The 230686-nt window shown below is 61.7% G+C and carries 193 protein-coding genes, 1 tRNA gene, 2 pseudogenes and 1 riboswitch (1 of these 197 cut by a window edge); of the genes and pseudogenes, 91 read left to right on the plus strand and 105 right to left on the minus strand.

Annotated elements, in window-relative coordinates; all coding sequences use genetic code 11:
- Positions 1 to 39: 39 nt before the first annotated feature.
- A complete protein-coding gene (locus A462_RS03235; protein ID WP_008438985.1) occupies positions 40 to 939 on the minus strand; it encodes a PA4780 family RIO1-like protein kinase in 900 nt (299 codons plus the stop codon).
- Positions 940 to 1090: 151 nt separating this feature from the next.
- Positions 1091 to 2368: an acetyl-CoA C-acetyltransferase gene (locus A462_RS03230; RefSeq protein ID WP_008438987.1), complete on the minus strand. Its 1278-nt coding sequence runs from the start codon at positions 2366 to 2368 to the stop codon at positions 1091 to 1093.
- Between the two features lie 114 nt (positions 2369 to 2482).
- Between A462_RS03230 and A462_RS03225 the strand changes: the two genes are divergently transcribed.
- The 4 genes from A462_RS03225 to A462_RS03205 all read left to right on the plus strand — a co-directional run bounded on the left by A462_RS03225 (position 2483) and on the right by A462_RS03205 (position 8540).
- A complete protein-coding gene (locus A462_RS03225) occupies positions 2483 to 3835 on the plus strand; it encodes a 3-oxoacyl-ACP reductase (protein WP_008438988.1) in 1353 nt (450 codons plus the stop codon).
- A 2-nt stretch (positions 3836 to 3837) separates the two neighbouring features.
- Positions 3838 to 4686 carry a MaoC family dehydratase gene (locus A462_RS03220; protein WP_003218642.1) on the plus strand — a complete coding sequence of 283 codons (849 nt, stop codon included), beginning with the start codon at positions 3838 to 3840 and terminating at the stop codon, positions 4684 to 4686.
- Positions 4687 to 4978: 292 nt separating this feature from the next.
- The gene (locus A462_RS03210) at positions 4979 to 6679 is read left to right on the plus strand and encodes a collagen-like triple helix repeat-containing protein (protein WP_238544272.1); all 1701 of its coding nucleotides are present in this window, start codon (positions 4979 to 4981) and stop codon (positions 6677 to 6679) included.
- Between the two features lie 175 nt (positions 6680 to 6854).
- Positions 6855 to 8540 (plus strand): ShlB/FhaC/HecB family hemolysin secretion/activation protein, encoded by a 1686-nt coding sequence (locus tag A462_RS03205; RefSeq protein WP_008438992.1) that lies wholly within the window; start codon positions 6855 to 6857, stop codon positions 8538 to 8540.
- A 115-nt stretch (positions 8541 to 8655) separates the two neighbouring features.
- Here the strand turns inward: A462_RS03205 and A462_RS03200 are convergent, their stop codons facing one another.
- Positions 8656 to 9063, minus strand: coding sequence for a response regulator (locus A462_RS03200; protein WP_003212897.1), 408 nt, complete (start codon positions 9061 to 9063; stop codon positions 8656 to 8658).
- Between the two features lie 65 nt (positions 9064 to 9128).
- Positions 9129 to 9320 (minus strand): Flp family type IVb pilin, encoded by a 192-nt coding sequence (locus A462_RS03195; protein ID WP_008438993.1) that lies wholly within the window; start codon positions 9318 to 9320, stop codon positions 9129 to 9131.
- Between the two features lie 315 nt (positions 9321 to 9635).
- Here A462_RS03195 and cpaB point away from each other — a divergent pair, with 315 nt between their 5' ends.
- The 8 genes from cpaB to A462_RS03155 are packed head-to-tail and all read left to right on the plus strand — an operon-like array spanning position 9636 to position 17081.
- Positions 9636 to 10571, plus strand: a complete 936-nt coding sequence (cpaB, locus tag A462_RS03190) for a Flp pilus assembly protein CpaB (protein WP_008438994.1) — start codon at positions 9636 to 9638, stop codon at positions 10569 to 10571.
- A gap of 20 nt (positions 10572 to 10591) precedes the next feature.
- Positions 10592 to 11815, plus strand: coding sequence for a type II and III secretion system protein family protein (locus A462_RS03185; protein ID WP_008438995.1), 1224 nt, complete (start codon positions 10592 to 10594; stop codon positions 11813 to 11815).
- Positions 11812 to 13002, plus strand: a complete 1191-nt coding sequence (locus A462_RS03180) for a pilus assembly protein CpaE (protein WP_008438996.1) — start codon at positions 11812 to 11814, stop codon at positions 13000 to 13002. The genes A462_RS03185 and A462_RS03180 overlap by 4 nt, the downstream gene beginning before the upstream one ends.
- On the plus strand, positions 12999 to 14270 hold the full coding sequence (locus A462_RS03175; RefSeq protein WP_008438997.1) for a CpaF family protein: 1272 nt from the start codon (positions 12999 to 13001) through the stop codon (positions 14268 to 14270). Before A462_RS03180 ends, A462_RS03175 begins: the two co-directional genes overlap by 4 nt.
- Before the next feature lie 11 nt (positions 14271 to 14281).
- Positions 14282 to 15166, plus strand: coding sequence for a type II secretion system F family protein (locus A462_RS03170; RefSeq protein WP_003212908.1), 885 nt, complete (start codon positions 14282 to 14284; stop codon positions 15164 to 15166).
- Position 15167: 1 nt separating this feature from the next.
- Positions 15168 to 16052 carry a type II secretion system F family protein gene (locus A462_RS03165; RefSeq protein WP_003212910.1) on the plus strand — a complete coding sequence of 295 codons (885 nt, stop codon included), beginning with the start codon at positions 15168 to 15170 and terminating at the stop codon, positions 16050 to 16052.
- An 11-nt stretch (positions 16053 to 16063) separates the two neighbouring features.
- Positions 16064 to 16786 carry a tetratricopeptide repeat protein gene (locus A462_RS03160; RefSeq protein WP_032899853.1) on the plus strand — a complete coding sequence of 241 codons (723 nt, stop codon included), beginning with the start codon at positions 16064 to 16066 and terminating at the stop codon, positions 16784 to 16786.
- Positions 16787 to 16808: 22 nt separating this feature from the next.
- Complete coding sequence (locus A462_RS03155) at positions 16809 to 17081, plus strand: DUF3613 domain-containing protein (protein WP_008439006.1); 273 nt, start codon at positions 16809 to 16811, stop codon at positions 17079 to 17081.
- Here A462_RS03155 and A462_RS03150 read toward each other — a convergent pair.
- Together A462_RS03150 and A462_RS03145 are read right to left on the minus strand one after the other, a co-directional pair.
- Complete coding sequence (locus A462_RS03150; protein ID WP_008439007.1) at positions 17078 to 17866, minus strand: response regulator transcription factor; 789 nt, start codon at positions 17864 to 17866, stop codon at positions 17078 to 17080. The two genes, A462_RS03155 and A462_RS03150, sit on opposite strands and share 4 nt — an antisense overlap.
- Before the next feature lie 114 nt (positions 17867 to 17980).
- Complete coding sequence (locus A462_RS03145; RefSeq protein ID WP_003212917.1) at positions 17981 to 18466, minus strand: prepilin peptidase; 486 nt, start codon at positions 18464 to 18466, stop codon at positions 17981 to 17983.
- A gap of 71 nt (positions 18467 to 18537) precedes the next feature.
- Between A462_RS03145 and A462_RS03140 the strand changes: the two genes are divergently transcribed.
- Together A462_RS03140 and A462_RS03135 are read left to right on the plus strand one after the other, a co-directional pair.
- The gene (locus A462_RS03140; RefSeq protein ID WP_003212919.1) at positions 18538 to 18978 is read left to right on the plus strand and encodes a TadE/TadG family type IV pilus assembly protein; all 441 of its coding nucleotides are present in this window, start codon (positions 18538 to 18540) and stop codon (positions 18976 to 18978) included.
- A complete protein-coding gene (locus tag A462_RS03135; protein ID WP_008439008.1) occupies positions 18975 to 21722 on the plus strand; it encodes a PAS domain-containing sensor histidine kinase in 2748 nt (915 codons plus the stop codon). Before A462_RS03140 ends, A462_RS03135 begins: the two co-directional genes overlap by 4 nt.
- Here the strand turns inward: A462_RS03135 and A462_RS03130 are convergent.
- The 5 genes from A462_RS03130 to A462_RS03110 all read right to left on the minus strand — a co-directional run bounded on the left by A462_RS03130 (position 21719) and on the right by A462_RS03110 (position 26154).
- Positions 21719 to 23740 (minus strand): pilus assembly protein TadG-related protein, encoded by a 2022-nt coding sequence (locus A462_RS03130; protein WP_032899854.1) that lies wholly within the window; start codon positions 23738 to 23740, stop codon positions 21719 to 21721. The two genes, A462_RS03135 and A462_RS03130, sit on opposite strands and share 4 nt — an antisense overlap.
- Before the next feature lie 129 nt (positions 23741 to 23869).
- The gene (locus tag A462_RS03125; protein ID WP_008439010.1) at positions 23870 to 24427 is read right to left on the minus strand and encodes a DUF4136 domain-containing protein; all 558 of its coding nucleotides are present in this window, start codon (positions 24425 to 24427) and stop codon (positions 23870 to 23872) included.
- Between the two features lie 45 nt (positions 24428 to 24472).
- Complete coding sequence (locus A462_RS03120) at positions 24473 to 25078, minus strand: DUF4136 domain-containing protein (protein ID WP_008439011.1); 606 nt, start codon at positions 25076 to 25078, stop codon at positions 24473 to 24475.
- A 24-nt stretch (positions 25079 to 25102) separates the two neighbouring features.
- Positions 25103 to 25852: a methyltransferase domain-containing protein gene (locus A462_RS03115; RefSeq protein WP_003212930.1), complete on the minus strand. Its 750-nt coding sequence runs from the start codon at positions 25850 to 25852 to the stop codon at positions 25103 to 25105.
- Positions 25849 to 26154 carry a MazG-like family protein gene (locus A462_RS03110; protein WP_008439012.1) on the minus strand — a complete coding sequence of 102 codons (306 nt, stop codon included), beginning with the start codon at positions 26152 to 26154 and terminating at the stop codon, positions 25849 to 25851. The genes A462_RS03115 and A462_RS03110 overlap by 4 nt, the downstream gene beginning before the upstream one ends.
- A gap of 162 nt (positions 26155 to 26316) precedes the next feature.
- Here A462_RS03110 and A462_RS03105 point away from each other — a divergent pair, with 162 nt between their 5' ends.
- From A462_RS03105 to A462_RS03095, 3 genes are all read left to right on the plus strand, one after another.
- Positions 26317 to 26607 carry a hypothetical protein gene (locus tag A462_RS03105; RefSeq protein WP_003212934.1) on the plus strand — a complete coding sequence of 97 codons (291 nt, stop codon included), beginning with the start codon at positions 26317 to 26319 and terminating at the stop codon, positions 26605 to 26607.
- Positions 26608 to 26901: 294 nt separating this feature from the next.
- Positions 26902 to 27204, plus strand: a complete 303-nt coding sequence (locus tag A462_RS03100) for a DUF6124 family protein (RefSeq protein ID WP_008439013.1) — start codon at positions 26902 to 26904, stop codon at positions 27202 to 27204.
- Positions 27205 to 27368: 164 nt separating this feature from the next.
- Positions 27369 to 28715 (plus strand): MATE family efflux transporter, encoded by a 1347-nt coding sequence (locus A462_RS03095; RefSeq protein WP_003217292.1) that lies wholly within the window; start codon positions 27369 to 27371, stop codon positions 28713 to 28715.
- Here the strand turns inward: A462_RS03095 and A462_RS03090 are convergent.
- The 5 genes from A462_RS03090 to A462_RS03070 form a co-directional block, all read right to left on the minus strand.
- On the minus strand, positions 28699 to 29562 hold the full coding sequence (locus A462_RS03090) for an alpha/beta hydrolase (RefSeq protein ID WP_008439014.1): 864 nt from the start codon (positions 29560 to 29562) through the stop codon (positions 28699 to 28701). The genes A462_RS03095 and A462_RS03090 overlap by 17 nt on opposite strands.
- A 181-nt stretch (positions 29563 to 29743) precedes the next feature.
- On the minus strand, positions 29744 to 31657 hold the full coding sequence (gene speA / locus A462_RS03085) for an arginine decarboxylase (RefSeq protein WP_003217295.1): 1914 nt from the start codon (positions 31655 to 31657) through the stop codon (positions 29744 to 29746).
- Between the two features lie 212 nt (positions 31658 to 31869).
- On the minus strand, positions 31870 to 32241 hold the full coding sequence (locus A462_RS03080; protein ID WP_003217297.1) for a translation initiation factor Sui1: 372 nt from the start codon (positions 32239 to 32241) through the stop codon (positions 31870 to 31872).
- 297 nt (positions 32242 to 32538) lie between these two features.
- A complete protein-coding gene (locus A462_RS03075; RefSeq protein WP_008439015.1) occupies positions 32539 to 33075 on the minus strand; it encodes an NUDIX hydrolase in 537 nt (178 codons plus the stop codon).
- A 2-nt stretch (positions 33076 to 33077) separates the two neighbouring features.
- On the minus strand, positions 33078 to 34145 hold the full coding sequence (locus tag A462_RS03070) for a DUF2333 family protein (protein ID WP_003217301.1): 1068 nt from the start codon (positions 34143 to 34145) through the stop codon (positions 33078 to 33080).
- Positions 34146 to 34419: 274 nt separating this feature from the next.
- On the opposite strand from A462_RS03070, the gene A462_RS03065 reads away from it, so the two are divergent.
- From A462_RS03065 to A462_RS03005, 13 genes and pseudogenes are all read left to right on the plus strand, one after another.
- Positions 34420 to 36090, plus strand: a complete 1671-nt coding sequence (locus A462_RS03065) for a response regulator (protein ID WP_008439016.1) — start codon at positions 34420 to 34422, stop codon at positions 36088 to 36090.
- A 1519-nt stretch (positions 36091 to 37609) separates the two neighbouring features.
- A pseudogene (locus A462_RS35340) lies at positions 37610 to 38104 on the plus strand (methyl-accepting chemotaxis protein); the annotation flags it as partial.
- Positions 38105 to 38368: 264 nt separating this feature from the next.
- Positions 38369 to 38824: a type II 3-dehydroquinate dehydratase gene (gene aroQ / locus A462_RS03055; RefSeq protein ID WP_003217307.1), complete on the plus strand. Its 456-nt coding sequence runs from the start codon at positions 38369 to 38371 to the stop codon at positions 38822 to 38824.
- Between the two features lie 25 nt (positions 38825 to 38849).
- On the plus strand, positions 38850 to 39311 hold the full coding sequence (gene accB, locus A462_RS03050; RefSeq protein WP_003217309.1) for an acetyl-CoA carboxylase biotin carboxyl carrier protein: 462 nt from the start codon (positions 38850 to 38852) through the stop codon (positions 39309 to 39311).
- Positions 39312 to 39328: 17 nt separating this feature from the next.
- Positions 39329 to 40690, plus strand: coding sequence for an acetyl-CoA carboxylase biotin carboxylase subunit (accC, locus tag A462_RS03045; RefSeq protein ID WP_003217312.1), 1362 nt, complete (start codon positions 39329 to 39331; stop codon positions 40688 to 40690).
- Between the two features lie 288 nt (positions 40691 to 40978).
- Positions 40979 to 41857 (plus strand): 50S ribosomal protein L11 methyltransferase, encoded by an 879-nt coding sequence (gene prmA / locus A462_RS03040; protein WP_003217316.1) that lies wholly within the window; start codon positions 40979 to 40981, stop codon positions 41855 to 41857.
- A gap of 30 nt (positions 41858 to 41887) precedes the next feature.
- Complete coding sequence (locus tag A462_RS03035) at positions 41888 to 43150, plus strand: DUF3426 domain-containing protein (protein ID WP_008439018.1); 1263 nt, start codon at positions 41888 to 41890, stop codon at positions 43148 to 43150.
- 185 nt (positions 43151 to 43335) lie between these two features.
- Entirely contained in the window at positions 43336 to 44349 is a 1014-nt protein-coding gene (gene dusB / locus A462_RS03030) for a tRNA dihydrouridine synthase DusB (protein WP_003217321.1), read from the plus strand.
- Positions 44346 to 44666 (plus strand): DNA-binding transcriptional regulator Fis, encoded by a 321-nt coding sequence (fis, locus tag A462_RS03025; protein WP_003186237.1) that lies wholly within the window; start codon positions 44346 to 44348, stop codon positions 44664 to 44666. The genes dusB and fis overlap by 4 nt, the downstream gene beginning before the upstream one ends.
- An 81-nt stretch (positions 44667 to 44747) precedes the next feature.
- Positions 44748 to 46355, plus strand: a complete 1608-nt coding sequence (purH, locus tag A462_RS03020) for a bifunctional phosphoribosylaminoimidazolecarboxamide formyltransferase/IMP cyclohydrolase (protein WP_008439025.1) — start codon at positions 44748 to 44750, stop codon at positions 46353 to 46355.
- A gap of 138 nt (positions 46356 to 46493) precedes the next feature.
- Positions 46494 to 47786, plus strand: coding sequence for a phosphoribosylamine--glycine ligase (purD, locus tag A462_RS03015; protein WP_003217326.1), 1293 nt, complete (start codon positions 46494 to 46496; stop codon positions 47784 to 47786).
- Positions 47787 to 47888: 102 nt separating this feature from the next.
- Complete coding sequence (locus A462_RS03010) at positions 47889 to 50663, plus strand: hybrid sensor histidine kinase/response regulator (protein WP_003217328.1); 2775 nt, start codon at positions 47889 to 47891, stop codon at positions 50661 to 50663.
- A 211-nt stretch (positions 50664 to 50874) separates the two neighbouring features.
- Entirely contained in the window at positions 50875 to 51471 is a 597-nt protein-coding gene (locus A462_RS03005) for a MarC family protein (RefSeq protein ID WP_003217330.1), read from the plus strand.
- A gap of 1 nt (position 51472) precedes the next feature.
- On the opposite strand, the gene A462_RS03000 is transcribed toward A462_RS03005, so the two are convergent.
- From A462_RS03000 to cobG, 5 genes are all read right to left on the minus strand, one after another.
- Entirely contained in the window at positions 51473 to 52264 is a 792-nt protein-coding gene (locus A462_RS03000; RefSeq protein ID WP_008439026.1) for a hypothetical protein, read from the minus strand.
- A gap of 302 nt (positions 52265 to 52566) precedes the next feature.
- On the minus strand, positions 52567 to 54207 hold the full coding sequence (gene cobJ / locus A462_RS02995) for a precorrin-3B C(17)-methyltransferase (protein WP_008439027.1): 1641 nt from the start codon (positions 54205 to 54207) through the stop codon (positions 52567 to 52569).
- Positions 54207 to 54938, minus strand: a complete 732-nt coding sequence (locus A462_RS02990; RefSeq protein ID WP_003217336.1) for a precorrin-2 C(20)-methyltransferase — start codon at positions 54936 to 54938, stop codon at positions 54207 to 54209. The genes cobJ and A462_RS02990 overlap by 1 nt, the downstream gene beginning before the upstream one ends.
- Positions 54938 to 55564: a precorrin-8X methylmutase gene (locus A462_RS02985; protein ID WP_003217338.1), complete on the minus strand. Its 627-nt coding sequence runs from the start codon at positions 55562 to 55564 to the stop codon at positions 54938 to 54940. The genes A462_RS02990 and A462_RS02985 overlap by 1 nt, the downstream gene beginning before the upstream one ends.
- Positions 55557 to 56858 carry a precorrin-3B synthase gene (gene cobG / locus A462_RS02980; RefSeq protein ID WP_274517803.1) on the minus strand — a complete coding sequence of 434 codons (1302 nt, stop codon included), beginning with the start codon at positions 56856 to 56858 and terminating at the stop codon, positions 55557 to 55559. Before cobG ends, A462_RS02985 begins: the two co-directional genes overlap by 8 nt.
- 95 nt (positions 56859 to 56953) lie before the next feature.
- Here cobG and A462_RS02975 point away from each other — a divergent pair, with 95 nt between their 5' ends.
- The 4 genes from A462_RS02975 (at position 56954) to A462_RS02960 (ending at position 59770) form a co-directional block, all read left to right on the plus strand.
- Positions 56954 to 58159, plus strand: coding sequence for a bifunctional cobalt-precorrin-7 (C(5))-methyltransferase/cobalt-precorrin-6B (C(15))-methyltransferase (locus A462_RS02975; RefSeq protein WP_008439029.1), 1206 nt, complete (start codon positions 56954 to 56956; stop codon positions 58157 to 58159).
- A complete protein-coding gene (locus tag A462_RS02970) occupies positions 58156 to 58881 on the plus strand; it encodes a cobalt-precorrin-6A reductase (RefSeq protein ID WP_008439030.1) in 726 nt (241 codons plus the stop codon). Before A462_RS02975 ends, A462_RS02970 begins: the two co-directional genes overlap by 4 nt.
- A gap of 125 nt (positions 58882 to 59006) precedes the next feature.
- The gene (locus tag A462_RS02965; protein ID WP_003217345.1) at positions 59007 to 59285 is read left to right on the plus strand and encodes a hypothetical protein; all 279 of its coding nucleotides are present in this window, start codon (positions 59007 to 59009) and stop codon (positions 59283 to 59285) included.
- On the plus strand, positions 59282 to 59770 hold the full coding sequence (locus A462_RS02960; RefSeq protein WP_003217347.1) for a PIN domain-containing protein: 489 nt from the start codon (positions 59282 to 59284) through the stop codon (positions 59768 to 59770). Before A462_RS02965 ends, A462_RS02960 begins: the two co-directional genes overlap by 4 nt.
- 58 nt (positions 59771 to 59828) lie before the next feature.
- Here the strand turns inward: A462_RS02960 and A462_RS02955 are convergent, their stop codons facing one another.
- Entirely contained in the window at positions 59829 to 60068 is a 240-nt protein-coding gene (locus A462_RS02955; RefSeq protein WP_008439031.1) for a DUF6124 family protein, read from the minus strand.
- Positions 60069 to 60708: 640 nt separating this feature from the next.
- On the opposite strand from A462_RS02955, the gene A462_RS02950 reads away from it, so the two are divergent.
- The 11 genes from A462_RS02950 to A462_RS02900 all read left to right on the plus strand — a co-directional run bounded on the left by A462_RS02950 (position 60709) and on the right by A462_RS02900 (position 71562).
- Positions 60709 to 61011, plus strand: a complete 303-nt coding sequence (locus A462_RS02950; RefSeq protein WP_008439032.1) for a type II toxin-antitoxin system RelE/ParE family toxin — start codon at positions 60709 to 60711, stop codon at positions 61009 to 61011.
- Positions 61012 to 61014: 3 nt separating this feature from the next.
- Positions 61015 to 61302, plus strand: coding sequence for an addiction module antidote protein (locus A462_RS02945; protein ID WP_008439033.1), 288 nt, complete (start codon positions 61015 to 61017; stop codon positions 61300 to 61302).
- Positions 61303 to 61399: 97 nt separating this feature from the next.
- Complete coding sequence (locus A462_RS02940; RefSeq protein WP_008439034.1) at positions 61400 to 61795, plus strand: DUF2946 domain-containing protein; 396 nt, start codon at positions 61400 to 61402, stop codon at positions 61793 to 61795.
- A 46-nt stretch (positions 61796 to 61841) separates the two neighbouring features.
- Positions 61842 to 62324, plus strand: a complete 483-nt coding sequence (locus A462_RS02935; RefSeq protein ID WP_008439036.1) for a copper chaperone PCu(A)C — start codon at positions 61842 to 61844, stop codon at positions 62322 to 62324.
- A 10-nt stretch (positions 62325 to 62334) separates the two neighbouring features.
- Positions 62335 to 62760 (plus strand): DUF2946 domain-containing protein, encoded by a 426-nt coding sequence (locus tag A462_RS02930; protein WP_157222893.1) that lies wholly within the window; start codon positions 62335 to 62337, stop codon positions 62758 to 62760.
- A 93-nt stretch (positions 62761 to 62853) separates the two neighbouring features.
- A complete protein-coding gene (locus tag A462_RS02925) occupies positions 62854 to 64926 on the plus strand; it encodes a TonB-dependent copper receptor (protein ID WP_050550332.1) in 2073 nt (690 codons plus the stop codon).
- A gap of 116 nt (positions 64927 to 65042) precedes the next feature.
- Entirely contained in the window at positions 65043 to 66425 is a 1383-nt protein-coding gene (locus A462_RS02920) for a PepSY-associated TM helix domain-containing protein (RefSeq protein ID WP_008439042.1), read from the plus strand.
- A gap of 152 nt (positions 66426 to 66577) precedes the next feature.
- Positions 66578 to 68683, plus strand: coding sequence for a TonB-dependent receptor (locus tag A462_RS02915; RefSeq protein WP_008439043.1), 2106 nt, complete (start codon positions 66578 to 66580; stop codon positions 68681 to 68683).
- Positions 68684 to 68822: 139 nt separating this feature from the next.
- The gene (locus A462_RS02910; protein WP_008439044.1) at positions 68823 to 69611 is read left to right on the plus strand and encodes an ABC transporter ATP-binding protein; all 789 of its coding nucleotides are present in this window, start codon (positions 68823 to 68825) and stop codon (positions 69609 to 69611) included.
- Positions 69608 to 70555 carry an ABC transporter substrate-binding protein gene (locus A462_RS02905; protein WP_008439045.1) on the plus strand — a complete coding sequence of 316 codons (948 nt, stop codon included), beginning with the start codon at positions 69608 to 69610 and terminating at the stop codon, positions 70553 to 70555. The genes A462_RS02910 and A462_RS02905 overlap by 4 nt, the downstream gene beginning before the upstream one ends.
- The gene (locus A462_RS02900; protein ID WP_003217368.1) at positions 70552 to 71562 is read left to right on the plus strand and encodes a FecCD family ABC transporter permease; all 1011 of its coding nucleotides are present in this window, start codon (positions 70552 to 70554) and stop codon (positions 71560 to 71562) included. The genes A462_RS02905 and A462_RS02900 overlap by 4 nt, the downstream gene beginning before the upstream one ends.
- Here the strand turns inward: A462_RS02900 and A462_RS02895 are convergent.
- On the minus strand, positions 71559 to 77480 hold the full coding sequence (locus A462_RS02895) for a hypothetical protein (RefSeq protein ID WP_008439052.1): 5922 nt from the start codon (positions 77478 to 77480) through the stop codon (positions 71559 to 71561). The genes A462_RS02900 and A462_RS02895 overlap by 4 nt on opposite strands.
- A gap of 297 nt (positions 77481 to 77777) precedes the next feature.
- On the opposite strand from A462_RS02895, the gene urtA reads away from it, so the two are divergent.
- The 11 genes from urtA (at position 77778) to ureC (ending at position 87964) form a co-directional block, all read left to right on the plus strand.
- Complete coding sequence (gene urtA / locus A462_RS02890; protein ID WP_003217372.1) at positions 77778 to 79043, plus strand: urea ABC transporter substrate-binding protein; 1266 nt, start codon at positions 77778 to 77780, stop codon at positions 79041 to 79043.
- 134 nt (positions 79044 to 79177) lie between these two features.
- Entirely contained in the window at positions 79178 to 80680 is a 1503-nt protein-coding gene (gene urtB / locus A462_RS02885; protein WP_008439054.1) for an urea ABC transporter permease subunit UrtB, read from the plus strand.
- Entirely contained in the window at positions 80680 to 81759 is a 1080-nt protein-coding gene (urtC, locus tag A462_RS02880) for an urea ABC transporter permease subunit UrtC (RefSeq protein ID WP_008439056.1), read from the plus strand. The genes urtB and urtC overlap by 1 nt, the downstream gene beginning before the upstream one ends.
- Positions 81756 to 82616 carry an urea ABC transporter ATP-binding protein UrtD gene (gene urtD, locus A462_RS02875; protein ID WP_008439058.1) on the plus strand — a complete coding sequence of 287 codons (861 nt, stop codon included), beginning with the start codon at positions 81756 to 81758 and terminating at the stop codon, positions 82614 to 82616. Before urtC ends, urtD begins: the two co-directional genes overlap by 4 nt.
- Positions 82617 to 82743: 127 nt before the next feature.
- Positions 82744 to 83442 carry an urea ABC transporter ATP-binding subunit UrtE gene (gene urtE, locus A462_RS02870; protein WP_003217380.1) on the plus strand — a complete coding sequence of 233 codons (699 nt, stop codon included), beginning with the start codon at positions 82744 to 82746 and terminating at the stop codon, positions 83440 to 83442.
- Between the two features lie 30 nt (positions 83443 to 83472).
- Positions 83473 to 84312, plus strand: coding sequence for an urease accessory protein UreD (locus tag A462_RS02865; protein WP_008439060.1), 840 nt, complete (start codon positions 83473 to 83475; stop codon positions 84310 to 84312).
- Positions 84313 to 84460: 148 nt separating this feature from the next.
- On the plus strand, positions 84461 to 84763 hold the full coding sequence (ureA, locus tag A462_RS02860) for an urease subunit gamma (RefSeq protein ID WP_003217383.1): 303 nt from the start codon (positions 84461 to 84463) through the stop codon (positions 84761 to 84763).
- Between the two features lie 9 nt (positions 84764 to 84772).
- Complete coding sequence (locus A462_RS02855; RefSeq protein ID WP_003217385.1) at positions 84773 to 85294, plus strand: GNAT family N-acetyltransferase; 522 nt, start codon at positions 84773 to 84775, stop codon at positions 85292 to 85294.
- Between the two features lie 5 nt (positions 85295 to 85299).
- Positions 85300 to 85830 (plus strand): GNAT family N-acetyltransferase, encoded by a 531-nt coding sequence (locus A462_RS02850; RefSeq protein ID WP_008439064.1) that lies wholly within the window; start codon positions 85300 to 85302, stop codon positions 85828 to 85830.
- Complete coding sequence (locus A462_RS02845; protein WP_003217389.1) at positions 85827 to 86135, plus strand: urease subunit beta; 309 nt, start codon at positions 85827 to 85829, stop codon at positions 86133 to 86135. Before A462_RS02850 ends, A462_RS02845 begins: the two co-directional genes overlap by 4 nt.
- 128 nt (positions 86136 to 86263) lie before the next feature.
- On the plus strand, positions 86264 to 87964 hold the full coding sequence (gene ureC, locus A462_RS02840) for an urease subunit alpha (RefSeq protein WP_008439067.1): 1701 nt from the start codon (positions 86264 to 86266) through the stop codon (positions 87962 to 87964).
- On the opposite strand, the gene A462_RS02835 is transcribed toward ureC, so the two are convergent.
- Positions 87949 to 93093 (minus strand): dermonecrotic toxin domain-containing protein, encoded by a 5145-nt coding sequence (locus A462_RS02835; RefSeq protein WP_008439068.1) that lies wholly within the window; start codon positions 93091 to 93093, stop codon positions 87949 to 87951. The genes ureC and A462_RS02835 overlap by 16 nt on opposite strands.
- A 284-nt stretch (positions 93094 to 93377) precedes the next feature.
- On the opposite strand from A462_RS02835, the gene A462_RS02830 reads away from it, so the two are divergent.
- Complete coding sequence (locus tag A462_RS02830; RefSeq protein ID WP_008439069.1) at positions 93378 to 99293, plus strand: NEL-type E3 ubiquitin ligase domain-containing protein; 5916 nt, start codon at positions 93378 to 93380, stop codon at positions 99291 to 99293.
- A gap of 5 nt (positions 99294 to 99298) precedes the next feature.
- Here the strand turns inward: A462_RS02830 and A462_RS02825 are convergent, their stop codons facing one another.
- Together A462_RS02825 and A462_RS02820 are read right to left on the minus strand one after the other, a co-directional pair.
- Positions 99299 to 99607 carry a chaperone modulator CbpM gene (locus tag A462_RS02825; protein ID WP_003217397.1) on the minus strand — a complete coding sequence of 103 codons (309 nt, stop codon included), beginning with the start codon at positions 99605 to 99607 and terminating at the stop codon, positions 99299 to 99301.
- Between the two features lie 2 nt (positions 99608 to 99609).
- Positions 99610 to 100557: a DnaJ C-terminal domain-containing protein gene (locus A462_RS02820; protein WP_008439071.1), complete on the minus strand. Its 948-nt coding sequence runs from the start codon at positions 100555 to 100557 to the stop codon at positions 99610 to 99612.
- A 288-nt stretch (positions 100558 to 100845) separates the two neighbouring features.
- Between A462_RS02820 and A462_RS02815 the strand changes: the two genes are divergently transcribed.
- Positions 100846 to 102114, plus strand: a complete 1269-nt coding sequence (locus A462_RS02815) for an Hsp70 family protein (protein ID WP_003217400.1) — start codon at positions 100846 to 100848, stop codon at positions 102112 to 102114.
- A gap of 134 nt (positions 102115 to 102248) precedes the next feature.
- On the opposite strand, the gene A462_RS02810 is transcribed toward A462_RS02815, so the two are convergent.
- The 3 genes from A462_RS02810 to A462_RS02800 form a co-directional block, all read right to left on the minus strand.
- On the minus strand, positions 102249 to 103262 hold the full coding sequence (locus A462_RS02810) for an AI-2E family transporter (protein ID WP_003217402.1): 1014 nt from the start codon (positions 103260 to 103262) through the stop codon (positions 102249 to 102251).
- 186 nt (positions 103263 to 103448) lie between these two features.
- The gene (locus tag A462_RS02805) at positions 103449 to 103763 is read right to left on the minus strand and encodes a PsiF family protein (RefSeq protein WP_003217404.1); all 315 of its coding nucleotides are present in this window, start codon (positions 103761 to 103763) and stop codon (positions 103449 to 103451) included.
- A gap of 63 nt (positions 103764 to 103826) precedes the next feature.
- Entirely contained in the window at positions 103827 to 104621 is a 795-nt protein-coding gene (locus A462_RS02800; RefSeq protein ID WP_003217407.1) for an AraC family transcriptional regulator, read from the minus strand.
- A 97-nt stretch (positions 104622 to 104718) separates the two neighbouring features.
- On the opposite strand from A462_RS02800, the gene A462_RS02795 reads away from it, so the two are divergent.
- A complete protein-coding gene (locus A462_RS02795; RefSeq protein WP_008439072.1) occupies positions 104719 to 105615 on the plus strand; it encodes a DMT family transporter in 897 nt (298 codons plus the stop codon).
- Here A462_RS02795 and A462_RS02790 read toward each other — a convergent pair.
- Both A462_RS02790 and A462_RS02785 read right to left on the minus strand, forming a co-directional pair.
- A complete protein-coding gene (locus A462_RS02790) occupies positions 105608 to 105913 on the minus strand; it encodes a DMT family transporter (RefSeq protein ID WP_008439073.1) in 306 nt (101 codons plus the stop codon). The two genes, A462_RS02795 and A462_RS02790, sit on opposite strands and share 8 nt — an antisense overlap.
- A 1-nt stretch (position 105914) precedes the next feature.
- On the minus strand, positions 105915 to 106556 hold the full coding sequence (locus A462_RS02785; RefSeq protein ID WP_008439074.1) for an FMN-dependent NADH-azoreductase: 642 nt from the start codon (positions 106554 to 106556) through the stop codon (positions 105915 to 105917).
- A 124-nt stretch (positions 106557 to 106680) separates the two neighbouring features.
- Here A462_RS02785 and A462_RS02780 point away from each other — a divergent pair, with 124 nt between their 5' ends.
- Both A462_RS02780 and A462_RS02775 read left to right on the plus strand, forming a co-directional pair.
- Positions 106681 to 107592, plus strand: a complete 912-nt coding sequence (locus A462_RS02780) for a LysR substrate-binding domain-containing protein (RefSeq protein ID WP_085984661.1) — start codon at positions 106681 to 106683, stop codon at positions 107590 to 107592.
- A gap of 98 nt (positions 107593 to 107690) precedes the next feature.
- On the plus strand, positions 107691 to 108221 hold the full coding sequence (locus A462_RS02775; RefSeq protein ID WP_003217418.1) for a ferritin-like domain-containing protein: 531 nt from the start codon (positions 107691 to 107693) through the stop codon (positions 108219 to 108221).
- A 137-nt stretch (positions 108222 to 108358) separates the two neighbouring features.
- Here A462_RS02775 and A462_RS02770 read toward each other — a convergent pair whose 3' ends face one another.
- Complete coding sequence (locus A462_RS02770) at positions 108359 to 110428, minus strand: AsmA family protein (RefSeq protein ID WP_003217419.1); 2070 nt, start codon at positions 110426 to 110428, stop codon at positions 108359 to 108361.
- A 368-nt stretch (positions 110429 to 110796) separates the two neighbouring features.
- Here A462_RS02770 and A462_RS02765 point away from each other — a divergent pair, with 368 nt between their 5' ends.
- Together A462_RS02765 and A462_RS02760 are read left to right on the plus strand one after the other, a co-directional pair.
- The gene (locus A462_RS02765; RefSeq protein WP_003217421.1) at positions 110797 to 111246 is read left to right on the plus strand and encodes a hypothetical protein; all 450 of its coding nucleotides are present in this window, start codon (positions 110797 to 110799) and stop codon (positions 111244 to 111246) included.
- 151 nt (positions 111247 to 111397) lie between these two features.
- The gene (locus tag A462_RS02760) at positions 111398 to 112030 is read left to right on the plus strand and encodes a TetR family transcriptional regulator (protein WP_003217423.1); all 633 of its coding nucleotides are present in this window, start codon (positions 111398 to 111400) and stop codon (positions 112028 to 112030) included.
- Position 112031: 1 nt separating this feature from the next.
- Here the strand turns inward: A462_RS02760 and A462_RS02755 are convergent, their stop codons facing one another.
- Positions 112032 to 112520: a C40 family peptidase gene (locus A462_RS02755; protein WP_003217425.1), complete on the minus strand. Its 489-nt coding sequence runs from the start codon at positions 112518 to 112520 to the stop codon at positions 112032 to 112034.
- A gap of 337 nt (positions 112521 to 112857) precedes the next feature.
- Here A462_RS02755 and ureE point away from each other — a divergent pair, with 337 nt between their 5' ends.
- The 5 genes from ureE (at position 112858) to A462_RS02730 (ending at position 116577) form a co-directional block, all read left to right on the plus strand.
- On the plus strand, positions 112858 to 113358 hold the full coding sequence (gene ureE, locus A462_RS02750) for an urease accessory protein UreE (protein ID WP_008439076.1): 501 nt from the start codon (positions 112858 to 112860) through the stop codon (positions 113356 to 113358).
- The gene (locus tag A462_RS02745; RefSeq protein WP_003217429.1) at positions 113355 to 114029 is read left to right on the plus strand and encodes an urease accessory protein UreF; all 675 of its coding nucleotides are present in this window, start codon (positions 113355 to 113357) and stop codon (positions 114027 to 114029) included. Before ureE ends, A462_RS02745 begins: the two co-directional genes overlap by 4 nt.
- Positions 114030 to 114052: 23 nt before the next feature.
- Positions 114053 to 114667 (plus strand): urease accessory protein UreG, encoded by a 615-nt coding sequence (gene ureG / locus A462_RS02740; protein ID WP_003217431.1) that lies wholly within the window; start codon positions 114053 to 114055, stop codon positions 114665 to 114667.
- Between the two features lie 24 nt (positions 114668 to 114691).
- Positions 114692 to 115264 (plus strand): HupE/UreJ family protein, encoded by a 573-nt coding sequence (locus tag A462_RS02735; protein WP_008439077.1) that lies wholly within the window; start codon positions 114692 to 114694, stop codon positions 115262 to 115264.
- A 182-nt stretch (positions 115265 to 115446) separates the two neighbouring features.
- A complete protein-coding gene (locus A462_RS02730) occupies positions 115447 to 116577 on the plus strand; it encodes an AGE family epimerase/isomerase (RefSeq protein ID WP_008439078.1) in 1131 nt (376 codons plus the stop codon).
- Here the strand turns inward: A462_RS02730 and A462_RS02725 are convergent.
- The 9 genes from A462_RS02725 to amaB all read right to left on the minus strand — a co-directional run bounded on the left by A462_RS02725 (position 116549) and on the right by amaB (position 127695).
- The gene (locus A462_RS02725) at positions 116549 to 117454 is read right to left on the minus strand and encodes a cation diffusion facilitator family transporter (RefSeq protein WP_008439079.1); all 906 of its coding nucleotides are present in this window, start codon (positions 117452 to 117454) and stop codon (positions 116549 to 116551) included. The genes A462_RS02730 and A462_RS02725 overlap by 29 nt on opposite strands.
- A 158-nt stretch (positions 117455 to 117612) precedes the next feature.
- The gene (locus A462_RS02720; protein WP_008439080.1) at positions 117613 to 118380 is read right to left on the minus strand and encodes an SDR family oxidoreductase; all 768 of its coding nucleotides are present in this window, start codon (positions 118378 to 118380) and stop codon (positions 117613 to 117615) included.
- A gap of 824 nt (positions 118381 to 119204) precedes the next feature.
- Positions 119205 to 119921: an ABC transporter ATP-binding protein gene (locus tag A462_RS02715; protein WP_003217439.1), complete on the minus strand. Its 717-nt coding sequence runs from the start codon at positions 119919 to 119921 to the stop codon at positions 119205 to 119207.
- Positions 119918 to 120793, minus strand: a complete 876-nt coding sequence (locus A462_RS02710; RefSeq protein ID WP_003217442.1) for an ABC transporter ATP-binding protein — start codon at positions 120791 to 120793, stop codon at positions 119918 to 119920. Before A462_RS02710 ends, A462_RS02715 begins: the two co-directional genes overlap by 4 nt.
- Complete coding sequence (gene livM, locus A462_RS02705; RefSeq protein WP_003217445.1) at positions 120790 to 122067, minus strand: high-affinity branched-chain amino acid ABC transporter permease LivM; 1278 nt, start codon at positions 122065 to 122067, stop codon at positions 120790 to 120792. Before livM ends, A462_RS02710 begins: the two co-directional genes overlap by 4 nt.
- A gap of 2 nt (positions 122068 to 122069) precedes the next feature.
- A complete protein-coding gene (locus tag A462_RS02700; RefSeq protein ID WP_003217447.1) occupies positions 122070 to 122984 on the minus strand; it encodes an ABC transporter permease subunit in 915 nt (304 codons plus the stop codon).
- Positions 122985 to 123237: 253 nt separating this feature from the next.
- The gene (locus tag A462_RS02695) at positions 123238 to 124374 is read right to left on the minus strand and encodes a branched-chain amino acid ABC transporter substrate-binding protein (protein WP_003217449.1); all 1137 of its coding nucleotides are present in this window, start codon (positions 124372 to 124374) and stop codon (positions 123238 to 123240) included.
- A gap of 376 nt (positions 124375 to 124750) precedes the next feature.
- Positions 124751 to 126034 carry an L-pipecolate oxidase gene (gene amaA / locus A462_RS02690; protein ID WP_008439081.1) on the minus strand — a complete coding sequence of 428 codons (1284 nt, stop codon included), beginning with the start codon at positions 126032 to 126034 and terminating at the stop codon, positions 124751 to 124753.
- A gap of 170 nt (positions 126035 to 126204) precedes the next feature.
- Positions 126205 to 127695, minus strand: coding sequence for an L-piperidine-6-carboxylate dehydrogenase (gene amaB / locus A462_RS02685; protein ID WP_008439082.1), 1491 nt, complete (start codon positions 127693 to 127695; stop codon positions 126205 to 126207).
- Positions 127696 to 127849: 154 nt separating this feature from the next.
- Here amaB and A462_RS02680 point away from each other — a divergent pair, with 154 nt between their 5' ends.
- The 3 genes from A462_RS02680 (at position 127850) to nadE (ending at position 131017) form a co-directional block, all read left to right on the plus strand.
- A complete protein-coding gene (locus A462_RS02680; protein WP_003217454.1) occupies positions 127850 to 128746 on the plus strand; it encodes a LysR family transcriptional regulator in 897 nt (298 codons plus the stop codon).
- A 225-nt stretch (positions 128747 to 128971) separates the two neighbouring features.
- The gene (gene pncB / locus A462_RS02675) at positions 128972 to 130186 is read left to right on the plus strand and encodes a nicotinate phosphoribosyltransferase (RefSeq protein ID WP_003217456.1); all 1215 of its coding nucleotides are present in this window, start codon (positions 128972 to 128974) and stop codon (positions 130184 to 130186) included.
- Positions 130187 to 130189: 3 nt separating this feature from the next.
- Positions 130190 to 131017 (plus strand): ammonia-dependent NAD(+) synthetase, encoded by an 828-nt coding sequence (nadE, locus tag A462_RS02670; protein WP_003217462.1) that lies wholly within the window; start codon positions 130190 to 130192, stop codon positions 131015 to 131017.
- 268 nt (positions 131018 to 131285) lie between these two features.
- On the opposite strand, the gene azu is transcribed toward nadE, so the two are convergent.
- Entirely contained in the window at positions 131286 to 131732 is a 447-nt protein-coding gene (gene azu / locus A462_RS02665) for an azurin (RefSeq protein WP_008439083.1), read from the minus strand.
- 337 nt (positions 131733 to 132069) lie between these two features.
- Here azu and A462_RS02660 point away from each other — a divergent pair, with 337 nt between their 5' ends.
- The gene (locus A462_RS02660) at positions 132070 to 132657 is read left to right on the plus strand and encodes a TIGR00730 family Rossman fold protein (protein ID WP_003217468.1); all 588 of its coding nucleotides are present in this window, start codon (positions 132070 to 132072) and stop codon (positions 132655 to 132657) included.
- 68 nt (positions 132658 to 132725) lie between these two features.
- On the plus strand, positions 132726 to 132905 hold the full coding sequence (locus tag A462_RS02655) for a hypothetical protein (protein WP_003217470.1): 180 nt from the start codon (positions 132726 to 132728) through the stop codon (positions 132903 to 132905).
- A 70-nt stretch (positions 132906 to 132975) separates the two neighbouring features.
- Here A462_RS02655 and A462_RS02650 read toward each other — a convergent pair whose 3' ends face one another.
- The 14 genes from A462_RS02650 to rnr form a co-directional block, all read right to left on the minus strand.
- Positions 132976 to 133866, minus strand: coding sequence for a transglutaminase family protein (locus A462_RS02650; protein WP_003217471.1), 891 nt, complete (start codon positions 133864 to 133866; stop codon positions 132976 to 132978).
- A complete protein-coding gene (locus tag A462_RS02645; protein ID WP_008439084.1) occupies positions 133866 to 136352 on the minus strand; it encodes a circularly permuted type 2 ATP-grasp protein in 2487 nt (828 codons plus the stop codon). Before A462_RS02645 ends, A462_RS02650 begins: the two co-directional genes overlap by 1 nt.
- A gap of 175 nt (positions 136353 to 136527) precedes the next feature.
- The gene (locus A462_RS02640) at positions 136528 to 139818 is read right to left on the minus strand and encodes a transglutaminase family protein (RefSeq protein WP_008439086.1); all 3291 of its coding nucleotides are present in this window, start codon (positions 139816 to 139818) and stop codon (positions 136528 to 136530) included.
- 187 nt (positions 139819 to 140005) lie between these two features.
- On the minus strand, positions 140006 to 140455 hold the full coding sequence (locus A462_RS02635) for a hypothetical protein (protein ID WP_008439088.1): 450 nt from the start codon (positions 140453 to 140455) through the stop codon (positions 140006 to 140008).
- Between the two features lie 45 nt (positions 140456 to 140500).
- Positions 140501 to 140953, minus strand: coding sequence for a hypothetical protein (locus A462_RS02630; protein ID WP_008439089.1), 453 nt, complete (start codon positions 140951 to 140953; stop codon positions 140501 to 140503).
- Positions 140950 to 141870 (minus strand): hypothetical protein, encoded by a 921-nt coding sequence (locus tag A462_RS02625; protein ID WP_008439090.1) that lies wholly within the window; start codon positions 141868 to 141870, stop codon positions 140950 to 140952. The genes A462_RS02630 and A462_RS02625 overlap by 4 nt, the downstream gene beginning before the upstream one ends.
- A 221-nt stretch (positions 141871 to 142091) precedes the next feature.
- On the minus strand, positions 142092 to 144395 hold the full coding sequence (locus A462_RS02620) for a YgiQ family radical SAM protein (protein WP_008439091.1): 2304 nt from the start codon (positions 144393 to 144395) through the stop codon (positions 142092 to 142094).
- A 99-nt stretch (positions 144396 to 144494) separates the two neighbouring features.
- Entirely contained in the window at positions 144495 to 145889 is a 1395-nt protein-coding gene (dnaB, locus tag A462_RS02615; RefSeq protein WP_003217484.1) for a replicative DNA helicase, read from the minus strand.
- 120 nt (positions 145890 to 146009) lie between these two features.
- Entirely contained in the window at positions 146010 to 146456 is a 447-nt protein-coding gene (gene rplI / locus A462_RS02610) for a 50S ribosomal protein L9 (protein WP_003171376.1), read from the minus strand.
- Between the two features lie 18 nt (positions 146457 to 146474).
- Entirely contained in the window at positions 146475 to 147362 is an 888-nt protein-coding gene (locus A462_RS02605) for a hypothetical protein (protein WP_003217488.1), read from the minus strand.
- 36 nt (positions 147363 to 147398) lie between these two features.
- Positions 147399 to 147629, minus strand: coding sequence for a 30S ribosomal protein S18 (rpsR, locus tag A462_RS02600; protein WP_002551829.1), 231 nt, complete (start codon positions 147627 to 147629; stop codon positions 147399 to 147401).
- 28 nt (positions 147630 to 147657) lie between these two features.
- Complete coding sequence (gene rpsF, locus A462_RS02595; RefSeq protein WP_003217491.1) at positions 147658 to 148080, minus strand: 30S ribosomal protein S6; 423 nt, start codon at positions 148078 to 148080, stop codon at positions 147658 to 147660.
- Positions 148081 to 148387: 307 nt separating this feature from the next.
- Positions 148388 to 149143 (minus strand): 23S rRNA (guanosine(2251)-2'-O)-methyltransferase RlmB, encoded by a 756-nt coding sequence (rlmB, locus tag A462_RS02590; RefSeq protein ID WP_003217493.1) that lies wholly within the window; start codon positions 149141 to 149143, stop codon positions 148388 to 148390.
- Positions 149140 to 151773 carry a ribonuclease R gene (rnr, locus tag A462_RS02585; RefSeq protein WP_008439093.1) on the minus strand — a complete coding sequence of 878 codons (2634 nt, stop codon included), beginning with the start codon at positions 151771 to 151773 and terminating at the stop codon, positions 149140 to 149142. The genes rlmB and rnr overlap by 4 nt, the downstream gene beginning before the upstream one ends.
- A gap of 224 nt (positions 151774 to 151997) precedes the next feature.
- Between rnr and A462_RS02580 the strand changes: the two genes are divergently transcribed.
- The 3 genes from A462_RS02580 (at position 151998) to A462_RS02570 (ending at position 154820) form a co-directional block, all read left to right on the plus strand.
- Positions 151998 to 152084, plus strand: a tRNA-Leu gene (locus A462_RS02580).
- Between the two features lie 145 nt (positions 152085 to 152229).
- Entirely contained in the window at positions 152230 to 153255 is a 1026-nt protein-coding gene (locus A462_RS02575; RefSeq protein ID WP_008439094.1) for an extracellular solute-binding protein, read from the plus strand.
- Positions 153255 to 154820, plus strand: coding sequence for an ABC transporter permease (locus A462_RS02570; protein ID WP_008439096.1), 1566 nt, complete (start codon positions 153255 to 153257; stop codon positions 154818 to 154820). Before A462_RS02575 ends, A462_RS02570 begins: the two co-directional genes overlap by 1 nt.
- A 108-nt stretch (positions 154821 to 154928) precedes the next feature.
- On the opposite strand, the gene A462_RS02565 is transcribed toward A462_RS02570, so the two are convergent.
- From A462_RS02565 to A462_RS02510, 12 genes are all read right to left on the minus strand, one after another.
- A complete protein-coding gene (locus A462_RS02565; RefSeq protein WP_008439098.1) occupies positions 154929 to 156863 on the minus strand; it encodes a methyl-accepting chemotaxis protein in 1935 nt (644 codons plus the stop codon).
- Positions 156864 to 157002: 139 nt separating this feature from the next.
- Positions 157003 to 158292: an adenylosuccinate synthase gene (locus A462_RS02560; RefSeq protein WP_003217505.1), complete on the minus strand. Its 1290-nt coding sequence runs from the start codon at positions 158290 to 158292 to the stop codon at positions 157003 to 157005.
- Between the two features lie 54 nt (positions 158293 to 158346).
- A complete protein-coding gene (locus tag A462_RS02555; protein WP_003217507.1) occupies positions 158347 to 159534 on the minus strand; it encodes an ATP phosphoribosyltransferase regulatory subunit in 1188 nt (395 codons plus the stop codon).
- Positions 159535 to 159835: 301 nt separating this feature from the next.
- Positions 159836 to 160702 carry a protease modulator HflC gene (hflC, locus tag A462_RS02550; RefSeq protein WP_003217510.1) on the minus strand — a complete coding sequence of 289 codons (867 nt, stop codon included), beginning with the start codon at positions 160700 to 160702 and terminating at the stop codon, positions 159836 to 159838.
- Positions 160702 to 161877 (minus strand): FtsH protease activity modulator HflK, encoded by a 1176-nt coding sequence (hflK, locus tag A462_RS02545; RefSeq protein ID WP_003217512.1) that lies wholly within the window; start codon positions 161875 to 161877, stop codon positions 160702 to 160704. Before hflK ends, hflC begins: the two co-directional genes overlap by 1 nt.
- A 96-nt stretch (positions 161878 to 161973) precedes the next feature.
- Positions 161974 to 163275, minus strand: a complete 1302-nt coding sequence (gene hflX / locus A462_RS02540; RefSeq protein ID WP_003217514.1) for a ribosome rescue GTPase HflX — start codon at positions 163273 to 163275, stop codon at positions 161974 to 161976.
- Positions 163276 to 163287: 12 nt separating this feature from the next.
- Positions 163288 to 163551, minus strand: a complete 264-nt coding sequence (hfq, locus tag A462_RS02535; RefSeq protein WP_003217515.1) for an RNA chaperone Hfq — start codon at positions 163549 to 163551, stop codon at positions 163288 to 163290.
- A gap of 93 nt (positions 163552 to 163644) precedes the next feature.
- Positions 163645 to 164616 carry a tRNA (adenosine(37)-N6)-dimethylallyltransferase MiaA gene (gene miaA / locus A462_RS02530; protein ID WP_008439099.1) on the minus strand — a complete coding sequence of 324 codons (972 nt, stop codon included), beginning with the start codon at positions 164614 to 164616 and terminating at the stop codon, positions 163645 to 163647.
- The gene (gene mutL / locus A462_RS02525) at positions 164616 to 166514 is read right to left on the minus strand and encodes a DNA mismatch repair endonuclease MutL (protein WP_008439101.1); all 1899 of its coding nucleotides are present in this window, start codon (positions 166512 to 166514) and stop codon (positions 164616 to 164618) included. The genes miaA and mutL overlap by 1 nt, the downstream gene beginning before the upstream one ends.
- 14 nt (positions 166515 to 166528) lie before the next feature.
- Complete coding sequence (locus A462_RS02520) at positions 166529 to 167962, minus strand: N-acetylmuramoyl-L-alanine amidase (RefSeq protein WP_202948682.1); 1434 nt, start codon at positions 167960 to 167962, stop codon at positions 166529 to 166531.
- Between the two features lie 3 nt (positions 167963 to 167965).
- The gene (gene tsaE / locus A462_RS02515; protein WP_003217524.1) at positions 167966 to 168436 is read right to left on the minus strand and encodes a tRNA (adenosine(37)-N6)-threonylcarbamoyltransferase complex ATPase subunit type 1 TsaE; all 471 of its coding nucleotides are present in this window, start codon (positions 168434 to 168436) and stop codon (positions 167966 to 167968) included.
- Positions 168424 to 169284 carry an NAD(P)H-hydrate dehydratase gene (locus A462_RS02510; protein ID WP_003217526.1) on the minus strand — a complete coding sequence of 287 codons (861 nt, stop codon included), beginning with the start codon at positions 169282 to 169284 and terminating at the stop codon, positions 168424 to 168426. The genes tsaE and A462_RS02510 overlap by 13 nt, the downstream gene beginning before the upstream one ends.
- 62 nt (positions 169285 to 169346) lie before the next feature.
- Between A462_RS02510 and queG the strand changes: the two genes are divergently transcribed.
- Positions 169347 to 170429, plus strand: a complete 1083-nt coding sequence (gene queG, locus A462_RS02505; protein ID WP_003217527.1) for a tRNA epoxyqueuosine(34) reductase QueG — start codon at positions 169347 to 169349, stop codon at positions 170427 to 170429.
- On the opposite strand, the gene A462_RS02500 is transcribed toward queG, so the two are convergent.
- A complete protein-coding gene (locus tag A462_RS02500) occupies positions 170408 to 171025 on the minus strand; it encodes a trimeric intracellular cation channel family protein (protein ID WP_172834585.1) in 618 nt (205 codons plus the stop codon). The two genes, queG and A462_RS02500, sit on opposite strands and share 22 nt — an antisense overlap.
- Positions 171026 to 171222: 197 nt before the next feature.
- Positions 171223 to 171765, minus strand: coding sequence for an oligoribonuclease (gene orn / locus A462_RS02495; protein WP_003217529.1), 543 nt, complete (start codon positions 171763 to 171765; stop codon positions 171223 to 171225).
- Between the two features lie 106 nt (positions 171766 to 171871).
- On the opposite strand from orn, the gene rsgA reads away from it, so the two are divergent.
- The gene (gene rsgA, locus A462_RS02490) at positions 171872 to 172903 is read left to right on the plus strand and encodes a small ribosomal subunit biogenesis GTPase RsgA (protein WP_003217530.1); all 1032 of its coding nucleotides are present in this window, start codon (positions 171872 to 171874) and stop codon (positions 172901 to 172903) included.
- A gap of 2 nt (positions 172904 to 172905) precedes the next feature.
- On the opposite strand, the pseudogene A462_RS35125 reads toward rsgA, so the two are convergent.
- The 3 genes and pseudogenes from A462_RS35125 to motA form a co-directional block, all read right to left on the minus strand.
- Positions 172906 to 173037: pseudogene (locus tag A462_RS35125) on the minus strand (outer membrane lipoprotein carrier protein LolA); the annotation flags it as partial.
- Between the two features lie 20 nt (positions 173038 to 173057).
- Positions 173058 to 174080: a flagellar motor protein MotB gene (gene motB / locus A462_RS02485; RefSeq protein ID WP_008439107.1), complete on the minus strand. Its 1023-nt coding sequence runs from the start codon at positions 174078 to 174080 to the stop codon at positions 173058 to 173060.
- Between the two features lie 3 nt (positions 174081 to 174083).
- On the minus strand, positions 174084 to 174935 hold the full coding sequence (gene motA, locus A462_RS02480; protein ID WP_003217532.1) for a flagellar motor stator protein MotA: 852 nt from the start codon (positions 174933 to 174935) through the stop codon (positions 174084 to 174086).
- A 166-nt stretch (positions 174936 to 175101) separates the two neighbouring features.
- Between motA and A462_RS02475 the strand changes: the two genes are divergently transcribed.
- From A462_RS02475 to asd, 3 genes are read left to right on the plus strand one after another with little or no spacing between them, the layout of a single operon-like run.
- Positions 175102 to 176637, plus strand: a complete 1536-nt coding sequence (locus A462_RS02475) for an HDOD domain-containing protein (RefSeq protein WP_008439108.1) — start codon at positions 175102 to 175104, stop codon at positions 176635 to 176637.
- Positions 176638 to 176695: 58 nt separating this feature from the next.
- Positions 176696 to 177511 carry a rhodanese-like domain-containing protein gene (locus A462_RS02470; protein WP_008439109.1) on the plus strand — a complete coding sequence of 272 codons (816 nt, stop codon included), beginning with the start codon at positions 176696 to 176698 and terminating at the stop codon, positions 177509 to 177511.
- 16 nt (positions 177512 to 177527) lie between these two features.
- On the plus strand, positions 177528 to 178388 hold the full coding sequence (gene asd / locus A462_RS02465) for an archaetidylserine decarboxylase (RefSeq protein WP_008439110.1): 861 nt from the start codon (positions 177528 to 177530) through the stop codon (positions 178386 to 178388).
- 144 nt (positions 178389 to 178532) lie between these two features.
- Here asd and serB read toward each other — a convergent pair whose 3' ends face one another.
- The gene (gene serB / locus A462_RS02460) at positions 178533 to 179747 is read right to left on the minus strand and encodes a phosphoserine phosphatase SerB (protein WP_003217536.1); all 1215 of its coding nucleotides are present in this window, start codon (positions 179745 to 179747) and stop codon (positions 178533 to 178535) included.
- A gap of 134 nt (positions 179748 to 179881) precedes the next feature.
- Here serB and A462_RS02455 point away from each other — a divergent pair, with 134 nt between their 5' ends.
- Positions 179882 to 181414 carry an AhpA/YtjB family protein gene (locus tag A462_RS02455; protein WP_008439111.1) on the plus strand — a complete coding sequence of 511 codons (1533 nt, stop codon included), beginning with the start codon at positions 179882 to 179884 and terminating at the stop codon, positions 181412 to 181414.
- Positions 181415 to 181601: 187 nt separating this feature from the next.
- Here the strand turns inward: A462_RS02455 and A462_RS02450 are convergent, their stop codons facing one another.
- From A462_RS02450 to A462_RS02410, 9 genes are all read right to left on the minus strand, one after another.
- A complete protein-coding gene (locus tag A462_RS02450) occupies positions 181602 to 182309 on the minus strand; it encodes a PqiC family protein (RefSeq protein ID WP_003217538.1) in 708 nt (235 codons plus the stop codon).
- Positions 182310 to 182486: 177 nt separating this feature from the next.
- Positions 182487 to 184751 (minus strand): DNA topoisomerase IV subunit A, encoded by a 2265-nt coding sequence (parC, locus tag A462_RS02445; RefSeq protein ID WP_003217539.1) that lies wholly within the window; start codon positions 184749 to 184751, stop codon positions 182487 to 182489.
- A 10-nt stretch (positions 184752 to 184761) separates the two neighbouring features.
- Complete coding sequence (locus A462_RS02440) at positions 184762 to 185283, minus strand: retropepsin-like aspartic protease family protein (RefSeq protein WP_008439113.1); 522 nt, start codon at positions 185281 to 185283, stop codon at positions 184762 to 184764.
- On the minus strand, positions 185280 to 186275 hold the full coding sequence (locus tag A462_RS02435) for an esterase-like activity of phytase family protein (RefSeq protein ID WP_008439118.1): 996 nt from the start codon (positions 186273 to 186275) through the stop codon (positions 185280 to 185282). Before A462_RS02435 ends, A462_RS02440 begins: the two co-directional genes overlap by 4 nt.
- Positions 186275 to 188179 (minus strand): DNA topoisomerase IV subunit B, encoded by a 1905-nt coding sequence (gene parE, locus A462_RS02430; RefSeq protein ID WP_008439119.1) that lies wholly within the window; start codon positions 188177 to 188179, stop codon positions 186275 to 186277. Before parE ends, A462_RS02435 begins: the two co-directional genes overlap by 1 nt.
- A gap of 44 nt (positions 188180 to 188223) precedes the next feature.
- Positions 188224 to 188832 (minus strand): YqiA/YcfP family alpha/beta fold hydrolase, encoded by a 609-nt coding sequence (locus A462_RS02425; RefSeq protein ID WP_003209516.1) that lies wholly within the window; start codon positions 188830 to 188832, stop codon positions 188224 to 188226.
- A 49-nt stretch (positions 188833 to 188881) separates the two neighbouring features.
- Positions 188882 to 189697 carry a 3',5'-cyclic-AMP phosphodiesterase gene (gene cpdA, locus A462_RS02420; protein WP_008439120.1) on the minus strand — a complete coding sequence of 272 codons (816 nt, stop codon included), beginning with the start codon at positions 189695 to 189697 and terminating at the stop codon, positions 188882 to 188884.
- 99 nt (positions 189698 to 189796) lie between these two features.
- On the minus strand, positions 189797 to 190246 hold the full coding sequence (locus tag A462_RS02415; protein WP_003209507.1) for a DUF1249 domain-containing protein: 450 nt from the start codon (positions 190244 to 190246) through the stop codon (positions 189797 to 189799).
- Positions 190237 to 190854, minus strand: coding sequence for an NUDIX domain-containing protein (locus A462_RS02410; protein WP_003209505.1), 618 nt, complete (start codon positions 190852 to 190854; stop codon positions 190237 to 190239). Before A462_RS02410 ends, A462_RS02415 begins: the two co-directional genes overlap by 10 nt.
- 211 nt (positions 190855 to 191065) lie before the next feature.
- Between A462_RS02410 and A462_RS02405 the strand changes: the two genes are divergently transcribed.
- Positions 191066 to 191812, plus strand: a complete 747-nt coding sequence (locus tag A462_RS02405) for an RsiV family protein (RefSeq protein WP_003209503.1) — start codon at positions 191066 to 191068, stop codon at positions 191810 to 191812.
- On the opposite strand, the gene cytX is transcribed toward A462_RS02405, so the two are convergent.
- Positions 191781 to 193070 carry a putative hydroxymethylpyrimidine transporter CytX gene (gene cytX, locus A462_RS02400; protein WP_008439121.1) on the minus strand — a complete coding sequence of 430 codons (1290 nt, stop codon included), beginning with the start codon at positions 193068 to 193070 and terminating at the stop codon, positions 191781 to 191783. The two genes, A462_RS02405 and cytX, sit on opposite strands and share 32 nt — an antisense overlap.
- Positions 193071 to 193259: 189 nt before the next feature.
- Positions 193260 to 195164, minus strand: coding sequence for a phosphomethylpyrimidine synthase ThiC (thiC, locus tag A462_RS02395; RefSeq protein WP_008439122.1), 1905 nt, complete (start codon positions 195162 to 195164; stop codon positions 193260 to 193262).
- A gap of 145 nt (positions 195165 to 195309) precedes the next feature.
- A riboswitch (TPP riboswitch) is annotated at positions 195310 to 195415 on the minus strand.
- A 196-nt stretch (positions 195416 to 195611) separates the two neighbouring features.
- Between thiC and A462_RS02390 the strand changes: the two genes are divergently transcribed.
- Entirely contained in the window at positions 195612 to 197051 is a 1440-nt protein-coding gene (locus A462_RS02390) for a TolC family outer membrane protein (RefSeq protein ID WP_008439123.1), read from the plus strand.
- 122 nt (positions 197052 to 197173) lie between these two features.
- On the opposite strand, the gene waaA is transcribed toward A462_RS02390, so the two are convergent.
- Together waaA and A462_RS02380 are read right to left on the minus strand one after the other, a co-directional pair.
- A complete protein-coding gene (waaA, locus tag A462_RS02385; protein ID WP_008439124.1) occupies positions 197174 to 198451 on the minus strand; it encodes a lipid IV(A) 3-deoxy-D-manno-octulosonic acid transferase in 1278 nt (425 codons plus the stop codon).
- 23 nt (positions 198452 to 198474) lie between these two features.
- Positions 198475 to 199365 (minus strand): LysR family transcriptional regulator, encoded by an 891-nt coding sequence (locus A462_RS02380; RefSeq protein WP_008439125.1) that lies wholly within the window; start codon positions 199363 to 199365, stop codon positions 198475 to 198477.
- Between the two features lie 102 nt (positions 199366 to 199467).
- On the opposite strand from A462_RS02380, the gene A462_RS02375 reads away from it, so the two are divergent.
- The 4 genes from A462_RS02375 (at position 199468) to A462_RS02360 (ending at position 202951) form a co-directional block, all read left to right on the plus strand.
- The gene (locus A462_RS02375; protein WP_003209492.1) at positions 199468 to 199803 is read left to right on the plus strand and encodes a DMT family transporter; all 336 of its coding nucleotides are present in this window, start codon (positions 199468 to 199470) and stop codon (positions 199801 to 199803) included.
- 153 nt (positions 199804 to 199956) lie between these two features.
- On the plus strand, positions 199957 to 201132 hold the full coding sequence (locus A462_RS02370) for an NAD(P)/FAD-dependent oxidoreductase (protein WP_008439128.1): 1176 nt from the start codon (positions 199957 to 199959) through the stop codon (positions 201130 to 201132).
- Positions 201129 to 201941 carry an aldo/keto reductase gene (locus A462_RS02365; RefSeq protein ID WP_003209490.1) on the plus strand — a complete coding sequence of 271 codons (813 nt, stop codon included), beginning with the start codon at positions 201129 to 201131 and terminating at the stop codon, positions 201939 to 201941. Before A462_RS02370 ends, A462_RS02365 begins: the two co-directional genes overlap by 4 nt.
- A 41-nt stretch (positions 201942 to 201982) precedes the next feature.
- Positions 201983 to 202951, plus strand: a complete 969-nt coding sequence (locus A462_RS02360) for a hypothetical protein (protein ID WP_008439131.1) — start codon at positions 201983 to 201985, stop codon at positions 202949 to 202951.
- Between the two features lie 133 nt (positions 202952 to 203084).
- Here the strand turns inward: A462_RS02360 and hldE are convergent, their stop codons facing one another.
- Together hldE and msbA are read right to left on the minus strand one after the other, a co-directional pair.
- Positions 203085 to 204506: a bifunctional D-glycero-beta-D-manno-heptose-7-phosphate kinase/D-glycero-beta-D-manno-heptose 1-phosphate adenylyltransferase HldE gene (gene hldE, locus A462_RS02355; protein WP_003209486.1), complete on the minus strand. Its 1422-nt coding sequence runs from the start codon at positions 204504 to 204506 to the stop codon at positions 203085 to 203087.
- A 154-nt stretch (positions 204507 to 204660) separates the two neighbouring features.
- Positions 204661 to 206466 (minus strand): lipid A export permease/ATP-binding protein MsbA, encoded by a 1806-nt coding sequence (gene msbA, locus A462_RS02350; protein ID WP_003209481.1) that lies wholly within the window; start codon positions 206464 to 206466, stop codon positions 204661 to 204663.
- 159 nt (positions 206467 to 206625) lie between these two features.
- On the opposite strand from msbA, the gene A462_RS02345 reads away from it, so the two are divergent.
- On the plus strand, positions 206626 to 208503 hold the full coding sequence (locus tag A462_RS02345) for an O-antigen ligase family protein (RefSeq protein WP_008439137.1): 1878 nt from the start codon (positions 206626 to 206628) through the stop codon (positions 208501 to 208503).
- A 66-nt stretch (positions 208504 to 208569) separates the two neighbouring features.
- Here the strand turns inward: A462_RS02345 and A462_RS02340 are convergent, their stop codons facing one another.
- From A462_RS02340 to A462_RS02310, 7 genes are all read right to left on the minus strand, one after another.
- Positions 208570 to 209454: a glycosyltransferase gene (locus A462_RS02340; protein WP_003209477.1), complete on the minus strand. Its 885-nt coding sequence runs from the start codon at positions 209452 to 209454 to the stop codon at positions 208570 to 208572.
- On the minus strand, positions 209451 to 210599 hold the full coding sequence (locus A462_RS02335; RefSeq protein WP_008439138.1) for a glycosyltransferase family 4 protein: 1149 nt from the start codon (positions 210597 to 210599) through the stop codon (positions 209451 to 209453). Before A462_RS02335 ends, A462_RS02340 begins: the two co-directional genes overlap by 4 nt.
- 85 nt (positions 210600 to 210684) lie before the next feature.
- Positions 210685 to 212091 (minus strand): PIG-L deacetylase family protein, encoded by a 1407-nt coding sequence (locus tag A462_RS02330; RefSeq protein ID WP_008439139.1) that lies wholly within the window; start codon positions 212089 to 212091, stop codon positions 210685 to 210687.
- Positions 212088 to 212984, minus strand: coding sequence for a GNAT family N-acetyltransferase (locus A462_RS02325; protein ID WP_008439141.1), 897 nt, complete (start codon positions 212982 to 212984; stop codon positions 212088 to 212090). The genes A462_RS02330 and A462_RS02325 overlap by 4 nt, the downstream gene beginning before the upstream one ends.
- A complete protein-coding gene (locus A462_RS02320) occupies positions 212985 to 214742 on the minus strand; it encodes a carbamoyltransferase family protein (RefSeq protein ID WP_008439143.1) in 1758 nt (585 codons plus the stop codon). It lies immediately after the preceding gene.
- Positions 214743 to 214896: 154 nt separating this feature from the next.
- Positions 214897 to 215250: a YceK/YidQ family lipoprotein gene (locus A462_RS02315; protein ID WP_008439144.1), complete on the minus strand. Its 354-nt coding sequence runs from the start codon at positions 215248 to 215250 to the stop codon at positions 214897 to 214899.
- Between the two features lie 53 nt (positions 215251 to 215303).
- Positions 215304 to 215636, minus strand: a complete 333-nt coding sequence (locus A462_RS02310; RefSeq protein ID WP_032899859.1) for a YceK/YidQ family lipoprotein — start codon at positions 215634 to 215636, stop codon at positions 215304 to 215306.
- A 157-nt stretch (positions 215637 to 215793) separates the two neighbouring features.
- Between A462_RS02310 and A462_RS02305 the strand changes: the two genes are divergently transcribed.
- On the plus strand, positions 215794 to 217884 hold the full coding sequence (locus A462_RS02305) for a TonB-dependent receptor family protein (RefSeq protein ID WP_032899860.1): 2091 nt from the start codon (positions 215794 to 215796) through the stop codon (positions 217882 to 217884).
- Positions 217885 to 217950: 66 nt separating this feature from the next.
- Here the strand turns inward: A462_RS02305 and A462_RS02300 are convergent, their stop codons facing one another.
- The 8 genes from A462_RS02300 to glnE are packed head-to-tail and all read right to left on the minus strand — an operon-like array spanning position 217951 to position 227892.
- A complete protein-coding gene (locus tag A462_RS02300) occupies positions 217951 to 219393 on the minus strand; it encodes a lipopolysaccharide kinase InaA family protein (RefSeq protein WP_008439147.1) in 1443 nt (480 codons plus the stop codon).
- Positions 219393 to 220145: a lipopolysaccharide kinase InaA family protein gene (locus tag A462_RS02295; protein ID WP_008439156.1), complete on the minus strand. Its 753-nt coding sequence runs from the start codon at positions 220143 to 220145 to the stop codon at positions 219393 to 219395. The genes A462_RS02300 and A462_RS02295 overlap by 1 nt, the downstream gene beginning before the upstream one ends.
- Positions 220142 to 220876: a lipopolysaccharide kinase InaA family protein gene (locus A462_RS02290; protein WP_003209451.1), complete on the minus strand. Its 735-nt coding sequence runs from the start codon at positions 220874 to 220876 to the stop codon at positions 220142 to 220144. Before A462_RS02290 ends, A462_RS02295 begins: the two co-directional genes overlap by 4 nt.
- Complete coding sequence (gene rfaP / locus A462_RS02285; protein WP_003209450.1) at positions 220876 to 221682, minus strand: lipopolysaccharide core heptose(I) kinase RfaP; 807 nt, start codon at positions 221680 to 221682, stop codon at positions 220876 to 220878. Before rfaP ends, A462_RS02290 begins: the two co-directional genes overlap by 1 nt.
- Positions 221679 to 222803 carry a glycosyltransferase family 4 protein gene (locus A462_RS02280; protein ID WP_008439159.1) on the minus strand — a complete coding sequence of 375 codons (1125 nt, stop codon included), beginning with the start codon at positions 222801 to 222803 and terminating at the stop codon, positions 221679 to 221681. Before A462_RS02280 ends, rfaP begins: the two co-directional genes overlap by 4 nt.
- Positions 222803 to 223861, minus strand: coding sequence for a lipopolysaccharide heptosyltransferase I (gene waaC / locus A462_RS02275; protein ID WP_008439160.1), 1059 nt, complete (start codon positions 223859 to 223861; stop codon positions 222803 to 222805). The genes A462_RS02280 and waaC overlap by 1 nt, the downstream gene beginning before the upstream one ends.
- Position 223862: 1 nt before the next feature.
- A complete protein-coding gene (gene waaF / locus A462_RS02270; protein ID WP_008439161.1) occupies positions 223863 to 224897 on the minus strand; it encodes a lipopolysaccharide heptosyltransferase II in 1035 nt (344 codons plus the stop codon).
- Positions 224898 to 224952: 55 nt separating this feature from the next.
- Positions 224953 to 227892, minus strand: coding sequence for a bifunctional [glutamate--ammonia ligase]-adenylyl-L-tyrosine phosphorylase/[glutamate--ammonia-ligase] adenylyltransferase (gene glnE / locus A462_RS02265; RefSeq protein ID WP_032899861.1), 2940 nt, complete (start codon positions 227890 to 227892; stop codon positions 224953 to 224955).
- A gap of 383 nt (positions 227893 to 228275) precedes the next feature.
- Between glnE and aceE the strand changes: the two genes are divergently transcribed.
- A protein-coding gene (gene aceE / locus A462_RS02260; protein WP_003209439.1) for a pyruvate dehydrogenase (acetyl-transferring), homodimeric type crosses the window boundary here: on the plus strand, positions 228276 to 230686 show its 5' portion. Its footprint extends 235 nt past the window's final position; 2411 of the gene's 2646 nt are visible here — the first part of the coding sequence; the start codon lies at positions 228276 to 228278; its stop codon lies off the right edge, out of view.

Genomic DNA, 230686 nt, shown 5'->3' on the forward strand with positions numbered 1-230686 from the left:
CGATCTGCTCCCACATTTGGATATCCACTCGCCGTTGGATCACTGCATCCAGGGCGGCGGTGGCGGCTCTTCCGACGCTTTGCTCGGTGGCGCATCGTCTGCCGCGCGAATCGCCTGGCGACGCTCTTCATCGAGCCGCGCCGCTTCGATCTCGCGGATAACACCGCCCACGTCAGCCAGCTCTTCCGGTTCGTCGAACTCGCCGGTCAACACACTGGCCGGGTGCAGAGTGCCGGCTTCATACAGCGCCCACATCTCCTTGGCGTACTTGGTCTTCTTCAATTCCGGGGCAAAGCGCCCGAAGTAGGAAGCCATGTTGCCCACATCCCGTTCCAGCATGCTGAACGCGTGGTTGTTGCCCGCGGCATCCACCGCCTGAGGCAGGTCGATGATCACCGGGCCCGTCGGCGTCAGCAGCACGTTGAACTCGGAAAGGTCACCGTGCACCAGGCCGGTACACAACATCAGCACGATCTGAGTAATCAGGAAGGCGTGGTATTCGCGGGCCTGGTCCGGCTCCAGCGTCACGTCGTTCAAACGTGGCGCCGCGTCGCCGTATTCATCGGCCACCAGCTCCATCAGCAGCACGCCTTCGAGGAAGTCGTACGGCTTGGGCACGCGCACACCCGCACCGGCCAGGCGAAACAGCGCCGCTACCTCAGCGTTCTGCCAGGCATCTTCGGTTTCTTTCTTGCCGAACTTGGAGCCCTTGGCCATGGCCCGGGCCTGACGGCTGTTGCGGACCTTGCGGCCTTCCTGGTATTCGGACGCCTGACGAAAACTTCGTTTATTCGCCTCCTTGTAGACCTTGGCGCAACGTAACTCGTTGCCGCAGCGCACCACGTAAACAGCTGCTTCTTTACCACTCATGAGTGGGCGCAGCACCTCGTCGACCAGACCGTCCTCGATCAGGGGTTCAATGCGTTTAGGAGTCTTCATCAGCTTTTATTGTGGGTCCTTTATTACCAAACACGCGTATGGCACTCGTTATACGGCAATCCTCTCGCCGCGGGGAGAGGGTACCGACCTTTGACCGCTTAAGAATGCATCCAATATGCCAAATTGACCGGCGGCCCGATCATAGCCGAGATCAGCGCTCAATAATCGCGGTGACGCCCTGGCCCCCGGCGGCGCAGATCGAGATCAGGCCCCGGCCCTTGCCGGCTGCGTCCAGCAGCTTGGCCAGGTTGGCGACGATACGCCCACCCGTGGCAGCAAACGGATGGCCGGCGGCCAATGAGCTGCCCTTGACGTTCAAGCGGCTGCGGTCGATAGAGCCCAGCGGTGCATCCAGCCCCAGGCGGGTCTTGCAGTAATCCGGATCTTCCCAGGCTTTCAGCGTGCACAACACTTGGGCAGCGAAGGCTTCGTGAATCTCGTAGTAATCGAAGTCCTGCAGGGTCAGGCCATTCCTCGCCAGCAGGCGCGGCACGGCGTACACCGGCGCCATCAGCAGGCCTTCGGCGCCGTTGACGAAATCCACCGCCGCCGCTTCGCCATCGCGCAGGTAGGCGAGAATCGGCAAGCCGCGCTCCTTGGCCCAGGCTTCACTGCCCAGCAGCACCAACGAGGCGCCATCGGTCAGCGGCGTCGAGTTACCGGCGGTGAGGGTGCCCTTTTCACTGCGCTCGAAGGCGGGCTTGAGGCTGGCGAGTTTTTCCAGGGTCAGGTCGGGGCGCAGGTTGTTGTCGCGGGTCAGGCCAAGAAAGGGCGTGAGCAAATCGTTTTGCCAGCCTTCGGCGTAGGACGCGGCCATTTTCTGGTGGCTTTCCAGCGCCAACTGATCCTGCTCGGCGCGGGGGATCTGCCAGGTCTGCGCCATCAACTCGCAATGCTGGCCCATGGACAACCCGGTGCGCGGCTCGCCGTTGCGCGGCAGCTCCGGCTTGAGGTGATGGGGACGAAGTTGTAACAAGACTTTAAGTTTATCCGCCATGGATTTGCTGCGATTGGCTTGCAGCAGGATTTTGCGCAGGCCCTCATTCACCCCGATAGGCGCGTCGGACGTGGTGTCGACGCCGCCGGCAATCCCGCTTTCGATCTGCCCCAGCGCAATCTTGTTCGCCACCAGCAACGCGGCTTCCAGCCCCGTGCCACAGGCCTGCTGAATATCGTAGGCCGGGGTTTGCGGCGACAGGCGCGAGCCCAGCACGCACTCGCGGGTCAGGTTGAAGTCGCGGGAATGCTTGAGCACCGCCCCGGCGGCCACCTCGCCAATACGCAGGCCGTGCAGGTTGTAGCGCTCGATCAGGCCTTCGAGGGCGGCGGTCAACATCGCCTGGTTGCTCGCCGTGGCGTAAGGGCCGTTGGAGCGGGCGAAGGGGATGCGGTTACCGCCAATGATCGCTACACGGCGCAATTGAGTCATGGAAAGCTCCCTTGAGGTTATGGGGTGAATCTCTGAGCCTAGCCTAGGCTCAATCGAACGACTTTCACCTATTGATGGTCCACCGTTTGAACCCCAGCACTCGGAGAGCGTTCCATGTCTGACCGTTATATCGACTTCGCCAACTCCAGCCTCGGCCATCGCCTGGTCGCCGCCATTGGCCTGCCGTCACCGGTACGCCTGGAACGCTGGCAGGCCGGACGCCTGCGCCCGGTGGAGGGTGCACTGCTGATCGGCGGCGGCCCGCTGGCGACAAAAATCCTGCCATTCGCCAACAAGCTGACCGACGCTATCTATAGCTACGGCACCGAACCGTCGACGGCAACCACCTGGATTCCCGGCCACGGGCCCAAGCTCAAGGCCGTGGTATTTGACGCCAGCGAGTTGCAGCACACCGATCAACTCAAGCAGTTGCGGGAATTCTTTCAGCCGTTGATGAAAAACCTCGACCACAGCGCGCACCTGGTGATCCTTGGCCGCGCCCCGGAAAGCCTCGGCGACCCGTTTGCCGCCAGTGCCCAACGGGCCCTTGAAGGCTTCAGCCGGTCGCTGGCCAAAGAGCTGCGCAGCGGCGGCGTCCTGCAATTGCTGTACGTGGGCGACGGGGCCGAGGATCAATTGGAGGGTGCGTTGCGGTTCTTCCTCTCGCCGAAAAGTGCCTATATCTCCGGCCAGGTCATTCGCCTGAACCCTTGCGCGACCCAGGTCGCGGACTGGACGCGCCCACTCGCCGGGCACAAGGCCCTGGTGACCGGCGCCGTCCGCGGCATCGGTGCCTCGATCGCCGAAACCCTGGCCCGCGACGGTGCCGAGGTGATCCTGCTGGACGTGCCACAAGCCAAGGCCGACCTCGATGCCCTGGCCGCGCGCCTGGGCGCCCGCAGCATCGCCCTGGATATCTGCGCCGAAGACGCCGCCACCCAACTGATCGAACACCTGCCGGACGGCATCGACATCGTGGTGCACAACGCCGGCATCACCCGCGATAAAACCCTGGCCAACATGACGCCGGAATATTGGGACGCAGTCTTGGCGGTCAATCTCAACGCGCCGCAACTGCTGACCAAGGCGCTGCTGGACAGCGGCACCCTGCACGACAACGGTCGCGTGGTGCTGCTGGCATCCATCAGCGGCATCGCCGGCAACCGCGGGCAAACCAACTACGCCGCGAGCAAGGCCGGGCTGATTGGCCTGGCCCAGGCCTGGGCGCCGTTGCTCGGTGAGCGCGGGATCAGCATCAATGCCGTGGCCCCAGGCTTTATCGAAACCCAGATGACCGCACACATTCCCTTCGCCCTGCGTGAGGCCGGGCGCCGCATGAGTTCGCTGGGCCAGGGCGGCTTGCCCCAGGACGTCGCCGAGGCGGTGGCCTGGCTCGGCCAGCCGGGCTCGGGCGCGGTGAGCGGGCAAGCGTTGCGGGTGTGTGGGCAAAGTCTATTGGGAGCGTAAGCATGGAGTGGCACACATTAGGCAGCACCCCGTTCCTGCCGCCGCTATATTGGCGCGCGGCACTCAAGCGCAAGATCACCGGTACCACGTTGCCCGAGCAAGGGTTGCGCTGCCGAGTCAGTGTGAACCCCAGGGAAGTCGCGGCCTATCGCAAGGTCTGCGGGTTTGCCGACAGCCCGGTCTTGCCGGCCACCTATCCGCATATCCTGGCATTCGGCCTGCAGATGCAATTGCTCACTGACAAGGCGTTTCCTTTCCCGCTGCTGGGATTGATCCACCTGAGCAACCGGATCCGCATCCTGCGCCCGTTGGGCGGTGTGAGTGATTTGACGGTCGGCGTTTACGCGCAGAATTTGCAGCCCCATGCCAAGGGCGCGACATTCGATATTGTGACCACGGTCGAAGATTCACTGGGGCTACTGTGGGAAGCGCAAAGCCGGATGCTCTGTCGCGGTGTGAAACTCGATGGCGCAGCAACGGACAACCCGCTGCAACCCCCTGCCGCTGTCGCCGAACTGACCCGCTGGAAAGCCCCCGCCGATGTTGGCCGCCGCTACGCCCGGGTGTCCGGCGACTACAACCCGATTCACTTGAGCGCCCTCACTGCCAGGTTATTCGGCTTTCCCCAGGCCATCGCCCATGGGCTGTGGAACAAGGCCCGCACACTGGCGGCACTGAGTGAGCATTTGCCAGCCGCCAATCTCGAGATAGATGTCGAGTTTAAAAAGCCGGTGCGTTTGCCCAGTGAGGTAACGTTGTTCACGAGCGCCCCCGGCTCCAGCGGTGAGCTGCAACTTAAAGGCGCCGGGGACATTGAACACATGGTCGGCCGCTGGCGGCCCATCGCCTGATAAATTGTATATATACATCCTAAGTTATAGCGAGCTATCGATAGCTCGCTACTCTTATTAACTCATTGATTTTAATAAACTTACAACTTAAACACCGCTGCCTTCTACACCCTTGGTATTAGTCGTTAAGCAAACTAACTCTTCGTGTATATAAATCGTTAATACCAAGTTGAGCGTTGCGAGAGCGCGCACCCGGGACTGTTATAGCCATAACGGACGAATGTATCGCTGTCCCTAGAAACAGCGAACTTCGAAAACAACAAAGGCTGTACTAGGTGCAAGGAACTCAATCATGAAAACTCAAGTCGTGTTGTGGAAAGCAAGTACCGCGCTGGCCCTGATTCTGGCAGTAAGCCTCGGAGGCTGCAGCAGCGGTGGTGGTGGTCATCACAGTAGCGTCGCAGCCTCCTCTCCGGATGCTGGCGGCGGTACTGGCGGTGGAACAGGTGGAGGCACCGGCGGCGGTACCGGTGGTGGCACTGGCGGCGGCACTGATGGAGGTACCGGTGGTGGCACCGGCGGTGGTACTGGCGGCGGCACCGGTGGTGGCACCGGCGGCGGCACCGGTGGTGGCACCGGCGGCGGTACTGGTGGAGGTACCGGTGGTGGCACCGGCGGCGGCACTGGTGGAGGTACCGGCGGTGGTACCGGTGGCGGCACTGGCGGTGGTACTGGCGGCGGCACCGGCTCGACCACTCCCCTGGTCACCGGCCAGGTAGTAGGCGCTGTGGGCGGTGTCGTCGGTAATGTCGGCACCACGGTAGGTAACCTGGGCACAACCCTGACCACGGTTCCCATTGTCGGCACCACTGCCGGCGGGCTGGTCACCGCGACAGGCACCGCCGTCAACAGTATCGGCGGCGGCTTGAGCAACGGCCTGGGCACGCTGGGTACCAATAGCAACTCCGTGGGCACAACCGTTGCCGGTGTGGCCGATGGCGTTGCCGACCTGGGCACCGGCGTTTCCAACACCGGCAAATCCCTGGGCACCACCCTCGGCGGCATTCCCGTCGTCGGCGGCTTGACCGGTGGCGTGGGCGGTGCGGCAGGTGGCGTGGTTGATCAGGTCGGCCAGGCCGTCACCATGCTCGGCGATACCTTGAGCACTGCCAGCACCACCGGGCCATTGGGCAGCGTGACCAATACGGTGGGTAAAAGCGTATTGGTACCGGTAGTCTCCCTGGTGGAAAACACCACCGGCAACCTGGGCAATAAAACAGGCCTGGGCAACCCGGTCGGCGGCGTACTGGATAAAGTCGGCTCCACTGTCACCGGCCTTGGCGGCCAGGTGGCCAGCGCCGGCGGCGCAGGCAACCCTGTCGGGACACTCGTCGGTGGCGTGTTGACGGGTGTTGGCACCACCCTTGATAAGTCGAGCGGTTACGTCAACCCGGCCACCACGACCCCTCAATCGGGCCTGCCTGAACTCGTCGGCGGTCTTGTCGCCAACGTCGGCAACGGCCTGAATGCCGGCAACACCAACGGCACTGTCAGTGCAGCCGGTGTGACCGGCGGCCAAGTAGGTAACACCGTCGCGTCGCTCGGCACCCTGATCGGTGGCAATGGCGTGGCCAACACTGCAGCCACGGCTCCCGTTGCAGGCCTGGCGACCAATGTCGGCACCGCACTCAACCCAGTGACCTCGGGTGTTGCCAATCTGACGCAAAACATCGGCACCAGCACCGGTATCGGCGCACCGGTGAATGGTCTGGTTACCCAGGTCGGCGGCGCAGTCAGCAGCCTGGGCACCAACCTGACGGCGGCGAATGCCAATCCGGTGACTAACGCTGTGGGCGGTACCCTGAATGCCGTCGGCAATACCGTCGGCTCGGTGGGTGGCCTGGTAACCGGCGGCACCAGCAGTAACGGTGGCGGTCTGCTCGGTGGCTTGAACGTGGGTGCCGGTGCCTCCGCTACGGGCACTGCCAATGCAAATGCAAACACAGGCGGCGGCCTGGGAGGTCTGCTCGGTGGGCTGACCGGCAAAAAATAGAATTGCACCTGGCCATTAGACGGCCTCCCCTACAGCGCCTACGCTTGGTTGAGACGAGAGATTCCAACGAGTCTCTCGTCTTTTTTATTGGCCAATGAATGGCTTTGCGAACCGTGTCCCAGAACCCGGCGGGCCTAGCGAAAACGCTGCAGCAGTTTTGACCATGGAGTGTCCTATGCGCGCCTTGACGCCTTTGTTTCTGCTCACCCTCATTGCTGCCAGCGTCCATGCCGAGACCCTGCCCAGCTACCTCAACAGCAACGACACCATTCGTAACCTGCCGGTACCCAACCTCCCCGCCGATGCCTATCGCCCGGTCACCCCACAGACCCAACTGCCCGAGCCGGCGGCAACCCAGGGCCAGCCATTGTTGATGGACACCAAAGTGACCATCCGCAAGCTGCAAATCGACGGTGGGACGATCTACCCGCTCCAGGATGTGGCCAAGGTTTTCGAACCGCTGATTGGCCATGAAACCAACCTGGCACAACTGATCGAAGCCACCCGCGGCATCACCCGCCGCTACCAGCAGGACGGCTATCTGTTGTCCTACGCGTACCTGCCCGACCAGCGCTTCGAAAACGGCCTGGTGCGCGTGGTGCTGGTGGAGGGCTACATCAAGGATTACAACGTGCAGGGCGACATTGGCTCGGTCTCGACCTACGTCGACAAACTGGCGGCCAAGCTGCTGGCCGAGCGCCCGCTGACCCGCAAGACCTTCGAACGCTACACCACCTTGATGGGCCGCATTCCAGGTGTAACGCTGCAGGCGCAAGTACCGCCGCCGGGCACCACCGATGGCGGCACGCGCATGCAGATCCAGGCCTCGCGCAAACCCTTCACCAGCAGCATGAGCATGACGGACGACAGCCGTGGCGGCCTGCAAGCCCTGATCACCGGCACCAGCAATTCCCAGACATCCATGGGCGAACAACTGAGCGTCAGCGGCCTGTTCCCGCCCGGCGAGGACAAGGAGCACTACTACCGCCTGGGCTACAGCCAGTTCGTGAATGCCGAGGGCACTCAACTGGTGGTCAACGCCGAGCGCTACCGCGCCGACCCGCGCAGCAACGTGCAGCTGGACGGCGGTTTTGAACTCAAGCCACACCAGGAGGTTGACCGCTACTCCGTCGGCCTCAGCCATCCGCTGATTGCCTCCCCTACCGAGTCATTGACCCTGGGCACGCGACTCTATGCCGTGGACCAGACCACCCGTTATCAACTGGTGGGTTTCCCGCAACGTTTCGACCTGGAAACCAACCTGCGCGCCCTGGCGTTCGAAGGTGACTGGCGCAAATCCGACACGCGCCAACTGCGCATTCTCAGCGCCGGCCTGTACCAGGGCATCGACGGCCTGGGCGCCAGCACCCGGAGTGACTTCGAGGGTATAAAACCCGACATCGACTTCTTCCGCCTGCGCGTCTCGGGCGTACAGAGCGACAAGTTCTTCGACAACTGGCAAGGCGTGGCATCGGGTGCCTTCTACTGGAGCAACGACACCCTGCCCGACAGCGAACGCGCGACGTTCGGCGGGCAGAATTTCGGGCGTGGCTACCCGGATGACCAGGGCTCGGGCGACAAGGGCTGGGGCGTGGCGTATGAGGTCAACTACAGCTTCAACCGCAGCGGTGAGTGGGTAAAAATCCTGCAGCCGTACGTGGTGCTCGACAAGGCCAAGACCTGGTTCAACGAACTGCCGGCCAAGGGCAACAACATGTCATCGGCAGCGGTGGGCCTGCGCTTCGGGGATAACAAGTACTACAACATCGCGCTGGAAGCGGCCAAGCCTATGTCGGACATCGCCCTCGACAGCTTCAATCGGCGGCCGCGGTATACCCTGAGTTTCAGCTACCAACTCTGAACCCTGTGGGAGCGAGCTTGCTCGCGAAGAACGTCCAGCCAACGCGGGGAACCAGACTGCCCGCGTTATCGTTGACGTTTTTCGCGAGCAAGCCCGCTCCCACACAAGCTCACTCCTACATCAATCTGATCTTGGGGATGGGGAAGAGGTTGTTGAGGGTATCGATCAAGCGCACCAGGTAGATCGGCTTGCGGAACAGGTCCAGCACCTGCAGGCGCAGCATGTCACTGACATCATCCATCTCGGCGTGGCCGGACATGACGATCACCGGCAAGTGCTGGCGAGCGGTGTGTTCGCGCAGACGCTTGATCAAGGAAATACCACTTTCCTCGGGCATGCGCAGGTCGGTAATCACCAGTGCGATATCGGGGTGCAGGGTCAGCTCCTGCAAGGCAAAGGTGACCGAGGTCGCGGTAAAACAGACAAAGCCTTCATTCTCCAGCGACTCGGCCAGTTCAATAAGGGCGTCCTCTTCGTCATCCACCAAAAGGATTTGTTGCCGGGGAGCCGAAGAGGAGTTCATGTGGAAATGCCTGATACGCAATAGATCATTCAGCGGAACCTGCACGTTTTAGGCGAGTACCGGGGTCAGGTATGAATGCCGGCCTGTATCGAGTTGAAGACGCCGGTTATGGCCGTCCGGATAGGTGTAATAAAAGCAGCCAGCGCCACAGCGACCATCGCCGCAACCAGTGCGTATTCGATACCCGATGCGCCCTCTTTGGAATAGAAAAAAATCTGGACTTTGATGAAACCCATGCGAATAAGATCAAGGAACATAATGACTTCTCCTTTGCGCCCACGGCGCTGGTATCGCGGCATCACAAAAATGATTTCGGTGTGCCACTAGAGCATTGTCAACAAACCCCAGACCAACAACTGTAAGAACTGATTAATCACAAAGTATTAGTCGGCCGGCTGACGCCAAAAATCCCACTTTCGCAGAGGTTTCTGGAGATATTTTTCGCCCGGTAATGGCGTTTTGTCTTAGCTGAACTACCTTCAAATAGCGAAATCGTTAGAAGCTTGAAGCGATCCGGATACGCAAGCATTAGTGGGAACAGCAGTGGATGCAGCAGGAAAGGGAGAGCCTTCATGAACAGTCGGATTAGCTTGATCCTCGCCGGGCTGCTGTTGGTAGGTGCACTGATTGCAGGCTACTGGGGCCTGGTACTCAGCCGCCCTGCCCCTGTCGCACCGCCCGTGCCCCAAACGCCTGAAGTCGTGCAACCCGTCGCCGAAGACCAGACACGCCAACCCGTGGTGGTGCTGGCCCATGACGTTGCACCGTTTGTTGCGCTCACCGCCGCCGACCTGACCCTGGAAAAACTGCGCACGGTTCCCGCCGGCAGCCTCACCAGCCTCGACCAGGCCGTGGGCAAGATCCCGTGGCGGCCGCTGCCGGCCGGTACCTGGCTGACCGAGGAGAGCTTCAACTCCGGCGGCACCGTGGCGCGAATGATCCGCCCTAACGAACGCGCGCTTGCCGTCGCCGTGGATGAAGTGATCGGCGCCAGCGGGCAACTCTCCCCGGGGGACTATGTGGACGTCCTGCTCTTCCTGCGCCAGGAAGCCAGCAACCCGCAGCAGTCCGCACAAATCGTGGTGCCCGCCTTGCGCCTGCTGGGCGTCGGCGATCAACTGGGGCTGACCAACGACGGCACGCCCGGCTCCGTGCCACCGACCACCCCCGACGAAAAACTCAAGGCGCAGCAGAGTCGCGCCAGCGCGCGCACGGTACTCCTCGCCGTACCGGAGGAGCTCCTGAGCCGGCTGATGCTCGCAGCCCAGTCCGGCGTACTGCGCCTGGCTGTGCGCAGTGCCGACGAACAACTGCTGAGCCAATACTGGGCCGGTGAAACGGAGTCCGCGACCCACCTGGAAAACACCCGGCGCGAGCTCTACCAGTTCAACCAGCTGGCCTTCAGTACAGCGCCGGTCAACGGCCTGAGTCCCGCCGGCAATGGTGCGCCAAGGCGTTCAGGCGTCGAAGTAATACGTGGCAATCAGGTTACCCAACAAACGCCCTGAAAGAGCTAAGGATGCCTTGAATGAGCAGTCGTTTCGTGTGGTCTTTTTCGCGAATTTTCTGGGCACTTCTCACCCTGAGCCTGCCTGTCGGCGTTGCACTGGCAGCACCCGGCAACTGCACGGGCCTGGGCCAGCTGCCGGCAGTGCTGGAGGTGGGTGAAGGCGCTCAACAGGCTATCCAGTCGCCGGTGCCGATTACGCGGCTGGCCATTGGCGATCCGAAAGTGGCCGATGTGCAGGTCAACGGCAACCAGGCGTTCCTGCTCACCGGCATCGCCTCGGGCACCACCAGCCTGATGGTCTGGACGGCCTGCTCCAGCAGCCCGCGCCAAAGCATGGTGTTCGTCAAGGGCAAGGCCACGTCGGCCCTGACCAGCCTGGCCCTGTCGCCGTCCGATGACCCGACCCTGCCCAGCCAGGTGCAAACCGACATCCGCTTTGTGGAAGTGAGCCGCACCAAACTCAAGGAGGCCAGTACCTCGATCTTTGGCCGGGGCGGCAACTTTCTGTTCGGCGCCCCGAACAATGTTGCCAATGCGGCGGCCACAGGATTCCGTGGGCTCCCGGTGAACAACGACACCTTCAACATCGGCTTTGGCGGCGGCCGTGTCTCGGCCATGATCAACGCCCTGGAAAGCAGCGGCTTTGCCTACACCCTGGCCCGGCCGAGCCTGGTGGCGCTCAGTGGCCAAAGTGCGACCTTCCTCGCCGGTGGTGAAGTACCGATCCCGGTGCCCAGCAGCGGCAGCAACACCATCTCCATCGAATACAAAGAGTTCGGTATTCGCCTGACCCTGACCCCGACCGTCATCGACCATGGGCGGATTTCCCTGAAGGTCGCGCCAGAGGTCAGTGAGCTGGACTACACCAACGCGGTCAACATCCAGGGCATCTCCGTGCCGGCGCTGACCATCCGGCGCACCGACACCAGCATCTCCCTGGCCGACGGCGAAAGCTTCGTGATCAGCGGCCTGATCAGCACCAACAACACCTCCAGCGTCAGCAAATTCCCGGGCCTGGGTGACATCCCGATCCTCGGTGCATTCTTTCGCGACTCCAGCATCAATCGCCAGGAAAAAGAGCTGCTGATGATCGTCACCCCGCACCTCGTGCAGCCCTTGGCGGCCAACGCCCAACTGCCTTCGTTGCCAGGGGAAAAGCTGCGCAATTACGACCCTAACTGGTACCGCCTGTATTTCCTCGAAAACGGCAATTTCGACCGCCGCAGTGGACTGTCCGAATGAGTGAGAGCCTGAGCCAGACCTTTTTGGCAATTACCCGCAACACCACGGATCTGGAATGGCTTCAGGGCGCACTCGCGCCCCTGGGGCAAGTGGTCAGCGCCGGTGCCGGCAGCCTCGACGAACTGTTGGCACTGGTAGACGTGACGTTCGCCAACCTGGTGTTCATCGGCCTGGACCGGGAACACGTCACCACCCAGTGCGCCCTGATCGAAGGTGCCCTGGAAGCCAAGCCGATGCTTGCCATCGTGGCCTTGGGCGATGGCATGGACAACCAGCTTGTACTGAACGCGATGCGCGCCGGCGCACGGGATTTCGTGGCCTACGGCTCGCGCTCCAGTGAGGTTGCCGGCCTGGTTCGGCGCCTGAGCAAACGCTTGCCGGCGGTCACCCCGAATACCCATTTGGGCGGACTGACCGTGCTCTACGGCACCCAAGGCAATGCCGACGGCGCGCTGATCGCCAGCCACCTGGCGCTGGTGGTGCAAAAAAGCGGGCAGCAAACGCTGTTGCTCGACCTGGGCCTGCCACTCGCTGACAGCCTCGCACTGCTGGGGCTGGAGAGTTCTTTTCATTTCGGCGACGCGCTGCGTCACTTGCGGCGCCTGGACTCAACCCTGATCAACAGTGCCTTCACCACGGCCGAAGCCGGTCTGCGCATCCTCGCCTACCACAACAACGACGAGCCCCTGGAGCGTACCAGCGCGGCCGAGCTGTACATGTTGCTCAGCGCCCTGCGCCAACACTTCCAGCACATCGTGGTGAACCTGACCGGCCAACCCGACAGCGAAGCCTTGCGCACCTTTGTCAGCCATTGCGACAAACTGCTGTGGTGCACCGACCAAAGCGTGCCGGACTGCCGCCGCAACCTGGCCGTACTCAACCTGTGGCGGGAAAAAGGCATGAAACTCGACCATGCCCGCCTGCTGGTAGACCGCTACCTAAAGGGGGCCGCCCCGGACTCGGAGGCACTGGGCAATAGCTTCGGGCTGGAGGTAATCGCCGTCCTGCCCTGGAGCCCGGAAGTGCGCCTGAGTGCCAAGAACCAGGCCCAGACCCTGTTCTCCCTGGCCCCACGGGAAGCCCTGACACAGACGTTGCGCGGCTTGGGTGAGCGCCTGGCAAAACGCTCCGAGGGCCTGGAAAAACCCTCCACCAATTGGCTCAACCGCCTTCTGAGGACCAAATGAACGGCGAGAAGCTGTTTGGCGTCGCCCCGCGCGGCAACGTCGGCAACACCGATCACGACGGCCTGAAGCTGGTGCTGCATCGCTACATCATTGATGCCATCGAGGATTCGGGAAAAAATCTGCTGGAAGGCACACGCCAGTCCCTGGCGCAGTTTGTGATCGACAAGGTGGCCGAATACATCACACGTATGCACCTGGCGATTTCCCGCTATGAGATGGAGCGCCTGGCCGAAGAGATCGTCGATGAGCTGACCGGTTTCGGCCCGCTGGAAGTGCTGCTGCGCGACCCGACCGTCACCGAGATCCTGGTCAACGGCCCGCACCGGGTATTCGTCGAACGCGATGGCCTGCTGCAACAAAGTGACTTGCGCTTCATTGACGACCACCATGTCGAGCGGGTCATGCAGCGCATCCTCGCACCCCTGGGACGCCGGCTGGATGAGTCGTCGCCGATGGTCGATGCGCGCCTGCCCGATGGCAGCCGGGTCAATGCGATCATTCCGCCGATTGCCCTGGACGGGCCGTGCCTGTCGATTCGAAAGTTTCGCAAGGACATGCTTAAAAGCAGCGACCTGGTGGCCATGCAAACCATCGACCAGGCCATTTTCGACTTTTTCAAGGAAGCCGTCGGCAAGCGCTGCAACATCCTGATCAGCGGCGGTACCGGCACCGGTAAAACCACACTGCTGAACATTCTCAGCCAGTTGATCAACCCCCGCGAGCGCCTGGTCACCATCGAAGACGTGGCCGAGTTGCAACTGGGCCATCCCCACGTTGTGCGCCTGGAAACCCGCCCGCCCAATGCCGAGGGGCATGGGGAAGTGAAGGCCAGTGACTTGATCCGCAACGCCCTGCGGATGCGCCCCGACCGGATCATCCTCGGCGAGATCCGGGGCGTGGAGGTCATCGATGTGTTGACCGCCATGAACACCGGCCACGACGGCTCGATGAGTACCGTGCACGCCAACAACGCCCAGGACGCCTTGCTGCGCCTGGAAACCCTGGTGGGCCTGACCGGCCGGGTCGTCGCGGAAAAAACCCTGCGGCAAATGATCTGCGCGGCGCTGGATGTGGTGATCCAGCTGACGCGCCTGCCCGATGGCCGCCGCTGTGTCAGCGAAGTGGTGGAAGTGGTGGGCATCCGCGAAGACGTGTACGTCACCAACACCCTGTTTCGCCACGACAAGCGCACCGGCTTTGGCTTCCTGCGCGAAGCGGTCAACCCGGCCGGTGACAAGTTGCGTCACGAAGGTCACCTGCCGGTGTAGGAGGCAACCCGATGATCGGTCCGATTCTGCTCGCCCTACTCGCCGTAGCCCTTCTGGTGCTGGGGATAGGCCTGATGCGCAACGGTTTGCGCAAGGCCCAGACCGACCGGGTATTGGAACGCCTGGCCGAAGGGCAACCCCAGGCCATGAAAGACAACGCGGTGACCACCAGCCTGGAACGCACGTTTATCCGTGCAGGCCTCGGCCGGCCAACCGAGCGCCTCGGCCTGTGGCTGACCCTGTGGGCCTTTGGCGCCCTGCTGGGGGGGCTCGTGGGCCAGTGGATAGGCTTGTTTGTGATGGTGGCGGCACCGCCCTTGGCACTGCGCCTGTACATCGCCGTACGCTACCAGCGGCGGCTGCGCCGGATGATCGAACAACTCCCGCAATTGCTCGATCACGCCGTACGCAGCCTGAAATCCGGACGCACCCTGGCGGACGCCATCCTGAGCGGAATCGATGCCAGTGACGACCCGTTGAAAAAGTCCATGGGCCGTATCAAGCGCAATGTGCAATTGGGTGTCAGCCTGCCGGAGGCCGCTCATGACTATGCCGAGTTTTATGAACAGGATGAATTGCGCCTGTTTGCCCTGGGCCTCAAGGTCAACCACCGCTACGGCGGCAACGCCAGTGAGCTGCTGGAAAACCTGATCAAGATGATCCGCGAGCGCGACCAGGGCGCACGGCAATTACGCGCCATGACCGGTGAAACCCGGGTGACCGCGCTGGTGCTGGCGGTACTGCCGGTGAGTGTCGCGGGCTACTTCCTGCTCGTTAATCCGACGTACCTGATGGCCATGTGGGATGACCACAGCGGCCAACGCCTGATGCTCGGTGCGTTCGCCTTGCAAGTCATCGGATGCGTGGCGCTGTGGCGCATGTTGCGGAGTATCTGAGATGGCGATACTGATCAGTGCCGTATTGTTTCTTGCCGCGTTATCACTGCTGCTGGCGAATATCCTGAGCAGTCGTCGTCAACAACGCGTGGTCGCCCAGCGGCTGCAGGGCGAGCCAGGCCGTAATGACAAAATGAGTGAGTGGTTGCACCAGTTGGGCAGCACCCGGATCGGCCAGCGCACCATCAGCCTCGATAACGAAACCCAAATCCTGCTCAACCGCATGGGCTGGAGAAAAACCAGCCAACGCTCGATGTTCGCCGCTTGCCAGATCGGTTCACCGATAGTTTTGCTGGGGCTGACCGCGATGACACTGGAGCTGTTCTTTCCCGGCACCGAGCACGAGTTTGTGATCTCCCTGCTGGGACTGATCATCGGCTACCTGCTGCCCAAGCGAATACTGGTGGCACTCGCCAAAAGGCGCCAGGGGAAAATCTCCCGGGAAGTAGCGACCTTCATCCCCCTGGTGCGCATTCTGTTTGAGTCAGGCATGGCCGTGGAGCAGGCGCTGCGGGTCATGGCCTACGACGCGCAAAAGTTGCTGCCGGTACTGACCGCCGAACTGCGCCTGGTGCTGGCACGCGTCGATTCCGGGCTGGAGTTGGGGGAGGAATTGAACAAGGCCAGCCAGATGCTGGACGTCGATGAACTCAGCGACACGTGCCTGATCCTCCAGCAGCTTCTGCATCAGGGCGGCGGGGCGATGAAGTCGCTGCAATCGCTCAAGCAGTTGCTGGATGACCGGCGCCTGACCCGCCTGCAGGAATACATTTCCAAGATGTCCGCCAAAATGTCCGTGGTGATGATGCTGTTCCTGTTTCCCGCATTACTGATCGTATTGGCCGGCCCTGGCTTTATCGCCATCGCCAAAGCCTTCGTGCCTTGAGAGGACATGCAATGAAGACATTGATGGTCGCCTGCAGCCTGTTGTTGTTAAGTGGTTGCGCCAGTAACGGGCAACTGCCGTGGGCGGGTTTCAGCGCGCAGGGCAGTTGTGCCAAGCCCAACTCCAATCAGGAGTTATCGCTGAACCTGGCCGACGACATGGCCAACGAGGGCAAGCTGCACGCCAGCCTGGCCAACCTGCAAAACCTGCCGGACAACCTGCCCCAGGTGCGCCAGCGCCAGGCCAAGGTGTACCGCCTGCTGGGCCGCAGCGAAGCCGAACCGTTGTACCGCAGCCTGCTCGGCACCTGCATGGCTGCCGAAGGCGAGCACGGGCTCGGCCAGCTGGCAGCGGCCAGGGGAGACAACGGCCAGGCCATGGCGCACTTGCAACGCGCGGCCAGGATGTCGCCCACCGACGAGAAAATCCGCAACGACCTGGGCGTGGTGTACCTCAATCAACGGCGCGTGGAAGATGCACGCTTCGAATTCTTGACGGCCATGGAGCTCAAGCAGAGCGATCAACTGGCGGCGATCAATCTGGTGACGCTGATGATCTACCAGGACAACTGGGAACAAGCCGCACAAGTGGCCAGCCGCATGGGCCTGAGCCCGGAACAAGTGACGCAAGCCCAGGCCCGGGCGCAGCAACTCAAGGCGCCCGTCTCACCGACGACAGCGCCAAAAGATCAGGTCGCAACCGTAGGCGACGTGCTGCAAGCGCCGGTCAAATAGGTCTCTGAAGGGAGTACACACGATGAAATTCACACTGCTCGCCACGCTGCTGTTCGCCAGCCTGCCGCTGACGGTGCTGGCTATTGAGCCGGGGCCTTCTTCGCCACAGCAAAAACAGACCGAAGGCTGGCTGCAACTGCAGGTCAGTGGCGAACGCGCATCTCCCATCCGGCAGAAGGCCACGCCCGCTGAACGCGACCAGGCCATGCAACGCCTGCTGGACAGTTACAAACACCCTATTCCTGAGTACTACGACCAGAAACTGGGCGGCAACACCCCAGGCAGCAACAACTAATGCGCAGTGACGCGCTGGCGCGCCGCAGAATTGTTCGGCGATAACGCCAGCGCCAACTGGGTTCGGTTGTGCATATGGGTCAGGCGCAGCACTTGGGACACGTAGAGTTTCACGGTGTTTTCAGTGATGCCCAGCTCACAGGCAATCTGGTAGTTGGTCTGGCCCTTGCCTACCAGCCTTGCGACATCCAGTTGACGGGGCGACAACTGATTGAAGATCGCCGGTATTTCAACCCGGTCAGTGTCGCTGACTTCACCCTCGGCTTCAGTCGACAGGCCGGATTGCGGACTGCTGCGCACCTTGTCGAGGTCATGATAAAGGTCATCGATGGACGCCGAGAGAAACTGCAGCTTCTGGTTCAGGTGCCCCAGGTCGAGATCTTTCTGCCGCTCCTGCAGCGCGACCACCTGGCGTTGCAACCCTTCGAGCAGCTCGCCCAAATTGATCGGCTTCTGGTAGTAATCGGCAATCCCGGCGCGCAAGGCCTTGATCACGTCCTGCTTGTCTGCACGCCCGGTCAGCATGATGGCCTCAAAGACCCGTTGCTTGCCGGCCAGGTGTTGCAGGGCCTGGACCAGTTCGATGCCATCCATCTCGGGCATATGCAGATCGCACAGCACCAGGCCGATCTCGGCATCGTCGCGAAAACGCTCGATGGCTTCCTGGCTGGATGCGCAAGGGACGCAACGGTAACCGTTGCTTTCAAGAAATTCGCAAAGCTCTTCCACGATCAAAGGCTGATCGTCCACCACGAGCACTTTCACTTGAGAGGTAAGCTTGTTCACGCGCTACTCCATGCCTGGCAAGCAAAAGGACCGATGTATCCATTCCGACCATTTTTCCTATACAACCTACCCATAAACGTAGACGTACTTTCCTACTATGTACATAGCGATACCCTACGTGGCGACTAATGGGATCCAAAACCAGGACAGGCAAAAACCGATCAGTAAAAACGGCACGAACGGCTGCCTGGCCGAATGTGCCGGATCAAGGTACTGCAAGGTGTTCCTAAGCCCTTGATTCATCAGCGGCCACACCCTGGGCGCCAGCAACAGCCAGGCTGCGCTCGCGAGGCCGGCGCCGATAAAAGTGCCCAGTACGTAGAGGTAGTCGGTTGCCAGCCCCAATGCCGCGATCAGCTTCACGTCACCGGCGCCCAGGCGGCCCAGCGCGTACCCCGGCAGGGTGAACAACAACGCCAGGACAAAGGCCACACCGCCCTCGACAGCCGGTGCACCGAGCCAGGTCGTACCGCTCCAGAACAGGTAACCCAACGCCAGCAAGGCTGCGCCGAGGGTCAAACGGTTGGAGACCTGACGTAGACGGATATCTTGCACAGCGCACAGCGCGAGCCAAACGACCAGGACGAGGCTTTGAATCACGTAAAAAAAATCCCTTTTTGCTGAATGATTCTATGCTGATATCAGGTAGTAGTAGTCAGGGTAGACGAGTCATGAAAAAAGGCCTCGCTAAAAAGCAAAAAGGTGCCGCCGCGCTGGAGTTCGCGATGGTCTTCATGATTTTTTTTGCCATTTTTTATGGCCTGGTCAGCTACAGCTTGCCGTTATTGCTGATGCAGTCCTTTACCCAGGCCGCCGCCGAAGGCGTAAGACGTAGCGTCGCGCTGGACCCCGCCACGCCTGGCTACGTCACGGCACTGCCGCTGCAGGCCGTCAGTGCAGCGCAGGCACAACTGGCGTGGATCCCCTCCCAGTTCAAATTCCTTCCCGGGTACGTGACGGCCGTCTACAACTCGTCAGGCGTGTTGACGGTGTACATCAATTACCCGACGTCCAGCCTCCAAAGTGTGCTGCCGTTCCTGGTACTGCCAGGCATCGGTACCGTCCCCGCCCTGCCTCCCATGCTGTCTGCCCAGTCGAGCATGCAGTTTTGACCTCAGGCGATAAACTCTTCGGCCGCCTGCTCGGACGTGGCAACCAGCTGCCTGCTGACGCACCGGCAGCGATCCCGGCAACCGCCGCGTTGTTGTTCTACCTGGACGCCCAGGGCCGCGTAATGGATGTCCATGGCCCGCTTCGCCATCGACTCGAACACCCCGCTGCGCAACAGCAACAGGCACCCTCGCTGCTCGACTACCTCACTGCGGCGAGCCGCCTGGTGATCGAGGGCACGCCCAGCGACTGGCAGGGGCAAAGCCTGGACCTGGAGCTCAAGGGGCTCGCCGGGCAAACCCTGCATACCCGTGGCTGGGTTCAACCCGAAGGCAAGGGCTGGCTCCTGCAATTGCTGGACATTGGCGACCTGATTGCCCATCGCCAACTCACCCAGGTGCGCGAACACAATCAACGGGTGAGCGACCAGATCAGCGAGCAACTGCGGGTCTGCAGCCTGGTGCGCCTGCCCGAAGTACTGCAAGACACTCTGCAGGCTATTTCCCAGCACTGGCACATCCCCTGCGTCGCCATCGCCTTGCTGGATGAGCAGGGCCAGGCGTGGTGCATCGAGGGCTGTTACACCGCCCACGATGCGCCGGTACTCTGGAGCAACGGCCAAGCCCTGGGCTCCAGCCTCGACAGCCTGGGCGGCACGGCGCCAGTGAGCCTGGAGGTAAACCGTGGCCACAGCGAACACCCACGCCTGCAAGGCCTGTTTGGCAATACCGATGGTTTTCTGGTGCCCTACCGCGACGGCCTGGGCGTGGGCGCATGGCTGCTGTGCGGGGTGTATCACCGCCAGGAACACACCAGCGACCGTGACTGGTTGCAACTGACCGCCGCCCTCGCGGCACCGCTGCTCGGCCGCCTGCGCGAACTGCGCCATCAACAGCAACTGGAACGCCTCGACGCGCTGCAAGGATTGCTCGGCACCGGCTGGTGGGAGCTGTCCCCACACACTGAAGACCTCGAACTCGCCCCACCGCTGCTGCACACCCTGAGCCAAGGCGAGGCGATCACACAGCTGTCGCTGCCGATGTGGCTCAAGCTGATTCACCCTGCCGACCGGGAAGAACTCGCCAGCCGCCTGCAAGACCTGAAGACCCTGGGCAAACCGCTGTCCACCAGCGTGCGCCTGCAACGTGCCGACGCGGCGCTTAACCCCATCTGGTATCGCGTGCAGGGGCAAGCGTTGGGCTCGGGTGAGCATCGCCGCCTGGTGGGCTTCATGCTCGACATCAGCGACATAAAAAACCAGGAGCAACAGGCCGCCGCCGCCCACGCACGCCTGGATAACCTGATCGCCAGTTCCCCGGCTGTGATCTATGTGCAGCGCTACGTCGAGGGCACGCTGCAACCGGTGTTCTTCAGCGACAGTTTGCTGCCGCTGCTTGGCCGCACCCTGGCCGATTTCACCCCGGCGACGCTGAACCAGTGGATCCACCCCGAAGACCGCGACCTCTACTTCGACCGTACCCGCCAACTGCTGCGCGAAGGCAGCGTGCGCAGTCGCTACCGGGTGCTCGACACACAGGGCAATTACCACTGGCTGCTGGATGAAGCCCGGCTGCTGCGCGACGACCTCGGGTTGCCCGTGGAAGCCGTGGGCCTGTGGCTGGATGTGACCGAGACGACCCTGGCGGCGCAACGGATCAAGGAAAGCGAGGAGCGCTATCGAATCCTCGTGGAAGACTCCCCGGCCATGATCTGCCGCTACCTTCCGGACCTGACCCTGACCTTCGGCAACACGCCCCTGGCCAACTACATGGAATGCCTGCCTGGACAGCTGCCGGGCATGAACCTCCGCCAATGGTTGTCGGACGAACAACACGAGGCGTTTGTACTGCGCATCCGCCAGCTCACCCCGGAATTCCCGGTGAGCACCGCCGAAATCAGCCTGCAACTGCCGGGGCGCACACATGCCTGGTGGGTGTGGTCGGACCGGGGCGTGTTCGACGAACAGGGCCAATTGCAGGAAGTGCAGGCCGTGGGCCGCGACAACACCGAAGTGCGCCGCTCCCAGCAGCAACTGACCCAAAGCGCCAAAATGGCCACCCTCGGCGAAATGGCCACCGGCCTGGCCCATGAGATCAACCAGCCGTTGAATGTGATGCGCATGGCCATCGTCAACGTGCTCAAGCGCTTGAGCAACGGCGATGCACAAATCGACTACCTGACGGAAAAACTCCAGCGTATCGACTCCCAGGTCCAGCGCGCAGCCCGCGTGGTAGACCACATGCGGGTGTTCGGCCGCCGTTCGGAAGTCGAACAGCAGCCCTTCAACCCGGCGCAGGCGGTGGAAGGCACCCTGTCGCTGCTCAGTGAAGGCATGCGCGGCAAAGGCGTGGACCTGCGCGTGGCACAGCTAGACGTGACGGTGCAGGTCAAAGGCTATGTCGACCAGCTGGAGCAGGTGCTGATCAACCTGATGGTCAACGCCCGCGATGCCCTGCTGAGCAAACGCGAACACGACCGCGACCTGCAACCGTGGATCTCGGTGCAGATCGAGCAGGACAGCCGCCACGTACGCATCTGGGTCGAGGACAACGGCGGCGGGATTGACCCACGGCTGCTGGAGCGGATTTTCGAACCGTTCTTCACCACCAAGCCGATTGGCGTGGGCACCGGCCTCGGGTTGTCAGTGAGCTACGGCATTGTCGAGAACATGGGCGGCCGGTTGAGCGTCGCCAACAGCGAGCATGGGGCGAAGTTCTGTGTGGAGTTGCCGGTGGTTGAAGCCTAATTCACCAGGGCCGCTTGCCCATGCGGCCGACAACTGAGGTTGGCGCCCACTTCCACCGCGTTCAGGTTAACCCCAAGGTTCGACAACAGGCTGTTCACCACCGGGTCCAGAATAGGGCTGAGCACTCCGCCAATCACGGTGCCCAAGGTGCTGTTGAGCCCGTTTAGCACTGTGCCCGCCGTCGTCAATAACCCTCCCAGCAGATTGAACCCCGTTGGCTTGTAGACCTGGAACTGGATACCGCTCAACGCGTTACTGATCGCGCTGAGAAGGCTGGCTGTCGATGAGGCGTAGTACTGCGGCGGCAGGTTGATTTCCGGCGGCTGAAGGTACGTGTGGGGAGGCAAGGCACTTGTCGCAGCGCCCACCGGACTGTTGACGCTCAAGCCCAGGCCGCCCCCGTAAAACGCTTTGCGGGTGGACGGATCACAAGTGGTAGGCCCCAGGCCCAGCAAGGGTTTGAAACAGGTAATGGATCCGATATCCACCACCGGCACTGGAGGAATCGGATTAAGGGTGGTGTTGCTGTTGAACGCGTTGATCAGTTGCGGGCTCTGGCCAATTTGCACGGTAACGATCGAGGCATTGGTCTGGGTGGTCAGGGTCTTGGTAGCGTCGCTGACGCAGGTAAACCCGGTGACATAGCTTTCAGCCGTGCCCAGTTGAAGGACCACATCTATCCTGGCGGCCGGCGGGTTTGAGGATGACGACAGCACCTGCAAATTCGTCATCTGGCAATAACCACCCAGTACACACAGCACCGAGCTGATGGTTCCTCCCAGGTTCAAGCTCAACAAGTTGTTCAAAACGTCCGAAAGCGGCCCGACCAAGCCGTTCAGGGCGGCCTGCACCGCGGGAGAATCCAGCGGTGGCAACCCTAACGTCAGGCCGACGCTGATCTGAGCCGTTTTTACGTAAATGCGGGTTGCTGAAGTTTTATCCACGGCAAACCGCGGATCGCCAATAGCGGACAACTGCGGTGGCTGAATCACCTTGACCTGAACACCTGCATTCACCAGGCCCGGAATATTCACCGGGATGGTCGCCACCACCCCGTTCTTGGTATTGGCCAATTGCACAAAGGCTTCGGCCAGCTGGAATACATTCAGGCTGGTATTCAGCCCCGCCGACACCGCCCCCGTTTGCAGCTGCAGCAGGCTGCCCAGGGTGACATCAAGGTTGCCGATTATCGCGTTGATACTGGTAAGACCGCTGACCGCCACGCTGGCTGTATTGCCTCCGGCACTGAGCACCGTAATGGCTGCGTCGACCAGTTGACTGATCTTGACCGTCTTGGTCAGCAGTTGATCGTAGGCTCCGGCCGTGACGCCCACGTTCAACGCCAACTGGTTGAGGTAGCTGAGCAAGTTGATGTTGGTGTCTACCAGGCCCTGCCAGCCTGCCACGCTCAGGTTCAGTGAGCCGCCCAAGAGTTGGCCGAACAACAGGTTCAGTGCTGCTGATTTGCTCGAGTCCACGGTGACCAGGGTCGATTTGATCGTCAGTTGCGCCTGAGGCGGCAGGATCTTCGGCGCCGCCACCGCGACGGCAGACAACTGGGTGTTGAAGTTGTAGCCGCTACCACTGAACAACGCCCAGACCCCCCCGGCAACGCTGGTCATGATCGGGCGCGAGGCAGTCACCTGGATGGCATCGGTCTTGGTCGCGTCTGCGGAGAACACCCGCTGGTTGGTGGCGCCGGTGGTCAGCACGCCGCATTTCACTATCAGGGCGTTTGCTGGCGGGATGACATAACCGTTGCGCACTGCGCTGGCACCGGCATAGGTGGGCGCGGTATTGGTGGCGGGCAGGCAATCCCCCTTACGCTGCACTGCCTCCAGTGCCGCCATATCGGCAATCCCCTGCAACTGGCGTTTTTCCAGGTACAAACGGCTGCTATCAACCACCAGCAACATGAATACCAGCACCATGCCCAGGGTCAAGACCGCCACCAAGCCAACCGCACCGCGCTGCCTTGCAGGCCCGGCGTGGTGACCGGAACGAAGTCGAAGAGACATCGAGCACTCCTTTGCCGGCACACTGCCGAGCGCTTACTCTCCTGTGTTGCTTGGGAGTGTAGTCAAGAGCGGCGGGGGCTGCAGGCCAGTCGCCATAGATCGACGACTGGCGGAGGGCTGATCAGGCGATCAATGCGGCGGGTAGTTGGAAAGCACCTTGGTCACCGTGGCACGAATAGCGGCACTGCGGTCTCGGGGTTCAGGCGAGCTGGCGAGGATCTGCTCATCGCTGCCACGCCACACCAGCTTGCCGTCCTTGCCGTCGAGCAAGTCAATCTGGATGGTCGCGACCTTGTAGGTGATGTTGCGGGTTTCGTTATACATCGGCGCGCCCCAGTAACCATTCCACGGGCCGCCCCAGGCGCCGCCGTAATTGGTGGTGACTTGTTGCTGGCGGTCTTCGACGATCAGGTAGGTCTGTACATTCAGGTCAGCCTTGGTGCCCGGCGCAGCAGGACGCAGGCCACGCTGGTCGAGCTGCTCGCCCACGGCCTGGCGGATGCGCTGTTCGGTGAGGTCACTCTTGATCCGCGGGTCATCCGGGCGGTATTGCAGCGCGGGTTCTCTCCAGCTCCAGCTGCGGTAGGCGCCAAAGTCCCGGCTGGCGTCGAAATCATGGTTGACCTGGCTGGTCTGGCAACCGCCCAGCAACACAACAACAGCAAGTGCAGCAATACGACGAAGCATGGTTTTTCTCCAAAAGACAATCCGGGCCTGAGATGAGAATAGCTGCTAACTGGGTGGGTAGGCAGTCATTGCCTTTTGCATCGCCTCACGCAGCGAGTCGGCGCGCTCGCTGAGGCTGCCCTGGCTCGTGGTTTCGGCGCTGGTGCTCCATACCGGCTGGCGGGTGCGCGCGTCGAACAGGCTGATGCGTGCCACGGCCACCGTCACTTCATAAGTGCGTACCACCGGCACCGTGTTGTACATGCCGTAGCCGTTGCCATAGCGGTTATAACCGCCGTAACCATAGCCATAGTCGTCCTGGACCTGGCGCAGGCGTTTTTCCAGGCGCACGTCGGCGCTTACCAGCAGGTCGGGGGCGCGGTTGTCATGCAAGGGGCGCAGGCCGCGCTGGTCGAGGGCGCCGCTGACCGCCTCGGCAATCTGCGCCGAATCCGCCCAGGCCGAGCCCGCCGGCAGCTGGTTGTTGAGCCAGGCCCAACTGCGGTAGGCGCCGTAGTCGCGCACCGGCGCCGGGTAGGCGCTGGCATCAAAGGTGTTGGCCGCCTGGGCAGGCGCCGGCGGCATCGGGGCAGACGCCGCCACATACGGGTTGGGGCTTTGGCAACCCGCCAGGCCCAGGCCCAGCAGGATCAGTCCAAGACAGCGCTTCATTTCGACCTCCGCAGACTGGGCCGCTTAAACCGGACGGCAGATCCAGTGCAAATAACGCCCAAGTCCGGCAAAGCTTGGGTGACGACGGTGTGCGAGCTCCATCTCCAACAAATCCAGCAACTCGGCGCGGGCCTGGAATTCCACCGGCATATAGTCGTGGAACACCCGCACGCCACTTTGGGTTTCGACCTGCCACAGGCCCTCTAGTTGCGTCGCCAACTCCCGTGGGTCCAGGGGTTGTTGCGGCGTAAGGCTCTGCTTTTCGCCGGCCATGTCGTTCTTGCGCATTTTGCGGAAGTGGCCTTTGAGCAGGTTGCGGTAAATCAACGCATCGCGGTTATAGAAGGCCAGCGACAGCCAGCCACCGGGCGCGGTCAACTGGTGCAGCACCGGCAGAATCGCGTGGGGTTCGGCCAGCCATTCCAGCACGGCGTGGCACAGCACCAGGTCGTAGGGCTCGGTGAGCTGGCCGAGCAGGTCTTGCCAGGGCGCTTGAATGAAGGTGGCGGTCTGCCCGGCTTCGGCAAAACGCTGACGGGCGCCTTCGAGCATCGGCTCGGCGGGTTCGGCCAGGGTTACGTCGTGGCCGCGCTCGGCCAACCACAGCGACATATGCCCCAGCCCTGCGCCGATATCCAGTACCCGCAGCGGGCGATCCGGCAACGCTTCAATCAGATCGGCTTGCAGCACCGCCAGGCGAATCGCGCCCTTGGCGCCGCCGTAGATCTTCTCGGCAAAGCGGGTGGCCAACTGGTCGAAATGACGGTCGCTCATTTGGCAAACCGCCGTTCGCTGTCGGCCAGCTTGGCCTGTACCACCTGATCCATGTCCAACCCCAATTCGCTGCACAACAGCAGCAGATACAGCACAATGTCACCCACTTCCTGGCCGGCATGGGCGAGTTTGTCGGCGGGTAACTCGCGCGACTGGTCTTCGCTCAACCATTGGAAAATCTCCACCAGCTCGGCCATTTCGACGCTGGCGGCCATCGCCAGGTTCTTGGGGCTGTGGAACTGCTTCCAGTCGTTGGTATCGCGGATGCGGTGCAGGCGTTCGGTGAGGTGGTCGAGATTCATGGGGCGCTCCTGAAGGCGTATAGCTTCGGGCGCAAGCCGCGCGAAGGCAAGTGAATCCCTGCGGCCCGTAAACCTCTATGCTAGAAGGGAACTAGCTTGGGCCAATAACGAACAAAGGCTCAGGTTCGGCAGCTACGCCCACCGTTTTATCAGGACACACACATGCAAACAGACTTTTTCGGATGGCTGGGTCTCAAGATCGGCCAAATCATCCACTTTATCGTCGAGTTGTTCAGCGGGCTGTTCAATACCCTGTCCCACGCGGGCGGCGACTTTGTCGACGGGCTGTCCAGATCCTTGGGGATGGACACCTCGATCATCAGCATCCTCATGCTGATTATCGGCTTGATGCTGTTGTACTCGGCGGTGCGCGCGTTTATGCGGGCTTCGATCATCATGGGGATTATCTGGTTGATGCTCGGGCTGTGGGTGCTCAGCTGGGTGGTGCATTAATAAAGGGCCAGCAGGGTAAATCCCTTTAATTTGAGGGACGTTTCCGAGACAATCTTTCGGCCTTGTGCCTGTTGGGATGGGTGGCTAGTCTTCGGCCCTTCACTGCATATCAGTGATCGGGTTTAGTCGCCCGGAATTAGTGAGCGCAAGTTGTCGCCATGCTTCATGGCTGCTGTGCGCAGGGCACCTTCGGGTGCGCCGGGTTCCACTAGCCGGTCGACTAACCTGCGTACAGCCGCCACCCTCGTTTAGTCGCGCGGGTGTCAGCTCCTTACCTACTAGTGGAGTTACACCATGCATAAGCCTGTTCCCGACCCACCCGGCGACCTCCTCAACGACCGCGCCGCCTTCAATCGCGCGCTCGAACATTACCTGCCATCCCAAGGCTTCCACACCATCAACGAAGACCTGAGCTTCGAAGATTCCCTGCTCTACACCGCCAGCCTGCTCAGCAGTGCCTCGGCGACTGCGCTTGATTGCGGCGAACTGCTGGAAAGCCCGCAGCGCGCGAAGATCCTGGCGGTGTGGCACTTGCTGGAAATTGCCAAGACCACCGTCGACCGCTCCATCGAATGCCTGCACCCGCGCAAAACCTGACACTACGCGGTCAAAAATGTGGGAGCGGGCTTGCTCGCGAAAGCGGTGGATCAGCCAATACATCCGGCGACTGACACACCGCTTTCGCGAGCAAGCCCGCTCCCACATTGGCCCTGCGGCGTAGCTAATGGACAGTTACACTACCGCTCCCCAAAGGAGCCCGCATGACTTCCCTGCTAACCGACTGGCGCGACCGCCCCACCCACCGCCGCGTGTGGGCCCTCGCCGCGCCGATGATTTTGTCGAACATCTCCGTACCACTGGTGGCGCTGGTGGACAGCATGGTCATCGGCCACCTGCCCCACGCCCACCAACTCGGCGCCGTGGCCGTTGGCGCCAGCCTGTACACCTTCCTCGCCTGGGCCATGGGTTTCCTGCGCATGGGCTCCACCGGCTTTGCCGCCCAGGCCGCCGGGCGCGGTGACGGGGCCGCGCTGCGGCAGATTCTGTTGCAGGGGCTGTTGCTGGCGCTGGGCCTGGCCATAGTGCTCGGCAGCATCGGCATTCCGTTAAGCGGCCTGGTGCTGGACTGGATGCAGCCCTCGCCCGAGCTGAACCAACTGACACGCGAATTCTTCCACACCCGCCTCTTCGGCCTGCCCGCCGCTCTGGCCAGCTACGCGCTGGTGGGCTGGTTCCTCGGCACCCAGAACGCCCGTGCGCCGCTGGCGATTCTGCTGACCACCAACCTCGTGAACATCGCGCTCAACCTGTGGTTCGTGCTGGGTCTGGATTGGGGTGTGGTCGGCTCGGCCCGCGCCTCGGTGATCGCCGAATGGACCGGCGCCCTCCTCGGCCTGGCCCTCACCCAAAAAGCCCTGCGCGCCTACCCTGGCCATATCGCCTGGGCGGCACTCAAGCTGTGGCAAAGCTGGCGCCCGCTGCTGGCGGTGAACCGCGATATCTTCATCCGCAGCCTGGCCCTGCAATCGGTGTTTTTCATGATCACCGTGCAAGGCGCTCGCTTGGGGGATGCCACGGTGGCGGCGAATGCGCTGCTGCTCAATGGTCTGTTGCTGACGGCCCACGCCCTGGACGGACTGGCCCACGCCGTGGAAGCCTTGTGCGGCCACGCCATCGGCGCCCACGACCGCCAGGCCTTGCGCCGCTCGCTGGTGGTGGCCTGTGGTTGGTCGTTGCTGGCGAGTATCGGCTTCGCGATCCTGTTCGCCGTGTTCGGCCACCTGTTTATCGCCATGCAAACCGATATCCCGAGCGTGCGCGAAACCGCCGACATCTACCTGCCCTACCTCGCCGTACTGCCGTTGATCGCCGTATGGAGCTACCTGCTGGACGGCCTGTTCATCGGCGCCACCCGCGCCCGGGAAATGCGCAACGGCATGCTGCTGACGGTGGTGATTGTGCTGCCCTTCGCCTGGGCCTTGCAGGGCCTTGGCAACCACGGATTGTGGATAACCTTCCTGTTGTTCATGGCCCTGCGCAGCCTGACGCTGTGGGCAATTGCCTGGCGCCTGAACAAGCAGGACCGCTGGCTTACTGGCCCGGCGTGAACGTGATAAACGCCGTGACCCGGTCCAGCACGGGCGCCAGCCAGCGCAGCGGCCGGGACATCGACGCCACCAATGTGGCGTGGCTGGTCTTGGTGAAGTAGAACTCCTCCACCGGCACACCCGCCGCTCGCAGCTTTTTCGCCAACCCGCCGGTGTTGCGCTTGGGGTTGACCAGGTTGTCGTCCACCGAAGCAATCAACAGGCTGGGGGGCGCGCTTTGGCTGACGTGGTTGATGGGTTGGGAATCGGGCGGCGAGTCCGGGTAGAAGAACACCGGCCGCACATCGCGGTTTTCAATCGGCAGGAAATCATACGGCCCGGCGAGGCCGATCCATCCCTTGAAGACTGACGGCGACAGGCCAACCCCGGCCAGCCACTGCGGGTCCAGCGCCAGCATTGCGGCGTTGTAGGCACCGGAACTGTGGCCCATCACATACAGCTTGCGGGGATCGCCGCCGTATTCGGCACTGTGCTGATACGCCCACGCGACTGCTTGGGCGCCGTCCTGCAAAAACAGTGGGTAGCGCACTTGCGGGTAAAGCCGGTAGTCGGCGATCACCACCACGATGCCGCGCGAAGCCAGGGCTTCGCCGACGAAACCGTAGTCATCCCTTGAGCCGCTGTTCCAGCTGCCGCCATAGAAAAACACCACGACGGGCGCGTCGGGCAAGGCGGTGACGGGGCGGTAGATATCGAGTTTCTGGCGGGGGTCATCGCCGTAGGCGATGGCGGATGTTTTGGTGAAGGTGCTGGTGGGGGTGAGTGCGTTGAGCACTTTGATCGGGGAGCAGGCTGCGAGCAGCGTCGCGATGGCCAGAGTGAACACTTGCAGGAGTTTTTTCGACATTATTCAGGCCCTATAAAAACTGCAGGACTTGCGGCGATCCAAATGTGGGAGCGGGCTTGCTCGCGAAGGCGGTGTATCAGTCTGCACATGTATCGACTGACACACCGCCTTCGCGAGCAAGCCCGCTCCCACACTGGATCTCTGTCACATTGAGATCTTTGTCAGCCTGGGAGCGGTGTCCTTACGAGGACAGGTACGACGAACGCGTCAAACCAAGACGCAACGCATCCAGGAACTGAGTCCGCTCCGCCGCCGTGATCTTCGCGCTGGCGCACTTGTCACGGTAGTGAGTCATCAACTCCTCCGGCGACAAGTGCACGTAGCGCAGCATGTCTTCGATGGTGTCGTGGGTCTCGATCCCGGCGCTGTACACCGAACCGTCGTCACGCTGGTAGATGTTCACCGAGTCGGTGTCACCGAACAGGTTGTGCATGTCGCCGAGAATTTCCTGGTAGGCACCCACCAGGAAGATCCCCAGCAGGTAGTCCTCGCCTTCTTTCACAGCGTGCACCGGCAAGCTGGTCTCGATGCTTTGCTCATCCACGTACTGCTTGATCTTGCCGTCGGAGTCGCAGGTCAAATCCTGCAGCACCGCACGGCGCAACGGTTCTTCGTCGAGGCGATGCAGCGGCAATATCGGCAGCACCTGGCCGATGGCCCAGGTGTCCGGCAGGCTCTGGAAGACCGAGAAGTTGCAGATGTACTTGTCGGCCAGCTTGTCGTTGAGTTCGTCCAGCACCTGGCGGTGGGAACGCTGGCGGGCTTTCAGCGAGTCGTGCAGGCGGCGGCAGACGGCGAAGTAGCACTGCTCGGCCAGGGCTTTCTCGGCCAGGGTGATCTTGCCGTCGGCGTACTGGGTTGCCACGTCGCTCATGTAGTGAGTGGCGCGCCAGTAGGTTTCGGTGACCATTTCAATGTCGGTCGGGCCCAGCAGGTCCACCAGCCATTGCACGGTTTCCGGCAGGCTTTCCTTGTTCTCGATCAGCGGCACGTCGTCGTTGTGCTTCTCGACGTCGGTAACTTGCACCACCAGCATGGCGTGGTGGGCGGTCAGGGAACGGCCGCTCTCGGAGAAGATGTTCGGGTGCGGCAGGCTCTGCGCGTCGCAGAATTCCTTGAGCATGCCCACAACCACGCCGGCGTAGTCGTCCATGTCGTAGTTGATCGAGCTGGCGTTACGCGAGTGGGTACCGTCGTAGTCCACGCCCAGGCCGCCGCCCACATCGATGTGGTCTACCGGCAGGCCGAGGTTGCGCAGTTCGCCGTAGTAACGAATGGCTTCCTTGAACCCGTGCTGGTAGTCGGCCAGGTTGGCGATCTGCGAACCCATGTGGAAGTGCAGCAGGCGGATGCCCTGGTCCAGGCCCGCCGCGCGGAAGCGCTCGACCACCGACAACAATTGCGCCGCCGACAGACCGAATTTGGATTTCTCGCCACCGGTGTCTGCCCACTTGCTCGACGCCAGGGACGACAGGCGCACCCGCAGGCCCACCTGTGGCTTGACCTTGAGGTTGGCGGCTTCTTCGATCACCAGGCCGACTTCGGATTCTTTCTCGATCACGATGAACACGTTGTGGCCCAGCTTCTGACCCATCAGCGCGAGGCGGATGAACTCACGGTCCTTGTAACCGTTGCAGACGATGGTGCCGCCTTTCGGCGCCAGGGCCAGCACGGCCAGCAGCTCGGGCTTGGAGCCGGCTTCCAGGCCAATGGACACGTCCTGGGTGGCGATGATGTTCTCGATCACCGCTTCCTGCTGGTTCACCTTGATCGGGTACAGCGCGGTGTATTTGCTCTGGTATTCCAGGCGCTCGATATTGGAGTCGAACGCGCCGGTCAGCTGGCGCACGCGGTCTTGCAGGATGTCGGGGAAGCGCACCAGCAACGGCAGGGACAGGCCGCTTTTGCGCAGCTCGTCGACTTGCTCGTACAGGTCCACAGGCGTGCTGTTCGGGCCGTTCGGACGGACTTCAACGCGACCGGCATCATTGATCGCGAAATACCCGGCCCCCCAATGGCGAATCCCGTAAACACTGCGGCTGTCCGCAACTGTCCATTGGCTGCCATCGTCTTTGCGTGTGCGTCGTACGGACATCGAAGTCCCCTATAAATGAAGTCGAAGTGCACCGGCCTGATCAGAGGCTGGCGCAGTCTAAAGAATGAAAATGACGATTTGCCTGTGAGAGGGGTAGACCCCACTTGCAGGACAGAGTTTAGACACCGGTCAGGAACAGGCTCTGTGAAAACCATGGGGACGACAGTTCGCGTTCAGCCAGCGGGCTATCGGGGTGGTTTTCACAGAGGCTGCTAGCCGCCGGATTTCTTCGCCTTGTAACCCAGCTTGATCAGCTCGGCCAACAGCAACTCGACGTGGTCGCCCTGGATCTCGATCACGCCGTCTTTCAGGGCGCCACCGGTGCCACAGCGCTTTTTCAACGTGGTGGCCAGTTCCTTCAAGGCTTCTTCGGCCAGGGGCACGCCAGTGATGGTGGTCACTGTCTTGCCGCCACGGCCCTTGCTCTCGCGACGAACGCGGGCAATACCATCGCCTTCGGGAATCAGGGTTGTTTTGCAGGTACAAGCGTCCACGGGCTGGCGACAGTCCGGGCAGTGTCGACCTGCGTCGGTGGAAAATACCAGGCCACCAAGGGCGGCGAAGGATGCGGCTTTTTTGGCCACCGGCAATCCTCTTGGGAGGACAAAGACTGATCGATGGGATCATCGACCGCGAAGCCCCACTCAGGCAGGGGCAGCGCTACTGAGCCGCCGATGTTCAAACCACTGTAGGAGCGAGCTTGCTCGCGAAGGTCGTCAACGATAACGCGGGCCTTCAGACAGCACGCGTCGTGCTTACGTTTTTCGCGAGCAAGCTCGCTTCTACAGGGTGGAACAACAGCGGTTCAGCCTGAAAAGTCGCGCAGTGTAACGGCAAAAAGGCCCCTTGCTAAGAGCCAAATCGCGCCAATTTATGCAACTTTAGCGACGCAGGGCCAAATAACGACGCAACCCTTCCTGGGCATCCGGGCAATAGGGCTTTTGCTCGGCCTCCTGAAGCACCGTCGCCAGGGGCAGAAAGCGCGCTTCCATGACTTCTTCCGGCTGGATTCGCAGCGGCCCGTCCCACACGGCCGAGAACGAGGTGCACCAGAGCCGGCTGTCGCCGTCTTCGAAGTAGAAGTGATCGTGGGCGGTCAGTTCGACGCCGCTGACGCCCAACTCTTCTTCCAGCTCACGGGCCGCCGATTCGGCATAGGACTCGTGGGCCGCCACCATTCCGCCCGCCGCCGTGTCCCAGAAACCCGGGTACATGGCTTTGCTCAGGGTGCGCCGGTGCACACACAGCTCACCGGCCGAGTTGAACAGGAAAATAAAGGTGCAGCGCCCGATCAGCCCGCGCCGGCGCAGATCGGAACGTACGAGGCTGCCGAGCAGGTTGTCCTGCTCGTCGACCCAGGCAATCAGTTCGGCGTCGGAGGCGGCGCGGTGCGCTGCCTCCCTGGTGGAAGCGTCCATCATCAACCCTGGTTCAGGAGCTGACGCAGGTCGATCACTGCAGCGTTGGCCCGGGAAATATAGTTGGCCATGACCAGCGAATGGTTGGCCAGGATGCCAAAGCCACTGCCGTTGAGAATCATCGGGCTCCATACCGGCTCTTGCGAAGCTTCCAGCTCACGAATGATCTGGCGCACGCTGACGGTGGCGTTCTTCTTGGCCAGCACATCGGCGAAGTCGACTTCAATGGCGCGCAGCAGGTGCGACAGGGCCCAGGCCTGGCCGCGGGCTTCGTAGAACACGTTGTCGATCTGCATCCATGGGGTTTCCACCACTTCTTCGTCGACCTGCGGCACTTCACCCGGCGCCAGCGCTTCGGTTTTCAGCGCGGTGTTGAGCTTGACCCGGCCCACGCTGGCCGACAGCCGTTGCGACAGCGAGCCCAGGCGGGTCGCCACATCACCCAGCCAGTTGTTGAGGTTGTCGGCACGTGCATAGAACAGCGCGCCTTTTTGATTCGGGTCGGACAAGCGCGCTTCGTAGCGGCTCAGGGAATTGATGCCTTCCTGGTATTCCGACTCGCTGGACGGCAGCACCCAGCTCTTGTTGTCGAAGTTGAAGCGCGGTTCGGCCTTGGCCAGGTCTGCGTCTTCCGCCGACTGCGACTGGGAGCGGGCGAAGTCCTTGCGCAGGGCACGGGTCAGGTCACGCACCTGCACCAGTACGCCGTATTCCCAGCTCGGCATGTTGTCCATCCACAGGCCCGGCGGGAAACGGTCGTTGGAAATGTAGCCACCCGGCTTGTTCAGCAGGGTGCCCACCACCGTCTTGAGGGTTTCGACGGTGGTAAAGCCCACCACCATCTGCTTGCCATCCTTCTCGGCGGCAATTTGCGCATTCTGCTGGACCGGGAACAACGCAGGCTCTTCGCTCCAGTACCAACCCAGGGCACCGGTGACCAACAGGTACAACGCAACCAGCGAGAGCAACGCGCGGCTCATCAGCAGGTTACGGAAATAGCTGCGGGGGGCCGACTTGGTTTCAGGGGCCGGGCCCTTTGCACTGCCTGCACGGTTTTTCCAGTCCAGCATGGCGATATCCTTTCAATCACTTGAGTTCAATAGCTACGACCACAACCCTGCCCCATCGTGCCGAGCAGTGCGGCGCTTTTAGCCAGGGTGGCGCGAGTACGCGGTTCGACTATAAAGGATGCACGCTGTTTACGCCCGCGCGACTGCATGGTCGATAAATGAATCTCTGCGACCTTGCAGTTAATTGACGTATGACACTCGTGCAACGGAAAAGAGGTGCTAGCATAGAGCCATCAGTTCGACCTCAGCATGCAGCCTAACTAGTAGTCAGGATATGACCGAGCCAGAAGACCCCAGCCGTGAGCGTCTCAAGCACCATTTTGCCCAGCGGGTAATTCATCAGGCACGTCAAATTCTTGAGATCTGGCAGCGCCTGCAACGCAGCGAATGGTCGACCACTGACCTGTCAGAGCTCAGTGAGGCCAACCTGCGCCTGCTGCGTTTTGCCGAACGCTTTGAGCAGCCGGAACACGGCCAGTTGGCGCACCAGATCGGCGCTTCACTCAAGGCGGTGGATGACAACCGCGGCCGTCTGAGCAGCCACCTGATCACCGAACTCAACCGTTTGATGCAGCGCCTGTCGCGCACCGGGCTGCGCCAGGGCGACCAGCTGGAACAAACCCTGCTGCCGCCGATGCGCAAGCCGATCTACGTGATGCTGGCCGATCACGACCGCGCCGACCGCCTGGCCAAGCAGCTGGAATTTTTCGGCTTGAGCGCCCAGTCCCTCGACAGCGTGGCGGCGTTTCGCTCATCCATGGCCGAGCGCTTGCCGGCGGCCATTGTGATGGATGTGGATTTCTGCGGCGCCGGCCTCGGCCTGAAGCTCGCCGCCGAAGCCCAGGAAGGCCTGGAGCAAAAGCTGCCACTGCTGTTTTTCAGCCTGCACGAAACCGACACCCCCACCCGCCTGGCCGCCGTGCGCGCCGGCGGCCAGGAGTTCCTCACCGGCACCCTGGAGGCGTCGAGCCTGCTGGAAAAAATCGAAGTGCTGACCTGCGTCGCCCAGTACGAACCTTATAAAGTGCTGATCATCGACGACTCGCGGGCCCAGGCGATGCACACCGAGCGCCTGCTCAACAGCGCCGGCATCGTCACCCGCACATTGATCGAACCGATCCAGGCCATGGCCGAGCTGGCGGACTTCCAGCCCGACCTGATCATCCTCGACATGTATATGCCGGCCTGCACCGGTACCGAGCTGGCCAAGGTGATCCGTCACAATGACCGCTACGTCAGCGTACCGATCATCTACCTCTCGGCCGAAGACGACCTGGACAAGCAACTGGACGCCATGAGCGAAGGCGGCGACGACTTCCTCACCAAACCGATCAAGCCCCGGCACCTGATCACCACCGTACGCAACCGCGCCGCGCGGGCACGCAACCTCAAGGCGCGGATGGTACGCGACAGCCTCACCGGGCTGTACAACCACACCCACATCCTGCAACTGCTCGAAGACTGCAGCTTCCGCGCGCGCCGCGAGAGCAAGCCGCTGAGTTTTGCGATGCTCGACATCGACCACTTCAAGCGGGTCAACGACAGCCACGGCCACCCCATGGGCGACCGGGTGATCAAGAGCCTCGCGCTGTTTCTCAAGCAGCGCCTGCGCAAGACCGACTATATAGGCCGTTACGGTGGCGAAGAATTTGCCATCGTGATGCCCGACACCGACCTCGACAGGGCTTGCCAAGTACTTGACGAGATTCGCGGGCGCTTTGCCGAGATTCACTATCCCGCCCAGCCCCAGGATTTGTGGTGCACGTTCAGTGCCGGCGTGGTGGAGCTCTGCGACGGCTCCGACAGCCTGATGATGGCGGCCCAGGCCGACGAGGCGCTGTACCGCGCCAAGGATGCCGGGCGTAACCGGGTGATGTCCGCGCGCGCATCAAAGCAAAGTGCCACCTTTTCACCGGAATCCACCGAATCCGTCATAACTCTGTAATGGAAACGCAATAACTTCAGGCACTTACTTCTGCTGTCGGTTGAAACCACGCATGCGCCTGAAGCTGCTGACGAATCTGAACACCCTCCTTCTGGTCGCCGTTTGCCTGGCCCTGGGCGCTACGCTCTGGTGGTCGCAACGTGCCCTGGAACGGCCTTACCTGCTGATGGAGCGCTACCTTGGCCTGTCGCAGACGTTCCAGAACCAGGCCGCGCGCAATATCGACGATTACCTCGCCAGCGGCGACGCCCTGCGCCTGAGCAGCGCCAGCCAGAGCCTGGAAAACCTGTTGCAGCAGCTGGATGAGTTACCCGCAGAGCTGGCGCAAAACCTGCGTCCCAGCCTTGCCGACCTGGACACCTTCGGCAAGACCGACCTGCTGGCCGCCGGTAAGCTGGCCGGCGACCCGCAAGCCCTGTTGCTGCAAGCCGAACGCGAACTCGGTGCCAACCTGGAGCAACTGAACCAGTACGCCAGCGGCGTCAGTACGCCCGAGGCGGCGCGCTATCTGCCGCCGTTGCTCGCTGCGTCCCAGCACCTGGCGAAACTCTCCCTGGCCCGGGACAAGCTGGTGAGCAGCGGGCGCAGCGAACTGGCCGACGATGTGGAGCGCGAAGTCAGTAATATCCGCAGCCAGGCTGACGTGCTGGGGCAGCTGCCATTACTGGGGGTGACCGCCAGCAGCGAGTCCAGTACCGACGATTTCTCGGCCATGATGGGCCTGGAAAACACTGAAAAAACCGTGGCCCAGGACACCGGCGTCGACCTCAAGCGCGAACTCAACAGCCTGCTGACCCGCTACCCCGCCGAGCTGAAACGCACCCGCGAACAAATCCAGCAACGCACCGAACTGGCCACCGCCACCCACCTGAAAATCAACGCCGTGCAGCAAGCCATCGCCGGGCTGGAGCCTGTGGTGCGCGCCCAGCACGCGCAGATCCAGGGCGAAGTGCGGCTGATGCAAGGCGTGATGATCGGCCTGATTCTGCTGATCGCCCTCTTGATCGACACCTTGCAGCGGCGCCTGGCGCGGGTGCTGACCAACCTGGCGCCGGCCTTGTCCACCTGGGCCGAAGGTGACTTCAGCCAACACATTGCCCTGGGCAAGACCAACCGCGAACTGCACGATATCGAAGAGTCCCTGAACCGCCTGCGCGCCTACCTGGTGGACCTGGTGGGCACCATCAGAGGCAACGCCGAGCAAGTGGCCGGCAGCAGCAGCGCGCTGGCGGAGTTGAGCAGCGGCATGCACGACGGGGCCGAGCGCCAGGCCGGTGATACCGCGCAGATTCGCGATTCCCTGGGCGAACTGGAAGCGACTATCCAGCAGGTTGCCGGCGACGCCAGCCAGGCTGCCGAGGCCAGCCGCAGCGCGGGCCAGGCCGTCGAGCAGGGCCAACGGGTGATCGGCCTGAGCCTGACCGGGTTGCACGCATTGGTCGGCGAAGTGCAGATAAATGCGCAGATGATCGAGAAACTCGCCGAAGAGTCCGCGACCATCGGCGGCGTACTCACGGTGATTCGCTCGATTGCCGACCAGACCAACCTGCTGGCGCTGAACGCCGCCATCGAAGCCGCCCGGGCCGGTGAAGCTGGGCGCGGGTTCGCCGTGGTGGCCGATGAGGTGCGCTCCCTGGCCCAGCGCACCGCTGGCGCCACCGCCGAAATCCAGCATCTGATCGCCGGCCTGCAAACCGCCGCCCGGCAATCGGTGGAAGGCATGCGCGCCCAGGTCGAACACGCCGAAGCCACTGCCGAACAAGCCCAGGCGGCTGACGGCGCGCTGGATGAAATCGTCGGGGCGATCCAGACCATTTCCGACACCGCCGTGCGGATCGCCGATGTGACGGCCCAGCAAAGTGGCGCCGTGAGTGAAATCCGCGATAACAGCGAGCGGATTCACCAGCTGGGCGAGGACAACTTGCTGCGAATTGGCCAGGGACGCCGCCAGGGCGAGCACTTATTGGTACTAGGCGGGCAACTCAACACCGCCGTGCAGGCATTCCGCGTCTGACCGGCTCTCCCGTCTTGTGAAGATCAAAATGTGGGAGCGGGCTTGCTCGCGAAGGCGGCGCACCCGTCAACGCATGTGGCGGCTGAACCACCGCCATCGCAGGCAAGCCAGCTCCCACACTGACCGGATTCAGCCTTGCGGTCACATATTTTGCGCAATCCTCGCTAATCGTGCTGCCTACTGCATAGAACTGGACAGTCACAAAGCCTTTGCGGCATAGTCGCCGGGTTCTACCGTGCCCACATCAATAACAAGGAACAGCCGATGGCGACCTTACTGGTTCTTCACGGACCCAACCTGAACCTGCTCGGCACCCGCGAACCGGGCGTCTACGGGGCAGTGACCCTCGAACAGATCAACCTCGATCTGGAACGACGGGCACGTGATGCCGGCCACCATTTGCTCTACCTGCAAAGCAATGCCGAGTACGAACTGATTGATCGCATCCATGCCGCGCGCAGCGAAGGCGTGGACTTTATCCTGATCAATCCCGCCGCTTTTACGCACACAAGCGTTGCATTACGTGACGCGCTGCTGGCGGTGAGCATCCCATTCATCGAAGTGCATTTATCGAACGTGCACAAACGCGAACCTTTCCGCCATCACTCTTACTTCTCCGACGTTGCGGTAGGAGTGATCTGCGGCCTTGGCGCCAGCGGTTACCGACTGGCCCTGGAGGCCGCCCTGGAACAGCTTGAAGACACGGCCAAGCGCCCCTGACCGACCCTTTGGGAGTTGATGATTCATGGATATCCGTAAAGTTAAGAAACTGATCGAACTGCTGGAAGAATCCGGTATCGACGAGCTGGAGATCAAGGAAGGCGAGGAATCCGTACGGATCAGCCGTCACAGCAAGACCCCGGCCCAACAGTTCTACGCACCACAGATGCAAGCGCCGGCTCCGGCCGCTGCACCCGTGGCGGCTGCTCCGGTCGCGGCTGCTGCCGAAGCTCCGGCTGCTCCAAAACTGAACGGTTTCGTGGTCAAGTCGCCAATGGTCGGTACCTTCTACCGCACCCCGGCACCGACCTCGCCAGCCTTCGTTGAAGTCGGCGCAACCGTGAAAGTGGGCGACACCATCTGCATCGTTGAAGCGATGAAGATGATGAACCACATCACGGCGGAAAAAGCCGGCGTCATCGAATCCATCCTGGTAGAAAACGGTCAGCCGGTTGAGTACGACCAGCCGCTGTTCACCATCGTTTGAACCGCGGAGCGCCTTCGATGTTGAAACCTGCGAAGAAACTGCAAAAAGTCCTGATCGCCAACCGCGGCGAGATCGCGCTGCGTATCCTGCGCGCCTGTAAGGAAGAGGGCATCAAGACCGTCGCTGTTTACTCGACGGCCGATACCGAATTGATGCACGTGAAACTGGCGGACGAAAGCATCTGCATCGGCCCGCCACTGGCCACGAACTCGTACCTGAAAGTCTCGAACATCATCGCCGCCGCTGAAGTGACCGGCGCTGATGGCATCCACCCCGGCTACGGCTTCCTCGCGGAAAACGCCGATTTCGCCGAACAGGTGGAGAAATCCGGGTTTGCCTTCATCGGCCCGAAAGCCGAAACCATTCGCCTGATGGGCGACAAGGTATCGGCCAAGGACGCCATGATCGCGGCCGGCGTACCTACCGTTCCAGGTTCCGACGGCCCGCTGCCTGAAGACGAGGCAACCGCCCTGCGCATTGGTCGCGAAGTCGGTTACCCGGTGATCATCAAGGCCGCCGGTGGCGGTGGTGGTCGCGGCATGCGCGTGGTGCACAAGGAAGAAGAACTGATCGAAGCCGCCAAGCAGACTCGCTCGGAAGCTGCCGCCTGGTTCGGCAACCCGATGGTCTACCTGGAAAAGTACCTGACCAACCCACGTCACGTGGAAGTGCAGGTACTGTCCGACGGCCAGGGCCACGCCATCCACCTGGGTGACCGCGATTGCTCGCTGCAACGTCGTCACCAGAAGGTACTGGAAGAGGCGCCGGCACCGGGCCTGGACGAAACAGCTCGCCAGGAAGTACTGGCTCGCTGCGTCAAGGCGTGCATCGACATCAACTACCGTGGCGCGGGCACTTTCGAGTTCCTGTACGAAAACGGCCGTTTCTACTTCATCGAGATGAACACTCGTGTGCAGGTAGAGCATCCGGTTTCGGAGATGGTCACCGGTATCGACATCGTCAAGGAGATGCTGAGCATCGCCGCTGGCAACAAGCTGTCGTTTACCCAGGATGATGTGAAGATCCACGGCCACTCCCTGGAGTGCCGGATCAACGCCGAAGACCCGAAAACCTTTATCCCAAGCCCTGGCCTGGTCAAGCATTTCCACGCGCCCGGCGGCAACGGCGTACGTGTGGATTCGCACCTGTACAGCGGCTACAAGGTTCCGTCCAACTACGACTCGCTGATCGGCAAGCTGATCACCTGGGGCGCCACCCGCGACGAGGCCATGGCCCGTATGCGTAATGCCCTGGACGAAATTGTGGTAGACGGCATCAAGACCAACATCCCGCTGCATCGGGACCTGGTTCGCGATGAAGGCTTCTGCGAAGGTGGTGTGAACATTCACTACCTGGAACACAAGCTGGCTAATCAGTAAGCGAAGTGCTCCACCCAACAAAGCCGCCTTCGGGCGGTTTTGTTGTTTCTGCCCACCCGATTTTTCTGGATGGATACATTCCCCTTGTGGGAGCGGGCTTGCTCGCGAATGCGGTGTGCCAGTCAACACATCCATTACTGACACACCGCATTCGCGAGCAAGCCCGCTCCCACATTTTGTTCTGTGTACACCAGCAGTACAGTCGTCTTCTGCTGTTCGCTCGCGTAAACTTGCGCGTCTTTCGCAGCCCTACCCCGCTGCACACTCATTTTTTCAAAGGTGCCCGCCATGCCTTGGCTGCAAGTCCGTCTCGCCATCAGCCCAGAACAAGCCGAAACCTACGAAGACGCGTTCCTCGAAGTGGGCGCCGTGTCGGTGACCTTCATGGACGCCGAAGACCAGCCGATCTTCGAACCCGAGCTCAACACCACCCCTCTGTGGTCCCACACCCATCTGCTGGCCCTGTTCGAAGACGGCACCGATGCCGCCAGCGTCCTGGCCCACATGGAACTGCTCACCGGCGGCCCGCTGCCGGAGCATCACAGCGAAATCATCGAAGACCAGGACTGGGAACGCAGCTGGATGGACAACTTCCAGCCAATGCGTTTTGGCCAGCGCCTGTGGATCGTGCCGAGCTGGCACGCCGCCCCCGAGCCTGACGCCGTGAACCTGCTGCTGGACCCGGGCCTGGCGTTCGGCACCGGCACCCACCCCACCACCGCGCTGTGCCTGGAATGGCTCGATGGCCAGGACCTGAAAGACTGCAACGTGCTGGACTTCGGCTGTGGCTCGGGGATCCTGGCGATCGCTGCCCTGCTGCTGGGCGCCAAGGAAGCGGTCGGTACCGATATCGACGTGCAAGCCCTGGAAGCCTCCCGCGATAACGCCGGGCGCAATAACATCGCTGAAGAGAAATTCCCGCTGTACCTGCCGGAGCAATTGCCCCAGGTGCAAGCCGACGTGCTGGTGGCCAATATCCTTGCCGGGCCGCTGGTTTCCCTGGCGCCGCAGCTGTCGAGCCTGGTCAAGCCGGGCGGCCGCCTGGCGCTGTCGGGCATCCTCGCCGAACAGGGCGAAGACGTTGCCGCCGCCTACGCCCAGGATTTTGAGCTGGATCCGATCGCCAACCGCGATGGCTGGGTACGCATCAGTGGTCGTCGGCGCTAGAATGAGCGCCTGCATGAATCGGATGGCCGCATGACCGACAGTTTCGTCACCCAGTGCCCACACTGCCAAGCACGCTTTCGCGTCAACCACGCTCAATTGAGCGTGGCCCGTGGCGTGGTGCGCTGTGGGTCGTGCCTGCAAGTGTTCAATGCCGCTCGCCAACTGCTGGAGCAGCGCGCCAATGCGCCCGCGCCCCAGGCACCACCTGCGGCAGAGCCGCCGGCAGCCGTAGAACCGCCACCCCAAGCGCCGCGAGCCATCAGCCAGAAGCAATGGACCGCCGAAGAGCTGGACCTGGATAACCTGGACCTCGACGTAGAACTGGCCAAGCTGGAACGTCGCGAGATCCAGCACACCCAACCCGTGGGTGCCGACCGTCGCCAGCCCGGCGCCGATCGTCGGCAAAAGGAAGATGCCCTCAGCGCCAGCCGTGATACGGCCAAGGCAGAGGAAGAGCAATGGGCCTCCAGCCTGTTCAGCGAACCCCGGGATGAACGGGCCCAAGCCCCGCAAACGGCCGACGAGGAACCGCAACCGGCCAAGGCAAGCCCAGGCAAACCCAAGCGCACCGAACCGTCGATGTCGTTTGAAGCGGTCGAGCCGGACGACGAACCACCGCTGCACACAAGCACCACCGATGACGAACTCGACCCACCGGTAACCGCCGTAGCGGACGAGCCGGACCCCGAACAACCGGAACGCCCGCAGCCCAAACGCAAGCGCCCTCGCCCCGAGGCCGGCGCCCACGACGACCTGCTTTCGGACCTGGAAGACGACCCGCTGCACCTGTATTCCCGGAAGCGCTCCTCCGGCTGGGGCCGCCGTTTGTTCTGGGGCTTGCTGGTGCTGCTGGCCGCCGCCGGCCTGGCGGGACAATACGTCGCCTACCAATTCGACGACCTGGCACGCCAGGACGCCTACCGCCCATGGTTCCAGGAACTGTGCCCGAAACTGGGCTGCACCGTGCCATCCCGGGTCGATATCGCCCACATCAAGAGCAGCAACCTGGTGGTGCGCAGCCACCCGGAGTTTGCCGGTGCCCTGGTGGTGGACGCGATCATCTATAACCGCGCGACATTCTCCCAACCGTTCCCGCTGCTGGAGCTACGCTTTGCCGACATGAACGGGAATATGATCGCCAGTCGTCGCTTCAAACCCGCCGAATACCTCAGCGGCGAGTTGGCAGGCGTGACCGAGATGCCCTCCCAGACGCCGATCCACATTGCCCTGGACATCCTCGACCCGGGCAACAAAGCGGTGAATTACAGCCTGAGCTTCCACTCCCCCGAGTGAAACGGCTGCCTGGCCGGCGCTTGACGGCAGATTATTGACTGCATCGCCTTTGACCAAACCTGCGGCGATAAGAAAATAACTGCTCAGATTTTATCCAATTCAGCCTTTATCCAGTCATCGAGAGCGGGTATCATGCCAACCCTTTTTCGAACTCTAATGATCCGGCCCCACAACAGGGAAGTCCTATGTCGGCGGTACGCATCGGCCCATACACATTGCACAACGGCTTGATCCTCGCCCCGATGGCGGGCGTCACCGACCAGCCCTTTCGTCAGCTTTGCAAGCGTTTGGGCGCAGGGCTTGTAGTCTCGGAAATGGTCACCAGCGACATGAGCCTGTGGAACACCCGCAAATCGCGGATGCGCATGATCCACGAAGGTGATCCCGAGCCCCGCTCGGTACAGATCGCCGGCGGTGATGCGCAGATGCTGGCGGATGCGGCCCGGGCCAACGTGGAGTTGGGGGCGCAGATTATTGATATCAACATGGGTTGCCCGGCCAAGAAGGTCTGCAACAAGGCCGCAGGTTCTGCCCTGTTGAAGGATGAGCAGTTGGTGAGCGAGATCCTGCATGCCGTTGTCGCTGCAGTGGATGTGCCGGTCACCCTGAAGATCCGCACCGGTTGGGACCGGGACAACAAGAATGGCCTGACGGTGGCGAAGATCGCCGAGCAGGCAGGCATTACAGCGCTGGCGGTGCATGGCCGGACCCGCGCCGACCTTTACACCGGTGAAGCCGAGTACGACACCATTGCCGCGATCAAGCAGGCGGTGTCGATTCCCGTCTTTGCCAACGGCGACATCGACTCAGCCGAGAAAGCCCGGCGCGTGCTGCACGCGACCGGCGCCGATGGCCTGTTGATTGGCCGGGCTGCCCAGGGGCGGCCGTGGATTTTTCGTGAGATCGAGCATTTTCTGCGTACCGGCGAAACCTTGCCGGCACCGGAGCTGATCGAGGTGGAACGTATTCTGCTAGAGCATCTGGCCGCCCTGCACGCCTTCTACGGAGACGTGATGGGAGTACGCATTGCTCGCAAGCATGTGGGCTGGTATCTCGCAACCTTGCCGGGCGCCAGGGAGTTTCGCGCCCACTTCAATCGTTTGGATGATACGGAAGCACAGTGCGCCAACGTTCGTGAGTTCTTCTCCGAGCGTTACAAGAGCCTGGTGACAGGGGACGGAGAAGGGGTGGCCGCATGACGATGATGACCGAGACTTTAGTGAGTGGAACAACACCCGTGAGCGACAACGTCAATTTGAAACAGCACCTCAACACGCCGAGCGAAGAAGGCCAGACCCTTCGCGGGAGTGTCGAGAAGGCGCTGCACAATTATTTCGCCCACCTTGAGGGCGCTGCCGTCACGGACGTGTACAACCTGGTGCTCTCCGAAGTCGAAGCGCCGTTGCTCGAAAGCGTGATGAACTACGTCAAGGGCAACCAGACCAAGGCCAGTGAGCTGCTCGGTCTGAACCGTGGCACGCTGCGCAAGAAACTCAAGCAGTACGATTTGCTGTAAGCATTCAATCAAACCAGAAAGGCGCCCGCGTAAAAACGGACGCCTTTTTTGCTGACTCCTTTGCTTTTGATGGAAATTGAAATGACCGACCAGACTACCCGCCTGCCGATCCGCCGTGCCTTGATCAGTGTCTCCGACAAGACCGGGATCCTCGAATTTGCCCGGGAGCTGGAAGCCCTGGGCGTGGAGATTCTCTCCACCGGCGGGACCTTCAAACTGCTGCAGGACAACGGCGTGGCCGCAGTGGAAGTGGCGGACTACACCGGTTTCGCAGAAATGATGGACGGTCGGGTCAAGACCCTGCACCCGAAAATCCACGGCGGGATCCTCGGTCGTCGCGGTATCGACGACGCCATCATGAGCGAGCACGGCATCAAGCCGATCGACCTGGTGGCCGTTAACCTGTACCCGTTCGAAGCCACCATCAACAAGCCAGGCTGCGACCTGCCGACCGCCATCGAAAACATCGATATCGGCGGCCCGACCATGGTTCGCTCGGCAGCCAAGAACCACAAAGACGTGGCCATCGTGGTGAACGCCAGCGACTACGCCAACGTACTGGAAAGCCTGAAAGCCGGCGGCCTGACCTACGCCCAGCGCTTCGACCTGATGCTCAAGGCCTTCGAACACACCGCTGCCTACGACGGCATGATCGCCAACTACATGGGCACCGTGAACCAGGCCGCTGAAACCCTCAGCACAGAAGGTCGCAGCCAGTTCCCGCGCACCTTCAACAGCCAGTTCATCAAGGCCCAGGAAATGCGCTACGGCGAGAACCCGCACCAGAGCGCGGCGTTCTACGTCGAGGCCAAGCCTGCTGAAGTCGGCATCGCCACCGCGACCCAACTGCAAGGCAAAGAGCTGTCGTACAACAACGTGGCCGACACCGACGCCGCGCTGGAATGTGTGAAGAGCTTCGTCAAGCCAGCCTGCGTGATCGTCAAGCACGCCAACCCGTGCGGCGTGGCCGTGAGCCCGGACGCTGAAGGCGGTATCCGCCAGGCCTACGAACTGGCCTACGCCACCGACACAGAGTCGGCCTTCGGCGGCATCATCGCCTTCAACCGTGAGCTGGACGCCGAGACCGCCAAGGCGATCGTCGAGCGTCAGTTCGTTGAAGTGATCATCGCGCCATCCGTCAGTGAAGAGGCTCGCGCCATCGTTGCCGCCAAGGCCAATGTGCGCCTGCTGGCGTGCGGCGAGTGGTCGGCCGAGCGTGCCGCTGCCTGGGACTACAAGCGCGTCAACGGCGGCTTGCTGGTACAGAGCCGCGACATCGGCATGATCGGCAGCGCCGATCTGAAAGTGGTGACCAAGCGCGCCCCGACCGAACAGGAAATCAACGACCTGATCTTCGCCTGGAAAGTCGCCAAGTACGTTAAATCCAACGCCATCGTCTACGCCAAGAACCGCCAGACCATCGGTGTCGGCGCGGGCCAGATGAGCCGCGTGAATTCGGCACGCATCGCTGCGATCAAGGCAGAACATGCCGGCCTGCAGGTCGCCGGTTCGGTGATGGCGTCCGACGCATTCTTCCCGTTCCGTGATGGCCTGGACAACGCCGCGAAAGCCGGTGTTACCGCCGTGATCCAACCGGGCGGCTCGATGCGTGACGCAGAAGTGATTGCAGCGGCTGATGAAGCCGGCATTGCCATGGTCTTCACCGGCATGCGCCACTTCCGTCACTGATTGCTCGTTCCCACGCTCTGCGTGGGAATGCAGCCCGGGACGCTCCGCGTCCCAAAGCGTGACGCAGAGCGTCACAAGAGGCATTCCCACGCAGAGCGTGGGAACGGTCAGAATTCAGCGTCATCCGAGGTTTTTGAAATGAATGTTTTGATCATTGGCAGCGGTGGCCGTGAACACGCCCTGGCCTGGAAAGTTGCCCAGGACCCACGTGTCCAGAAAGTTTTCGTCGCCCCCGGCAACGCCGGTACCGCCATTGAAGCCAAGTGCGAAAACGTCGCCATCGACGTGTTGGCCCTTGAGCAACTGGCGGACTTTGCCGAGAAAAACGTTTCCCTGACCATCGTCGGCCCGGAAGTGCCCTTGGTAGCTGGCGTTGTGGACCTGTTCCGCAGCCGTGGCCTGGACTGCTTCGGCCCAACCGCCGGCGCTGCCCAGCTGGAAGGTTCGAAAGCCTTCACCAAGGATTTCCTGGCGCGCCACAAGATCCCGACCGCCGACTACCAGAACTTCACCGAGATCGAGCCGGCCCTGGCCTACCTGCGTGAGGTCGGTGCACCGATCGTGATCAAGGCCGACGGCCTGGCCGCCGGTAAAGGCGTGATCGTCGCAATGACCCTGGCCGAAGCCGAAGACGCCGTGCGCGACATGCTCGCCGGCAACGCTTTCGGTGAAGCCGGTTCGCGCGTAGTGATCGAAGAATTCCTCGACGGCGAAGAAGCCAGCTTCATCGTGATGGTCGACGGCAAGAACGTACTGCCGATGGCCACCAGCCAGGACCACAAACGTGTGGGTGACGGCGACAGCGGCCCGAACACCGGCGGCATGGGCGCTTACTCCCCTGCTCCGGTAGTGACTGCCGAAGTGCACAAGCGCGTGATGGACCTGGTCATCTGGCCAACCGTGCGCGGCATGGCCGACGAAGGCAATGTGTACACCGGTTTCCTGTACGCCGGCTTGATGATCGACAAGGCCGGCAATCCGAAAGTCATCGAGTTCAACTGCCGCTTCGGCGACCCGGAAACCCAACCGGTGATGCTGCGCCTGCAATCGAGCCTGGTGCTGTTGGTTGAAGCTGCGCTGGCCCAGGCCCTGGACAAGGTCGAAGCCCAGTGGGACCCGCGCCCGAGCGTCGGCATCGTGCTGGCCGCCGGCGGCTACCCGGCCGACTACGCCAAGGGCGATGTGATTGAAGGTCTGGACGCGGCTGCTACGCTGGAAGGCAAGGTGTTCCACGCGGGCACCGCGCTCAAGGATGGCAAGGTCGTCACCGCCGGTGGTCGCGTACTGTGCGCAACCGCCATGGGCAGCAGCGTAGATGCCGCCCAGCAACAGGCTTACAAGCTGGCGGCGAAGATCGACTGGAAAGGCTGCTTCTACCGCACCGACATTGGCTACCGCGCCATTGCCCGTGAGCGTGGCGAAAGTCAGTAAACAGCTATCCGTTCGGTTAGGCAGGGGCCTCTGGCCCTTGCCCTACGCTTGTGGCCCCGCGCATAGTTATACCCATGCATCAACCTACGAAGGGATTTCGCCGTGCGCTGGCTCAGGATCGCCATAGGTTTCACTGTCAGTCTGCTGACCTTGCTCTGCTTGCTCCCGGCCCAGGCCGCCGCACAAGGCAGTGGCTGGGCAGTATTGCTTGATGAACAGGCCGATCTGCAACTGAGCGACATCCGCTCGCCCCGCTACATCAATCAATTCAGCCCCATCGAACTGGACCGGATTACCGCCGCGCAACCGGACGGTGCGTTGTGGGTACGCTTCAGGCTGCAACCCGGCAAACACGAGCAAGTGCTGCGGGTATTCGCCCCTGACCTGTCACACCTGAACCTGTATGTACTCGACGGCGACACCCTGGTGGAGCAGGAAGCTACCGGCACCCGCCAGCCCCAGGCCGAGCGCCCGCTGCCCAGCAGCGACTTCATGCTGCCGATGCCGCAAAGCCAGAAGCCGCTGGACGTGTACCTGCGCATGGTCTCGGAACACGAGCTGCGCCCCTACATCACCCTTGAGCCGGCCGTGCTGGCTGCGGCCAACCAGAACCAGACGCTGATCTACGGGCTGCTGTTCGGTTGCCTGGTGATGCTGATCCTGCACAACCTCACCCGCTACGCCTACCATCGCTCCCGCAGCAGCCTGTGGCTCGCCGCCTGCGAATTGCTGTTGCTGCTGAGCCTGGCGCTGCTGCTCAACGTGCTGGGCCCGTGGTTGCCGAACTGGCACGCGGTACAAACCCCCGGTGCCTACCTCGCCCTGCTGCTGACCGCGCCGTGCGGGCTGATGTTTGCCTACCGCTTCTTTGCGCCACTGGGCCCGCATCCGCTGAACAAGCTGTTGATGGCCGACATCCTGCTGATCGTCCTTACCGGCCTGTTGCTGCTGTTCGTCAACACCTTGCCCCTGAACATCATCACCTACGCCCTGGTGGCGCTGGCCGGCCTGAGCATGTTGTTCGTCTCGGCCTATCACTGGCAAAAGGGTTACCGCCCGGCGCGCCTGTTCATGCTGGCGATGGTGATCTTCAACATCGGCACGCTGATTATTCTCCCGGCCTTGCTGGGCCTGACGCTGGTGCCGCCACAAGGCTTGATCATCACCCTGCTCGGCTTTATCTGCCTCAGTGGCCTGTTGATGAGCCTGGCCCTGGGCGAACGCCAGCGCGCCATCACCGAAGACAACTTCAGCCTCAGCCGCGACCTGGCGGCCAGCAACGCCGAAATCGCCGCCAAGGCCGAATTCCTGGCGAAGATCAGCCACGAAATTCGCACGCCCATGAACGGCGTGCTGGGCATGACCGAACTGCTGCTGGGCACCCCGCTTTCAGTCAAGCAACGCGACTACGTGCAAACCATCCACAGCGCCGGCAACGAACTGCTCACCCTGATCAACGAGATTCTCGACATCTCCAAGCTGGAATCCGGGCAGATCGAATTGGACGATGTGCAGTTCGACCTCAACGCGCTGATCGAAGACTGCCTGAGTATTTTCCGCGCCAAGGCCGAGCAGCAGAACGTCGAGCTGATCAGCTTTATCCAGCCCCAGGTACCCCGGGTGATCAGCGGCGACCCAACGCGGCTGCGCCAGGCACTGTTGAGCCTGCTGGAAAATGCCCTGCAAAAAACCGATGAAGGCGAAGTACTGATCGTCGTCGCACTGGACGAGCGCAGCAGCAAACCGCGCCTGCGCATTGCCGTGCAAGACAGCGGCCTGCCGATGGAACCCGCCGAGCGCGACGCCCTGCTGCACAGCGAGTTGCACAGCAAGAACTTCCTCTCTGCCACCCGCCTGAGCGGCCATCTGGGCCTGGTCATTGCCCGCCAGCTGATCCTGTTGATGAACGGCGAATTCGGCATCAAGAGTGGCAGCCAGCAAGGCAGCACCCTGTGGCTGACCTTGCCGCTGGACCCGGAACGCCTGGAGCACCCGACCTCCGACCTCGACGGCCCGCTCAAGGGCGCGCGCGTGCTGGTGGTGGACGACAACGACACCTGCCGCAAAGTGCTGGTGCAGCAATGCACGGCCTGGGGCCTGAACGTGAGCGCCGTGCCTTCGGGCAAGGAAGCCCTGGCGCTGCTGCGCACCAAGGCGCACCTGCGGGACTATTTCGACGTGGTGCTGCTGGACCAGAACATGCCCGGCATGACCGGCATGCAACTGGCGGCGAAGATCAAGGAAGACCCGAGCCTGAACCACGACATCCTGCTGATCATGCTCACCGGCATCAGCAATGCGCCGAGCAAGATCATCGCGCGCAACTGCGGGATCAAGCGCATCCTCGCCAAACCCGTGGCCGGCTATACCCTCAAGACCACCCTTGCCGATGAGTTGACCCAGCGCAGCAAGGGCTCCGTGCAACCACGCCAGCCGGCGATCAGCGCGCCGGCCCCGGTGACCGTGCCGAGTGACTTCCGGATCCTGGTGGCGGAGGACAACAGCATCTCCACCAAGGTGATTCGCGGCATGCTCGGCAAGCTCAACCTGCAGCCCGACACCGCCAGCAACGGCGAAGAAGCCCTGCAGGCAATGAAGGCCCAGCGCTACGACCTGGTGTTGATGGACTGTGAAATGCCGATCCTCGACGGCTTCTCCGCGACCCAGCAACTGCGCGCGTGGGAGGTCAGCAACCAGCGGATTCGTACGCCAATCGTGGCACTCACCGCGCACATTCTTTCGGAACATAAAGAGCGTGCACGCCAGGCCGGGATGGACGGGCACATGGCCAAGCCGGTGGAGTTGTCGCAATTGCGCGAGCTGGTGGAGTACTGGGTGGCACAGCGCCAACAGCGCCCTGAGCACGCTCCCACCTGACCCATGCATGACGCAGATCAAAATGTGGGAGCGGCGGTGCGACGATTCGACTTGCTCGCGAAAGCGGTGTGTCAGTCAAACATGTATTGGCTGACACACCGCTTTCGCGAGCAAGCCCGCTCCCACACTGGATTGTTGTCGCTTCACAGATAGCGCTCAGCCACAGGCCTGATAAACTCCCGCTCGCCCTCCTTCGCTGCGAGCTCCCACCATGCTCCACGTGCTATTCAGCGTTTACCTGAAGATGCTGGTGCTCTACAGCCCCTTCTTCGTGCTCTCCTGCTTTATCAGCCTGACTCGCGGTTACTCCAGCAAGGAGCGGCGGCGCCTGGCCTGGAAAGTGGCCCTCGCCACCCTGGTATCGAGCGTGTTGCTCTACCTGTTCGGCCGGGTGATTTTCAGTGTGTTCGGCATCACCGTCGACGCCTTCCGCATCGGCGCCGGCAGTGTGCTGTTCATCTCGGCCCTGGGCATGGCCCAGGGCAAGTCAGCGGTGCAGACCGACAACGTGCAGCAGGACGTGACCATCGTGCCGCTGACCATTCCCCTGACCGTCGGCCCCGGCACCATCGGTGCGCTGCTGGTGATGGGCGTCAGCCAGCCGCACTGGGACGACAAGATCACCGCGATCCTCAGTATCGCCCTGGCCAGCCTGACGGTGGGCGTGGTGCTGTACCTGTCCAACCGTATCGAACGCATCCTCGGCGACCAGGGCTTGCAGATTGTCAGCCGGTTGATGGGGCTGTTCGTGTGCGCCCTGGCCGCACAAATCATCTTCACCGGTGTACGCGGTTACCTGGTGCCGTAGATCAAATTCTGTAGTTGGCGATAGCCAGGCGGACCTTGTCCCCTGCGCTGTCCCGCAGCAGTTGAATCGTGTCTTCGTTGACCACCGAGCTGTTCAGCACCAGGCACGTGCGGCCACTGAAGGCCTCGACGGATGCACTGTCCCACTCCAGAAACGGTATGCCCAGTTGCTTGCTGACGCCGTGGGAGCTGTACGTCACCAGCACCATCGAAACTTCCCCGGCGATTTCCGAGCAGGACGCCAAGCCGAAATCGCCACCGTCACGCGTGGTGGTATTTCGCTTGAATAACTCAAATGAGGCCGGGAGCTGCTTCAAGGTTTCAACCGCCTCCGCCACCCGTTTGGGCAATACACTGATCAGCGGCCCTGACAGAAACGTCGAGGCCACGGTGGCCGCCATCAGGTTCAGCGCCGCCAGCTGTACCGACAGCCCCTTGCGAGAGGTGTACACCCGCTCGAAACTGCTCCTGACCGGCATCCAGCCGAGGCTGCTCATGACCTTGATGAATTCGTTGTACCAGGCCTCTGTGCCCCGGGCGACCCGCAGTACATCGCTGACGTAGCTGCTCGCCAGCAAATAGCTTTTGCGGGTGTACTCCTTGTTGAGGCTGGTCATGCCTTGCACAAACGACATGACGCTGTTGTTCACCACCGCCGCGTCCAGCTCATCATCCGCCTCGGGCTTCACCGGCGCGCTCAACCCCGACGCCAGGCCGGGCGCGCCCGGAAGCCGGTAAGCGGCAATCAGCTTCCTCCTTTTTGCGCTGTTGATCCGTTTGTTGTTTCGCTCCATAGCCATTTCTCCATAACCCCCAACATGGGGCTCAACGCCAACACTAGTCGACTTGCCGGGGATTTTGAGCTGCTGAAAATTGACCACGGGACGCGCCGCGACCCGCAGGAAAAATCACTGCAGGCGGCGCAGCTGAGTAAACGCTGGGGATGAGGCGGCGGCACACAAAAGCGCCGTGCTTTTCTTCAAGCCGTAGAGAAAGGTATGACTTGAGCCGATGCAAAAAAACCTCGGCAAGCAGACCTTTCCGGCATCAATGACTGACGTTTCAAAGCGGCCCCATGGCGGGGCCGCCGTTGTTTTCAGGAGGCGGGTTTCTCGCCGTACCAACGTGGCGTGTAGACCCACTCGCCACCACCTGCCCGCGCAAAGACGCAGGTGGTGGACGAACCGATCAGCACCATGGTGCGCATGTCCACCTGCTCCGGCGTCAGTTGCCCCAGGGTGGTGACTCGCAGGGTCTGGCCCGGGCGACCGATGTCACGGCCCAATACCACCGGTGTTTCAGGCGTGCGGTGCTGCGCGACGATTTCCAGGGCGCGTCCCAACTGCCAGGGCCGCGCACGGGAGATCGGGTTATAGAACGCCAGCGCCAGGTCGGCCTGGGACGCCAGGTCCAGGCGCTTCTCGATGATCGACCAGGGTTTGAGGTTGTCCGACAGTGACATCACACAGAAGTCATGCCCCAGCGGTGCACCTGCCTGGGCCGCCGTGGCGAGGGATGCCGACACGCCCGGCAAAATCTCCAGGTCGACCTGATGCCAGGCCGGGTCGCTGGACTCGTGCAAGGCTTCGATCACCGCGGCGGCCATGGCGAATACACCCGGGTCACCCGAAGACACCACCACCACCGAACGCCCCTGCGCCGCCAGCTCAAAGGCATGACGCGCGCGCTGCATCTCTTCGCGATTGTCGGTGCAATGCTGGATCTGGTCCGCGCGGAACGGCCCGGCCATGCGCACATAGGTTTCGTAACCCAGCACATCAGTGCAGCGGGCCAGCTCGGCTTTTACTGCCGGAACCATCAGTTCGGCAGCGCCGGGACCCAGACCGATCACCGCGAGGCGGCCACGGGGACGACCGATCAGGGACAGGTCCAGAGGGGCCTCGGCCACCGTGATCGCGATGTCCGCCTGAGGCGCCAGATCGGCGAAGCGCAATGGCACGCCCAGCTCCAACGCCGCTTCGTGCAATGACGAATCGGCCATCTCCGTTTCAGCCGCCAGCAAGCAAGCCAGGGACTGCACGGCGAGCCCGGCATCCTGCAACGCCGCACGAATTCGCCCGACCAGTTGCGGCCCCGGCTGGCAGGTAACCAGCACCGTCTTCGGATAAATCAGCAACTCATTGGCCGCAGGTGTGCGCTCGGCACTGCCGACGTGAATCGCCAAGCGCGCCTGTTGATCCTGGGGCAAGTTGGCCTGATCCAGCCACGGCGCCGCGCCTTCAATGCGTACTGATTCGCCAGCCAGCAAATCCGAGACAAAGCGTTTGCCCAGCTCCAGATCCCCCAGCTGATAACCATGGGGCGGGTTGAGCAGGCAGGTACCAAAACGCAGCTCGCCACTGGTAGTGATCGCGGCGGCAACGTCCAGGGCAGCGGCGATTTCCCGCGCCATTACGTTTACGCCACCGAGGCCACCGAGCAACGGCACCACCGCGCTGCCGTCTTCGGCGACGGCCAGCACAGCAGGCTCGACGCCTTTCTCCAGCAGCAGCGGCGCCAGGGTGCGGATCACAATCCCGGCGGCACACAGGGCGATGATCGGCGTGCCCTGTTGATACAACTGGCGCACTGTGGCGCCGAATTCGTTATAGGCCTGATCTGCGCCCTCGACCCGCCCGGCCAGGCCGTGGATCAGTGCGTCGGGATACACCTGCTGGATAGCGCGGGCCGTGGCGAGGCTGCCCTGCCCCAGGATGACAATCGCGGGAGCCGTCATCAGCCTTGCCACCTTTCACCAGGAACGATGATCAACGAGAAATACGGCGAGGACGTCGGATCGACCTGATCCAGAGCGACGATTTTCTGATTGGCCATGGTCGCGCGCTCGACGTACAACGCCCGGCTCGCCAATCCCAATTCTTCCAGTACCTGACGCACCTTGGTGAAGTTGCGCCCCAGCTTCATGATCACCGCCGCGTCGGCATCCGCCAGGCGACGCTTGAGTTCGTCATGGGGCAGCACGCCGGAAAGCACCGACAGGCTCTGGTTGCGGTACACCAACGGTGCGCCCAGTACAGAGGCGCCACCGAGCATCGAGCACACACCCGGGATCACCTGGGCTTCGTAGCGCTCGGCCAGGCGGTCGTGCAAATACATGTAGGAGCCGTAGAAGAACGGGTCGCCTTCACAGATCACCGCCACATCGCGCCCCGCGTCCAGATGTGCCGCAACGTCGACACTGGCGGTGTCGTAGAAATCGCTGATCACTTGCTCGTAGGACAGCGGCGCCGGCAACACTTCAGTGGTCACCGGGTACACCAGCGGCATCAGGGTTTGCTGGGGCACCAAATGGTCTTCGATGATGCCGAAGGCGTTGCCCTTCTTGCCCTTGGCCACGAAGTACGCCACCACCGGCGATTCGCGCAGCAGGCGCAGGGCTTTGAGGGTAATCAGTTCCGGATCGCCGGGGCCTACGCCCAGGCCGATCAAACGTCCGCGTGCCGGCATTATTCGACCTCCGTGGCCAAGGCGTTGACCGCGGCGGCGGCCATCGCACTGCCGCCCAGGCGGCCCTGCATGATCACGAACGGTACGCCGCGGCTGTCTGCCGCCAGCATCGCCTTGGATTCGGCGGCGCCGACAAAGCCCACCGGGAACCCAAGGATCAGTGCAGGTTTTGGCGCGCCGGCGTCGAGCATTTCCAGCAGGTAAAACAGCGCTGTCGGCGCATTGCCGATCACCACCACACTGCCTTCCAGGTGCGGGCGCCACAGCTCCAGGGCGGCGGCGGAACGGGTGTTGCCCAGCTCGCGGGCCAACTCCGGCACGCTGTCGTCGCGCAGGGTGCAGATCACCTGATTGTTGGCCGGCAGGCGCGTACGGGTCACGCCTTCGGAGACCATCCGCGCATCACACAGGATCGGCGCGCCAGCGGCCAGGGCTTCGCGCCCGGCCTTGCCGGCACCTTCGGAAAATTGCAGGCCGTCGATGGCGTCGACCATGCCGCAGGCATGAATCACCCGCACCGCGAGTTTTTCCAGGTCGGCAGGGATGCGATCAAGCCGGGCTTCTGCGCGAATGATCGCGAAGGAGTTGCGATAGATCTCCTGACCGTCGCGGATGTAATCAATCATCGGTGTTGCTCCGTGGGTGAGCGCGCAACAAGGCGCCCGCCGCTTCAATAGAAAGAGTGCGCGCGTGCAGGCGGCCGAAACCGGGCAGGCCTGCGTCGCGAAAATAGAGGTCGTAGTGGCCGGGACTTACCGCCAGCAGGGTGACCGGCGCGGTGTGGGCGGCCGCGCAGGAACGCGGGCAGCCGGACAGGTGCACGCTGTGGCCGGGCGCAAGCGCGGCCAGTTGTACGGCGTCGGCCTTGGTGTCGGACAGGCCTTTGGCGCAACCGCCGGCGCCGGTGCAGGCGATCATCCGTGCGAGGGGTTGGTCCACCGAACACAAAAAGCCAAGCTGTTCGAGGCGTTCGGTGACAGCCGCCGCATCCTGGATATTGGGCAGCAGCAGGCCTTGCCATGGCGTGACACGCAAGGTGGCGTCGCCATGGTCGACGGCCAACTGCGCTGCGCCCCTGAGCATCGCCGAATCCAGGCGGCCCAAGGGTGCGACGGCGGCGACGTAGACCTGGTTTTTTTGGCGCTGTGGATAACTTCCCAGGTGCAGCGGCGCGGAGTTGGAGTGCCTTGAAAAGCCATCAACCGGCTGCAATGGCATATTCAGCTGCCGCAAAAAGTTATCCACAGCGGTTTCAGCCAGCAGGTGGCGCATACGGGTCTGATCAGGCCGGGCCAGTTCAAGGAACCGCTCCAGAACCGCCACCACCAGTGCATGCCCTTGTGCCAAAGGTACCGCCGCCAAGGGCGCATCCCGCGCCGGGCAGCCTGCCAGGCCGAATGCCAACAGCGTGTTGCCATTGGCATCGAAGGCTGACAGCCACAGGTCGTGATGATGCTCGAGCATGGCCAGGGCTTCACCGCCGTCCAGTTGCACGGCGAACTTGGCCGACAGCTCATGGAAACGCGGGTGGGTTTCCAGGGTGGTGAGGATCTGGTCGGCCAACGGTCGGGTATCGAACAGCATCTCGCGGTCAATGCCGGCACTGGGGCTGAGCATCAGGTTGCGCACATCATCACCGGCGGCACGCTTGGGGCCCAGGTCGGCGGCCAGCAAGGCGGCGATCAATGCATCCTGTTCGGCGCCGATCCCGCGAATCTGCAGGTTGGCGCGGTTGGTCGCCTCGATCACCCCGCCGGCATGGGCCTGGGCGGCGTCGGCCACGGCAAACGCCTGCTCGGCACGGATCGAACCGCCCGCCAGTTTGATCCGGCAAATCCCGCCATCCAACGCCTGGACAATACGCAGCAACCCCGGACAGGCCGAGGGGCGCAAGGTATTGGACGGTGGTATTGGTTTCACGGGGCTACCGGTTCACGGGTAAAGGCGCGGTATTATGCCTGCTTTGTCCGGCGGCATGAAAAGCCTGCCCGTCGGATGTCGTTCAAGGAATTCATATGTCGCCCTGGCTGACGGTAGTAGGCATCGGTGAAGACGGCTTCAAGGGCCTGGGCAGAAACGCCCGGCACGCCCTGTTGCGCGCCTCGCGCATTATTGGCGGGCAACGCCAGCTGGACTTGTTGCCGGTGTGCATCCGTGGCGAACGCCAGGTGTGGCCCAGCCCGTTTTCCCTGGAGCCGGTGCTGGCCAGGCGTGGTGAAGCGGTGTGCGTGCTGGCCAGCGGCGACCCGATGTTCTATGGCGTGGGTGCGAGCCTGGCGCGGCAGGTGCCGGCCGATGAGCTGCTGATTCTGCCGGCGCCCTCTTCCGTGTCCCTGGCGGCGGCGCGCCTGGGCTGGCCGTTGCAAGAGGTAGTGACGCTGTCGGTGGTTGCCCGGCCGATGGCGGCGCTGAATGCGCATCTGGCCAACGGCGTGCGTTTGCTGGTGCTGAGCAATGACGGCCAGAGCCCGGCGGCGATTGCCACACAATTGGCCGAGCGCGGGTTTGGCGCAAGTCGCCTGAGTGTGTTTGAACACCTCGGCGGGCCGGATGAGCGCCGCATCGACGGCATCGCCCGGGATTGGCCTGGCGAACCGATTGCCGCGTTGAATCTGCTGGCCATCGACTGCGTGGCCGACGCCAACACAGCGCGCCTGTCACGCCTGGCAGGGCTGCCGGACTCGGCCTTCAGGCACGACGGCCAACTGACCAAGCGCGACGTGCGCGCCATGACCCTCGCCCGCCTCGCGCCGATGCCCGGTGAACTGCTGTGGGACGTGGGCGCGGGCAGCGGCTCCATCGGGATCGAATGGATGCGCGCCCACCCCAGCTGCCGCGCCCTGGCCATCGAGGCCGATGAAGGCCGGCAACTGTTGATCGAACATAACCGTGATGCCCTTGGCGTCCCCGGCCTGCAACTGATTCGCGGCACCGCGCCCCACGCCCTGAACGGGCTGGAAGCGCCGGACGCCATCTTCATCGGCGGCGGCGTCACCCGCGACGGCGTGCTCGACACTTGCTGGCAACACCTGCGCCCGGGCGGCCGGCTGGTGGCCAACGCCGTGACCCTGCAAAGTGAAATGACCCTGATGGCCTGGCGCGAACAACACGGCGGCGAGCTGACCCGCATTCATGTGGCCCAGGCCCAGCCACTGGGGGGCTTTGATACCTGGCGCCAGGCGCTGCCGATCACCCTGCTGGAAGTGATCAAGCCGCTATGAAACGCATCCTGCTGTTGGGCGGCGTGACGGAAGCCCTGGCCATCGCCCGCACACTGGGGCCCGAACATATCTACAGCCTGGCGGGTGTTGGCCGCGTTCCCACCGACCTTACGTGCCAGGTGCGCGTCGGTGGCTATGGCGGCGCGGAAGGTTTGGCGCAGTTCATTCGCGATGAAGGTATCGAGCTGGTGCTGGACGCGACCCATCCGTATGCCGCACAGATCAGCGCCAATGCCGCCCGTGCTGCGGGTGTGTGTGGCATTCCCTGCTGGGCCCTGCGCCGCCCGGCGTGGCAGCCACAGGCGGATGATGACTGGCGCGAAGTCGGTGACTGGGCGGAGTTGATTGAAGCTCTGAAACCCTTCAAGCGACCACTGTTCACGCTGGGCCGTGAACCGTTGCAACACCTCGACGAAATCCCCGCCGAGCAGTTCTGGACGTTGCGCGCACTGGATGTGTACCCCGGCAATGAACGCTGCGAAGTGATCGGCGCCCGTGGGCCGTTTTTGATCGAGGATGAGCGGGCATTGTTTGAGCGACGGCAAATTGATGTGCTGATCAGCAAGAACAGCGGCAGCACGGCTACCGAGCCGAAGCTGGAAGTGGCACGGGAGCGGGGGGTGCCGGTGTTGGTGTTGAGGCGGCCGGTGTTGGTGGCGGTGGATCAGGAGCTTTTGTCGCCCGCAGAAACAATCGAGTTATTGGCAGATTTCATTCGATAGATCAGGATCATCGCCCACCTCTATCAACTCTATTTGTGACTAAAGGGACGGCGATGAATCCACAACATGAACTGCTACACTCCAGAAACAGTTCAAGCCAGACTCAATTCTATTCAGGAGCTGACATGATAGACGTCAAAGAAGCCGTGCAAGTTGCCAAGGCAGCAGCCAATGACTTTCTCGGCCAGGAAACAGTACTTCAGGACTTGATGCTTGAGGAAGTCGAGTTAAACCCAGGCGACAAAACGTGGGCAATAACACTTGGCTTCAATGTTCCAGCCCCTGATAAATATCAACGATTAGGCGCATCTTTAGCGGGACAAATGTACGCAAGAAAATATAAAACATTCTTCATTGACTCGGAGACTGGCGAGTTCCGCTCCATGAAGATCCGCGAAGTATGATCGAAACATATATCCGGCAATATCGAAGAAAAGGAATCATAGTCGACACTAACCTGCTGCTCTTGGCACTGATCGGAGGCACACCCAGTATTGCAGGCTTCAAAAGAACAAGCGGGTACACCGCCAAAGATTACAAACTTCTGCTTAACGTGATTGATCAATTCGAAAAGCTTATTTCAACCCCTCATATACTTGCGGAAGTCAGCAACCTTACAAACGGGCTTTATGGGAGCAAGCTACACGACTTCTACGCAACATTAAAAAAATCATTATCGACAGTCATTGAGATTCACTGCCCTGCTCTTGATATAAGTTGCGATTATGAGCTGTCGCCCTACGGACTTACCGACGTCGGTATTATCTGTGCAGCCAAAGATAATTATCTAGTTTTGACAGATGACCTAAGAGTCGCTGGATTTGCTCATCAGCACAGCGTAGATGTCGTGAACTTTAATCACATACGGGAAGCAAGCTGGGACGTTTAAAGGCGTCTCACGGGATCATTCCCACACATCAGCGCAGGAACGATCGATCATCGAAGTGTTAAATGCGTTTTCCGCCACCTTCGTGCACCCGATCAGCCAGTAACTCCGCCAGCTCGATCAACTGAGCGACGCCCAACAACTCCTCTCGCTTCGATCCTTCCAGGCTAAACGCCAAGTCGCAACTCAGCGCATTGGCCGAGGCGAGTGTTTCAATGAGGTTGACCAACAGGTTTTCGGTGCTGATTCCGTCGGCTACGGTGAACAGCCGAAAGGGGGGATTGGGGGTAGGTTTAATCATTGTGAAGCTCCTAAGGGATGTGGAGCTGCCACTGATCGCCGCGACGCGATGGAAGGTGGCAGCTGTGCGCAGGTTCGCGGACCGGTCCCTAGGCAACCCGGCATACCCGAAGGTATCCCGCGCACAGCCACCATAGCGCCGCACAGTAGACGATAAAAAAGCGTCAACTGAAAGCAGACGATGGCGCTTAGCGCCTATAGGATCCGGGCCGCGACGCCCGACCACTGAGTTTGCAGTGGTGTTCGGAGACTAGAGATTGAGTTTCCCAAGGACAACCGCCAATCACTGTCGGAAATTTCTGTGGAGGGCCTCCACATTCGAATCGAACACAATCCAAACTGTGGGAGCTGGCTTGCCTGCGATAGCATCACCTCGTTCCAGCAGGAAGACCGAGTCGCCTGTATCGCAAGGTGCAATGACCTCGTAGGAAAGCGCCTCAATCATCGACATCCTTTTGACAACCTCGCTTTAAAAACTGATTCGCCTTACACCCCCCTCCGAACCAGCCGGCTGGTTCAGCCAAAAGCCCTCGCCCTAAGCTCCCCTCCCGCAGTTTTGCACCAGAGTCTGCGATGGGGATGCACTGCTTTTGCGGAGCATCGTGACTTGTCATTCTGTATCCCAAGGAATACGATCCAAGATGATTCACTTCAAGAAATCCAAGCATTTCCTGGAGTGGCTTGATTCGTTAAACAATAAACCGGCCCGTGCACGCGTACTGGCAAGGTTGAATAACGCACAATCAGGCAACTTCGGAGACTGTGAGACAGTAGGAAATGGCGTTTCGGAAATGCGCATCCACTACGGTCCTGGATACCGGGTTTATTTCACTCGTAGAGAGGAGGTGGTTTACCTGTTGTTGATAGGCGGCGATAAATCAACGCAGAAACGCGATATCCAGCGCGCTAAGCAAATTGCAGCAGACTTTGAAAAAAAGGAGTAAGCCATGACTGAATTTACAGACTTCGACATAGCGGAACACCTCAAGACTCCTGAAGATATGGCCGAGTATCTTGAAGCGTGCTTCGAGGAGGATGCCGGTGACGGACTGCTTATTCGTTCAGCCCTCAACAACATCGCCCGCGCCCAAGGCATGACTCAAGTAGCCCGCGACGCAGGCCTCGGACGCGAAAGTTTATATAAAGCCCTCTCCAGCACTGGCAATCCCGAGTTCGCGACTATCATGAAGGTCATGAAAGCGCTCGGCCTGAAGCTGCACGCCACAGCTGGTTGATAGCACTGCGACACCAAACCACACCGCCCCTTTTTACTTATCCTCCCCGATCAGGCTAAATACCCACCTGATCGCTTAACCCTACGGATTGTCCGCCATGGCCCGTCAACGCTTTGCAATTGCCTGGATAGCCTGCCTTGCAGTGCTGTTCAATGCGTTTGCCATGCCGCTGGCGGGTGCGATGCAGCAGGCGGATGACCCGGTCAAGCAACTGCTGTGGGGCAGTTTCTGCTCCTCCAATGCCAACAAGCTGACGGCCATTGCCCTGGGCAAGCTGGAGATTCCGGCGCCGCAGCAGGACGATCACTCCACCATGCAGCATTGCTGGTGCTGCTCGGGCTCGGCGCCATTAGTGGCGCTGCCGGGGCATTCACCAACACTGTATTTCGCAAGATTCGACGCGGTGCAAGACCTGCCGCCGCCGTCATTGCAATCCCCCACCCCGCGCCAGCAATGGCCGAGCCTTAACCCCCGCGCCTCTCCAACGGTCTGATTTCTTCGCAAGTGAACTGCGTTTAGAACCGTTCTGGAGAACTGCCATGCTCAAATCTTCCCTGCTTCTGGCTGCGTTGTTGCTGCCGGTGTGTGCTGCTGCCAATGCCGAAGACTTCAAGGTCGGCGAACTGGTGGTCAGCGAACCCTGGTCCCAGGAACTGCCGCCCAATGCGCCGACCGTCGCGGCGTATTTCGTGATTCATAACCAGGGCGAGCATGCGGATCGCTTGCTCAGCGTCGACACGCCCGTGGCCGCCAAGGCCGAACTGCATGAGCATGTGATGCAGGGCGATCTGATGAAGATGCAGCAAGTGACCAGCGTCGCGGTGCCGGCCAAAGGTGACCTGACGTTCGCGCCCATGGCCTACCACGTGATGCTGCTGGACCTGAAGGACCGCAGCGTTTTGCGCGACGGCCAGCATTTTCCGCTGACCCTGAACTTTGAAAAGGCCGGGCCAGTGAAGGTGGAAGTGTCAGTGCAGAAGCAGCCGCCCATGGCCAGCCACGAACACATGCACGCCCAATAGATAAACCTTGATGGGCGCCCCACGCGCCAGGTTGTCCCCGCACCGCCGTAAGCCTGTAGGCCTTATGCGCGGCAGCTGGATCAGCCTGTTCGCCATGCTGATGATCTTTATCGGTCCGCTGATTTCCCAAGCGATGCCGATGGATCATCACGCCGGCATGTCGATGGAAATGTCCATGGACGCGCCGAGCTGCCATGGCGACACCAAGCCTGCGACCGATCACCACAAAGCACCCGACGAACACCACGTGCTCTGGGAAAAGTGCGGCTATTGCAGCCTGCTCTTCAATTGCCCGGCGCTGCCTGGCAGCGTGTCGTTTGTCACCCTCGGCAGCCCGCCGCCCGCCAACGCCCTGACCCCCGCCCCACGCCTGGGCCATGCCCGGCAAACCGTGTTCCCCGGTGCCCGCAGCCGCGCCCCGCCCATCATCACGTAAGCACTTCACACCGTTACTTCACCCCGGCCGACTTTAGACAGACAGCCGCAGGCTGCTGGCCGTGTTGTTTACGAATGAATGATGGAATTTTTCATGTCCAGGTTTTCTGCTGACACCCGTTTGGGATGTACTCCCGTTTTCGCCGTTCTGTGTGGCGCGCTGCTGGTTCCTCAGGTCCACGCCGACGAGCCTGTCGACCAGAACGAACTGAGCCCGACGGTGATCACCGCCATTGCCCCCAGCTCACCACTGACCGTCGTCACCAACCCGAAAGACCCGCGCCAACCAGTGCCCGCCAGCGATGGCGGCGACTACCTCAAGACCATCCCCGGCTTCGCCCTGGTGCGCAACGGCGGCACCAACGGCGACCCGGTGCTGCGGGGCATGTTCGGCTCACGTCTGAACATCCTCACCAACGGCAGCATGATGCTCGGCGCCTGCCCCGGCCGGATGGATGCGCCCACCTCCTATATTTCACCGGAAACCTACGACAAGCTCACCGTGATCAAAGGCCCGCAAACCGTGCTCTGGGGCCCGGGCGCTTCAGCCGGCACGGTCCTGTTCGAGCGCGAGCCCGAGCAATTCGGCGAGCTGGGCACGCGGGTCAACGCCAGCATCCTGGCGGGCTCCAACGGGCGCTTCGACAAAGTCGTCGACGCAGCAGCCGGCGGGCCGCTGGGTTATGTGCGGGTGATCGGCAACCAGGCCCACGCCGATGACTACAAGGACGGCAACAACGACACCGTCGCCTCGCGCTACGACAAGTGGAACGGCGACGTGGCCGTGGGCTGGACCCCGGACGCCGACACCCTGCTGGAACTCACCGCCGGCCGTGGCGATGGCGAAGCCCGCTACGCCGGGCGTGGCATGGACGGTTCGCAGTTTTTGCGCGAGAGCCTCGGATTGCGCTTCGAGAAATCGAACATCGGCGAGGTGCTGGATAAGGTCGAAGCGCAGGTCTACTACAACTACGCCGACCACGTGATGGACAACTACACCCTGCGCGTCCCGTCGGGCACCGGGATGATGGCCGGTCCCATGGCGGCCAACGTCGACCGCCGCACCCTCGGCGCCCGTATCAAGGCCACGTGGCGCTGGGCCGATGTGCAGTTGATCAGCGGCATTGATGCACAAACCAACGAACACCGCGAACGCAGCGCCATGGGCGTCGACACCTACAAGGACCTGCCCCGCAGCAAGGACGCCAACTTCCACAACTACGGGGTGTTCGGCGAACTGACCTGGTATGCCGCCGACCGCGACCGCCTGATCACCGGCGCCCGCGTCGACCGCGCCTCGGCCAAGGATTTCCGGCAAACCATCAGCTCCGGGATGATGAGCAGCCCCAACCCCACCGTCGGTAAAACCCGCGCCGATACGCTGCCGTCCGGCTTTGTGCGCTACGAGCACGATCTGGCGGACAGCCCTGCCACCCTGTACGCAGGGCTTGGGCATTCGGAGCGTTTCCCTGATTACTGGGAGCTGTTTTCTCCCGACACCGGGTCGGTCGGTTCCGTGAATGCCTTCGACGGTGTGAAGCCTGAAAAAACCACCCAGCTGGATTTTGGCCTGCAATACAAATCCGCCGATCTCGATGCCTGGGCCTCGGGCTACGTCGGCCAGGTGCGTGACTTCATCCTGTTCGACTACCAACCGGGAATGATGGGCACCACCTCCCAGGCGCGCAATGTGGACGCGCGAATCATGGGCGGTGAATTGGGCGCAGCCTACAAGCTGACCGCCAACTGGAAGGCCGATGCCACCTTCGCCTACGCCTGGGGCAAGAACACCAGCGACGGCAAACCGCTGCCGCAGATCCCGCCGCTGGATGCGCGCTTCGGGCTCACCTACAGCCAGGACGACTGGAGCGCCGGCGCCTTGTGGCGGGTGGTCGCGGCGCAAAACCGCATCGACCAGAACAAGGGCAACGTGGTGGGCAAGGACTTCGACAAAAGCTCGGGGTTTGGCGTGTTCTCGCTGAACGCGGCGTATCGCATCAACAAGAATTTCAAGGTCAGCACCGGCGTCGACAACCTGTTCGGCAAGGCGTACGCCGAGCACCTGAACCTGGCCGGCAACGCCGGGTTCGGCTACCCGGCCAATGACCCGCAAGCCATCAAGGAACCGGGGCGCACGCTCTGGACCAAGGTGGACATGAGCTTCTAAGCGCATCACAGGCAAGCCCGCTCCCACAGTTGCAATGTATTCCCCTGTGGGAGCGGGCTTGCCCGCGATGGCGTCCTCGATAACACAAAAAATCCAAGCCTTTGCGGAGCACCCTGATGAACCCACCGAAGATTTCCTTCTACAACCTGGCCTGGCGCTGGCATTTCTACGCCGGGCTGTTTGTCGCGCCATTCATGGTGCTGCTGGCCCTGACCGGCATCATCTACCTGTTCAAACCTCAACTCGACCCGCTGATGTACGGCAACCTGCTGACCGTGCAAAGCGCCGAACACGCGCTGAGTGCCGACGAGCAACTGCAACGTGCCCAGGCTGCCTATCCACAAGGCAAGATCAGCAAGTACCTGCCACCTGCCGACGCCACCAGCAGCGCGCAATTCGTGATGCACAACGACGGGCGCGAAGTGACGGTATTCGTCGACCCGTATCGCGGCACCGTGCTCGGCGAACAGGACTCGAAATACAACCTGCAAGCCATCGCCCGCGCGCTGCATGGCGAGTTGATGATCGGCACCGTCGGTGATCGCCTGGTGGAACTGGCCGCCGGCTGGGGCGTGATGCTGGTGATTTCGGGCGTGTATCTGTGGTGGCCGCGAGGCAAGTCGGCGGCGGGCATTCTGTGGCCGCGGCTGGGCAGTCGCGGTCGCTTGTTCTGGCGCGATTTGCACGCGGTCGCCGGTTTCTGGGGCGCGGCGTTCCTGCTGGTGATGCTGCTCAGCGGCATGACCTGGACCGGCTTCTGGGGCAAGCAATACGCCGAACTGTGGAATAAATTCCCGTCGGCCATGTGGAACAACGTGCCGCAGTCCGACCAGCAGGCCCGCAGCCTCAACACCGCGAGCCAACAAACCGTGCCGTGGGCCATGGAAAACACCCCGATGCCGATGTCTGGCGAGCATGCCGAGCACATGAAGCACGCCGGCATGAGCCAGGGCCCGGCAGCCCCGAGTATCCGCCTGCAACAGGTGGTCGACCTCGCCAACTCACGCAAGGTCGAGCCCGGCTACAGCATCACCTTCCCCACCACTGCCGAAGGCGTGTTCACCCTCGCGGTGTTCGCCAACGACCCGCGCAATGACGCCACCCTGCATGTGGACCAATACTCCGGCAAGGTCCTGGCCGATGTGCGCTGGGAGCACTACAACAGCGTGGCGCGGGTTACCGAATCGGGCGTGATGCTGCACGAAGGCAAGATGTTTGGCGTGGTCAATCAGATCATCGTGCTGCTGATTTGCCTGATGATCCTGCTCAGCGCCGTCAGCGGTGTGGTGATCTGGTGGAAGCGTCGGCCACAGGGCAGCCTGGGGGTTCCACCGTTGCGCCATGACCTACCGAAATGGAAAACCGCGATGGTGATCATGCTCGGGCTGGCGATTGTCTTTCCGCTGGTGGGCGCCTCGCTGATCGTGGTCTGGGCACTGGATCGCCTGGTGCTTTCACGGTGGTTTGGCCAACGTGAATCTGCCTCAGGTTCAGCGTGAAACAGACGAGATGCCCTACCTAGAGGCGTTATGTAGTCTTACGCGGGCTTTCGCCCACGCCGCACAAAGTGTTATGTTGTAACACTTAATGTGTTCTCCCACTCGCCGCGCCCTGCGGCGAGTACCGTCTCGAAGAAGCGATTTATCGTCCGATGAACAAGTACCTTGCGTCCGGCCTGTGCCTGCTCGCCCTGCAAAACACTGCCCAGGCCCTGACGCTTCCCGCCAGTGCCGTCTCAGCCCCCGCCGTCGACGACGAGCGCGTCGACCTGAACACCCCGACCACGGCAGGTTCACGCCTGAACCTCACGGCCCTGCAAACGCCGGGCAGCGTTGAAAGCCAGACCGGCAAGCAGATTCGCGCCCGGGGCGATGCCACGGTGCAGGACGCGATTTCCCGGGCCACCGGCATCAGCCGCACCGGCACGCCGGGCGACGGTGGTACCTCGTTGTCGGCACGCGGGTTCACCGGCCAGAGCTCGGTGCTGCAGTTGTACGACGGCGCGCGCATGTTCGATGGCGCGGGTACTTCCACCTTCCCGGTGGACACCTGGTCCGTTGAGCGGGTGGACGTACTGCGCGGCCCGGCCTCGGTGATGTACGGCCAGGGCGCCACCGGCGCGGTGATCAACACGATTGCGAAGAAACCCTTCGAGGGCGAGATCGAAAACCATATCCGCCTGGGCTACGGTTCTTATGACCGCCAGCAGCAAGCCCTCGACAGCGGCGGCTCGCTGACCGACACCCTGAGCTATCGCCTGAACATCAACCGCCTGCGCAGCAACGGCTTCATCGACCGTGGCGACTCCGGCAGCGACTTCGTCAGCGGTGCCCTGCGCTGGCAGGCGGCGGATAACCTGAGCTTCACCCTGGCCTCCGACTACGGCGACCAGACCCCGCAAAACGACTACGGCACACCGCTGATCAACGGCCAGTTGCACAAGGGCCTGCGGGACAAGAACTACAACGTCAGCAACGATATCCAGCACTACAACGACCAGTGGACGCGCCTGACCAGCGAGTGGCAGATCAACGACAACGTCACCGCCACCAACGAACTGTCCTACCTGAAAAACCAGCGGCGCTGGCAGAACGCCGAGAGCTACAACTACGTCGACGGCGGCCTGGTGCGCCAGAGCTACCTGGGCATCAAGCACAACCAGGAACAGGTGGGCGACCGCCAGACCTTCACTTTCAAGCACACGCTGTTCGGCCTCGACAGCCAGACGGTGACGGGGGTGGAGTACAACCGCATTCGCTTTCGCCTGGCCAGCAACTCGCCGTTCGATGACCTGACGAACGCCGGCCAACCGGTGGACATCAACCACCCGGTACCGCAGCCGTTTGAAAGCGCCAGCCCCTTCGTCCCGCAGTCCGTCAGCACCACCAAACAGCTGGCCGCGTTCGCCGAAAACCGCCTGCAACTGACCGATAAACTGTCGCTGATCACCGGCGTGCGCCGCGATTACCTGCACATCGACAGTGACTCCCTGGTGGATGGCAGCGACTCCAACAAGACCTTTACCGGCAACAACTGGAAAGCCGGCCTGGTCTACGCGATCACCCCGGACACCTCGGTCTACGGCCAATACGCCACCAGCACTGACGGCGTTGGCAGCCTGATCACCCTGAGCCCGAGCCAGCAGCAGTTCGGCCTGTCCACCGCCAAGCAAACCGAGATCGGCCTCAAGCAGGCGTTCTGGGATTCCCGTGGTGAATGGACCCTGGCGGCCTACCACATCGTCAAAAAGAAACTGTTGGTGAGCGTTCCAGGCACCACCCTCAAGGAACAAGTCGGCCAGCAATCCTCCAACGGCCTGGAAGCCAGCCTCGACCTGCAACTGCCCGATGCCTGGCAACTGCAAGCCAACGCTGCGATCGTGCGGGCGCAGTACGACGACTTCTCCGAAGTGGTCAACGGCCAGTCCGTGTCCCGCGACGGCAACCGCCCCACCGACGTGCCGCGTCGCACCGCCAACCTGTGGCTGAGCAAGGCCATCACTGACGACGTGCGTGCCGGTGCTGGCGTGCGTTATGTAGACTCGCGTTTCGCCAACACCGCCAACACCAGCGAAGTGCCGAGCTACACCGTGGTCGACGCCAGCGTTTCATGGAAAGCCATGCGCAACACGACATTGGGCCTGCAATTGAATAACCTGTTCGACCGCACTTACGCCGTCAGCCAATACAACGACGGCCAGCAATGGATCCTGGGCGAGCCGCGCTCGTTCTTCGTGACGGCGGACTACACCTTCTAACTGAACGCAACACTGTCCAAATGTGGGAGCGGGCTTGCTCGCGAATGCGGTGTGTCAGGCACTGTATCTGTTACTGATCCACCGCTTTCGCGAGCAAGCCCGCTCCCACATTTGTCCTGTGTTGGACCTGAGAGTAAAGATGACCTCACTCAACCTCACCGCCCTCGCCTGGACCCCACCAGGCCACGAGCACTGTCATCACCAGTTCCAACTGCGTGACGCCAGCCTGCACGTGAACGCCGGTGAGTTCGTCGGGCTGATCGGCCCCAACGGCAGCGGCAAGACCAGCCTGCTGCGCTGCGCCTATCGGTTCAGCAAACCGGCTGACGGTGAGGTGCTGCTGGAACACCAGAACGTCTGGAAGCAATCCTCGAAGTGGTGCGCGCAACGCATTGCCGTGGTGCTCCAGGAGTTTCCCGACGCCTTCGGCCTGCGGGTGGATGAAGTGGTCGCCATGGGCCGCACACCGCACAAGGGCCTGTTCGACAGCGATACGCTTGAAGACCAGAACCTGATCCGCCAGGCCCTCGATAACGTCGGCCTGCTGGGCTTTGAAGACCACGCCTTCGCCACCCTCTCGGGCGGAGAAAAGCAGCGGGTGATCCTCGCCCGCGCCCTGGCCCAGCAACCGCAACTGCTGATCCTCGACGAACCGACCAACCACCTCGACCCGCGCTACCAACTGCAATTGCTGCAACTGGTCAAGCGCCTGAACATCGGCACCCTGGCCAGCATTCACGACCTGAACCTGGCCGCCGCGTTCTGTGATCGGCTGTACGTGATCAACCACGGGCGCATCGTCGCCAGCGGCACACCTCACCAAGTGCTGACCGCCGAATTGCTGCGCGAAGTGTTCGGCGTTGAAGCATTGATCGACACTCACCCCTTGTCCGGCTACCCCCGAATCACCTGGATAACCCAACCATGATCCTGCGCTCCCTGCTGTCTCTCGCGTTGCTGCTCGGCACTTCCCAGGCGTTCGCCGAAGCGACCCATTACCCGCTGAAAATCCAGAGCTGCAACCGCGAAGTGACCTTCGCCGAGGCACCAAAACACGCGGTCAGCCACGACATCAACATGACCCAGATGATGCTCGCCCTGGGCCTCAAGTCGCACATGGCCGGCTACAGCGGCGTGACCGGCTGGAAGTCGGTCACCCCGGAAATGGCACAGATTCTCGACGGCCTGCCGGAACTGGCGAGCAAATACCCGTCGGTGGAAACCCTGCTCAACGCCAACGTCGACTTCTTCTTCGCCGGCTGGGACTACGGCATGCGCGTCGGTGGCGACCTCACCCCGCAAACCCTGCAACCGTTGGGCATCAACGTCTACGAGCTGACCGAGTCCTGCGCCTTCGTGATGAAGCGCCCGGCGGCCACCCTGGAAGACACCTATAACGACCTGCGCAACCTGGGCAAGATCTTCGACGTGCAGGACCGCGCCAATGCACTGATCGCGCAGATGCAGGCACAGGTCGCCCAAGTGCAGGAAAACCTGCCGGCCGACAAGCCTCGCGTGTTCCTCTACGACAGCGGCGAAGACCGCGCCATGACCTCCGGCCGCCTGGGCATGCCCCAGGCGCTGATCGACGCCGCCGGTGGGCGCAACATTCTGGATGACGTGGACGCCAGCTGGACCCGGGTCAACTGGGAAACCGTGGTGGAGCGCAACCCGCAGGTCATCGTGATCGTCGACTACAGCGAAATCACCGCCGAGCAAAAAGAGCAGTTCCTGCTGAACAACCCGGCGCTGCAATCGGTGGACGCGATCAAGAACCAGCGCTTTATCGTGATCCCCTACGTGCAGGCCACGCCGGGCATCGACAACGTACTGGCGGTTGAAACCCTGGCCAAGGGGTTTCACGGCGAATGATTACCCGTCGCTATGCCCTGCTGCTGAGTGCCCTCGGCGCGTTGTTGCTGATCTCGTGCGTGGTCTCGCTGGGGTTCGGCTCGGCGCGGGTACCGGTGGACGTGGTGTGGCGGATCCTGCTGCATAAAGCCTTCGGCGTTGGCGAGGTGGACTGGAGCGCGGGGCAGGAACATATCGTGTGGCTGATCCGCGTGCCGCGCATGCTGCTCGGTGCCCTGGTGGGCGCAGGGCTGGCGTTGATCGGTGCGGTGTTGCAGGCGGTAACGCGCAACCCGCTGGCGGATCCGCACCTGCTGGGCGTGACTTCCGGTGCCACCCTCGGCGCGGTGATCGTGGTGCTGCATGTGGGTGAAGTGATCGGCTTGCTGACCCTGCCCATCGCGGCGTTCATCGGTGCGTTGCTGAGCATGATCGTGGTGCTGGCGGTGGCCAGTCGCAACGGTCGGCTGGAGAGTGACCGCCTGCTGCTGTGCGGGGTGGCGGTGTCGTTCGTGATGATGGCGGTGGCGAATTTGCTGCTGTTCATGGGCGACCATCGCGCGGCCTCGGCGGTGATGTTCTGGATGCTCGGCGGCCTCGGGTTGGCGCGCTGGGAACTACTGGCCATTCCCTTCGCCACGGTGTTGCTGGGGCTGGTTTTGCTGCTGGGGATGGCTCGCCCGTTGAATGCGCTGATGGCCGGCGAACAGACCGCCGTGACCCTGGGCCTGAACGCGCGCAATGTGCGGCTCAAGGTGTTCCTGATCGCCTCGCTGATGACCGGCGTGCTGGTGTCCATCAGCGGCTCCATCGGCTTTGTCGGGCTGATGGTGCCGCACATTGCCCGGCGCCTTGTAGGTGCCGAACACCGGCGTTTGCTGCCGGTGTGCGTGCTGTTGGGCAGTGTGTTCCTGGTGTGGGTGGATGTGGCGGCCCGCACAATGATTGCCCCCGAAGACCTGCCCATCGGCGTGGCCACGGCGGCCATTGGCGGGCTGTTTTTTATCGGGCTGATGCGGCGGCGTTAAACCCCCTGGTCGGCCTGCTTGAATGCATGCAACAAGCGCCGCGCCACCTGGCTGCGGGGTTGCCAGAAGCGATCGGTTTCCAGGATGGTCAGCTTGCCCGAGGTCGCCAACCGGCGGATCACCTCGCTGGGCTTGACCTTCACCACACCCGTGTCTTCGTCGATCCAGTCATCGCGCAGCAACTGGCTTTCGTCCGCGTGATAGCTGGGCTCATACACAATCAACGCGCCGTGCACCGGGGTGAAGTAGTAACGCGCCCCCGCGATCTTGTCCTGGCGCAGCATCTCGATGAACCCGCGGATTTCCTTCTGGGCAATGAAGTTGTGGGCCAGGCCTTCTTCGTAGCGATCCGCCAGATGCTGGCGCTCGGTGTCGAGCTTGAACAACTGCTGGACGCCCATCACCTTGTAGCCCGCCGGGTAGCGGGTCGATGTGCTGGGGTAGCCGAGGTTCATGATGCCTTCGAACAATGCCTTGTAGGCCGGTGTGTCCGGCCGCAGTCCCACGGCCACCGAGGGGCCCGGGTCTGCCACCGGTTGCACGGCGATGAAGGTGTCGCTGTCGCCGTTGCCCAGCACCGCTCCCAGCCGCGCCTGGTGCTCCAGCGGCACAACCTGTTGCCATACCTGGCGCGCGGCATCGTCCGGGTGGGCGCACAACGGGCCCAGGGCCATGCGGGTATCGCGCACTGCCAGTGTCGTGGCCAGGCGCTTTATCCGGGGCAACAAGGCATCCCAGAACGGGCTGCTGTCGAGTACCCGCAGCTCGCCGGACTCCACCAGTTTCAACACATGGCTGTCGATGCTGCCACGACTGTTGAGGTGTTTCAGATACGCCGCCTGCCGGCGGCTGGAATCCCAGTCCGGGTCGATCCTCACCGCCTGGTACCGAAACAGTGAGCCGTCGGCACATGACACATGCAACGCCAGGAACCGCTCACTCTGTGCCACCCGCAAAAAGCTCAGCGCCGCCAGCACCACGGCCGGAGCCATCAGTTGCGCGTAGCCTTCGGCCTGGGGCAACTCGGGCGCAGCACGCTGCGGCAGCCTCAGATACAGGCCTTGCAGGCTGTACCCGCTCGGCAACTGCCCGCGCAGGAACGCCCGGTCGAGGGCAAAGCCCAGGTCGTCGCCCTTGACCGGCGCACAGGCGACAAAATGCCCATTGTCGGAGGACTTGAGAATCACGCCAAAGCTCAAATCGGCGCGCCCCTGGGCGTATTGATGACCATAGCGTGCCGCGTCGTCAGCATGCTTGAACACCGGGCCCAGCTGCCGATCCGCCACGGCATGGACCGCCGCCTGCGGCGCAACGTAGGCCAGGCCGGGCATCCAGCCCGGCAGCACACGCTGGGCAGAGCCCCACAACGGGCCGCCCTCCAGTACCTGCAAAGTCCCCACCCGCGCCAGCTGATTGACCAGCTCGGTGGGGCTCTTGCGGCCGCTGCGCATCTGCTGCTCGATGGCATTGCTGTAAGGGTCGTGCAACGCCAGGCTGTTGGGGGCCAGGGAGGTTTCCAGGTGGCTGAGCAACTGCGTCGCTTCGTTGCGCCGGGCCGAATCCAGCAAGCTGCGCTCGGCGTCCTGGGTACTGAAACCGATGAGTGAGCCGTCGGGCGTCAGCAGGTATTCGTGGGTCCACAGGTGACCCGACTTCAGGGCGGTCTCCAGTACTTTGGTCGAGAACAGGTTTTGATACACCGCGTTTTCTTCAGAGGGTAACCAGAACTCCAGCACCCGGGCGACACGTGACCGGTAGCGCGCGACCATTTTCCAACCAGGGGCCAGCAGCGCCTGGCTGACGTCCAGGCCCGGCAGGATGACGTTCGGGTCGAAGTCTTCACTCAACACCGGCACCGCCAGGGTCGCGACAAACTTGCCGTTGCGCTGCAACACCAGCCCGCCTTGCAGCGTGTCGCGCTGTGTGCCCAACTGTTGCTGGACGTAACGCACCGCATCGGCCTGGTTGCTGAACAGCGGGCTCAATGGGCGACGCATAAAGTTGGCGAAGGCGGTCCATGGGGCCTGGCTGACATCCAGCTTACCCGCCAACGCCCAGCATTCGCTCGGCACCAAAACGCTCAACCAGCTCAACTTCGCCACTTCGTTGACAAACCCGACCGCCGAGAGCTGCCCGCTGGCCATCAAGGTCTGCACGTCTTCATAGACCCCCGACGGCTGACGCACCGGGTTGAACAGCGTCGATGCCACCGGCGTTTGTACCTGCAGCAGCGCCTGGTCCAGTGTCGAGATAAACACCGGCAAGCCCGTCAGTGCGCCTGTCTCCCGTTGGCGCTTGGCCTCGACGGTGGCACTGGCCAGATCCCCGGCCGAAATAAAATGCTGCGCCAGCCAGTGTTCGGCGGTGGTCAGCCCCTGTGGCATCCAGTTGCGCCGGTAAACCAAGGCGTGCAGTTGATAACCCGCGGGGTAAATGAACTCGCCTTCGTCATCCACGGCAAACACGACGCTCAAGGCGAACAGCCCGGCCCTATCCCAGGCGGGTACAAGCTCGGAGCAGACAAAGGCGTCCTGATCGCGATGCTTGAGCATGAAACCGAAACCGGTTTGCGTCGGTGCTTCATGGTCCAGGCGCGTGTGCAGTGCCCGAGCCGCGTCAGCGGCACTGGCGCAGACCGGGCCATAGGCAATCTGCTCCGGACGTTCGCGCCGGGGTATCGGCAGGCGTGGCCGCCAGTGTTCGGCGATCAGCCCCGGCGCGCCCCACAACGGGTTGGCCTGCACCACCCGCACGCTGCCGGCCGCCGCCACCTGGCTGATCCACTCCCGCGCCGTCAGCGTGCCGCTGGCCAGGTTGAGGGCCGTTGGGCTGCGATGGGGCAAGGGGTCGAGCGCCTTGAACAGGTTCGCCTGGGCGGCAGAGTCGATCAGGTCATACGCCAGCAAACAATCTTCGGCGCCCGACAGGTAGGCCACGGACACCTGTTGGCGATTGCGGATCAGCGTGTGCACGTCCAGGGCGCTGAACATCTGCGCCTCCAGGCAGGCATCGTCCCGCGACCAGCCCGGGCGCTGCAGGCGCTCGGGTTCCAGCAACGAAACCCCGCGGCTGGAACCGTACACGGCCTTCAGCATGTGACCGGGCGGGAGCAGTGAGCGGCCCTTGACGTCCTGGGGGTAGACAACGCCCAGGGCAAAGCGCCCGGCGTCGCTGGCCGGCAATGGCTCAGTGGCCACGTAGAGACCGTCCGGGCGCTGCAGGATATAGCCGCAGTATTCGCCCTCACGCCAGCTGCCGATTTGCCCGTGGGCGTAGCGTGCCGCGTCTTCTATCTGGAGAAACCCGCGGCTCAGTTGCGGGCGGGGTGCCAGGGCGTAAGGTCGCCAGGTGTCGGCGACCAGCCCCGCCACATCCCACAACGTGCCCGGTTGCAACACCGACAGCGCCCCGGCGGCGGCGACCTTTTGGATCATCTCGTGGGGCGTCACGGTGGCGGCCCGCAGTTCATCCCCCAGCCCGTTGTCCGTCACCCGGCCATCGGGCAGCACCTGGTAGAGCTGGCTTTCCTCGGCCGAGCCGGAAGCGTCATAGGCCAGTTGAGCGCCGTCCGCCGTGCTGAGGTAGAAGGCCAGATTGCTCTCGGGGTGGATGCGCAGCGCGGCAATCCCCTGGGCAAAATCCGTGGTGTCGATAAAGCCCTCGTACAACCAGGGTTCGGCGCCGATGCCGGTGGCGTCCGGTGCGCTGCGGCAGTACCAGCCACGCAGGGCGAAGCCTGGCGGCAGGCTGGCATTGCCAAAAACATTCGCCAACACGAAAAGGGTTTCGCCGGCGGGTATCGGTGCGCAAGGCTCGCTGACCACATACTGCTCTGCACTCGAGTGCTTGAGGATGCAACCGACTCGCCGGCCATCCGCCGTTGCCTGCATACGGTCATGGGCATAACGGGCGGCGGTTGCCAGGTCAGTGAAAACCCAGCTCAGGGGCATATCAATGGGGGCTGCGGCGGCGAAAGGCGTTTCGGGCTCCCAGGTGGCCGGGACCCGGCCCTGGACGTTGTACCAGGTCTCATCCGCCAGCAGCACCGTCAACTCACCGAGTTTTACCAGCTCTTTGATCAGCCCTTCACGCGTGCCGTCAAAACCTTGTACGCGGGCCACACCCTGGCCATCGCGTTCAACTTGTGCCAGGTACTCGCCGAATTCACGCTCGGCCCGAGAGCCGCTGACAGCGTATTTGATCAACGTACCGTTCGTTCCGCTGGTGTAAAGCACCTTGATCTGATCGGAAAAAACCAGCGTCATGTCGATCGCTTGAGTCGACGGTGTACTGACCAGGAACGCCAGCTGTCGCGAGGTTTTTTGAGGATAGTTGGCACGCACCTCGGCCAGGTCGTAGACAGGTCGATTGAACTCGCCAACCATTTGGTGCCCTTCAAGCTCGACCCGCGTCAGAGCGTTGTCGGTGGGCAATGCCCCACCCCACAACGACAGCCACCTGTCAGGGTCTGACAGCCTGGAGGCCACAAACAGCCCATCGCTGCGCTTGAAGATGTAAGCCTGGAGAAAGGAGCCATGGGGTGAACCCACCTTGTAATGCAGGTAGCGTGCAACATCATCGACAGTGACGAAGGCAGGGCTGAGCGACGCATGGACTTTCGCGAAGGCCCGCCATTGCGGTCCCACCACCCCGGCTGAGTCCCATATCCGTCCGGCCTCAACCACCGTCAGCGTGCCCACGGCGGCCACGTGCCGGACAAACTCGGAAGGGCTCAAGGTACCGTCTTTCAGGCGCCTGTCGAGATCCGCACCGCGATTGGCGAACAACTGAGACTGCGCCTGCGAGCCTGTGCAGTGGTACATCAGCAGCGCGCCGTCGTTGGCGCGCAAGTAAAAGTGCAAGCCCAGGTCGTCGGTCCCCGCCATCATCACCACGGCAGCCAACGCAGAAGCCGTGAAGAAGTTTTCCGCCAGCCACGACTCTTTCGCCACGGTCGGTTTCGCTTGCAGTGATAGGGAGCAGTAAATACCGAAGGTCAAAAACTCACTGTCCGCCTTGTGCACTTTTGGCAGTGACAACTTGCCACTGGTCAGCGCAAACGCCGCCTTGAGTTCATCCGACGGAAATTCGGCCACGTACTGGTTCGACGCGCTTTTGTACAGGTAGCCAAAGAGACTCTCCTGCCGTGCAAACCCCAGCGGCGGCAAGACTGATCGCACCGCGTCCTGCCACCGGCGGCTGACTTGGCTGGCGAGAGGCGCCAGTGCGTCCTGCCCGATTTGCGACAGGGTTTGATTGAGGGTCCACGGCGCCAGCAGTTGGCCAGGCTTTCCACCCAGCTCGGCGTTGGCAACGATGACCCGCAGGTAGCCGGCCCTGGCCGTCTCATTGATAAAGGCGATGTAGTCGTCGAAATCGGCCGCAGGCTTGGCCGCCATCAACTGGTTCAAGAAGCTGGCCTCAGTCGCAGAGCCGCTGCTTTCATACTGGATGAGCGAGCCATAGAACCCGGACAGGTAGTAACGGGTGCACAGCATGCGCACCTGGATGATGATGCGCAGGATATTGATGGGGAAAAAGCTGCGATCCAGGCGGCGCTGCGCGCCTGTCCAGTGCTGTATCTGCGCGGAGCGTCGGGTGCCATCCTCGCCGCGCGAACTGTACAGGGCGTGAACGCTGTGGCCCTCGTACGCCAGGAAATTCCTGTTGGCATCTACCTTGAGCAGGTCGCTCTGGAAGTCGAATGCAGTGGCGGTGCCGGCCACCGGCACGCTTGGCAGGTACATCCCGTCATCACGCTTGAAAACCAGCCCGCCAAATACCGTCTCGCGCCGGTTGCCGATCTGTTGATGCGCCCAATGGGCGGCATCATGGTCGGTGACGAATGCCGGCCCCAGATGGGGAACCGGCCTGCGCGTGATCGCCACTTGATCGTCTTGAATGTGAGTACTGTCCATGTTCATCGTCACTTGAGTGAAGTTAAGAAAACTGGCGCTGCCCCTGGGTTGCCGGGGGCACCAGGCAGGCTTCACTTTCAAGGGTTTGGCTGGACGCAGGCATTAGATAGTTAAGGCTCGGGGCGCCAGGCACCATCAGGGTGCGCCTGCACGCACAGCCTGCGTTGATTGGCGCCGCATTGGTGCATCGCCCACCCCCATAGCCCGGTCACGGCTCGCGCGCACCACGCTTGCGCGCCCCGGCACAGCCTTTGCAATCACTCCCTCATCACATCATTGAGTCATGGAGATTGCACAATGAAGCGTCGCAGCTTGATCAAGGCTTTCACACTGTCGGCATCCATCGCCGCGATGGGCATGACCTGGACGGTACAGGCCGCCGAGACCATCAAGGTCGGCATCCTGCACTCGCTGTCCGGGACCATGGCGATCTCCGAGACCTCGCTCAAAGACATGGCGCTGATGACCATCGACGAGATCAACGCCAAGGGCGGCGTGAACGGCAAGATGCTCGAACCGGTAGTGGTGGACCCGGCCTCCAACTGGCCGCTGTTCGCTGAAAAGGGCCGCCAGTTGCTGACCCAGGACAAGGTCGCCGTGGTGTTCGGTTGCTGGACCTCGGTGTCGCGCAAATCGGTCTTGCCGGTGTTCGAAGAACTCAACGGCCTGCTGTTCTACCCGGTGCAATACGAAGGCGAAGAGATGTCGCCGAACGTGTTCTATACCGGTGCGGCGCCGAACCAGCAGGCGATCCCGGCGGTGGAATACCTGATGAGCGAAGAAGGCGGTGGCGCCAAGCGCTTCTTCCTGCTGGGCACCGACTACGTGTACCCGCGCACCACCAACAAGATTCTGCGTTCGTTCCTGCACTCCAAAGGCGTAGCGGATAAAGACATCGAAGAGGTCTACACCCCGTTCGGCCACAGCGATTACCAGACCATCGTGGCCAACATCAAAAAATTCTCCGCCGGTGGCAAGACCGCAGTGATCTCCACCGTGAACGGCGACTCCAACGTGCCGTTCTACAAAGAGCTGGCCAACCAGGGCCTGAAGGCTACCGACGTACCGGTCGTCGCCTTCTCCGTGGGTGAAGAAGAACTGCGCGGCATCGACACCAAGCCGCTGGTGGGCAACCTCGCCGCCTGGAACTACTTCCAGTCGGTGGAGAACCCGGTGAACAAGAAATTCGTCGCAGACTGGAAAGCCTACGCCAAGGCCCACAACCTGCCGGGCGCGGACAAAGCCGTGACCAACGACCCGATGGAAGCCACCTACGTGGGCATCCACATGTGGGCGCAGGCGGTGGAGAAAGCCAAGTCCACCGACGTCGACAAAGTGCGTGAAGCCATGGCCGGGCAGACCTTTGCCGCGCCGTCCGGTTTCACCCTGACCATGGACAAGACCAACCACCACCTGCACAAGCCGGTGATGATCGGCGAGATCCAGTCTGACGGGCAGTTCTCGGTGGTGTGGCAGACCCAGGAGCCGATTCGTGCCCAGCCGTGGAGCCCGTATATCCCTGGCAATGACAAAAAGCCGGATTACGCCGTCAAGAGCAACTAAGACCGACTCGGTCTAAATGTGGGAGCGGGCTTGCTCGCGAAAGCGGTGTGTCAGTCGACGCATCCGAAACTGAGCCAGCGCTTTCGCGAGCAAGCCCGCTCCCACATTGTCCGTGCATGATCAGGACATTTTGTATGCCCACTGCCCTATACCGCTTCATCCTCGCCGCCCTGCTGTTGCTGCCCCTCGCCGCACACGCCAGCGACGCCGAAGACTTCATCAACGCCAACCCGATGCAACAAGCCAAGCTGCTCCAGGACTGGGCCGCCCAGCCCGACCCGGCGCGCATCGAGCTGGTGGACGCCCTGCAACAAGGCCAGATCAGCGTCAACGGCGAAACCAAGACCGTACGCCTGAACAACCGCCTGCGCGGCCTGATCGACAACGTGCAAGCCAGCCAGGAATTGCTCGCTGCCGACCCCAAGGTGCGCCTTGCCGCCGCCCAGACTCTGCAAAAAAGTGCACAACCTGCGCAGCTGAAATTCCTCGACCAGCAACTCGCCGGCGAAACCAATGATGACGTACACACAGCCCTCAGTCTCGCCCTGGCCAACCTGCAACTGGTAAACCCCGACCCGGCCGTGCGCCTGGCCGCCGTGCGCTTGCTCGGCGGCACCGGCGACCCGCTGGCCCGCACTCGCCTGGAAGCCCTGCTCGCTCCCGGCGTCGAAGCCGACGCCACGGTGCACACCGCCGCCGAGACCAGCCTGGCCCAGGTCAAACGCAAACTGATGGTGGGCGAGATTCTCGGCCAGGCCTTCAGCGGCATGTCCCTGGGCTCGATCCTGCTGCTGGCGGCGCTCGGCCTGGCGATCACCTTCGGCCTGCTCGGGGTGATCAACATGGCCCACGGCGAGATGCTGATGCTCGGCGCCTACTCCACCTATGTGGTGCAGTTGCTGATGCAGCGCTACGTGCCCCAGGCCATCGAGTTCTACCCGCTGATCGCGCTGCCGGTGGCGTTTTTTGTCACCGCCGCCATCGGCATGGCCCTGGAGCGCACGGTGATTCGTCACCTCTACGGCCGCCCGCTGGAAACCCTGCTCGCCACCTGGGGCATCAGCCTGATGCTGATCCAACTGGTGCGCCTGGTGTTCGGTGCGCAGAACGTTGAAGTGGCCAACCCCGAGTGGCTGTCCGGGGGAATCCAGGTGCTGCCCAACCTGGTGCTGCCGTACAACCGCATCGTGATCATCGCCTTCGCGCTGTTCGTGGTGGTGCTGACTTGGCTGCTGCTGAACAAGACGCGCCTGGGCCTCAACGTGCGGGCCGTCACCCAGAACCGCAACATGGCCGCTTGCTGCGGCGTGCCCACCGGACGCGTGGACATGCTCGCCTTTGGCCTCGGCTCCGGCATAGCGGGCCTCGGTGGCGTGGCCCTGAGCCAGATCGGCAACGTCGGCCCGGACCTCGGCCAGAGCTACATCATCGACTCGTTCCTGGTGGTGGTACTCGGCGGTGTCGGCCAGTTGGCCGGTAGCGTCATGGCCGCCTTCGGCCTGGGGATAGCCAACAAGATTCTTGAACCGCAGATCGGTGCCGTGCTCGGCAAGATCCTGATCCTCGCGCTGATCATTCTGTTCATCCAGAAACGCCCGCAAGGACTCTTCGCACTGAAAGGACGGGTGATCGACTGATGAACCAGCCATTGATGCTTACGGCCGCGCAAAAGGCCGGCCCCAAGGTGACTGTCGCGGTCGGTGCAGTGGTGCTGATCCTGCTGCTGGCGCTGCCGTTGTTCTCGCTGTTGTCACCGGAAAATCCGCTGCACGTTTCCGCCTATACCCTGACGTTGGTGGGCAAGATTCTGTGCTATGCCATCGTCGCCCTGGCGCTGGATCTGGTGTGGGGTTATGCCGGGATGTTGTCCCTCGGCCACGGCCTGTTCTTTGCGCTGGGCGGTTATGCCATGGGCATGTACCTGATGCGCCAGGCGTCCGGCGATGAGCTGCCGGCGTTCATGACCTTTTTGTCGTGGACCGAGTTGCCGTGGTACTGGACCGGCACCAGCCACTTCCTCTGGGCGATGTGCCTGGTGGTGTTGGCACCGGGATTGCTGGCACTGGTGTTCGGGTTCTTCGCCTTCCGCTCACGGATCAAGGGCGTGTACTTCTCGATCATGACCCAGGCCCTGACCTTCGCCGGGATGCTGTTGTTCTTCCGCAACGAGACCGGGTTTGGCGGCAATAACGGCTTTACCAATTTCCGCAGCATCCTCGGGTTTGGCATCACCGAGCCGGGCACGCGAGCGGCGCTGTTTGTGGCCACCGTGGTGTTGTTGGTGGCGAGCCTGTTCATCGGCTGGCGCCTGGCCCAGAGCAAGTTCGGCCGGGTGCTGACAGCGCTGCGGGATGCGGAAAATCGCCTGATGTTCTGCGGCTACGACCCGCGTGGCTTCAAGCTGTTCGTGTGGGTGTTGAGCGCGGTGCTGTGTGGTTTGGCGGGCGCGTTGTATGTGCCGCAAGTGGGCATCATCAACCCCAGCGAAATGTCGCCGACCAACTCCATCGAGGCCGCTGTGTGGGTGGCCCTCGGCGGGCGTGGAACCTTGATCGGCCCGCTGCTGGGCGCCGGTGTGGTCAACGGCATGAAGAGCTGGTTCACCGTGGCGTTTCCTGAGTATTGGCTGTTCTTCCTCGGTGCGCTGTTCATCATCGTCACCCTGTATTTGCCCAAGGGTGTGATTGGCCTGCTGAAGAAGAGGGGCGACCAATGAGGATCACAGCGACGGCCGAATTTATGCTCGAACCTATCCTTGAACCCAATAAAGACCAGGGCAGCGCCCGCGATGCCATCGGCCTCGGCCAGGCCGCCGGCAAAGGCCTGAACACCCGCCACGGCACGATCCTGACCCTGGAAGACATCAGCGTCAGCTTCGACGGTTTCAAGGCATTGAACGACTTGAACCTGTACATCGGCGTCGGCGAATTGCGCTGCATCATCGGCCCCAACGGCGCGGGCAAGACCACGCTGATGGACGTGATCACCGGCAAGACCCGGCCCAGTCACGGCAAGGCCTGGTTCGGCGAAACCCTCGACCTGACCAGCATGAGCGAAGTGCAGATCGCCCAGGCCGGCATCGGTCGCAAGTTCCAGAAGCCCACGGTATTCGAAGCCCTCAGCGTGTTTGAAAACCTGGAGCTGGCGCAGAAGACCGACAAATCGGTGTGGGCCAGCCTGCGGGCGCGCTTGAGTGGTGAGCAGAAAGACCGCATCAGCGAAGTGCTCGACACCATCCGACTCACCACTTCAGTCAATCGCCCGGCCGGCTTGCTGTCCCACGGCCAGAAACAGTTCCTGGAAATCGGCATGTTGCTGATGCAGGACCCGCAACTGTTGCTGCTGGATGAACCGGTGGCGGGCATGACCGATGCCGAAACCGAGTTCACCGCCGAGCTGTTCAAGCGCCTGGCGGGCAAGCATTCGCTGATGGTGGTGGAACACGACATGGGCTTTGTCGGCTCGATTGCCGACCACGTGACGGTGTTGCACCAGGGCAGCGTGCTGGCCGAAGGGTCGCTGGAACAGGTGCAGGAAAATGAGCGGGTGATCGAGGTTTACCTCGGTCGCTGAACCTGATCGTTCCCACGCTCCGCGTGGGAATGCATCCGGTGACGCTCTGCGTCACACGGCGGACGCGGAGCGTCCATTGCGGCATTCCCACGCAGAGCGTGGGAACGATCATTAAGGGGAACTGAACATGCTGCAAGTCGACAAGCTGCACCAGTACTACGGCGGTAGCCACATCCTGCGCGGGCTTTCCTTTGAGGTAAAAGTCGGCGAAGTCACCTGCCTGCTGGGCCGCAACGGCGTGGGCAAGACTACCCTGCTCAAGTGCCTGATGGGTTTGCTGCCGGCCAAGGAAGGTGCGGTGAACTGGGAAGGCCGCGCCATTACCGGCTTCAAACCGCACCAGCGGGTGCACGCCGGCATCGCTTACGTGCCCCAGGGCCGGGAGATTTTTGGCCGCCTGACAGTGGAAGAAAACCTGCTGATGGGCCTGTCACGCTTCCCCGGCTCCGAAGCCAAGGAAGTGCCCGCCTTCATCTACGAGCTGTTCCCGGTGCTGCTGCAAATGAAGCAACGCCGGGGTGGTGACTTGTCCGGCGGCCAGCAACAGCAGCTGGCTATCGGCCGGGCCCTGGCCAGCCGCCCGCGCCTGTTGATCCTCGATGAACCCACCGAAGGCATCCAGCCGTCGGTGATCAAGGAGATCGGCGCGGTGATCAAGAAGCTCGCGGCACGCGGCGACATGGCGATTCTGCTGGTGGAGCAGTTCTATGATTTTGCCGCGGAACTGGCCGACCAGTACCTGGTGATGTCCCGGGGCGAAATCGTCCAGCAGGGGCGTGGAGAAAATATGGAAAGCGAGGGTGTGCGCGGGCTCGTTACGATCTAATCTGTAGCGTCCTAACGATAAGCACTGACCATGACCCTACCTGCCCCCACCGCGCTGTTCACCCCAAGCTGGCACGCCGAGCTGGAACTCGGCTACGCGCGTTTCGGCGACACCACGCGCCCAGTGATGCGCCGCCACCTCGGCCCACTGCGGGTGCAAAAGCATCTGTACGCCGAAGGCCCCGAGGTGTGCCAGCACATCATCGTGCACCCGCCGGGCGGGATTGCCGGCGGTGATCGTCTCGATATCAGCGCCCATGTCGCCGAAGGTGCGTGGGCGCAACTGACCAGCCCCGGCGCGGCCAAGTGGTACCGCGCCGGCGGGCCGGCGTATCAGAAACTGGAGCTGACGGTTGAGGCGGGCGCGACGCTGGAATGGCTGCCGCAGGAGACCATCGTGTTCAGCGCCGCCCAGGCCGAACTCACCACCCGCATCGACCTGCAAGGCGATGCCCGGCTGTTTTACTGGGACGTGGTCGCCCTCGGGCGCTCCGCCAGCGGCGAGCGTTTCGACCTCGGGCACTTCCAGTCGCACCTGGATATCCGCCGCGACGGCCAGTTGATTTGGCATGAGCGCCAGCGCATTGTGGGCGCCGACGGTTTGCTCGACTCACCCATCGGGCTGGACGGGCAACCGGTGTTTGCGACCTTGCTGGTGACCGGCGAAATCGACCCTGAACTGCTCGAACAATGTCGCTCCCTGCCCCACCCGGTACGCGGCGACCTGACCCAATTGCCCGGCCTGCTGGTGGCCCGCTGCCTGGCCAGTGAAGCGCTGCTGGCGCGAGCCTGGCTGATCGCACTGTGGCGCCTGCTGCGCCCGGCCGTGCTGGGCCGAGAAGCGGTATCACCGAGAATCTGGAGCACATGAAGATTAAAAATGTGGGAGCGGGCTTGCTCGCGAATGCAGTGGGTCAGGCAAAGATGCATTCACTGACACACCGCATTCGCGAGCAAGCCCGCTCCCACATTGGATCTCCGGTGTTTTTACGAATGTATTTCATAGTGGACCTTGAACGATGGACCTGACCCCACGGGAAAAAGACAAACTGCTGATCTTCACCGCCGGCCTGGTAGCCGAGCGACGGTTGGCGCGCGGTGTGAAGCTCAACTACCCGGAAACCATCGCCTACATCTCCGCCGCGTTGATGGAAGGCGCCCGCGATGGCCGCACCGTGGCCGAGCTGATGCACTTCGGCACCACCCTGCTCACCCGCGAACAGGTGATGGAAGGCATCCCGGAAATGATCCCGGACATCCAGGTGGAAGCCACCTTCCCCGACGGCACCAAGCTGGTCACCGTCCACCAACCCATCGCCTGAGGCCCGACCATGTCCTTTTTGATTCGTGATGCGGTGCACGCCGATTTGCCAGGGATTCGCGATATCTACAACGACGCGGTGCTCAACACCACGGCGATCTGGAACGAACAACCGGTAGACCTGGGCAACCGCCAGGCCTGGTTCAGCGCTCGTCAGTCGCAGTTTTATCCGGTCCTGGTGGCCGTCGAAGACGAGCAGGTCATCGGCTATGCCTCGTTCGGTGACTGGCGGCCCTTTGAGGGCTTTCGCCACACCGTCGAACACTCGGTGTACGTGCGCAACGACCAGCGCGGCAAAGGCCTCGGCCCACAGTTGATGCAGGTGCTGATCGAGCGGGCGAAAACCTGCGACAAACACGTGATGGTCGCCGCCATCGAAAGCGGCAACCAGGCCTCGATCCGCCTGCATGAGCGCCTGGGTTTCATCACCACCGGGCAGATGCCCCAGGTCGGCACCAAGTTCGGACGCTGGCTGGACCTGACCTTCATGCAACTGACGCTCAACCCAGGCGCTGTGCCGCCCAAGGAGTGACACCGATGAACGCCCAACTGCGTCGAGTCAATGCCGAAAGTTTTGCCCATTACCGCCCGGGTTTGATTGAGCTGTTGCTGGACGCCGTGAAGCACGGCGCATCGGTGGGTTTCATGGCCGACTTCGATGAAACCCAGGCCAGCGCTTATCTCAACGGCGTGCAGGCCAGCCTCACCGATGGCAGCCTGCTGCTGTGGGTGGTGGTGCGTGATGAACACGTCATCGCCAGCGTGCAATTGGCGCTGTGCATGAAAGCCAACGGCCTGAACCGCGCCGAAGTGCAGAAGCTGCTGGTGCACAGCGAGGCCCGGCGCCGTGGCCTCGGCCAGCAACTGATGAGCGCTTTGGAACTGAGCGCCCGCCAGTACAAACGCGGGCTGCTGTACCTGGACACCGAAGCCGGCTCCGGCGCCGAAGCCTTCTACCAGTCGCTGCGTTATACCAAGATCGGTGAATTGCCCGACTACTGCCAAAGCCCGGACGGGCGCTACACCCCGACCGCCATCTACTTCAAGACCCTGGGGCAACCTGCATGATTCCTGGCGAATTTCAGATCCAGCCTGGCGACATCGAACTCAACGTGGGCCGGCGCACCGCCACCCTGAGCGTAGCCAACAGCGGCGACCGGCCGATCCAGGTTGGTTCCCACTATCACTTTTTCGAGACCAACGACGCACTGACGTTCGACCGTGCTGCCAGCCGTGGCATGCGCCTGAACATCCCGGCCGGCACCGCCGTGCGCTTTGAGCCAGGGCAGAGTCGTGAAGTGGAACTGGTTGAGCTGAGTGGCAAACGCCGGGTGTTCGGGTTTGCCGGGCGCATCATGGGCGACCTGGATTAATGATCGTTCCCACGCTCTGCGTGGGCATGCATCCTGTGACGCTCCGCGTCACGACCTTCAAGAGCGGACGCAGAGCGTCCAGGGCGACATTCCCACGCAGAGCGTGGGAACGATCAGGAACTAAACACATGAAGATTTCCAGACAAGCCTACGCCGACATGTACGGCCCCACCGTTGGTGACAAGGTCCGCCTGGCCGACACCGAGCTGTTCGTCGAAGTCGAACAGGATTTCACCGTCTACGGCGAAGAAGTGAAATTCGGCGGCGGCAAGGTGATCCGTGATGGCCAGGGCCAAAGCCAACTGCTCGCCCATGAGGTGGTCGACACCCTGATCACCAACGCGCTGATCATCGACCACTGGGGCATCGTCAAGGCCGACGTCGGCCTGAAGAACGGCCGCATCTTTGCCATCGGCAAGGCCGGCAACCCGGACATCCAGCCCGGCGTGACCATCTGTGTCGGCGCCAGCACCGAAGTGATTGCCGGTGAGGGCATGATCCTCACCGCCGGCGGCATCGATACCCACATCCACTTCATTTGCCCGCAGCAAATCGAAGAAGCACTGACCAGCGGCGTCACCACCATGATCGGCGGCGGCACCGGGCCGGCCACCGGCACCAACGCCACCACCTGCACCTCCGGCCCATGGCACTTGGCGCGCATGCTCCAGGCCTCCGACTCGTTCCCGATGAACATCGGCTTCACCGGCAAGGGCAACGCCAGCCTGCCGGAGCCGTTGATCGAACAAGTGAAGGCCGGCGCCATTGGCTTGAAGCTCCATGAAGACTGGGGCACCACGCCCGCGAGTATCGACAACTGCCTGAGCGTCGCCGACGAGTACGACGTACAGGTGGCGATCCACAGCGATACCCTCAACGAATCCGGCTTTGTCGAAACCACCCTCGCCGCCTTCAAGGGCCGCACCATCCACACCTATCACACCGAAGGTGCCGGTGGCGGTCACGCGCCCGACATCATCAAGGCCTGCGGTTTCCCCAACGTGCTGCCCAGCTCCACCAACCCGACCCGGCCGTTCACCCGCAACACCATCGACGAACACCTGGACATGTTGATGGTCTGCCATCACCTGGACCCGAGCATTGCCGAAGACGTGGCCTTTGCCGAAAGCCGCATCCGTCGCGAGACGATTGCCGCCGAAGACATCCTTCATGACCTCGGCGCGTTCTCGATGATCAGCTCCGACAGCCAGGCCATGGGCCGGGTCGGCGAGGTAATCACACGCACCTGGCAGACCGCCGACAAGATGAAAAAACAGCGCGGGCGATTGCCTGGCGACGGCGAAGGCAATGACAACTTCCGCGCCAAACGCTACATCGCCAAGTACACCATCAACCCGGCGATTACCCACGGCATCAGCCACGAAGTGGGCTCGATTGAAGTGGGCAAGTGGGCCGACCTGGTGCTGTGGCGCCCGGCGTTTTTCGGGATCAAGCCAACCCTGATTCTCAAGGGCGGCGCGATTGCCTCAAGCCTGATGGGCGACGCCAATGCCTCGATCCCGACGCCGCAACCGGTGCACTACCGCCCGATGTTCGCCAGCTTCGGCAGCTCGCTGCACGCCACCAGCCTGACCTTTATCAGCCAGGCGGCGTTGGCGGCAGGCTTGCCCGAGCAATTGGGCCTGAAGAAGCAGATCGCCGTGGTCAAGGGTTGCCGCGCGGTGCAGAAAACCGACTTGATCCACAACGATTACCTGCCGGATATCGAGGTCGACCCGCAGACCTATCAGGTCAAGGCCGACGGTGTGTTGCTGTGGTGTGAACCGGCGGATGTGCTGCCGATGGCGCAGCGTTACTTTCTGTTCTGAAGCGCGATTTCCAGAGCCTCGTCAGTGAGCCTCTGGAGAATCGCCTTGCGCTCCTCGTGCAGTTTCACCGCAAGCGCATCATAGACGTCCTGGTGCATGGGCGTGCCGGGAGGAAAATCCTCAACCGACTTGTCCAGCATCAGGGCCGAATTGCGCAGGGTATTGCGCAGGGCCATCTTCTGCGACTCAAGCAATCGACCATTGGCCGCCAGATCATTCAGGGCACTCGTCAAGTCTTCCAGCGCCGCCCTTTTGCGCGTCAGCCAGACAAAGGCCGCGGGCGTCGAACGCTCAAGGTACTCACCCCAGAAGTCCAGCTCGACGAGCGCATCCCTGAGCAGGTCGCCCTCCTCCAATGCCATGACCCGATCAAAAGCATCGTCCAGCATCTGCGGGGTGACGTCGGGTTCCGGGTACATCACATCCGCTGATTGCCAGGGCAGCTCAAGCCGTTGGGCCAACCCGGTGGAAAACGCCAGATGGACCCCCACTTCGTCGATAGCCCGTTCGGGGTTTCCAGCAGAGTCGGTTCCCCGGTCCCGATCATTGGGGAACTTGCGGCCTTGCTCACTCAATGCCGCCACCCGGGCGCGAGCAATTTCTCCCAGCTTGTTGAGCCGGGTCCTGCCTTTGGCCACCGTCAACATCAGTTGCTCGACCACGTCGGGGTGAGGGTTGGTCCAAGCCTCATACACCATCACTTCGATCCCCATGGCATTGAACAATTGGGCACCCGCATCAACGCAGCTGGTAGGCGCCCTCGCCATGTCGAAAAGCTTCTCACGCAGCCGGGTGTCGTCGTACATGGCGCGCAACATTCGCCAGACCTTGGCCGTAAGGTCTTGCGCGAAGTCTTCCGACATTGCATCGGCAGACTCGCTCAACTTGCGGATTTCGTTAAAAAACGGTTCGGCGCCCCTGGACTCTTCCAAGGCATTCCATAGGGGCTGCAAGTCCCTCCACTGCATGTCGGTGAGGCCGGACTTCCATTGGATGCTGTCCTGCATCCCTCGGGGTGGAAACTGCCGCTCCGGGTCCATACCTACAGATGCAATGTACTGCTTGAGCTGGCGAAGGCCTTCGGGCGTCAGCAAGGAGCGAGTAACACGGGTGCGCGCAAGAATCGCAGCCTGCGCTGAACCTGGCTCGACTATCGGCACCTCGAGCGCATTACCTTCCAGGTCCAGGTTGAACTCGCGAGGCCGGGGCCTGGCGAAGATCCCAATGGGCCAACCACGCTGCCCGGTATCGCCCAATGAAACGTGATACAGCCGGCGCATCCGGCTGATGTCCGGCGCCATGCCCAGCGGGTTGGACTCCAGCTCGAGTGTCTGGAGCCGGGTGAGGTTCTTCAATCGGTTGACGGCCGCGACGTCCAGCACAATCTCGTTATCCGCCAGTATCAACGTCTCAAGCCTGGGCAGATGCTCAAGCAACAGGGGCAGGCGAGTGAGCTGGTTGTCTTCCAGGTTGAGGGTGCGCAAGCCGCGAAAGGGAGCCAGGAAAGGCTCGACGGCATTGGTCAGTTCCGCACTGGATATTTCCAGGTAAGTGACATGATCAAAGTTGGCGCTCAGCGCCGGAAGCGACGCCAACTGAGGTTGTATGTCAATCTCGCTCACTTCGATCTTCTGGCCCAGGGGATTGCCGGAACTATCCACATCAACCTCACCGTTACGCCTCCAGGCGCGAATCAACACCTTGCGAAGTTCTTTACGGATGGCACGCTGCTCTCGGTATTCAGCGCTATTGGCCTCACCAAAGCCCTGGATCGGTGATGCTTCCCAGGTCTCCAAGGTGGAACGGAGCATTTCGTACTCCTGCTCCAGAGAGATGAGCCAGGTGTCGTCGGCCGGCGTGTAAGGTGCACGCAGTTGGGCAATCTGCACTTCGTCAAAAGTGGGGTAGAGGGCTTTGATACGCTGGCGAACGTTGTGCTCCCAGGAGCCCGCACCACGACCACTCCAGGCATAACCGATCCGCCCGCGAGAAGAGCGCTGCGGCGAAATGAAAAAGGGTGAGCCCAACGGTTGCATGCCCAGCACCTTGCGCAGGCCGGCACGGGACAGGGCGTGCTGTTGAATCAACCTTCCAAGTTGCGGCCCCTGCCCGACCTCGGACAACCCCACGGACTGGCGATGAGCCTCCGGCAGTGCGTGCTGCAAGGAATCGTACAAGCTATCGACCCCATGTAACTCGTTGCCCTGGGTGTCAAACACCTGATACTGACCATCGCCCACTCGCACCAGCAGTTTGAGGTTGCTGGACCCAGGTAGGCCATAGCTGGCACGCAGGCGCCCGCTCACCGAGCCTTCGTGCACTTCAATGCGCAGGCTGTCCCGCCAACCGGGAAGGTGCTCAAGGGTATTGAGCACCAGGGCTTCAGTGTCAGCATTGGCCAACGCATCCAGGTACAGCCCTTCATACGCCCGGGCCAGGCGCAATTCCCCAAGTTTCTGGCGCGCTTGCTGCGCCAGCTCCAGGGGAATCTTGCGATTGTTGACCAGGCTCGCCCTCTGCGAGGGGCTGGCACCTTCCAGCAGTTCCTCGACCATGACCGGTGGCAGGCTTTTGAAGTCGCGCGCGAACAGTTGCAGTTCGGCGCTGCCAGGCGATGACCGCCCGAGGTAAAGGCTGTCGAACACCCGCCGCAGGGACTGTTTTGCATAGATTCCCAGGCGAGCCTGCAACGCCTGGCTACGCAGCGCGGCCCCGTAGGGCATATGCTGGCCGAGCAGGTTTTTAAGCTGCTCCTCGGGCAAACTCTCGACGATCAACGCCGGCAGCTTGCCGCCGAACAGGTCGATGCGGCTGATGCTGATCAGTTCCGTCCCGGGCGCATGAGGTTGGCCATACAACGCAGCTGTCCTGCTGGTGCCCTGGCCGTCAAATACTTCGATAGTCCTGCCGGGCGGCCAGCCGGTCATTTCCACCATCAACGACGCGGCGTAGCTACCCAGGTCCATCGACATCGACCCCGCAAGGATCTGCCCGCTCAAGCTTTCGGCACGCCCGTAAGCCCGCATGCGCACCGCCGTATCGAGTGTGATGGCCGGAGTGGGCTCGCTTTCCACGTACAGCCGGCGCAGCACGCTTTCGTCGGTGTCACTGATCTTGCGCACCTGCTCCAACTGCGTATCGCTCAGGCCTTCCATTACATGGCTCAGTCGCCGCATCAGCGGAACACCTTGCCACGTCAGGGGCTCATCGGCCTCATGGGTCCAGGCGCCAGAACCGTTGTTGACGATCTGAGGCTCATACGCCTCGGGCCTGCTGGGGTGCTGGACCCGGTACACGCCCGGTTCGTCTTGCGCGGTCACGGCGTAGCGATTGCCGTCCACCGACACCACCTGGCGCCCATTGACGGTATGTAGTCCCGCCTGGTCGGGAACCGAGCCTGCCGGCAGTCGGATGTCCTGCGCATAGGGCGCAAGGTCCGGCTTCCACAAGCGGGCCTTGCCCGACGGCAGCCTGACCGCCTTGAGTCCTTCGATAAACGGCGACAGGCTGATATGCAACGCAGCGCCGCCCACCGCCAGTTGCGCGAGATTTTCCAGCACGTCAGCGATATGCGCCCAGCCGGCCTCGCGGTCACCCTGGCCGAGTTCAACCACGCCCTCCAGCACTTCGTACAGCAGTTGCCCGGCCGTGACCACCGCCATCAGTGCACCCAAGGGCGGAATGAACATCGACACCAGGTTCAAGGTGAACAGGCCGATGTTCATCAGATGCGCCATCCGCCGGTCGTGGCCAGCCGCGTCGGTGTGAGCGGTGGGTATCGCCATGCTCAACCCATCGTCGAGTGCGCGCTTGCGCATGTCGGCGTACAGCTCGTCCCAAGGGTCGACGTCGATCCACAGCCCCTTGATCGGGTGGGCGTTGAGGTTCAGGTTTGGCTGGTCCTGCGGCGTGCGGCTGATATGTCGCGGGGACTTTATGACGGCGTTGATCGCCTGGAGTTCGGTAAGGGATTTTCTTGCGTAGTACTGTCGCCACGCTGGATCAGGGCCCAGGGCCACGCGCCTTTGCGGTTCATCGACGCGTTTCTCGGTGAACCGCCCGTAGTAGTAAGCCAGGTATTTTTTCCCGATGAACCGTGAGAAAAACTGTTGGTGGGCCGTGACCTGAACACCCCTGCTGTCCCAATAGTCCTCGGGTCTGTAAGCGGTCAGCTCACGGGTCGTTTCCTCTGCATAGTCGGCAAAGGTTTTGTAGCGCTTGATGGGGTGCTCGGGGTGGTCGGGGATGTAGACGATAAGCCAGGTGCCATACCCATGCTCCACGCTCGGGTCGATCATGAGGCAGCCGTGCATTTGCAGTTCCATGATACTGGGCCAGCGGTGCCAGACCTGCTTGCCTTCGTGCTTGATGCGTCGCTCGCCATTGGCGATGCGCAGCAGTAGCGCGTAGTCGTCGCTGCGAATATCACCTTTGAGCAACGCCACGTAGGCGGCGGCTCTGAAGGCGTCCTTTTGCCGGGTGATAAAGCGTTCACGCAGCAGGTTCCTGGACACGGTTTGCACGGGCAGCAGGTAGGTGGTGAGGTGTTCCTGGTACAGCCTGCCCAGGTCCAGGTCGCGGCATAACCGGGCGAAGGTCTCGATCGTCAGGGTCGTGGTATGGCGCTCGAAACGGCCATCCGCGCCGGGAGCGGTGATAAAGCCTGAAGCACTGTCGAAGAACCCGGCGCGGGTCTCGCGCGCTTCAAAATTGTTCAAGGCCGCTTGCAACAGGGACAAAGTCTTGGTCCGGTAGCCTGTCGCTAGACCTTCGACCGGTACATAGAGGCGCAGATGCACCTGGTTGACGTCCAGCTCAAACCCGGCGGCCTTCAACGCGGCTTCAAGCAATGGCCGGGCGAAGGCGTTGACCTCTTGCACCTTGCCGGTCGCTTGCTCCAGTGCAGTGTGAGACTTGATGCTCGCCTCCAACAGGTTTTGCAGCGCAGCCTTCTGTGCCGGGGTGGTGGCCGCATACCAGGCGGGGATCTCTGGCTTGGCCTGCGTGATGGCTGCACGCAGGGCAGGAGATGCGCTGACCAGGCTTTCGGGGATGGCGGCTTTGATCTGTGCATAGTGACGCCCTTCGCCGCCCGGCAGGAGCGAGGTGGAGGCTTGAGGTGCTGGCATAAACGAGTACCGATAGGGAAATTAAGGCAATGACCTTAATCAGTCGCCCCCGGCACTCGGCGGTAGCTATTTGAACGGATTGCCCCCCATGGACGAACACTCAAAAAGCGCTGACAGGCTTGATGCACACGGGGGGATTTCCATGGGGTAATTAAGTCGTCGATCCATAGGTAATCCGGGGCCGATGCGTTAACTATTGCGTGCTATCCAGCGGCTTTTCGACTTATTAATCCACAGCGGTTTTCAGTAGCCTTTTTCCTTTGCTTACCCAAAGGAATGCCCCCATGCAGGATGCCCCCTCCGTTACTCCCCTCTCATCTTCCGACGACAACAGTGCGTTCATTCGCCAGGCCATTCCGGACTGGCTGGTACAGGCGCCGGCCCACCGCATAGAAGCGTTGAAACAGGCCAGGCTCGAACAGGCGCAGTGGATGGACAGCTTGTCGCCGCTGCAGCGAAGAACCCTGAAGGGGTTCAATGAAACCAGTTTCAAATCCCAACACGCGGTGGATAAACACCTGGCCAACGTCCAGGCACTCAAGCCCTTCGCCATAGGCCTGCTCAACGGCGCGCTGAAAGAACAATTCAACCTCACCGTGGATGTCGAAGGCACCTCTCTTCGTTTGTATGAGCCGCTGAGGCTCGGCACCCTGGGGATCAAGGCCGGCGAATACAAAGTACTGGAGGTGTCGCTGGTGCAGGCTGCCCTGCATAACTTTGAAGCCAGTGAAGGTGAAGACGGCGCATTCGATCCTGCCTCCGGGTTCACCCAATACCCGGACCGGGAAGGCGCCTCTCCCAGGATCAGCCCGGCGCTGACCGTACCCGCCTTTATCAGGCTGTGCCGTACGCTGGACGTGGGTGCCCGCTACCAGGCGCACCTCAAGGAAACATTACTGCCCACCGACGAGACGGCCGCCACCCGGTTGCGCGACGCCGTGATCACCAGCCAGAAGGATGCCCTCAGGGCTGCGGCGTACCTGGCGCTGCTCAAGCAGGACATTCTCCCGGATGACTTCACCATGGTGCTCAAGGTGGTCGACGGCGAACGCAACCCGACGCTGGGCGGCAAGCCGGTGTGGTTCAGTTGCCTGAGCGTGATGGACCGCGCGCTCATGGGGAGCGTGGTGTTTACACCGGTGGAAAAATATCGCTATGCCACCGACTTCATCGTCTACCTGCCCCACGATCCGGAGCACCCGCTCAAGCGCTACAACAGCCTTGATGCGCTGAAAACCGAACTGAACCGCCAGTGGGTGGCGCGCGACAAAGCGCCAAGCGAATCCGGCAATAACAACCGCCCGACGCCCACGAGCTACCAGCATTTTTTCAGCCAGTTTCTCAATGAGCATGACAAGCCGGCGTTCTTCAACCGGTTTACCGAACCCGCTGCGGACTCCACCGCCGCCGTCGACGCAGTAGCGCGTTCGCCGGTGACCCAGACAATGCTGCAACTGGCCTTCCCGGTATTGACTACGACGGTCATGCCCCAGTCGCTTCCGCCCCCGAAAGCCGGCTGCAGGGTGGTGAAGACGGGCGCTCCCGACCTGTACCTGATGGTGGTCTCAAGACAGGGCCTGTGGGCTGAAAACGTCGACCTGTGGGCCAACCTGTTTGAGCATGGCCGCGACAAGGCCCTCGGCGATGCGCGCGACCAGGCAGTGCCCACCGCCGATGTCGACGCCCGGGTGCGCGGGCAAAAAATCGCCCGTTGGCTGGAGGCCGGCGCTACCGTGCTCGGCCTGGGACTGGCGTTCGTCCCGGTGCTCGGCGAAATCATGCTGGCCGCCATGGCGGGCCAATTGCTCTACGAAACCTTCGAAGGCGTGATCGACTGGGCCGAAGGCGACCGTGACACGGCCAAGGCGCACTGGTTCGACGTCGCCCAAAACCTGGCCGCCATGGCGCTGCTGGCCGGCGCGGGGAAAGGCCTGCAAAAGCTCGCTGCACCGCCTACACCCGCGTTGGTACAAGGGCTCAAGCCGGTTCGTTTGCCAGGTGGCGAGCTACGGCTATGGAAGCCGGACCTTACGCCTTATCGCAGCCCCGTCGTATTGCCCAAGGACGCCACGTTTGATGACCTGGGCTTGCACAGCCACGACCAGCAGCCGCTGCTGCCCCTCGACGATCAACTGTATGCCGTCAAACCCGAGCCCGACGGCGACACCTATCGCATACAACACCCCACACGCTCCGACGCTTATGCCCCGCAGGTGGCGCATAACGGCGCGGGCGCCTGGCTGCATGAAGGTGAAGAGCCACTGACCTGGGACGGCCCGGCGCTGATGCGCCGCCTGGGTTATCGCACCCGGGGCTTGAGCGACGCACAACTGGAACAGGCACGCCTGGCCAGTGGCACTCGCGCCGATCAACTGCGCCAACTGCATGTGGACCTGCAACCGCCGCCCGCCCTGTTGAGTGACAGCCTGGCGCGCTTTGGCATCCATCAGCGGATCGAGACGTTTATCGAGAAGATGGGCAGTGACGACCCGCTGGATTATGCGCTGGCCGACCCGGCGATCACCGAGCGCGTGGTGGCGCACCGAGGCTTGACCTATCCGGCGGTCCTCGACCCGACTCCCCGGGTGCTGGACGAACAGACGATGCTGTGGCGCCGCGAAGTTGCCCAGGCCGCCCGGGACAGTCGGACCTCGCTGTTCGACGCGGATTATCGCGCCCATAACCTGACCCGCTCGCCCCCGGTACAGCAGCTCATGGACAGGTTTTCCGGCCTGCCGGCGGAGGTTGCCAGGCAGTTGCTGGAAACCGCCACGGACGCGGATTTAACCACGCTGAGTGGCCATCAGCAGTTGTCACCAAGGCTCACCGCCCTGGCGCGCGAAAGCCAGCAGCAAGTGCGCATGGCACGGGCCTATGAAGGCTTGTTCCTCGACACCCTGCAGAGCCCGGACAGCCTGCGCCTGGCCCTGCATACCCTGCCCAGCTTGCCGGGTTGGGACCCGAGCCTGCGGGTGGAAATCCGCTTGGGCAGCGAACAGGGGCCACTGATCGACGCCGTCGGTCCAGAGGCCGACGCACCGCCGCTGATGCTGGCGATGGGTGAAGACGGGGCGTTCGGCGCCACCGACCTGTATGGCGCCGTTCTGGCACGCCTTGAACAGGGCCAGCGTCGAGCACTTGGCGAAGCCGCACGGGACGCCGGCACCCTGAAGCAGCGGGTGCGACAAACGCCATTGGCCCGGGACGAGCTGCGCTCGGTGCTGCTGGAATACCCGATGCTGCGCAAACCCTTGGCAGGAGACCTGCGCCTGCGGGGCGGCTCCCCGCTGCACAAACTCACTCAATTGCGCAGCACCCATACGCGGGTGCGCAAGCTGTATCCGGGGTTCAGCGACGAGCAGGCCACAGCCTTCATCGAGACCCTCGGGAGCGATGCGCGCACTGAGTTGACGCGCCGGGAAGACCAGTACGCCGCCCTCAAACGCGCACTCAAGGACTGGGTGAATCGCAGTGCCCGAGAAGATACGAGCCGGCGTCCATTTGAGGTAAACCCGGGAGGCCGGGAGCAGTCAGTGGCCGATGCATTGAGAGATTGCTGGCGCCGACAGACCGTGGACCGTGCCGGGGCCTACACCGGGCGCCGACTGGAAATCAGCGCCCAGGTGAACCTGCCCAAACTCAACGCCGATTTTGCCCATGTCGAGGAGTTGGTTCTCGACTACGTGAGCTTCAGCGACGGCCCCGGGCAGTTCCTTGGCAACTTCCCCAATCTGAAACGTTTGACCCTCAAACAAGTCGGCGGTATCGGACGCCATACGCTGACCGAACTGCCCGAAGCAATCACGGCCATAAAGGCGCTGACGCACCTGGACCTGTCGAAAAATGCCATCCGCCTGAGCGAAATCAGCGCCGGCCAACTGGCCGGCCTGAGCCGCCTGGAAGAACTGTGCCTGAACGATAACCCCTTGGGCACCCTGCCGGATTTCAGCCCGCTGCTACGACTGCGCAAGCTGGAGCTGCGTGACACCCGGATCAATCAGTGGCCCACAGGCCTGCTGGAACTGCCGGAGCTGAGAGAAGTCGACCTGTCCGGCAATCACCTGAGCGCGGTGCCCGACAGCCTGCTCAACCCAGCCCCCGAAAACGTGGAAGCCAGCATCCGTCTCAACCGCATGACCCGCCTGCGTGACAACCCATTCACCCCGCAAGCCAATCAGCAGATGCGGGCGTACATCGCTCGCCTGGCACAAACTCGCCCGGGCTGGCGCAACGGCGGCCAGCCTGGCGCCTTCGAAGTACCCTTGAGCCACACCGACGAAATGCGGCGGATAAGGGATCTGTTTCCCGCCTACAGCGAGGAGGAAAACGAGCAATTCGTATTGCACGCAGGCGACGGGGCGCCGGCTGAACTGACGCGCCTGGAAGGCGAGTGGCAAACCTTGAGCACCCAACTGAACGCCTGGGCCACACAACGGTTCCTGGTGGCTGCCGACAGCGAAAACCTGCGTGCAGGGGATGCCAACCATCGCCAGCAATTCGCTCGAGACCTCAAGGCGTGCTGGCGGCGCATGACTCCCAAAGTGCTGGCCCAAGATGGTTCTCCCGCCGGCTACACCCTTGAAGCACTCGGCTTGAGAGTCGGCGACTTGCCTGCGCTGGAAGCAGATTTCAGCCACGTTGGGTCAATCAAGCTTCAGGACATGCAATCCGTATACGGCCTGGATGAGTTTCTCGGCCACTTCAGTCACACCCGTTGGCTCGACCTGTCGTACGGAGAGTTGCGTTCAATCCCGCCCAGCGTTGCCCGGATGATTCGGCTTACCCGCCTGGACCTCAGGAGCAACCAACTTTCCCTGAGCGAGGCCGACGTGGATCTGCTGGAGGGGCTCACCTCACTCAAGATCATCAATCTGAGCCGCAACCCCCTGGCGCGTACCCCCAACTTCGCAACCCTGCCGAACCTGCGTAGGGTGAATTTGAAAAACACCGGGATCACCGAGTGGCCGCAGGGCTTGGGGCCACATCAGGCGTTGGACATCGTTAACCTGGCGCAGAACCGCATCACGCAGTTGCCCGAGTCCCTGGTCAACCCGCTGCCCGAGGAGGCCGAGGCATTCATCTACGTCAACAACGTCACCTTTATCGACGGCAACCCGCTGAGCACCGAAGCCCGCAGGCAGTTGGTCGAGTATTGGAGCAATGCAACCTTGCTCCACCGCGAGGCAGCAGCGGGCCGGCAGCCCGGCGCGATGCGTTATCGGGCGCCACAGCCCGCTACAGTCGAGGTTCACGCGCCTCAAGAACAGATCGTGGACGACACACCGGAGCCGGCATACCAGCATTGGATGGATGGTCTGTCACCCGAGGAAATCGACGTACGACGCAGCCTGTGGGAGTCGATTGCCGAGAAACCCGGTTCGCAGATCTTCCTCGATATCCTCGACAACCTCAAAGAATCGGCGGAGTACCGCAGCCGCTATACCGACCTGCAATCGCGCCTGTGGCAATTGCTCGATGCGGCCCGGGACGATGGCTTGCGTGAAGAGCTGTTCAACCTGGCGGGTGACCCGCGCTGCGGCGATCGGTCGGCCCTGGTGTTCAGTGACATGGAGACCAAGGTGCTGACGTGGCAAGCCACGCGCTATGCCGCCGATGGCGAGGCGGGACCGGCACTCTACACGTTGGCCAAAGGTCTTTTTCGCCTGGACGAGGTGGAAAAATTAGCCAGCGCAGACATTCGGGTTCGAGAAGGCATGATTCGCACGTCGACCATGACCCCTGAACAAAAAGTCGCCGCCCTGGAAAAACTGGAAGATATTGAAATTCGCCTGGCCTATCGCATGGGCCTGGCCCGCCGCCTCGGCCTGCCCGGTCAGCCCAACGATGCCCGCTACCTCGCAACGGGACAGGTAGCGCCGCAGATCCTGAATAATGCCGCCATCACATTAGAAAAACTGGACAACTCCAAGAAGCTCGTACAGTCGCTGTTAGGCCGCGAATTCTGGCAGGCCTTTATTCGCAACCATTATGACGATGAGTTCAGAGTCCTGAGGGGGCCCCATGACGTGCGCTTGAATGCGTTATCCGAGGAACACGATGCCGGCGCCCTCAGTGATGAGGCATACGCAACCCAGGCTGAAAATGTGCAACTGCAACTGGCCGTGGACGAGGCGCAACTGATTCGCTCGCTGACCCTGCGCGACTGGGTGCCGTGCAAGGCGCGCTGCAGCATCACCTGATGGATTCAGGGCGTTTGCACCAACCGCCCCAGCCGTTGCTTGAGCATCTGGTTCTCGGCCCGCAGTTGCTGGACCTCTTCCAGCAGGTCGAGCGCCAGGGCGACGCCTTCCCATTCCAGCTCCAGGTCCTTTTGCAGCGCCGAGGCGCGCTTGGCCAGGGCCAGTTCGTAATCGGTGAAGCGCCAGGACTCGGGACTGGTCCCCACCGGTTCAACGATGCCGTGCTCGACGATTTCGATCACGTAGGCCACCGACAGGTCGGTGGCCTCACAGAATTCTGCCATGTTCACTTGAACCAAACGGGGACTGCTCATTGTTAGCTACTCCATGATTCTCTTGGATCGAAGGCGGCTTTTTGTGCCAGTTCCTGCCACAACGCCTTGACCTCGTCGTCGGTGTTTTTCGGCATCACCGCCTTAAGTTGCACAAACAGATAACCGCGCTGCCCGGCCTTGTTCAACAAGCCATGGCCCTTGGCGCGCATGCGCTGGCCGTTCTGGCTGCCGGCCGGCACCTTGAGGTTGATCTTGCCGGTGAGGGTCGGCACCGCCACTTCCGTGCCCAACGCCAGCTCCCACGGGGCCAGTGGCAGGGTGATGATCAGGTTCTCACCTTCCACATCGAATTTAGGGTGTGGCGCGAACTTGATGATCAAGTACAGATCACCATTGGCACCACCGCCAATCCCCGGCGCGCCCTGGCCCTTGAGGCGGATGCGCTCGCCGTCGGCCACACCGGCCGGGATCTTCACGTTCAGGCTCTTGGTGGTGTTGCTGACGTGCTGGCCGGCCGCGTTGTATTGCGGCACCTGGAAGTTGACCTGCTTGGACTCGTTGGACAGGGTCTCTTCGAGGAAGACCGGCAGTTCCATTTCCACATCTTGCCCCCGGCGCCCGGCACTGCGGCCCTGGGCACCACCAAAACCATTGCCGCGCGAACCGAAGATCGAGCTGAAGAAGTCCGAGAAGTCGCCGGTGTCCTGGCCACCGCCGCCATAGCCACCACGGCTCTGCCAGCCTGGCGGGCCCTGGAACGGCTGGCCATGCTGGCCGTACTTGCGCAGATCGTCGTATTCGGCGCGCTTGTCGGCACTTTTCAGCGCTTCATAGGCTTCGGACGCGTCCTTGAACTTGGCTTCAGCGTCCTTTTCCTTGCTCACGTCCGGGTGATATTTGCGCGCCAGCTTGCGATAGGCGGCCTTGATCGCCTTGTCGTCAGCGGTGGGTTCTACACCGAGAATCTTGTAATAGTCTTTGAAGTCCATCGGGGGCATCACCATCCATTATCGATATCGCACTGCCAGCGTCACAGCATGCGCCTGTTTGCGGCGTCTGGATTGACCGATCTCAATCTTGTGACCGAAGGGTGCGTCAGAAGTTTATCGGCGCTGCGGGCAGAATCCTGCAGCCACCAACCGTATGGGGAGGATTTGGGGGCAAAGGCCGGGCTTTCAAGGTAACAAGTGCGTTGTATTTAGCGGATAGTCGGCCTACGCATCTGCACGCGGGTGGCATACACTGCGCGGCCGTTTTTCAACCGGAACCCGATTGACATGAAAAACCCATCCCCAGCCCGTGCCTGCGGTATCGACTTCGGCACGTCCAACTCCACCGTCGGCTGGATTCGTCCCGGCATGGAAACGCTTATCGCGCTGGAGGACGACAAGATCACGCTGCCGTCGGTGGTGTTCTTCAACTTCGAAGAGCGCCGCCCGGTGTACGGTCGCCTGGCCCTGCACGAGTACCTGGAAAACTACGAAGGCCGGCTGATGCGCTCGCTCAAGAGCCTGCTGGGTTCCAAGCTGATCAAGCACGACACCAGTGTATTGGGCACGGCCATGCCGTTCACCGACCTGCTGGCGCTGTTTATCGGCCAACTCAAGAGCCGCGCCGAGACCACCGCCGGGCGTGAGTTCGACGAAGTGGTGCTGGGCCGTCCGGTATTTTTCGTCGACGACGACCCGATGGCCGACCAGGAAGCCGAGAACACCCTGGTGGACGTGGCCCGCAAGATCGGCTTCAAGGACATCTCGTTCCAGTACGAACCGATTGCCGCGGCCTTCGACTACGAGTCCACCATCGAGAAAGAAGAGCTGGTGCTGATTGTCGACATCGGCGGGGGTACCTCCGACTTCTCCCTGGTGCGCCTGTCGCCCGAGCGCCGCCAGATCGACAACCGCCACGACGACATCCTCGCCACCGGCGGTGTGCACATCGGCGGTACCGACTTCGACAAGCAGCTCTCGCTGGCCGGCATGATGCCGCTGTTCGGCTACGGCAGCCGCATGAAGAGCGGCGCTTATATGCCCACCAGCCACCACATGAACCTGGCGACCTGGCACACCATCAACTCGGTGTACTCGCAGAAATCCAAGCTGGCGCTGGGCAGCATGCGCTACGACATCGAGGACACGGGTGGCATCGACCGCCTGTTCAACCTGATCGAGCAGCGCGCCGGGCACTGGTTGGCGATGGAAGTGGAAGAAACCAAGATCCAGCTGACCCGGCAGGACAGCCGCCATGTGTTGCTGGACCGGGTCGAGCCGGGGTTGAGCGTGGAATTGAGCCGGGCGTTGTTCGAGTCGGCCATCGATGGCTTGCTGGAGCGGGTGCGCAATGCGGTGACGCAACTGCTCAACGACGCCTCGGTGGACGTGGCCCAGGTGGACACGGTGTTCTTTACCGGGGGTTCCAGCGGGATTCCGGCGCTGCGCCACAGCATCTCGGCGATGCTGCCGAATGCGCAGCATGTGGAAGGGAACATCTTTGGCAGTATTGGCAGTGGTCTGGCGATTGAGGCCAGCAAGCGCTACGGCTACTGAGTTTTAGCTGAAACCGTGGCGCGCCCTTCGCGAGCAAGCCCGCTCCCACATTCGGCTGCATTCCAAAGTTGGAACTCGGTCAAATGTGGGAGCGGGCTTGCTCGCGAAGGGGCCAGTCCAGGCAACATCAATGCCTAAACCATCCCCGCCAGCTTCAACTCACTCTTCAAGTACGCATAATAAATCGGCCCCGCCACCACCCCCGGCAGGCCGAACGCGGCTTCGAACACCAGCATCGCCAGCAACAATTCCCACGACTTGGCACTGATCTGCCCGCCGACGATCCGCGCGTTGAGGAAGTACTCGACCTTGTGGATCACGATCAGGTAGCCCAACGCCGCCACCGCCACCCAGATCGACAGCGACAAGGCCACGATGGTGATCAGGGTGTTGGACATCAGGTTGCCGATCACCGGTAGCAGGCCCAGCAGGAACGTCAGCACGATCAACGTCTTGGTCAACGGCAGGTGGATCCCGCACAACGGCAGCACCACCGCGAGGAAGATCGCGGTGAACGCGGTGTTCAGCGCGGCGATCTTGATCTGCGCGAAAACGATGTTGCGAAAGGCCTGGACCAGCAGGTGCAGGCGATCAAACAGCGCGGCCGCCAGGGGTTTGCGCTTGGTCAGGTCCGGCACCCGTTGCAGGGCGATGATCGCCCCCAGCACCATGCCGATCAACAAGGTCACGAACATGTGCGCGGCGTCTTTGCCCACCAGTTGCAGTTCGCTGAGGTGTTTGCTCAGCCATTCGCCGATGGCCACGCGGAACTCGGCGGCGCTGGCCGGCAGGTAGGCGTCGAGGAACGGCGGCAACTGGCCGCGGGCACGGTCGACCACGCCCATGAACTTATCGAGGGAAGCCCCGGGGTTTTCCGCTTCGTGCAGCAGGAAGCTGATGGCCCCGGCAAAGATCAGGGTCAGGATGCTGACGATCAAGGTCCCCAGCAAGGCTACCGCCAACCAGCGCGCACGCCGGCCTTCGATCAACCGCTGCAACTGCGGGGTGAGCATGTTGACCAGCTCATACACCAGCAGCCCGGCCAGCAGGCTCGGCAGCAACTTCAATGGCAAAACCAGCAGCAGCCCGCCAAAAATCAGCACGCAACTGACCAACAACAACACGTGACGCTGAGAAAACGTTGGCATACAGCCTCAAAACGAACGGCGTTAAAGGATGGGCAGTCTGCCAGCGTTGGGTGAATCAAGCGAGAAGTCTAAACGCGGTCCAATGTGGGAGCTGGCTTGCCTGCGATGGCGGTGGGTCAGCCAACAAAGGCATCGACTGTCAGGTCGCAATCTTAGGCAAGCCAGCGCCCACAGAGTTCTGCATCATTATTTCTTCAGGCAGGTGCTCATAAAGGTTTTACGCGCATCGCCGGTCAGCGCCTGGGTTTTCGCGGTGGCGTTGCAATCTTTCATCTTCTGTTGCTGGGGGGTCAGGGTCTTGGCGTCGTTGGCCGCCGGGGCCGCCTTGAGGCAGTTGCTCATGAACGCCTTGCGATCATCACCGGTCTTGCCACTGGTCTTGGCTTCGGCGTTGCAAGTAGTCATTTTTTGTTGCTGAGCCGTCTGTGCGGCAGTCGCGGCAAAGCCTTGGGAACACAGCAGCAGGCCCATCATCAACAGCGGAATACGCAGCATCTTCATGGAGTTTTCTCCCTGTTACCGTGCCGAGGGGCACGGCCTCCCCAGCAGTGTAGTCAAACCCTGTTACACCTTCCTGCCGCGTATATGGGTCCGGCGATACTGCTCCGGCGTGCAGCCGGCCTGGCGCTGGAACATCGCGATAAACGCCGAGGCCGTGCTGTAGCCCAGGTCAAACGCAACTTCCTGGACGCTGCGCGCGCTGTCCAGCGCTTCGATCGACGCCAGGAACCGCAGGCGTTGGCGCCATTCGCCGAAGCTCATCCCCAGCTCACGCACAAATTGCCGCGCCAGGGTGCGCTCACTGACATGCACCTGCTGCGCCCACTGGGCCAGCGCGCGGTTATCGCCAGGGTCGGCCTGCATGCCCTCCAGCACACTGAGCAACCCGGGATGGCTGGCATACGGCAGGAAACAATCGTGCACCGGCGCCTGCCTGAGCTGGTCTACCAGCACCTGGGCCAGGCGCACGTCGGCTTCGTTCTCGGGAATGTTGACATCACGCTCGGCGAAATCACTGAGGATCGCCTTGAGGATATCGCTGATGGTCAGGGTGCACGGCTGCGCCGGCAATTGCTCGCACAAGGCGGGCGCCAGATATACGGAGCGGTAGACGATCGCCTGGGCGTTGTAGGAACTGTGCTGGGTGTTGGGTGGGATCCATACCGCATATTGCGGCGGCGACATAAAGCGACTGCCGGCCACTTCAAAGCGCATCACGCCACGGGCCGAGTAGTCCAGGGAACCCCAGGCATGCTGGTGCGCACTGGCATGGGTGTCAGCCTCGAATTCCGAATAACGGAAATACACCGGGGCCGGCAACTGGTCAAAATCGGGAAGGTTGATGTACTTCTTGAGCATGTTGTCTGGATACAAAGGTCGGATGGCTGGATCGAAGTATAGGCTTCGATCCAGACAAAGGATAATCACCGCTCATAGACGCAATTGGTTCTTTTCGATGCAATACGCTTATCCGTTACTGGCCATTTTTATCTGGGCCGGCAATACCGTGGTCAACAAACTCGCGGTGGGGACGATTTTCCCTGCCGAGATCGGTTTTTACCGCTGGCTGCTGGCCGGCCTGCTGTTTACCCCGTTCATGCTCAAACCCGTCATCGCCAACTGGCCGCTGATTCGTCCCAACCTGGGCAAGATCTTCATCCTCGGCGTGTTGGGCATGGCGGTGTACCAGAGCCTGGCGTATTACGCCGCGAACCTGACCTCAGCCACCAACATGGGCATTATCCTCTCGCTGATGCCACTGATGGCTCTTACCGCCGCAATCATCAGCCTTGGCCAGCGCCTGACCTTCGGCGCCCTGACCGGTGCCGTGCTGTCGTTTGCCGGCGTGGTAGTGGTGGTTTCCGCCGGTAGTCTCAGCGCCCTGCTGCAACACGGGCTGAATATAGGTGACGCGATGATGCTGGTGGCCACCCTCGCCTACGCGGTCTACAGCACCCTGCTGAAAAAATGGCAGCTGCGCTTGCCGCCACTGGTGTTGCTGTATCTGCAGGTGCTGGTGGCGGTGGTGGTGTTGTTTCCGCTGTTCCTGCTCTCCGACAAGGCCGGCCTTGGCTGGTCGAATATCCCGCTGGTGCTGTACGCCTGCCTGCTGGCCTCGATGCTCGCGCCGCTGGCCTGGATGCATTCGGTGAAGACCCTCGGCCCAAGCCGCACCACGCTGTTTTTCAACCTGCTGCCGCTGATCACCGCGTTGATTGCCGCAGTGGTGTTGAAGGAGCAACTGGCGATGTATCACCTGGTGGGCGGCTTGCTGACCCTGGGCGGGGTGATTTTGTCGGAGCGCTGGACGACGCCGGTTCGCAGCAATGTCAGCGCGCAGGAAGCTACTTGAGCCCCACCACACCGGCGACGATCAAGCCCACCGACATCAGCTTGATCAGCGTCAGGCTCTCCCCCAGCAACGCGAAACCGAGAAACACCGTGCCCAGTGAGCCGATGGCAGTCCAGATCGGGTAGGCCACGCTCACCGGCAACTCACGCATGGCCAGGGTCAGGAAGTAGATCCCGCCCACGGCCGCGATGACGGTGACCAGCGATGGCCACAGCCGGGTGAATCCCTCGGCGTACTTCATGCCCATGGCGAAGGTCACCTCAAAGCCGGCGGCGATCAGCAGGAAAAGCCACGACACTTCAGAAGCTCCCGGCCAGGTCGCGCAGTTGCCCTTCGACTGCATCGCAGGAACGGCGGAAAACGCTCGGGTCGGACTCCTCGCCTTCTGCGGCGATCACCGTGACATCTTCAATGCCGATGAACCCCAACGCGGTCCGCAGGTGCGGATCGGCGTGATTCATCGCCTCGTTTTCCCCGCCCGGGCCAAAGCCGCTGCCGCCGCGACTGGTGATGATCAAGGCCTTTTTGCCCAACAATAACGGCTGGTACTGGGCGATGCCCTGGCTGTCCTGGGTGATATCCACGGTATGGCCCATGCGCACGATCTGGTCGATCCAGGCCTTGAGGCTGCTGGGAATCCCGAAGTTGTACATCGGCACGGAAATCACCAGCAAATCGTGCTCGACTAGCTCGGCCACCAGTTCGTTGCTCAGTTGCAAATCAGCGTGCATGGACAAGGGCATAGACTGCGGCTCGGGGTGAAAACTGGCGGCAATAAAGGCTTCGCTGACGTGGGGAATCGACGCCCGGCCCACTTCGCGGCGGGTCAGCTGCGCGTAGGGATTGGCGGTGTGCCAGGCGGCCAGGAACACCTCGGCAAGGCGCCGGGAGTGGGAACGTTCGCCGCGGGGGCTGGAATGGATCGCAAGCATTTTTTTCATCTGTAGGCCTTCACACGCTAGACTCAGGCAACCTGAATGGCTGCCTCTGTTGCGCATAAATCTAGAGCCGAGCGGCCACCCTCACAAATGAGCAATAGTTGCTTTGGATGAACTGAATTCATCCATGGAGCCACACATGTTTGCCTCGCTGCCCCTGACCGCCCTGCGCGCCTTTGAATCGGCCTCGCGCCTGTTGAGCTTCAAGGCCGCCGCCCAGGAGTTGTCGGTCACGCCGACGGCGGTGTCCCATCAGATTCGCTCCCTGGAAACCTGGCTCGGCGTGCCACTGTTCGAGCGCCTGCCGCGCCAGGTGCGCCTGACGGAACGCGGCGAGCGCCTGTTCCACAGCCTGCACGGCGCGCTGCTGGACGTCGCGCAAAGCGTCGACACCCTGCGCCCGCAGCGCAGCGCCGGCAATCTCACGCTCTCCACTACGCCGGCGTTTGCCGCTCTGTGGCTGGTGCCGCGACTCGGGCGCTTCTATGCCGCCCATCCGGATATCAGCCTGCGCCTGGACACCAACTGCGCCGTGGTCGATTTACAGCAGGATGCCAGCGTCGACCTGGTGATCCGCTACAGCATCGACGACTACACGAACCTGTACGGTTTGTGCCTGTTCGACGAATGTTTCGCCGTGTATGGCTCCCCCGAACAAGTCGCCCTGGCGCGCGAGCGCACCCCGACCCTGATCAGCGTGCGCTGGCACAACTCCAGGCTGTACGCCCTGGGCTGGCAGGCCTGGTGCGAAAAGGCCGGGGAAGACTGGTTGCAATCCGCTTCGCCGCTGCGCGAATACGACGAAGAACACTACGCCCTGCAAGCGGCCATCGCCGGCCAGGGCCTGGTGCTGGCGAGCAATATCCTGGTCTCGGAAAGCGTCGCCAGCGGGTTGCTGGTGCCTTACCGGCCACAGGTCCGCGTCAACGGCGCCGGCTACAGCGCCCTGTGCGTACCGGGACGGGAACGGCACCCGCCGGTCCGGGCGTTTTTTGAGTGGTTGCAGGAGGAAGCGCGGCTGTCGGGGCACGCTCTGTAAAATCCGATAAAACTTTTTGCGTTGCCTGGGACTCACAACTTGGAGCGATCACGCCGGCAGAGCGTGGCGCAAAACCGGATTAGTACCAGGAGAATGAGATGACTGACTCACATTTGTCTGACGTAGCCACTTTACGTGACCGCGCCCGCAAGAACGTCGAAAACGGTGCCGTGACCGAAGGTTATGACGCCGACCGCCAGGAAATCCTGCGTCTGCTCAACGAATCACTGGCCACCGAGCTGGTGTGCGTGCTGCGCTACAAGCGCCACTACTTCATGGCCAATGGCGTCAAGGCGCATGTCGCCGCCGAGGAGTTCCTCGAGCACGCCACCCAGGAAGCCGAACACGCCGACAAGTTGGCCGAGCGTATCGTGCAGTTGGGTGGCGAGCCGGAGTTCAACCCCGACCTGCTGTCGAAGAATTCCCACGCGCAGTACGTGGCCGGCAATACGCTGAAGGAGATGGTCTACGAAGACCTGGTGGCCGAGCGCATCGCGGTAGACAGCTATCGCGAAATCATCCAGTACATCGGTGACAAAGACCCGACCACTCGCCGGATCTTCGAAGACATCCTGGCCCAGGAAGAAGAACACGCCGACGACATGGCGGATATTCTGAAGGACCTGTAACTAACACAGCTAACACCGCAAAACCCATGTGGGAGCGGGCTTGCTCGCGAAGGCGGTGGGTCAGTCGGAACATTCTTGACTGATCCACCGCCTTCGCGAGCAAGCCCGCTCCCACATTTGGTTCACGGTTTTGTCAGCTAGCCTTTCACTGTTTTAGGTGCCTTGCCTTCCTTCATCTGTTGCAGCAGCGGCGCACACTGGTTCGGCTCATCGCCGCTCGGTGCCACCAGCGCCAGCAAGCCCGCCGCCGGGCCGGCAATCACACCCAAGGCAACCATGCCCGCACCACGCAGCATCAGCGGCACCGCCTTCACGCCAGCATTCGGTTTGATAAACGGCCCGTTGACGTACAACGGCGAGCGCAGGGAAAACAGGCGGAAGCCTTTGGACTCCGGAGTAATGGTCAGGTCAAGCTGCTCGCTGGCCATGTTCGCGGTGCCATCGATGTAGATGATCGCGTTCTCGGTATCGAACACAAACAGGCGAGTCGTCGCCAGGCCCGACTTGATGCCGAAGTCTGCGGCCGCACAGTTGATCTTCACTTCCTTGTCGCCAAACAGGCGGCCGACCACGTAGTTGCCAACGTTGAGCCCGGCGATTTCCATCAGTCCGCGGCTGATGGCGCCGTCGTTGATCAACATCTTCAGATCGCCATTCGACGTGCCAAGCAATGCCGCGACGGAGTTGCCGCGCCCGGAAATGTCCGCGTCGCCGTTGAGCTCACCGAAGCTGGTTTTCATCGGCTCGAAGGTCGGGAACAGCTGCTTGAGCTTGAAGTTGCGCGCGGTGAGTCTGGCCTGGCCTTCCATCGGCGTGGTGCGCCCGTTGAGACGAATCTGCGCGTCGAGCTTGCCACCGGCCACACCGAAACGCAGGGGCTCCAGGCTCAACTGCCCGTCGTTCAGCACCAGGTGAGTGTAGAGATCGGTGAACGGCAATTCGGCACTGTGGACGATGCGTTTGCCGGTGAATTCGACGTCGGCATCCATGTCGCGCCAGCGCTCGGTGCGGAACTCTTCCACTGGCAGCACCTTGGTCGCCGGCTGCTTGCTTTCGCCGCCACGGGCTTTTTGCTTGGCGTTGGAGTCGGCGCCGATCAGCGGCGCCAGGTCGGTCATCAACAGCTGATTGGAGACCAGCGCCCCGGTGAGCTTGGGCCGCGGCTGGCTGGCGACGTAGCCGAGGTTGCCGTGGATGTCGCTGTTGCCGATCTTGCCGTTGAAGTTTTCATACTGGAACGACGCGCCACTGGCCTCATGCAGCTTGGCGATCAGGTGGCCGTCGGTGGAATAGGCGGGCGAGTCTGGCAAGGTCACGCCGGTCAGGGGGTACAGGTTGCCCAGGCTGCTGCCGGAGAGTTTGAGGCGCAGGTCGAGGGCGCCGAGGTTCATCGGGTCGGTCAGGGTGCCGGCCAGCGCGATGCTGGTGTCGCCGATCCTGGCCTGGGCTTGCAGCGGGAACGGCTTGGCCGCGTCCTGCAAGGCCAGCAGGCCACCGATCTTGCCGGTGCCATCGAGTTTCTGGCCGTGGTATTGGCCCTTGACCTTGAGGCCGAACGCGTAATCCTGCGGCGCCGAGCCTTTTTCCAGGGCTTTCCTGGCGTCGGCATCGCCGACGATCTCGCCGAAGGGGATCGGCTTGCCGAGCAGGTCGATCACGACGTCGAGCTGGGTCTTGAGAGTCTGGTCGTCGAGGGTCACATGGCCTTTGTCGAAGCCGATGGCGCCGATGTCCACCACCCAGTTGGACGGTTCGGCATTCGGGTCCTTGGGGTCGAACTTGAAGGTCCAGTTGGCGCGGCCATCGGCCAGGCGCTGCAACTGCGCACTCGGTTCGGTGAGGTCGATACGCGGGATCACCACGCGCTGGGCCAGCAACGCCAGGGGCGAGATACGCAACTCCACGCGCTTGAGGGTGACCATCTGCGGGGCTTTCGACCAGTCGGGATTGCCCAGGGTCAGGTCTTCGGCAATCACATGGGGCCACGGAATCCAGGCGCGCCAGCCACCCTCATCGGGCTCGCGCTGCCACACCACTGCCAGGTTGCCATTGATGGCAAACGGTCGATGCAGCTCTTCGGAGACCTTGGCGTTGAGGGGCGGCTTGATCCGGTTCCAGTCAAAGAACACCAGGACCAACACCACAATGGCGATTAACAAAACGAAGCTGGCGCAGCTCCAGGCGAGAATTTTACGAGTGCGCGTCATTGCACAGGACTCCAGGTTACGACTGAGCGGGCGCTTTGCGGCGCGCGTTTTGACTACAGCTTATATGGCTACGACTGACAAACGGCGCGGGGGTTTAACCCCATTGATGAATTCCTCATAAAAACCGCCTTTCCTGACCAACCAGACAGTTTCAATCATCAACGACGCACCGTTGTTACCCACGTTCGTGTCGAAAATACCCACCTCGGTGCAAAAGCGCGGGCTTGAGACCTGCGAGATAGAGCCTTCGCAGGGAACAATCAATTCTGTTGATTATTACCATTGTGTTTATGAACTTTTATATCGACTTATCAAGAGTAGCATTAGCCCTGTACCCAATTTATCGCCCTCCCAAGGAGCAACCCATCATGAAACGCCAAATACTCGCAAGCTTTGCACTTTCCCTCCTGGCCACCAGCGCATTTGCCCTGCCAGCTGCTGAACAGGCAACCCCACAAGTGAAGGCCGACGCTTCCCACTTCAGCCAAACCCTGGCTCGCAGCGGCGCTTCGGACAAGAACAATACCGACTACAACGGCAGCATCACTGAAAACGGTTCGGAACAAGCCAACAAACGTGCTTACACCGAAGGCGTTGCTGAAGGTGGCCGTGACCGTCTGGAACAGAAAGGTCTGGTTGAAGGTGGCGCTGATCGCCTGATGGAACGCAACGCTGTTGCCGAAGGTGGCCGTGATCGCCTGGAACAGAAAGGCCTGGTTGAAGATGGTTCGAGCCGCGCCAACAAACGCGCTTATGCTGACGGCGTAGTGGAAGGCGGTGCTGACCGTCTGGCAGAACTGCATCAAGCACAGAGCTAAGCCCGTGCTGGCCCTGGAAAAAAGCCCGATCAGCCGATCGGGCTTTGACTTTGTGTGAACCGCAACGCCCTTCTCCCTTTTGAAGTTCGACGCTGGCAAAGCTGATTTGCTAGAGTGCGTCGCTGTCCTTGTCCACAAAGCCCGCCTGCCAATGCTGCCCCGCGCCGAACAGAAGCAACAGACCCGACTCGCCCTGATGGACGCAGCCCGCCATCTGATGGAGTGTGGCCGTGGGTTCGGCAGCCTCAGCCTGCGTGAAGTGGCCAAGACCGCCGGCATCGTGCCCACCGGTTTCTACCGTCACTTTGCCGATATGGATCAGTTGGGCCTGGTATTGGTCAGTGAAGTCGGCCAGACCTTTCGCGCGACGATTCGCCTGGTGCGCCACAACGAATTCGTGATGGGCGGCATCATTGATGCCTCCGTGCGGATTTTCCTTGATGTGGTCGCCGCCAACCGTTCGCAATTCCTGTTCCTGGCCCGCGAGCAATACGGTGGCAGCCTCGCCGTTCGCCAAGCCATTGGTGCCCTGCGTGAAGACATCGCCAGCGACCTCGCCGCCGACCTGACCCTGATGCCCAAGCTCCAGCACCTGGATGCCGACGGCCTGCACGTGATGGCCGACCTGATCGTCAAGAGCGTGTTCGCCACCCTGCCCGACATTATCGACCCGCCCGCCGAAGCGCTGCCTGCGCACCTCACGCCACAAGCCAAGATCACCCAGCAGCTGCGTTTCATCTTTATCGGCCTCAAGCATTGGCAAGGCCTGGGCAGCACCGAATAACTCAGCGCACGGTGTGAAAACGCTTGGCGGTGGTGTAGTTCCGGTTCCAATAGCTGTTGGCCAGTGAGTCGATGCGCACGCTTTTGCCCGTGCGCGGCGAGTGGATGAACTTGCCCTCTCCTATATAGAGACCGACGTGGCTGACCTGGCCGCGCCCATTGCCCCTGAAAAACACCGCATCACCCGGTTGCAACGCATTGCGCTTGACCGTGGCCGCGGTTGAGCGGTGCATCGCCGAGGTGGTGCGAGGCAGATGAATGTTGGCTTCGGTCTTGAACAGGTACACCAGGAAGCTGCTGCAATCGAAGCCCTGCTTCACCGAAGCGCCGCCCAATTTATAGGGCGTGCCCAACAGCTCGTGGGCGCGGTCGATCACGTTGTCGATAGTAGGTGGCGGCGCGAATGCCGGGGCACGCTGAAGATTGGCCGAAGCAGATGAAATGGCGAGCGACAAACTGACAATGAGTAAACAGAAAAATGACTTGTACATGGTGGAAACCGCTGAAGATTAAATACGGAGCGGAATCCTAATGAAACAGCGCGTAACGCAACGCACGGCAAATCCTGCAAGTGCGTAGGAAAAGTCCCAAGCAATCAAAACTCATAAAAGATGAAAGAAATTTCATGCACCAAACAATGGAATTCAACGCCGAGCGCCCGGATCCGGTGCTATAAATCCAACCACGCACCAAAATGAAACATTTTGGAATAATTTCCTGCGCCATCAGGTGGCACAAGTCGCCTGCCTACAGGGAATTCCTACTCCCCGCGTGGTTGGCAAGACCCTTGCTCTAGCTTGCTTATCGCTCATAGCTGGAAGCTTTCTGATGCTGGTGATCCACCGCCGAATCGCCCCCCAACCCGTCTGGGCCGCAGAGTTGCTGCTGAATTTCGAAGCCCGCAGCAAAAGCCGCCTGCGCTGTTTCAGTGCCGACGGAGAAGACGTCGGCCTGTTTCTGGAGCGCGGCCAACCGCCGCTGCACGATGGCGAATTCCTACAGGCTGAAGACGGACGTGTCGTACGCGTGTGTGCCCGGCCTGAACAACTGCTGCACGTCACCTGCGGCAATGCCTTTGAACTGACCCGCGCCGCCTATCACCTGGGCAACCGCCACGTGGCCCTGCAAGTGGGTGACGGTTGGCTGCGCCTGCTCGATGACTACGTACTCAAGGCCATGCTCGATCAGTTGGGCGCGACGACCGAGACCATCGAGGCCCCCTTCCAGCCGGAACACGGCGCCTATGGCGGCGGCCACCACCACTCCCGCCATGGCGACGAAGACTTCAACTACCCGCCCAAGCTGCACCAGTTCGGCGTACGCCTATGAACCCAGCCTGGGCGCTGTTGCGTCTGGCCAGTCCGCAGCTGCCGATTGGTGGCTACAGCTATTCCCAGGGCCTGGAAATGGCCGTGGAGCAAGCCCGCGTGACCGACCCGGCAAGTGCCGGGCGCTGGATCAGCGATCAACTGTTGCTCAACCTGGCGCGCTTCGAAGCGCCGCTGCTGCTCGCCCACTGCCAGGCCGCCGCCGAACAGGACTGGCCACGCCTCGCGCAGTTGTGCGAGGAACACCGCGCCAGCCGTGAAACCCGCGAGCTTTATCAGGAAAGCCGGCAGATGGGCTATTCCCTGCACCAGCTATTGAACGGTTTACCGGAGCTGGATGACGCCGCCCGAGAGTTCCTGGCACAGCGCTCCGAACCGCACCTGGCCCTGGGCTGGGCCCTGGCCGCCCGCGCCTGGCAGATCAGCCCGGATGACGCCCTGGCCGCCTGGCTGTGGAGTTGGCTGGAAAACCAATTGGCGGTGCTGATGAAGACGCTGCCTCTGGGCCAACAAGCCGCCCAGCGCCTGACCAGCGAACTGCTGCCGCTGCTGCAACAAGCCCAGCAGGACGCCAGCCAGCTTGACCCCAATCACTACGGCAGCGCCGCGTTTGGCCTGTCCCTGGCGTGCATGGCCCATGAGCGCCAGTACAGCCGCCTGTTCCGTTCCTAGGGCACTTTATCTTGGAGAATCACATGAACACCCAACCCCTGCGCGTCGGCATCGGCGGCCCGGTCGGCTCCGGCAAGACCGCCCTGACCCTGGCCCTGTGCCTGGCCCTGCGTGATCGCTACAACCTGGCAGTGGTCACCAACGATATCTACACCCGCGAAGACGCCGACTTCCTGGTGCGCAACCAGGCCCTGGCGCCCGAGCGCATCATCGGTGTGGAAACCGGCGGCTGCCCCCACACCGCGATTCGCGAAGACGCCTCGATCAACCTCGAAGCGGTCGACCAACTCAACCGTCGCTTTCCCGGCCTGGACCTGATCCTGGTGGAATCCGGCGGTGACAACCTGTCGGCCACCTTCAGCCCGGAACTGTCGGACCTGACCATCTACGTGATCGATGTGTCGGCCGGCGACAAGCTGCCGCGCAAAGGCGGGCCGGGAATCTGCAAATCCGACCTGCTGGTGATCAACAAGATCGACCTGGCGCCGCTGGTAGGCGCATCCCTGGAGCTGATGAACAGCGATACCCAGCGCATGCGCGGCGGTAAACCTTTCGTCTTCAGCAATCAGAAAACCGGCGTCGGCCTGGAAGAAATCGTCGCCTTCATCGAACGCCAGGGCTTGCTGACCGCAGCCTGATCAACCCCCACAAGGAGCCTGTCCATGCGCCTCAATACATTTCTCGCTGCCGCAGCCTTGCTGCTCACTCCCGCCCTCGCCTTCGCCCACCCCGGCCATGGCGACAACGGCCTGGTGGCCGGTATCAGCCACCCGCTGGGCGGCATCGACCACTTGTTGGCAATGGTCGCCGTGGGCCTGTGGGCCGCTCAACAAAAAGGCTCGGCGCGCTGGGCGCTGCCGTGCACGTTTGTCGGCACCATGCTGATCGGCGGGATGCTGGGCTTTGAAGGGCTGGAACTGCCAGCGCTGGAAAGCGGGATTGCCGCGTCGGTGCTGGCGCTGGGCCTGGCGGTAGCGCTGGCGGTGCGGCCGCCGTTGTTCGTGGCGGTGGCGGCGACGGCGCTGTTTGCACTGTTCCATGGCGTGGCCCATGGTTTGGAGCTGCCGGACATGTCCAGCCCTTGGGCGTATGCCATAGGGTTTGTGGGTGCGACGGCGGTTTTGCATGCTGCCGGTTATGCCGTGGTGCGTTTCCTGCCGGCGGCGGCTGCGCCGTTGGTGCGGGTGGCGGGTGCGGTTTCGGCGGCGACTGGGGTTTGGTTGCTCGCTGCCTGATTTTCGGTGCTCCTGAGGGCCTCTTCGCGAGCAAGCCCGCTCCCACAGTCGACTGCATTCCAACAATGGAACTCGATCGAATGTGGGAGCGGGCTTGCTCGCGAAGGCGGCAGTAAAGACAACACCGATCCCAAGCCTGATACCATGTCGCGCAAACACCCCTGCCGTGACGACGCCAGCCGATGCCCATCGCTCCAAGCTCCGCCCTCAAGCCTCAATTGACCGCCGTGTTGACGCACTTCCACGACCTGATCGTGCCGCTCTGGCAAGGCCCGGGCTGGAATGCCGACCTGGCGCTGCCCTATGAGGCCCTGGACGCCGATCATCGGCCTTTGCCCCCGCAACGCTATCGCGCCATGGCCTGCGCACGGCAGTTGTACCTGTTTGCCAGCCTGATCGGTGAACCCGGCGCAGCCTTTGCCGAGGAGCGCGCCGCCGCGTTGTTCCGTTCCCTGCAACGGCACTTCCACGACGCCGAGCACGGCGGCTGGTTCTACAGCATCGACGCCCACGGCAAGCCGCTGGATAAGCGCAAGGACCTCTACACACACGCCTTCATCATCTTCGCCTGCGCCCACTATTGGGCCAAGGTACGTGAATCGCTGGTGGAATCGGTACTCGACGCCGCCCTGGAAGTGGTCGCCGAACGCTTCGCCACCGGCGACGGCCTGTACGAAGCGGTGCTGGAGCGTAACTGGTCATCCCTCAAGTCTGGCCCTCTGCAAAACCCGTTGATGCACCTTGCCGAAGGTTTCCTCGCCACGTTGGCCGTGCGGGAGGACGCCGTCACCCAAGACGCGTTGCTGGACCTGGCCAACGCCATGCAGAAGCGCTTCATCGACCGCCAACACGGGGTGATGATGGAAAAACCGCTGGGCGCTGTGGATAACTGGTTTGAACCGGGGCATCAGTTCGAATGGTTCTTCCTGCTGGAATCTTCGGACCTGTTGCGCGGCACACCGCTGCACACATCGCTGAACAAAGCGTTCACCTATGCCGAGCAAAAGGGTGTGGATAACCTGACCGGTGCGGTCAGCGGCATGCTCGCCCTGGACGGCAGCGTGCGCGACGGCACCCAGCGCATCTGGGCCCAGGCCGAATACCTGCGGGCGCTGACCTTGCGGCCCGACAGTGAAGCCGTGCTGCAACGCCAATTGCTGGCGCTGCAACAACGCTTCCTGCACGACAAAGGCTGGAATGAGTGCCTGGATGCCAAGGGGCACGTGAGCCGACGGGACATGCCGTCGACCACGCCTTACCACTTGGCGACGTGCTACCTGGGCCTTACGCAATCCATTTGCGGTCCCCGGTAAAACTGATCGTCAGCCAGCGGGCCGCGTCGGGCTTGCCCAACCCTGTGGATATTTCTTCGCGCAGCCCGTCCAGGGTGGCGACGTTATCCACCGGGTAATCCGCCGGCAGCACCACATGAATCTCGATAAACCGCGCCCGCCCGTGCTTCTGCACGTAGGACACGTAATCATCGAAACCATGCCTGGCCACGACCGCCTCCATCACTTCGCGCACTTTGCCGTCCAGTTGGTCCGGCACAATTCCCAACACGTCGCGTAGCGCCGGGCGCAGGATCTTGAAGGCCGGCGCCAGCATGCTCAACGCCAGCAGGATCAGGATCAACGGGTCGACATACACCGCCCACTGCCCATAGCCCTGGGACTTGAGCAACAGCGCCGCCAGGAAGCTCACCAGCAGCCCCACCGACAGCATCGCGTCCACCAGCCAACTGATGTTGTCGAACTGGATCAGCGACGACTTGAGCGTGCGATTGCGGTAACGCACGTAGAAAAAATAGGCGAACTCGACGACGGTAAACACCGCCGCATAGATGATCACCAGGCCCAACTCGATATCGCGCCCGCCATTGATAATGCCGAACACGCCGTTGAGAAACGCGTAGATGGCGATCAACAGCAGGAAACTGCCCTCGATCAGCAGCACCATGGGCTCCAGGTGCCAGTAGCCGAACTGGAAACGTTCGTTGCTTTTCTTGGCGATCAGCTTGGCCGTGATCAGCATCAGCACCTTGATGGCGGTGGCGATCAGCGAGAAAAAGCCGTCGAATAAAATCGATTGGGCGCCCGACACCACCCCCGTGACAATCCCGGCGATCGCCACGGCGAACATCAGGATGGTCGATTGTTTGAGCAGCGACTGCTCACCTCGGTTACTCACATATCCTCCTGTCAAAACCTTTGAACCGCACAGCGCGGCGGGGTTTTCAGGGGTGGAGTGTACCTTATGTCCTGTTTTGGCCGATTTGCCGCATATTCAAGCCTGACAAAACCCTGTGGCGAGGGAGCTTGCTCCCTCGCCACAACAGCTCGACGAACTTAGGCCTTGGCGCCACGCTCAATCGCAAACCCGGCCCAGGTCTGGCTCACTGGCATCAGCTCCAGGCGGTTGATGTTCACGTGTGCCGGGGTGTTAAGCACCCAGAAGATCGTATCCGCAATGTCCTGCGGCTGGATCGGCTCGGCACCGGCATAAGTCGCGTCATAACGCGCCTGGTCACCGGCAAAGCGCACCAGCGAGAACTCACTCTCACACAGGCCCGGCTCGATGTTGGTCACGCGCACGCCGGTGCCCTGCAGGTCGCAACGCAGGTTCAGCGAGAACTGTTTGACGAAGGCCTTGGTGCCGCCATACACGTGGCTGCCCGGGTACGGGTAGCTGCCGGCAATGGAACCGAGGTTGATGATGCCGGCGCCACGGCCATGGGCGATCAGGCGCGGCAACAGCAGGCTGGTGGTGGTCAGCAGGCCCTTGATGTTGGTGTCGACCATGGTTTCCCAATCGTCGAGGCTGCACTTCGGCGCAGGGTCGGTGCCCACCGCCAGGCCGGCGTTGTTGATCAGCCCGCGCAGCGTGGCAAAGGACGGCGGCAGGTTGGCGATCGCCTCTTCCATGGCCTTGCGGTCACGCACGTCCACCACCAGGCCGAGCACTTCGGTCTGCTTGGAAAGCTCGGCGCACAGGGCGTTCAAGCGCTCTGCGCGGCGGCCGGTGAGCACCAGTTTCCAGCCGGCTTCGGCAAAACGGCGGGCACAGGCTTCGCCAAAACCGGAGGTCGCGCCAGTAATAAACAGCGTATCGGACATGGTGTTCTCCTTGCGGGGCTACGAGGTAAAAAATCAGCCAGCAGAATGCCCGGCTGCCGGGCTGGCGGCAACTGATACACGCTGTGGACAAAGGTGAATGCCGCTCATGCTGTACGAAATTCAACCAATCGCCCGAAAGCCATACAGGCCGTGGCGTGCAGCCATGTGCGCGCACCTTATCCACAGCCCCGTCCACAGTCTTTGGGGGCAAGTACAAAAGCTGAAAGCCGCGCTACACAAGGCTTTCAGCGCGATTCAAAAAGTTTTTTGCTTGACCTTGCGCAGCCCGTATGTAGCCCGGTTCAAAACGGTGCAACTAGGACGATGGCTCCAGGCCAGTCATTCCGGCCTCTGCGGCACTCTTTCCAGAGTTTAGTCACAGACTTATCCACAGGCCGTAGTGACATATTCCGGTCATATACCTGTGTCTTTAAACAGGTTGACAAACCCCTCGGGTGGTCACGAAAAATTCACTGATCAATAAACAACCACCACGCTGCAAGCCACGAAAACAAAGGCCTCCAGCCAGCTACTCCCACGTTACCCACAGCCGGTTCCACAGTGCTTGGGGACAAGTCAAAACTGTGACAAAACAGGGATTTGCGGCGGCTATATGTCGCGCTTTGGCAGGTGCCCGGATTTGTTGTCCACAATTTCAGGAAAGCCTGCAGGCGACGCAAAAAAATGTGGGAGCGGGCTTTGTGTGGGAGCGGGCTTGCTCGCGAAAGCGGCGTATCAGTCAATGCACATGTGACTGACCCACCGTCTTCGCGAGCAAGCCCGCTCCCACACAAGCCCGCTCCCACATTGGACCTGCGAACGACTTAATGCCCGCCGAGGTAGGCGTTACGCACCTCCTCATTCACCAGCAGCTCCTTGCCGGTGCCGGTAAGGCGAATCTCGCCGTTGACCATCACGTACGCCCGGTCCGACAGCCGCAGCGCATGGTTGGCGTTCTGCTCCACCAGGAAGATGGTCATGCCGGTAGACGCCAGCTCCCGCAGCGTGGAAAAGATCTGCTTCACCACGATCGGCGCCAGCCCCAGGCTCGGCTCGTCCAGCAGCAACAGCTTGGGCCGGCTCATCAGTGCGCGGGCGATGGCAAGCATCTGCTGTTCACCACCCGACATGGTCATCGCCCGCTGGTTGCGCCGCTCCTTGAGCCGCGGGAACAGCTCGAACATGCGCTGCATGTCTTCGGTGGCGAACTTGTCGCCAATCGGGATGGTGCCCATCAGCAGGTTTTCCTCGACGGTCATGTCGGGGAACACCCGCCGCCCTTCCGGCGACTGCGCAATGCCATTGGAGGCGATGTAGTGGGACGATTTGTGGGTAATGTCGACGCCGCGGTAGATGATCTGCCCGGACTCGGCCCGTGGCTGGCCAAAGATCGACATCAGCAGCGTGGATTTACCCGCGCCGTTGGAGCCGATCAGGCTCACGGTTTCGCCTTCGTTGATGTGCAGCGAAACTTTCTTCAGGGCCTGGATCGGGCCGTAGAACACGTCCAGGTCTTTCAGTTCGAGGATTGGCTCACTCATACCAGCTCCTCTTCGTCAGCGCCCAGATAAGCCGCGATCACCTTCGGATCATTGCGGATCGCTTCCGGCCCGCCCTCGGCAATCACGTTGCCGTGGTCCAGCACCACGATGTGGTCGGAAATACTCATCACCATGCCCATGTCGTGTTCGATCAGCACCACCGTCAGGTCGTGCTCGTCCCGCAGCAGGCGAATCATCGCGCTGAGGGCTTCGGTTTCCTGGGGATTGAGGCCGGCGGCCGGTTCGTCGAGGCAAATAATCTGCGGCCGGGTGCACATGGCACGGGCGATTTCCAGGCGGCGCTGCTGGCCGTAGGACAGCTCGCCGGCCAGGCGGTTGGCGCAGTCCACCAGGTCCACCACTTCCAGCCAGTAGAACGCATGGTCGAGGGCGTCGCTTTCAGCCTTGCGGTAGCCCTTGGTATTGAGGATGCCCGCGAGCATGTTGCGGTTGACCCACATGTGCTGGGCCACCAGCAGGTTCTCCACCACCGACATTTCCTTGAACAGGCGAATGTTCTGGAAGGTGCGCGCCAAACCCGCCCGGTTCACCAGGTGAGTGCCGCCGAACATCTTGTAGAACACCCGGCTGACGAAGCTTTTCGGCGAGACAAAGTCGGTGGCCTTGAAGCGCTCGCCCAGCAGTTGGATCACGTTGGTCTGCTTGCCGCGCACATTGAGTTCGATCTTGCCGCCGGAGGCTTTGTAGAAACCGGTCAGGCAGTTGAACACGGTGGTCTTGCCGGCACCGTTGGGACCGATCAGGGCGAAGATCGAGTTGCGCTTGACCTTGAGACTTACGTCGCTCAAGGCCTTGATGCCACCAAAGTGCATCATCAGGTGTTCCACGGAAAGAACGACTTCCTTGCTCATGGCGCCACTCCTTTACGCGGGACAACACCGGTACGGCTGATACGAATCAGGCCTCGTGGTCGCCAGATCATCATCACCACCATCAACACGCCGAAGAGCAGCACGCGGTACTCGGAGAAGCTGCGCAGCAGCTCCGGCGCCACCGTCAGCACGAACGCGGCAATTACCACGCCGACGGTCGAGCCCATGCCGCCCAATACCACGATGGCGAGGATCAGCGCCGACTCGAAGAAGGTGAACGACGACGGGTTGACGAAGCCCTGGTAGCTGGCGAAAAACACCCCGGCCAGACCGGCAGTGGACGCGCCGATGGTGAACGCCGAGAGCTTCACCAGCACGTGGTTGAGGCCCATGGAACGGCAGGCGATTTCGTCTTCGCGCAAGGCTTCCCACGCGCGGCCCACCGGCATGCGGGTCAGGCGGTGCTTGATGTACAGCACCAGCAGCACTACCAGGAACAGCACGATGTAGATGAACAGGAATTTGATGTTGGGGTTGTAGTCGATGCCGAAGAACTCGTGGAACGGCACCCCGCCATCCTTCGCCTTGCGCACGAACTCCAGGCCGAAAAACGTTGGCGACGGCACCGGCATGCCGTTCGGGCCACCGGTAAACGACAGCCAGTTATTCAGCACCAGGCGGATGATTTCACCGAAGCCCAGGGTCACGATCGCCAGGTAATCGCCGTGCATTCGCAGCACCGGAAACCCGAGTATGCACCCCGCCAGCGCCGCACAAATCGCCGCCAGCGGCAGCACCGACCAGAAGCCCAGGCCGAGGTACTGGTAACCCAGCGCCAGGCCATAGGCGCCGATGGCGTAGAACGCCACGTAACCCAGGTCGAGCAGCCCGGCCAGGCCGACCACGATGTTCAGGCCAAGGCCCAGCAACACGTAGATCAACCCGAGGATCACCACGGTCAGCAGGTATTTGTTGGCAAAGAACGGGAACACGATAGCAATCACGATCAACGCCGGGATGATCCAGCGCAGGCGCGACTTGTAGTCCGGCTTGAGTACATGCACACCGGAGCCGGTGCTTTCAAACCCTTGCAGAATCCGCAGGCCCCTTGGGGTTTGCAGGAACAGGCTCATGGCGAACCGGCCGACCATCACGATGGCCACCAGGATGCCGACACGCGCCGGTTGCAGGTTGAAGCTGTAGCCGTCGAGGACCACGCCGACGATCGGACCGAACACGATCAGCGAAATCAACCCGGCGAGTACCGCATCGACGACACTTTTCTTGATATCGATAGAGTAGGCAGCAGACATAGTTATACCTTCGCCACGAGTGGGCGACCGAGCAGGCCCTGGGGACGGAAAATCAGGATCACCACCAGCAGGGAGAAACTGAACACGTCTTTGTAGTCAGAGTTGATCAACCCCGAGAACAGCGACTCGGAAATACCCAGGATGATCCCGCCCAGCATGGCCCCAGGCAGGGAGCCGATGCCGCCGAGTACCGCTGCGGTAAATGCCTTGATGCCGATGATGAAGCCGGCATAGAAGTCGAACGTGCCGTAGTTCAGGGTGATCAGCACACCGGCCAGCGCGGCCATGGCGGCACCAATCACGAATACGTAGGAGATGACCCGGTCGGTGTTGATACCGAGGATCGACGCCATCTTGCGGTCTTGCTGGGTAGCGCGGCACATGCGGCCGAGCTTGGTGTACTTGATGATGTAGGTCAGCAGGCCCATGCCGACGAACGCGGCCACCAGGATGAACACCTTGGTGTAGGTCAATTGCACGAAGCCGGTGCCGATATCGACTCTCCAGGCGCCGGCCAGCAGCGTCGGGATGCCTTGTTGCTTGGCGCCCTGGGCGATCTGCGCGTAGTTCTGCAGGATCAGCGAAATACCGATGGCGCTGATCAGCGGTGCCAGTCGGGTGGAGTTGCGCAGCGGTTTGTAGGCGACACGCTCGATGACCCAGCCGTAGACGCCGGTGACGACGACGGTGAAGATCAGGGTGCCAAGGATGAGCAGCGGGAAGGATTCGATGCCGAAGTAAGCCAGCAGTGCCAGACTGATCGCCGCGAGGTAAGCGGAAATCATATAAACCTCGCCATGGGCGAAGTTGATCATGCCAATGATGCCATAGACCATTGTGTAGCCGATGGCGATCAAGCCATAGACCGACCCGAGGGTCAGCCCATTGACCAGTTGCTGCAGGAAAATACCATCCATAACGCAATCTCACGCAGTGAGAGCCTGCACACCTGTGGGTGTGCGGATCTTCTAGGAGGAAAAGACAGACACAAAAGGGGCTGGCAACCAAGTCCCCGTGTAGGAGCTGGCGTGTGTGGGCGCCGGGCTTGCCCGCGATAGCGACACCTTGGAATGTCAGTCAACCCGAGGTGACGCTATCGCAGGCAAGCCAGCCCCCACAAAAGCCCGGTTCCCACAGGGTCAAGTGGCGTCTAACCCATCGCGCTAACTATTACTTCTGCTTTTCCAGCTGGTGATACTTGCCGTCCTTGTCCCACTGGTAAACCACATAGTCGGAGATTTTCAGGTCGCCCTTGGCGTCCCAGTTCTTCTCGCCCATGACGGTTTTGACCGGGTGGGATTTCAGCCATTTGGCTGCGTCTTCGCCCTTGTCGGACTTGGCGCCATTGAAACCGGCGGCCAGGGCCTGGATCGAGGCGTAGGCGTACAGGGTGTAGCCTTCAGGCTCGGTGCCATTTTTGCGGAACTCTTCCACCACGGTCTTGCTGTCTGGCAGCAGGCGTGGGTCGGCGCCGAAGGTCATGTACACGCCATCCACATACTGTGCACCACCGGCGGTGGCCACCAGTTCGTCGGTCACCACGCCGTCGTCGGACATGAACTTGACGTCTTTCAGGCCGGCTTCACGAATCTGCCGAACCAGTGGGCCGGCTTCAGGGTGCAGGCCGCCGAAGTACACGACGTCAGCACCGGTGGAGCGGATCTTGGTGACCAAGGCGCTGAAATCTTTCTCGCCACGGGTCAGGCCTTCTTCCAGCACCGGCTTCACACCGCGCTTGGTCAACTGCGCCGCAGTGGCGTCGGCCAGGCCTTTGCCGTAGGTGTCCTTGTCGTTGATAACGGCAACTTTCTTGCCCTTGAGCACGTCGACGATGTAGTCGCCGGCCACGATGCCTTGCTGATCGTCACGACCACACATGCGGAACACGGCCGACAGGCCACGCTCGGTAACCTGCGGGTTGGTTGAGCCCGGGGTGATCATGATCACGCCCGCATCGGCATACACCTCGGAGGCAGGGATAGTGTTCGACGAGCAGAAGTGCCCGACCACGCCAATCACTTTGTCCTGGTCAACCAAGCGGTTGGCCACGGCCACGGCCTGCTTGGGTTCGCAGGCGTCATCGCCGGCCACCAGCTTGATCTGCTCGCCGTTGATGCCGCCGGCCTTGTTGATGACATCGGCTGCCGCCTGGGCACCTTTCATGTACTGCTCACCAAATGCCGCGTTGGCGCCGGTCATCGGCCCCGCTACGCCAATCTTCACATCAGCTTGAGCAAACGCAGAAACACCCAGCGCCGCAGCAACGGCGAGGGCTAGAAAACCTTTCTTGTAAAACGTCTGGGACATGAGTGGTGCTCCGAGGTTTTTGTTGAATTGGCACTGCAGCTTCACTTCAAAAACTTTCGGAGAAAGCCCAGAGCAAGCGTCGTGCCATTACGTTTTTATTATTCAAAAAGACACGGTGTCATTGTTATTGCAGGTTTTTGGGCGCCTTTTGATTGGACGTGCAACCGTCTATCTCAACCAGGTGCAACCATTGGACCTATAAAGTGCAACCCGACCAATCAAGCACTGCAACCCGGCCACTAAACGGCCACCCTTAAACATGTAACAGCGTGCGTAACGGAAGTGCACATTTACAGTGCGTTACTGCTACGACTCGCACCAATACAGATTAGTAGCCGGCTAAGAAAATGCAGGCTTCTGAGGGGTATTTCGTTGATCAGATCACGATCCGCAGGCATTGGCCCGCGTGATACAGCGAGAATCCCGCCTCGTACAAACAGCTGCGCAGGCCCACACCGGCCAACGGCTGCATCGGCGCAAAGGGGATCGGCAGTGCCTGTGGATCCTGGTGACACAGATAATCCGCGAAGGCTTTGCCCACGACACTGCCGGTCGTCACCCCGCGCCCGTTATAACCGGTGACCGCCACCAGCCCGGGCGCCGGCTCGAACAGGCGCATCAAGTGGTCCGGGGTGAACGCGATGCAGCCGGTCCAGGTGCACTCCCACTGCACCGGTTTGAGGTACGGGAAGTAGTGCTGTTGCACCCGATCGGCCCAGGCCTTGAGGAACCACGCGGGTTTCTGGTTGCCGTTACCCAGGCTGCCGAGCAGCAGGCGGCCTTCGGCGTCGCGGCGGATGCTGCTGAGTACCTGGCGAGTGTCCCAGGAGCCTTGGCCGCCCGGGAGAATTTGTTGTGCGGCTTCGTCGGTCAGCGGGGCCGACGCCACCTGATAGTAATAACCGGGGAAAAAGTTGCGGCGCAGCTCGGTCCATTCGCCTTCGGTGTAGGCGTTGGAAGCGATCACCACCTGTTCGGCCTGCACCGAGCCCTGGGCAGTTTGCACAGACCAGTGCTGACCCTGGCGTTCCAGTCGGGTGACCGGGGAATGGTCAAACAACTGCCCGCCCAGGCCGACTGCGGCATTGGCCAAACCGCTGGTGTAGGCCATTGGGTTCAAGGTGCCGGCACGTCGATCCAGCAAGGCGGCAGCAATCTTTTTGGTACCGGTGGCTTGCTCACAGGCTGCGCCGGTCAATAGCTCCACCGGTGCGCCGCGACGCTTCCATTGTTCTTCACGACTGCGCAGGTCCGCCTCGCCACGGGCGTTATGCGCCATGTGCAACGTGCCCTCGCGGCGCAGTTGGCAATCGATGTTGTATTTGTCGATCAGGCTGAACACCAGGGACGGTGCCGCGCCGAGCATGCGGTTGAGCTGGCTGCCTACCGCTTCGCCGAAACCGGCTTCGATCTCGTCCGGGGGTATCCACATCCCGGCGTTGACCAGCCCCACGTTGCGCCCCGAACCCCCGTGGCCGGTGCGATGGGCTTCGAGTACGGCGACGCTTTTACCTTGTTCCAGCAGGTGAATGGCCGCCGACAAACCGGTGATCCCGGCGCCGATCACGCACACATCCACCTTGACCTCGCCCTTGAGCGCAGCGCGATCCGGCCGGCCAGGGGTGAGTTGTTCCCACAAACATGCTTCGCGTAATGCCATTGCCAGACTCCGATGAGACCTAACAAACCACTTTTCCGAATTGTAAATACGGTCAAATGTGGGAGCGGGCTTGCTCGCGAAAGCGGTGGATCAGATAAGCATTCGTTGACTGACACACCGCTTTCGCGAGCAAGCCCGCTCCCACATTGACCTCACTCCGACTTGAGGTATCAGTCGAAGGTAATGCCCTGGGCCAGCGGCAGTTCCAGCGAGTAGTTCACGGTGTTGGTCTGGCGACGCATGTACCCGCGCCATGCATCCGAGCCCGACTCACGCCCGCCACCGGTCTCTTTCTCACCGCCAAACGCGCCACCAATCTCCGCGCCGCTCGGGCCGATGTTGACGTTCGCGATCCCGCAGTCACTGCCCACCGCCGACATGAACTGCTCGGCCTCGCGCACGTCAGTGGTAAAGATGCACGAAGACAGGCCTTGTGGCACTGCATTGTTCAGGCGCAGCGCTTCAGCGAAATCGGTATAGCCGACCACATACAGAATCGGCGCGAACGTCTCGGTGCACACCACATCACTCTGCTCCGGCATTTCCACGATGGCCGGCGACACGTAGTAAGCGTTGGGGAACGTGTCTTCCAACTGGCGCTTGCCGCCAAACACCCGGCCGCCTTCGCTCAAGGCCTGCTCCAGGGCGTCCTGCATGTTTTCGAAGCTGTGCTTGTCGATGAGCGGGCCGATCAGGTTGCCTTCCAGCGGATGGCCGATGCGCACTTTGGAATACGCAGCCTTGAGGCGGGTGACGATTTCCTCTTTTACCGACTCATGGGCGATCAGCCGACGCAGGCTGGTGCAGCGCTGGCCGGCGGTACCGACGGCGCTGAACAGAATCGCGCGCACGGCCATGTCCAGGTCGGCGCTTGGGCCGAGGATCATCGCGTTGTTGCCGCCCAGTTCGAGAATGCTGCGGGCAAAACGTGCAGCGACTTTCGGCGCTACTTCGCGGCCCATGCGGGTGCTGCCGGTGGCGCTGATCAGCGCAACACGCGGGTCATCCACGAGTGCGGAGCCGGCATCGCGGCCACCGATGATCACCTGGCTGAGGTACGGCGGCGCATCGCTGAAGTTCTTCAGTACGCGCTCGAACAGTGCCTGGCAGGCCAGGGCGGTAAGCGGGGTTTTTTCCGACGGTTTCCAGATCACTGCGTTGCCGCACACCAGCGCCAGCGCGGTGTTCCACGCCCATACGGCGACCGGGAAGTTGAAGGCGCTGATCACGCCAACCACGCCCAGCGGGTGCCAGGTTTCACGCATGTGGTGGCCCGGACGCTCGGAGGCGATGGTCAAGCCGTACAACTGGCGCGACAGGCCGACGGCGAAGTCGCAGATGTCGATCATTTCCTGCACTTCACCCAAACCTTCCTGGGTGATCTTGCCGGCTTCCCACGACACCAGCTCGCCGAGGTCGGCCTTGTACTCGCGCAACACGTCGCCGAACTGGCGCACCAGCTCACCACGACGGGGGGCCGGCACCTTGCGCCAGGCCTCGAATGCATGCTCGGCGCGACTGACCTGCTGCTCCACCTCGGCGGCGCCTTCCCAGTGCACACTGGCAATCCGGCTGCCATCAATGGGCGAATGCACGGGTTGTTTACCCGACTGGTACAGCGCCGGGTTTACCCCCAGACGATCAAGCAATGCGGCAACCATGGGTCACTCCTTCAATCTACAAACAGAAATTTGCGCCGCCAGCGGTCGCGGCGATCCAGACCTTATTTGTAGCTGGCCCAAGACTTGCCAACAAACGACGATTAGGCGAGATATCATTCCGTTTATTCATGCTAAGAACAAAAAGAGGCGTGCCGTGCTGAATAAAAGACATTTGCCCTCGATCACCGCCCTGCAGTGCTTCGAAGCGGTCACCCGCCACCTGAGTTTTACCCGCGCCGCCGAAGAGCTGAACCTCACCCAGAGCGCTGTCAGCAAACAGGTCGCGCAGCTGGAAGAACTGTTGCAGCACCTGCTGTTTCGCCGGGTGCGCCGCCGCTTGCAGATGACCCCGGCGGGCGATCTGTACCTGGTGGAAGTGCGCAAGATCCTCACCCAGGTGGAGATGTCCACCCATTACCTGCGCTCCTACGGCGGCGAGACTGAAGTGCTGCGGGTGTCCACGCCCTACACCTTCGGCGCCCGCTGGCTGGTGCCGCGCCTCAAGGGCTGGCGACTGCGCCATCCGCAGATTCACCTGGACCTGTGCAACGAACAGGAGCCCGACGAGCTGCTGCAAGGCAAGGCCGACCTGGCCTTCTACTTTGGCCAGGGCTCACGGCCCGGCACCGAGAGCCTCAAGCTGTTCAGCGAAGAACTGGTGCCCGTGTGCTCACCCGACAGCCTGCCCGCCCAAGCATTTACCGATCCCACGCAACTGAGCGAACTGGTGTTGCTGCAAAACGCCTCGCGCCCGCAAGGCTGGCATGACTGGTTCGCCGCCCAGGGTCATCACACCGAGCACAGCTACCATGGGCCGCGCTTCGAGACCTTTTATATGTGCATTCGCGCCGCACAGGTTGGCTGCGGTGTGGCGCTGCTGCCCAGGTTTCTGGTGGAAGAAGAGCTCGCCGAAGGCAAGCTGGTGATCCCCTGGCAGCATGCGATGCCGAGCCAGGATGCGTACTACCTGGCCTACCCCGAGCACTCGGCGGAAGTGCCCAAGGTGCGGGATTTTGTGAAGTGGATGATGGAGCAGGTTGAGTCTGATTGAGGCGCGTTGCCTGCAATACCGCCTTCGCGAGCAAGCCCGCTCCCACATTTGGAACGCATTTCAAATGTGGGAGCGGGCTTGCTCGCGAAGGCGTCAGGGGCCACACAACAATGCCCAGCTGAAAAAACACTGGCAAAACAGCACAGGTCTATGCGCCACTAGCGCCATTCCTTAATTGTGCGTAAAGGTCGGCGCCCATCGTCGACCCGTCTGGAGATTCCCGTTATGAGCGAGAGTGTGTTTGCCGATCGCATCGTGCAGAACCTGCTCGACACCGACTTCTACAAGCTGACCATGATGCAGGCGGTGCTGCACAACTACCCGAACGTGGAAGTTGAATGGGAGTTTCGTTGCCGCAACAGTGAAGACCTGCGCCCGTACCTGGCGGAGATCCGCTACCAGATCGAGCGCCTCGCCGAGCTGAGCCTGAGCCCCGACCAACTGGGCTTCCTGGAACGCATCAGCTTCATGAAGCCGGATTTCCTGCGTTTCCTCGGGCTGTTTCGCTTCAACCTGCGCTACGTGCACACCGGTATCGAAAACGGTGAGCTGTTTATCCGCCTGCGCGGGCCATGGCTGCACGTGATCCTGTTTGAAGTGCCGATGCTGGCCATCGTCAGCGAAGTGCGTAACCGCTATCGCTACCAGAGCGTGATCCTCGAACAGGCCCGCGAGCAGCTGTATCGCAAGTTCGACTGGCTGACGGCCAACGCCAGCGTCGAAGAACTGTCCGAACTGCAGGTCGCGGATTTCGGCACGCGTCGACGCTTCTCCTACCGCGTGCAGGAAGAAGTGGTGAACGTGCTCAAGCACGACTTCCCCGGGCGTTTTGTCGGCACCAGCAACGTGCACCTGGCCCGCGAGCTGAACATGAAGCCGCTGGGCACCATGGCCCACGAATGGATCATGGCCCACCAGCAACTCGGCCCGCGCCTGATCGACAGCCAGATCGCCGCCCTCGACTGCTGGGTGCGCGAGTACCGTGGCCTGCTGGGCATCGCCCTGACCGATTGCATCACCACCGATGCGTTTCTCAGCGATTTCGACCTGTACTTCGCCAAGCTCTTCGACGGCCTGCGCCACGACTCCGGTGACCCGGTGCAATGGGCCGAAAAGGCGATCGCCCACTATCACAAGCTGGGGATCGAGCCCATGAGCAAGACCCTGGTGTTCTCCGACAGCCTGTCGCTGCCCAAGGCGCTGGAGATTTTCCGCGCGCTGCGTGGTCGGATCAATGTGAGCTTCGGCATCGGCACCAACCTGACCTGTGATATTCCAGGTGTGGAACCGATGAGCATCGTGCTTAAAATGACTGCCTGTAATGGCCAGCCCGTCGCGAAGATTTCCGATGAAGCGGGCAAGACCCACTGCACCGATCCGAACTTTGTCGCCTATTTGCGCCACGTTTTCAAAGTACCTGCCCTACCCAGCAAGGAGTGAATCATGCAAGCCGTACAGCGCGAGATTGCTGAACAGCTCAAGGTCCAACCACCGTTCAAGGACCAGGCCGCCCTTGAGGCGGAGGTCGCCCGGCGCGTTACCTTTATCCAGGATTGCCTGCTCAATTCAGGCCTCAAGACGTTGGTGCTGGGCATCAGCGGCGGCGTCGACTCCCTGACCGCCGGCCTGCTGGCCCAGCGTGCAATGCAAGAGTTGCGGGCTGCCAAGGGTGACGATGCGTACCGCTTTATCGCGGTGCGCCTGCCCTACGAAACCCAGTTCGACGAACACGACGCCCAGGCGTCCGTGGACTTTATCGAGCCCGACGAGCGCCACACAGTGAACATCGGCCCGGCGGTGAAATCCCTGGCCAACGAAGTGGCGGCGTTTGAAGGCAAGGCCGCAGTCTCCCGGGACTTCGTGCTGGGCAACACCAAGGCGCGCATGCGCATGGTGGCGCAGTACACCATCGCCGGCGCGGCCGGTGGCTTGGTGATCGGTACCGACCATGCGGCGGAAGCCGTGATGGGCTTTTTCACCAAGTTCGGTGACGGTGCCTGCGACCTGGCACCGCTGAGCGGGCTGGTGAAGAACCAGGTGCGCGCGATTGCCCGGCACTTTGGTGCTCCGGAATCGCTGGTAGAGAAGATCCCGACGGCCGACCTGGAAGACCTGTCGCCGGGCAAGCCGGACGAGGCGTCCCATGGCGTGACCTATGCCGAGATCGACGCGTTCCTGCACGGCGAGCCGGTGCGCGAGGAAGCCTTCAAGATCATCTGCGACACCTATCGCAAGACCGAGCACAAGCGAGTAATGCCGTTTGCACCCTGATCTGACGTAGCGGCTCATTCTGGCAAAAGGGCTTGTTGTGGTGACGGAGCTTGCTGTGGTGAAAGAGCTTGCTGTGGCGAGGGAGCTTGCTCCCGCTGGGGCGCGAAGCGGCCCCTGAAACCTGCTTACTGCTTTTTCTGATGCTACGCGGTGAGCTTATTGGGGCTGCTCCGCAGCCCAGCGGGAGCAAGCTCCCTCGCCACAAGAGCAGCCTGCCTACAGGCAAAAAAAGCGCCCCGAAGGGCGCTTTTTTTTGCCTGAAGATTGCTTACTTCAGGGTCACAGTGCCTTTCATCATCGAGATGTGGCCTGGGAACGAGCAGAAGAACGCGTAGTCAGTGCCTGCCGCCAGCTTCGACACATCGAAGGTCACCGAGTCTTTCTCGCCTGCACCGATGATCTTGGTGTGGGCGATGATGCGGGTGTCACCGTCTTTCAGGTAGTTCTTGTCGATGCCGGCAGCCATGCCGTCGCTGGCGATGCCAGGCATGTCGGCGGCGGAACTCAGCACCCAGTTATGGCCCATGACGTTTTTCGGCAAGCTGCCGGAGTGGGTCAACTCAACGGTGAACGTCTTGCAGCTCTTGTCGATTTCGATGGCCTTGGTGTTGAAGGACATCTGGTCAGTGGAGTCGACAGTGACCTTGCACTCTGCAGCAAGCAACTGGCCGCTAGCCAGAGTCAGCAGGGAAACAGCAACGAGTTTGGCAAACATGTGAATCTCCAGGGCAGGGTTTAAAAAACGCATATTGCGACAAGGGTGCCTGAGTCAGGCAGGACTTCATATGATCTGTATCAACAGATTGTATACAACTTTAGGCTATCAGACTCATCGACACAATCTACCGGCCAAAGTGCGGGTGCCGGCCTATGATCGGTCCATCACCCTTCCGGAGTCCCAGCCATGCACCTCAATAGCCTGTTCCGCAGCCTGCTTGCCGCCTATGCCTGTGGTGCCAGCGGCACCTGCGAAACACCTCAACGCGAGGTTTAATCCTTTGAGAGACGCAAGCCAGCCTTTACTCTTTAGCCACAACTGAGTGGAGTCAGGTATGTCCTTGAAGTCTGTCTGTGTGTTTTGCGGTGCCAGCAGCGGCACCAACCCGGCCTACCGTGAAGCAGCCGTGGCCCTCGGGCGCGCGCTGGCGGAGCGCAAGCTGACCCTGGTGTACGGCGGCGGCGCCGTGGGCCTGATGGGTATCGTCGCCGATGCGGCGCTGGAAGCCGGCGGCGAGGTGATCGGAATTATTCCCGAAAGCCTGAAAAACCTCGAAATCGGCCACAAAGGCCTGACCCGCCTGGAGGTGGTCGACGGCATGCACGCCCGCAAGGCACGCATGGCCGAGCTGAGCGACGCCTTTATTGCGCTGCCGGGCGGCCTGGGCACCCTGGAAGAACTGTTCGAAGTCTGGACCTGGGGCCAGCTCGGCTACCACGGCAAACCGCTGGGTTTGCTCGAAGTGAACGGTTTTTACCGCAAGTTGACCGATTTTCTTGATCATATCGTCGGCGAAGGCTTCGTCCGGGCACCGCATCGTGCCATGCTGCAAATGAGCGAATCGCCGGCTGAGCTGCTTGACGTACTGGATGCCTGGCAACCGCTGGTCCTGCCCAAATGGGTGGACCAAAAACCCGATTAACCCTTGGGACGCGATTAAAGGCAGAATACGCGCCGCTCAACCTCACCTTCGACCCCAGAGGATCGCCCATGGCAAAACCTAATTACTCCTTCGCCAAACGTCAGAGAGACTTGGCCAAAGAGCAGAAGAAAGAGGAAAAGCTGCAGCGCAAGAAAATTGCAGCCGACGAAGAAGCCGGTGCACTGAACCCGGATGCTGAAGGTACAGTGGCTACAGACGAAACCGAAGCACCGAAAGACGCTGAATAGGTGATCGTTCCCACGCTCCGCGTGGGAATGCATCCTGGGGCGCTCCGCGTCCCGATTTGAGATATGTGCATTACTCCAGCGGCATCACCGTCACCCGCACTTCCGGGTCATGGCTCCCTCCCCCCAGAATCACCCCCCGCAACGGCGAAACATCGGAAAAGTCCCGGCCCCAGGCCAGGGTGATGTGTTCCAGTGCCGGCTGCACATTGTTGGTCGGGTCAAAATCCACCCAACCCGACACAGGGCAAAACACCGACACCCACGCGTGGGACGCATCCGCGCCGATCAACCGTGGTTGGCCGGGCGGTGGCTGGGTCAGCAGGTAACCACTGATATACCGCGCCGCCAGGCCCCGGGAACGCAGGCACGCGAGCATCAGGTGGGCGAAGTCCTGGCACACGCCGCGCCGGCGCTCCAGCACTTCCACCAGCGGCGTGGCGACCTGGGTGGCTTCGGCATCGAAAGTAAATTCGCTGAAGATCTTCTGCATCAGCGCCTGCACACCCAACAGCAACGGACGACCGGCCGGGAAACAGTCTTCGGAGAACTCGACGAAGCTTTTCTTCAAATGCACATAGGGCGATTCGAACCGATAGCGGCACGCCTCGATCACTTCGGCCGACAGCGGCTGGCTGCTGTAGGTCAGGCCGTTGCGGGTCTGGTCCCAGGCCGGCGACAGGCTGAAATCCAGCAGCGGCCGCGCCAACACCTCCACTGTCAGCCCGGCGTTCACCAGCAGTTCATCATGGGGCCGCTCGAATGCCAGCCGGGTGATCGGGTTGCCGAACACATCCAGTTCATCCCGGCGCGAGGTCGGCTCGGGGCTGATCTCCAGTTGCTGCGAGCTGCAGCGCTGCCAGGCGCAAGGCCGCGGCCACAGGTGCGCCAGCTGCTGGGCCAGGGACACCGGGCTGTCGTAGTGATAATGGGTATCGTGGAAAATCTGGTAGCGGGCACTCATCACACAGACACCGTTTGCTGGCTGACATCGTCCACATGGGCAAAATGGCGCAAGGCCAGGCGATCCGAGACTTGCCCACTTTCATCGGCCACCGCTTGCAGCAGGTCGGCCAGGCCGTCCAGCGCAGCGCGCACACTGGACTCGCCGAACAGCGGATTCTCCAGGCAGCCCAGGTCAAAGCGCGCCAGGCGCTCCACCAACGGCGCCAACCCGGTTTCCCGGGGCACGCTGAAATCGTCATTCAAGCGACGCAAGGTGCGGCTCACCAGTTTCAGCTGGAACAGCACTGCGTGAGGGTTTTGCTCATCCAGCAGCAACAGGTCCAGCACCGGAATCAGCTGCGGTACCGCGAGGTAGCGCGAACGATAGGTGATGCTGCTGTTGCCCAGTTCCAGCAACCACTCCAGCCCGGCCTGATCGAACACCGCCACGCCGCGCAGGAACGCCGCCAGGCTGCTGCTGAGAAACTGCAGGCGCTCGATGCGCCGGCCCATCATCAGGAAGCGCCAGCCTTCGTCGCGGGTCATGTCGTCAAGGGCAAAGCCCGACAGCGCGGCCAGGGACATCACCAGGCGGTTGAGGAAATCCAGCAGTTCGCCGAAGTCCGGCTCTTCGCTTTCCAGGTCCAGGGCTTCGCGCTGCAACTCCACCAGCGCCTGCCAGTTTTCCCGGGACAGCTTGCCGCGCACCTGGGACGCCGCCCACTGCAAGCGCTGCAAGTTGGCCCGCAGGCTCGACGGCCAGTCGTCACCGAGCAACGCCGCCTGAAGCCGCTCAGGCAACTCGCCCTCCTCCGGCAACAGTCGCAGGTTCTCACCCAGTTCAACCGCCGCCTGCAGCGCCAGCGGGTCGTCTCCGTCGACATAGCGGGCGAGGACGATCCGCAACCAGCGCGCACTGTCATCACAGCGCTCGCAATAACGGCCAAACCAGAACAGGTTTTCCACCACCCGCGACGGCAGGTACGGATCACGCCGCACCAGGTCATGGGCGCCGATGGCCCGCTGGGCGCGCCATTGCTCGGTGCCGTGGGCGCGTTCGCCGAGCACCCAGGTGTCCTTGCTCGCACCGCCGCGCTGCATCGACACCACTTCGGCATCGGCATCGGCGGCCACACGGGTCAGGCCACCGGGCAGTACCCGATAACCGTCGGCGCTGGCTACGGCGTACACACGCATGCCGATGGCGCGGTGCTGAAGGTGATCGTCAACGGTGTGCCAGACCGGCGCCTGGGACAACTGCGCAAGTTCCTGGGCGACATAGGCGTAAGGCCGCGCGCGCATGCGCTCAGCCAGGGCCTCGCGTTGTTCGTCGTTCAAGTCGCGGCCAAATACCGGGGTAAAGCTTTGCGACGGAAACGCCGGCTTGATCAGCAGTTCCGGCAGTTTCTCCAGGGCTTCGGCCAGCACCGGCGGCTCACCGCACCACCAGGTGGCGATGGACGGCAGGATCAGCTCTTCGCCAAACAGGAATTGATTGATCTTCGGCAGAAATCCCAACAGGCCAGGGGATTCCAGCACGCCACTGCCCAGGGCGTTGGCCACCAGCACATTGCCCTGGCGCACGGCATCCAGCAGGCCGGGCACGCCGAGGGCCGAGTCGGTGCGCAGTTCCAGCGGGTCGCAGAAGTCGTCGTCCAGGCGGCGCATGATCGCGTGCACCCGGCGCAGGCCGCTGAGGGTCTTGAGGTACACCGTGGCGTCGCGCACGGTCAGGTCGCCGCCTTCCACCAGCGGGTAGCCAAGCTGGCGGGCGAGGTACAGATGCTCGAAATAGCTTTCGTTGAAACGGCCCGGGGTCAGCAGCACGATCAGCGGTGGCTGGTCGTCGCTCGGCGCCTGGCGGGCCAGGGTTTCCTGCAGGGTGCGGAAGAACCCGGTGAGGTGCTGCACCTGCAAGTCGCGGTACAGGTCCGGGAAGGCGCGGGACACGATGGTGCGGTTTTCCAAAGCATAACCGGCGCCGGACGGGGCCTGGGTCCGGTCGGCGGTGACCCACCAGCGGCCATCCGGCGTACGCGCCAGGTCCACGGCGTACAGGTGCAGGAACGCGCCGTCGGGCGGCTGGATCCCCTGGCACGGCCACAGGAAATTGTTATGGCCGAACACCAGTTCTGCCGGCAGCAAGCCTTCGGCGATCAAGCGTTGCGGGCCGTAGAGGTCGGCCAGTACTGCATTCAGCAGGCGCGCACGCTGGGCGATGCCGGCGGAGAGTTGCTTCCATTCATCGGCGGCCAGCACGTGGGGCAGCAGGTCCAGCTCCCAGGGGCGATCGGCGCCCTTGGGGTCGGCGTAGACGTTGTAGGTCACGCCGTTTTCCTGGATCTGCCGAGTCAGCAAGGCTTGGCGCTGGGCCAGTTGCGCCGGGGTGCTGCGTTGCAAGTGATCGAGCAGCCGCTGCCAATGGGCGCGAACCGCGCCGCTGTCGTCCAGCAGTTCGTGATAAGTGCCCGCGGTCAGCGGGTAACGGTCGAGCAAGTCGGGCATGGAACGCTCGGCAGAGGCAAGGGAAGTCGAATTAACTCACAAACCACGCGATCCAACTGTGGGAGCGGGCTTGTGTGGGAGCGGGCTTGCTCGCGAAAGCGGAGTGTCAGTCACTTAATGTGTTTCTGAGACACCGTATTCGCGAGCAAGCCCGCTCCCACATTTTGAATCGCGTTTAGTCATTCTTATTGGAGAAGCGCCGCAAATCCAGGGTCATCGGCAATTCATCATTGATCACCACACTCGGCACCGGCAATTTCCCGGGGCTGTGTCCCAAGCGGAAAAACCGCGCCATCCGCCGGCTTTCAGCTTCATTGGCATTCACCGGCAGGCTGTCGTAATTGCGCCCGCCCGGGTGGGCGACATGGTACTGGCAACCGCCCAGCGAGCGCTGCATCCACGTATCCAAAAGATCGAACACCAGTGGCGCATGCACCGGGATCGTTGGCTGCAGGCAGTTGGCCGGTTGCCAGGCGCGATAACGCACGCCAGCCACAAACTCGCCGACGCGCCCGGTGGGTTGCAGCGGCACCGGGATGCCATTGCAGGTCAGCAGGTAACGCTGGGGCGGCAGGCCACTCAACTTGACCTGCAGGCGCTCCAGGGACGAATCCACGTAACGCACCGTACCGCCCACCGCGCCCTCCTCGCCCAGCACATGCCAGGGCTCCAGGGCCTGGCGCAATTCCAGTTCGATACCGCTGACGGCGTAGTCACCGACCTTGGGAAAGCGGAACTCCAGGTGCGCAGCAAACCATTCGGCCCGCAGCGGATAACCGGCAGCGTTCAGCTCGACGATCACGTCGGCAAAATCCTGCTCGATAAAGTGCGGCAGCAGGAAGCGGTCATGCAGCTCTGTGCCCCAGCGCGCCAGCTTCGGCGGCGCATAGGGTTCACGCCAGAACCGCGCGACCAGTGCCCGCAGCAGCAACTGCTGGGTCAGGCTCATGCGGGCGTGGGGCGGCATTTCAAAGGCACGCAATTCCAGCAGGCCCAGGCGGCCGGTGGCACCGTCCGGCGAGTAGAGCTTGTCGATGCAGAACTCGGCGCGGTGGGTGTTGCCAGTGACGTCGATCAGCAGGTTGCGCAGCAGGCGGTCCACCAACCATGGCGGGCATTCTTCGCCCGCTTCGGGCATCTGCGCGAAGGCGATTTCCAGCTCATACAGCGCATCGTTGCGCGCTTCGTCGACCCGTGGTGCCTGGGAAGTCGGGCCGATGAACAGGCCGGAAAACAGGTAGGACAATGACGGATGGTTATGCCAATAGCTGATCAGGCTGCGCAGCAGATCGGGGCGCCGCAGGAACGGTGAGTCCTTGGGCGTAGCGCCACCGAGCACAAAGTGGTTACCGCCGCCGGTGCCGGTGTGGCGCCCGTCGATCATGAATTTTTCTGTGGTGAGGCGGGTTTGCCGGGCTTCTTCGTAGAGAAATTCGGTGCGTTCCACCAACTCGTCCCAGGTGGCGGACGGCTGCACGTTGACCTCGATCACACCCGGATCCGGCGTCACCCGGAAGTTGCTCAGGCGTGGGTCGCTCGGCGGCTCATAGCCTTCCAGCAGCACCGGGCAATGCAGTTCTTCGGCGGTGGCTTCGATGGCGGCCACCAGTTCCAGGTAATCCTCGACCCGTTCCAGCGGCGGCATGAACAGGTACAAGCGGCCGTCCCGTGCCTCGGCGCACAGGGCGGTGCGGGTCAGCCAGTCGGCAGACTCGTCGATCTTCGGGATACGGTCTTGGCTGGCAGCTGCCTCGCCATGGCTTTGCAGTTGCGAGGTGGTCGGCAGGTCTGCCAGGTCCTGATTGGGATCGGTGGGGTGCACGAACGGATAGTCCGCCGCCGTTACCCACGGTTGCGAGGCCAGTGGCAGGCGATAACCCAACGGTGAATCGCCCGGCACCAGGCGGCAATGGTTGTCCCGCAGGTACCAGCGCCCGCTCTGCCAGCGGTCATTGGCCGCCGTGCGTGCCAGCGGCAGCACCTGGCCGATGACTTTATCCAGGCCCTGGCTGAAGACCTTGCGCAGGCGTTCGCGCTCAAGCTTGTCCTCCAGGCGCGGATCTTCGGCGCTGACGTTTTGCGGCAAGGCGCCTTCGCGCCACAGGTAATAGAAATTGTCTTCGTAGGCCGGGAATACAAACTGCGCGGGCAGTTTCAGGCGCTCGGCAACGCTGGCCAGAAAACGCCCGGCCATCACGCCGTCGGCGCCATAGCTTTGCTGCTCATCGGCGATCAGCGCGCTGTTGTGCCAGATCGGCACGCCGTCGCGGCGCCAGTAGCAGTTGAGGGACCAGCGCGGCAGTTGCTCGCCGGGGTACCACTTGCCCTGGCCGAAATGCACCAGGCCCTTGGGTGCGTAGTGCTTGCGCATGCGCTGGAACAGCTCGGCGGACAGCCGGCGTTTGTCCGGGCCCAGGGCGGCGGTGTTCCATTCCGCCCCGTCGGGGTCGTCGATGGAAACGAAGGTGGGTTCGCCGCCCATGGTCAGGCGTACGTCGTCCTTGTGCAGGTCACCGTCGATCTGCCGGCCCAGGGCCTGGATCGCCAGCCACTGCTCTTCGGTGTAGGGCTTGGTAACCCTGGGCGCTTCCCAAATCCGCTCCACGGACATCTCGTGGGTAAATTCGCACTCGCAGGGTTCCACCAGTCCACTGATGGGCGCCGCGGAAGAAGGGTCAGGACTACAGGCCAACGGGATATGACCTTCACCGGCGAACAAACCGGAGGTGGCATCGAGGCCGATCCAGCCGGCGCCGGGCAAATACACTTCGCACCAGGCGTGCAGGTCGGTGAAATCCACCTCGGTGCCGGACGGGCCATCGAGGGCTTTGACGTCGGCGGTCAGCTGGATCAGGTAGCCCGACACAAACCGTGCCGCCAACCCTAGGTTGCGCAGCAGTTGCACCAGCAACCACGCCGAATCCCGGCAGGAACCGGAGGCGTTTTCCAGGGTGAATTCCGGAGTTTGTACCCCCGGCTCCATGCGGATCAGGTAGCCGATATCGGCGGCCAGGCGCTGATTCAGGCCCACCAGGAAATCCACCGCCGGCAACGGCGTGCGGTCGATACCCGCCAGATACGCGGCGAATCTCGGGGTCAGCGGCAATGTTTCGAGGTACGGCGCCAGCTCGCGCTGCTCATCGGCGGCGTAGCTGAAAGGGATTTTTTCGGCGTAGGGTTCCAGGAAGAAATCGAACGGATTGAATACCGCCATCTCCGCCACCAGGTCGACTTCGATGCGCAGCTCGTCAGTTTTTTCCGTGAACACCAGACGCGCCAGGTAATTGCCCTGGGGATCTTGCTGCCAATTGATGAAGTGCTGTTCCGGCAGCACCTTCAGCGCGTAGGAAAGAATCCGCGTGCGGCTATGGGCCGCCGGACGCAGACGAACAATCTGTGGGCCGAGTTCGACCGCGCGGTCGTAGCGGTAATGCGTAACGTGGTGCAACGCGACATGAATCGACACGGCGGCCTCCTGCGAGCCAGGGCATGGAAACAAAGCGCGCAAGACTTATGCCAGAGCAGTGGTCATTGCGCTTTATCGTGGGACCCGGTGCAGTACAGCACCAAAACGGCGCGATGGCTGCCGTCGTGGTGCGAGGGTTGCACATATTTGTGGCGGGAGTGTGAGGGTGGGTGGTGAATCTACCCAGTCAACGGGCTTTGTGCCTGGCGATCACGGCTTCACGCAGGTGGCGAACTTCGACCAGTTTCTGGCGCATTTCGCGGTGGCGCTTGCTGTTAAGCAATAGCAGTGCAAGCAAGGGTAAAAGCACGCTCACGCCATAAATGAACGCATGCGGCTGATACACGATAGTGGGCAGCACACACGCGAAACAAAGCCCCAGTAACACCACCAGTGGCCAGACCCATTGCGGGTGCCCGCGCGCAATCATGAAGTTGCAGTGCACGATGACCATCGTTAAAGCGATTCCGCCGATAAAGGAGTACTTAGCGGTATCGGCCACAGAAAGATCCCGGAAATAGCTTTCAAAAAACAATGGCACCGCAAAGGCCAGGGAAAATACCGATGCCAATATCGCCCCCATGAAAACAGAAAAATACCGAGATAGAAAACCGCGAATGCTCGGTGCTTGGTTCATTGCTCGATTCCCTGATAAAAATCGACAGGAGTGATGTCCTGATACCTATCGGGTTCGGCTCTTGGTCTTCAAAGACTGCCGAATGTGGCGAATTCCCACGAGTTTAATGCGCATATCTCGCTGAACAGAGCTGTTGAGTATCAAGAGGCCAAACAGCGGAAAAACCAACGCCAGGCCATAAAGAACGGCGTGCGGCGCGTACTGAATCATGGGAAGCACAAACAGAAAGCAGGCGAAGTAAATACCCACCATTACCCACACCCACGAGGGGCGCCCGCGCAAAATCATGAAATTGCTATGGACCGTTAACAGGATCAGCAATGCTCCGATGAGCATGATCGAAAAGCCCAAGCCGCCAGCGAGAGGCGAATCACGAAAATAGGTCGCAAAGGAAAGCGCTGTAGCGAAGCCCAAAGAAAAATAGGCCGCAAATACACCACCGATAAAAGTAAGGAAGTAATGCCTGAAAAAATCACGAAGCGTCATCAGCTCGCTCATTCTCCGACCTCCTCATACAACCCCAATGCGATGGTTTTTACGTTGCCCGTGTAAGCACTCCCTATAAGGCCCGCCGTTGCGCCTAAGGCGTCTTTAATCTGGGTTTTGGTACTGTGTTTAAGTTGGGTCGGGGTAAAACGCTTGGGCAGTTCGCCCGACAACTGCTTGAGCTTGAGCATCTTCGATGTGAGGCGAGGGTCATTGATGGTCAGCAGTTCTTTTGTGAGCTTCGCTCTTTCTTGTCGATTCAAGCCACGAAGCACTTCGCGCAACGTCTTGCCTGTGGCCGCCTTCGCGACATTGACAAGTTTTATTGTCGTCAGGGCGGAGGCACCCACTCCAGCTAACGATACTGCGTCCAAAACCGTTGAGGTGTTCTGATACCACGCCTCGCTGTCGAGCCAATCATTTCCCTCTGGCCTTGCCACCTCGAGTACCGTTCGAGTAATGCCATTGAAACACTGGAGTGCGCTTGCACCAGCAGCCGCGTATCCGACCACGACGATGACCGAACTCGCGCCGGCGCTGAATGGAACCAAAATGGTTCCGCTGGCAATAGCCGCCCAACTGATGACGGCGCCAAAACAAGAAATGCCGGTATTCACGGCCTCACCAATCAGGCGGGATTCGCGCGGATTACTCACAACATGTTCAGCAAATTGCGTGGGGGCAATGTACTTCTGCGCCTCCCGCAGAATCACGCGCTTGGGCTTAATGCTGCAGAGGGGTTTGAATTCACGCAGGGTCACGATGTTGAAGTCAGCATCGATATACACCACACCCGCCCCCACAATGCCGGGGTCGGCGTCGATGGCGGCAAACAGGCGTGGCAGGTTGATCTGGCTTTCGATGCGCTGGCGGGCCATGAACTGGGAGCGGTTGGAGTCCATGCCGATGCCAAGCAGGGGGCTGCTCATGGGGGTGTTCTTCCTTGAAATGGGTGGTGTCTGAACTGGCGCTTTCGCGAGCAAGCCCGCTCCCACATTCGACCGCATTCTCATGCTGAAACCCGGTCACATGTGGGAGCTGGCTTGCCTGCGATGGCGCTCGAATGGGCGCCACCTTAACAAACAGGCTACCCACCCGCTAGAAAGCAAAACGCCAGCACGAGGCTGGCGTTTTGCGTTTCAGGCTGCGATCAACGCGGCACGACCGGCTTGCGGGCTGGCTTCTTGCCTTTGCCCTTGGCGGCGTCGGTGCGCTCCTTGGCGGCCTGCTTGTTGCGCGCCATGGCCGCGGCCTTGGCTTGCTCACGCTTGTCCCACGGGTTGCTGCCGTCACTGCCACGGGGCGGCAAGCCGGTATGCTGGGTGAGGATCCTGGTGGTGGTTTCCTTCGCAACCTTGTGGCTGCCAGCCGGCGTCGAGTTTTTGCGACGGGCGCTCTGGTAGCTGTCGGTGGACGGTTGGTGCAACGGGATCAGTTGCTCCTTGCCCGGCCCGATCAGGTCTGCACGGCCCATGCGAGTCAAGGCTTCACGCAGCATCGGCCAGCCCTTCGGGTCGTGGTAGCGCAGGAAGGCCTTGTGCAGGCGGCGCTGTTCTTCGCTCTTGACGATGGTCACCGCGTCGCTCTTGTAGGTGACCTTGCGCAGCGGGTTCTTGCCCGAGTGGTACATCGCCGTGGCGGTGGCCATTGGCGACGGGTAGAACGCCTGCACCTGGTCGGCGCGGAAGCCGTTGCCCTTGAGCCACAGGGCCAGGTTCATCATGTCTTCATCGGTGGTGCCCGGGTGGGCGGCGATGAAGTAAGGAATCAGGTACTGCTCCTTGCCCGCTTCCTTGGTGTACTTCTCGAACATGCGCTTGAACTTGTCATAGCTGCCGATGCCCGGTTTCATCATCTGGTTGAGCGGACCTTCCTCGGTGTGTTCCGGGGCGATCTTCAGGTAACCACCGACGTGGTGGGTCACCAGCTCCTTCACGTACTCCGGCGACTCGACCGCGAGGTCGTAGCGCAGGCCGGAAGCGATCAGGATCTTCTTCACACCCGGCAACGCACGGGCGCTGCGGTACAGCTGGATCAACGACGAGTGGTCGGTGTTCAGGTTCGGGCAGATGCCCGGGAACACGCAGGATGGCTTGCGGCACGCGGATTCGATTTCCGGGCTCTTGCAGGCAATGCGGTACATGTTCGCGGTCGGGCCGCCGAGGTCGGAAATGACGCCGGTGAAGCCTGGCACCTTGTCGCGGATCTCTTCGATTTCGCGAATGATCGACTCTTCGGAACGGTTCTGGATGATCCGGCCTTCGTGCTCGGTGATCGAGCAGAAGGTGCAGCCGCCGAAGCAGCCACGCATGATGTTCACCGAGAAGCGGATCATGTCGTAGGCCGGGATCTTTTCCTTGCCGTACGCCGGGTGTGGAACACGGGCGTAAGGCATGCCGAACACGTAGTCCATTTCTTCGGTAGTCATGGGAATGGGCGGCGGGTTGAACCACACATCCACTTCGCCGTGCTTCTGTACCAGCGCGCGGGCGTTGCCCGGGTTGGTTTCCAGGTGGAGCACGCGGTTGGCGTGGGCATACAGCACCGAGTCGCCACGGACTTTTTCCACGGACGGCAGACGGATCACGGTCTTGTCACGGGTCATGCGTGGGCTGGCCAGGATCTGTACCACCTTGGCCTCTTCCGGGTCTTCCACCGGGCCCTTTTCCTGCTCGATGGCGCAGGCCTGGGTGTCCTGGGTATTCACGTACGGGTTGATGATCTTGTCGATCTTGCCCGGACGGTCGATACGGGTGGAGTCCACCTCGTACCAGCCTTCAGGCGTGTCACGGCGAATGAACGCAGTGCCGCGCACGTCGGTGATGTCTTCGATCTTGTGGCCCCACGACAGACGCTGGGCGACTTCGACGATGGCCCGCTCGGCGTTGCCGTACAGCAGGATATCGGCGCAGGCGTCGATCAGGATCGAGTTGCGTACACGGTCCTGCCAGTAGTCGTAGTGGGCGATGCGGCGCAGGGAGGCTTCGATGCCGCCGAGCACGATCGGCACGTGCTTGTAGGCTTCCTTGCAGCGCTGGCTGTAGACCAGGCTCGCGCGGTCCGGACGTTTGCCGGCCATGCCGCCTGGGGTGTAGGCGTCATCGGAGCGGATTTTCTTGTCGGCGGTGTAGCGGTTGATCATCGAGTCCATGTTGCCGGCCGCGACGCCGAAGAACAGGTTCGGCTCGCCGAGCTTCATGAAGTCGTCTTTGGACTGCCAGTTGGGCTGGGCAATGATCCCGACGCGAAAGCCCTGGGACTCCAGCAGCCGGCCGATGATTGCCATGCCGAACGACGGATGGTCCACGTACGCGTCACCGGTGACGATGATGATGTCGCATGAATCCCAGCCAAGCTGATCCATCTCCTCCCTGCTCATCGGCAGGAATGGCGCAGGACCGAAACATTCGGCCCAGTACTTGGGATAGTCAAATAACGGCTTGGCTGTTTGCATGACGGTGACCGGTGTTGAGATGAAAAATCGCGGGCGCGGAATATAGCACAAATTTTGACCAATTCCGACCTTTGCAGTCGGAATTGGCGGGACGGCCTTTTACTCGTCTTCGAAGTTGTAGCTGCCCGGCGCCAGGTTTTCGAAGCGGGTGTATTTGCCGATAAAGGCCAGGCGCGTGGTGCCGATTGGCCCGTTACGCTGTTTACCGATGATGATTTCGGCGATGCCTTTATGCTCGGTCTCCGGGTGATACACCTCGTCCCGGTATACGAACATGATCACGTCAGCATCCTGCTCGATCGCTCCGGATTCCCGCAAGTCGGAGTTGATCGGGCGTTTGTTCGGGCGTTGCTCCAGGGACCGGTTGAGCTGCGACAGGGCAACCACCGGGCAGTTGAATTCCTTGGCCAGGGCTTTCAACGAGCGGGAAATCTCGGAAATCTCGTTGGTCCGGCTGTCACCGCTGGAGCCCGGGATCTGCATCAACTGCAGGTAGTCGATCATGATCAGGGCGATGTCGCCGTGCTCACGCACCAGGCGTCGGGTACGCGCGCGCATTTCCGACGGGCTGATGCCCGCGGTGTCATCGATAAACAGCTTGCGATCGTTGAGCAGGTTGACCGCCGAGGTCAGGCGCGGCCAATCGTCGTCTTCCAGGCGACCGGCACGCACCTTGGTCTGGTCGATGCGGCCCAGGGACGACAACATACGCATGATCAGCGATTCGCCTGGCATCTCCAGGGAATAAACCAGTACGGCCTTGTCGCTGCGCAACACGGCGTTTTCCACCAGGTTCATGGCGAAGGTGGTTTTACCCATGGACGGACGGCCGGCGACGATGATCAAGTCGGCTGGCTGCAGGCCGCTGGTCATGCCGTCGAGGTCGGTGTAGCCGGTGGACAGGCCGGTGATGGCGTTGTCGGTGTTGAACAAGGTGTCGATACGGTCGATGGCCTTGGTCAGCAAGTCGTTGACGCTGACCGGGCCGCCGGTTTTAGGCCGGGCCTCGGCGATCTGGAAGATCTGCCGTTCGGCTTCGTCGAGAATCTCTTCGGCAGTGCGGCCTTCCGGGTTGAACGCGCTGTCGGCGATCTCGGTGGCGATGCCGATCAACTGGCGCAACGTGGCCCGCGCACGGACGATCTGCGCATAGGCCTTGATGTTGGCGACCGATGGCGTGTTTTTCGCCAGCTCGCCCAGGTAACCCAGGCCGCCCACTTGGGACGTCTGGCCTTCCTTGTCCAATTGCTCGGCCAGGGTCACCACGTCGATCGGTGAGTTCTGGTCGGCCAGCTTGGCAATGGCGCGGAAGATCAGGCGGTGGTCATGACGGTAGAAATCGCCGTCCGAGACTTGATCCAGCACGCGTTCCCAGGCGTTGTTGTCCAGCATCAAGCCACCGAGCACGGCCTGTTCGGCCTCGATGGAATGCGGCGGCACCTTCAGGGCAGCGGTTTGCAGGTCATATTGCTCAGGAGCGGAGATATCGTTCATGGCCACTTGGAATAGTTGGAGAATCTGGGGCTACAGAAAAACAAAAGGCACGACCTGTGAACAGGATCGTGCCCGATGTTAACTGCCTGGCACGCGAGGTGCCAGTCAGTTAGGTGTTGCTTAAGCTGCTACCACAACAACGCGTACGGTTGCTTCGACTTCAGCGTGCAGGTGCACGGCTACATCGAATTCGCCAACGTTGCGGATGGTGCCGTTCGGCAGACGAACTTCGCTCTTCTGCACTTCAACGCCGGAGGCGGTCAGTGCATCAGCGATGTCGTGGGTGCCGATCGAACCGAACAGCTTGCCTTCGTCACCGGCGGTGGCAGTGATAGTCACTTCCAGCTCAGCCAGTTGGGCAGCGCGAGTTTCGGCCGAAGCTTTTTTGTCTGCTGCTGCTTTTTCCAGCTCGGCACGACGCTCTTCAAACGCAGCCAGGTTGGCAGCGGTTGCAGCGGTGGCTTTGCCGTATGGCAGCAGGTAGTTACGACCGTAGCCGGCCTTAACGTTCACTTTGTCGCCCAGGTTGCCCAGGTTGGCGACTTTTTCCAGAAGGATCAGTTGCATGTGAAAATCCTCTAACTTTTAACCTTCACCGTTCGCGTTATCGGCGTCTTTCGGCGCCAGACGACCGCGAAAATCAATCAGGCCGTCGACAATGGCCAAGACCACGAGTAACGGATAGATCAGCTGCATGAACAGCAACAGCGTCACGTACAACCCCACCAGCCAGAATCTGCCCAGTCGCTTTTGCGCCACCAGCCCATGAATCAGGGACAGGCCGGCGAATACCAGCGGTACGCTGCACAACGGCACCAACAGCGCCAGGCCAAAAGTCGGCCCGACCACCATGAACGCCAGCAGCAACATCGCCGGTCCAGCGGGGATTCTGATACTGCGAAACTCGCGACCAAAACCACCCGGGTTATACAACAACGCCTGCCAGTAACGCCCAAGAATCAGGCTCAGCAAGCTGACAATCTGCAACAGTGCCGCTATCAGGCCGGTAAGCATCGGTGCAACCACTGACGCAAAGCGCGCTCGCTCCTCTACCGATAACTGCTGGTAGAGATCCCCGAGGGCCAGCGGCAGGATCTTGATGATCTCCTGCGCCAGCGCCTCGATTTGCGGGCGGAAAGCCGCGCCAAGCGCCAGTGAATACACCAACCCCAATGCCACGCTGACCAGCAGCGTACGGACCCAGGACTCACTTGCGCGCAAAACCAACGCAAGGGTCGATGAACCGAGCAGTACCAGAAGTACCCGTGGATCATCGAATTTCAACCACCAGACCAAGGCCGGCAGTATTCCCAGGGCAAGAACGCCAAGGGCGTCCTTCAAACCGCGCCGCAGAAGCACAAGGCAACCCGCGGCAGCACCCAACCAATACAACAACGGCAATGCTGCACATCCAGCCACTACCAGAGTGGCCTGCACACGACCGCGCATGATGAACTCAGCTAAGGCGCGCATGCATTCAATCCCTTACTACTTGTCGACTGCCCGGTCTCAGCGGCCGTGGCTGTCGGTGTAGGCCAGCAGGGCCAGGAAGCGGGCGCGCTTGATAGCGGTGGCCAGCTGACGCTGATAACGAGCTTTGGTACCGGTGATGCGGCTTGGAACAATTTTGCCGGTCTCGGATACGTAGGCTTTCAGAGTGTTGAGATCTTTGTAATCGATCTCCTTCACGTCTTCAGCGGTGAAGCGGCAGAATTTACGACGACGGAAGAAACGTGCCATTTGATAGGCTCCTTAAAAGGTCCGTGGATTACTCGTCAGCGTTATCGCTGTTGTCGCTGTCATCACTATCAGCGCTTTCAGCGCCTTCGTGCTCAGGACGGTCGCGACGCTCACGGCGCTCACTGCGGTTTTCTTCAGCCTTGAGCATCTCGGATTGGCCGGTAACGGCTTCTTCGCGACGGATGACCAGGTTACGGATCACTGCATCGTTGTAGCGGAAGTTGTCTTCCAGCTCGGCCAGGGCCTTGCCAGTGCACTCAACGTTCAGCATCACGTAGTGAGCCTTGTGAACATTGTTGATTGCGTAGGCCAGTTGACGACGGCCCCAATCTTCCAGACGGTGGATTTTGCCGCCGTCTTCTTCGATCAGCTTGGTGTAACGCTCTACCATGCCGCCGACTTGCTCGCTTTGATCCGGGTGGACCAAAAAGATGATTTCGTAATGACGCATGAATGCTCCTTACGGGTTGTAGCCTGCCGCTCAAAAACGGTCAGACAAGGAGTGAATGACACTTATGGATCTTGCCGAAGGGAGGCACATGCGTGCCTGCCATGAAGGCAAGGGGCGCAATTGTAGAGAAGGGGGAGAAAGGGTGCAAGGTGATTGGTGATTATTTGAACAGCCCCCATACACCACAAAAACAAATGTGGGAGGGGGCTTGCTCCCGAAAGCGATGTGCCAGTCACCAAATGCACTGACTGATACACCGTATTCGGGAGCAAGCCCCCTCCCACATTTTGACCTGCGCCAGACTTGGTTATTTCTTGGCTTTAGCCTTGGCGCCGCGCTGGCGCTGGGCTTCGAACAGGCAGACGCCCGTTGCGACTGAAACGTTGAGGCTGCTGACGCTACCGGCCATCGGCAGGTGCACCAGGTAATCGCAATGCTCGCGGGTCAGGCGGCGCATGCCCTTGCCTTCGGCACCCATGATCAGGATGGTCGGGCCGGTGAGGTCCTGGTCATAAATGCTGACCTCAGCCTCCCCCGCCGTACCCACGACCCACAGGCCGCGCTGCTGGAGTTTCTCGAGGGTACGCGCCAGGTTGGTCACGGCCACCAACGGAATCACTTCCGCCGCACCGCAGGCGACTTTACGCACTACAGGCGTCAAGGTTGCCGACTTGTCTTTAGGTACGATCACCGCCAACGCACCGGCAGCATCCGCCGAACGCAGGCAGGCGCCGAGGTTGTGCGGATCGGTCACGCCGTCGAGCACCAGCAACAGCGGTGCGCCTTCGGTGCGGTCGAGCAGCTCGTCGAGCATCGCTTCGCCCCAGACCTGGCTTGGACTGACGTCGGCTACCACGCCCTGGTGAACGCCTTCGACCCAGACGTCCATCTCGCGCCGCTCGGCCTGGCCGATGGCAACTTTGTTCTGATTGGCCAGTTCGACCAGCGCTTGAACACGCGGCTCACTGCGGCCTTCTGCCAACCACACCTGCTTGACGCGTTTCGGGTGGTGACGCAGCAATGCTTCTACGGCGTGCACGCCGTAGATTTTTTCCAGACTCATGACTTGGCCTTAGGTTTGCGCGACCCGCCGCTTTTCGCAGGGGCCGAACCCGCTTTTGGCGGGCCTTTACGGTGTTTACTCGGCTTGCTCGACGGCTTTTCCGCCTCGCGGGACTTTCCCCCAGACGCCGCTTTACCACCGCTTTTGGCTTCGTTGAGCAACTGCTGCTTCAACTCGCGGCTCTTGCGCAGCTCGGCGTTTTTCGCCGCGGCATCGCTAGGGCGGTAGGCTTCGGGGGCCTTGTCCTTGGCAGACGAACGACGCGCAGGCTTGGCTGGCGCAGGCTCGGCGACCGCTGCTTTCGCAGGAGCACCTTTGCCTTTGCTGGCCGGGGCAGCAGTTTCGCCGCCACGTTTTTTACGGCCAGTCGGTTCAGCCGGCTTGTCAGGCATACCGAAATCGATCTTGCGCTCGTCGAGGTCGACGCGCATGACCTGCACTTCAACGGTATCGCCCAGACGGAAGCTGCGACCGGTGCGCTCACCCGCCAGGCGGTGATGCACAGGGTCGAAGTGGTAGTAGTCACCCGGCAAGGCGGTGACGTGCACCAGGCCCTCGACGTAGATGTCGGTCAGCTCGACGAACAAACCAAAACCGGTCACGGCAGTGATCACACCCGGGAACGACTCGCCCACGCGGTCTTTCATGAACTCGCACTTGAGCCAGTTCACTACGTCGCGGGTGGCTTCGTCGGCACGGCGCTCGCTCATGGAGCACTGCTCGCCCAACTGTTCCAGGGCCGCTTCGTCGTACGGATAGATCCGTGCCTTCGGAATGGTCATGGCACCAGCACGCTTGACGTGCGGGGTGTTCTGTTTGGAATGGATCACGCTGCGGATCGCCCGGTGCGTGAGCAAGTCCGGGTAACGACGAATCGGCGAGGTGAAGTGGGTGTACGCTTCGTAATTCAGGCCGAAGTGGCCCTGGTTATCGGCGCTGTACACCGCCTGGCTCAGGGAGCGCAGCATAACGGTCTGGATCACGTGGTAATCCGGACGGTCCTTGATGCTCGCGAGCAGAGCCTGGTAGTCCTTCGGCGTCGGGCCGTCCTTGCCTTTGTGCAGGGACAGGCCGAGCTCACCGAGGAACGCGCGCAGCTTCTCCAGACGCTCCGGCGGCGGGCCGTCGTGCACCCGGTACAACGCAGGAATCTCGTGCTTTTTGAGGAACTCTGCGGTGGCCACGTTGGCCGCCAGCATGCACTCCTCGATCAGCTTGTGAGCATCGTTGCGCGTGGTCGGGGTGATTGCGGCGATCTTGCGCTCGGAACCGAAGACAATCCGGGTTTCCTGAGTTTCAAAGTCGATCGCGCCACGCACGTGACGAGCGCCCAACAGCACCTTGTACAGCGCGTAGAGCTGCTTGAGGTGCGGCACGACATGCCCGTACTCACCGCGCAGGGCCTTGGCTTCGCTGGTTTTCGGCTGTTCCAGGATGGTGCTGACCTTGTTGTAGGTCAGGCGCGCCTGGGAGTGAATCACCGCTTCGTAGAACTGGTAGTCGGTCATTTCGCCGGTTTTCGAGATGGTCATCTCGCACACCATGGCCAAACGGTCGACTTTCGGGTTCAGGGAGCACAGGCCGTTGGACAGCTGCTCAGGCAGCATCGGGATGACGCGCTCGGGGAAGTACACCGAGTTGCCGCGCACCTGGGCTTCGTTGTCCAGGGCCGAACCGATCTTCACGTAGCTGGACACGTCGGCAATCGCGACGAACAACTTCCAGCCGCCGGAGAACAGGCGCAGTTTGCCAGGCTTGGCTTCGCAGTAGACCGCATCGTCGAAGTCGCGGGCATCTTCGCCGTCAATGGTGACGAACGGCAGATGACGCAGGTCGATGCGCTTCTCTTTGTCTTTTTCTTCGACTTCCGGCTTGAGCTTGGCGGCTTCTTTGAGCACAGCCTCAGGCCAGACGTGAGGGATATCGTAGGTGCGCAGCGCAACATCGATCTCCATGCCCGGCGCCATGTAGTTGCCGACCACTTCAACGATATCGCCCTGCGGCTGGAAGCGCGCAGTTGGCCAGTGGGTGATTTTCACCTCGACGAACTGGCCCACTTTGGCGGCGCCATTGCGCCCCGGAGTGATCAGCACTTCCTGCTGGACCTTGGGGTTATCCGGCACCACGAAGCCGATGCCGCCTTCTTCGAAGTAACGGCCGACGATGGACTCGTGGGCACGGGACACCACTTCGACGATCACGCCTTCACGGCGACCGCGACGGTCGAGGCCGGAAACGCGGGCCAGGGCACGGTCGCCATCGAACACCAGGCGCATTTGCGCCGGGCTCATGAACAGGTCATCGCTGCCGTCGTCCGGGATCAGGAAACCGAAACCGTCACGGTGGCCGGCAATGCGACCGAGGATCAGGTCGAGCTTATCCACCGGCGCATAGGTGCCTCGGCGGGTGTAGATCAACTGGGCATCGCGCTCCATGGCGCGCAGGCGGCGACGCAGGGCCTCGAGTTGGTCTTCGGTGGTCAGACCGAATTCTTCAACCAGCTGCTCGCGGCTAGCAGGCGAACCCCGATCGGCGAGATGCGCCAGGATCAGTTCGCGGCTAGGAATAGGGTTTTCATATTTTTCCGCTTCACGAGCGGCCTCGGGATCGAGGGACTGCCAATCGGCCATTAGAGAGTTTTCACCTTGTCTATATGCGGGTTAGTTTGGCATACGCGTATTGAAACGGGAAATTTCAGGTGTCGACAAGCCCGTAAAAGCACTTTGTAGCCCTTGGAATGCACCTTGCGCGACCGTCGGCGAAATATTCCAGACTTTTTTCATGGCAGGGCTTTACAGCTCAAAATAGCCTCCGTATAGTGCGCGCCATCGACGACGGCAACGTTGTTGATGCTGCCCAGGTGGTGAAATTGGTAGACACGCCAGCTTCAGGTGCTGGTGATCGCAAGGTCGTGGAAGTTCGAGTCTTCTCCTGGGCACCAAATTCAGATCAAACCCGCGAAAGCGGGTTTTTTCGTTTCCGGGGTTTGAAAAACTGACCGGTGATTCCCCCCCTCGTCCGCACTTGAGAAGTTTTATCGTTTATCCTTGTAAGGATTTGTTGCACTCAAGTGAGGAAAACCCCGGATGATGATCCGCGATACCCGTCTCAAGACATCCCTTCTGCGTGGCCTGACCATCACTCTGCTCGGCCTGACCCTGCTCTCGCCCGCTGCCTATTCTGCCGACAAGGTTGCACTGACCTTGTACAACGGCCAACACAAGGAGGTCGGCGATGAACTTGCCAAGGCCTTCGAAGCCAAGACCGGCATCCACGTCAATGTGCGCAAGGGCAGCAGCAACCAGCTGGCCAGCCAGGTCGTCGAAGAAGGTGACCGCTCCCCTGCCGACGTGATCTACACCGAAGAATCGCCGCCGCTGAATAAACTCGGCGAGCAAGGCCTGCTGGCAACCATCGACGCCAGCACCCTCGACGTCCTGCCGAAGGAATACGTGGCCGCCAACGGCGCCTGGATGGGCGTAACCGCACGCACCCGCGTCGTGGCCTTCAACCCGAAGCTGATCGCCGAGAAAGACCTGCCCAAGTCGGTACTGGATTTCGCCGGGCCCGAGTGGCAAGGCAAGGTCGGTTTCGTGCCCACCAGCGGCGCGTTCCAGGAACAAGCCGTAGCGATCATCAAGCTGCACGGTCGCGAAGCGGCTGAAGAGTGGCTGACCGGCCTGCGCGCTTTCGGCAAGGTCTACAGCAACAACATGGTTGCGCTCAAGGCCGTGGAAAATGGCGAAGTCGCCACTGTCTTGGTGAACAACTACTACTGGTTCGCCCTGAAGAAAGAAAAAACCAACCTGGATTCGCAGCTGCACTACTTCACCAACGGCGATGCCGGTGGCCTGATCACCGTGTCTGCCGCGGCTGCACTGAAATCCAGCAAGCATCCAAAGGAAGCCCAGCAACTGCTGGCATTCATGGCCAGCGAAGAAGGCCAGCGGGTGATCACCAACACTTCCGCCGAATACCCGCTGCGCAAGGGCATGGAATCCAACCGCGGCCTCAAGCCTTTCAGCGAGCTGCAACCGCCGAAAGTCACCCCTGCCGACCTGGGCAACGCCGAAGAAGCCCTGGAACTGGAACGTGACGTTGGCTTGAACTGATGAACCCATCGCTCCCCGCCCTCGCCTTGCGCGGGGGTTTTACGCCGAGACGCAAACGCCCTTCGATCTGGTTGCTGCTACCAGTCCTGCTGCTGGTAGGCCTGAGCCTGTTGCCGCTGGCGTATGTCGGCCTCAAGGCCTGGCAGGCAGGATGGGCCGAGGCGGTGCATTTGCTGTGGCGGCCCTATGTATTCGGGTTGCTGCGCAACACCCTGGCGCTGATGGTCGGCGTCACCGTGGCCTGCGGCGTGATCGGCTTGTCCCTGGCCTGGCTGCTGGAACGCAGCAACCTGCCGGGACGGCGGATCTGGGGAGTGATCCTGTGCCTGCCGTTCGCGGTGCCGGCGTTTGTCAGCAGCTTTACCTGGGTTTCGTTAAGCGCCAACTTTGAAGGGTTGGGCGGAGCGATCCTGGTGATGACCCTGTCCAAATACCCACTGGTGTTTCTGCCGGTGGCGGCAACCCTGCGCAATCTTGATCCATCCCTGGAAGAATCGGCCCGCACCCTTGGCCTGAATCGCTGGGGCGTGTTCTTTCGCATCACCTTGCCTTTACTGTGGCCGTCACTGCTGGCCGGGGCACTGTTGATTGCCCTGCATATGCTGGTGGAGTTCGGCGCGCTGTCGATCATCGGCTTGCAGACGTTTACCACCGCGATCTACCAGCAATTCGAGCTGGAGTTCAGCAACGCCAATGCGGCGATGCTTTCGGCGGTGCTGCTGGTGATGTGCCTGACGCTGCTCTGGCTGGAGCTGCGGGTGCGCGGCAAGGGCCGACACGTGCGTACCGGCCAGGGCGCGGCGCGGCATGCCGAACAGGTTCGACTCGGCAAATGGGCGGCGCTGGGGCAGCTGTATTGCCTGCTCCTGGCGATCATCGGCAGCGGCATTCCACTGGGCATGCTCGGTTATTGGCTGGCAGTGGGCAGTTCGGCGGCATTTCCGATAGCCGAGATCAGCGAGGCGCTGCTTTCTTCGTTGGCGCTATCCCTGGGCGGCGCCGCGCTTTGCCTGTTGTTTGCCGTGCCCGTGGGCTTGCTGGTGGTGCGCTACAAGGGCCAGCTCGCACTGTGGGCCGAGCGCCTGCCGTACCTGCTGCACGCCCTGCCCGGCCTGGTGATTGCGCTGACACTGGTGTATTTCGCCCTGCATTACGTGCCGGCGCTGTATCAAACGTCGGCATTGCTGCTGATCGCTTATGCGCTGCTGTTTTTGCCCCTGGCCCAGGCGCCGATCCGCACGGCGCTGAACAAGGCAGCACCCCAGCTGGAAGAGGCGGCGAGAACGCTGGGCGCGTCGTCGTTCAGTGCGTTTTGCCGGGTGACGCTGCCGATTATTTTCCCGGCATTGGGGGCGGCGTTTGCGCTGGTATTCCTGGATGCAATGAAGGAATTGACGGCGACGTTGCTGCTTAGTCCGACCGGGCTGAATACCTTGGCAACTGCCGTGTGGGCGCACACCTCGAATGTGGAATTCGCGGCAGCGGCGCCCTATGCGGCATTGTTGATTTTGGTGTCGGGACTGCCGGTGTATTTGCTTACGACGCGGATGTACCTGAGCCGCTGAAATAGCTTTCGCGAGCAAGCCCGCTCCCACATTTGCTCGCATTCCAGAAGTGGAACTCGGTCGAATGTGGGAGCGGGCTTGCTCGCGAAAGGGCCGCACCAGGCGACATCAAGCCCGGAACTGCCCCAAGCTCGCCTTCAACTGCGCAGCCAACCCATCCAGCACTTTGCCACTGGCTGTAGTCTCTACCACCGCCTGCGCCGCTCGCTCAGCCTGGGCATGAATGATCTCGACTCGCCCACGCACCGCATGCGCACCCTGCGCCTGATGCTCAGCCGCCCGCGTCGCCAGGCCAATCGCTGCATGCACCTGCTCCACCGAGGCCTGCACCGACTGCTGCAGGCGCACGCTGTCGCGCAACACCAGCAAACCTTCGCTGGCCTGGCGCCCGGCCTTGCCGATGGTTTCCACGGCCTCACGAGCGCCTTGCTGCAAGGCCACGATGTGGGCCTGGATGTCGCCGGTAGAACTCTGGGTTTTACTGGCCAGGGCGCGAACCTCGTCCGCCACCACCGCAAAGCCGCGCCCGGTCTCACCGGCTCGCGCCGCCTCAATAGCCGCGTTGAGCGCCAGCAGGTTGGTTTGCTCGGCAATCCCGTGGATCACCGTCAACACCACCTCGATCTGCTCGCTCTGCTGCGCCAGCCGCTCGATCACCTTTGAACCGGCCTGCACCTGCCCCGCCAACGCCTCGATCAAGCTGCCGACTTCGGCTGAAGTGCGGGAATTTTCATCAGTCGCCTGGCGAATATCCACCACCTGCTGCAAGGCGGCCTGCATCGCATGGCTTTCCGCCTGGGCCTCATCCGCCATTTGCGACAGCGCCCGCAGGCTTTCGGCAACCTCATCACGCTGCAAGCCGGCGGCCGCATCGGCACCCGCATTGCGCAGGGTCATCGCGCCGATTTCCACGCCGGTACGCTGGGCCACATCACCGGCTTCACGCACGATCGGCTGCAATTTATCCACAAAGCGATTGACCGCCGAGGCCATGTCGCCGATTTCGTCCCGGCTGTTGATCTGCACGCGCTTGGTCAGGTCGCCCTCGCCTGCCGCCAAATCGTCCATCGCTGCAATCAGCAGCTTCAGGCGATTGACCACCCGACGGCCGAGCACTACAGCAATCAACAGCAATACACCAAAACCTACAACTGCCAGGCCCATGCCGATGCGCCAGCGCAAGGTGCCCGCCGCCTCTTGCACGGCGCTGGTGGTATTGGCGGTCATCTGGGTGGCGGTGGCTTGCGCCGACTGCAAACGCGCGCCCATGGCCGCCGCGCTGTCAGCCGCGGCACCCTTGAGGCTGTCGCCCACCAACTGGTCACCGCTGGCAATCAGTGCAGCAAAACGCTTGTCCAGCGCGGCCAGGTCAGCCTCGACCGAGGCAGTCGAAACCCCCATGCGGACCTTGCCGATCTCTACGCCATTGGGGCTAATGGACGCTTCGACGTAGAACACCGAGGGATCATTCTTCGCCGCATCCAGCACTTTATCCAGGGCTCGTTCGCCCTTGCCCTTTTCCAGCAGCGCCTGGTTGATCGGGTTTTCACGATTGAGGTAACGGGTCAGGTGCTCACCAGCCGCGTCGTCATACACCACAAACAACACGTTGGGATTGCGCTGGGCTCTGCGGGCAAACTCAGACAGCGTCGGCACGTCGCTGTCCCACATGGCACGCGGCGCCACCGAAGCAAGCAGTTGCGCCATGTCATTGGCAGAGTCCTGCAGGTCTTTTTCCAGGGTCGCACGCAGTTGCTTCTGCTCTTCCTGCAGGCGCGTGGAAAGCCCCGCCGTCAGACGCTGGCGCGTGCTGGAAGACAGACTGTCCAGGCTGGATGTCACTTCCTTGCCGGCTTGCGCCAACTCGCCGGACAGTTTCTGGCTGTCGACGCCCAGGCGATTGCCCAAATCAGCTTCCAATGCAGTGACGGTGCTTCGCGTCAGGGCGACGGCCACCAGTACTTGCACCAAAAGAGCGATACCTAGGGTAACGAACACAGGCCGCAACAGCCGGCTTTGTAACAATGAGAGAACGGCAGACACTGGGAATCCCTCCACCACGGGTGCCATTAATTTGATAGCACCGCGAAAGAAAGAACCATAGCAAGGGTCGTGCCGTTTACCAGGCGGAAACGACAAAGGGCTCCCGAAGGAGCCCTTTGCTTTTTACATCAACAGCTTATTAAGCGAACGGGTGACGCAGAACGATGGTCTCGTTGCGGTCCGGGCCCGTCGAAATAATGTCGATCGGCGCACCGATCAGCTCTTCGACGCGCTTGATGTAAGCGCGGGCGTTGGCTGGCAGTTCTTCCAGGGTCTTGGCGCCCACGGTCGATTCGGTCCAGCCTGGCACTTCTTCGTACACAGGCTGCAGGCCTACGTAGCTGTCCGCGTCAGTCGGGGCAACGTCCTTGCCTTCCGCATCCTTGTAGCCGATGCAGATGTTGATGGTTTCCAGGCCGTCGAGTACGTCCAGCTTGGTCAGGCAGATGCCCGAGATGCTGTTCACATCGATAGCGCGACGCAGGATAACGGCGTCGAACCAGCCACAACGGCGGGCACGGCCGGTCGTCGCGCCGAACTCGTGGCCTTGTTTGGCCAGGTGCGCGCCGACGTCGTCGAACAGTTCAGTCGGGAATGGACCCGAACCTACACGCGTGGTGTATGCCTTAGTGATGCCGAGGATGTAGTCCAGGAACATCGGGCCAACGCCCGAACCCGTCGCAACGCCGCCAGCGGTGGTGTTGGAACTGGTGACGTACGGGTAGGTGCCGTGGTCGATGTCCAGCAACGAGCCCTGGGCGCCTTCGAACATGATGTCTTTGCCGGCGCGACGCAGGTCGTGCAGCTCGGCAGTCACGTCCAGCATCAGCGGCTTGAGCAGCTCGGCGTATTCCTTGCACTCGGCCAGGGTCTTTTCAAACTCGATGGCCGGCTCTTTGTAGTAACCCACCAGCATGAAGTTGTGGTAATCCACCAGTTCACGCAGCTTGTCTTCAAAGCGCGGCATGTTGAGCAGGTCGCCCACACGCAGGCCACGACGTGCAACCTTGTCTTCGTAGGCCGGGCCGATGCCGCGACCGGTCGTGCCGATCTTCAGCTCGCCACGGGCCTTTTCACGGGCCTGGTCCAGCGCAACGTGGAAGGACAGGATCAGCGGGCAGGAAGGGCTGATACGCAGGCGCTCGCGCACTGGCACGCCTTTCTCTTCCAGCTTGGTGATCTCGCGCAACAGGGCGTCAGGTGCAACCACCACGCCGTTGCCGATCAGGCACTGCACGCCTTCGCGCAGTACACCCGACGGGATCAGGTGCAAGACGGTTTTTTCGCCATCGATGACCAGGGTGTGGCCAGCGTTGTGGCCACCTTGGTAGCGCACTACGGCGGCAGCATGTTCGGTCAGCAGATCAACGATCTTGCCTTTGCCCTCATCACCCCATTGGGTGCCCAGGACTACGACATTCTTACCCATAACACTTGTCCTCATTCGCGCAAACTTGGTGCCGGCAGTGGCCGGCAGGAAAACTCAAGAAGCCAGTGGCGAAACTTGCCAAAGCCCGTTCTGCTGAATCAATTGCCGGTCGCAGTCCGCTTCACGGGCGGCGGCCAATGGCTGCCCAGGCAAGGCCTGGACCACACGCTGACCCTCACTGCGCAACTGGCAAACCTGCTGCCAGAGTGCTGCGTCCGTACTGTCGGGCATCCAGATACCGCCAGACGGCAGTTCGACCTCAGCACGCCCCAGGGTCACCAGGGTTTTCAAATCGGTGGAAAAACCGGTCGCCGGACGAGCGCGACCGAAGTCGGCGCCGATATCGTCGTAACGACCGCCCTGGGCGATGGCCTGGCCAACACCCGGGACAAACACCGCAAACACCACACCGGTGTGGTAGTGGTAGCCGCGCAACTCACCCAAATCAAAATACAGCGGCAACTGCGGGAAGCGCGCAGACAACTGCTCGGCAATCGCCAGCACATCGTCCAGGGCCGCCAATACATCAGCCGGCGCATTCGCCAGGCGATCACGGGCGGCGGTCAGTACTTCACGGCCGCCACACAGATCCACCAGCGCACGCAGCATGCCGGCCAGGTCGGCAGGCACGCCCGCCGTCAGGGCAATCACTTCATCGATGGCCTTGCGCTGCAAGGCATCGAACAACTGTTGTTCCACTTCACCCGACAAGCCGGCCGCACGGGCCAGGCCGCGGTAGATACCGACATGCCCAAGGTCCATGTGCACATCCGGCACATCGGCCAGCTGCAACATGGCCAGCATCAGGCTGATGACTTCCACGTCGCTGCTCGGGCTGGCATCACCGTACAACTCGGCGCCCAACTGGATCGGGCTGCGGGACGACGACAACGCACGCGGTTGCGCATGCAGCACGCTGCCGGCGTAGCACAGGCGGCTTGGCCCTTCGCGACGCAGGGTGTGCGCATCAATGCGCGCTACTTGCGGCGTGATGTCGGCACGAAAGCCCATTTGCCGGCCCGATTGCGGGTCGATGACCTTGAAGGTGCGCAGATCCAGGTCCTGGCCCGCGCCGGTCAGCAGGGATTCCAGGTACTCGATATGCGGAGTCACGACAAACTCGTAACCCCAGCTCTGGAACAGATCCAACACCTGGCGGCGCGCGATTTCAATGCGCGCAGCTTCTGGTGGCAGTACTTCTTCGATGCCATCTGGCAGCAGCCAGCGGTCTACCGTTGCCATTACGCCATTCCCCTATGATCCGGGCGGCCAGCCCTCGGGCGAGCCTTGAGTGAAGCAGAAAATACCCGGCCCCTGCATAAACCACGCGCAAGAGCGACGTGACGAACGACCAACAATCGGCCTCGTCGGGCACTTTCCTCGAAAAACCTGTGGCGCCTGCGGAGCAAAACCACAATCAAACATGCAGACGCAAAAAAGCCGGGAATTTCCCGGCTGCCGCATCATACACCCGTTTTCTGAAAGGATCACCCCGCCCGGCATTTTAGCCGCCCGACGGAGCGATTCTCAGACTACATGCGGGTTACTTGGACTTTTCCAGGTAGCGGAAGAAATCGCTACTTGGGTCCAGCACCATGACGTCGGTTTTGTTCGCAAAGCTTTCACGGTAGGCGCGCAGGCTACGGTAGAACGCGTAGAACTCCTGGTCCTGACCATAGGCCTTGGCGTAGATCGAAGCGGCTTGAGCATCACCATCACCACGGGCCTCTTCAGACTCGCGATAGGCTTCAGCCAACAGTACGCGACGCTGACGGTCGGCATCCGCGCGGATCCCTTCTGCCAGTTCGTTACCCTTGGCGCGGTGCTCACGAGCCTCGCGCTCACGCTCGGTGCTCATACGCTCGAACACGCTGCGGTTCACTTCCTTCGGAAGGTCGATGGCCTTGACCCGAACATCGATCACCTCGATGCCCAGCTCTTTTTCCGCCATCGCATTCAACGAACGCGTGATGTCCGCCATCAGCGCGTCACGTTCACCGGATACCACCTCGTGCAGGGTGCGCTTACCAAACTGGTCACGCAGGCCCGATTCCAGACGGCGCGACAAACGCTCGTCGGCAATCTGCTTGAGGCCGGAGGTCGCGGTGTAGAAGCGCTCGGCATCCTTGACGCGCCACTTGGCGTAGGCGTCAACCATCACAGCTTTCTTTTCCAGGGTCAGGAAGCGTTGTGTCGGTGCATCCAGGGTCATCAGGCGGCCGTCGAACTTGCGCACCTGGTTGACGTAGGGGACTTTCACATGCAGGCCCGGCTGGACATCCGCCTGGACCACGCGACCGAATTGCAGCAACACCGCGCGCTCGGTCTGAGACACGATATAGAAGCAGTTCCAGGCAGCGATGACCACGACGACGCCCACAATCAGGGCGGTCAGCGATTTATTGCTCATCAACGACTCTCCCTGGTACGTGTTTGCTGTTGCAGCAGGTCAGCGGCCGCACGGGCGCTCGCTTCGTTGGCAGCAGCATTGGAACCGGCAGCCGGTGCGCTGGTGCTGCTACGACCACCTTCGATCATCTTGTCCAGCGGCAGGTACAGCAGATTGTTCTGCCCGCCCTTGCTGCCGGTCACGAGAACCTTGCTGGTGTTGCTGAAGACTTCCTGCATGGTGTCCAGGTACAGACGCTCACGGGTGACTTCCGGTGCCTTGCGGTACTCGGCCACCAGCTTGGTGAAACGATCTGCCTCACCCTTGGCGCGGGAGACCACTTCGTCGCGGTAACCGTTGGCATCCTCAAGGATGCGCTGGGCCTGGCCACGGGCTTCCGGCACCACGCCGTTGGCGTAGGTTTCAGCCTGGTTGCGCGAACGCTGCTCGTCCTCACGGGCACGGATCACGTCATCGAAGGCTTCCTGCACTTCACGCGGTGCCGCTGCGCTCTGTACGTTGACCTGGGTCACGGTGATACCGGTGCGGTACGTGTCGAGGAACCGTTGCAGGCGCTCCTTGATTTCGCTGGCCATCAATTCACGGCCTTCAGTCAGCACCTGGTCCATTGCGGTGGAACCCACCACGTGGCGCAGGGCGCTTTCGGTCGCATGTTGCAGGCTGATCTCCGGCTGGTCGACGTTCAGCACGAAGTCCTGCAGGTTGCTGATCTTGTACTGCACGGTCAGCGGCACTTCGACGATGTTCTCGTCTTCGGTCAGCATCTGGCCCTGCTTGGTGTAGGCACGCTCACGCGTGACGTTTTCCATGTACTTCTTGTCGATCGGCGGGAAGTAGATGTTCAGGCCAGGGCCGACAGTCTCGTAGTACTTGCCGAAGCGCAGCACCACGGCTTGCTCCTGCTCGTCCACCACATAGACGGCGCTGTACAGCCAGACGGCCGCCAGCACGACGAGGCCGATGCCGAGCAGGCCGTAACCACCGCCCTTGCTCGTACGACCGCCTTCGTCACCACCACGTTTTTTTCCACCACCGAACAACCCATTCAGGCTTTCCTGCAGCTTTCGGAAGGCCTCGTCGAGATCTGGTGGCCCCTTGCGGTCGCCATTATTGCGGCGTTTACCACCCCAAGGATCCTGATTATTCGAGTTGCCACCCGGCTCATTCCAAGCCATAGCGCTCTCCATCTGATAAAGCAAAGACGCACCCACGGCGCGCCGACCAATGCTACAGAATGCCTGTCACAGCGGCACAACCGCTTTCTCAGGCTTTTATTGCAAAGTGTGTTGTTCGATGAACTCTGTCGGCACAACGCCTTCACGGCTGACCAGCCGATTCAGCTCCGAGCGCGGCAATCGAACGGCCAGCAAGCTGACACCTTCTTCGTCGTGTTCTTCTTTCTGTACCGCGCCCAGCTCGAAAAACTGTGCACGCAGTCGAGCAAAACGCTGCGGCAAGCGCAAGGTGCCGACGAACAAATCGCTGCCCAACAGCTCGGCAATGGCTTGTTCAAGCAATTCCAGGCCACTGCCATCACGCGCCGACAGCCAGACCCGCTGGGGCTTGCCGTTTTCGTCGCGCTGGATTTGTGGCTCAACGCCTTCAAGCAAATCGAGTTTGTTATAGACCTCGAGGATCGGCAAGTCCTGGGCACCAATCTCGCCCAGCACCACCATGACCTGTTCAATCTGCAACATGCGATCCGGTTCGGCCGCATCGATCACGTGCAACAGCAGGTCGGAATTGCTCGACTCTTCGAGCGTAGACCGAAATGCCTCGACCAGCTTGTGGGGCAAGTGACGAATGAAACCCACGGTATCGGCCAGGACAATCGGCCCCAGGTCGTCCAGTTCCAGACGGCGCAAGGTCGGGTCGAGGGTCGCGAACAGTTGGTCGGCCGCGTACACGTCCGATTTCGTCACGTTGTTGAAGAGTGTGGATTTGCCGGCGTTGGTATAGCCCACCAGGGAAACGGTCGGGATATCCGCACGCATACGGCCACGTCGCGATTGTTCGCGCTGGCTGCGCACCTTCTCCAGGCGGCCCTTGATCTGTCGCAGGCGCACCCGCAGCAGACGCCGGTCGGTTTCCAGCTGGGTTTCACCCGGGCCGCGCATGCCGATGCCGCCACCCTGGCGCTCAAGGTGAGTCCAGCCACGAACCAGCCGGGTGCTCATGTGGTCAAGCTGGGCCAGTTCTACCTGGAGCTTGCCTTCATGGGTACGGGCGCGTTGAGCGAAAATATCGAGAATCAGACCCGTGCGGTCGATCACGCGACACTCGAAAACTCGTTCGAGGTTACGTTCCTGACTGGGCGTGAGGATGTGATTGAAAATCACCAGATCGGCCTTTTCGGCGTGGACCAGGTCGCGCAGTTCCTCGACCTTGCCGCTGCCGATCAGGAATTTGGCGGTTGGCCGATGACGCGGCACGTTAAAAAACGCGACGGTCTCGGCGCCGGCCGAATTTGCCAACTCCTGAAACTCCTGCGGATCTTCGCGCGCCTCAGGGTCCTGTCCATCCAAGTGAACGAGGATTACTCGCTCACCACCACCGTGGCGCTCAAAGAACAAAGGAGACTCCTATCAGGCGTTACCTGGTGCAGGCTCGGCGTCACCCTGTTCTTCGGTTGCGCTAGGCAGACGAATTGGACGAACCGGCACTACGGTCGAGATAGCGTGCTTGTAAACCATTTGGCTTACGGTGTTTTTCAGCAGGATCACGAACTGGTCGAACGACTCGATCGTACCTTGCAGCTTGATACCGTTGACCAGATAGATGGAAACCCCAACTTTCTCTTTACGTAAAGTATTCAAGTAAGGGTCTTGTAGCGAATGCCCTTTTGACATGTGCCGCACTCCTTTAAGGATCAATAATAAAAATCGGAAAATAGATAGCTCATGGCCGTCACACCCCCAAGGATAGACGGCAATTGCAAGGACTCAGCTCAATATGGAGACCGTTCCCAAGTATTTCAAGGCGCGTGACAGATTGTCGCTGTCCAGGCTGTCCAGCCAGTGCAAATCGCTCCAACTGCGCAACCAGGTGAACTGACGCTTCGCCAATTGGCGCGTGGCAATGATGCCGCGCTCCTGCATTTCGACTGACGTCAGCTTGCCATCCAGATGATCCCAGACTTGGCGGTAGCCTACAGCACGTATCGAAGGCAGCCCTGGATGCAGGTCACCTCTTGAACGCAGTGCTACGACCTCCTCCACAAACCCCTGTTCCAACATAATTGTGAATCTTTGTGCAATTCGTTCATGCAGCACCTGACGATCCGTCGGAGCGATGGCCAGATTCGCCACAGTATAGGGCAATTGTGAGTGTCCCGAGGCGCCTGCTTCAGCACTTTGCGCAGTTTGTTTCAGCCTGTGTTCAGTCATGGTCTGGCCACTGACCCGCCAGACTTCCAACGCTCGCGTCAGGCGCTGGGGGTCATTGGGATGAATTCGCGCGGCGGAAACCGGATCCACAATGGCCAACTGATCGTGCAAGGCCTGCCAGCCAAGGCGCGCAGCCTCTTCTTCAAGTTCGGCGCGCACCTGTGGATCAGCTGGCGGCATATCAGCCAGACCTTCCTGCAAGGCCTTGTAGTAGAGCATCGTGCCGCCGACCAGCAGCGGAATCTTGCCCCGCGCGGTGATATCGGCCATGGCGGCCAGCGCATCGATGCGAAAATCCGCCGCCGAATAGCTCTCGCTGGGATCAATAATGTCGATCAACCGGTGCGGATACTGGGCCAGCAGCTCTTTTGAAGGTTTGGCAGTGCCGATGTCCATGTCCCGGTAAACCAGTGCAGAGTCGACACTGATCAACTCGCACGGCAAGACCTTGGTCAGCTCGATGGCCAGGTCGGTCTTGCCAGCGGCCGTCGGGCCCATCAGGAAGATTGCGGGGGGCAAGGCACTCATCAACGGCCGCGCAAGAACAGTTTGTCCAGGTCGTCCAGGCCCATCTGGGTCCAGGTCGGGCGGCCATGGTTGCACTGGCCGCTGCGCTCGGTGTTTTCCATGTCCCGCAGCAGGCCGTTCATTTCCGGCAAGGCCAGCCGGCGGTTGGCGCGGATGGCGCCGTGACAGGCCATGGTGCCGAGCAGTTCATTGATGTGGGCCTGGATCCGGTCACTGGTGCCGTATTCCATCAGGTCTGCCAGTACGTCGGCCACCAGCCGGTTGGCCTCTGCCTGCTTGAGCAAAGCCGGAATCTGGCGGATAGCCAGGGTTTCCGGCCCCAGGCGTTGCAGCTCAAAGCCCAGCTTCTGGAACACGCTGATGTGCTCTTCGGCGCAATCCGCTTCCCGCTGGCTGACCGCCAGGGATTCCGGCACCAGCAGCGGCTGGCCGCTCAGGCCTTCGCTGGCCATGGCGATCTTCAGGCGCTCGTACATGATCCGCTCGTGGGCGGCGTGCATGTCCACCAACACCAGGCCATGGGCGTTTTCCGCAAGAATATAAATACCCTTGAGCTGTGCCAGCGCGTAACCCAACGGCGGCACGTCGCCCTGGCCTTCCGGCAACGCGGCAGCACCTGGCTCGGCGCCGGGCAGCGGCGCGAAAAACTCGCGATAGGCCGCCTGGGCCTCGGCCACCGGCACCGCCGATTGCGGACGCGGGGTGTACTGGTATTGATAACCGGCGCCGGCGCCTGAACCAGGTGCGGTAAAGCTCGGCTGGGCTTGCGGCGATTGCAGCAGGTTGGCCGCCAGGCTCATTTCGCCCTGGGGCCCGAACTCGCCGGCTTCCGGCCCTGAAGGACGGACAACAGCCGTGACAATCGGCGCCGCCAGGTGATCATCTGGCCGCACATCGCCCAAGGCGCGGTGCAGGGTGCCGTAAAGAAAGTCGTGGACCATGCGACCGTCACGGAAGCGCACTTCGTGCTTGGTCGGGTGCACGTTGACGTCGACCACCGACGGGTCGACCTCGAAAAACAGCACAAACGTCGGATGCCGCCCGTTGAACAGCACGTCGCGATACGCCTGGCGCACCGCGTGGGCCACCAGCTTGTCGCGCACCGCCCGGCCATTCACGAAGAAATACTGCATGTCCGCCTGGCTACGGGAGAAAGTCGGCAAACCCACCCAACCCCACAGCCGCAGGCCATTGCGCTCGATCTCGATCGGCAGCGCCTGCTCCAGGAACCCCGCGCCGCAGATGGCCGAGACACGCCGCGCACGGGCCGCATCATCATGGGCCTCGTGCAGGCTGAGGATGGTCTTGCCGTTGTGGCGCAGGTGGAAAGCCACATCAAACCGAGCCAGGGCCAGGCGCTTGATGACTTCCTGCAGATGATCGAATTCGGTTTTTTCGGCCTTGAGGAATTTACGCCGGGCCGGGGTGTTGAAGAACAGGTCGCGTACTTCCACCGAGGTGCCCACCGGATGTGCCGCCGGCTGGACCCGGGGCGCCATGTCGCGGCCTTCGGTTTCAACCTGCCAGGCCTGGTCGGCGTCGCGGGTGCGGGACGTCAGGGTCAGGCGAGCCACGGAGCTGATGGAGGCCAGGGCCTCACCACGAAACCCGAGGCTCATCACCCGCTCCAGGTCTTCCAGGTCACGAATCTTGCTGGTGGCGTGACGGGCCAGGGCCAGCGGCAGGTCATCGGAGGAAATCCCGCTGCCGTCGTCGCGCACCCGCAGCAGCTTGACGCCGCCTTGCTCAACATCGACATCAATGCGCCTGGCGCCGGAGTCGATACTGTTTTCCAGCAACTCCTTGATCACCGACGCTGGCCGCTCGACCACCTCACCCGCCGCGATCTGGTTGGCGAGACGCGGGCTTAGCAGCTCGATGCGCGAGGTATTGCTCAAGACTGTTTCGCTCATTATTGCGCCGCCAGTTCAGTGCCCGGGATGGTCAACACCTGGCCGACCTTCAATTCATCGGTCTTGAGGTTGTTGGCACTGCGCAAGGTTGCCGCTGACACCTGGAAGCGCACCGCCAGCATCGCCAGGGTGTCGCCCGGCTGCACGCGATGGTCACGCGGGCCCTGGGCGATTTTCCCGGAGTCACGCAGCCAGGCTATATAAGTGCCCGGCGGCGGGTTCTGCTGGAAGAACTGGCGAACACCGGCGCTGATGGAGCGCGCCAACGCCTGCTGGTGGCTGGCCGAGGCCAGTTTCGAGGCTTCGTTGGAGTTGGAGATAAACCCGGTTTCCACCAGGATCGACGGAATATCCGGCGACTTGAGCACCATGAACCCGGCCTGTTCCACGCGCTGTTTGTGCAGCGAGGTGACGCGACCAATGTTGCTCAGGACTTTCTGCCCCACGTTCAGGCTGGAGGTCAGCGAGGCAGTCATCGACAGATCGAGCAATACGCCAGCGAGCATCTTGTCCTTGTCGTCGAGGGATACGTTGCCAGCCCCGCCGATCAAGTCGGAACGGTTTTCACTGTCCGCCAGCCAGCGGGCGGTCTCGGACGTAGCGCCGCGATCAGACAGGGCAAACACCGAGGCACCAAACGCCGCGGCCGAAGGTGCGGCGTCGGCGTGGATCGAGACGAACAGGTCGGCGCCCTTCTTGCGGGCGATTTCGGTACGGCCACGCAGCGGAATAAAGTAGTCGCCGGTCCGGGTCAGCTCGGCGCGGTAGCCTTTCATGCCATTGATCTGGCGCTGCAGTTCGCGGGCGATGGCCAGTACCACGTCTTTTTCATGCTGGCCGCGCGAGCCCGAGGCACCCGGGTCTTCGCCGCCGTGACCGGCATCGATGACCACGATAATGTCACGTTTGCCCGCCGGAGCCGGTGGCAGCGGCGGCAATTTGACCTGGGGTTGCGACTGGTTGACCGGCACCGCAGGTATCGTCGCGACGCTTGGAGTTGGCGCAGGCGGCGGCGCGGCATCGGCGGCGTTGTCGAACAGGTCGACCACCAGCCGGTTGCCATACTGCGCGTTGGGCGCCAGCACGAAGCTTTTCGGGGTCACGGCCTTTTTCAGGTCGATGACCACCCGCAGGTCGGTCGGCGTACGCTGGGCCGAGCGCATCGCGGTAATCGGGGTATTGGCCATGGCGACTTTCAACGGCGCGGCCAGGGTCGCACCGTTGATATCAATCACCAGGCGATCAGGCGCCGTGAGGGTGAAGACGCTGTGCTGAACCGGGCCAGACAGGTCGAATACCAGTCGCGTGTTATCCGGTGCCCGCCACAGGCGAACACTTTTCACCTGTGAGGCCGCCAGTGCATTGAAAGTCATTGCCGCAAGCAACACCCCTACGACAGTAACCAACGCGCGAAAGCGCATACCTAACCCCATCAATTATTTGAATTCCAATGCCAAGGCGGCGCACCACGACTCGCCGCGCGCGCTCTGGGACAACAACTTCAGCTGACGTCCTTGCTTATGCGGGGTAATGGTAATGGTCAGGTCCGGCTTTGGCAAAAAGCCTGTGCCTTTATCTGGCCACTCGATCAGGCACAAGGCGTCCTCATCGAAGTAATCACGAATGCCCATGTATTCCAGTTCTTCCGGGTCCACCAGGCGATACAGGTCGAAGTGGAACGCTCGTACGTCACCGATTTCGTAGGGTTCTACCAAGGTGAACGTAGGGCTTTTCACAGCACCCGCGTGCCCCAACCCGCGAATGATGCCCCGGGACAAGGTGGTTTTTCCGGCGCCGAGATCGCCTTCCAGAAAGATCAGCCCTGAGCCTTGAGTGACCCGGGCAATACGGTTGCCCAAGGCGACCATGGCGTCTTCATCAGGCAGGAAAAGAACTACTTCAGACACGGCGATTGCTCCTCCAGCAACTGACGAATGGCAGGAATCAGGTCACTGGCGGCCAGCCCGCGACCGTAGGTACCCTGGCGATCTCCGGCAGTGGCATGCAGCCAGACCGCCAGGCAGGCGGCATCAAATGCCGGCATGCCTTGCGCCAGCAAAGCACCGACCAGGCCGGCCAACACATCGCCAAGGCCAGCGGTTGCCATTGCAGGATGGCCCTGATCGCAGCGGGCAACCCGACCGTCCGGGCTGGCGATCAAGCTGCCGGCGCCCTTGAGGATCGCCACCGCATTGAATTTCTGACTCAAGGCGCGCGCCACGTTAAGGCGGTCGGCCTGAACCTCGGCTGTCGAAATACCCATCAAGCGGGCCGCTTCGCCAGGATGCGGAGTGATCACGCAATTGGCCGGCAAGCTGACGCTGCCCGCCGCCAGCAGGTTCAAGGCATCGGCGTCCCAGACTTGCGGCTGCCTGGCATTGGCCGCTACCGACAGCAGGCTTTTGCCCCAGGAGACCTCGCCCAGGCCCGGGCCGATGACGATCACGGAAATCTTTTCCAGCAGGCCCATCAATTGATTGGCCGAGTGCACGCCCACCGTCATCACTTCCGGCAACCGCGCCAGCGCCGCACCGACGTGTTCGCTACGGGTCGCCAGGGAAACCATGCCGGCACCACTGCGCAGGGCACTTTCAGCACTGAGCAAGGCGGCGCCGCCAAAACCTCGGTCGCCGCCGATCAGCAATACATGGCCGAACTGGCCTTTATGGGCGTCCGGGGAACGCGCAGCGAGTTGCGGCAATTGGCCGGGCAACAGGTGCTGAACGTCGGGTATTTCGTGTTTTGTCTGCGGCATGCGTCTTCAAGCTCCGATGTCTGGCAGAATTATACGCATCTAACCTGCGGTTTCTCTTGTTCATGCCTGCTATTACCTACGACCTGCCCGCCCTCGCCCAATCGATCAAAGACTGGGGCCGCGAGCTGGGCTTTCAACAAGTGGGCATCAGCGGCCTCGACCTCGCCGAGCATGAACAGCACCTGCAACGCTGGCTCGACGCCGGCTACCACGGCGAAATGGACTACATGGGCGCCCACGGCAGCAAGCGCTCACACCCGGAGGAGCTGGTACCCGGCACCTTGCGCGTGGTCTCACTGCGCATGGACTACTTGCCGGGCGACACCCAAATGGCCCAACTGCTGGCCAAACCCGAAAAAGCCTACATCTCCCGCTACGCCCTGGGCCGCGACTACCACAAGCTGATCCGCAAGCGCGTGCAGCAACTGGCCGACCGCATCCAGGCGCAAATCGGCCCGTTCGGCTTCCGCGCCTTTGTCGACAGCGCCCCCGTGCTGGAAAAAGCCATCGCCGAGCAGGCCGGGCTCGGCTGGATCGGCAAGAACACCTTGGTACTCAATCGCAAGGCGGGCAGTTACTTCTTCCTGAGCGAGCTGTTTGTCGACCTGCCGTTGCCGGTCGACCCACCCCACGCCACCGAACATTGTGGCCGCTGCACCGCCTGCCTGGATATCTGCCCTACCAACGCCTTCGTCGGGCCCTACGTGTTGGACGCCCGGCGCTGCATTTCCTACCTGACCATCGAGCTGAAAAGTGCGATCCCCGAAGAACTGCGCCCACTGATCGGCAATCGGGTATTCGGCTGCGATGACTGTCAGATCGTTTGCCCGTGGAATCGTTTCGCGCGGCCAACCGACGAAGGCGATTTCAAGCCACGGCACAATCTGGATAACGCAGAGCTCGCCGAGTTGTTTATGTGGGACGAGGACAAATTCCTCAGCAGCACCGAAGGTTCTCCCCTGCGCCGCGCCGGCTATGAGCGCTGGCTGCGCAACCTGGCGGTGGGCCTGGGCAATGCGCCATCAAGCATTCCGGTGCTGGAAGCGCTGAAGGCGCGTCGGGAATACCCCTCGGAACTGGTGCGCGAACATGTGGAATGGGCGCTGAACCAGCACGCCGAACGTCAGTGCACGTCGTCGTTGTAGACGAACTTGGGCATTTCCCAGTGAAAACGGATCGCCAGCAGGCGCAATAGAAAGCCGCTGAACAGCGTCAGCAGGATCGATTGCTCACTTGGCAGCTCAAGGTAGATGCACAGCATGTAGAACCAGGCGGCCAGGAACGACACGCTGGCGTACAGCTCGCGGCGGAAGATCAACGGAATGTCGTTGCAGAAGATATCCCGCAGGATGCCGCCGAATACCCCGGTGATCACACCGCTGACTGACGCCACCAGCATGCCGTGGCCCATTTCCAGGGCGGTCATGCTGCCGATCAGGGTGAAGGCCACCAGGCCCACGGCGTCCAGCGCGAGGAACAGCGAGCGCAGGTGGCGCATCAATGGAGCGATGAAGATGGTCACCAGGGCCGCGACGGAGGTCAGCACCAGGTACTCCGGGTGTTTGACCCAGGTCAGCGGGTAGTGGCCGAGCAACACGTCACGCACCGAACCGCCGCCCAGCGCCGTCACGCAGGCGATCAGCACCACACCGAACCAGTCCATCCCGCGCCGCCCGGCGGACAAGGCACCCGTCATGGCTTCGGCGGTGATGGCGATGAGATAGAGCATCAGCAGCATGATGGCGATCCTTGCAAAGTTGTGGCGAGGGGGCTTGTCCCCCGTTGGGGTGCGAAGCAGCCCCTTTAAAGGCAATAGAGTTTTCAGGTAGATCGGGATGTCAGATTTTAGGGCCGCTTCGCAGCCCAACGGGGGACAAGCCCCCTCGCCACAGACAAGCCCCTCGCCACAAAAGCCCGCTGGGCTCAGGTATTACCGCTTTAGAACTTGATGAAATGCTTGCGGTAATGCTGCAACTCGGCAATCGACTCGCGAATATCGTCCAGTGCCAGGTGGGTGCTGCCCTTGTGGAAGCTGTCTTTGACTTCCGGCGCCCAGCGCGCGGCCAGCTCCTTCAAGGTCGACACGTCCAGGTTGCGGTAGTGGAAGTAGCTTTCCAGCGCCTTCATGTGGGTATAGAGAAAGCGGCGGTCCTGGCAAATGCTGTTGCCGCAGATTGGCGACTTGCCCTTGGGTACCCACTTTTCCAGGAAGGCGATGGTTTCGGCTTCAGCCTCAGCCATGCTCACGCGGCTGTCGCGCACACGCTGGGTCAGGCCCGAGTTGCCGTGGGTGCGGGTGTTCCACTCGTCCATGGTGGCCAGCACCGCGTCGCTGTGGTGAATGGCGATCACCGGACCTTCGGCCAAGGTGTTGAGGTTGCTGTCGGTGACAATGGTCGCCATCTCGATGATGACGTCGGTGTCAGGGTTCAGACCGGTCATTTCCAGATCGATCCAAATCAGGTTCTGTGGGTTTTGCATGTCGTGGTTCCTTGGCACCTTGGCGTAGCTGCGCAGTTTAGCAGGCAGGGCGTGCTAGACTCGCGACCGTTTCACCTAACCTTTGCATTATCGACACGGAACACCAATGGCCAAACGCCAGCTCAACCGTCGCCAAAACTGGCGCATCGAAAAGATTCAGGGCGAACGCGCTGCCCGCGCCGCCAAACGTGAATCCTCCGCCGTGGAAGCGCTTGAGGGCGGCGACCTGGGCCCCGAGCAAACGGGCCTGGTGATCGCGCACTTCGGTGTGCAGGTCGAAGTCGAGGCCACCGAAGGCGATCACGCCGGCCAGGTGTTCCGTTGCCACCTGCGCGCCAACCTGCCTGCGCTGGTGACCGGCGACAAGGTGGTATGGCGTGCCGGCAACCAGGGCATCGGCGTGATCGTCGCCCAGTTGCCGCGCACCACCGAACTGCGTCGCCCCGACAGCCGTGGCCAGCTCAAGCCGGTAGCGGCCAACGTCGACATGATCGTCATTGTCTTCGCGCCACTGCCCGAACCCCATGCCAACCTGATCGACCGCTACCTGGTAGCCGCCGAACACGCCGGCATTCGCCCGCTGTTGCTGCTGAACAAATTCGACCTGATCGACGAGCAGAACGCCCCGGCGCTCAACGCGCTGCTGGCGGTGTACCGCACCCTCGGCTACCCGGTGCTGGAAGTCTCGGCGCATCACGGCAATGGCATGGAACAGTTACAGACTGAACTGGACGGGCGCATCAGCGTGTTCGTCGGCCAGTCGGGCGTGGGCAAGTCGTCCCTGGTCAACAGCCTGTTGCCGGAAGTCGAAACCCGTGTTGGCCCGCTGTCGGAGCTGTCCGGCCAGGGCACCCACACCACCACCACCGCGCGATTGTTCCACTTTCCGGGCGGCGGCGAGTTGATCGACTCCCCCGGCATCCGTGAATTCGGCCTGGGCCATGTGAGCCGTGCCGATGTTGAAGCGGGCTTTATCGAGTTCAACGACTTGATCGGCACCTGCCGCTTCCGTGACTGCAAACATGACCGCGAGCCGGGTTGCGCCCTGCTCAAGGCACTGGAAGACGGCCGCGTGCAGCAGCAGCGAATGAACAGCTATCGCTCGATCATCGCCAGCTTGCCCGAGACCAGCTATTAACATGTAGGAGCGAGCTTGCTCGCGAAAAGCTTGAGGGCGCCGCGTGCATTCAGAGAGCACGCGTCATCGTTAACGTCCATCGCGAGCAAGCTCGCTCCTACAGGATGTAGCAGATACAAAAAGGCCGCGATCATCGCGGCCTTTTTGTACCTGCTTACGAGCCAGCGGCTGGCTGAGTCGGATCCTTCACACCGCCATCGTCAAACAGGTTCAGCTTCTGCCGCAGCTCATGGGCTGGCAGCGGCTCCTGCTCGGTCGGCAGTGCGTTCGGGTCTGCCGGCACTTCGCCCGGCGCGCCTTCACCCTGGGTCGGCGCCGGTGGCGTCGCAGGTGGGTCGCCTTCAATCGCCCGCTGGGCCTTTTTGGTCAGCACGACGATATCGATGCGTCGGTTGATCGGATTGAACGGATCCTTGGGATCAAACAGCTGCGAGGAAGCAAACCCCACCACCCGTGCCACTTGCGGGTCCGGATAGCTGCCGGCCACCAGTGCACGACGCGCGGCATTGGCCCGGTTGGCCGAGAGCTCCCAGTTGCCGAAGTCGCCCTGGCCTGCATACGGCTTGGCGTCGGTGTGGCCGCTGATGCTGATCTTGTTCGGCACCGCCTTGATGGTGTCGGCCATGGCCAGCAGGATGTCTTCAAAGTACGGCTTCAAGCGTGCACTGCCGGAATCGAACATCGGCCGGTTGGCGGCGTCCGTGATCTGGATGCGCAAGCCATCCGGGGTGATCTCGAAGGAAATCTGGTCCTTGAACTTCAGCAGTTGCGGGTTTTCCTCAACCTTGGTTTGCAGTTCCTGCAGCAGCAATTCCAGGCGTTCCTGCTCGACCTGTTCAGCCATGCTCTCGACGGTGTCGCGCTCGATCGGGATCTTTTCCTGCGGCGAGTCGGTCTTGATTTCCGGGTTGATGGTGCGCTCGGGCGCCAGTTGCGGCGAACCACCGAGGTCGATCACAAAAGGCGTACCGCTCTCGGAGAAACCGATGGGGTCCTTGAAGTAACCGGCGATGGCGATCTTCTGTTCCGGCGTGGCAGTGGACATCAGCCACAGCACCAGGAAGAACGCCATCATCGCCGTCGCAAAGTCGGCGAAGGCGATTTTCCAGGCGCCGCCATGGTGCCCCGCAGCGAAGCGCTTGACGCGCTTGATGATGATCGGCTGGTTGTTTTCCATGGCTTAGCGACCGCGAACCGCTTGTTCCAGCTCAGCGAAGCTTGGACGGTGCTTCGGATACAGAACCTTGCGCCCGAACTCCACTGCCAGCGATGGCGGCATGCCGGAAGCCGAAGCCACCAGGCAGGCCTTGATGGCTTCGTACAGATTCACTTCTTCCTTGGCATCGTGGGCCAGGGACGTGGCCAGCGGGCCGAAGAAACCGTAGGCCGCGAGAATACCGAAGAAGGTACCTACCAGTGCCGCACCTACGTGCATGCCGATGGCTTTCTGGTCGCCTTCACCGAGGGAGGCCATGGTCACCACGATCCCGAGCACCGCGGCAACAATACCGAAACCGGGCATGCCGTCGGCGATGCCGGTCACGGCGTGGGATGGGTGCTCCAGCTCTTCCTTGAGGCTGAACAGTTCCATGTCGAACAGGCCTTCCAGCTCATGGGGCGCCATGTTGCCGGACGACATGATGCGCAGGTAATCACAGATGTAGGCGGTCATGCGCTCGTCTTTGAGCACGGCCGGGTACTTGGCGAAAATCGGGCTCGCCGCGGCGTCCTCGATGTCGCCTTCGATGGCCATCATGCCTTCGCGGCGGCTCTTGTTGAGTATCTCGTAGATCAGCCCCAACACTTCCAGGTAGAAGGTGTGGGAGAAGCGCGAGCTGAACATGCCCAGCGACTTCTTGATCACGTGCATCGTCATGTAGCCGGGGTTGGCCTGCAGGAATGCGCCGAACGCCGCACCGCCGATAATCAGCACTTCGAAAGGCTGGATCAGCGCCGCAATCTTGCCGTGGGAAAGGACGTATCCGCCGAGCACGCTCGCGATGACGACGATGATGCCGATAATTTTAGCCATAGGGGATGAGTACTTGCGCCGTCGGGTTCAGGGTCATATTCGCAAGAGTTGAAAACTCTTGTTCTACTTATCGGCAAATCTGCGCCAGACTATAGCCCGTTATGGCGAAAAACCAGTTCGGCCCGTCCCGGGCGTGTTGACCGCAAGTGATGATCGCGCCCCAATCATGGCAAATGAAACGACAGTCCCAACTCAAAAACCCGCCACCCTCGCCGCTTGGGTAAAGCGCCTGGACGATGTGCTGTTGCCTGTTCCACAGGCGAGCCACGACCGGGTTTGCAAGGCCATCGGCGACAACCGCAGTTCGTTGCGGGATATTGCAGAGCTGATGCAGAACAGCCCGGCGCTGGTGCTGAGCGTGATGCGCGAGGCCAACAACCAGGCCCACGGCAGCCTCGCGGAGCCGGCAGAAAACCTCGAAGTGGCGATCAATCGCCTCGGCCTCAAGCGCACCGAGGAGTTGCTGCGGCGCCTGCCTTCCGTGCCGCTGAATGAAATTCCCGTGGCCCTGCGCCAGCTGCAGATGATCAGCCAGCACGCGTCGCAACAAGCCAGCGGCCTGTTCGCCAGCCGCCTGGCGCGGTTGTGGCAAGACATTCACTGGGGCAGCCTGCTATTCCTTTCGCCGCTGTGGCCGATGGCGATTGCCTATCCCAAGCTGCTGGAAGAATGGGAGCTGCGGGTGATTCACAAGGGCGAATCGGCCCGCACGGTCGAACAGGAGCTGTTCGGCGTACGCCTGCTGGACCTGTGCCTGGGGTTGACCAACACCTGGCGCCTGCCGATCTGGGTATCCCAGGGTTATACGTTACTGCTGACGGAACAACGCTTGCTGGTCAAGGCGCTGAGCATTGCCCGTGAAGACGAGCCGTTGCGCCAACAGCAGTTGCTGGATGCCGACCCGAACCTGCGCCGCTGGCTGAACCAGCCGGCCAACACTGTGCTGTTGGCCAACGGCCTGGCGCTGGCGGCGCAGGAGTCCTGGACCTGCCCGCACACCCAGCGCTGGCAATACCTCACTGCGCTTTACCTGCAACAACCGTTGGCCGAAGTGCAGCAACAGTCCCACCAACACGCGGCGATCAGCGCCCGCAGCACCCTGATGCGCGACCTGTGGCACCCGGCGCTGTCGTTGATCTGGCCATGGGATGTGCAGCGCGTTCACCACGGTTTGCTGCCGGCCCCCCCGCCCACCGCCGAGTCCCTGGCGATCTGGCGCAAGCGCTGCACCGAATTGCTCGTAGAGCCGAGCCGCTTTGCCAATGCCATGCACCTGACCACCTGCGCCAAGGAAGCCCTCGTGGCCTGCGGCATGCAACGGGTGATGCTGCTGATGGCGGACAAAACCTTGAGCACGCTACGTGTGCATCAAGTCGACGGCCTGCCGAAGGACGCCGACCACATGAGCCTCGACGTGGCGCAAAGCACCCTGCTGCAACGCCTGCTGGCCAAGTCCGCCCAGGTGCGCCTCAACCCCGACAACCACGCCCAGTTCTCGGCACTGCTGCCGCCGGAACTGCGCCGCCTGTTCAAGGGCGAACACCTGCTGCTGCGCTCCCTGAGTTGCAATGGCCGGGTGGTGATGCTGATGGTGGCCGACCAGGGCGGCGGGCCGTTCTCGGAAACCACCGTGCAGGCCTTCGGCAAAACCGCCCAATGCATCGAAAAGGCCCTGCACAGCTTTACCAACCGCAGTGCCTGACGCTTGCGCTACAATCGCCCTCCCTTAGCGCCCAATTTTTATGCCCAGGAGACCTCACATGCCTGACTTCTCTGGCTTGCCGCTGGTCATCGAGGCCAGTGACCTGCTCGGTCGCCTCGATGCCGAACACCTGATCCTGGTGGACCTCACCAGCGCTGCGCGTTACGCCGAAGGGCATATCCCCGGCGCACGCTTCGTTGATCCAAAACGCACTCAACTGGGCCAGCCACCAGCGCCGGGCCTGCTGCCGGGCAAGGCCGATCTTGAAAAGCTGTTCGGCGAACTGGGCCACACCCCGGATGCCACTTACGTGGTGTATGACGACGAAGGCGGTGGCTGGGCCGGGCGATTCATCTGGATGCTCGACGTCATCGGCCACAAGAAGTACCACTACCTCGACGGCGGCCTGCTGGCGTGGCTGGAAGAGAAACACCCCGTGTCCACCGAGGTACCGGCCAGCGCCGGCGGCCCGGTCAGCCTGACGTTGCATGAAGAACCCACCGCCACCCGCGAATACCTGCAAAGCCGTCTCGGCGCTGCCGACCTCGGCATCTGGGACGCCCGTGGCCGGCTGGAATACTCCGGCGAGAAAGTCCTCGCGGCCAAGGGTGGACACATCCCGGGCGCGGTGAACTTCGAATGGACCGCCGGCATGGACAAGGCACGCCAACTGCGCATCCGCCGCGACATGCCGCAGATCCTCGAAGACCTCGGGCTGACCCGCGACAAAGAAATCATCACCCACTGCCAGACTCACCACCGTTCTGGCTTCACCTACCTGGTGGCCAAGGCGCTCGGTTATCCGCGAGTCAAAGGTTATGCCGGTTCCTGGGGCGAATGGGGCAACCACCCCGACACCCCCGTTGAGATTTAAGGTTTAAGGACAGTTAATGAAAAAGCAGTTGTTCATCCTCAGCCAGTACTTGCTGCCCCACCACCTGCTGTCGCGTCTGGCCGGTTGCATTGCCGAATGCCGCGTGCGCTGGTTCAAGAATGCGTTCACCCGCTGGTTTGCCAAGCGTTATCAAGTGGACATGTCCCAGGCCCTGGTTGAAGACGTGACCGCTTACGAGCACTTCAACGCCTTCTTCACCCGCGCACTGAAAGACGGTGCACGCCCGCTGGATCAGACCCCAGGCGCGGTGTTGAGCCCGGCCGATGGCGCGGTCAGCCAGTTGGGCCCGATTGAACATGGCCGGGTGTTCCAGGCCAAGGGCCACAGCTTCAGCGTGCTGGAATTGCTGGGCGGCGATGCGGCGGTGGCTGCGCCGTTCATGGGCGGCGATTTCGCCACTGTTTACCTGTCGCCGAAGGACTACCACCGGGTGCATATGCCATTGGCCGGCACCCTGCGGGAAATGGTTTATATCCCTGGCCGAATCTTCTCAGTAAACCAGACCACCGCCGAAAATGTGCCGGAACTGTTTGCGCGTAACGAGCGTGTTGCCTGCATTTTCGACACCGAACGCGGCCCGATGGCCGTGGTGCTGGTTGGCGCGATGATCGTGGCATCGATTGAAACGGTTTGGGCAGGCTTGGTAACGCCGCCAAAACGCGAGCTGAAAACCTTCCGCTACGACGAAGCTGCCCGTGGGCCGATCCACCTGGAAAAAGGTGCAGAACTGGGGCGCTTCAAGCTGGGTTCGACGGCAATCGTGCTGTTTGGGCCGGACCAGGTGCAATGGTCGGAAGCACTGCAGGCGGGGACGCCGGTGCAGATGGGCCAGGGCATGGGTTTGCCGAAAGCCTGACTCAAGGCGATTGAAGATCAAAATGTGGGAGCTGGCTTGCCTGCGATAGCATCGGCGCGGTCCCTCTGAAAGAACGAGGCGCCTGCATCGCGGGCAAGCCCGACTCCCACATTGATCCGGTTCAGACCTTAAGCTTTGTGTCGTTTACAGTTGACCGTCGCGGTCGCGAAAGCCCAACAGGTACAACACGCCATCCAGCCCTAAAGTCGAAATCGCCTGCTTGGCCGATTGCTTGACCAGCGGCTTGGCCCGGAACGCCACACCCAACCCGGCAATCGCCAGCATCGGCAAGTCATTCGCCCCGTCGCCGACCGCAATGGTCTGCTCCAGACGCAACCCTTCCTTGTGTGCCAATTCCCGCAACAGGTCAGCCTTACGCTGTGCGTCGACAATCGGCTCCACGGCCACACCCGTCACCTTGCCGTCCACCACTTCCAGCTCGTTGGCGAACACATAGTCAATACCCAGCTTGGCCTGCAATTGCTTGGCGAAGTAGGTGAAACCGCCCGACAGGATCGCGGTCTTGTAGCCCAGGCGCTTGAGTTCGGCGAACAGGGTTTCGGCGCCTTCGGTCAGTCGCAGCGAGGCGCCGATGGAGTCCAGTACGCTCACATCCAGGCCCTTGAGCAGCGCCAGGCGCTCCTTGAAGCTGGCTCGGAAATCCAGCTCACCAGCCATGGCACGCTCGGTAATTTCCGAAACCTGCTCGCCTACACCGGCAGCCTTGGCCAATTCGTCGATGACTTCGGCTTCGATCAGCGTCGAATCCATGTCGAACACCGCCAGGCGGCGATTGCGGCGGAACAGCGAGTCTTCCTGGAAGGCGATATCGACATTCAGCTCCTGGGCAACGCTCAGGAATTCGGCACGCAGGGCCTGGGGATCTGCCGGCTCACCGCGTACGGAGAACTCAATGCAGCCCTTGCCCTTGTCCGCTGGCGTGTCCAATGGCATGCGACCCGACAGACGGTCAATATGGTCGATATTCAAACCGTACTGAGCCGTGATCGAACTGACACGCTGCAGTTGCTCGGCCGTCACCTTGCGAGTCAACAGCGTCACGATGTGGCGTTTTTTGCCCTGGCCGGCCACCCAACTCTGGTAATCCTCTTCGGACACCGGGGTGAAACGCACCTGCTGATCCAGCTTATACGCCGTAAACAGGATGTCCTTGAGCACGGACGAGGCTTGCTCGGTGCTGGGAATTTCCACCAGGATGCCGAACGACAGCGTGTCGTGAATCACTGCCTGGCCGATGTCGAGAATGTTCACACCACCCTGGGCCAGAACACCGGTAATGGCTGCAGTGAGACCCGGACGGTCCTCACCTGTGATGTTAATCAGGACAATTTCGCGCAAAGCGCACCCCCGAGCTGGAAAAAAACCGCATTCTACCCACTTTCAGTGACCATCGGGCACAGCCAGCGCTTTGCCGGTCTTGGGCCTGTCGCTATACTGCGCGTCAACTTCACGGACTAAAGAGCCGAGCTTAAGTGAACCGGCCCACGCCAGTAAAAACCGATAACTTCTTCCTGCTGATCTTCCGGGCACTGCGCCACCGCCGTGTACCGATCGCATTACGCATCGCCAGCCATAACGTGATCCTGGTCGCCCTGGCCCTGGTCATCTACGCCTGCGTGATGGGTTTGCAGTTCAAGCAGGCCATGCACGAGCAAGCCGACGCTTTGGGCGAGAGCCTGACCACCCAGACCGCCACCTCGGCGACTGAGTTGTTGGTGTCCAACGACATCCTCAGCCTCAACGTGCTGCTCAACAACCTGACCAAGAACCCGCTGGTGGCCCACGCCGCTATCTATAGCGTGGACAACCGGATCATGGCCGAAGCCGGGCAACGCCCGAAAAACGGCCTGCTGGGTGAAGCCGAAGGCCTGTACCAGAGCAATATCACGTTTCAGGACGTGAAGGCCGGCCAACTGCGCATCAGCCTGGACATGCAACAGTTCCAGCAGCCGATGACCATCAGCCTGCAAAGCATGGGTATCTTGAGTGCGATCCTGCTGGCACTGTCCCTGGCCTTGAGCCTGCGCCTGGGCCGGCATATCTCCACGCCACTGATGCAACTGCGCATCTGGCTGCGGGATATCGATGAACACACCCCGGCCACCGACCGCCAGGACGAAATCGGCGACCTCGCCCGCCAACTGCACACCAGCTTCGCGCCGGAGCCCGTAGTGCCCGAGGTTGAACCCGAGCCCGAGTTCGACGACACCGACTACGAAGACGACGAGCCCGAGTTTGAAGTGCGCAACCTGCGGGACCCGAGCTTCGACGAGTCTGCGCCGGTAGCGGCCCAAAAGCCGGCGACCCGTCATGTGATCAAGGCAGAAGAAGACGAACTGGACGAAGAAGACCCGTTCGCCGATCTTCGCGATACTTCAGTGCCAACCGCTCCTGCTGTGCAGCCTGCTCCGGTGCGCAGCACCCAGCCCCAGCACAGCGCCGTATTGGCCGTGCAACTGGGCGCACAGGATCAACTGCGTCGCTTGCCGCGGGCACGCCTGACCGAGCTGCTGGAACGTTATCGTGACTGCCTCGACCAGGCGGCCTCGCTGTATCAGAGCGAACTGCACACCCTGAACGACGGCAGCACCTTGATGCTGTTCCACAGCGAAGACAGCGGCGAAGACTACCTGACCAACGCCATCTGCTGCGGTGAACTGCTGCGGGCCCTGGGCCATGCGCTGCAAATCGAAGTGGCCGACAGCGGCATCACCCTGCAACTGCAATTGGGCCTGACGGTGGGCGACGATCTGTATGGCATGAGCCAGATCGATCTGCTCCTGACCGAGATTGCCCAGGATGCGCTGGCCTTGTCGCAACACAGCCGCAACCTGCTGCTGGTGGAACGCAAGATCAGTGACGACGTGCTGATTCGCCAGCGTGCGCGGATCCGCCCGATTGCCAGCCCTGAAGGTGCGTGCTGTGTGGAGCGGTTGATGGAGCCTTACCCGTCGATGCTTGAGCGCCAGCTGGCGCGGATGCATGAGACGCGGGCGAAGAACTAAAGAACAACGCAAATCAATGTGGGAGCGGGCTTGCTCGCGAAAGCGGCCTGTCAGTCAGCCTATGTATCGACTGATCCGCCGCCTTCGCGAGCAAGCCCGCTCCCACATTAGATCTGCGTACCGCTCAAATCCCGCACAAACAAAAGGCCCGCTCATCAGCGGGCCTTTTTGTTGGTCTGTATTCAGGTCAGAACCTGAACACTTCCATATCGGTGCGAATCGGCACGGCCATCGGCATCTTCGGCTTCTCCGGTGCCGCAGCCTTGGGCTGCGCCGGGGCCTGTTTGCGTGGCGCTTCTGCCACCGCTGGCTGATTGGCCAATGGCTTGAGGGCCACCGACAGCTGGTCAGCCAAACGTTGCAGCAACACACCCTGGGCCTGGACCTGGGACGCGGTGCTGCCGCTGTGCTCTTCCTGCAAGTGCACGATGCGGTTATCCCGCACCTGGCCACGACGGTCGATCAGGCGCCATTGCGCGTCGAGGATAGCGGGCTGCGAAACGCCCGAGTCCAGTCGCGTAATGGTCAGCAGCACCTGTACGTCCGGGGCAAAACCCAACGGCGCCGGCGCCAATACCACACGCTGGCTGTCCAGGTGGCCAGCCACCTGGCGCAACATCAACTGATTGATGTCGGACGAAAGGCTACCGGCCCAGCGGCCATCGGTGGAACCTTGCAGGCTGCCGTCGTTCTGACGTTGCAGCAGGGTTTCACGTTGCAGATAGTCGGCCACTACAACAGGGCCAAGCAATACAGCCATGCCGGCACTTTGTGCAGGCTGAGCCGGACTTCCACTGTCCAGCTGATACAGCGACACCGGTTGGTGTGTGCTGCAACCCGCCAGGCCCAAAAGGCCAGCGAGCAACAAAAATAAAGGAAGGCGCGGAGCAGTCATCATCCCATCCAGGTGGCTGCCACAAGGCGAACCACAATGTAATACTCAAAAATAACCTGTACGCGCTCAGCCACGCCGGCGCTGGAAAGGCCATATCATCCGTGAATATGCGCCATGACTCCAGCGCGAAAGCGTCGATCTACGGGTTAAATCGTAGATCGGGCGCTCTATATCGCCTTAAACGGGCGTTTCCACCAGTAAAGCGTCCACTCGCTGGAAGCCGCGCGGCAGTTTATTGCCACGACGACCCCGCTCACCCTTGTAGTGCTCGAGGTCGTCAGGGCGCAGTGACAACGTGCGCTTGCCGGCCTGCAACACCAGGGTCGAGCCTTCCGGGATCACGGCGATGTCGGTCACGTACTCTTCGCGACTGGCCACCCGCTCCCCGGGAATACCAATGATCTTGTTGCCCTTGCCTTTGCCCAACTGCGGCAAATCGCTGATCTTGAACACCAGCAGGCGCCCTTCGGTCGTCACCGACGCCAGCCAGTTGCCTTCACGGTCTTCCACCGGACGCGGCAGGATCACCTTGGCGTTGTTCGGCAGGCTCAACAACGCCTTGCCCGCCTTGTTCTTGGCCTGCAGGTCTTCACCCTTGACCACGAACCCATAGCCCGCATCGGAAGCGATGACGTACAACGAGTCATCGTCCGGCAGCAGCACGCACTCAAAATTCGCACCCGGTGGCGGTGTCAGGCGTCCGGTCAATGGCTCGCCCTGCCCCCGCGCCGATGGCAAGGTGTGCGCCGGCACCGAGTAACTGCGACCGGTGGAGTCGATAAACACCGCAAACTGGTTGGAACGCCCCGCCGCCGCGGTTTTGAAACCGTCGCCAGCCTTGTAAGACAGGCCGGTGGCGTCAATATCATGCCCTTTGGCTGAGCGAACCCAACCCTTTTCCGACAGAACGACGGTAATTTTCTCGTTGGGCAGCAGCTCGGTTTCGGTCAGGGCCTTGGCTTCGGCGCGCTCGACAATCGGCGAGCGGCGGTCGTCGCCATAGGTTTCGGCGTCCTTGATCAGCTCGGTGCGCACCAGCTTCTTCAGCTTGGCCTCGCTGCCCAGCAGGGCCTGGAGCTTGGCTTGTTCCTTGAGCAGCGCGTCCTGTTCGTCCCGCAGCTTCATCTCTTCCAGTCGCGCCAACTGACGCAGACGGGTGTCGAGGATATAGTCGGCCTGGATTTCGCTGAGTTCGAAGCGCGCGATCAGCTCGGCCTTCGGGTGCTCGGCGGTACGGATGATATGGATCACTTCATCCAGGTTGAGGTAAGCGATCAGCAAGCCGTCCAACAGGTGCAGGCGGCGTTCGACCTTGTCCAGGCGGAATTGCAGGCGGCGACGCACGGTCTGCACCCGGAATTCCAGCCATTCCACCAGCAAAGCCCGCAGGTTCTTCAACTGCGGCTTGCCGTCCAGGCCAATGATGTTGATGTTGACCCGATAGCTGGACTCCAGCTCGGTGCTGGCGAACAGATGCTGCATCAGCACTTCATGGTCGACCCGGCTGTTGGTCGGGATGATCACGATGCGGCACGGGTTTTCGTGGTCGGACTCGTCACGCAGGTCGGCGACTTGCGGCAGCTTCGACGGCTTGGCCTGCATCAGCGCGGCAATCTGCTCCAGCACCTTGGCGCCGGACACCTGGTGCGGCAGCGCCGTGACGATGATGTCGCCGTCTTCGATGTGGTACACGGCGCGCATGCGCACCGAGCCTTTACCGGTCTGGTAGATTTTCAGCAGGTCGGCGCGAGGCGTGATGATTTCTGCTTCGGTCGGGTAATCCGGGCCCTGGATATGCTCGCAGAGCTGTTCGACCGTAGCCTTCGGCTCATCCAGCAGGCGCACGCAGGCGCTGGCCACTTCCCGCAGGTTGTGGGGCGGTACGTCAGTGGCCATGCCCACGGCGATACCCGTGGTGCCATTGAGCAGGATATTCGGCAAACGTGCCGGCAACACCAGCGGCTCGTCGAGGGTGCCGTCAAAGTTCGGGCCCCAGTTGGCCGTGCCCTGGCCCAGTTCGCTGAGCAGCACTTCCGAATACCGCGACAGACGCGCTTCGGTGTAACGCATGGCGGCGAAGGACTTCGGATCATCCGGCGCCCCCCAGTTACCCTGGCCGTCCACCAGCGTGTAGCGGTAGCTGAACGGCTGGGCCATCAGCACCATGGCTTCGTAGCACGCCGAATCGCCGTGGGGGTGGAACTTACCGAGCACGTCACCGACGGTACGCGCCGACTTCTTGTGCTTGGAGTCAGCGTCCAGGCCCAACTCACTCATCGCATAGATAATGCGCCGCTGTACGGGCTTCAGGCCGTCGCCGATATGCGGCAAGGCACGGTCCATGATCACGTACATGGAGTAGTTGAGGTAGGCATTTTCGGTGAAGTCAGCCAGCGACCGGCGTTCAACGCCATCTAAGCTGTCTGCAAGGATGTCACTCATGCGGGCCTCATCATTGTTTGGTCTGGCGCAGCAGCAAAGTGCCGCTGCGCTGGGTAAATTCAAGTTGTTTCAATGCACTCATGCCCAGCAATACCTGTTCATCGCCCAAACCGGGTACCACGATGGCGCGCACGTCCCGAAGGACGATATCGCCCAGTTGCAGGCGGCCCAACTCGGTCCGAAAGCCCTGGGTTCGCCCGTTGGCCGTACTCACGCCAACCGGCATGCCGCGTTCAAGCCCGAGACGGTCGGCCAATTCAGCCGGAACCGCCACGTCGGTGGCCCCGGTGTCGAGCATGAACTGCACCGGCTTGCCGTTGATCTGGCCAGTGGCGACAAAATGCCCTTGGCCGTTGCCCAGCAGTTTTACTTCGATATAACCCTCGTGCTGCTCCGAGGTCACCACGGCATTGGGGTTTTCCTGTCGCGCTTCCCACTGCCCAAAAAATCGTGTCGCCAAAAACAGGCCGGCGCCCCACGCGACGAACATCAACACACGCCCGGCGCGCTTGCCGGGTGGTTGCGCACTCATGGCTTGGCGCTCCAGCCACCCGCAGGGGCGGCGAAACGATAGACCACCGGCCGCTTTTCGCCATCGGCGCGGGCACCGAAGTTATTGTCGATGCCGATCCAGGCACCGTCAGCGTCCACCACCAAGGCTTCGGCCAATCCATAGGCCTGGGCATAACGCCGATTCGGCGTCAGCGCTTCATCGGCAAACGACCAGCACAACTCCACCTGGGCCGTGACCACATCCCGGCGACACACCTGAAACGCATTGCGCTCCAGGGTAAACAGCTTGCCATTGAACAGCGCCAGGTCGGCAAAGTCCTTGGACACCGCCTTGGCGCCCGGGAACTGCGCCGGCTGCATCTCCTGGCCGGCCTCGCTCAGCAATACACAAGGGCCTTCACAATCCCAGAGGGTTTGCGGGCGCTTGATGGAGATCAACCCGCGCCGCTCACGCTCTGCTGCGAGCCAGATTTGATTGCCTTCCGGGTTCACCACGATGCCTTCAAACAGCGCGTTGAAGTGCAGCAACATGCCACTGGCCCGAGCTTCGCGAACCATGCCCGGGGCGATCTTCAACCACTCGGGCTCACCGGTCACCGGCACTCGCAGCACCGCCGCGTGGGCTTCGCTGACAATGTAACGGTTACCCGCCGAATCGCAGCTGAGGCCTTCAAAATCCAGATCACCACCACGAATCAACGCAGCTGCCCTGGTGCGTGAGCGCAGGCCAAAGGGCAAACCCGACGCCGGCACCGGCGGCACATCAATCCCGTATGTCTCTGCTTTCCAGACGTCACCGGCGGTATCGAGCCGGTAGATCTGGTCGTCATCGCGATCGGAGACTGTCCACAATTCGCTACCGCATAAGGCCAGGCCCGACAGGTTGCCGCCGCGCATGCCTTCCACTGGGTGTTCCGACAACAGCTTCAGCTCAGCCACGGGCGCCGCGACCGCCGAGGTGGTCGCCAACCCGCTCAACAACAGAATCGCCAGGGCGAAACTGCTGCGCATCAGCCCAGAACCTCGGCCAGGTTGCCCTTGGACTCCAGCCAGTTCTTGCGATCCGGCGCGCGTTTCTTCGCCAGCAACATGTCCATCATTTCCGAGGTGGCGGCGAAATCTTCCAGGGTCAACTGCACCAGGCGCCGAGTGTTCGGGTCCATGGTGGTTTCCCGCAGCTGCGGCGGGTTCATCTCACCCAGGCCCTTGAATCGGGTGACCTGCGGCTTGCCGCGTTTCTTCTCGGCCACCAGGCGATCGAGGATGCCATCGCGCTCGGCTTCGTCCAGGGCGTAGAAAATCTCTTTGCCCAGGTCGATGCGGTACAGCGGCGGCATGGCGACATAGACGTGACCGGCATCCACCAATGGGCGGAAGTGCTGGACGAACAATGCACAGAGCAAGGTCGCAATGTGCAAGCCGTCGGAGTCGGCGTCGGCGAGGATGCAGATCTTGCCGTAGCGCAGCTGACTCATGTCCGCCGCGCCCGGGTCGACACCGATGGCCACGGCAATGTTGTGCACTTCCTGGCTGGCCAGTACTTCGCTGCCATCGACTTCCCAGGTGTTTAGGATCTTGCCGCGCAGGGGCAGGATCGCCTGGAATTCCTTGTCCCGCGCTTGCTTGGCGGAACCGCCGGCAGAATCACCTTCCACCAGGAACAGCTCGGAGCGCATCGGGTCTTGCCCGGCGCAGTCCGCCAGCTTGCCAGGCAGTGCCGGCCCCTGGGTAATGCGCTTGCGTTCGACTTTCTTGCTGGCCTTCAGGCGACGACCGGCGTTGTTGATCGCCAACTCCGCCAGGGCCAGGCCCAATTCAGGGTGTTCGTTGAGCCACAGGCTGAAGGCATCCTTTACCACCCCGGAGACGAACGCCGCTGCCTCACGGGACGACAGGCGCTCCTTGGTCTGGCCGGAGAATTGCGGCTCCTGCATTTTCATCGACAGGACGAACGCGATCCGCTCCCAGACGTCTTCCGGCGCCAGCTTCACGCCGCGCGGCAGCAGGCTGCGGTATTCGCAGAATTCGCGCATGGCATCCAGCAAGCCCTGGCGCAAACCGTTGACGTGGGTACCGCCCTGGGCCGTCGGGATCAGGTTGACGTAGCTTTCCTGGACGCTGTCGCCACCTTCCGGCAGCCACAACAAGGCCCAGTCCACGGCTTCTTTATTACCCGCCAGGCTGCCGCAGAACGGCTCGTTCGGCAGGCGCTCGAATTCGCTGACGGAGTCTTCCAGGTAGGACCGCAGGCCGTCTTCGTAATGCCACTCGACCTTTTCGCCGGTGCCTTTGTCTTCAAAGCTGACCAGCAGGCCCGGGCACAGAACAGCCTTGGCCTTGAGCACATGCTTGAGGCGGCTGATGGAGAATTTCGGTGAATCGAAGTATTTCGGGTCCGGCGCGAAGTACACGCTGGTGCCGGTGTTGCGCTTGCCGACGGTGCCGATCACTTCCAGGTCGGTGGCCTTGTAGCCATTGGCGAAAGTCATCTGATACTCGTTGCCGTCGCGCTTGACCTTGACCCGTACGTGGTTCGACAGGGCGTTGACCACGGAAATACCCACACCGTGCAAGCCACCGGAGAACTGGTAGTTCTTGTTGGAGAACTTGCCGCCGGCGTGCAGCTTGGTGAGGATCAGCTCGACGCCCGACACACCCTCTTCCGGGTGAATGTCCACCGGCATGCCACGACCGTCGTCGGACACTTCCAGGGAATGGTCGGCGTGAAGGATGACTTGTACCGACTTGGCGTGCCCGGCCAAGGCTTCGTCGACGCTGTTGTCGATGACTTCCTGGGCAAGGTGGTTCGGCCGACTGGTGTCGGTGTACATGCCGGGGCGTTTGCGCACCGGGTCGAGGCCCGAGAGGACTTCGATGGCGTCGGCGTTATAAGAGCTAGCGCTGGGAGTGGCCATGGGGTCTCGTCGTGAGTCGTTCGATTAAAAAGTAACCTGCGGTTTCACAATGCGGTGAAATCGAAGGATTGGTACTGATCGGAGCCTATGCCGGCAAAACTCAACAGCGCCGGTAACTGTTGGGCGAAGCCCTGGTAACCGTGATCGCCACCGGCCTGGATGCGCAAGGCACAGGCCCGGTAATACTGCTGGGCGAGGCGATAATCCAGTGTTTCATCGCCGGTCTGCAACCACACCTGATAACGCTGGGCGTCCTGGGGCGCCGGCACTTCCAGCTCGGCCAGGGCCGCGACGTGGTCGTGGGTCAGCTCCCAGGTCTCATCGGTGTAGAGGTTCTTCTGGGTGCCCAGGTAACCGTCGAACATCCGATGAGGGCTGACTGCCGGGTTGACCAGCAAGGCGTTGAGGCCATGGCGTTCGGCAAGATGGGTTGCATAGTAGCCGCCGAGTGAGCTGCCTACCAGCAGTGGCCTTCCGAGGTCACGGATAGCCGCCTCCAACTGGGGGATCGCCTGGCGGGGGTGGTGATGCAGGGCCGGCACGCGCAGTTGGTCGGCCAGACCGAGGCTGTCCATCACGGTGATCAACTGGCTGGCCTTGTTGGAGGCTGGTGCGCTGTTGAAACCGTGGATATACAAGATCGATGCGGACATTCCGGGTCCTCTGTGGGTCTGCCAAAGAGGCGCAGTTTACAGGGAAATCTCAGTAGCCGTTGCTACCGTAATCCACCTGAAACGCGAAGCCCTGCACCCGCTCCACACCGGTTTCCAACCGCCCGTCGGCATGCAACCGCAGCCAGCGATACCCGGGTGCCTGCTCACTCACGCTGAAATCCTCACTCCCGGGAGCGAACTGAATACAGGTAGAAGGCGAAGCCAACAAACGCACCCCATTGCGCTCCCGGTCAATTTCCTGATGCACATGCCCCCAAAGCACCGCCCGCACCTGCGGAAACCGATCCAGCACCGCAAACAACGCCTCAGGATTGCGCAATCCGATGGGCTCCATCCAAGCGCACCCAATCGACACCGGATGATGGTGAAAACACACCAGATGATGCCGAGTCGGCGCCTCACTCAACGATTGCGCCAACAGTTGCAGTTGCTGGTCCTGCAAATACCCCGGCACCGAGCCCGGCACCGCCGAGTCCAGCAGGGTAATCCGCCAGTTACCCACATCCACCACCGGTTCCAGCAACGCACTGTTGATCGCCGCTTGCAGCATCACCTGCGGCTCATCGTGATTCCCCGGGATCCAGCGCGCCGGCGCCTGAATCTGCCGCGTCATGTCACGAAACGCCTGATACGACTCCAGCGTACCGTCCTGGGACAAATCCCCGGTGGCCAGCACCAGATCAATCTGCGGCTGCTGCACCAGCACCGTGTCGATCACCCGTTGCAGGCTCTCGCGGGTATTCATGCCCAGCAGGCCGCCGTCCGCCTCAGCAAACAGGTGACTGTCGGACAACTGCACCAGCAACGCCGAAGCGTCAGGGTTCATGGCGGATACGCTCGGCAAGGCGTTCTCCCAGGGCGTGATCACAGGAATGGACATTTGAGGCGATTATGCTGGGGCAGGACACAAAGAGGAAACCCGTGAAGCGGACGCAGTTCACATCTATCGAACGACTTCGAACTCGTGGCCCAGGGCCAGGCAGTGACTCAACCATTCACCGAGGAACACATTGAGCTGTGCTTTCTCATCGGGTTGGTGCATGAACACGTTGGGGTAAGGATAGATGCTGCGAAAGCGTCGTGCATGTTCGGCGCTGATCACTTCGGCCATGCGTGCGTCGTGGTACACCTGCACTTCCAGCTGCGGCACCGGCAGCCACGGCAGGCTGTGCTCCTGACGCACCCGCAAAGTGGTGGTGTACGGGCAGTTCACGATCACTTCCAGGGTCAGCACGCCGAGCATCTGGTCGCCGTGGGTCACGGCAATGCGCCGCGCCTCGGGGGTGTGGCGCATGTCCGGCAGCAGCCGCATCAGCCGTGCATAGTTGGCCTCGCAGGCTGCTTGCAGCCCGATCAGGTCAACCCGATATCGCTCCCGTGCCTTTACTGCCATAACCCCCTCACTTCCGCGCGATTAAGCGCAAGCCATTGCAGGGCAATAATGCTCGCTGCGTTGGAAATTTTACCGTCACGTACCGCCTGCAGGGCGTCTTCAAAAGCCCAGACGGTGACGCGGATATCTTCGGCTTCCTCTTCCAGTCCATGGACGCCACCGGCCCCGGCGCTTTCGCAACGGCCCAGGAACAAGTGGACAAATTCGGTGCTGCCACCCGGCGACGGAAAGTACTTGGTGATCGGCCAGAGTGCGGAGAATGTAAGGCCAGCTTCCTCCTCGGCTTCGCGGTGTGCAACCTCCTCCGGTTGCTCATCCTTGTCGATCAGGCCGGCGACCATTTCGATCAGCCACGGGTTGTCGGTACGCCCCATGGCGCCGACGCGAAACTGCTCGATCAGCACCACTTCATCGCGCTGCGGGTCATAGGGCAGTACACACACGGCGTCATGACGCACAAAGACTTCGCGATTGAGCTCACGGCTCATGCCGCCATCAAACTTCTCGTGCCGCAGCTTCAGCCGATCCAGTTTGTAGAAGCCCTTGTAGGCATTGTCGCGCTGAACAATCTCGACCTTGCTCGGCGTCGATTTCGCTGTGTCCGTCATATCAACCCTCGTTTATTGCCTTGCGGTATCGAGGCGGCCTCGACATCGCGCCATCCTAACGCGCTCGTGCCCCTTGATGCAGCCCCTTTCCGGTTGCCGGGATAGACGGCGGGCGTCAAACTCACTCTAATCAGCTTAGTGGCGAACTGACTGCCTTGTCGGGAGTCGAAGCTCCACATTTTCACCTTTCCTCGATTTATGAAGGACACACATGTCGCTTTTAAAAATCGCCTCCGTGGCCTGTATCGCCTTGACCCTGGGTGCTTGCCAGAGCCTGTTCCAGCCGAGCTACCTGAAGCCGCTGGACACCACCGCCGACGCCTCCGAGCAGATCAAACCCGGCTGCAGCAGTCCGGATTGCCCGCTGGTAAACATCGACACCGTGCACTTCCCGTCCGAGCCGCAGTTGGACCAGATCATCGAACAGCGCCTGCTGCAGATGGCCCGCACTTCACCTGGCCAGGCCATGCCCGCCACCCTGAACGCCTACCGCGACAAGTTCTTGCGTGAGTCCCCGGACCGCAACAGCATGTACTTGCAGGCCAAGGTACGTGAGCAGCATGACGGACTGGTGATCATCGAAGTGTCCAGCTACCTGGACACCGGCACCGCCCACGGCGAGCCGGGCCGCGGCTTCATCAACTATTCACGCCTGCTGCACAAAGAGCTGAGCCTGACCGACATGCTGTTGCCGGGCCAGGAAGATGCATTCTGGAAGACCGCGAAAGTCGCCCACAACAACTGGCTGATCAACTCGCAGATGGACCGTGACCCGGAGTTCGTGAAGAACTGGCCGTTCCAGAAAACCCCGAATGTGGCGCTGACCAGCAATGGCGTGGTGCTCAAGTACAACGTGACCACCATCGCGCCGTACGCATTGGGGCTGATCGAAATGACCATCCCCTATGCGCGCCTCACCGGCGTGATCAAGCCTGAGCTGGTGCCCGCACGCCACTGAAGGCCCGGCCCAGGATAAAGTGCAACAGCCCTGCCAGCACCAGCGCCGGCAGGGTCGCGCCGACATCCGGGTACAGATTCGCCAACAAGTGATAGGTGCTGATCCCTCCAAGCCACGCCAGCAGTGCCGGCCAGCGCAGGTTGGCGGCAACACCATGGCCACGACGGCGCAGGATGAAGTGATCCACCAGCACCACGCCGAACATCGGCGCGAACACCGAGCCGATCAGCAGCAGGAAGTTCTGGTACTGCGCCAACGGTGCAAAGCAGGCGATCAGCGTGCAGATAACGCCAATGGCCAATGCCAGGTGCTCGACTTTCAAGCGCAACAGAATCCCGCTGGACACCGCCGCCGAGTGAATATCGGCGAACGCGTTTTCTGATTCATCCAACAGGATCAGCAGCAGAGGAATCCCCAGGCCGGCTCCGGCCAATGCCAGCAGCAACGCATTCACTTCACCGCTCGGCGCAAACGCCAGGGTGTAGGCCACGCCAAGGCTCATCAGCCAGAAGTTACCGATGAAGAAACCCAGTGCCGTGCCGCCGAACACGTTTTTCGCGCGTTTGCCGAAACGTGAGTAGTCGGCAATCAGTGGCAGCCAGGACAGCGGCATGGCAATCGCGATATCGAAGCCAACGGCAAACGGCATCGAACCGTCACCAGCCTGGGCCCAGAGAGTGGCCAGGTCGGCCTTGGCAAACAGGTTCCAGGTCAGCCACAGGCAGGCGGCCAGCAGCAGCCAGATGCCCCACTTGCGCAGGATCTGCCGCACGAAGGTCAGCGGACCGCTGACGGCAAGCAAGGTCGCGAGGGCGCCGAATACCAGGGTCCAGAACAATGGGCTGGTCAGCAGGCTGCCTTCGCTGAACGCGCGGGCGCCCAACAGGCTGGCGGCGTCGCGCATCACGATGATTTCGAATGAGCCCCAGCCGATCAGCTGCAGCAGGTTCAGCAGCGCCGGCAGGCTTGCGCCCTTGGTGCCGAGGCTGAGTTTCAGGGCGGCCATGGATGACAGGCCGGTATCGCTGCCGATCACGCCGACGGCGGCCAGCAACAGCACGCCGACCAAAGTGCCGAGGAAAATTGCCAGTAAGGAACCGGAGAGGCCCAGGCCCGGCGCCAACAGTGCACCGGTTTGCAGGACCATCAGGCCGATGCCCAGGGAGAACCACAGTGAAAAGAGATCGCGGGCGCCGAAGACGCGTTTGTCCAAGGGGACTGCGATGTCTGGGGAATAGGTGCTGGGTTGAATGCTCAAGGGTGTTATCTCAGAGGGACACTATTATTTGAATCAGCAAAGTCCCCTGGGGCGAGGGAGCTTGCTCCCGCTGGGCGGCGAAGCCGCCCCAAAACCTGCAACCGATGAGTGTCAGTCAAGACACCGATCCAGATTCCGGGAGCGCTGCGCACTCCAGCGGGAGCAAGCTCCCTCGCCACAGGTTCTGATTCAGACCTTTTTGTACAGCTGGCTACCTTCCTGCTTGAACCGCTCCGCCTGCTCCGCCAGTCCCTTGGCCACGTCCACATCCACCGCTTCAATGCGCTGGTTGGCCGCGTACTCACGCACTTCCTGGGTGATCTTCATCGAGCAGAATTTCGGCCCGCACATCGAGCAGAAATGCGCGACCTTGGCCGAGTCCTTCGGCAAGGTTTCATCGTGGTAAGAACGCGCCGTGTCCGGGTCCAGGCCCAGGTTGAACTGGTCCTCCCAACGGAATTCAAAGCGCGCCTTGCTCAACGCGTTGTCACGAATCTGCGCCCCCGGATGCCCCTTGGCCAAGTCCGCCGCATGGGCCGCGATCTTGTAGGTGATGATCCCGGTCTTCACATCGTCCTTGTTCGGCAGCCCCAAATGCTCCTTCGGCGTGACGTAGCAGAGCATCGCGCAACCGAACCAGCCGATCATCGCCGCCCCGATGCCCGAGGTGATGTGGTCATAACCCGGGGCGATGTCGGTGGTCAGCGGACCGAGGGTGTAGAACGGCGCCTCGTCGCAGCACTCCAGCTGCTTGTCCATGTTCTCCTTGATCAACTGCATCGGCACGTGGCCCGGGCCTTCGATCATGGTTTGCACGTCGTGCTTCCAGGCAATCTTGGTCAACTCGCCGAGGGTTTCCAGCTCGCCGAATTGCGCGGCGTCGTTGGCGTCGGCAATCGAGCCCGGGCGCAGGCCGTCTCCCAGGGAGAAGCTGACGTCGTAGGCCTTCATGATTTCGCAGATTTCGTCGAAATGGGTGTAGGTGAAGTTCTCTTTGTGGTGCGCCAGGCACCACTTGGCCATGATCGAACCACCACGGGACACGATGCCGGTGACGCGCTTGGCGGTCAGCGGTACATAGCGCAGCAATACGCCGGCGTGGATGGTGAAGTAGTCGACGCCCTGCTCGGCCTGTTCGATCAGGGTGTCGCGGAACAGCTCCCAGGTCAGGTCTTCAGCGGCGCCGCCGACTTTTTCCAGGGCCTGGTAGATCGGCACGGTACCGATCGGCACCGGCGAGTTGCGGATGATCCACTCGCGGGTTTCATGGATGTGCTTGCCGGTGGACAGGTCCATCACCGTGTCCGACCCCCAGCGAATGCCCCACGTCAGTTTCGCCACTTCTTCTTCGATGGACGAACCCAGGGCGCTGTTGCCGATGTTGCCGTTGATCTTCACCAGGAAGTTACGGCCGATGATCATCGGTTCCAGTTCGGTGTGGTTGATGTTGGCCGGGATGATCGCGCGGCCACGGGCGATTTCTTCGCGCACAAATTCCGGGGTGATGATTTTCGGCACGCTGGCGCCGAAGCTGTGGCCGGCGTGTTGCTGGTCCAGCAGGCCGGCGGCGCGGGCCTCTTCCAGCTTCATGTTTTCGCGGATGGCGACGTATTCCATCTCGGCGGTGATGATGCCTTTGCGGGCGTAGTGCATCTGGGTGACGTTGGCCCCGGCCTTGGCACGGCGCGGGTTTTTCACGTGGGCAAAACGCAGGGCAGTCAGTTCGGCATCGCTCAGGCGCTGTTGGCCGAAGTGCGAGCTCAAGCCCGACAGGCGCTCGGTGTCGCCACGGGATTCGATCCACGGCGAGCGCACATCCCCCAGGCCTTTACGCACGTCGATGATCACATTCGGGTCGGTGTACGGACCGGAGGTGTCGTAGACCACCACAGGCGCGTTGATTTCACCGCCGAAGTCGGTGGGGGTCACATCGAGGCTGACTTCGCGCATCGGCACGCGGATATCCGGACGGGTGCCCTGGACGTAGATTTTTTGCGAGCGGGTAAAAGGCTGTACGGAGCCGGAGTCGACCTTGGCCGATTCACTCAGGTGCACGGTGTTTTTTGATTTTTGGCTTTTTAATTCGATGCTCATCACGGGCTCTCCAACTATCCAGGCGGTGGATTTTTGTCGGAGTGAACCTGTGACGGATGGACGCACTGTGACAGTGCTGTGCTTGGCGCACGGGCTGTTCGATTGTCGAACAACATCCCGGACGAAGCACAAGAGGACTCGCCGGGTGACGAGAAATCTTGTTCCCTACGCAGGCGCTAACCTGATCAGGTTCAACGGGATCCGGTATTTACCGATCTCAGCCTTCCAACAAGGCACCCCGACAAGAACGCGGCCAGTCTAGACCATGGAGCAGGCAAATTGCCAACGGCGGTGCATTCATCGTGATGAATGGCGTAATTACAGGATTGTTGTGCCGTGATAGCGCCACTACACTCGGTGACTGCTTGAGGTCTTGACGCCAGGAATGGGCCGCCTTAGCCTTGGGCTCCAAATTATCGCCGTAATATTTACTCTAGGGATCGCCTCATGCTGCGCAAACTTTCACTGGCTCTCGCCGTGTCTTGTGCGACCAACGGACTGGTCTGGGCAGCTGAAGCGCCCCTGACGACCAAAACCGACCTGGTCAGCGTCTACCAGGAAGCGGTGGACAACAACGCCGACCTGGCCGCCGCCCGCGCCCAATACGGCGCGCAGAAAGAAGTGGTGCCCCAGGCCCGCGCCGGGTTGCTGCCGAACCTGTCGGCCGGTGCCGACATCAACAATGTGCGCACCCAGCTGGACCAGCCCGCCGCCACGGTCAACCGCGACGCCCATTCCTGGCGCGCGACCTTGAGCCAGCCGCTGTTCCGCGCTGATCGCTGGTTCCAGCTGCAAGCCGCTGAAGCCGTCAACGAGCAGGCCGCGCTGCAACTCTCGGCCACCGAACAGAACCTGATCCTGCAAAGCGCCGAAAACTACTTCGCCGTGCTGCGGGCCCAGGACAACCTGGCGTCCACCAAGGCCGAAGAAGCCGCGTTCAAGCGCCAACTGGACCAGTCCAACGAACGCTTTGACGTCGGCCTGTCGGACAAGACCGACGTGCTGCAATCCCAGGCCAGCTACGACACCGCACGGGCCAATCGCATCCTGGCCCAGCGCCAGGTGGACGACGCCTTCGAAGCGCTGATCACCCTGACCAACCGCCAGTACAACTCGATCCAGGGCATCGTCCACACGCTGCCGGTGCTGCCGCCGTCGCCGAACGACGCCAAGGCCTGGGTCGAAACCGCCGGCCGCCAGAACCTGAACCTGCTGGCCAGCAACTATGCCGTCACCGCCGCCGAAGAAACCCTCAAGCAACGCAAGGCCGGCCACGCGCCGACGCTGGATGCCGTGGCGCAATATGAAAAAGGTGACAACGACGCCCTGGGCTTCAGCAACCCGAGCGCCTTTGGCCAGCCGTATCACGGTGACGTGTCGCAACGCACCGTAGGCTTGCAGTTGAGCATCCCGCTGTACAGCGGCGGCCTGACCAGCTCGCAAGTGCGCGAATCCTATTCCCGCCTGGGCCAGACCGAGCAGCAACGCGAAGGCCTGCGTCGCCAGGTGGTGGAAAACACCCGCAACCTGCACCGCGCGGTGAACACCGATGTGGAGCAGGTACAGGCGCGCCGTCAGTCGATCATCTCCAACCAGAGCGCGGTGGAAGCCACGGAAATCGGTTACCAGGTGGGCACGCGCAATATCGTCGATGTGCTGGACGCCCAGCGCCAGCTGTACACCTCGGTGCGCAACTACAACAACAGCCGCTACGACTACATCCTCGACAACCTGCGCTTGAAGCAGGCGGCGGGCACGTTGAACCCGGGGGACTTGCAGGATCTGGCGCGTTACCTGAAGGCCGACTACAACCCGGACAAGGACTTCCTGCCGCCGGACCTGGCCAAGGCCGCCGCGGCGCAGCTGAAGGCTAACCCGGGTTACTAAGACCGCCCGTTAACCCAATGTGGGAGCGGGCTTGCTCGCGAAAGCGGTGTATCAGTCGACTTATTCGCTGACTGACACTGCGCATTCGCGAGCAAGCCCGCTCCCACATTTGATTTGTGTTGTTAGACGTTAAGCAGTCTGCCCAATCCGTCCAGCAAACGCTTCAACGCCCCCTGATTGGCGCGCATCACCGCCAGCCCCGCCTGCCCCATCTTCTGCGCGTCCTGCGGCAGCTCGAACAAACGCTGCACCGCCACCGCCAAACCCTCGGCATCGTCCACTTCCTGCAACGCGCCGGCGTCGCGCATCATTGCGCTGATTTCCAGGAAGTTGAACACGTGGGGCCCGCAGATCACCGGCTTGGCCAAGGCCGCCGGCTCCAACGGGTTATGCCCGCCCGTGGCAACCAGGCTACCGCCGACAAAAGCGCTGTCGGCCAGGGCATACAGAAACAGCAACTCGCCCATGGTGTCGCCCAGCAGCACCGAGGTTTGCGCCGTCACCGCCTCGCCGCTGGAGCGACGCACCGTGGCGAAACCCTGTTGCTGGCACAGCTCGAACATCGGGTTGAAGCGCTCCTGATGGCGCGGCACCAGGATCAGCAACGCATTGGGATAACTGGCAAGCAACTGGCGATGGGCAGCGAGCACCACTTCGTCTTCGCCTTCGTGGGTGCTGGCGGCGATCCACACCGGGCGTTCACTGGCGTGCCACTGTTCACGCAACGCGGCGGCGAGCGCCAGCAGTTGCGGGTCGATGGCCAGGTCGAACTTGATCGAGCCGGTGACTTCGACAGTCTCGGGCCGTGCACCCAGGCTGCGAAAACGCTCGGCCTCGGTTTCGGTCTGGACGGCGAACAGGCTCATTTCCGCCAGCATCGGCGCGGTCAGCCTGGCGAAACGCCCGTAGCCCTTGGCCGAGCGAGCCGACAGCCGCGCGTTGGCCAATGCCACGGGAATCCCGCGTTTGGCGCACTGGTGAATATGGTTGGGCCACAGTTCGGTCTCCATGATCACCGCCAGTTTCGGCTGCACGCGATCGAGAAAACGCTTGGCCGCACAGGGCAAATCGTACGGCAGGTAGCAGTGCTGGATGCGCGGCTCGTTGGCGAACAACGCCTGGATGCGCTCGAAACCGGTGGGCGTCATGCAGGTGACGGTGATCGGCAGCTGTGGATAACGTTCCAGCAGCCCGCGAATCATCGGCGCAGCGGCGATGCTTTCGCCCACCGACACCGCATGCACCCAAATCCCGCCGGGTTGCATCACCGGCAAGCCCCAGGAGAAGCGTTCTCCCACGCGCTTCGCGTAAGCAGGCGCTTTGCGGGCTCGCAGCCACAGACGTAAAGCTACCAACGGCAGCGCCAGGTAAAACAGACAGCTGTAGAGAGTTCTATTCATGGCGGCGGAGTTTATCGGCTTTTTCAGTCGATCGCCTGCAAGCACTCGGCAAAACGTTCGGCGAGGAAACGCGCGGCCGGGCCGAGGGGCTCGTCGCGACGCCAGACCAGCTCCACCACCAGCGCCGGCGGGGTCCATTCGCTGTTCAGTTCGACCATCTGGTTCTGATAGGCCGGATACTGCACCACATGCCGCGGCAACCAGGCCCAACCCAGGCCGCGCGCCAGCCATTCGGCCAGCACGTAGAAACTGTCAGCCCGCCACACTTGCGGGCTGGCGGCCTCGCTGCCGGGATACACGCTGGTCTGGGTCGCCATCAGCAATTGGCGAAACTGCGCCAGGCGCTGGCAATCCACGAACTGTTCCTTGGCCATGGGATGCCCGATACCGCACACGGTCACCATCTCCACACTGCCCAGCACGCGGCGCTCCAACGCTTCGGGGATCTGATCGTGATAGAACAGCAGGCCCAGATCCGCCTTGCGCTCCACCAGCTTGCGCGCGACATCGCCTTGGGCGGCGCTGGACAACTGCACTTCCAGGCTGGGAAATTTTCCCGCCAGCGCTTCGAGGCTATCGAGCACCGGCTGATAGAGCATGGCTTCATCCTGGGCCAGGCGCAGGCGCGCCTCTTCACCGCGCATCAATGACAAGGCACGGCCATTCAGGCGCTCGCACTGGCGCAAGACTTCCCGCGCCTCCTCGAGCAGTGCCGTGCCCGCCTCGGTCAAACGGGGCTGGCGGCCGCTGCTGCGATCAAACAGGGATACGCCCAGGTCCGCCTCCAACAGGGCAATCCCATTGCTGACCGCCGATTGCGCCCGACGCTGGTCCCGCGCCACCGCCGAAAATGAACGCTGCTCGGCGACGCTGACAAACAGGCGCATTTGCTCAAGACTCCACTGCACGCTCATGGCTCAACCCATCTTCAATTCGGATAGGTAATGACTTTACCGCATCTGACAAGTCTCTAAAATGCCGACCTTATCAAGCGACCCCGTACCGAGGATTTACCCATGAACGCCGCCTACTATTACTTGGCCATTGCCATCTGCTCGGAAGTGATCGCCACCGTTTCCATGAAAGCGATCAAGGGTTTCAGCACGCCAATCCCGTTGTTGCTGGTGATCGTCGGCTACGGCGTGGCCTTCTGGATGCTCACGCTGGTGGTGCGCACCGTGCCGGTGGGTGTCGCGTATGCAGTGTGGGCCGGGATGGGCATCGTGATGGTCAGCATCGCCGCGCTGTTTATCTACGGGCAGAAACTGGATATCCCGGCGATGCTGGGCATGGGCCTGATTGTGCTGGGCGTGGTGGTGATTCAGTTGTTCTCGAAAACGGCCGGGCACTGAGCGTTTACGTGAGATTCAATTGAGGCCGAAACTCGCAGCCTCGTTCCACTCGACAGCTCCCGCGGTGCGTCTGTCATCCGGGAGCGTTGGGGCGAAGATTCACTTCATGAGCCTGTATACTGCGCAGCCTGTCTTGAACACTGAGGTCGCTGCATGCCATCCGTTATTTCCACCGACGTTCTGATTGTCGGCGCCGGGGTTGCCGGCCTCTGGCTCAATGCGCGCCTGCGCCGCCAGGGCTTTTCCACGGTATTGGTGGAAAGCGCCACCCTGGGTGGCGGGCAAAGCGTGAAGTCCCAGGGGATCATCCACGGCGGCGCCAAATATGCACTGCACGGCGCCCTGACCGGTGCCTCCGAAGCCATCGCCGACATGCCCCGCCGCTGGCGCGAAGCCCTGGCGGGCAACGGTGAACTGGATCTCTCCGGTGTGCGCCTGCTGTCCGAAGCCCACTATTTGTGGTCGCCGGGCACCATCGCCGGCAACCTCACCAGTTTCTTCGCGAGCAAGGCCGTGCGTGGCCGCGTGGATCAAGTGAAGGGCGATGACCTGCCACCGGCCCTGCAAGATCGCCGCTTCAAGGGCAAGGTCTATCGCCTGGCCGAACTGGTGATCGACGTCCCAAGCCTTATCGAACGCCTGGCGCAATTGGCCGGCGACGGTTTGCTCGCGGGCAAACAGATCGAACCCTTGCTGGAACAAGGCACACTGGTCGGCCTGAAGGTCGATGGCCGTGAGATCCGCGCCCAGCGTATCGTCGTCAGCGCCGGCGGCGGCACCGCTGACCTGCTCGGCGCCCTGGGCCTGAGCCAGCCCGCCATGCAACGCCGACCGCTGCACATGATCATCGCCAAGGGCCCCGGCCTGAAGCCGCTGTACGCCCACTGCCTGGGGGGCGGCACCAAGCCGCGCATTACCGTGACCACGCATCCCGCCGCCGACGGCAATTGGGTGTGGTACCTGGGCGGCGATATCGCCGAAGCCGAAGGTGTGGCCCGTACCCCGGAGCAACAGATCGCCACCGCCCAAAAAGAGCTGGGGCAGTTGCTGCCCTGGATCGACATGAGCCAGACCCAATGGGCCACCTTGCGCGTCGACCGCGCCGAACCATTGCAGTCAGGCCTGACCCGCCCGGACAACGCGTTCCTCGCCGAACAGGATCGCCTGTTGGTGGGCTGGCCGACCAAGCTGGCATTGGCACCGGATTTCGCCGATCGAGTGATCAACGCACTGGAACGTGACGGCATCAAGCCCGGAACTACCGAAAAACTACCCGAGCTGCCGAAACCCGCCATCGCCCAACCTGCCTGGGAGCAACTGCTGCCATGACCCTGCCGACTCTGCACGACCTCCACCGCCCACTGGGCAGCACCGGCCTGCTGGTCTCGCCGCTGGGCCTGGGCACCGTCAAGCTGGGCCGCGACCAAGGGGTGAAATACCCCAGTGGCTTCCAGATTCCCGATGACGATGCGGCGCGGATGCTGTTACGCCAGGCCCGGCAATTGGGCATCAACCTGATCGACACTGCGCCCGCCTATGGCCGCAGCGAAGAACGCCTGGGCCCGCTGTTGCGCGGCCAGCGCCAGGAATGGGTAATTGTCAGCAAGGTGGGCGAAGAGTTTGCCGAAGGCGTATCCCATCACGACTTCAGCGCAGCCCACACCCGACTTTCGGTGGAGCGCAGCCTGAAACGACTGGAAACGGATTTTATCGACCTGGTGCTGGTGCACTCCGACGGCAACGACCTGCATATCCTCAATGATTGCGAGGTTTACCAGACCCTGGAAGACCTCAAGCGCGAGGGCAAGATCCGTGGTTTCGGCTTCTCCGGCAAAACCGTCGAGGGCGGCGTAAAGGCTCTGGAACAAGGTGATTGCGCCATGGTCACCTACAATTTGAACGAACAGGCCGAGAAAGCCGTCATTGATTATGCCGCCGCACACGGCAAGGGCATCCTGGTGAAAAAGGCACTAGCCAGTGGCCATGTCTGCCTGGAATCCGGAGTGGATCCAATTCACGCCAGTTTCATGCTGTTGTTTGCGCAAACTGGCGTTGCCAGTGCTATTGTCGGGACCATTAATCCGCTGCACCTCGCCCACAACGTGGCGACCGCTGCCAAGGTCATTCGCCAACTCTGATGCCGCCGACGCGGCCGACCCCGACGCAAGAAGGAGCCGACATGCCGCGAACGCTCATAAGAAAGAACCCCAGCAACTTCAAGACACTGCCGCTGCACGTCGAAGCAACCCCCGAAGGCTTGAGCTACCAGAGCGTCGGCATGCCGCTCAACTTCGCCCAGACCCTGCAACGGCGCAAGCCGGTGGAGGTGAAAGACACCGAGCGTTTCGTGCTGGAGCTGGCCAACCTTGGGGTCTCGGTGCGCCTGACGCTGCACTGGCAGAACCGCGATTACTGGGTGCTGGTGCGCCAGCGCCGACAAGACCGTGGCGACGTCGTGCTCAAGCTGATCTCCGGCTATGTGCCGGCCCACGAACTGAACCTGCCACTGCACACCGCCATCCAGGAAATCGCCGAGGAATGCCTGCTGGAAACCCCGGAAGGCTGGCTGGGCGGTCGTTTCAATGACACCTGGCTGCCGGCGCCCTACTCGTCGGCCCTGCACTACCGCGAAGCGTTGCCGTTCCGTCTCTCACCGCTGTCCGGGGCCGCGCGCCCGGTGCGCTGCGCCACCATGCAATTGATTGAACGGCCACGCGCCTACGTGCACCTGCCCACGGCTTCGCTGCAGTTGATTTATGACTTGCGCCTGGAAGTGCCCAAGGAGGCGAAGTCCCTGAGCCTGTTTCATGTGGACGAGCGCCTGGAGGGCGACCAATTGGTGGCCCGCCTGGACCGCCAGCGCCCGGACCTGTACCTGATGCCGCTGAAGGACGGGCAGCCGTGTGCGGAGCTGTATACCTTGAAGAAGGATCAGCTGTATCCGGCGAGTACGCGAGGGTTGTATCTGGCTGAAAGCTTTGCCCAGCAGGAAGGCTGGATCGTGCGGGATGAGCGGATCCGCTGGAAGGACTGGCTGCGCCAGCAAGGGCTGAGTGCGCCGGAGAAAGAATCGAAATTGAAGCGCTTGACGGGTAAGGCGCGGCAGATCTTGCGCAAGATCGTGCCGAAGAAAAAAGCCAACCGGTAACCGGACGTCAGGTCGCGGCAGTCAAATGTGGGAGCGGGCTTGCTCGCGAAGGCGGTGTATCAGTCACTGCATCTGCCAGCTGACCCACCGCTTTCGCGAGCAAGCCCGCTCCCACACGAACCCGCTCCCACCATCAGTTATTGCGGATCTTCTCGACAATCGCCGTGGTCGAGCTGTTTTCCACCAACCCCAGCACTTTGACCTTGCCACCGTAGGCACTGACGATATCGGCACCCACCACCTGGTCGACGGAATAATCACCGCCCTTGACCAGCACGTCCGGCTTGACCTGGGCCAGCAGGTTTTCCGGGGTCGCCTCGGCAAAGCTGATCACCCAGTCCACCGCCCCCAAACCTGCCAGCACCGCCATGCGACGGTCGACACTGTTGATCGGCCGGCCTGGCCCCTTGAGGCGGCTGACCGACGCATCATCGTTGACTGCCACGATCAAGCGATCGCCCTGGGCCCGCGCCTGCTCCAGATAGGTCACGTGACCGGCGTGGAGGATGTCGAAGCAACCGTTGGTGAAGACAATGCTCTCGTTATGGGCACGGGCATCGTCAATCGCCAGCAACAGTTGCTCAAGGCTCAACACGCCGCGCTCCGAGCCTTCGGATCGCTGGATGGCGCGGCGCAGCTCAGGGGCACTGATGGCCGCCGTACCGAGCTTGCCGACCACGATACCTGCTGCCAGGTTGGCCAGGGCCACCGCATGGGGCAATTCCTCGCCCGCCGCAATTGCCGCGGCCAGGGTGGAAATCACGGTGTCACCGGCACCGGTCACGTCGAACACTTCACGGGCCCGCGCCGGCAGGTGCATGGCCGGGTGATCAGGACGCAGCAAGGTCATGCCGTGTTCGCCACGGGTCACCAGCAAGGCACCCAGGTCGAGGTCGGCCATGAGTTGGGCGCCCTTGGTCACCAGCTCGTGCTCATCGACGCAACCGCCGACGATGGTTTCAAATTCGCTGAGGTTCGGCGTGATCAGGCTGGCGCCCCGATAAATCGAGAAGTCCTTGCCCTTGGGATCTGCCAGCACCGGAATGCCCCGGGCCTTGGCGGCCTGGATCAGTACCTGATGGTTTTTCAAGGCGCCTTTCCCGTAGTCGGACAGCACCAGCACCTTGATGCCTTCGAGCATCTCGTCGACCTGGGCGCTGAGCACCAGGGCGTCGGTGGCGAAGGGTTCTTCAAAATCGATACGCAGCAATTGCTGGTGCCGACTCATGACCCGCAGCTTGACGATGGTCGGCTGGTGGGGAATGCGCTGGAACAGCGCACGCACACCCGCACCCTTCAGGCTGTTGGCCAGGCTGTCGGCAGCCTCGTCGTCGCCGGTCACACCCACGAGGGATGCCGGGGCGCCGAGGGCGGCAATATTGAGGGCAACGTTGGCAGCGCCACCTGGACGGTCTTCGATTTGCTCGACCTTGACTACCGGTACCGGTGCCTCAGGGGAAATCCGTGAGGTACCGCCATGCCAGTAACGGTCGAGCATGACATCGCCGACCACCAAGACAGGGGCTTGATCGAATCGCGGCATGGACAACTTCATGGAGCAACCCACATACAAAATGAACAGGGGCGCGATATTACCACAGGGTTGTCAAAGGCTTGTGCAATGTAGGAGCCAGCTTGCCGGCGATGCGGCCACCGCGGTTTTTCAGTACAACCGCGGTGGCCATCGCCGACAAGCCGGCTCCTGCAGATCAGGTGATGTCGGCCGGGATCGGCGCGTCCAGGCCCATGGCATGCAGGCGGGCGTAGTAACCGTTTTGCGCCAGCAATTCGCCGTGGGTACCGCGCTCGACTATCCGGCCATCGTCCATCACCAGGATCAGGTCGGCTTTCTCGATGGTCGACAGGCGGTGAGCGATCACCAGGGTCGTGCGGCCTTGCATGACCTTGTCCAGGGCGGCCTGGATATGGCGCTCCGATTCGGTGTCCAGCGCCGAGGTGGCCTCGTCGAGGATCAGCAATGGCGCGTTCTTGAGCAAGGCCCGGGCGATTGCCAGGCGCTGGCGCTGGCCGCCGGACAGCAGCACGCCGTTTTCGCCGACCTGGGTGTCGAAGCCCTTGGGCAACTGGTCGATGAAGTCCTTGGCGTAGGCATCGGCCGCTGCCGCCTCGACATCGGCCCGCGGTGCGCCAGCCAGGTCACCGTAGGCGATGTTGTTGGTCACGGTGTCGCTGAACAGGGTCACGTGCTGGGTCACCTGGGCGATGTGCCTACGCAGGTTGAGCAGGCGATAGTCTTCGATTTCCACGCCGTCGAGCAGGATCTCACCGCTCTCATGGTGGTAGAAACGCGGGATCAGGCTGGCCAGTGTCGACTTGCCGCTACCCGAACGCCCCACCAGGGCAACCATCTGCCCGGGCTCTGCGGTAAAGGTGATGTCCTTGAGCACATGGCGCTCGGTGCCCGGGTAGGTGAAGTTCAGGTTGCGCACTTCCAGGCGGCCGCTGACCTTGTCGCGCTCGATGGTGCCGCGATCGATTTCCACGTCTTCGTCCAACTGCTCGAAAATACTTTCGGCACCGGCCACGCCTTTCTGGATGGTCGAGCTGACTTCGGACAGCTGGCGGATTGGCTTGGGCAACAGGCCGGCCAACGTGATGTAGGCGACCATGTCACCCGCCGACGCATCACCGCGAAGGTACAGGACCAGGAACATCAACACTGCCATGGCGCTGTAGATCACCAGTTGCAGCGCCGGCGTATAGATCGCGCCGGTGCGGGTCATGCGCAGTTGCTTGTTGGTGTTGCTCAGGCTGGCCTTGAGGAAGCGCTTCTGCTCATACACCTCACCGCCGAAGCTGCGCACCACGCGGTAGCCCTGGATGGTTTCCGAGGCAACGTGGGTCACATCGCCCATCGCAACCTGGATCTTCTTGCTCTGCTTGCGGAATTTCTTGCTTGCGGTGCTGACCATCACGGCAATCAACGGCAGGATGGCGATCATCACCAGGGTCAGCCGCCAGTTCATGAACAGCAGCGAGGCGAACAGGAAGATCACCGTCATGCCTTCGCGAATCACCACCTTGATGGCATCGGTCGCAGCACCGGTGACCATGGTCACGTTGAAGGTGATGCGGGAGATCAGGTGCCCGGAGTTGTGATTGTCGAAATAGCGGTTCGGCAGGGTCAGCAGGTTGTTGAACAACTGCACCCGCAGGTCGTGGACCAGGCCCAGGGAAACCTTGGCCAGCAGGTAGTTGCCCAGGAACGAACCGAGGCCCTGCCACGCGGCGATCAGGATGATCAGCAACGGCACGGCCTGCAGCAGTTGCAGGTCACGCAGGAAAGGCACCGTGGGGAACAACACCGCTTCAGGGTTGGACAGGCCATCGACAAAGTACTTGAGGATGTAGCCCAGCATCGGCTGGGTCGAAGCGAAAATCAGAAAGCCGACGATACTCAGCGCGAACAAGCCGGCATAGGGCTTAACGTAGCTGAGCAGGCGGAAGTATATTTTCAAGCTCGAAGGGCTTGCGCTCGGACTGGAGTCGGTCATATCACGCGGCGGTTTTGAAAAAGGAGGCTGACTTTAGCACAGCTTCTCTGTTGTACTTGCACGCGGCACAACCGCAGCCCCGTTGGATCCAACGGACGACATTATATAGCCACTACTTTAGTATGGTCGGCTTTCTTTATTCTGGAACGGCTTTTCTGTATGCACTCCAAGCGCCTTACCTATGGCTCAAATCGCGTTTTCGACTTCCTCTGTTTGTGGATTCTGCCCATCGGCTTGTTGTTGCTCCTGAGTTCGCTGTTCTTCGTCACCAATCGAAACGTGCTGCACAGGTTCTACTACCTGCTGTTCGCAGCGCCGACACTGTTGCTGCTGTGCCTGCGCCCGACGGAATTCAAGCAGGTATTGCGCGAGCCGCTGGCGATTGCCTTCCTGGTTTTCTCGGGCTGGGCGCTCACCAGCCTGCTCTGGAGCCCTGAGGCCACGACAGACTCCGACCTGTTCAAGCGGCCACCGAATACCTTCACGTTGTTTGTCGGCTTAGGACTGTTGCTGCATTACCGCAGCGAACTGTTCAAGCCGATCTTCTTCTGTGCCGCGCTGATTGCGCTGATATCGAGCGCCTGCAGCCTGGTGGCTTTTGCTCCCCACCTCTCGGATGGCTCGCGAATGATCGGCGGGCGTGGCGCTCTTGATAATCCGCTGTTGAGCTCTCACGTATTCGGTTTCTTCTGCATTTACTGGCTGTACGTATGCATGACCACCAAGCGTGCGCACGTACTCTGGTTCAGCGTTCCGGCACTGGCAATCATGGGCGCTGCAGTGATGGCCACCGGCTCGAGAACGCCGCTGGTTGCCCTGCTCCTTGCCGTGCTCTGGCTAAGTTTCATCACTCGCAATCGGCGCTCGGCCCTGCTGATCGCCTGTATGGCGCTGGGGGCCGCGGCGCTGCTGCTGCTCTATCCCGAACTGATCACCAATCGTGGCAGCTCGTCCCGCTTCGAACTCTGGAGCATGTCGCTTGAGCGTATTGCCGAACACCCCTGGATCGGCCACAGCTACGACTCAGAGTTGTACCTGACACTCGCCGACGGCAATCAACTGCGCGAACCCCACAGCTTTGCCCTCGGCGTGCTCTATTACGTCGGCATCATCGGCTTCATCCCGTGGATATTCATGCTCGGCTGGGGCCTGTACAAAAGCCTCAAGGAACGTGCGCAGCCATTGTTCATCCTGGCCTCCTCCCTGCTGGCCTATGGCATCGGTGCCGGCCTGACCGAAGGCGGCGGCATTCTCTCGCGACCAAAAGAGCACTGGTTCCTGCTGTGGATCCCGCTGGCACTGATCGCCGGCCTGAGCATCGCCCAGCGTCGCCGCAGCCTGCTGCGCATGCCGGTTCAACGCCTGAAATCGCAAGACTTCGAACAGCTGTGCGCCAACGCCCACGTGATCGAAGCCGATGGCCTGGGGCCCAAGGTCCTGCGCCTGGAGGATGGCAGCTTCCTCAAGCTGTTCCGCCCTCGTCGCTGGTACACCTCAGGCAGCTTCAATCCCTATTCAGAGCGCTTTGCCAGCAACAGCGAGCAACTGCGTGCATTGGGGATTCCATCACCGGTCATCCTCAATCTCTATCAGTTAAAGGATGCGAGCAGCGCCGTACGTTATCAGCCGCTGCCCGGCCTGACCCTGCGCCAGGCCCTGCAAAGCCTGGACAGCAGCCTGCGGGAATCGCTGATCGAACGTTTCGGCCGGTTCATGGCCCAGCTCCACGAGCGCGGCGTGTACTTCCGCTCCCTGCACCTGGGCAACGTACTTTTGATGGATGATGGCGAGTTCGGCCTGATTGACGTGGCAGACATGCGCATCTACCCATCGCCGCTGCGTAACGCCCTGCGCCAGCGCAACCTGCGGCACATGCAGCGTTATCCCCAGGACCGCAACTGGTTGTTCGAAACCCACTTTGAACAACTCGCCGCTGGCTACGCTTCGGCAGCATCGCCAAGCGCCACGGCGAAGATCCGTGACCAGGTGTCCAGGCTCAATCGTCCGGTTGCGCAGGTAGCGAACCCGGCCAAGTGATGGTTTGAAGCGCCGGGGTTGCAGGCCCCGGGCCATTGCGGTGAACGCAATGGCCCGGCCGAAGCCCTATGAGCTGCGCTGCGGCGCCAGGTACAGCCGCACCAACCCACGCAAGGTCTTGCGACCCCAGAACTTCAACGGAATCTGCTTGAGGATCTCCCGCGCCAGTGGGCGGTCACGGTCGGCGGTCTTGAGGAACATCGAGTTCAGGAAGTTGTAGCGAACCTGATCGTAGGCGGGATGATCGCTGAACAACCCGTAGGTCTTGAGGATGTTCTGGATCATGTAGCGGTGATTCTTGTAGGTATTGGTCGCGTGCTGGCGATAGCGCGCCATCACCACGCTCAACACGTCGATGGTGTACCCGGCGTGGGTGATCTTCAATTCGATCAGCAAGTCTTCCAGCGGAATCAGCGGATCGAACCCTCCGACCTCTTCCAGCGCCTGCCGACGGATCATCAGCGTCGGTGCCGGCGGAAAGGGCTTGCGATCGAGGAACAGGTCATCGAAATCCAGGCTGCGAAACGGCAAGTCGCGGCGCTGCTTCTTCTCCGGGTATGGCTTGCCGTCCCCATCAATCAACTCGATATTGCCGGCGCAAATGCCCACCTTCGGCTTGCCTTCCATGTAGGCAACCTGGGTGGCGATGCGCTCGGGCAGCATGATGTCATCGGAGCCGAATGGCGCGATCAGGCTGCCTTTGGCGCGGGCGATGGCACCGTTCAGGGTATTGGTCAGGCCCTGGTTCTGCTGCACCTGGAAATCAAACCCGTGTTCGGCCTGCAAGCGCTGGATGCGCTCCACGCTGTCATCCCTGGAGCCATCGTCTACCACCAGCAACTCGATGTTGGGGTAGGTCTGGCCGAGCACACTGAGAATGCTCTGCTCGATGTACGGCCCGTGGTTGTAGGAGGCGATGATCACAGTGACCAGGGGTTGCTGCAGACTCATGCTTTACCTACTTCACGCAGACCGGTTTCGATCAGGTTCAAATACTTGTGCCGGAACTCGTCCAGGGTGTGGTTTTCTTCCAGGTAGCGGAACACTTGCTCACCCTTGGCACGCAGCTCTTCGTCGCTCAGCGCCAGGTAAGTGTCCAGTGCTGCCGCCAACTGCTCGACATTGCCCGGATCATGGGAGAGGCCGCCGGCACCTTGCACCAACGGCAGCATCGCCGGGCCATTGGAGGCGATGACCGGCAGATGGCCGCTCATGCCTTCCAGCAGCGCCAGGCCCAGGCCTTCGAACAACGACGGCATGGTCCAGATGTCGAAACCGCGCACATACTTCATGCCATCTTCGCGAAAGCCCAGCAGGTGCGCACGGCCGGTCAGGCCCAGGCGCTCGATATCGGCGCGCAGGTCTGCTTCGGCGCGGCCGGAGCCGATGATCCCCACCTGGGCCTCAGGGTATTTGTCCTTGAGGGTGGCGAACGCTTGCAACAAATGGGTGTGGCCCTTGATCGGCACCAGGCGGCCCAGGGCGCCAATCATCCGTGCATCCAGCGGCAAGCCCAGGGCCTTGCGCGCTTCATCCCGTGGCAACTGCAAGGCTTCGGCCTGGGGGATGTCGATGGCATTGGTGACAAAGGTGGTGTTTTCGCGGGTGAACCCGCAGTTGAGGTCCACCAGGTAATCCCTGACCGCTGCCGACACCCCGACGAATCGCCACGCCGGGCTGACCCACTTCTGCGTCTGCCGCCGGCGGTAGCCCCGGGCGTACTCGCCAAAACCGTGGGAGATGCCGATGCACAGGGGAATCTTCAACCAGCGGTTGAGCGACAGCATCATGTTCACCGACTTGAAGCGGTTACAGATGACCACGTCGAATTTCTGCTCGCGGCAATATTTATAGATCTGCCACATCGCACCGAAACGAATGCCCTTGAGGGACTTTTCCGGCAACTCGAAATAATGGGAGTGCTCAGCCACGCTCAGGGGCTGGCCGGGCAGCGGGCGGCCGCTGAGGAACCCGGATGTGACCTCGAAACGTTCAGCCGGCAAGGCCTTGACGATCTGCTCGCCGAGGTCGGCGAAGTCGTGGGTCTTGACGTTGTAGTCCGGCTGTAACTGCAAAACCTTGAAACGAGGTTTCATAACTCTCCATGCTGCAATCTGGCTGCGGGCGCGCAGCCCGGCGAAAAGGGGCGGCAGGCGCTGCAAGCCTGCCTTCAATAAGGTCTCAATCCTGCTTCAACACCCAGAGCAACTCATGACGGCGCACCGCCTTGCGGAAGAACTCATTCTCTCCGTAAGGCGATGGACTACGGCCCGCCAGTAATTGCTGCAACCACCTGCGCACGCGGCGCTTGAACGGCGCCCGCGGCTGCAAGTCGTGCATCATGCCCAGGGCCATGGCCTTGTCCTGCTGCTGGCTGAGCGTCAGCGGCAAGCTGCAAGGCACAAGTTCACGGGAGGCATCAAAACGCGGCGGCAAGGCCACGCCAGCGCCCGAATCCCCCATGGGCCAACGATCGTTATCATGCAGGTGGTTGGCGTAGCCGAGCAACGTGCCCGGTTGCCACTCCAGGCCTTGCAAGGCTTCGAGAATCGCGGCGTGGGCGCAGATGTGATCCGGGTGCGGATCCAGCAACGGCGTTGGCAACACGATCACCTGCGGGCGCGCCTTGAGCAGCAATGCCCGCAGGTCGGCAATCAGGTTATTCCAGGTCGGGGCGCCGTCCACATCCCCGGGCAAGGCCAGGGCATTGAACTGGCGAAACAGCCGCGTATCGTCCAACTGAGCTTCCCGGGAAGCCTGGGGCTGATCCGGTGCGGCCTGCATCGCTGCAAGCTGCATGCAGAAGTACCCCAACTGCACGCACTGCGCTTCGGGAACGCCCGCCCAACGCGGCACGGTGACGCTGTCCCAGGCACGCAGGCGGCCTTTGAGTCGTGCGGCATCGGCCTTGGGCATGCCCATCTGCTGATAGTGATCGGCTTCGATTTCGCCCGCCGTCAGGGTGACGATCCAGCTCTCGTCGGCTTGGCTGTACAGGCTGAAAGCGGCCAATTCGGCATCGTCGGCATGGGGCGCGATGACCATCACCCGTTGGCGACGGTAGTCCGGCTGGCGGAACAACCAGAGCGTCGGCTGCCCCTTGATCCGGCAGAAGCGCCCGCGCAAGCGCAGCTTACCGCCGGCGAGTGCTTCGCCCATGCCCGTCAGGTTGAGGTAACGCCGGCCTGAAAGACCACGCTCGAAGACTTGCCGGTCGGGTGCATCCAGGCCCGACACGTCCACCGCCGGGTCGAGAAAACGCCCGAGCCAAGAGCTTTTGAGTTCAATCCCGACGATCAGGGTTTCATCGCCCACCAGAGGCGTGTCCAACAGCAGGCGCCCGGCTTCAAGACGCAGGCCCGTGCACTCGCTCCCTTCAGGAAACGCGTACTCATAGTCGTCTTTAGGCGAGTAGAACAGATGATCGGCAAACCAGGCCTCATGCGCGGCCCACAGCACCACGGCCAGCACCAGCGGCAACCACCAGGCCACCAGCACACCGACAGCCACCAATAGCAACAGGCCCACCAACAGCGCAATACGCTTGTTGCGCCGGTGCTGCTTGAGCAATTGCTGTTTGCGACTCATACGCTGAACACCGGCACCGGGTTGCACCAGCGCTCCTTGTATTCACGGTCGGAACGCCCGAAGGAGAAACGCAGCGGCTTGTCGCTCGCCCGCGCTTGCTCCCAGGCACTTTGGGTATTGAGGAAACTCAGCACGCTGCCGGGGCTGAACGCCTTGGTTTCAGGGTCGACACCGCCGTTGACGTATTCGGCGCTGACCCACTGCGGCGCCTGCACCTGATACACCAGTTGCACGGCAATCGCAGCGTCATTGAGAAACAGCACCGAGCCGAACAGGAATTCCTTGAGCAACTCCAGCACCTCGGCCAAACGCTCGGCACCTGCGGCCGGGAAGCCCCAGCGCCGCTGGAACAGGTCGCAGTAAATCGCCGCCAGTTCGCTGCTGGAAAACTCGCCGACCGCCCGCACCACGCCGCCCGCCTCTTCCAGCAAACGCAATTCACGGCGCTGGTTGTAGCGAAACTTCTTCGACAACTCTTCCGGTGTGCGCGCCATGGCCAACTGCTCGGCCTGGGGCTTGAGGGTGCTCACGCGCCCTTCATTCAGTGCAGAGAGATAGCGCGCGCGATGGCGCAACGGCACCTGCGCATCGGCGGCAATCGGCAGGATGATCTCGGCGTTACCCAGATCAAACAGGCCTTTTTTGCCTTTGCGCTTGAGCACGTCCTTGGACAGGGCCAGGTCGCGCCCCCAGGTAGCAATTGCGCCCTTCAGCTCACCGTCCTGCTCCCAGCCCAGGTAGCGCACCGGAATCTGCGCCAGGTGCGCCAGCCGCTCGACGATCTGCGGATGAGTCGCCACGCTGCCGCCAAAACGCTGCCAGGCCTGGGCGTAAACCTCGGCCTCGACAGGCGTCCAGCCACGTTCACGCCAGCCCTGGAAGCGGTTCAGCATTTAGACCACGGCGTCATAAGGGTCCACGCCGTCCTTGACCACGAGGATGTCTTCCATGATCAGGTACTGCAGGTCGGAACCGAAGAACATGTTCAGCGCGTCGGTCGGCGAGCAGATCATCGCTTCGCCACGACGGTTGAGCGAGGTGTTCAGCGACACACCATTGCCGGTCAGTACTTCCAGTTCTTTCATCATGTCGTAGTAGCGCGGGTTGTATTCGCGCTTGAGCACCTGGGCACGGGAGGTACCATCTTCATGGACCACTTCCGGCACGCGGGTTTTCCACTCTTCCGACACTTCAAAAGTGAAGGTCATGAACGGCGCCGGGTGATCGACCTTGATCATCTGTGGCGCAACGGTGTCGAGCATCGACGGGCAGAAAGGCCTCCAGCGCTCGCGGAACTTGATCTGGTGGTTGATCCGGTCAGCCACGCCGGTGGCGCTTGGGCAACCGATGATCGAACGACCGCCCAGGGCACGCGGGCCAAACTCCATGCGGCCCTGGAACCAGGCCACCGGGTTGCCGTCGACCATGATCCTGGCGATGCGCTTGGGCATGTTTTCAATCTTGCGCCAGACCGGCTTGCTCTCGTGCTTGGCGCACGCCGCGATCACGTCTTCGTTGCTGTAGGACGGGCCGAGATAGACGTGTTCCATCTTCTCCACCGGCACACCACGGGCGTGGGACACGTAGGCCGCCGCACCGACCGCGGTACCGGCATCGCCGGACGCCGGCTGCACGAACAGCTCCTTGACGTCGTCGCGGGCAATGATCTTCTGGTTCAGCTTGACGTTCAGCGCACAGCCGCCGGCGAAGGCCAGCTTGCCGGTGTCTTTGAGGATGTCGCCCAGGTAATGGTCGATCATCTGCAACGCCAGCTTCTCGAACAGCGCCTGCATGCTGGCCGCGTAGTGGATGTACGGCTCGTCGGCGATATCGCCTTCGCGCTTCGGACCCAGCCACTCGATCAGTTTTGGCGAGAAGTAGAAACCCTTGCCCTTCTCTTTGTAGCGGCGCAGGCCGATGACGTTGGCGTAGTCGGTGTTGATCACCAGCTCGCCGTTTTCAAAGGAGGCCAGGCGCGAGAAATCGTACTTGCTGGCATCGCCATACGGCGCCATGCCCATGACCTTGAACTCACCGTCGAGCATCTCGAAACCGAGGAACTCGGTGATCGCGCCATACAGGCCGCCGAGGGAGTCCGGATCGTAGAATTCCTTGATCTTGTGGATCTTGCCGTTTTCGCCGTAGCCGAAGAAGGTGGTGGCGTACTCGCCCTTGCCGTCGATCCCGAGGATCGCGGTCTTCTCCTGGAAGCCCGAGCAGTGGTAGGCACTGGAGGCGTGAGCCAGATGGTGTTCAACCGGTTCGATCTTGATTTTCTTCGGATCGAAGCCCAGTTGCTCCAGGCACCAGACGATCTTGTTGCGATAGCGCTTGTAGCGACGGTTGCCCATCAGGATCGCGTCGAGGGCGCGGTCCGGGGCGTACCAGTAACGCTTGGCGTAGTGCCAGCGGGCCTCGCCGAACAGGCTGATGGGGGCGAACGGAATCGCCACCACATCAACGTCGGAAGGCTTGATACCGGCTTGTTCCAGGCAGAACTTCGCCGATTCGTAGGGCATGCGGTTCTTTGCATGTTTGTCGCGCACGAAGCGCTCTTCTTCGGCGGCCGCGATCAGCTTGCCGTCGATGTACAAGGCTGCGGAAGGATCATGGCTAAGGGCGCCGGACAGGCCAAGAATCGTCAATGCCACAGGGGTCTAGCCTCTTTTAGTCTGCATGCAGGCGCGTCACGCCTGAAAAAAGTGTGCTCCCCGCCTGGGCGAGAAACAGCTAAAGGGCGGGATTATAGCGTAAACACGGCGCGGGATGATCTAGGGATTGTGGCGACCGGTTGTCACTGCAGGCCTAGCGGAAAATCTCGATGCTGCCGTCCCTGTTCTGGCGGTAGACCGTGTAGGGCAGCACAAGGGTGTCGAGCAAGCCGGAGGCCACGAGCTCGGCGGCGAAGATCGGCAGGGAGCCGGAGGCATCGCGCGTGTGCTCTTTGGTGGTGTCGGGCGCGCCGTTCAAGGTGCAGAAACCATAGATCACCCCACTGTAGATACGCGGCACGTTTTCACAATAACTGCGCGATTCCTTGAGGTTCTGACTGGCAACGGCGTCCGGGCGAAACACCGTGTTGATGGTGCCGCAACCGGTGGTGGATACCAGTACAGCGGCGAGAAGGACTCTGGTTGCAAGACTCACGGACAACTCCATTTGGCATAAGTGTGGGCATTCATCCCTGCCCCATACAACCTTGCCGGATCCGTTTATGAACCCGGGCGCCAATAGATACTGATGTTGCCATCGGTACCTTGCTTGTAGACCGTATAGGGCAGGACCACTGTATCAACAATGCCCGAGACCGTTATATCCAATAGAACGAATGGCATCAGCACGCCAGTGAGGTCCGGCGCGGCGTGCAGCAGGCAGAAATCAAAGGCAACCCCGCTGTAGACACGGGGAATCGACTGGCAGTAGGTTTTTTGCTTCCTGAGTTCACGTGCCGCCGCCGCGTCTTCACGCAACAGCGTATTGGCCGTTCCGCAGCCGCTCAACACAAGGATTCCAATGCTTAGCGCAGCAATCATTTTTAGCGTCATGGCAAGCCCTCTGAATGGCCAGCAACGCTAACATCGGCCCTGTTGGCGACCCAGACCCCACGCACCGCCGCGCCATGTAAGAAGATTCCGAAATGGCAAAAGCTGGCTGAATCGTTAAACTCGCGCACTTTTGTGCGCCATGGATGCTGGTTTACTCATGAAAGTTGTTGTACCCACTCGATTTGCGATGCTGCTTCCCGGACTGCTTGGCCTGTACAGCAGCGCCCAGGCCGATGAAGCGCCACTGGTCCTGGACCCCAGCGTGGTCACCGGTTCGCGCAGTGCCAGCCCGTCGTTTGACCTGCCGTATTCGGTGGACAGCATCAGCCGTGAGCAAATCAGCGATGGCCAACTGGGCATCAATGCTTCAGAGGCACTGTCCCGCGTGCCCGGCCTGGTGGTTCAAAATCGCCAGAACTACGCCCAGGACTTGCAGATTTCCTCCCGTGGCTTCGGTGCCCGCTCGGCATTTGGTGTGCGCGGTATCAAGCTGATCGCCGACGGCATACCCGCCAGCACCCCGGACGGTCAGGGCCAGGCGGCGACGTTCAACCTCGACACCGCCGAGCGCATCGAAGTCCTGCGCGGCCCGGCCGCCACGCTGTATGGCAGCAATGCCGGCGGCGTGATCCAGATGTTCTCCCGCAACGGCGAAGGCCCGCCGCGCATCGGTGCCGAGACGCTGGTGGGCAGTGACGGCCTGAGCAAGAACCACCTCACCGCCGAAGGCGCGGCAGACGGCGCAGGCTTCGTGCTGGACGCCTCGCGCATGGACACCGACGGTTATCGCGACCACAGCAGCGCCCGCCGCGACCAGACCTTTGCCAAGCTCAATTTCGAGCCCGATGAAGACAGCAAACTGGCGCTGATCTACAGCAGCCTGGAACAGAACGGCACGCAGGATCCGCTGGGGCAGGCGTGGGATGCGTACAAGGCTGACCCGCGCTCGGTCAGCAGCGCCGCCGAGCTGTACAACACCCGCAAAAGCATCGACCACCAGCAACTGGGGATGAATTACGAGCGGTATTTCGGTGACGCCACACTGCAGGTGAATGCCTATACCGGGCGACGGAGCGTGATTCAGTACCTGTCGATTCCCAAGGGAACGCCCGCCAACGAACGCGGCGGCGGCGTGGTGCAGTTCGACCGCAAGTTCTACGGCGGCTCCGTGCGCTGGATGCAACCGGTCGACAGCGTGCCGGGCGAGCTGATGATCATCACCGGCCTGGATTTCGACCAGAGCGAAGACAGCCGCCACGGCTACCAGAATTACAGCGGCAACACCCTTGGCGTAAAAGGCCAGTTGCGCCGGGATGAAATCGACACCGCCCGCAGCCTCGACCCCTACATCCAGGCCAACTGGGCCATCAATCGCTGGACCCTGCAAGCCGGGGTACGCCACAGCACCATGGAACTGGATGTCGACGACCAGTTCCTGAGCAACGGCGACTCCAGCGGCAACAAGACCTATCAGAAGAACACACCGTCCGTGAGCGTGATGTACGCCTTCACGCCCGACCTGCACGGCTACGTCAGTGCCGGCAAGGGGTTCGAGACGCCAACCCAGGCGGAACTGGCGTACGCGCCGGGCAACATCGAAGGGTTCAACTTCGGCCTGAAGCCGTCGGAAAGCACGCAGTATGAAGTGGGCGTGAAGGCACAGTTGAACGACACCCGGGTCAACGCCGCTGTCTTCCAGATCACCACCGAGGACGAGCTGGTGGTGGACCAATCGATCGGCGGCCGCACCAGCTACCAGAACGCCGGCCGCACCCTGCGCCGCGGCTTCGAACTGGGCATCGAAAGCCAGCTCAGCGAGCAGTGGAGCACCAACATCGCCTACACCCGCCTGCAAGCCACCTACGACAGCGACTTCATTGGCGGCGGCAAACCGGTGGACAAAGGCAACTACCTCCCCGGTGTGCCACAAACCACACTATTCGCAGAGCTCAACTGGAAACCCCGGGACTGGGTCAGCACCGCCGTGGAAGGCATGTACCGCAGCAAGGTCTACGTCGAAGACACCAACCAGCAACACGCGGCACCGGGCTACAGCGTGTTCAACTGGCGTGCACGCTTTGAGCAGAAGGTGGAGCACTGGACGTTCCACCAGACCCTGCGCCTGGATAACTTGCTGGATCGCCAATATGTGGGGTCGGTGATTGTCGGAGACGGCAACGGCCGCTATTACGAAGCAGCGCCGGGACGCTCCTGGTACGCCGGCGCAGGCGCCGAGTACACATTTTAGAAACTGACCATCGAACTTGTGGCGAGGGAGCTTGCTCCCGTTGGGCCGCGCAGCGGCCCTAAACCCCTAGCCCACTGCCTTTGGCAACCGCTGATCAATCACCCGATACAACGCACTGCTCTCAGGCCAGTTACGCATAAACCTTGCCCGATCCCTGGCATATGCCGGAGCGAAGCTGCTCAAGGACGTGTGCTGACACATCGAATCCAGGTCGATCAGCGCCCAGCGATCCGTGTGCCAGAACAGGTTATGCCCCTTGAAATCCCCATGGCTGATGCGCTCGCGGATCAACTCTGCGAACAAATAATCCAGGGCCTGCAATTCGGCCTCGGGTGCCTCGCCACTCTCAACATACGGCGCGAACCGCTCGATGATGTCCGGCCCCGGCAGGTACTCGGTCACCAGATACGCGCGGCTGCGCAGCCACAGGAAGCGCTTTTCCAGCAACGCCAGCGGCTTGGGCGTGGCGATGCCGAGGAACGCCAAGCGATTGCCTTCGCGCCACGAATGCCAGGCCCGGCTCGGGCGCCAGAAGCGCTTGAGCCAATGGGCAAAACCCTTGATGTTGTAGCGCTTGATCACGAGTGGTCGACCGGCCACCTCGACCTTGGCGACACTGGCCGCCCCACCGGTTTTATACAGGTGGCCCTGGTCGAGCAGCGCATCGGCCTGCGCCAGCACCGGCAGCATCGCCGCTTCTTCCTCACGACGAGTCGCGCGCAGAGCGAACGGCCCGCGCACGACGCTGAACAGCGTGCACTCCCGGCCAACCTTGCTCAGGAAATCCTTCAAGCGCCAGACGCTGACCTTGCGTACCTGCTTCTGCAACGCTTCGAGCGGCAACGCGTGTTCGCCATTGCTCAGCAGGTAATACACCAGCAACTCTTCGGTAAACGGCTCGAGGTTTTTCGGCAACTGCGCGAAAAACACCCCAAGGTTTTCCAGGACCCGGTTGCGCGACAGCGGTTTGCCCGCCTCTTCGACACAGATCCCGGCGCCGTCGATCAAATACAGTTTGCCGTCCTGACGCAGCAGGTTGTCCAGGTGCAGGTCTTCCTGCCACAGGCCCTTGGCGTGCATCTGCGCAATCGCACCCAGCGCTTCGGCGAGCACCGCTTGCTGCTGGTCAGCCAGCGGCGGCAGGTGTTCAACAGCCTGCCACGCATCAGCCAGGCTGTCGGCGCCTTCAAGAAACTCGAACAGCAGCCAACCGCCCTCACCCTCTTGCAGACCATCGGCCAGCAACAGCGGTGTGGTCAGGCCTTGTTCGGCCAACAGCCGCACGCCCTTGAGTTCACGCTGAAAATGCCGCGCCGCCTTGCTGCCCACCAACAATTTGGCCAGCACCGGGCGCCCGCGCCACACAGCTGCGCCGACATAACGCTGGCCCGGCAATACCCGCAGCAGGCTCAGCAGTTGCAACTGCCCAGGCCCGGCAGCGTCTGCCAGTTCGATGCTCAGGGGCAGGCTTGGCGTGCGGCCGGCATTTTTCAGTTCGGACAAACGCATCAGCGGTTCTCCTTGTGACTGCGCCGGGCCGCCAGGCGCTGGTGCCAGGTGGCAACCAATGCGCTGTCCTGCGGCTGGTCCAGGTAGGCCGCCAACAGCTGGCGAACCTGATCGTCAGACCATTGCGGCGCACGGCGCAGCAGCGGCTCCAGGTCCTTGACCCGGTCACGCCAGCCGAACAGCAGCGGGCGGGTTTTCTCCAGGTCGATCAACTGTGCCGCATACCCGTCGCCGGTGGCTTGCAGGAAAATATGCTTGGGATAAAAACAGCCATGCACCTGGCCCACGCTGTGCAACTGACGAGCAAGCTGACCGCAGGCCAGCAGGATTGCCCGCTGCTGCACGTCGCTCAACTCAGACCATTGCTCCAGCAATGAATCCAGGTCATTCCAACCATCCAGCGCCCGGGTCAGCAACATCGCCCGATGCTCTCCGGCCACTTTGCGCTCACCGAAAAACGCCGCCTGCAATGCCGGAATACCCAATTGCCGATAGCGGCTGATATTACGAAATTCGCGGGCAAAACTCGGCTCGCCAAACGGGCGGTGCAAAGTGCGCGTCAGGTAGTTGCTCTGGCGCTTGAGGTAGTAGCCCTGGCCTTCGAGTTCGAGGCGAAACACGCTGCTCCAGCCGCCACGGCTGGTATTGGGCTCGTCCACCGCATCCAGTTGCTTGGCCCACAGCGCGTCGAAAGTGCCGAGGCCGTTGCGCTCAAGCAATGCTCGATCTTCGGCCGCCAGGAAATCACTCATTCTCGCCCCTCGAAAAACTTCACCACGTGGCGAATTCGCTGTTTGTCCGCCGCACTCAAGTGTTTGCGCTGACGGTATTGCATGTAGAAGCGCAGGCGCTGGGTAGCCGACAAGTGATACTTGGCGACTTTGTCCAGGCAGGCCAAGTCCTTGGTAATGCGGTACTTGAGCCAGAACCCGCGCCAGAAATCGCCATTGGGGCAATCAATCAGGTACAGGGTTTGCTGGTCGTCCACCAACAAGTTGCGCCACTTCAAATCGTTGTGGGTAAACCGGTGGTCGTGCATGGTCCGCGTGTATTCAGCGAGCTGGCGACTGATCTTGTTGACCCACACCGGGTCTGACAGTTGCGGGTCATTGCGCTCGGCCAATGCCGACAAGTCTTCGGTCTTCGGCAGCTCGCGCGTGATCATCGCCCCGCGGTGATACGCCAGGCCTTTACGCTCCAGACCCCAGGCGATCACATCGGCGGTGGGTATGCCCCACTTGGCGAAGCGCTTGAGGTTCTGCCATTCGGACTTGACTCGTGGCTTGCCCAGATAGCGGCGCAACCCCTTGCCTGCACCGACGTAGCGCTTGACGTAATAGTTGACCCCGCCGCGCTCCACGCGAATCACTTCGGACAACGGATCGCGGGTCAGCCGCTCGCCTTGCAGGGCGAACACGGCTTCCAGGCTACCAAAGTCATCCGCCAGGGCGGCGTAAGCGGGTTCCAGGTTCCAACCCGCCATCAGAGCGCATCCCCGTATCGTTGCTTGCGTGCGTAAAGCTTGGCGGCCATGCGTTCCAACGCCGACAGCAGCGCGCTTTGCTCGCCCAGGATCTGGCGCAAGGGTTGCTGGAAGTACGCCTTGAGAAACCGCAGTTTGTCGCGCCGGGTCAAACCGATCTCCAGGGCGGAGTAGTAAAGCCCCGCCAGGTCCTTGTCACGCCAGCGCCGGGGAATCTTCGAACGCACCTGGGCACGGTGCAGGTCGATCACCGAGAGCTTGATGTTGTGCACGGTAACCGGTTGGTCGGTGTGCAACAGGAAGTGGCACAGGTAGCAATCACGATGGTTCACGCCCCCCCGGTGCATCGTGCCCAGGGTGCGCGCAAGCTCAACGGTCAAGGCATGCCGAATCGCCGGCACGGGCGGCTGTTTGACCCAGTCCATGGTCAGGTCTTCAAGGCTGACGATAGGCGCCAGCTCTTCAGTGACGATGAACGAGTGCTGGTCGGCCGGGTTGCTGCCCTTTTCACCAAAGGCCACGCCGGTCATGGTGGGCACGCCGAGTTCCCGCAGACGCTGGATCGCGTCCCACTCCTGGCCCGCGCCCAAGACAGGCAACTTGGCCGTGATCAGGTTCTTGAGGATTTCACCCCAGCCAATTCCCCGGTGGATCTTTACAAAATAATGGCGGCCTTCCACTTCCGTACGCAGGGTACGGCGCGCGGCCAGCTCACGAAACACCTGGCCGTCCAGCTTCTCGACTTCGGCGAACGCATCGCGTCCGGCCCACAGGGTCTTGAACGGTTCGGCAAGAATCAACTTCATCGGTTTGGCTCCGCCAGAATCAGGTCCGCAGCGTACTGCGGCATGCTATAGAGGTCGGCCGTCTCTGCGAAGGCCAGACCATTGCGGCTCCAGGCCGCGCGCGCTTGTGGATCGTCGAGCATGTCGACCAGGTACTGGTTGAGTTGGGCCTGCTCGAACGGTTCGTCCAACACCCGGCCATTCTGGGCCTTGTCGATGTAAAACGCGTAGCCGCAGACCTTGCTCACCAGCACCGGGAGGCCGGCGACCACCGCTTCGATCAGCACCATGCCGGCCGCCTCGTTGTACGCGGGGTGGATCAACAGGTCGGCGCCCAGCAGAAAGCGCGGGATGTCGCTGCGGCCCTTGAAGAACTGCACCTGGTCGCCCAGGCCCAGCGCAGCACTCTGCAATTGGAATACTTTGGGGTCGTCCTGGCCGATTACAAATAGCCGGGTGCGTTTCTTCAGGCTCGACGGCAGCGCGGCCACGGCCTTGAGGCTGCGATCAACGCCCTTGGTCTTGAAGCCCGAGCCAATCTGCACCAGCAGCAAATCATCGTCGGCCAGGCCGAATTCGCGACGAAACTCGGCGCGGATCTCGGCAGCATTGGGCGGCGCGCGGCGGTCGCGGGCGATGCCCGGCGGCAACAAATGAAAACGCTCGGCCTGGGTCCCGTAATACTGGGTGAACAGCTGCTGCTGGTGTTCGGACAGCACCATGATCTGCGTCTTGGCGTCTTTGTCGAACACTGCACGCTCGTATTCGGCAAAGTGCTTGTACCGGCCGAACCAGCGATACATCGGGTTGCGCAGGTTCTGCGCCTTGTCTTCGAACACGCCGTCGGCGGCGAAGTACAGGTCCAGCCCCGGCATCTTGTTGAAGCCCACCACGCGGTCGACCGGGCGCTTGGCCAGGTCGGCCTGGATCCAGGCGTAGAGCTTTTCATTGCGCCGATGGTTGACCAGCGCCTTGACCGGCGCCACCAGTACTTCAAAGCCCGGCGGCACGTCACCCTCCCAGATCAGCGTATAGACGCGAATCTGATGCCCGCGCTGCTGGCACTCCAGGGCAATACGCATGAAGTCGCGCTGCAGGCCACCAAAGGGGAAGTATTTGTAGAGGACAAAAGCCAGTTGCATCAGTGTTCCTCAGCCAGTAACAACGTGCTTAAACGAGTTGCGACACGCTCAGGGTTCAGGCGAGTGAAGCACAGGGGCCACTCGCGCTTGAGATCGAACCGACGCTGGTCTTCGGCAGTCGGTTGATAAGTGCATTTCTTTTGCAGGCAAGGCGCACACGGGAAGTCGCTGGCCAGGTGAATCTGCGCCTTGCCATAAGCCCCGGTCAGGCCAGGATTGGTAGGGCCGAACAGGGAAATCGTTGGCACATCCAGCGCTGCGGCCAAGTGGCCAAGGCCGGTGTCGACCGCGACACACGCCTTCGCACCCGCCAGCACCCGGGCCACGCCCGCGAGGTTCAGCCTGGGCAGCACTTCGGCGTTTTTCAGGCCCTGGGCCAGGCGTTCAGCCCGGGCTTTTTCGGCGGCATTGCCCCACGGCAGCTTCACGTCCACGCCAAAGCGGTCCATGCGTTCGGCCAGGTCGCGCCAGTAGGCTTCCGGCCAGTGCTTGGTGTCCCAGGTGGTGCCGTGCAGCAGCAGTACAAACGGTTTTTTCGGTGGCAGGCCCAGCAGCTTGTCGACACTGAGGCCGTAGTCGCCCAGGCCTTTTGGCAGGTCATAACCGAGGGCGACGGCAAACAGCTGGCGCAAGCGCTCCACCGCGTGCTGCCCACGGGCCACGGCCAGGCGTCGGGAATAGAAGTGCGCCGCCAATGGCTCGCGAGCCGACTGTTTGTCGAAACCGACCACCGGGGCACGTACGTAGCGGGTCAGCCAGGCACTTTTCAGCAGGCCCTGGGCGTCGATCACCAGGTCGTATTTGGTCGACTGCACGCTCTTCTTGAAGCGCCGCCATTCGCCACTCTTGAAGGTCTGCCAGAGGTTCTTGCGCCAGCGGCGGATCGCCACCGGGATCACCTTGTCCACCGCCGGGTGCCAGGTGGGAATCTCGGCGAAGCCTTCTTCCACCACCCAGTCAAACCGGATGCCCGGGATCGCCCGCGCCGCGTCGGTCAACGCCGGCAAGGCATGAATCACATCGCCCAGGGATGAGGTCTTGATTACCAGAACCCGCAACTTAACGAACCTCGACCACAGTGCCCTGCAACCGCTGCAACGCGTCGCTGACAAGTTGCGGCAGCAACTGGCGCAGGCAGTTGTAGTGGCCGAAGCGGCAGGTGCGATCAAAACACGGGCTGCAATCCAGGCCCAGGCGCACCACTTCGACCTTGTCGGCCAGCGGTGGGGTAAAGCCGGGAGACGTCGAGCCATACACTGCCACCAGCGGGCGGTTCAGCGCCGCGGCCACGTGCATCAGGCCGGAGTCGTTGGACACCACCGAGTCGGCACAGGACAGCAGGTCGATGGCCTCGGCCAGGGACGTGTCGCCGCTCAAGTTGACCGCCTCTTCGCGCAGCCCCGGGATCAAGCGCTGGCGAATATCCTCGCCCACCGAATGATCGTTTTTCGAGCCGAACAACCAGACCTGCCAGCCCTCGCGAATCTTCATCTCCGCAACCTTGGCGTAATGCTCCGAAGGCCAGCGCTTGGACTCGCCAAACTCGGCGCCAGGGCACAGCGCCAGCACCGGACGGTCCAGCTCCAGGCCGAACTTGGCCAGGGCGGCGTCTCGGGTGACCGGGTCGATTTGCAGGCTCGGGCGCGGATAAGGCGTCGGCAACTCGGCTCCCGACGCGTAGGCCAGGGCCATGAAGCGCTCGATCATCAGCGGGTAACGGGCCTTGTCGAGCTTGCGCACATCGTTGAGCAGGCCATAGCGAAACTCGCCACGCCAGCCGGTGCGTTTGGCAATACCGGCGAAGAACGGCACCAGTGCCGACTTCATCGAGTTGGGCAACAGGATCGCCTGATCGTACTGGCCGGCCAGGGACTTGCCGATGCGTCGACGGGTCGCCAGCTCCAGCGCGCCGTGGCCGAGCGGGAAGCTCAAGGCCTGACGCACCTCGGGCATGCGCTCAAGGATCGGCCGGCTCCACTCGGGGGCGAGCACGTCGATTTGGCAGTCGGGATGACGTTGCTTGAGGCACTGGAACAGTGTCTGCGCCATCACCATGTCACCGACCCAACTGGGCCCAACGATCAGAATATTCATGTAGTTTCCACAAACGATACGGGGAGGCTCATGCCTCCCCGCCTTATATAGTGTTTCAGCTTAACCCCAGTTCATGCCAGATTCGCTGCACCTGGCGCCGTTCGTCAGCGAACTGGTCCCCGGCCACCGTACCGGCCTCGTTCTGCAGGGCCTGGCGGTGAGCGGCGGAACGGTAGGCTTTATACACCTCGCGCAGCAAATGGGCATCGGCGGCGGGCATCAGCCCGACCTGCTCCAGGCCTTCCAGAATGCGGATATTGTCGGTGTAGCGCAGCAACGATGGATGTTGCGCAGACCACGCCAGAGCCGCGTATTGCACCATAAATTCAATATCGACGATACCTCCGGCGTCCTGCTTGAGGTCGAACGACGCCGTGGGTTCGAAGGCATTCGCCGCCGTTCCCGCCGCCGTGGACTTGGTGCCGAGGTTGTCGCGCATCTTGGCGCGCATCTCGCTGACCTCCTGGCGCAGCTTGTCCAGGTCCTGCGCGCGGCCCAGCACTTGCGCCCGTACCTGCTCGAAAGCACGGCCCACATCCTGACTGCCTACCAGCACTCGCGCACGCACCAGCGCCTGGTGCTCCCAGGTCCAGGCTTCGTTTTCCTGATAACGCGCAAATGCGCCCAGGGAACTCACCAGCAAACCGGATGCGCCCGAAGGCCGCAGGCGCATGTCCACTTCATACAACTGGCCCGAGTTGGTCTGGGTGGTCAGCAGATGAATGATTCGCTGCCCCAGCCGGGTAAAGAACTGCGCGCCGTCGATCGGCTTGGCACCGTCGGTTTCGGCCTGGGGGTCACCGTCATGGATAAACACCAGGTCCAGGTCCGAACCATGCCCCAATTCGATGCCGCCGACTTTCCCATAACCGACAATGATGAAGCCAGGATCGCACAAGGTGCCGTCCACCCGTTGCGGCGAGCCGTAGCGGGCAACCGTCTGGCGCCAGGCCAGGGCCAGCACTTGTTCGAGGATGGCTTCGGCGAGCCAGGTCAGGTAGTCGCTGACTTTCATCAGCGGCAGGCTGCCGGCGATTTCCGAGGCGGCCACCCGCAGTCGGTGGGCCAGCTTGAAGTGCCGTAGGGCCTCCATCTGCTGCTCAAGGTCATCTTCGGGGATGCGCGTCAGGCGCTCGCGCAATTCGGCGGCCAGTTCCGGCGCCAGCGGCGGCTTGAACAGGCGGCCTTCGTTGAGCAGTTCGTCCAGCAGCAGCGGGAAGCGAGTGATCTGCTCGGCAATCCACGGGCTGGCGGCGCACAGGGTCAGAAGGCGACGCAGGGCGTCGGGGTTTTCCGTCAGCAACACCAGATAAGCGGAACGCCGGGCGACGGCTTCGACCAAGGGCAGGACGCGCTCCAGTACCAGGTCCGGGTTGGCATGTTCAACGGCCTGGGCCAGCAAGCGCGGGATAAATGCATCCAGACGCTCGCGACCCAGGCGCTGCATGGCACGCAATTGCGGACTGCTGCGCAGGCCGGCCAGGGTTTTCAAGGCTTTGGGCGCGTCGGTAAAACCGCCTTCCTGCAACTGACGGCAGGCGGCTTCCTCGTCCTGGGACTCTTCCCACAACGGCAACCACTCACCGCCCACCATCAACTCGCTCTCTTCGCCCTCTTCTTCATCCGGATCGGCAATCACCTGGCGGAAATGCCAGTCCACCCGGCCACGCCAGTACATCAGGCGCTCATGAAACGCGGTCCAGTCCGGAAAGCCCAGCATGAAGGCAATCCGCGCCTGGTCTTCGGTGCCATCCGGGAGCATCTGCGTCTGGCGATCGGCGATCGCCTGGATCGCGTGCTCGGTGTAGCGCAGGAATTCATAGCCATCGCGCAGCTCGGCGACCACCGCCGGCGGCAGGTAACCCTGGCCTTCCAGGGTACCCAGCACTTTTAACAGTGGGCGCTGCTGCAGGCTCAGGTCACGGCCACCGTGGATCAGCTGGAACGCCTGGGCGATAAATTCGACTTCACGGATGCCGCCCGAGCCCAGCTTGATGTTCTCGGCCATGCCCTTGCGCCGCACTTCCTGCTGGATCAGCTGCTTCATGGTGCGCAGCGCTTCGATGGCGGAAAAGTCCAGGTAACGCCGGTAGACAAACGGTCGCAGCATGTCGAGCAGTTGCGCACCGGCCACCTGGTCACCGGCCACCACCCGCGCCTTGATCATGGCGTAGCGTTCCCAGTCGCGGCCCTGGTCCTGGTAGTACTGCTCCAGCGCGTTGAAACTGAGCACCAGCGCCCCGGCCGAGCCGTAAGGTCGCAGGCGCATGTCGACCCGGAACACAAAGCCGTCGACGGTCATCGGGTCCAGGGCCTTGATCAGTTTTTGACCAAGGCGGATGAAGAACTCCTGGTTGTCCAGCGAGCGCTTCACGCCAACCGTGTCGCCGCCTTCGGGGTAGGCGAAGATCAGGTCGATGTCGGACGACAGGTTCAGCTCCACTGCGCCGAGCTTGCCCATGCCGAGGATGACCATGTGCTGCGGTTCGCCGCTGCGACGGCCCGTGGGTGTGCCGAACAACACGCAGTGGCGCTGGTACAACCACTGATAGGCCTGGTCGATGCTGGCGTCGGCCATGTCCGATAGATCACGGCAGGTTTGCACCAGGTCCGCCTGTCGGGTCAGGTCGCGCCAGATGATCCGCACCTGCTGGCGGGTGCGCTGGCGGCGCAGAACCCGGCCCAGTTCGTCTTCTGTCTCGGCTTGTTGCACGGCCGTCGCAATCTGTCCGCACAGCTCGCCGGGGGCAAAGCTGCGGTCCAGTTCGCCCCAGGCCACCAGCTCGAGCAACATCAAAGGGTCACGAACACTCTGTTCAATGACGAAATCACTGGCGGCGCACACACGGGCGAAGTCAGCCCAACGTTGCGGCGTCCACTCAGAAAGGCCATTATCGCCGTCCAATCCGGCCACGGCGTCACGAAATGACTGCTCGGCCCGCTTGGCAAATGGAAGCAGGATGGCCGGGAGTTCGGCCTGCATTGGAAGGCTCATGGTCTATCCTTGATCGGCGCGTAAAGGGCTTGTAGCTGTGAACGCAAGAACCACGCTCGGTGAAGGACTGTCGAACAAAGGTTAGAAATAGCTGAAAATTTTTCTTTTTTGGCAGTCAACATCAAATCTCTACCCTTTCTTGTTCGCAAAAGATCAACAATAACGATTATGCTCGCCAGCTAGACCGAGCAATCCGCTCAGTCTTGTGTAGTTTTACTACTCGTATATACATTCGAAAGGCTGAAATGGCCGACGATTTGTAGTAAAACTACAGGACGCCGAAGCAACCTTCGGCCATCCAAGAATTTATGTCGTCTGCCCACAAGGCCAGTCGCAAACTTCAGGCAACCGATTCTGGTAGCCTTTCCGCCCTGGAGCAAGCCATGCAAGACCTCGATCCCGTCGAAACCCAGGAATGGCTGGACGCCCTGGAATCGGTTCTCGACAAAGAAGGCGAAGACCGTGCTCACTACCTGATGACCCGTATGGGCGAACTCGCGACCCGCAGCGGCTCGCAACTGCCCTACGCCATCACCACGCCGTACCGCAACACCATCCCGGTAACCCACGAAGCACGCATGCCTGGCGACCTGTTCATGGAACGCCGCATTCGCTCGCTGGTACGCTGGAACGCCATGGCGATGGTAATGCGCACGAACTTGAAAGATTCTGACCTGGGCGGTCACATCTCCAGCTTCGCTTCCAGCGCAACCCTGTATGACATCGGCTTCAACTACTTCTTCCAGGCCCCGACCGAAGAACATGGCGGCGACCTGATCTACTTCCAGGGCCACACCTCGCCAGGCGTCTACGCCCGTGCGTTCATGGAAGGCCGCATCACGGAAGAACAAATGAACAACTTCCGCCAGGAAGTCGACGGCCAGGGCCTCTCGTCCTATCCGCACCCTTGGCTGATGCCTGATTTCTGGCAGTTCCCGACGGTATCCATGGGCCTGGGCCCGATCCAGGCGATCTACCAGGCACGCTTCATGAAGTACCTGGAAGCCCGTGGCTTCATCCCTGAAGGCAAGCAGAAAGTCTGGTGCTTCCTGGGCGACGGCGAGTGTGACGAGCCGGAATCCCTGGGCGCCATCTCCCTGGCCGGTCGCGAGAAGCTGGACAACCTGATCTTCGTCATCAACTGCAACCTGCAGCGCCTCGACGGCCCGGTTCGCGGCAACGGCAAGATCATCCAGGAACTCGAAGGCGTGTTCCGTGGTGCTCAGTGGAACGTGACCAAAGTCATCTGGGGCCGTTTCTGGGACCCACTGCTGGCCAAGGACGTCGACGGCATCCTGCAACGTCGCATGGACGAAGTCATCGACGGCGAGTACCAGAACTACAAAGCCAAAGACGGCGCGTTCGTACGTGAACACTTCTTCAACACGCCTGAACTCAAGGCAATGGTTGCAGACCTGTCCGACGACGAGATCTGGAAACTCAACCGTGGCGGCCACGACCCGTACAAGGTCTACGCGGCATACCACGAAGCGGTCAACCACAAAGAACAACCGACCGTCATCCTGGCCAAAACCATCAAGGGTTATGGCACCGGTGCCGGCGAAGCGAAGAACACTGCGCACAACACCAAGAAAGTCGATGTCGACAGCCTGAAGTTGTTCCGCGACCGCTTCGACATCCCGGTCAAGGACGAAGAGCTGGAGAACCTGCCGTTCTTCAAGCCGGAGCCAAACAGCGCCGAAGCCCGCTACCTCAGCGAGCGTCGCACTGCACTGGGCGGTTTCGTGCCTCAGCGCCGCGCCAAGAGCTTCAACATCCCGACTCCGCCACTGGATACCCTCAAGGCAATCCTGGACGGCTCGGGCGACCGTGAAATCTCCACCACCATGGCCTTCGTGCGGATCCTCGCGCAGCTGGTCAAGGACAAGGAAATCGGCTCGCGTATCGTGCCAATCATCCCGGACGAAGCCCGTACCTTCGGTATGGAAGGCATGTTCCGTCAGTTGGGCATCTACTCCTCCGTCGGCCAGCTCTACGAGCCAGTCGATAAAGACCAGGTGATGTTCTACAAGGAAGACAAGAAGGGCCAGATCCTCGAAGAAGGCATCAACGAAGCGGGCGCCATGAGCTCCTTCATCGCTGCCGGTACTTCGTACTCCAGCCACAACCAGCCGATGCTGCCGTTCTACATCTTCTACTCGATGTTCGGTTTCCAGCGTATTGGCGACCTGGCTTGGGCAGCAGGCGACAGCCGTACCCGTGGCTTCCTGATCGGCGGTACTGCCGGGCGGACCACGCTGAACGGCGAAGGCCTGCAACACGAAGACGGTCACAGCCACATCCTGGCGGGCACCATCCCGAACTGCCGCACCTTTGATCCAACCTACGGCTATGAGCTGGCGGTGATCATCCAGGACGGCATGAAGAAGATGACCGAAGAGCAGCAGGACGTTTTCTACTACATCACCGTGATGAACGAGTCCTACCAGCAGCCAGCCATGCCGGCCGGTGTCGAGGAAGGCATCATCAAGGGCATGTACCTGCTCGAAGAAGACACCAAGGAAGCCGCTCACCACGTGCAACTGATGGGCTCCGGCACCATCCTGCGCGAAGTGCGTGAAGCTGCAAAAATCCTGCGTGAAGAGTTCAACGTCGGTGCTGACGTATGGAGCGTTACCAGCTTCAACGAACTGCGTCGCGACGGCCTGGCCGTAGAGCGCAGCAACCGCCTGCACCCGGGCCAGAAGCCTGCGCGCACCTACGTCGAAGAGTGCCTGGCTGGCCGTAAGGGTCCGGTTATCGCCTCTACCGACTACATGAAGCTGTTTGCTGA

The organism is Pseudomonas sp. Ag1 (assembly GCF_000278565.1).
In the GTDB taxonomy this organism is placed as follows: Bacteria; Pseudomonadota; Gammaproteobacteria; order Pseudomonadales; family Pseudomonadaceae; genus Aquipseudomonas.

Coding starts and splice junctions, on each gene's coding strand:
- A462_RS03235 (WP_008438985.1), bottom strand. CDS start 939: ATGAAGACTCCTAAACGCATTGAACCCCTGATCGAGGACGGTCTGGTC.
- A462_RS03230 (WP_008438987.1), bottom strand. CDS start 2,368: ATGACTCAATTGCGCCGTGTAGCGATCATTGGCGGTAACCGCATCCCC.
- A462_RS03225 (WP_008438988.1), top strand. CDS start 2,483: ATGTCTGACCGTTATATCGACTTCGCCAACTCCAGCCTCGGCCATCGC.
- A462_RS03220 (WP_003218642.1), top strand. CDS start 3,838: ATGGAGTGGCACACATTAGGCAGCACCCCGTTCCTGCCGCCGCTATAT.
- A462_RS03210 (WP_238544272.1), top strand. CDS start 4,979: ATGAAAACTCAAGTCGTGTTGTGGAAAGCAAGTACCGCGCTGGCCCTG.
- A462_RS03205 (WP_008438992.1), top strand. CDS start 6,855: ATGCGCGCCTTGACGCCTTTGTTTCTGCTCACCCTCATTGCTGCCAGC.
- A462_RS03200 (WP_003212897.1), bottom strand. CDS start 9,063: ATGAACTCCTCTTCGGCTCCCCGGCAACAAATCCTTTTGGTGGATGAC.
- A462_RS03195 (WP_008438993.1), bottom strand. CDS start 9,320: ATGTTCCTTGATCTTATTCGCATGGGTTTCATCAAAGTCCAGATTTTT.
- cpaB (WP_008438994.1), top strand. CDS start 9,636: ATGAACAGTCGGATTAGCTTGATCCTCGCCGGGCTGCTGTTGGTAGGT.
- A462_RS03185 (WP_008438995.1), top strand. CDS start 10,592: ATGAGCAGTCGTTTCGTGTGGTCTTTTTCGCGAATTTTCTGGGCACTT.
- A462_RS03180 (WP_008438996.1), top strand. CDS start 11,812: ATGAGTGAGAGCCTGAGCCAGACCTTTTTGGCAATTACCCGCAACACC.
- A462_RS03175 (WP_008438997.1), top strand. CDS start 12,999: ATGAACGGCGAGAAGCTGTTTGGCGTCGCCCCGCGCGGCAACGTCGGC.
- A462_RS03170 (WP_003212908.1), top strand. CDS start 14,282: ATGATCGGTCCGATTCTGCTCGCCCTACTCGCCGTAGCCCTTCTGGTG.
- A462_RS03165 (WP_003212910.1), top strand. CDS start 15,168: ATGGCGATACTGATCAGTGCCGTATTGTTTCTTGCCGCGTTATCACTG.
- A462_RS03160 (WP_032899853.1), top strand. CDS start 16,064: ATGAAGACATTGATGGTCGCCTGCAGCCTGTTGTTGTTAAGTGGTTGC.
- A462_RS03155 (WP_008439006.1), top strand. CDS start 16,809: ATGAAATTCACACTGCTCGCCACGCTGCTGTTCGCCAGCCTGCCGCTG.
- A462_RS03140 (WP_003212919.1), top strand. CDS start 18,538: ATGAAAAAAGGCCTCGCTAAAAAGCAAAAAGGTGCCGCCGCGCTGGAG.
- A462_RS03130 (WP_032899854.1), bottom strand. CDS start 23,740: ATGTCTCTTCGACTTCGTTCCGGTCACCACGCCGGGCCTGCAAGGCAG.
- A462_RS03125 (WP_008439010.1), bottom strand. CDS start 24,427: ATGCTTCGTCGTATTGCTGCACTTGCTGTTGTTGTGTTGCTGGGCGGT.
- A462_RS03120 (WP_008439011.1), bottom strand. CDS start 25,078: ATGAAGCGCTGTCTTGGACTGATCCTGCTGGGCCTGGGCCTGGCGGGT.
- A462_RS03115 (WP_003212930.1), bottom strand. CDS start 25,852: ATGAGCGACCGTCATTTCGACCAGTTGGCCACCCGCTTTGCCGAGAAG.
- A462_RS03110 (WP_008439012.1), bottom strand. CDS start 26,154: ATGAATCTCGACCACCTCACCGAACGCCTGCACCGCATCCGCGATACC.
- A462_RS03105 (WP_003212934.1), top strand. CDS start 26,317: ATGCAAACAGACTTTTTCGGATGGCTGGGTCTCAAGATCGGCCAAATC.
- A462_RS03100 (WP_008439013.1), top strand. CDS start 26,902: ATGCATAAGCCTGTTCCCGACCCACCCGGCGACCTCCTCAACGACCGC.
- A462_RS03095 (WP_003217292.1), top strand. CDS start 27,369: ATGACTTCCCTGCTAACCGACTGGCGCGACCGCCCCACCCACCGCCGC.
- A462_RS03090 (WP_008439014.1), bottom strand. CDS start 29,562: ATGTCGAAAAAACTCCTGCAAGTGTTCACTCTGGCCATCGCGACGCTG.
- speA (WP_003217295.1), bottom strand. CDS start 31,657: ATGTCCGTACGACGCACACGCAAAGACGATGGCAGCCAATGGACAGTT.
- A462_RS03075 (WP_008439015.1), bottom strand. CDS start 33,075: ATGGACGCTTCCACCAGGGAGGCAGCGCACCGCGCCGCCTCCGACGCC.
- A462_RS03070 (WP_003217301.1), bottom strand. CDS start 34,145: ATGCTGGACTGGAAAAACCGTGCAGGCAGTGCAAAGGGCCCGGCCCCT.
- A462_RS03065 (WP_008439016.1), top strand. CDS start 34,420: ATGACCGAGCCAGAAGACCCCAGCCGTGAGCGTCTCAAGCACCATTTT.
- aroQ (WP_003217307.1), top strand. CDS start 38,369: ATGGCGACCTTACTGGTTCTTCACGGACCCAACCTGAACCTGCTCGGC.
- accB (WP_003217309.1), top strand. CDS start 38,850: ATGGATATCCGTAAAGTTAAGAAACTGATCGAACTGCTGGAAGAATCC.
- accC (WP_003217312.1), top strand. CDS start 39,329: ATGTTGAAACCTGCGAAGAAACTGCAAAAAGTCCTGATCGCCAACCGC.
- prmA (WP_003217316.1), top strand. CDS start 40,979: ATGCCTTGGCTGCAAGTCCGTCTCGCCATCAGCCCAGAACAAGCCGAA.
- A462_RS03035 (WP_008439018.1), top strand. CDS start 41,888: ATGACCGACAGTTTCGTCACCCAGTGCCCACACTGCCAAGCACGCTTT.
- dusB (WP_003217321.1), top strand. CDS start 43,336: ATGTCGGCGGTACGCATCGGCCCATACACATTGCACAACGGCTTGATC.
- fis (WP_003186237.1), top strand. CDS start 44,346: ATGACGATGATGACCGAGACTTTAGTGAGTGGAACAACACCCGTGAGC.
- purH (WP_008439025.1), top strand. CDS start 44,748: ATGACCGACCAGACTACCCGCCTGCCGATCCGCCGTGCCTTGATCAGT.
- purD (WP_003217326.1), top strand. CDS start 46,494: ATGAATGTTTTGATCATTGGCAGCGGTGGCCGTGAACACGCCCTGGCC.
- A462_RS03005 (WP_003217330.1), top strand. CDS start 50,875: ATGCTCCACGTGCTATTCAGCGTTTACCTGAAGATGCTGGTGCTCTAC.
- A462_RS03000 (WP_008439026.1), bottom strand. CDS start 52,264: ATGGAGCGAAACAACAAACGGATCAACAGCGCAAAAAGGAGGAAGCTG.
- cobJ (WP_008439027.1), bottom strand. CDS start 54,207: ATGACGGCTCCCGCGATTGTCATCCTGGGGCAGGGCAGCCTCGCCACG.
- A462_RS02990 (WP_003217336.1), bottom strand. CDS start 54,938: ATGCCGGCACGCGGACGTTTGATCGGCCTGGGCGTAGGCCCCGGCGAT.
- A462_RS02985 (WP_003217338.1), bottom strand. CDS start 55,564: ATGATTGATTACATCCGCGACGGTCAGGAGATCTATCGCAACTCCTTC.
- A462_RS02975 (WP_008439029.1), top strand. CDS start 56,954: ATGTCGCCCTGGCTGACGGTAGTAGGCATCGGTGAAGACGGCTTCAAG.
- A462_RS02970 (WP_008439030.1), top strand. CDS start 58,156: ATGAAACGCATCCTGCTGTTGGGCGGCGTGACGGAAGCCCTGGCCATC.
- A462_RS02965 (WP_003217345.1), top strand. CDS start 59,007: ATGATAGACGTCAAAGAAGCCGTGCAAGTTGCCAAGGCAGCAGCCAAT.
- A462_RS02960 (WP_003217347.1), top strand. CDS start 59,282: ATGATCGAAACATATATCCGGCAATATCGAAGAAAAGGAATCATAGTC.
- A462_RS02955 (WP_008439031.1), bottom strand. CDS start 60,068: ATGATTAAACCTACCCCCAATCCCCCCTTTCGGCTGTTCACCGTAGCC.
- A462_RS02950 (WP_008439032.1), top strand. CDS start 60,709: ATGATTCACTTCAAGAAATCCAAGCATTTCCTGGAGTGGCTTGATTCG.
- A462_RS02945 (WP_008439033.1), top strand. CDS start 61,015: ATGACTGAATTTACAGACTTCGACATAGCGGAACACCTCAAGACTCCT.
- A462_RS02940 (WP_008439034.1), top strand. CDS start 61,400: ATGGCCCGTCAACGCTTTGCAATTGCCTGGATAGCCTGCCTTGCAGTG.
- A462_RS02935 (WP_008439036.1), top strand. CDS start 61,842: ATGCTCAAATCTTCCCTGCTTCTGGCTGCGTTGTTGCTGCCGGTGTGT.
- A462_RS02930 (WP_157222893.1), top strand. CDS start 62,335: ATGGGCGCCCCACGCGCCAGGTTGTCCCCGCACCGCCGTAAGCCTGTA.
- A462_RS02925 (WP_050550332.1), top strand. CDS start 62,854: ATGTCCAGGTTTTCTGCTGACACCCGTTTGGGATGTACTCCCGTTTTC.
- A462_RS02920 (WP_008439042.1), top strand. CDS start 65,043: ATGAACCCACCGAAGATTTCCTTCTACAACCTGGCCTGGCGCTGGCAT.
- A462_RS02915 (WP_008439043.1), top strand. CDS start 66,578: ATGAACAAGTACCTTGCGTCCGGCCTGTGCCTGCTCGCCCTGCAAAAC.
- A462_RS02910 (WP_008439044.1), top strand. CDS start 68,823: ATGACCTCACTCAACCTCACCGCCCTCGCCTGGACCCCACCAGGCCAC.
- A462_RS02905 (WP_008439045.1), top strand. CDS start 69,608: ATGATCCTGCGCTCCCTGCTGTCTCTCGCGTTGCTGCTCGGCACTTCC.
- A462_RS02900 (WP_003217368.1), top strand. CDS start 70,552: ATGATTACCCGTCGCTATGCCCTGCTGCTGAGTGCCCTCGGCGCGTTG.
- A462_RS02895 (WP_008439052.1), bottom strand. CDS start 77,480: ATGGACAGTACTCACATTCAAGACGATCAAGTGGCGATCACGCGCAGG.
- urtA (WP_003217372.1), top strand. CDS start 77,778: ATGAAGCGTCGCAGCTTGATCAAGGCTTTCACACTGTCGGCATCCATC.
- urtB (WP_008439054.1), top strand. CDS start 79,178: ATGCCCACTGCCCTATACCGCTTCATCCTCGCCGCCCTGCTGTTGCTG.
- urtC (WP_008439056.1), top strand. CDS start 80,680: ATGAACCAGCCATTGATGCTTACGGCCGCGCAAAAGGCCGGCCCCAAG.
- urtD (WP_008439058.1), top strand. CDS start 81,756: ATGAGGATCACAGCGACGGCCGAATTTATGCTCGAACCTATCCTTGAA.
- urtE (WP_003217380.1), top strand. CDS start 82,744: ATGCTGCAAGTCGACAAGCTGCACCAGTACTACGGCGGTAGCCACATC.
- A462_RS02865 (WP_008439060.1), top strand. CDS start 83,473: ATGACCCTACCTGCCCCCACCGCGCTGTTCACCCCAAGCTGGCACGCC.
- ureA (WP_003217383.1), top strand. CDS start 84,461: ATGGACCTGACCCCACGGGAAAAAGACAAACTGCTGATCTTCACCGCC.
- A462_RS02855 (WP_003217385.1), top strand. CDS start 84,773: ATGTCCTTTTTGATTCGTGATGCGGTGCACGCCGATTTGCCAGGGATT.
- A462_RS02850 (WP_008439064.1), top strand. CDS start 85,300: ATGAACGCCCAACTGCGTCGAGTCAATGCCGAAAGTTTTGCCCATTAC.
- A462_RS02845 (WP_003217389.1), top strand. CDS start 85,827: ATGATTCCTGGCGAATTTCAGATCCAGCCTGGCGACATCGAACTCAAC.
- ureC (WP_008439067.1), top strand. CDS start 86,264: ATGAAGATTTCCAGACAAGCCTACGCCGACATGTACGGCCCCACCGTT.
- A462_RS02835 (WP_008439068.1), bottom strand. CDS start 93,093: ATGCCAGCACCTCAAGCCTCCACCTCGCTCCTGCCGGGCGGCGAAGGG.
- A462_RS02830 (WP_008439069.1), top strand. CDS start 93,378: ATGCAGGATGCCCCCTCCGTTACTCCCCTCTCATCTTCCGACGACAAC.
- A462_RS02825 (WP_003217397.1), bottom strand. CDS start 99,607: ATGAGCAGTCCCCGTTTGGTTCAAGTGAACATGGCAGAATTCTGTGAG.
- A462_RS02820 (WP_008439071.1), bottom strand. CDS start 100,557: ATGGACTTCAAAGACTATTACAAGATTCTCGGTGTAGAACCCACCGCT.
- A462_RS02815 (WP_003217400.1), top strand. CDS start 100,846: ATGAAAAACCCATCCCCAGCCCGTGCCTGCGGTATCGACTTCGGCACG.
- A462_RS02810 (WP_003217402.1), bottom strand. CDS start 103,262: ATGCCAACGTTTTCTCAGCGTCACGTGTTGTTGTTGGTCAGTTGCGTG.
- A462_RS02805 (WP_003217404.1), bottom strand. CDS start 103,763: ATGAAGATGCTGCGTATTCCGCTGTTGATGATGGGCCTGCTGCTGTGT.
- A462_RS02800 (WP_003217407.1), bottom strand. CDS start 104,621: ATGCTCAAGAAGTACATCAACCTTCCCGATTTTGACCAGTTGCCGGCC.
- A462_RS02795 (WP_008439072.1), top strand. CDS start 104,719: ATGCAATACGCTTATCCGTTACTGGCCATTTTTATCTGGGCCGGCAAT.
- A462_RS02785 (WP_008439074.1), bottom strand. CDS start 106,556: ATGAAAAAAATGCTTGCGATCCATTCCAGCCCCCGCGGCGAACGTTCC.
- A462_RS02780 (WP_085984661.1), top strand. CDS start 106,681: ATGGAGCCACACATGTTTGCCTCGCTGCCCCTGACCGCCCTGCGCGCC.
- A462_RS02775 (WP_003217418.1), top strand. CDS start 107,691: ATGACTGACTCACATTTGTCTGACGTAGCCACTTTACGTGACCGCGCC.
- A462_RS02770 (WP_003217419.1), bottom strand. CDS start 110,428: ATGACGCGCACTCGTAAAATTCTCGCCTGGAGCTGCGCCAGCTTCGTT.
- A462_RS02765 (WP_003217421.1), top strand. CDS start 110,797: ATGAAACGCCAAATACTCGCAAGCTTTGCACTTTCCCTCCTGGCCACC.
- A462_RS02760 (WP_003217423.1), top strand. CDS start 111,398: ATGCTGCCCCGCGCCGAACAGAAGCAACAGACCCGACTCGCCCTGATG.
- A462_RS02755 (WP_003217425.1), bottom strand. CDS start 112,520: ATGTACAAGTCATTTTTCTGTTTACTCATTGTCAGTTTGTCGCTCGCC.
- ureE (WP_008439076.1), top strand. CDS start 112,858: ATGCTGGTGATCCACCGCCGAATCGCCCCCCAACCCGTCTGGGCCGCA.
- A462_RS02745 (WP_003217429.1), top strand. CDS start 113,355: ATGAACCCAGCCTGGGCGCTGTTGCGTCTGGCCAGTCCGCAGCTGCCG.
- ureG (WP_003217431.1), top strand. CDS start 114,053: ATGAACACCCAACCCCTGCGCGTCGGCATCGGCGGCCCGGTCGGCTCC.
- A462_RS02735 (WP_008439077.1), top strand. CDS start 114,692: ATGCGCCTCAATACATTTCTCGCTGCCGCAGCCTTGCTGCTCACTCCC.
- A462_RS02730 (WP_008439078.1), top strand. CDS start 115,447: ATGCCCATCGCTCCAAGCTCCGCCCTCAAGCCTCAATTGACCGCCGTG.
- A462_RS02720 (WP_008439080.1), bottom strand. CDS start 118,380: ATGTCCGATACGCTGTTTATTACTGGCGCGACCTCCGGTTTTGGCGAA.
- A462_RS02715 (WP_003217439.1), bottom strand. CDS start 119,921: ATGAGTGAGCCAATCCTCGAACTGAAAGACCTGGACGTGTTCTACGGC.
- A462_RS02710 (WP_003217442.1), bottom strand. CDS start 120,793: ATGAGCAAGGAAGTCGTTCTTTCCGTGGAACACCTGATGATGCACTTT.
- livM (WP_003217445.1), bottom strand. CDS start 122,067: ATGTCTGCTGCCTACTCTATCGATATCAAGAAAAGTGTCGTCGATGCG.
- A462_RS02700 (WP_003217447.1), bottom strand. CDS start 122,984: ATGGATGGTATTTTCCTGCAGCAACTGGTCAATGGGCTGACCCTCGGG.
- A462_RS02695 (WP_003217449.1), bottom strand. CDS start 124,374: ATGTCCCAGACGTTTTACAAGAAAGGTTTTCTAGCCCTCGCCGTTGCT.
- amaA (WP_008439081.1), bottom strand. CDS start 126,034: ATGGCATTACGCGAAGCATGTTTGTGGGAACAACTCACCCCTGGCCGG.
- amaB (WP_008439082.1), bottom strand. CDS start 127,695: ATGGTTGCCGCATTGCTTGATCGTCTGGGGGTAAACCCGGCGCTGTAC.
- pncB (WP_003217456.1), top strand. CDS start 128,972: ATGAGCGAGAGTGTGTTTGCCGATCGCATCGTGCAGAACCTGCTCGAC.
- nadE (WP_003217462.1), top strand. CDS start 130,190: ATGCAAGCCGTACAGCGCGAGATTGCTGAACAGCTCAAGGTCCAACCA.
- azu (WP_008439083.1), bottom strand. CDS start 131,732: ATGTTTGCCAAACTCGTTGCTGTTTCCCTGCTGACTCTGGCTAGCGGC.
- A462_RS02660 (WP_003217468.1), top strand. CDS start 132,070: ATGTCCTTGAAGTCTGTCTGTGTGTTTTGCGGTGCCAGCAGCGGCACC.
- A462_RS02655 (WP_003217470.1), top strand. CDS start 132,726: ATGGCAAAACCTAATTACTCCTTCGCCAAACGTCAGAGAGACTTGGCC.
- A462_RS02650 (WP_003217471.1), bottom strand. CDS start 133,866: ATGAGTGCCCGCTACCAGATTTTCCACGATACCCATTATCACTACGAC.
- A462_RS02645 (WP_008439084.1), bottom strand. CDS start 136,352: ATGCCCGACTTGCTCGACCGTTACCCGCTGACCGCGGGCACTTATCAC.
- A462_RS02635 (WP_008439088.1), bottom strand. CDS start 140,455: ATGAACCAAGCACCGAGCATTCGCGGTTTTCTATCTCGGTATTTTTCT.
- A462_RS02630 (WP_008439089.1), bottom strand. CDS start 140,953: ATGAGCGAGCTGATGACGCTTCGTGATTTTTTCAGGCATTACTTCCTT.
- A462_RS02625 (WP_008439090.1), bottom strand. CDS start 141,870: ATGAGCAGCCCCCTGCTTGGCATCGGCATGGACTCCAACCGCTCCCAG.
- A462_RS02620 (WP_008439091.1), bottom strand. CDS start 144,395: ATGCAAACAGCCAAGCCGTTATTTGACTATCCCAAGTACTGGGCCGAA.
- dnaB (WP_003217484.1), bottom strand. CDS start 145,889: ATGAACGATATCTCCGCTCCTGAGCAATATGACCTGCAAACCGCTGCC.
- rplI (WP_003171376.1), bottom strand. CDS start 146,456: ATGCAACTGATCCTTCTGGAAAAAGTCGCCAACCTGGGCAACCTGGGC.
- A462_RS02605 (WP_003217488.1), bottom strand. CDS start 147,362: ATGCGCGCCTTAGCTGAGTTCATCATGCGCGGTCGTGTGCAGGCCACT.
- rpsR (WP_002551829.1), bottom strand. CDS start 147,629: ATGGCACGTTTCTTCCGTCGTCGTAAATTCTGCCGCTTCACCGCTGAA.
- rpsF (WP_003217491.1), bottom strand. CDS start 148,080: ATGCGTCATTACGAAATCATCTTTTTGGTCCACCCGGATCAAAGCGAG.
- rlmB (WP_003217493.1), bottom strand. CDS start 149,143: ATGAGTCTGGAAAAAATCTACGGCGTGCACGCCGTAGAAGCATTGCTG.
- rnr (WP_008439093.1), bottom strand. CDS start 151,773: ATGGCCGATTGGCAGTCCCTCGATCCCGAGGCCGCTCGTGAAGCGGAA.
- A462_RS02575 (WP_008439094.1), top strand. CDS start 152,230: ATGATGATCCGCGATACCCGTCTCAAGACATCCCTTCTGCGTGGCCTG.
- A462_RS02570 (WP_008439096.1), top strand. CDS start 153,255: ATGAACCCATCGCTCCCCGCCCTCGCCTTGCGCGGGGGTTTTACGCCG.
- A462_RS02560 (WP_003217505.1), bottom strand. CDS start 158,292: ATGGGTAAGAATGTCGTAGTCCTGGGCACCCAATGGGGTGATGAGGGC.
- A462_RS02555 (WP_003217507.1), bottom strand. CDS start 159,534: ATGGCAACGGTAGACCGCTGGCTGCTGCCAGATGGCATCGAAGAAGTA.
- hflC (WP_003217510.1), bottom strand. CDS start 160,702: ATGAGCAATAAATCGCTGACCGCCCTGATTGTGGGCGTCGTCGTGGTC.
- hflK (WP_003217512.1), bottom strand. CDS start 161,877: ATGGCTTGGAATGAGCCGGGTGGCAACTCGAATAATCAGGATCCTTGG.
- hfq (WP_003217515.1), bottom strand. CDS start 163,551: ATGTCAAAAGGGCATTCGCTACAAGACCCTTACTTGAATACTTTACGT.
- miaA (WP_008439099.1), bottom strand. CDS start 164,616: ATGAGTGCCTTGCCCCCCGCAATCTTCCTGATGGGCCCGACGGCCGCT.
- A462_RS02520 (WP_202948682.1), bottom strand. CDS start 167,962: ATGGGGTTAGGTATGCGCTTTCGCGCGTTGGTTACTGTCGTAGGGGTG.
- A462_RS02510 (WP_003217526.1), bottom strand. CDS start 169,284: ATGCCGCAGACAAAACACGAAATACCCGACGTTCAGCACCTGTTGCCC.
- queG (WP_003217527.1), top strand. CDS start 169,347: ATGCCTGCTATTACCTACGACCTGCCCGCCCTCGCCCAATCGATCAAA.
- orn (WP_003217529.1), bottom strand. CDS start 171,765: ATGCAAAACCCACAGAACCTGATTTGGATCGATCTGGAAATGACCGGT.
- rsgA (WP_003217530.1), top strand. CDS start 171,872: ATGGCCAAACGCCAGCTCAACCGTCGCCAAAACTGGCGCATCGAAAAG.
- motB (WP_008439107.1), bottom strand. CDS start 174,080: ATGGAAAACAACCAGCCGATCATCATCAAGCGCGTCAAGCGCTTCGCT.
- motA (WP_003217532.1), bottom strand. CDS start 174,935: ATGGCTAAAATTATCGGCATCATCGTCGTCATCGCGAGCGTGCTCGGC.
- A462_RS02475 (WP_008439108.1), top strand. CDS start 175,102: ATGGCAAATGAAACGACAGTCCCAACTCAAAAACCCGCCACCCTCGCC.
- A462_RS02470 (WP_008439109.1), top strand. CDS start 176,696: ATGCCTGACTTCTCTGGCTTGCCGCTGGTCATCGAGGCCAGTGACCTG.
- asd (WP_008439110.1), top strand. CDS start 177,528: ATGAAAAAGCAGTTGTTCATCCTCAGCCAGTACTTGCTGCCCCACCAC.
- A462_RS02450 (WP_003217538.1), bottom strand. CDS start 182,309: ATGACTGCTCCGCGCCTTCCTTTATTTTTGTTGCTCGCTGGCCTTTTG.
- parC (WP_003217539.1), bottom strand. CDS start 184,751: ATGAGTGACATCCTTGCAGACAGCTTAGATGGCGTTGAACGCCGGTCG.
- A462_RS02440 (WP_008439113.1), bottom strand. CDS start 185,283: ATGAGTGCGCAACCACCCGGCAAGCGCGCCGGGCGTGTGTTGATGTTC.
- A462_RS02435 (WP_008439118.1), bottom strand. CDS start 186,275: ATGCGCAGCAGTTTCGCCCTGGCGATTCTGTTGTTGAGCGGGTTGGCG.
- parE (WP_008439119.1), bottom strand. CDS start 188,179: ATGGCCACTCCCAGCGCTAGCTCTTATAACGCCGACGCCATCGAAGTC.
- A462_RS02425 (WP_003209516.1), bottom strand. CDS start 188,832: ATGTCCGCATCGATCTTGTATATCCACGGTTTCAACAGCGCACCAGCC.
- A462_RS02415 (WP_003209507.1), bottom strand. CDS start 190,246: ATGGCAGTAAAGGCACGGGAGCGATATCGGGTTGACCTGATCGGGCTG.
- A462_RS02410 (WP_003209505.1), bottom strand. CDS start 190,854: ATGACGGACACAGCGAAATCGACGCCGAGCAAGGTCGAGATTGTTCAG.
- A462_RS02405 (WP_003209503.1), top strand. CDS start 191,066: ATGTCGCTTTTAAAAATCGCCTCCGTGGCCTGTATCGCCTTGACCCTG.
- thiC (WP_008439122.1), bottom strand. CDS start 195,164: ATGAGCATCGAATTAAAAAGCCAAAAATCAAAAAACACCGTGCACCTG.
- A462_RS02390 (WP_008439123.1), top strand. CDS start 195,612: ATGCTGCGCAAACTTTCACTGGCTCTCGCCGTGTCTTGTGCGACCAAC.
- waaA (WP_008439124.1), bottom strand. CDS start 198,451: ATGAATAGAACTCTCTACAGCTGTCTGTTTTACCTGGCGCTGCCGTTG.
- A462_RS02380 (WP_008439125.1), bottom strand. CDS start 199,365: ATGAGCGTGCAGTGGAGTCTTGAGCAAATGCGCCTGTTTGTCAGCGTC.
- A462_RS02375 (WP_003209492.1), top strand. CDS start 199,468: ATGAACGCCGCCTACTATTACTTGGCCATTGCCATCTGCTCGGAAGTG.
- A462_RS02370 (WP_008439128.1), top strand. CDS start 199,957: ATGCCATCCGTTATTTCCACCGACGTTCTGATTGTCGGCGCCGGGGTT.
- A462_RS02365 (WP_003209490.1), top strand. CDS start 201,129: ATGACCCTGCCGACTCTGCACGACCTCCACCGCCCACTGGGCAGCACC.
- A462_RS02360 (WP_008439131.1), top strand. CDS start 201,983: ATGCCGCGAACGCTCATAAGAAAGAACCCCAGCAACTTCAAGACACTG.
- hldE (WP_003209486.1), bottom strand. CDS start 204,506: ATGAAGTTGTCCATGCCGCGATTCGATCAAGCCCCTGTCTTGGTGGTC.
- msbA (WP_003209481.1), bottom strand. CDS start 206,466: ATGACCGACTCCAGTCCGAGCGCAAGCCCTTCGAGCTTGAAAATATAC.
- A462_RS02345 (WP_008439137.1), top strand. CDS start 206,626: ATGCACTCCAAGCGCCTTACCTATGGCTCAAATCGCGTTTTCGACTTC.
- A462_RS02340 (WP_003209477.1), bottom strand. CDS start 209,454: ATGAGTCTGCAGCAACCCCTGGTCACTGTGATCATCGCCTCCTACAAC.
- A462_RS02335 (WP_008439138.1), bottom strand. CDS start 210,599: ATGAAACCTCGTTTCAAGGTTTTGCAGTTACAGCCGGACTACAACGTC.
- A462_RS02330 (WP_008439139.1), bottom strand. CDS start 212,091: ATGAGTCGCAAACAGCAATTGCTCAAGCAGCACCGGCGCAACAAGCGT.
- A462_RS02325 (WP_008439141.1), bottom strand. CDS start 212,984: ATGCTGAACCGCTTCCAGGGCTGGCGTGAACGTGGCTGGACGCCTGTC.
- A462_RS02315 (WP_008439144.1), bottom strand. CDS start 215,250: ATGGAGTTGTCCGTGAGTCTTGCAACCAGAGTCCTTCTCGCCGCTGTA.
- A462_RS02310 (WP_032899859.1), bottom strand. CDS start 215,636: ATGACGCTAAAAATGATTGCTGCGCTAAGCATTGGAATCCTTGTGTTG.
- A462_RS02305 (WP_032899860.1), top strand. CDS start 215,794: ATGAAAGTTGTTGTACCCACTCGATTTGCGATGCTGCTTCCCGGACTG.
- A462_RS02300 (WP_008439147.1), bottom strand. CDS start 219,393: ATGCGTTTGTCCGAACTGAAAAATGCCGGCCGCACGCCAAGCCTGCCC.
- A462_RS02295 (WP_008439156.1), bottom strand. CDS start 220,145: ATGAGTGATTTCCTGGCGGCCGAAGATCGAGCATTGCTTGAGCGCAAC.
- A462_RS02290 (WP_003209451.1), bottom strand. CDS start 220,876: ATGGCGGGTTGGAACCTGGAACCCGCTTACGCCGCCCTGGCGGATGAC.
- rfaP (WP_003209450.1), bottom strand. CDS start 221,682: ATGAAGTTGATTCTTGCCGAACCGTTCAAGACCCTGTGGGCCGGACGC.
- A462_RS02280 (WP_008439159.1), bottom strand. CDS start 222,803: ATGCAACTGGCTTTTGTCCTCTACAAATACTTCCCCTTTGGTGGCCTG.
- waaF (WP_008439161.1), bottom strand. CDS start 224,897: ATGAATATTCTGATCGTTGGGCCCAGTTGGGTCGGTGACATGGTGATG.
- glnE (WP_032899861.1), bottom strand. CDS start 227,892: ATGAGCCTTCCAATGCAGGCCGAACTCCCGGCCATCCTGCTTCCATTT.